Raw genomic sequence first — 228,644 nt, forward strand, 5'->3', positions numbered from 1 at the left:
GATGCTACGGACCAGACGAGGGCGGGTGTTCATGGTGATGATGTCTCCTTCTGAGGGCGCGGTCGGCCCCGCGAAGTGACCAGCATGAACTACTCGCGTGGACTGGCGGTATGCGAATGCCATGAATTCGCTATGAAGTGGCGATCGACGGGGCCTTCAGTTTCATGACGACGACGGTCATGGCCGCGACAAGGATGACGGCCAGCACCATGTGGATGTTCACCAACACGATGGGTAGGCCCGTGCGCGCCTGCCACAGGCCGACGATCATCTGCACGACCTCGGTGGCGAGTAGCAGACCGGTCCATAGAACCAAGCGCTGGGGCCGTGGCATCCGTCCCGCGAACGCGAAGAGGACCACGGTGAGCGCGAGAGTGACGTAGGCGGGCCACGAGTGCACGTGCTGCATGAACTCGGGGTTCAAGCCGTTGCGCGCGGCGCCGCCGTCGCCGGCGTGCGGACCGGACCCCGTGACGAGGATTCCCACTACTACGGTCACCACGACGGCGAGCGATGTCACATGGGTCGTGATCGCGTACCAGCGGGGCACTACGCGCTTTCGAGGCCCGGGAGCCTCGTACACCCGCACGACCAGGACGGCCGACAGGGCGACCAGGATCACCGAGGCGAAGTAGTGCAGGCCGACGACGTAGGGATTCAGGTTCGTCAGTACCGTGATACCGCCGATGATGGCCTGCAGCGGCACGTACAGCCCGATGCCGAGCGACAGCCAGAACAGGTCCCGGCGCTGGCGCCGCATGCGCACCACGAAAAGGAACATGACGATCGCCACGGCGACGAGTACGAACGTGAGGAGGCGATTGCCGAACTCGATGACGCCGTGAATGCCCATCTCTTCGGTCGCGACGAGCGATTCAGGCGTGCATCGGGGCCACGTGGGGCATCCGAGCCCGGAACCCGTCAGGCGTACGAGTCCGCCCGTGCCGACGATGCCGATCTGCACCACGAGTGTGGCCCAGGCCGCGGCGATCACGCGGCGGTCCACGCTGGTCGGGAGTGCATTGATGATCCGTCGCAGCGGAGATGGTCGCGTGGCCGGCGGCAATGTGGACATCGGGCGGGGCCTCCTGTACTGGCGTCCCTCGCCGCACGGCGTGTGTTCGCGCGTGACGGTGTGGGCCCGGCGGGTGGGGGATACCTGTAGAATCGACAGGTCGGGTGCGCGCGGTCCGCGCGATATTCACCACTGACAGTCTAGGCGCGATGGACAGCGCCGCATGAGCAGGGCCCACCAGCGGCATCCCTCTCCGGTAACTCCATCGGAGGAGCAGGAATGTCGGAGCGGATCACACCGCCAGGGTCCGGAGGAGAACGTGACGATGTCTGATGTGCTGATCGATCGCCCGGAACTAGATGGTCTGGGCGTTTACGAATTCGGCTGGCATGACGCCGACGCGGCGGGTGCCAGTGCAAAGCGAGGGTTGAGCGACGCTGTCGTTCGTGACATCTCGGCTCTCAAGTCCGAACCCGAATGGATGCTGAATACCCGCCTGAAGGGTCTGCAACTGTTCGGCCGCAAGCCCATGCCGACGTGGGGTGCCGATCTCTCGGAGATCGACTTCGACAACATCAAGTACTTCGTTCGGTCCACCGAGAAGCAGGCGCAGTCCTGGGAAGACCTGCCCGAAGAGATTCGCAACACGTACGAGAAGCTCGGAATCCCCGAGGCTGAGCGCGCCCGTCTGGTCGCCGGCGTCGCTGCGCAGTACGAGTCCGAAGTCGTCTACCACCAGATCAACGAAGAGCTCGAGAAGCAGGGTGTCATCTTCATGGACACCGACACCGCTCTGCGCGAGCACCCCGAGTTCTTCGAGGAGTACTTCGGTACGGTGATTCCCGCTGGCGATAACAAGTTCGCTGCGCTGAACACCGCAGTGTGGTCGGGCGGCTCGTTCGTCTACGTGCCTCCCGGGGTGCACGTCGAGATCCCGCTGCAGGCGTACTTCCGCATCAACACCGAGAACATGGGTCAGTTCGAGCGCACGCTGATCATCGCCGACGAGGGCTCCTACGTTCACTACATCGAAGGCTGCACCGCCCCGATCTACAAGTCGGACTCGCTGCACTCCGCCGTCGTCGAGATCATCGTGAAGAAGAACGCTCGTGTGCGCTACACGACGATTCAGAACTGGTCGAACAACGTCTACAACCTCGTCACCAAGCGTGCCGTCGCCCACGAGGGCGCCACCATGGAATGGATCGACGGCAACATCGGCTCGAAGGTCACGATGAAGTACCCGTCGATCTTCCTGATGGGGGAGCACGCCAAGGGTGAAACCCTTTCTGTCGCCTTCGCGGGCCCGGGCCAGCACCAGGACGCCGGCGCCAAGATGATCCACATGGCGCCGTACACGCAGTCGTCGATCGTCTCGAAGTCGATCGCGCGCGGCGGCGGTCGTGCGGGCTATCGCGGAGAAGTGCGTGTCGACGCCAACGCGCATCACTCCGCCAACACCGTGCGGTGCGACGCCCTGCTCGTCGACACGATTTCTCGCAGCGACACGTACCCGGCGATCGATATCCGTGTGGATGACGTGCAGCTCGGTCACGAGGCAACTGTCTCGAAGGTCAGCGAAGAGCAGCTGTTCTACCTGCAGTCCCGTGGCATGCCCGAAGACGAAGCCATGGCGATGATCGTGCGCGGCTTCATCGAGCCGATCGCTCGTGAGCTGCCCATGGAGTACGCACTCGAACTCAACAAGCTCATTGAAATGGGCATGGAAGGCAGTGTCGGCTAGATGACGGCAACAACACAGGCACCCGCGCAGGTGCCGGGTTCTCGCTCGCACACTGACGGAGCATGGTCGGTGATCCCGATCCAGACCCGTTCGGAGCGCCCTCGCTCGTACGCGCCGGCGGATTTCGACACGCCCACGGGGCGTGAGGTCAACTGGAAGCACACTCCCGTTGCTCGCGTGTCGGCGTTGTTCGACGCGGACGCGGCATCGACCCCGGCATCCGTCTCAGTGCACGCTGATGATGCGGTGCAGGTCGGTCGCCTCGGCACCGAAGACGCTCCGCGTGGTGAAGTGTTCACTCCCGAAGATCGCACCGCAGCGCTCGCGTGGACGCGCAGCGACGAGGCGCTGTCGATCCGCATTCCGGCCGGCATCGAGGTCGCTGAGCCGGTCGTCGTCGACATCGACGGCGTTCCGGGCCTCAGCCACCAGCACCTCACGATCGAGGCGCAGCCCCAGTCACGTGCGACTGTGCTGCTGCGCCATCGCGGCACCGCGCAGTTCGCGCAGAACGTCGAGATCATTGTGCGCGATGGTGCCAACCTCGATGTCGTTTCGGTCCAGCAGTGGAACGACGATGCCGTTCACATCGCCGCGCACCAAGCGCGTGTTGACCGCGATGCGAGCCTGCGTCACATCGTTGTGAGCTTCGGTGGCGGTGTTGTGCGAGTGAACCCCAGCGTCGAACTCGCCGGAACCGGCTCGCACGGCGAACTTTACGGCCTCAGCTACTCCGACTCCGGTCAGCACCTAGAGAGCCAGGTGTACCTGCACCACAAGGGTGCCGAAACCTCGGGTGACGTGCTCTACAAGGGCGCGCTGCAGGGGGAGGGCGCACGGAGCGTGTGGATCGGCGACGTGCTCATCGGACCGGATGCCACGGGGACCGATTCCTATGAGGCGAACCGCAACCTCGTCCTCACCGAGGGTGCGCGTGCCGACTCGATCCCCAACCTCGAGATCCAGACTGGCGACATTCGCGGCGCTGGTCACGCAAGCGCCACGGGGCGCTTCGACGACGAGCAGCTGTTCTACCTGCAGGCGCGCGGCATCGACGAAGAAGAGGCACGCCGACTGGTTGTCCTCGGCTTCCTCGCCGAGATCGTCCAGAAGATCCGCATCCCCTCGCTTGAAACCGAACTCATCTCGGCGATCGAAGATGAACTTGCCCAGGAGACAGCACAATGACCGCTCAAAAAGTGTGCGCACTCAGCGAACTCGAACAAGACGCTGCCAAGCGTGTTGAGGTCGATGGTGTGGCGATCTCGGTCGTCCTGGACTCCGCCGGAGAGGTGCACGCCATCGGTGACACCTGCACGCACGGTGACATCTCGCTCGCCGACGGATTCGTCGACGGCGACACCCTGGAGTGCTGGGCTCACGGCTCGGCGTTCTCGCTGCGCACCGGCAAGCCCCTCAATCTCCCCGCGTATGAGCCCGTCCCCGTTTTCGTCGTCACCATCGACGGCGACGACGTGCTCATCGACCCGAACGTGAAGAAGGAAATCTGATGTCTGTACTCGAGATCCGCGACCTGCATGTGACGGTCGAGACCGAGGATGGCACGACGCCGATTCTCAACGGACTGTCGCTGACCATCCGCAAGGGCGAGACCCACGCCATTATGGGTCCCAACGGCTCGGGCAAGTCCACGCTGGCTTACACGATCGCTGGCCACCCCAAGTACACCGTGACGAGCGGATCGATCTCGCTTGACGGCGAAGACGTCCTGGAGATGTCGGTGGACGAGCGTGCGCGCGCGGGCCTCTTCCTCGCGATGCAGTACCCGGTGGAAATCCCCGGCGTCACTGTCACGAACTTCCTCCGTACCGCCAAGACCGCGATCGACGGCGAGGCGCCGTCGATCCGTCAGTGGACGAAGGACGTGAAGCAGTCCATGAAGGACCTGCGCATGGATCCGAAGTTCGCGGCGCGCAACGTCAACGAGGGATTCTCGGGTGGCGAGAAGAAGCGCCACGAGATCCTGCAGCTCGAATTGCTGAAGCCGCAGTTCGCCGTCCTCGACGAGACCGATTCGGGTCTCGACGTCGACGCGCTCAAGGTGGTCTCCGAGGGTGTGAACCGCGCGAAGGAGCAGACCGGTCTCGGTGTTCTTCTCATCACGCACTACACGCGCATCCTGCGATACATCAGCCCGGACTTCGTGCACGTGATGGTTGCCGGTCGCATCGTCGAAGAAGGCGGGCCCGAGCTGGCCGACCGCCTCGAGAACGAGGGCTACGACCGCTTCATCGAGCCGGCTTCCGAGCCTGCGGTGGACGCGCAGGCGTAGAGTCGTCACTATGACCGCAACGCTCACTCCCGAGAAGTACGACGAGGTCACCGAGGCGCTGAAGGATGTCATGGATCCCGAGTTGGGGATCAATGTCGTCGACCTCGGTCTCATCTACGATCTGAGCTGGGATGACGAGAACGACGCGCTCGTCATTCACATGACGCTGACGTCGGCGGGTTGCCCGCTGACCGACGTGCTCGAGGAGCAGACGGCGCAGGCGCTGGATGCCGTCGTGGATCGGTTCCGCATCAATTGGGTGTGGATGCCGCCGTGGGGCCCCGAGCGCATCACCGACGACGGGCGTGACATGATGCGCGCGCTCGGCTTCGCGATCTGACGGGTCTTCGTTCAGCGACGGTGTGTGACGGCGGTCACTGACGGGAGTCTGTCCCGTCGGTAGGCTCGAGGGGTGACTGTGACACCCCTCGACGCGTTGCCCATCGAAGAGCTCAGGCAGCGGAGCAGCACGAAGTGGCGGCGGTACGACGCGGATGTTCTTCCGCTGTTCGTGGCCGAGACGGACTTCGCACTCGCCCCCGCGATCACCCGAGCTCTCGTGCGCGCCGTCGAGAGGGGCGACACCGGATACACCCCGCCCGAGCCCGGCATCCGCGAAGCGTTCGTGGGGTTCGCGCAGCGCAGATTCGGATGGGACGTTGATCCCGCGCGCGTCCGGTGGACATGCGACGTGATGATGGCCGTTGTCGAGTTGCTGCGCGCCGTCACGTCGCCGGGCGACCGCGTGGTGATCACCCCGCCGGTTTACCCGCCGTTCTTCGACACCGCCCTCGAAACCGGGGCCGAGATCGAGCGCGTTCCGCTGTTGCACGACGCAGACGGGTGGCGCCTCGATCTACCGGGAATTGAGGCGGCGCTTTCGGGCGGCGCGCGAACGGTGCTGCTGTGCAACCCGCATAACCCGACCGGCACCGTGCACTCGCGAGAGTCGCTCGCGCAGCTGGCAGAGATCGCCGCGCGATACGACGCGACGGTGATCAGCGACGAGATCCACGCGCCGCTGGTGCAGCCCGGCGTGGAATTCACTCCGTTTCTGGCGGCATCCGACACCGCCGCGGCCGTGGGGTACGCGGTCACCAGCGCGAGCAAGGCGTTCAACACCGCGGGCCTCAAGTGCGCCCAAATCGTTACGGCGGATGAGCGCACGGCTGCGGTCGTCCGTGCGATCCCGGAGGAGGTCGAGTGGCGCACGGGCCTCCTCGGAGCCATGGCTGCCGTGGCATCCTTCGATCCCACCAGCGACGAGTGGCTCGACTCACTGCTTGCGCGCCTCGATGAGAACCGTCACCTGCTCGCTGACTTGCTCGCTGAGCACGTCCCCGGGGCACGTTATGAGATTCCGGATGCCGGATTCCTGGCGTGGATCGACCTGAACGCGCTGGGCTGGAGCGAGGATCCGGCCGCGATCATTCTGCGCGAGGCAAGGGTCGCGGTGAACGTCGGACCGTCGTTCGGCGACGAAGGCGAAGGGCACATTCGTATCAACTTCGGATGCTCGCCCGAGGTGCTCCGCGAGGCGATCGAGCGCATCGGCGCAGTCGTGCGAGCACGCGCTTCGGTGTCAGGTTAGACCTCGGCCTTGCCCAGTCGCCAGTAGCCCATGAAGGCGACCGCGCGGCGGTCGACGCCGGCGTCGCTCACCAGGTGGCGCCGTAGGGTCTTGATGGCGCCAGCTTCACCCGCCAGCCACGAGTACAGCGGCGCACTCTTCAGCGCGGCGCCCCCCTTGGCTGTGCGGGGGACCTCCCACAGGATGTCGGTGTCGATATCGATCTCCTCCACGTCGGCACCGCGACCGGACGGGGCAAGCTCGGCGACGGCTTCCTCCACCGAGCGCACCAGGTGGGTGTGTCGGTCGGACTCGTGACCGCGTGCCGCGATGCGAATGTCGAACCCCGCGTGCGAGGGAAGGTAGTGCGCATCGTCGGGATGTGGAAGTTCGAGCACCACCACGCCGCGTGCGTCGGCGGGAAGCTGTTCCAGGATCACCGCAATCGCCGGTGCAGCAGTCTCATCCCCGGCAAGCAGGATGTGGTCGGAATTCGCGGGTGGCACGAAGTCGACGCCGAAGCTCACGCCGCTGTGCGCCGTGGTGGGCGCGAAGATCAGCACCTCGTCGCCGACCTGGGCCTGCGCGATCCAGGCGGATGCCGGACCGAGCACGTCGTGCGCAACCATGTCGATGTCGACCGCCTTCTCCGACGTCCGCACTGCCCGCGTCGTGTACGTGCGGAAGGGCGGACGCGATTCCTCCGGCATGTCGCGCCAGGTGAGATACCAGTTCTCGTCGGTCGGCATAGCCTCTAGGGGTGCCGTCGCCGAGGGGAAGACGATCTTCACGCGTTGATCGAAGCCGGGGTCGCCGTACTGATCCAGGTCGTCGCCGGTGAAGGTGAACCGGCGAAAGCTGGGTGAGATGTCCGTGATGGTGCTTACACGTGCGCGGAAGAAGCGGCTGGTGGGGGAGGACACGAGATTCCTATTCGGTGGAGGCCGAGGTTGCGCCCTGCACGTGGTGCCGGCCGCGGGGGAGAACAATGGGGGATCCGGAGACCGGATCGGGGATGACGATGGCGTCGATGTTGAAGACGTCGCGGATCAGTCCGTCCGTCATCACCTCGGCTGGTGGCCCGTCGGCAACGATGCGCCCGTCGCGCAGTGCGAACACATGGTCGGCGTAGCGGGCTGCCATGTTCATATCGTGCAGCACCATCACGATCGTGGTGCCGCGATCACGGTTTAGGTCGGTGAGGAGGTCGAGCACCTCGATCTGATGGGCGACATCGAGGAAGGTCGTCGGCTCGTCCAACAGCAGGATGTCGGTCTCTTGCGCGAGCGCCATCGCGATCCAGACGCGCTGGCGCTGGCCCCCGGACAGTTCGTCCACGCTGCGATCGGCCAGATCGTCGGTGCCCGTCGCCGTGAGCGCCTGCGCCACGACGTCGTAGTCGTGGGCGCTCCATCGAGCGAGGAGCTTCTGGTGGGGGTAACGTCCCCGGCCGACCAGATCGCTCACCACGATGCCTTCGGGGGCAACGGGGCTCTGCGGAAGCAGGCCCAGGGTGCGCGCGACCTCCTTGGAGGGGCGGGTGTGGATGGCATGGCCATCAAGGACAACCTGTCCGGTCTTCGGAGTCAGCAGTCGCGACAGCGCACGCAGGAGCGTCGACTTGCCGCAGCCATTCGCGCCGATGATCGCCGTAATGCACCCGGGTGGGATCGCGAGTTCCAAGCTGTCGACGATCGTGCGGTCGCCGTAGGCGAGTGTGACGTCGTGTGCGGTGAGCTGGTGTGTTCGGGTCACAAGGATGCTCCAGACCGGTTGGTGCGGATCAGCAGGTAGACGAGATAGGGCGCGCCGAGGACACCCGTGATGACACCCACCGGGTATCTGCTGTCGAAGGCGAACTGGCCGACGAGATCCGAAATGCTCACGAGCAGGGCGCCCACCAGGCCCGCTGGCACGAGCAAGGACGCCCCGCCGCCGACCAGGCGCGCGGCGATCGGGCCCGCCATGAACGCAACGAACGCGATCGGTCCGGTCGCTGCGGTCGCAACGGCCAGGAGCGCGACGGCAGCGAGAATCAGCACGATTCGTGTGCGACTGACGTGGACGCCGAGTCCGGCGGCCGAGTCATCGCCGAGGCGGAGGGCGGTGAGGTTTCGGGTCTGACCCAACAGTGCGGGGACGAGCACTGCACAGGCAATGGCGACGGGGAGAACCATGTCCCAGCTCGCGTTGTTCAGGCTGCCAGTCAGCCAGCGCATGGCTGTTTGCAGGTCCCACGCCGGTGCCCGCGACAGGAGGTAGGTCACCAGCGAGTCGAGCATGGCGGCAACGCCGATACCGATCAGGATCAGTCGGGTACCCGACATGCCGCCCTTGTGGGAGAGCAGGTAGATGGCGGTGGCGGTGATCAGCGCGCCGGCGAGGGCGAACAGCGACACCCACGTTTCATCGAGAGCCAAGACGATGATCGCGAACACCGCCGCGGCACTTGCGCCCGAGCTGATTCCGATGATGTCGGGGGATGCCAGGGGGTTGCGTAGCATCGTCTGGAACGTGACACCGGCCATTCCGAATGACAGTCCCGCGAGGATGGCGAGCACCACGCGAGGAAGTCGCAGTTCACCCACCGTGAACGACGCACCCGGCACATCCTGCCCGAGTATGACGCCGACAACCTCCGCCGGGGTGTAGAAGGTGTTGCCGATCATGAGGCTGACCGCGAAGACCGCGAGCAGGATGGCAGCAAGTGCGCCGACGACGGCACCGTTGCGGCGCATTCGGCGTGCACGAGCGTGGCGCACGGTCGCGGCATCCATGATCGACGTCTTCTGTGCGAGGGCGCTCACAGTTCACGCACCTTCTGGCGGCGCACGATCCAGATGAAGAAGGGCGCGCCGATGAACGCGGTGATGATGCCGACCTCGATTTCTTGCGGACGAGCGATCACACGACCGATGACGTCGGCGAGGATGAGCAGTTCGGCGCCCGCGATCGCCGTGAAGGGGAGGAGCCACCGGTGGTCCGTGCCGACGAGTAGCCGGCACAAGTGGGGGATGACCAGCCCGACGAATGCGATGGGGCCAGCGACCGCGGTCGCGGCGCCGCACAGAACCACCGCGCCGGCGGACGCGATGATCCGCGTGCGCGCGACGTTCTCGCCGAGCCCGGTGGCGAGATCATCGCCGAGGGCGAGTGAGTTCATGCCTCGCGCGCACGCGAAGCAGATGAGGGCGCCGATGGCAAGGACAGGCAGCACCAGGGTGATGCGATCCCATGTTGCGCCGCCGACGCCGCCGATCTGCCAGAAACGGAACGTCTCGAGGATGTCGACACGGGGGAGCAGGATCGCGCTCACGAGCGACATGAACGCCGCCGACGTCGCCGCGCCCGCCAGCGCCAGTTTCAAAGGAGTCGCGCCGCCGCGGCCCAGGGAACCGACCATGTAGACGAACACGGCTGCGACAGCGGAACCAGCAATCGCGAATCCCATGGTTGCCAAGGGGGCCGTGACGCTGAAGAACGCGATGCCGATGACGACAGCAAGCGCTGCGCCCGCTGACACCCCCAGGATGCCGGGGTCGGCCAGGGGGTTGCGCGTGACCGCCTGCATGGTGGCGCCCGACAGTGCCAGGGCCGCGCCGACGAGGATGGCGAGCACGGTGCGCGGGATCCGCGCGGCGACCGCCGCCTCGGCGACACCCGAGGTATCCCCGGTCACGCCGGCGATGATCTCCCCGAGTGAGACCGAACGGACGCCGAACGCGACCGATGCGACGCACAGCACGATCAGCAGTGCGACGAGCCCGACCAGCCAGGCCAGACGCACCGTTGTCGGCCGCCGCACCTGTGCGACGGTCGACAACGATGGAGAAGGCTGGGTGATGCTCACCCGTCCTGGTTCAGTGCGCCGGCGAGGAGCGCGAAGTAGTCGTCGATGCCCCAGCCGATCGACAGCGGAGATGGGTTCGCTGAAGCAGCGAGAGGCGTGTTGTTCTCGAGCACCGCGATCTGGCCGGCTGCAACGGCCGGAATCTTCGACAGCAGTGCGTCGGCCTGGATCGCGTCGACGATCGCTCCGTCGGCGTCGCCGTAGGTGACGAAGACGTCGACATCGTCGAAGCGCTCAGCTTCCTCAGCGCTCACGGTGAGGTAGAACGCGTCCGAGCCCTCGGATTCCTCGGTCACGACCGCAGGCTCGGGCAGGCCCAACTCCGTCAGGAATGCCGGACGCGTGTCGAGGCTGGTGTAGAACCCGATCTGGCTGAAGTCCGCGGGGTCGAGGTAGGAGAACAGCACCGACGACTCGGCGAGCTCGGGGTAGCTCGCGAGCGCAGCATCCACCTCGCCCTGGAGTTCTGCGATGAGTGCGTCGCCCTCCACAGACAGGCCCAGGGCCTGCGAGTTGAGACGGATCATGTCCTGGTACGAGGTGCCCCATGCGACCTCGGGGTAGGCGACAACGGGAGCGATCTTCGACAGTGTGTCGTAGTCCTCCTGCGTCAGACCCGAGTACGCCGCGAGGATCACGTCGGGGTTGGTATCGGCGACAGCCTCGAAATCAATGCCATCCGTCTCGTCGAACAGCACGGGGGTTTCGGCGCCCAGCTCGTCGAGGGCGTCCTCGACCCACGGGAGGACGCCGTCGCCGTCGTCGTCGCCCCAGGTGGCCTTGCTCATGCCGACGGGAACGATGCCCAGAGCGATCGGGACCTCGTGGTTTGCCCACGCGATGGTGGCCACGCGTTCGGGCTGCTCGTCGATCACTGTCTCGCCGAAAGCGTGCGTGACGGTCACGGGGAAGCTGTCACCCGACACCACCTCGGGCGCGGACGCCGTCTCGGAGGAGGAGGTGGAGCAGCCACTCAGGACGAGCGCAGCGGTGGCGGCAAGGCCGAGAGCGGCGGCGGTACGGGTACGAGGCACGAGACATCCTTCGATTCGGTCAGTAAGGCAAGCCTTACATTAGTTAGGTGAAGCGAAACGTGCGAATCGAGAGTGACCTCGTGTGACGCTCAGGTACGCCGACCTATACTGGAAAGACTGCCATTCGGTCAGGTCTCCCATTTCTTCTACGGAACGGACGTTCGCTGTGCTTGCCGTGCACGACCTCGAAATCCGCGTCGGCGCGCGCGTCTTGATGTCGGACGTATCGTTCCGCGTCTCGGCTGGCGACAAGGTCGGCCTCGTTGGGCGCAACGGCGCGGGGAAAACGACGCTCACCAAGGTGCTCGCCGGCGACCTGCTGTCGGCTGCGGGGCGGGTAGACCGCTCCGGCGAACTCGGCTATCTGCCTCAGGACCCTCGTTCGGGTGACCCTGAGATGCTCGCCCGCACGCGCATCCTCGATGCTCGTGGACTCGGCACTCTTGCGCTGGGGATGAGCGAGGCATCGCTGGCGATGGGAGACCCCGACGAGAAGGTTGCGGCCCGCGCGATGCGCAAGTACGCGAACCTCACCGAGCGATTCGAGGCGCAGGGCGGCTACGCAGCCGAAGCAGAAGCGGCGTCGATCGCGCACAACCTCTCGCTCCCGGACCGAATTCTCGACCAGCCGCTGAAGACGCTCTCCGGCGGACAGCGACGGCGCATCGAACTCGCGCGAATCCTGTTCTCGGACGCCGACTCGATGATCCTCGACGAACCGACCAACCACCTCGACGCGGACAGCGTCGTGTGGTTGCGTGAGTTCTTGAAGAACTACAAGGGCGGGCTGATCGTCATCAGTCACGATGTGGAACTCGTCGGCGAGACGGTCAACCGTGTGTTCTACCTGGACGCGAACCGTCAGGTCATAGACGTCTACAACATGAACTGGAAGAACTACCTTCGCCAGCGCGTCGCCGATGAAGAGCGCCGCAAGAAGGAGCGCGTCAACGTCGAAAAGAAGGCGACAGCCCTGCAACTGCAGGCTGCGCGATTCGGCGCGAAGGCTTCGAAGGCGGCGTCGGCACACCAGATGGTCGCACGCGCAGAAAAGATGCTGTCAGGGCTTGACGAGGTGCGCCAGGAAGAGCGCGTCGCGAAGCTCCGCTTCCCCAAGCCTGCTCCGTGCGGCAAGACGCCACTCATGGCATCCGGTCTGTCAAAATCGTACGGCTCACTCGAAATCTTCACCGATGTCGACCTCGCGATCGATCGCGGTTCCAAAGTCGTGATCCTCGGGCTCAACGGCGCCGGAAAAACCACGCTGCTGCGCATTCTTGCCGGCGTCGATCAGCCCGATACCGGGCAACTTGAGCCGGGTCACGGGCTCAAGGTTGGCTACTACGCGCAGGAGCACGAGAACCTCGACGTCGATCGCTCGGTGTTGGAGAACATGATGTCGGCAGCGCCCGACATCAATGCCACAGAGGCGCGCAAGGTGCTCGGGTCGTTCCTGTTCACGGGTGACGACGTGCTGAAGCCTGCGGGGGTGCTTTCCGGGGGCGAGAAGACTCGGTTGTCGCTGGCGACACTCGTCGTCTCGAGTGCGAACATGCTCTTGCTTGATGAGCCGACGAACAACCTCGACCCGGCCTCGCGAGAAGAGATCCTCGGGGCCCTGGCGCACTACGAGGGCGCGGTCGTTCTCGTGTCGCACGATGAGGGCGCTGTCGAAGCGCTCAATCCCGAACGCGTGCTTATCCTGCCCGACGGTGTCGAAGACATCTGGGGTCGCGATTACGCGGATCTCATCACGCTCGCCTGAGGCTGCCTGCTACTGCAGCGCGTCGAGGAGGGCATCCTCGTCGTCGGCATCACGGTCGCGGCGGCGTTGCGCTCGGCGAGGGGTCGGTTGTCTGGATGCCGCGGCCGCGCCCTCTGCGGCGGCATCCTCTTCGTCTTCTCGCCGGTGCTGGCGTTCGGTTCTGATGACGTAGCCGATGAAGACGAAGCCCATGATCGCGAACAAGATCCACTGGATCGCATACGACAGGTGCGGGCCGGGATCTTCGGACGGCGCCTCCAGTGCAGCGGGAGTCACTGCCGCGGCGGGATCTTCGGACACCATCAACCCGTAAGCGCTGGTATCCATTGCTTCGCCGGTCGCCGCGTCGACCGTCTCTGCCACCAGCGGCACGTTGATGGTCGGAACCTGGCCCTCGGGTGCGGAGCGGCCCGATGACGGGAGCGGTTCGCTGGGGCGCAACCGCACGATGACCGTGGTCTCCCCGTCCGGCGGAGCGGGGACAGCGTCGGGTTCGGGTTGGTCGTCGCCGGGTGGAACCCAGCCACGGTCGACCAGGAAGACTCGGCCGTCGGTCAATTCGAACGGTACCAGCACCTCGAAGGCCGCGGTGCCGCCGTGCGGACGATTGCGGGCAAGCACCTGGTCCTCGAGGACATAGGTACCGACGAGCTCGACGGGGCGCCACTCATCGTCAGGATCGAGCGCGGTCCCGGCGGGGATAACCTCGGCCAGCGGCACGGGGGCAGCATCGTAGTTCTGCTCGACAAGAGCGAGCTGTGCCGATCGGTCCTCATTGCGAGTGAACTGCCAATGTGACAAGAACGTGCACGCGATGGCGAACACGACTGCGAGGGCGATGTAGATGGCCCATCTGCCGGCCTTCGGCAGGCTCTGCATGCTGCGGGCCCGACTCATCGATCCCACTCCGCGGTCTCGTCCGCATCGTCGAGTGGTCGGACGGAAACGGGGAAGTCTCGTGCGGCCAGGTAGTCGTGCAGAAATGCGCGGTGCTGGTCGCACGCGACCCAGGTCTTCACCCGATCGGGTGCGTGGATGCGCGGATTGCGCCATTCGACGCGCCACACAGCGTGGTCTCGGCATCCGGCGCGCGAGCAGATAGCGGATTCGGTCATTGCCGCGTGCCCGCATCATCGTCGGACGGCGGCGCTGGCCTATCGGATTCCTTCAACAGGTAGAACGCCGGCGCTTCGGGAGCGGTATCGCTGCGCTCGGGACCGCGTGCTTCGAGCATGCGCTCGGGGTTCTCGACCGGACCCGCGGACATCGCCTCGCCGTTGTTCGCCGACACGACGGCGACGTAGGGGAGAAAGATCGCGGCTGCGCCGAACAACCATGTCTGCCAGCCGTACGGGGTGATGACGACCATGAGGATAAAGCACACCAGGCGGATCGACATCATGATCAAGTACCGCTTCGATCGCGCGCCAGCGTCATCGCGCGGGGCGCGAGGGAGGGAGGTGGCAGACGGCGTCCGTTTGGTGCTCTTCACGGTTCCTCCAGGATACGCCGCGCGCGCCATGCCTTGGTTCTTCGAGGCTCTCGGCGTGACGAGATGCCGGGGTCGGTCGACCGTGACAGGATGGGCATCGACCTCGTACGGGCGGCTGATCGCTCGTGATCGTTTCCCCTACCCCGCTCGGAGGCCCCATGTCTACGGATCGCGTCGTTCTTGTCACCGGTGGAAACCGCGGCATCGGCCGCGCCATCGCCGAGCGATTCGTCGCCGCCGGATACCGCGTCGCCGTGACGGCCCGCTCGGGAGAAGGCCCTGAAGGCACGCTCACAGTACGTGCGGACGTCACTGACGCTGCGGCAGTCGATGCGGCCTTCAGCGAGGTCGAGCGAGAACTCGGACCCGTCGAGATCGTCGTCGCCAACGCGGGAGTAACGAAAGACACGCTGTTGCTGCGGATGACGGAGGACGACTTCGACAGCGTGGTGGCAACGAACCTGGGCGGCGCGTTCCGTGTGGTCAAGCGCGCTTCAAAGGGGATGCTCCGTGCCCGCTGGGGTCGCGTGATCCTGATCTCCAGCGTGGTCGGATTGTACGGTTCGGCGGGCCAGATCAACTACGCGGCATCCAAGAGCGCCCTCGTCGGATTCGCGCGCTCCCTGACACGTGAACTCGGAGGCCGGGGGATCACCGCCAACGTCGTCGCGCCGGGCTTTATCGAGACCGACATGACCGCTGCGTTGCCCGACGAAACCCAAGCGGAGTACAAGCGCAACATTCCTGCTGGCCGTTTCGCGACGGCCGATGAGGTTGCCGGAGTCGTCACGTGGATGGCATCCGACGACGCGGGCTATATCTCAGGTGCGGTCATTCCGGTCGACGGCGGCCTCGGCATGGGGCACTGAGCGCTGCTACCGGGCCTGCTCGAGCACGGGCAGGAGCGCGATCACCTCAGCCAGGTCAACCGTGCCCACAACGATGTCGGCGCGTTCGCGGACGGCCGGTTTGGCATTGAATGCGATGCCGAGAGCGGCTGCGCCCATCATCACCAGGTCGTTGGCGCCGTCGCCGATAGCGAATGTGAGGCGACGATCCACACCGGCTTCGGAGGCCCAGCTGCGTAGCGTGTCGGCTTTCGCCTGAGCATCCACGATCTCGCCGTCGACCGCGCCGTTCAGTCTGCCGTCTGCGACCGTGAGTCGATTCGCGCGCCATACGTCGACGCCCAGTTCGGGCGCGATGACGTCGAGGATCTCGTGAAAACCACCCGACACCACGCCGACGAGGCCACCGCGACGGTGCACTTCGTCGATCAGTTCCCTCACCCCGGGGGTCGGCTCGATCCGCGCGCGAACACGCGCAAACGAGTCGATATGCACACCCGCCAGCGCGTTGACGCGCGAGCGCAGGCTGCTCGCGAAATCAACCTCACCGCGCATTGCTGCGTCGGTGGCCGCAGCGACTTCGGCGCCCCGTCCGGCTTCGTCAGCGATCAGTTCGATGACCTCGTTGCGGATGAGGGTGGAGTCGGCGTCAAGGACGACGAGGAAGCGCGCAGCGTGAACGGGCATTCTCTAACGCTAGCGCCCGCACGAGGCCGTCCCCGCCCATCGAGGGCGGACTGGGTATCAGCGGTCGACGTGTACGCCCTTGCCGACCACCGTGATCCCGGAGTCGGTCACGGTGAATCCGCGTTCGAGATCTCGTGTGCGATCGACTCCGACGGTCGCACCGTCGGCAAGCACCACATTCTTGTCGAGAATGGCACGGTGGATCCGTGCTCCGACGCCGACACGCACCGAGTCGAACAGGACGGAGTCGGTGATCGTCGATCCACCGGCGGCCAATGTCCAGGGGCCGACGACGCTGCGCTCGAGATGGGTTCCGGACAACACTGACCCCAAGGACACGACCGAGTCGATCGCGTTGCCAATCCGCCCGACGTTGTCGCGAACGAACTTCGCCGGGGGAGAGTTGACAGATTGTGAGTGGATCGGCCAGTCCATGTTGTACAGGTTGAAGATCGGCAGCGTCGAAATCAGGTCCTGATGGGCGTCGAAGAACGAATCGATGGTTCCCACGTCGCGCCAGTAGTAGCGGTCGCGATCGGTCGACCCGGCAACGTCGTTGCGATTCATGTCGTATACGCCGGCCTCGCCGCGGTCGACGAAGTACGGCACGATGTCGCCGCCCATGTCGTGGTTCGACGTCGGGAGTTCACCGTCGGCTTCGACGGCCTCGATCAGTGCGTCCGTGTCGAAGATGTAGTTACCCATCGAGGCGAGCACTTCGTGCGGCGCATCTGCCAGACCTTCGGGATTCTGCGGCTTCTCGAGGAACTGATTGATGCGCGTGGGATCGTTCTTGTCGACATCGATCACGCCGAACTGGTTCGCAAGCTCGAGCGGTTGACGAATGCCAGCGACCGTAGCGCGCGCGCCGGATTCGATGTGGGCTGCCAACATCTGGCGGAAGTCCATCCGGTACACGTGATCCGCACCGATCACGATGACGATGTCGGGGCGCTCATCGTTGATGAGGTTGAGACTTTGGAGGATCGCGTCCGCTGAGCCGGTGAACCACCGCTTCCCCAGGCGCTGCTGCGCAGGGACGGAAGCCACGTACGAATCCAGGAGTGCCGACATCCGCCACGTCTGCGAGATATGGCGGTCGAGACTATGCGACTTGTACTGAGTGAGTACGACGATCTGTCTGAGACCCGAGTTGATCAGGTTCGAGATCGCGAAGTCGATCAGGCGGTATTGCCCGCCGAACGGAACGGCGGGTTTTGCGCGATCTGCCGTCAGTGGCATGAGGCGCTTGCCCTCGCCGCCAGCGAGGATGATTCCGAAGACCTTCGGTGCAGTTTGCATGGCACCACACTAGGACCCTTTCGGCGTGTACTAGCGTTCGTGACATGCGAGTTGACATCATCACCAAGGAATACCCACCTGAGATCTACGGTGGCGCTGGCGTCCATGTGGCGGAACTGGTGCGTGCGATGCGCGCCGAAGCTGGTGATCCTGCTCGACATGTGGACGTCCGCGTGCGGGCGTTCGGTGCCGAGCGCCAGGAGCCCGGCACCACGTCGTATGCAGTGCCCGTCGAGCTCGCTGACGCGAACGCCGCGGTGCAGACAATGGGCACCGATTTGCAGATCGTGACGGATGCCGCCGGCGCTGACGTCGTGCATAGCCACACCTGGTACGCCAACTTCGCCGGGCACCTGGCATCGCTGCTTCACGGCATCCCGCACGTGCTGACTGCCCACAGCCTCGAGCCGCTGCGCCCCTGGAAGGCCGAGCAGCTGGGTGGGGGATACGCGGTTTCGAGCTGGATCGAGAAGACCGCATACGAGGGAGCGGCCGCCATCGTGGCTGTCAGCGAGGGGATGCGCGCAGACATCTTGCGTAGTTACCCGACTCTCGACCCCGACAAGGTGCGGGTCATCTACAACGGAATCGACGTCGAGGCGTGGCATCCGACCGAAAATGCCGAGTTCCTCGACTCCATCGGAATGAATCCTGCGAAGCCGTCGGTGGTGTTCGTCGGTCGCATCACGCGGCAGAAGGGACTGCCGTATCTGCTGCGCGCCGCAGAACAGCTGCCTGCAGACGTGCAGCTGGTGTTGTGCGCGGGGGCGCCCGACACGCCGCAGATTCTGGCTGAAGTGGAAGAGCTCGTGCGTGGGCTGCAGTCCACCCGCGAGGGTGTGATCTGGATCGACCGGCTGTTGCCTCGGGACGAGCTCAGTGCGATTCTCACCGCGGCCACAACGTTCGTGTGCCCGTCAGTATACGAACCGCTGGGAATCGTCAACCTCGAGGCGATGGCGTGTGGCGCCGCCGTGGTGGGCACCGCAACCGGCGGAATCCCGGAGGTCGTCGTCGACGGTGAGACGGGGCGGCTCGTCCCGATCCTTCAAGTGCAGGACGGCACGGGCACTCCGATCGACCCGGATCGGTTTGTCGATGACTTGGCTCGCGTTCTCACTGAGGTGGTGTCGGATGCCGATCTTGCCGCCCAATATGGTCGGGCCGGTCGCGCCCGAGCCACAGAAGCCTTCAGCTGGGAGGCGATCGCGGCGCAAACCGCGGCGCTGTACGCAGAGGTGACCGGCGGCGGCCGTTAGGCTGGACAGCATGCCGCAGGTGCTCGAGTTCTCCGACGTCGTCGTCCGCCGAAACAGCCGCAATATCGTCGACCACCTCTCGTGGTCGGTCGCCGACAACGAGCGGTGGGTCATCCTCGGGCCAAACGGTGCAGGCAAGACCACGCTGCTGCAACTGGCTGACACTCTGATGCATCCCACCTCGGGAACAGTGGCCGTGCTCGGCGAGCAGCTCGGCCGAACCGATGTGTTCGAGTTGCGCCCGCGCATCGGGTTCGCATCGAGCGCGATGGCGCGCCAGATCCCTGTCGACGAGACCGTACTCAACGTCGTGCTGACCGCCGCCTACTCGGTGGTCGGCCGGTGGCGCGAGGACTACGAAGACATCGATGAGCGCCGCGCACTGCGCGTTTTGGCCGAGTGGAGGCTCGATCACCTGGCCGACCGCTTGTTCGGGACGCTCAGTGATGGGGAGCAGAAGCGCGTGCAGATCGCGCGCGCGATCATGACCGACCCCGAGTTGCTCCTGCTGGACGAGCCGTCCGCCAGCCTCGACCTCGGAGCGCGTGAAGAGTTGCTCGCTCTGCTCAGCGGGTACGCGCAAGCGCCGACGACGCCCGCGATGATCATGGTGACCCACCACGTCGAAGAGATCCCCGTGGGATTCACGCACGTGCTCTTGATTCGGGACGGGCGGGCGGTGGCTTCGGGCCCGCTGGCGGAGAACCTCACCGCTGAGACGCTGAGTGAGACGTTCGGCGCCCGCATTGTGCTGAGTGAGGACAACGGTCGTTACGCCGCTCGCGCCGAGCACTGAACGCACGCCGGCTGAGCGCAGATTCTGTACGCGGCCGGAAGCCTGGTAGAGTAGTTGTTTGGTGCATTCGCACCTCAGACTTTGACGTTCTGGCAAAATCCAGGGCACCACTTCTCAAAGGACTTCCCATGAAGACTGACCTCCACCCCGACTACAAGGCTGTCGTTTTCCGCGACCTCGGCTCGGGCGAAACGTTCCTCACCCGTTCGACGGTGACCAGCGACAAGACGATCGAGCTCGACGGTGTCGAGTACCCCGTCATCGACGTCGAAATCTCGTCGGCTTCGCACCCGTTCTACACGGGCAAGCAGCGCATCATGGACTCCGCCGGTCGTGTCGAGAAGTTCAACCAGCGCTTCAAGAACTTCGGCAAGTAATCAGCCGCGACAAAAGGCCCCGCTTCGGCGGGGCCTTTTGCGTTTCTCAGCGGATCGGCCAGCTGCCGTCGACCTGGTCGTCGGGTTCGATTCGTCCAATCTTGATGAAGTACTCGGTAAGGCTCACTGCTTGAGCTCGCGCCCAGGAAATCTGTTGGGTGTGCAGCACGCTGAGGTCGCTGGGCAGTTGCGTCGAATAACGCTCGGCGATCGCCTGCGCCACGCGACCCGCCGCGACCGCGTCTGCGGAGGCTTCGTGCGCGCCGTCCAGGCGGATCGCGTAGTGCGCCGCAACGACCTCGAGGGTTCGCTTCCCTCGTCGGTAGCGATCGAGCGCTTTGTCGACGACGAGCGGATCGATGACCGGCGAGGGTGCGTGGATGGGGTCGACGCCATGGCGGTTCGCTTCGTGCTTGAGTAGAGAGAAATCGAACGGGGCGTTGTAGGCGACGACGGGGATGCCGGCGTCGAGCAGTGCACGGAGCTCGTCGACGATCTCGCCGATCGCACCTCGTGCTGGGCTCCCGTGCTCACGAGCGTGCTCGGTCGTGATGCCGTGCACAGCCGTCGCGCCCTCGGGGATCTCCGTGCCGGGGTCGACCAGCCAATCTCTTGCACGGATCACGTTGCCTGCCGCATCGAGGAGGCCGACGTGGGCCGTCACGATCCGATCGCTCTCGACCTCGATGCCGGTGGTCTCGAGGTCGAACACACCCATGACGCGCGTCCAGGACGGAACGTCGAACAGCGGCAGGGGTGTCGCGTGCCAGGACTGCATGCGTTCAGGCTAGGGGGAGGGTCCGACATGGCTCGCGAGGCGCACCGCCGAACGCGTGTGTGCCTTGCGGCTCGTAGACTCAAGGGGTGCCACCTGCGAATCCGTACGCTGCCCGTCTGGCCGAGATCCCCGTGCGCGAAGACGTCATCGAAGTGCTCGGAACGCCGACTGCGTACTGGACGTATGGCGACGAGGGTGCGGCCACGACCATCATCGCTGTCCACGGGTTCCGCGGTGACCACCACGGCCTCGAACCGGTCGTCGCGTATTTGCCTGGCGTGCGCGTCATCTCCCCGGACCTGCCCGGGTTCGGCCAGACGCCGCCGATTCCGGGTCGTACGCACGACCTCGATGCGTATGCACAGTGGCTGACCGCGTTCGTCGATGCGGTTGCTCCTGGCTCGATCATGCTCGGCCACTCGTTCGGGTCGATCGTCGTGGCGGCCGCGGTGTCGGGGGGATTGGACACGCCGCGCGTGATCCTCATCAACCCGATCGGAGCACCCGCGCTCGAAGGGCCGCGTGGCGTGCTCACGCGTTTGGCCGTGTTCTACTACTGGGCGGGAGCCAAGTTGCCCGCGCGCCTCGGCGATGCGCTCTTGCGAAACGGGCTGATCGTGCGTGTCATGAGCGTGTCGATGGCCAAGACGTCCGACCCGGCGCTGCGTCGGTTCATCCATGATCAACACGACACGTACTTCTCGCGGTTCGCCGATCGGGACGTGCTGCACGAGGCGTTCGTCACCTCGGTGTCGAACGATGTGCGTGCGAGCGCGCCAGCGATTTCGCAGCCCACCCTGCTGGTGGCTGCCGTGCGTGATGACATCACGCCGATTGAGGCAGAGCGGCATTTGGCATCGCTCTTCGCAGACGCCGACCTCGTCGAGATCGACGACGTGGGCCATCTGATCCACTACGAGACGCCCGATCAGGCGGCGGCGGCGATCACTTCTTTCGTCGCGCCTTCCGAGCGCGGTACGCGTTGACGTTCATGCGATTGCCGCAGTTACCGGTGTCGCAGTAGCGCTTGGATCGATTCTTCGAATAGTCCACGTACACGGCGTCGCAGTCGTCGGCCTCGCAGACGGCTGGACGACGCCATGGTTTGTTCCGCTGCTCCTGGTCGCGGGCGTCGCTACCACCCTGGGCTACGGGCTCGGCGTACAGGCCGTGCCTCGCATCGGGTCGCGCGTGGCGTCGTTTGTCGGCCTGTCAGAGGTGCTGTTCGCGCTCGGGTTCGCCTGGGTGTTGTTGGCCGAGGTCCCCGCACCCGTCCAGTTCCTCGGAGGTGCACTGATCTTGGTGGGAGTCGTCCTCGTGCGAATGGATGCCGAGGGTGCAGGCATCACGCGTGCTCCACGGTCGCGCCGTGATGCCTCCGAGCCGCCGGCTCCTACTCTCCCCGCTGTGCCAGCTCCATAAGGGGGGCCACCCGGTGGGGGATGACTTCTCCCATGACCAGCGAGGTCTCCGTTCGCTCGACACCTTCGATCGCGAGAATGCGAGCATCCGTGTCGAAAAGGTGCTGCGTGTCGCGGCACGCGACGCGCACGAGCAGATCGACCTGGCCTGACAGGCCATGGGCTTGCACGATCTCGGGTACGCGATCCAGCTCAGCGGTGATACGAGGCAGGTCGGCTTGGCGGACGAGGACGCTGATGAACGCCTCGATCGGAAAACCCAAGGCCGGAGTTGATATCGACCGCTCGTAGGAGAGCAGGGCGCCGGATTGTTCGAGCCGCGACATTCGGGCCTGCACGGTATTGCGTGATAGTCCGAGTGTGTCTGACAGTGCGACCACCGTGGCGCGTGGGTCGGCGGAGAGCGCCTTCAGCAACTCCCGATCAACGCGGTCGAGATTCCCCATAGTGCGAAACAATAGCACGCACAAAACGCGTCATACTACGCAACATGCTCAACAGGATTCCGGATGCTTGAGCGAGGTGCCATGTCGACGTATCGTCAGGGGGAGCGGCGACGATGCCGCGACGACCCGCGAAGCCCCACCCCCACGAGGTTCCGGGCGCAAGGAGGGATGACGATGACGTACACCCAGACCACGGATGCTGACACCGCGTCCGACGTCGACCACGTGGCCCGGCTGATCGCCTCCGACGGCCGCCGCGTCAACGATCCGACACTCGACGCGTTCGCCGCGGAGATCACCGCCGAAGAATTGCGTGCGCTGTACCGCGACATGATGCTCACGCGTCGTGTCGACATCGAGGGAGTCGCCCTGCAACGGCAAGGGCAATTGGGGTTGTGGGCCCCGTGTCGAGGCCAGGAAGCGGTACAAGTGGGCACGGCACACGCCCTCCGCTCGGACGACTTCGTCTTCACGAGTTATCGCGAGCTCGGGGTTTTCGTCTCTCGCGGTGCGAAAGCAGCCGACTACGTCGTGAGCTGGCGGGGCGAAGAGCACTCCACGTTCAACCCCTACGACCTCAACGTCGCCACGCCCCAGATCATCATCGGCGCCCAAACCCTGCATGCCGTCGGTTACGCGATGGGAATCCAGCGCGACGGTTCCGACGAGAGTGCGGTGGCGTACTTCGGCGACGGTGCGACGAGCCAGGGTGATGTCAACGAGGCCATGATCTTCGCCGCATCCTTCACCGCACCCGTGGTGTTCGTCTGCTCGAACAATCAGTGGGCGATCTCAGAGCCCGTTGGCCTTCAGGCGCGGCATCCGCTCTCTGATCGCGCTCCGGGCTTCGGCATTCCCAGCATGCGGGTCGACGGCAACGACGTCCTTGGTTGCTTTGCGGCCATGCGCTGGGCTCTGCAGCGCACGCGCTCGGGCGCGGGGCCGGCGTACATCGAAGCGGTCACGTATCGCATGGGGCCGCACACCACGTCAGATGACCCGACGCGCTACCGCGATAGTGAAGAGGTCGAGCGTTGGGCTCGACGTGACCCGATCGATCGCTTCGAATCCCTGCTGCGCGCCGAGGCTGTGATCGACGATGGCTTCGTCGCATCGGTGTCCGCTGAAGCTGATGCGCTCGCAGCAGACATGCGCAACGCTGCGCTGCACGCGCCTCGCCGGGCTCCGCTCGGCGTGTTCGACCATGTCTACGCCGAGCCTCACAGCGGGCTAGACGACCAACGCCGCCAGTTCGCCGAGTACCTCGATGGGTTCGAGACGGAGGAGGCGCAGCAATGAGCACGATGACGATGGGCAAAGCGCTCAACGAGGGACTTCGTCGGGCGCTGGCTGATGACCCCAAGGTGCTCCTCATGGGCGAGGACATCGGAAAGCTTGGCGGGGTGTTCCGCATCACGGACGGACTCCAGAACGAGTTCGGCGCTGACCGGGTCGTCGACACACCCCTCGCCGAGTCGGGAATCATGGGCACGGCTGTGGGGCTCGCCTTCCGCGGATTCCGACCGGTCGTCGAGATCCAGTTCGACGGGTTCGTCTACCCTGCGTTCGATCAGATCGTCTGTCAGGTGGCGAAGCAGCACTACCGCACCCGTGGCAACGTGAAGATGCCGATCACAATCCGCATCCCCTGGGCGGGGGGAGTGGGCGCCGCCGAATTCCACTCGGAGTCGCCGGAAGCGTACTTCGTTCACACCTCGGGCTTGCGTGTCATCGCGGTATCCAATCCGCAGGACGCCTATACGTGTCTGCGTCAGGCGATCGCGTGCGATGACCCCGTGGTGTTCTTCGAGCCCAAGCGGCTGTACCACACCAAGGGTGACGTCGATCTCGAGACCGATCTTGCCGATGCCGCGCCGATGGGCCTTGCGCGGGTGGTCCGCGAGGGGCGTGACGTGACGTTGGTCACATACGGCGCCATGGTGCGCACGGCGCTCGACGCTGCCGTCGCGGCGGAGGACGAGGGTGTCTCGATCGAGGTGATCGACCTCCGCTCGTTGTCCCCGGTGGACTATCGGACGGTGTCTGCGTCGGTGCGCAAGACCGGCCGTGTCGTGGTCACCCACGAGGCCGCACGGGAGGCGGGCGTCGGCGCGGAGATCATTACGAGCATCACCGAGCAGTGCTTCCACTATCTCGAGTCCGCGCCCGTACGTGTGACGGGCCACGACATTCCCTACCCGCCCGCGAAGCTTGAGAACCTGCATATTCCCGATCTCGATCGCATCCTCGACGGCGTGGATCGTGTGATGGATCACCACCACACCGCGACGGAGGTGCGCTCATGAGCGAGGTGTTTCGTCTTCCCGACCTCGGTGAAGGTCTCCCCGAAGCCGAGATCGTGCAGTGGCATGTGGCCGAGGGTGACACTGTCGGCTTGAACCAGACGCTCGCGGACGTCGAGACAGCCAAGGCGGTGGTCGAACTCCCGTCGCCGTTTGCCGGCATCGTCGAGACGCTTCACGCTGAGGCTGGCGCGGTGATCGAGGTCGGCAGCCCGCTGATCACCATCGGCGTCGGCGCGGAGCCGGCGTCAGATCGCGAGCCGAAACCGGCTGCGCTTCCGACAGAAGACGATGATGCGGATGCCGCCCCCGGGCCGAATCTCGTCGGGTATGGCGCGGCGCCTCGAAGCACCGATCGCCCGCGCCGCCGTGCGCGGCAGGGGCGGTTGCAGCCAACCCGCGGCGACTCGCGAATCACGACCGACACTGCCGTGCTGGAGGCTGCCCCCCACGACGTCATCGCCGAGGAGAATCCCCACGACGAGAGCGCTGCGGATCCACATGAGCGGCCGCGCTCGACGCCGCCGGTACGCGCGCTCGCTCGACGACTCGGGGTCGATCTGACAACCGTGACACCCTCGGATGCGTCCGGGGTCATCGGTCGTGAGGATGTGGAGGCGGCGGCGGCCGCCGCATCGAACGTGGCCGCGGCGACCGCACCCGTCGGCTACGACGAGCACCTGGACGCGCGCCCCACGGCGGCGAACGAACGCGAAGTGCGCATGCCGATACGTGGAGTGCGCAAGCACACGGCAGCCGCGATGGTTGCCAGCGCATTCACCGCCCCGCACGTGACGACGTTCTTGACGGTCGATGTCACCGCGTCCATGGACCTGATCGCCAGTTTGCGCGATGACTCCGCACTGAGCGGGCGCCGCATCGGGATCATGGCCGTGGCTGCCAAAGCATGCGTGGCAGCGCTCATGCGGCATCCGTCACTGAACTCACGGTGGGATGCGGAAGCCGACGAGATCGTCGAGTACCGCTACGTGAACCTCGGCATCGCGGCCGCGACAGCGCGCGGCCTCGTCGTCCCGAACATTCGCGACGCGCAGAATCTGACGCTCGTCGAGCTTGCTGATGAGATCGCCGCGCTCGCCGAGACGGCCCGCGCGGGTAAGTCGGCGCCGGATGCCATGCGCGGAGGCACATTCTCGATCACCAACGTCGGGGTGTTCGGGGTCGACGCCGGTACGCCGATCCTCAATCCCGGAGAGGCGGGCATCCTCGCCTTGGGGGCCGTGCGGCGCATGCCCTGGGAGCATCGCGGAGAGATCGCCCTTCGCGATGTCATGACCCTGGCGTTGTCGTTCGATCATCGCCTGGTCGATGGTGAACAAGGGGCCAGATTCCTCGCCGAAGTCGGCGCGGTGTTGCGGGAACCCGGCCGCGCGATGCTCTTGACCTGAGCGGTCAGCACACCAGGGCGGCGTACGCCATCGATTCGAGCGTCCGCCGCACCGTTGCATCGTTCGGGGCGGCGATGCCACGCACGCTGTGCGGGGTGGAGTTGATCAGCCCGAACGCTGCGTGAGCGCGCAATCGCAGTTCGTCGTGTGCGCGGTCGGGATGGATCGCGCCGAGCGTGTCTGTCCACACGTCGATGTACTCGCGTTGCAGACGGCGCACGGTGTGTCGGTCGGTATCGGTCAAGCTCGCCAGGTCGCGATCGTGCACGCGAATCACGTCCGCGTCGGTCACGGCGAAGTCGACGTGGAAGCGGATGAGTTCTCGCAGGCGCTCATCGGCGGGAATCTCGGATGCCGCGACCTCGCGACCCCCGGCGAGAAGCCGTTCACTGACCGAGACGAGAATCGCGCCCAAAAGGGCCTGCTTTCCTGCGAAGTGGCGGTACAGGGCTGGGCCAGTGATGCCGACCGCGTTCCCGAGTTCTTCGAGGCTGACGCCGCTGAACCCCCGTTCGGCGAACAGCCGAGCGGCCGCGCGGAGGATGGCGTCAGAGCGGTCGGCTTTCGCGCGATCGCGGTCGGTGGCACCGCTTGTCATTTCAGTTAATCCTCGCTAACGTGGAAATCCGGTTAATGAACACTAACCAACCTGGTCCCGACGCGACAAGCGGCGTGACGGGATCTTGACGTCGAGGGAGATGTGCATGACAGTGTTGTCCACGAGCGCCGCACAGGACGCCGAGTTCGACCGGAACGCACACGCGCAGGCCGAGCTGGCGCGGGCCCTGCGTGATCGTCAGCACCGGGTTGCGCGCGGGGGGTCGGATGCCGCTCGTGAGCGTCATGTCTCCCGTGGCAAATTGTTGCCCAGAGACCGGATCACCCGCCTGCTCGACGAGGGCAGTCCGTTCCTCGAGATCGCACCGCTTGCCGCCGAGGGGATGTACGACGGCGCCGCGCCCGCGGCGGGTGTGATCGCAGGAATCGGTATCGTGCAGGGACGCCACGTGATGGTGGTCTGCAACGACGCGACGGTGAAGGGCGGTACGTACTATCCGCTCACTGTCAAGAAGCACCTGCGCGCCCAAGAGATCGCGCTCGAGAACCGCTTGCCGTGTATCTACCTCGTCGACTCCGGTGGGGCCTTCCTGCCGATGCAGGACGACGTCTTCCCCGACCGGGACCACTTCGGACGCATCTTCTTCAACCAGGCACGGCTCTCGGCGGCCGGCATCGCGCAGATCTCCGCCGTGATGGGGTCCTGCACCGCTGGCGGCGCGTACGTGCCGGCGATGAGCGATGAAACCGTCATCGTGCGAGAGCAGGGCACGATCTTCCTCGGTGGCCCGCCCCTCGTGAAGGCGGCGATCGGCGAGATCGTCACGGCTGAGGAGCTTGGCGGCGGCGAGATGCACGTACGTCGCTCCGGGGTCGCCGACCATCTCGCCGAGGACGACGAACACGCTCTCGAGATCGTGCGCGAGATCGTCGCGACCCTTCCGCAGCCAGCCGCGCCCGCGTGGGATGTCGGTCCAGCCCAGGAACCGGCGATCGACCAGGCGGGCCTCTACGGTGTTGTTCCCGTAGACGTCAACCAGCCGTACGACGTGCGCGAAGTCATCGCACGGCTGGTCGACGCCAGCGAGTTCCACGAGTTCAAACGAGAGTACGGTGACACACTCGTCACCGGCTTCGCGCGGCTGCACGGGCATCCGATCGGCATCGTCGCAAACAACGGCGTCTTGTTCAGCGAGTCGGCGCAGAAGGGTGCGCACTTCATCGAGCTGTGCGACCAACGAGGCATTCCGCTGGTGTTCCTGCAGAACATCTCAGGATTCATGGTCGGTCGCGACGCCGAGGCTGGCGGAATCGCGAAGGACGGCGCCAAAATGGTCACCGCCGTGGCGACCACCCGCGTGCCCAAGCTCACGGTCATCGTGGGCGGTTCGTTCGGTGCGGGGAACTACTCGATGTGCGGCCGAGCGTATTCGCCACGCTTCTTGTGGACGTGGCCCGCGAGCCGCATTTCGGTGATGGGAGGCCCTCAGGCGGCCTCGGTGCTGTCGACGGTCAAGCGCGACCAGGTCGAGGCTCAGGGCAACCAGTGGACGTCCGAGGAACAATCCGCGTTCGAGGCCCCGATTCGCGAGCGATACGAAGAACAGGGAAACCCGTACTACGCGACCGCGCGTTTGTGGGACGACGGCATCATCGATCCGCTCGACACCCGGCATGTCCTCGGTCTCGCTCTCGACGTCATCTCTCGCACTCCGCTTTCTGACCCGGCCTTCGGCCTCTTTCGGATGTGATCGCGATGTCGACAGTTCCCTCTCCACCCTTCCGCACCGTTCTGGTGGCCAATCGCGGCGAGATCGCACGTCGAGTGATCCGGACTCTCCGCCACATGGGGATTCGCTCGGTCGCCGTCTTCAGCGACGCGGACGCCGATGCGCCGCACGTGCGCGAAGCCGACGACGCCGTGCGGATCGGCCCGGCCGCGGCATCCGAGTCCTACCTGAACATCGAGCGAGTGATCGCGGCGGCCCGCGGCACAGGTGCCGAAGCCGTGCACCCGGGGTACGGCTTCCTCTCAGAGAACGCGGCCTTCGCTCGCGCGTGCCGCGAGGCGGGGATCGTCTTCATCGGCCCGGGCGAGGGCGCCCTCGAAGTGATGGGCGACAAGATCCGTGCGAAAGAGCACGTGGCCGCCCATGGTGTACCGACGGTGCCAGGGTTCAGCGCCCTGGGGCTCACCGACGAGGAGATCGCTCACGCGGCGGATCGCACGGGGTACCCGCTGCTGGTCAAACCGTCGGCAGGCGGGGGAGGGAAAGGCATGCAGGTCGTGCGCGAACCAGCAGACCTCGCCGACGCCCTGCAGACCGCGCGTCGCGTAGCCTCGGCGGCGTTCGGTGACGATTCGCTGCTCTTGGAGCGTCTCATCGACTCACCTCGGCACATCGAAGTGCAACTTCTCGCCGACGACCACGGCCGCGTGATCCACCTGGGCGAGCGCGAGTGCACGCTGCAGCGCCGTCATCAGAAGGTGATCGAGGAAGCCCCTTCACCCGTGATCGACGCACCAACCAGGAAGCGGCTCGGCGCCGCAGCGTGCGCCGCGGCGGCCAGCGTCGAGTATCGCGGTGCCGGCACCGTCGAGTTCCTCGTCGCGGGGGATCGGCCCGACGACTTCTTCTTCATCGAGATGAACACGCGACTGCAGGTCGAGCACCCCGTCACCGAACTCGTCACCGGAATCGATCTTGTGGAACAACAGGTTCGCATCGCTGCGGGCGAGGACCTGTCACTCACTCAGGATGACGTCCGATTGACCGGGCACGCGATCGAGGCGCGTGTGTATGCCGAGAGTCCGACCCGCGGGTTCCTCCCCGCCACGGGCACGGTCATCTCGTGGCGCCCACCGGGCGGGGTGCGGACCGATTCCGCCGTCGAGACCGGCAGCGTCGTCACGGCCGACTATGACCCGATGATCGCGAAGGTCATCGCGCACGCTGATGACCGCCTCCAGGCCCTCGAACAGCTCGATATGGCGCTGAAGGACACGGTGCTTCTGGGCGTCGAATCCAATGTGCCGTTCTTGCGCGCCCTGCTGTCGCACGATGACGTGCGCGCGGGCGATCTCGACACCGGGTTGATCGATCGGATGCCGCCACTGCCCGCCAGCGAGCCCGGGCCTGCCGTGCAAAGCGTACTTGCCGCGCGTATGCGTGCCGACGATGACTCGGCCCGCGCGACCGACAGGGGTGCCGCGTGTGCTCGCCCGGCCGTGGGAGGGCTATGGACGACGGCATCGGGGTGGCGTCTGGGCGGCGACCGGGCGCCCATCGCTCGATATGTCGAGACCGACGCGGGCGAGGTGATCACTCTCCACGAGGACGACGCCCTCGTCCCGGCCGGGGCCGTTGTCGCCGAGGATCCACTGGGATGGACGTGGATCTACGCGAACGGCGAGACACACCGCCTCCGCGCGTTGACTCGGCGTGAGGCTGCACAGCGCCGCCTGGCCGCACGGGAACGCCAGGCCGCGGCATCCGACCCTCAATTGCGCGCGCCGATGCCGGGCACCGTCGTCGCGGTGCACGTCGCGGACGGTGAGCGTGTGGAGGCGGGCGCACGAGTCGTGACGATCGAGGCGATGAAGATGGAGCACACCGTCACCGCGGCCCACAGCGGAACCGCTCGCGCGCACGTCGCGCTGGGCGATCAGGTGCGCCGCGACCAGGTGCTCGCCGACATCGACGCCGCCGAGAACCTTCCCACCGATACGCATTCCCCCGACGCCGAAGTCGATCCGACGCCGGTGTCGTCATCCTGAATCGAGGAGATATGCAGAACTACAGCCTGAGTGACGAAGAGCGCGAACTTGCTCAACTCGTCCGCCAGTTCGCCGACGAGGTCGTCGCGCCCGTCGCATACGAAGCAGACCGAACACACACCCTCCCGCTGGACGTCGTGGCGCAGATGGGAGAGATGGGGCTGTTCGGCTTGCCGTTCCCCGAGGAGGTGGGCGGACAGGGCGGCGATCACTTCGCCGTGTGCCTGGCCATCGAAGGGCTCGCGCGCGTTGATCAGTCCATCGCAATCACCCTCGAAGCAGGCGTCAGCCTGGGCGCGATGCCGATTTACCGGCACGGGACGCAGGAGCAGAAGGATCGCTATTTGCCGGACCTGCTCGCGGGTCGTGCGCTCGCCGGGTTCGGGCTCACCGAACCCGAGGCGGGCTCTGATGCCGGGGCGACCCGCACCACGGCGCGACTGCAGGGCGGACAGTGGGTGATCAACGGATCCAAGCAGTTCATCACCAACTCCGGCACCGACATCACCTCGTTCGTCACTGTCACGGCCGTTACCGGTGAGGCCGACGGTCGCAAGGAGATTTCGACGATCATCGTGCCGACCGGCACCGACGGGTTCGAGGTCGGGCCCGCGTATGACAAGCTCGGCTGGCACGCGTCGGACACCCACCCGCTCACGTTCACCGACGCTCGTGTTCCCGAAGAAAACCTGCTGGGTGAGCGCGGCCGTGGGTTCGCCAACTTCCTCCACGCCCTCGATGAAGGGCGCATCGCGATCGCCGCCCTCGCGACCGGTGCCGCAGAGGGATGCTTGGAGGCAGCCCTCGACTACGCGCAGAAGCGCACGGTTTTCGGCGAAGCTCTGTCGACCCGCCAAAGCGCGCAGTTCACCCTCGCGCGCATGCAGCAGCGTGTGCACAACGCGCGGTTGGCGTGGCATCACGCCGCGCGCCTGTGCGACGCGGGCAAGCCGTTCAAGACCGAAGCGGCGATTGCGAAGCTGACGGCGAGCGATGCTGCCATGGACAACGCCCGTGACGCGACCCAGATCTTCGGTGGCAATGGGTTCATGAACGAGTACCCGGTTGCCCGCCACTTCCGCGACTCGAAGATCCTCGAAATCGGGGAGGGGACGAACGAGGTGCAGCTGCTCGTGATCGCACGATCGCTCGGGGTAGCGTGAGAATCGTGAGTGAACTTGTGCAGCGAGGGCGGTACGTCGACGAACTCGAGGTGGGGATGCGCTTCTCGCATCGCCCCGGACGCACCGCGAGCGAAGCTGACAACGTGCTGTTCTCGTCGCTGACGATGAACACGCAGGCGCTGCATCTGGATGCGGCGTACTCCGCCACCCAGCCCTTCGGACAGCGGCTCATGAACTCCATGTGGACGCTCGCCACGTTGGTGGGGGCGTCGGTGTCGCAGGTGACCCAGGGCACCTTGGTTGCACAACTCGGGCTCGACGGCATCCGCTTCCCCGCACCGCTCTTTCACGGGGACACGCTGTACGCCGAGACTGAGATCACGCAGATCCGTCGGTCGGCATCGCGCGAGGGACAGGGGATCGTCACGATGCGACACATCGGTCGCAATCAAGACGGCACCGTTGTGGCGGAGGCCACGCGTACCGCGTTGATGTGGTACTCGGATGCTGCGCCGACGACCGAGGCGTCGTCATGAGCGGCGCAGCCTTCGACCTGGGCCCGGCGCTGCTTTTCTGCCCGGCCGACCGGCCCGAACGCTTCGCGAAGGCGGCCGAGCGTGCCGATGCCGTGATCCTCGACCTTGAAGATGCCGTCGCCCCGGGTGCAAAGGTGGCCGCGCGCGGTGCTCTTATCGAGGCCGAAATCGACCCCGAGCGTGTCATCGTGCGTGTGAATGCCCTGGACTCCGAACACTTTGCCGCCGATATGGCGACGCTGTCGCAGACCGACTTCCGCCGCATCATGGTAGCCAAGGCAGAATCCCCCAAGCGTGTGTCGCGCATCGACGCGCGGTTCGAGGTCATCGCGCTGTGCGAGACGGCGAGAGGAGTCGCGCGTGCAGACCGGCTCGCGGCGGCCGACAACGTCGTGGCCCTGATGTGGGGTGCAGAGGATCTGGTCGCGAGCATCGGCGGTACGTCGAGTCGCACCGAGAGTGGCGTGTATCGCGACGTCGCCCGCTATGCGCGTTCGCGTGTGCTCGTTGAGGCGGCAGCGCGCGGCAAGGCCGCGATTGACGCCGTGCATCTCGACATCGCCGATGCGCAGGGGCTGGCTGCCGAGTCCGCGGACGCGGCGGCATCCGGATTCGCGGCGACCGCGTGCATCCATCCCGCTCAGGTCGAGGTGATCCGGGGCGCATACCGTCCGAAGCCGGAAGAGGTGACGTGGGCGCAGGGGGTGTTGGATGCCGCCTCCCACGCGCCGGGAGTATTCGCGTATCAGGGTCGCATGGTCGATGAGCCCGTCCTCCGTCACGCACGCAGTGTGCTGCAGCGGGCGGTGCACGCTCGCTAAGAGCGACCTGATGGGATCAGACCCGCGCGGGTTCGGGCTTCGACGGTTGCGTGAGCCGCAGCGAGGACTTCTCGAACAAGAACTCGTGCGCTGATCCGTTGGCCAGTCGCTGTCCGACGGGTGGGAACGCCCCCGCGCTGGCGTGTCGCATGACTTCGCGAATCAGTGCGCCGTGTGTCACGACGATCAGCGATGCCTGACGGGGCGCTGTCTGACGTCGAAGATCCGTCACCGCCGCGCCGAGCGCCTGGAGCGCGCGCCGGCGGAGCGCTGGCCAGGGCTCGGCGCCGGGAACCTCAGCGCGGTGCCAGTCGCCCCAGCGCTCGGCGAACTCGCTTGTGCGCACGCCCTCTGCTTCGCCGTACGAGCGCTCGCGAAGCCCGGCATACTGCCGCGGCGCCTCGAGCGCGAGTTCGCGGGCGATGATCTCGGCCGTCTCGCGCGCGCGGGACAGGTCGCTCGAGACGACCACCAGGTGTTCGGTCTCGGCCCTTGTCCTCAGCAGGTTCGCCGCCTCACGCGCCTGCGCGCGACCGGTGTCGTTGAGGGGGATGTCGGTGGAACCCTGGATTCGCTGGTCGAGATTCCAGTCGGTTTCGCCATGGCGGATGAGAGTCAGCGCGGTCACCGGGCGAGCCTACCCGCGCACGCTGGCAGAGCGCTGGAGCCTTGAGAAAGTCAGGATGCTGCGCCCAGCATCCTGGCAAGAGCACCCAGAACTTCGCTTGTTCCCGCGTTCACCTTGACCGTCGCCCGGTTGTCGCCCCGAGTGATGCCCCGGTTGATGATCACCACCGGCAGGCGTCGCCGACGCGCGCGCTCCAACAGGCGGATGCCCGAGTTGACGACCAGTGATGACCCCGCGATGATCAGCGCCTCGCTGGAGTGAACCAACTGTTCGGCTTCGCGGAACTTCTCGGCGGGAATGTACTCGCCGAAGAAAACGACGTCGGGCTTCAGCATCCCGCCGCACACGCTGCAGTCGGGGACGATGAAACCGTCGGTGCTCTCGGGGATGACGTCGCCGTCCGGGCCGAGCGGGACGTTCTCGGGGACCATGATCCACGGGTTCTGGGCCTCGACGCGCTGAGCGAGATCGCGGCGGTCGAACACCTGCCCGCAACGCGTACAGAACACGCGGCGCATCGTGCCGTGCAACTCGACGACGCGACGGGAGCCTGCGCGCACATGCAGTCCGTCGACGTTCTGGGTCACGACACCGGTGACGATGCCATGCGACTCCAGGCGCGAGAGCGCTCGGTGGCCCTCGTTGGGATCAGCCCCGGCGAACGCCTGCCAACCCAAGTGCGAACCCACCCAGTACCTGCGCCGCGCAGCCTCACTGGAGAGGTATTGATCCACCGTGATGGGTGTGCGGGTGGGAGCACCCTGCCCGCGATAGTCGGGGATGCCCGAATCTGTCGAGACGCCCGCTCCGGTGAGGACGGCGATGCGCCGGCCGTCCAATGCCGCGGCGGCGTCGGCGATCACTTCCGCCAGTTCGGCGTCGAGTGGAGAGACCATCGTCACGCGCGTTCCCCCTTCGCACCCGAGTGTATGCCCGTTGCTTTTCGGGGATGTTACGCGGCGGCGTTTCGCTCTGTCACAGTGGAGGGATGCCCGTGGTGCCAATCGACCGTGCCGATGACCCTCGAATCGCCGATTTTCGCGACTTGACGGATGTCGCATTGCGGCGTGTGCGCGAACCCGAGGAAGGGCTGTACATCGCCGAGTCCGCGAAGGTGATCGCCCGCGCTTTGGGCGCTGGCCACCAGCCCCGCTCAGTGCTCGCGCAAGAGAAGTGGCTGCCCGACGTTGCCGCGCTGTTGGAGCAGCACGCAGACATCCCCGTGTACCTGGTGTCATCTGCGATCGCCGAACAGATCACCGGCTACACCGTGCACCGCGGCGCATTGGCGGCAATGCACCGGCCTGCGCTGCCCCGTGTCACGGACGTCGTGGCGGGTGCGCGGCTGGTGGTCATCCTCGAGGACATCATGGATCACACCAACGTGGGTGCGATCTTCCGTGCGGCCGCCGGCCTCGGGGCCGATGCCGTGTTGGTGAGCCCACGGTGTGCCGATCCCCTGTATCGGCGGTCGGTGCGCGTGAGCATGGGGACGGTTTTTCAAGTGCCGTGGACGCGGATTCCCGAGTGGCGCGAGGCGCGGGGCATGCTGCACGATGCGGGTCTGCACCTGGCCGCGCTTGCGCTGTCGGACGATGCGGTGTCCCTCGATGAGTTCGTCGCAAACCGACCCCAGGGAGTCGCTCTCATGCTGGGTGCCGAAGGTGACGGACTGAGTCCGCGCGCCCTCGCCGCGGCCGACACCGTTGTGACGATCCCGATGGCCGGCGGGGTGGATTCCCTCAACGTGGCCGCGGCGAGCGCGGTCGCCCTGTGGGCTTTGCGGCCAAGCGCCTCCTAAGGTGGCGCTCCCTCCGAGGCGCGGCTACTCCTGTGCGTCCGGCGCGTCGTCCGCGCTGTCGAGCACGACGTACGGCGCGGCATCCGGTCGCTTTGCGCTCACGAAATCCCCCGACGACTGGTGACGCAGGCGGCGCAGCACCCACGGAACAAGGTGGGTCCGCGCCCACACGAGGTCGACCGCGCGGGCCTCGCGCCATGTCTGGCTGGGAAGGGGATCCGGGGTCATCGGCTGCAGGTCGTTCGGCACGTTGAGGGCGCGCAGGACCATGCGCGCGACTTCGTGGTGCCCCAGTGGGTTCATGTGCAGGCGGTCGTCGTCGAAGAACCGCATGTCCTGGATCTCTTTGAGCGCCCACTGATCGGCGACGATGCAGTCGTATCGGTCGGCAATCGCGCGGATGTTTTCGTTGTAGATGGCGACTTTGCCGCGGATGCCGCGGAAGACCGGCGTGAAGTTCGTGTCGATGCCGGTGAAGACGACAACGGTGGCTCCGCCCTCGGACAGACGCACCACGGCGTCCTCGAACAACTCCGCGACGCGGTCGGGGTCACCGCCCGGGCGGATCACATCGTTTCCGCCCGCCGAAAAGGTGACCAGATCGGGTTGCAGGTCCACGGCCGCCTGGAGTTGGCCATCGATGATCTGCTGAATCAACTTGCCGCGGATGGCGAGGTTCGCATAGGCGAAGTCGTCGACCTGGCTCGAGAGCACCTCGGCGACACGGTCCGCCCACCCTCGATGCCCACCCGGTGCTGAGGGTTCGGGATCGCCGATCCCTTCCGTGAACGAATCGCCCAGAGCGACGTAGCGACGCCACGGGTGTGGTTCTTCATTGGGGACGTACGGACTGCGGTTGTCGTCGCGGTCGTTCATGATGCTCCTCGGCTCGTAACCGATGCTCAGGCTATCGCGCATCATGTCTGCGACGTCGTTTATTGTGGTGACTCGTTGTCTGCTGTCGGGGGAGGTGCGGTGCACGAGGAAGATGCGCGGGAGCACCGCGACGAGCAGCCGCACATCGGTAGCTTCGCTGCAGAGCACCTGTCGCCTTCGTTCCCGCAGCGTGCGCCGTGGGGTACCGCGCAACGGTTGCGCGCGTGGCAAGCAGAAGCGCTCGACCTCTACTTCGAGTCAGACGGCCCCGACGGGGTGGGGAACGGGCCGCGGGACTTCCTTGCTGCGGCAACGCCGGGCGCTGGCAAGACGACATTCGCTCTGCGATTGGCCAGTGAACTGCTGCGCCGACGCGTCGTCGATCGGATCGTCGTCGTCGCCCCCACCGAGCACCTGAAGACGCAGTGGGCAGACGCCGCAGCGCGCGTATCGATCCGTCTCGACCCCGCGTTCAGTAATCGCCACTTCGCTCCGGCACGTCAGTACCACGGCGTGGCCGTCACCTACGCGCAAGTGGCCGTGAAGGCGTCGGTCCACCAGCGTTTGGTGATGGATGCCCGGACTCTGGTGATCCTCGATGAGGTGCATCACGGGGGAGACGCGCTCAGTTGGGGCGACGCGTTGCGCGAAGCATACGGGCGCGCCACGCGCCGACTTCTGCTGTCCGGAACGCCGTTCCGCAGCGACACCGCTCCCATCCCGTTCGTGGAGTATCACCCGGACGCCAAGGGCATCCGTCTCTCACGCACCGACTACGCCTACGGGTACCGGCGTGCGCTCGAGGACGGCGTCGTCCGCCCGGTGATCTTCATGGTCTATGCGGGCCACATGCGATGGCGCACGAAGACCGGCGACGAGATGGAAGCCCATCTGGGGCAGGACAACACCAAAGACATCACGTCTCAAGCGTGGCGCACGGCTCTCGATCCCGAAGGGGAGTGGATCCCGGCGGTGCTGCGATCCGCCGACCGGCGGCTGACCGAAGTGCGAGAGCAGGTGCCCGACGCCGGCGGTCTCGTCATTGCGACCGATCAGACCGCAGCGCGCGCCTACGCCGAGATACTGCACGGCATCACGGGGGAGCGCCCCACCGTCGTCCTCTCGGACGAGGCCGAGGCGTCTAGCCGGATCGAGACGTTCTCCGGTTCTGACGCTCGGTGGATGGTCGCCGTGCGCATGGTGTCGGAGGGCGTCGATGTTCCTCGGCTCGCCGTTGGGGTGTACGCCACCTCGGCATCCACTCCACTGTTCTTCGCGCAGGCGATCGGACGCTTCGTGCGCGCGCGTCGCCGTGGCGAGACGGCGAGCGTGTTCCTCCCGAACGTGCCGCAGTTGCTCGCGTTGGCCAACGAGCTTGAACGTCAGCGCGATCACGCGCTGGATCGCGAGAGCGACGGCGATGAGTGGAACGCCGAAGAAGACCTGATGAACGCGGCCGAGCGTGAGGACAAGGCATCGGACGCGCTCACCGAAGAGTTCACGTATCAGCCGCTCGGTTCCCTCGCGCACTTCGATCGCGTCCTGTTCGACGGCAAGGAGTTCGGTCAACTCGCCGTTCCCGGCACTCCCGAGGAAGAAGAGTTCCTCGGGCTTCCTGGCCTGCTCGAGCCGGAACACGTGCATGAGCTCCTGATGCAGCGGCAGTCACGCCAGAGCCGCCACCGACGCACGCGCGAAGCGAGCGAAGCCGGCGGGGCGCCCCCCGCGAGCGAGGATACGATCCCGGCTCCGCTGCACCGCACACTCAAAGAACAGCGCCAGTTGCTCAACAGTCTTGTGGGACTGTACGCGCGCCAGTCAGGTGAAGCGCACGGACTCGTACACGCCGAACTTCGTCGCGTCTGCGGCGGGCCAGCGGTCTCTCACGCGACGGTGGCGCAGCTGCAATCCCGCATCGATCTGCTGCGCGGTCGCATCCGTTCCTGAGGGAGCCGTTCGGGAATCCGAAATGCTGGCAATCGGGTTGTTCTGAGCCTTCTGCCTCGGGCTGATCAGTAGCGTGGATGCCGTCGCTGGGCATGCACATCAGCGACCTACCGAGACCAAGGAGACCCATGAACGCCTCCGCACTTCCTGCGAGTGCGCCCACGCCCGCTGACCGCCGCCGCTGGGCGCGTTACCTCGTCGACGAGCGCTCCGAGGCGGATGTCTACCGTCGACTCGGGCATCGTCGCACCGGCGAGGAGCGCGAGATTCTACTGGCGCTCGCCGAGGCCGAGGGGCGTCACGAGGCCCACTGGCTCGAGCTGCTCGGGGGAGAGCCCGCGCGACTGCCGTCACCGGGCTTGCGTACACGGGCGCTGGGTTGGATGGCCTCACGTTTCGGTTCGATCTTTGTGCTGGCGTTGGCGCAAAACGCCGAGGCTCGCTCGCCGTATGACGACGACCCGCACGCCACGGCGGCGATGGCCGCCGACGAGAAAGTGCACTACGAGGTCGTGCGCGGCCTGGCTGCCCGTGGGCGACGCCGACTGTCGGGTACCTTCCGTGCTGCGGTGTTCGGGGCGAATGACGGTCTCGTGAGCAACTTGGCTCTCGTCATGGGCATCGGGGCGACCGGGGTTGCGCCGCAGTTCGTCTTGTTCAGCGGTGTCGCCGGATTGCTCGCAGGCGCGTTGTCGATGGGAGCGGGTGAGTTCGTCTCGGTGCGCTCGCAACGTGAGCTGTTGGCGGCGACACAGCCCAGTGACTATGCCAATGCGACGCTGAACGACCTCGATCTCGACGCGAATGAACTGGCGCTCGTCTATCGCACCCGCGGGATGGCGCCCGAAGAAGCCCTCAAACGCGCGCGAGTCGTAGTGGGGGATGCCCAGGGCGGCCACGCGCCCGCCCCTGAGCCTGTCGTGGTCGACGGTGAAGACGACGACGAGGTGGTGGGAAGCGCCTGGCGCGCCGCGACGTCGAGCTTCCTGTTCTTCGCTTCGGGCGCCATCATCCCGGTTCTGCCGTGGATCCTCGGGCTCTCGGGTCTCGCAGCGATCATTCTTGCGCTGGTCCTGGTGGGTGTTGCGCTCATGGCGACGGGCGCGACCGTGGGTGTGCTCTCGGGCGGACCGCCCCTGAAGCGTGCGTTGCGTCAGCTCGCGATCGGCTTCGCCGCAGCGGCGGTCACCTACGCGCTCGGTCTGCTGTTCGGCGTGTCGACGGCGTAGGCTGCGCGCGACCGCCGTCATGCGTCGCCGATTCGTTCTCGCGCCCGGCTCATGGTAATGTCGTTCCTCGGTTGCAAAACCGAAAAACACCACCTGCGCGGGTGGCGGAATAGGTAGACGCGCTAGCTTGAGGTGCTAGTGCCCGTATAGGGCGTGGGGGTTCAAGTCCCCCCTCGCGCACAGAATGAACAGCCCCGACCTGGGATCCCCGGGCCGGGGCTGTTTCGTTTCGTCAGGCCCTCGCTGGGTAGGCTCGAACGGTGAAACCGATCTGGATCGATGACACCAGCACACTGCGCGAAGCGCGCCCGGATGATGCCGCCGGCATCCTGTCGTGCATCCATGCGCTCGCGGTTTACGAACGCGAGCCGGATGCCGTCGAGAACACCGTCGAGCTGTTGAGCGAGACGCTCTTTGGCGAGCAGCCGCGTGCGTACGCGCACGTCGTCGAGCGCGAAGGTGTGATCGTGGGTATTGCGATCTGGTTTCTTACCTACTCGACGTGGACCGGACGGCACGGCATCTGGCTCGAGGATCTCTACGTCGATGAGGCACAGCGGGGCCGCGGCTACGGGAAGGCGCTCATTGCATCCTTGGCGTCGGTGTGCGCCGAACGTGGCTATTCGCGTCTGGAGTGGACGGTCCTCGACTGGAACGCGCCCTCGATCGCCTTCTACCGGTCGATCGGCGCGACCCCGATGGACGAATGGACCACGCAGCGGCTCGACGGCGACGCGCTGTCTTCGCTGGCGGGTGCACACCACGCCTGATCGCGCACGTTGTGTGAGTGCACGGATCACGCAACTCCCGCTCAGTGCCTGGCTGCGGTGAGCACGACGCGGATCACGGTGAACTCCGCGGGTCTGAGCAGCGCCAGGCCGATTTCCACGATGAGCCGCCCGTTCGTTCGATCGACCACGGTCATCACCGTGTGGTCGCAGCGGACGAAGAAGCACTCGTCCCGGGTGCCTCCCGCGAACGCGCCTCGTCGATAGAGTTCATCCAGGAACGCATCGACGCTCGCTCGCACGCGCACCCACAGGGGCTGGTCATTCGGCTCGAACACCGTCCAATCAAGTCCGCGCGCCACGCTTCGTTCGACGTACCGCGCGGTTCGGCGAACGGCGATGTAGCGCCATTCGGGATCGGATGCCGTTGTGCGTGCACCCCACAGCACGGTGCCCGTCCCCGGAAAGTGTCGGATCACGTTGACACCTAAGGGGGTCAGCAGCGCCTGTTCGTCGCTGCTGACGGTCCGCGCCGGTTCCGCGCTCCACACCCGGGCATCCCGACCGGCCGGAGCCGCCCACACGCCGCGAGTGAGGTCCGTCGATGCGATGACCCCTGCCACGGCGCCCAGGCCGGTGCTCGCGGCGTGAGACGCCCGACGACGCAGGCGAGGCCAGTACAGCGCTACGTCGGCGCCCGCGGCGCCCAGCTCGCTGTCGGCACCACCTCGCAGCGCGCGGTGCGCTGCCCGGGCATCCGCCCAATCCTTCTCGACCAGCAGCATCGCTCCACAACGCGCGGCGCCGGCGGCCGCGGCAGCGATCACCGAGGGGTCCGGGGGAGGATCGGCGATCACCGCGACCAGGCTCACGTCGTCGGAGAGCTGCTCCGCGGCGCGACGCACGGTGTGTGCGTCGACAGCGGCGACAGCTGCGATCCAGGTGACCGCACCGCCGTTGGCGAAGTAATCCTCTACGGCGCGTCCGAGCACGGAGTCCCCTGGCCAGCTTCGCTGAAAATCCCTCAGTGATGTGACGAGGCGGGCGCTCGATGGGCGTTCGGCCTGCCCGATGAACGCGGTGACACTCGTCGGTGCGCCCGGGATCGGCTGAGGCTCGGCGGGAACCTCTTCGACATACACGCCCGGCGTCTGATAGCTCATAGTGCCCCTGCCCGAGCCTGGACCGGGCGTCGTGCGGTGTCAAGGCCGCCAGGATGCTGCGGTCGGCGTAGCCTGGGCGCGTGTCCACCACGCGCCCGCAGCCGCTGATCGTCGTCGCCGCCGTGGTCACCGACAACGCGCGCGTGTTGGCGTGCCGTCGCGCGCCGGGACGGACGAGTGCTGGATTGTGGGAGTTCCCGGGTGGCAAGGTCGAAGACGGTGAGGCCGAGGCGGACGCACTGATCCGCGAGATCCGGGAAGAACTCGGGGTCGAAATTCACGTCGGCGCCCACCTCACAACCGACGACACGCGTCTCGGATCGCGCACGATCCGCCTCGTGTGCTTTCGTGCGACGCTCAAGGGTGCGCTGCCCGTCAGCAGCACCGATCACGACGCGATGCGTTGGCTCCGCCGCGATGAGTTACGCGAGGTGAGATGGGCCGCGCCGGATCTCCCCGCCGTTCTTCTGCTCGAACATGAAGCGCCGAAGACGTGACACGATGCCCGCCGGGAACAGAACGGGCACGACCGCCGTTGACCCTCACAGACCGACACACGGGAGTGAACATGACCGACACCGGAAGCATCACGCGCACGCCGGGAACCGAGACCGCCATCCTCGCCGGAGGCTGTTTCTGGGGTATGGAGGATCTCATCCGTCGACAGCCAGGTGTCCTGCAGACGCGAGTGGGCTACACCGGCGGGCAGAACGATCACGCCACCTACCGCAACCACCCGGGTCACGCCGAGGCCGTAGAGATCGTCTTCGACCCGGCGAAGACCACGTACCGCGACATTCTGGCATTCTTCTTCCAGATCCATGATCCCTCGACGCTGAATCGTCAGGGCAACGACATCGGTACCAGCTATCGCTCCGCGATCTTCCCGCTGTCACCTGAGCAAGAAACGACGGCCCGCGAGACCATCGCCGACGTGGATGCGTCGGGCCTGTGGCCGGGCGCCGCTGTCACCACCATCGAGCCCGCAGGCCCCTTCTGGCAGGCAGAGCCCGAGCATCAGGACTATCTGCTGCGCTACCCCAACGGGTACACGTGCCACTTCCCGCGAGCGGGATGGGTATTACCCCAGCGACAGGGTGCGTAGGCATCACGGTCACTTCGCTGGCTGATCGGCGTCGCCTTCCTCGTCTGAGTGGGTCGATGTCGATGCGGCCGGCGTCGCCGCGTGATCTGACGTCGGTCGAGCGCGGCGCGCACGAATGACAAGCCAGACGATGAGGCCGGCGATCGCGATGACGGCGAGCCACGGCAGCAAGAACCCCAGGGCGATCACGATCCCGTTGAGCGTGGCGATCAGGCCGTTCCATCCAGCCACGACCCCGTCGGTGAACCCGGCGGGGTCTGCCTCGACGGGTTCTTCCTCGGCGACGAGAGTGACGGTCAGCGTCGACATCGCGACCTGACCCTCGAGATATTCCAGCTGCTGCTGGTAGGACTCGAGGAGAGCCTGGCGCTCCGCGAGGGCCGACTCTGCGGTCAGGAGGTCTGCGACATCCTCCGCCTCGGACATCAGCGCGAGCAGGCGGTCGACAGATGCCTCGGCTGCGTCGATGCGGGCGCGCAGGTCGACAGCTTGGTCTGTGACGTCCGTGCGATCCACCGAGGTCGATGTCACGTCACCGATCGCGGAGAGCTCGCGAACCATTCCATCCAATTCGTCTGCCGGGACGCGGACCGAGATCCAAGCGCCGTCCTGCACATAGGGATACGGCATCGAGACGTAGTCCGACGCATCGTCGGTGTATGCCCGCCCGCTCGACGAGCCAACGCTCATCGACTCGACGTAGCCGTCTCGGTCGCGGGCGGCGTCGGCGACGGTGATAGCTGCGTCTTCGACGTCATCGACGACCACCGTGGCCGAGGCGGTGGCGATGATCTCGCGGTCCGCTGCACCGGGCATCCCGCCATCGAGGGACTCCTCCCTCGCCGTCGACATCGATGAGTCCGCGCCGCTCAAGTCTTCGGCGACGATGCCACTACCGGGCATGCTCTCGATCTCGATTCCGCCGATGTCAGGCGCGACGGCTGCTTCGTCGCTGCTGGAGAACGACGTTCCGGTCACGAGCCCGGTGACGCTCGGAGCGATGACGGCGGCGACCACGATGACAGCGGCCGCAGCCGCGCCGCCGAGCCACCATCGACCGCGGCGCGCGCGGCGGGCCTTGCGGTCAGCGGCGATCGAGGAAAACAGTGCGCGCTCCATCTGGTCGACGCGCTCATCCGACAGTTCGGGGAGAGCGTCTTCATGCTCTCGCGAAGTGCCAGTGGCGCTTTCAGGGGTGTCGTTCATGAGCTCTCCTCGAGGGATGTCCGCAGGCGCGTGCGGATGCGGGAGAGACGATTGCGCACGACGCCGTGACTGATGCCGAGTTCGTCGGCGGCCGCTTGATAGGCGTACCCCTCCGTCGCGCACAATCGGAAGATGTCGCGGTCCAGCGCCGACAGGTGCGCGACCTCGCGCACGATGCGTGAGGCGAAGTCGGCGTCGATCACCTGCTGCTCGACGTCGATCGTCGCCGGCAGCGTTTCCTCGGCCGCGGCGGTGGTGTGCGTGCGGTCGCGCTGCTGACGACGAATACGGTTTGCCGATTGGAAGCGGCAGATCGTGACCAGCCACGGCAACAGCGACTCTCCAGCCAGTTCGAGGCCGGGGAGCTTGCGCCACGCGGCCAGGAAGGTCTCCTGCGTCACGTCCTCGGCATCGGACGCATTTCCGACCAGCCGATGCGCGAGCCAGTACACCGGCCGCACGTACGCGCGGTACAGCGTTCGGAAGGCGACATCGCTCCCGCTCGCGGCCTCTGCCACGAGTGTTGCGTCATCGATCCCGCTCGGCTGGGTCATCGTCATCCTGTCTTCGCCGCGCCCTTACGTCGTGGCCTCATTGTCTCTCACCGCTGAAGTGTCCGGTGTGTGGCATCCGTCTCACTTTGATTTCGCGATCGGCCGGGCGCCGTCCCCTGTATCCTGATGCGAGCGAGAGGGAGTATCCCGTCAATCGCGCGTTCGTCATCACGGGATGCCCAGACCTCCCCGGGCGCGCACCGTGCCGGTCGGCGCGGGGGAGAGACTTTCGGCGAATCGTCGCACCTGCCCCCATCTCGAAAGGCCCGCTGTGGACCTGGAACTTCCGTTGTGGTTCGAAGTCGGATCGCTGGTTGTGCTCACTCTGATCTTGGTCGCGGACCTGTTGATCATCCTGAAGCGCCCGCACATCCCCTCCGCGAAAGAGTCGACGCTGTGGGTGGTGTTCTACGTGAGCCTCGCCCTCGTGTTCGCGCTGCTGATGTGGATTTTCGCTGGCGGCGAGTACGCGGGGCAGTTCGTGGCCGGGTGGCTCACGGAGTACAGCCTGTCGATCGACAATCTGTTCGTTTTCGTGCTGATCATGAGCCAATTCGCGGTACCGCGCCGATATCAGCAGGAAGTCCTGATGGTGGGCATCATCATCGCGCTCGTCCTCCGCGGCCTGTTCATCCTCGCCGGGGCCGCAATCATCGAGCAGTTCAGTTGGGTGTTCTACATCTTCGGGGCTTTCCTCGTCTGGACGGCTTGGCGTCAAGCGTTCCCTGGTGGCGACCATGACGACGAGGTGCAACGAGAGAACTTCATCGTTCGGATGCTGCGGCGCACGATCGACATCACCGACCACTACGACGGGGCGAAGATTCGCACGGTGGTGAACGGCAAGAAGATGTGGACGCCGATGATCATCGTCTTCGTCGCGATCGGAGTCACTGATCTGCTGTTCGCCGTCGACTCGATCCCGGCCATCTTCGGCATCACCCAAAGCCCGTTCATCGTCTTCACGGCAAACATCTTCGCGCTCATGGGCCTGCGCCAGCTGTACTTCCTGCTCGGCGACCTGCTCGATCGCCTGCGCTACCTGCACTACGGGATCGCCTTCATCCTCGGATTCATCGGTGTGAAGCTCGTGCTGCATGCGATGCACGTCAACGAACTCCCGTTCATCAACGGCGGCGAGCACATCGAGTGGGCTCCCGAGATCTCGACGTGGGCATCGCTCGGCGTCATCGTGGTCTCGATGGCCGTTGCAACCATCGCGAGCCTCGTGGCCTCTCGTCGGGAGCAGGCGGCAGTGACTCCGGATGCCGCGGCGGCCGCCGTCGCGGAAGAGAAGGGCACTCCATCCACTGTGGATGATGCCGCGATCGCGGATGTGGCCGCCGCGCCCGACGAGGGGCCGCGCGAACAGAAGTAGGGGTCCGCATCTGGCGCGGTGCAGCCGGAGTCGGGACGGTGGTAGCCTGGCACCGTGCGGATCGCTCGCCTTCTCCTTAGCGGCCGCGACGAGTCCTAGTCCCAGGCCTCCCTCGTCGCGGAGTATCGTCGCGGGCTTGATTCCCTCTTCCTGGAGAACAGAGCAATGACTACCACTGACGCCGTCATCCCCGATCGTCCCCGTACTCTCGCTGAGAAGGTCTGGGAAGATCACCTCGTCGTGAAGGGCGAAGACGGGCAACCCGATCTCATCTACATCGACCTGCACCTCGTCCACGAGGTCACCAGCCCACAGGCTTTCGATGGCCTGCGCGCCGAGCAGCGCCCCGTGCGACGGCTCGATCTGACGATCGCGACCGAAGATCACAACACGCCGACGCTCGACATCGACAAGCCAATTGCTGATCTCACCAGCCGCACCCAGATCGAGACTCTGCGTCGTAACGCCGAGGAGTTCGGCGTTCGTCTGCATTCCCTGGGCGACAAGGAGCAGGGCATCGTCCACGTCGTCGGGCCTCAGCTTGGCCTCACGATGCCGGGCATCACGGTCGTCTGCGGCGATAGCCACACTTCCACGCACGGCGCCTTCGGCGCGATGGCGTTCGGCATCGGCACGAGTGAGGTCGAGCACGTCCTGGCGACGCAGACCCTGCCGCTGAAGCCCTTCAAGACGATGGCGATCACCGTCGAGGGCGAGTTGCGCCCCGGTGTAACGGCCAAGGACATCGTGCTTGCCGTCATCGCGAAGCTCGGCGCCAACGGCGGCCAGGGCTACGTCCTGGAGTTCCGCGGCAGCGCGATCCGTGCCCTGTCGATGGAAGGTCGCATGACGATCTGCAACATGTCGATTGAGGCGGGCGCGCGCGCCGGCATGGTTGCGCCCGATGAGACCACGTTCGACTACGTCAAGGGTCGCGACCACGCTCCCACCGGCACCGACTGGGACGAGGCTGTTGCCTACTGGCGCACGCTTCCCAGCGACGAAGGCGCTGTCTACGACGCCGAGATCTTCCTCGACGCGGGCGAACTCGAGCCCTTCGTGACGTGGGGAACGAACCCTGGTCAAGGAGCGTCACTCAGCGCCGCGGTGCCGGACCCGGCATCCTTCACGGACCCCAATGAGCGCGTCGCAGCCGAGCGCGCGCTGGAATACATGGACCTTCAGGCGGGCACCCCGCTCAAGGAAGTTCCGGTCGACGCCGTCTTCATGGGCTCGTGCACGAACAGTCGCATCGAAGATCTGCGCGCCTTCGCATCGGTGATCCGCGGTCGTACCAAGGCAGACGGAGTGCGAGTGATGGTCGTGCCCGGCTCGGCACGTGTGCGGCTGGAAGCCGAGGCGGAGGGATTGGACAAGGTCTTCCTCGAGTTCGGCGCCGAATGGCGGTTCGCAGGATGTTCGATGTGCCTCGGCATGAACCCTGACCAGCTCGCCCCCGGAGAACGCTGCGCCTCGACAAGTAATCGCAACTTCGAGGGCCGGCAAGGGAAGGGCGGGCGCACGCACCTGGTGTCGCCACTGGTCGCGGCGGCGACCGCCGTGAAGGGCACGTTGGCAAGCCCCAGCGACCTCGCGCCCATCGATGAGACCGTTTCGACGCAGACAGTGGAGGCCTGACATGGAGAAGTTCACCACTCACACCGGTGTGGCCGCGCCTCTTCGCCGCTCGGCCGTCGATACCGACCAGATCATCCCTGCCGTGTACCTCAAGCGCGTGACGAAGACCGGATTCGAGGATGCCCTGTTCGCCAACTGGCGCCAAGATCCGGAGTTCGTGCTGAATCAGCCCGCCTACCAAGGCGCAAGCGTGCTGGTGGCCGGACCTGACTTCGGTACCGGATCCAGCCGCGAGCACGCCGTCTGGGCACTGCGCGATTTCGGCTTCTCCGTGGTCCTGAGCCCGAAGTTCGCGGACATCTTCCGCGGCAATGCGGGCAAGCAAGGGCTCGTGACCGGCGTCATCACCGAGGCCGAGGTCGAGCAGATCTGGTCGCTCCTCGAGGCGGAGCCGGGCACTGCGATGACCGTTGACCTCGTCGCCCGCACGGCGACTGTGGGCACGTTCAGCGTCGGATTCGAGATCGACGATTACACTAGGTGGCGGCTCCTCGAAGGGCTCGACGACATCGGGCTGACACTGCGGAACGAAGACAAGATCTCGCAGTTCGAGGCGCGCCGTGAGGCGTGGCGGCCACGGACACTGCCTGTCCGATAGTCGCGCGAGCGCTGCCCCACCCGGGCGGCGACCGCACCAGCCCCCCTCTGAACACACAAGTGAGGTCCACCGGATGAAGTCGCTTCTCGGCGTGAAGGGAGAAACTCCCTTGGGAGAGAAGAAGGAAGTCACCGGCGAGGTTCTCGCCATTCGTGGCGGCCGCCCGCTCACCGGGCGTGTTGAGGTGAAGGGCGCGAAGAACCTCGCGACGAAGGCCATGGTCGCAGCCTTGCTCGGCGAGACGCCGAGCGTCCTGCGCGACGTTCCCGATATCAGCGATGTCCAGGTCGTGCGGTCACTTCTTGAAGTGCACGGTGTGACGGTGCGCGATGGGGAAGACGAAGGCACTCTGCATCTCGACCCTGCTGGCGCCGTCTCCGCTCACTTCGAAGAGATCGACGCGCACGCGGGCGCATCGCGCATCCCCATCTTGTTCTGCGGACCGCTCCTCCACCTCCTCGGAGAAGCGTTGATTCCTGATCTCGGGGGATGCCGCATTGGAGACCGCCCGATCAACTTCCACATGGACGCGCTCCGCGCGTTCGGTGCCGTCGTCGACAAGTCGTACGAGGGCATCCGCATCACCGCACCCAACGGCCTGCACGGAGCGTCGATCGAACTTCCTTACCCCAGCGTGGGAGCCACCGAGCAGGTGCTCCTGACCGCGGTGCGCGCCAAGGGCATTACTGAACTGCGCAATGCGGCCATTGAGCCGGAAATCATGGACTTGATCGCCGTGCTGCAGAAGATGGGCGCGATCATCTCCTACGAGCCCAACCGCGTGATCCTCATCGAGGGCGTCGATTCGCTCCGCGGCTACGACCACCGGTGCATCTTCGACCGGAACGAGGCGGCGTCCTGGGCGTGCGCTGCGCTCGCCACCGATGGCGACATCTTCGTCGGGGGTGCGAAGCAGCAGGAGATGCTGACGTTCCTCAACGTGTTCCGCAAGGCCGGCGGCTGGTTCGACATCCACGAGGACGGCATCCAGTTCCGCCGCGATGGCGCCGTGAAGCCGGTGATCGTCGAAACCGACGTGCACCCCGGGTTCATGACGGACTGGCAGCAGCCGCTCATCGTCGCTCTCACTCAGGCGCAGGGTGAGTCGATCGTGCACGAGACGGTGTATGAGAACCGCTTGGGATTCACCGAAGCCCTCGTTCACATGGGGGCGGACATCGTCGTGCACCCCGACGGCATCGCGAGCCCGGATCGTCGGGTCCCGCGTCGTGCTCTCGAGCAAGCGGCCGTGATTAATGGCCCGACCCCGTTGCGCGCCGCAGAGGTGGAGGTGCCCGATCTTCGTGGCGGGTACAGCTACGTCATTGCCGCACTCGCAGCCGAGGGTGAGTCGATTGTGAGCAATGTCGGGATCATCCGCCGCGGTTACGAGAAGTTCTTCGCCAAGCTCGACGCCCTTGGCGCTGATTTCGACGTCATCGGCTGAACGATGATGACTTCGCGTCGACGGGCGTCGAAAGAGAAGACGACGCCGTCCATGTTCTGGCCGCTCGCGGCGATCGTCGTGCCCTTGGTCGGCGTGATCATGAAGATCGAGCTGATCGGCGCCGAGAAACTTCCCCGCGAGGGCGCATACATCCTCGCACCGAACCACTACTCCGAGCTGGATCCGCTCGCGGTCGCGGTAGCGGTGTGGCGCGCGGGGCGCGCACCGCGATTCATGGCGAAGGACAGCTTGTTCCGCGTTCCGGTCCTCGGGTGGGCTCTGCGTTCGACCGGCATGATTCCGGTCGCGCGGTCATCATCCTCGACGGCCTCGAAACAGACGCTCGCCTCGGCGAACTCCCTCGTCGAACACGGCCGCGGCGTGATCGTCTACCCTGAGGGCACGCTCACGCGTGAGCCCGATCTGTGGCCCATGCGAGGGAAGACCGGCGCTGCGCGACTCGCTCTGACCGGCGATATCCCCGTCATCCCCATGGCACAGTGGGGCGTGCAACAGATCATGCCTCGGTACGGCAAGCTGCGCCTGTGGCCGTTACGCCGTCGTGTGCGAGTGGTGATCGGTGACCCCGTAGATCTGAGCGCTCATCGTGGTGCGGATGATTCGACGGCAACCCTCATCGCCGCCACGGACGTGATCATGGCTGACATCTCGCAACTCCTGGCGGGTCTGCGGGGCGAGACCGCGCCCGCGGAGCGCTGGAACCCGTCCGACCACGGACAGAGGGAGACCGGGCGCCTTGAGTCGTAAGTCGGATGCCGCGAAGCCCCGCGTTGCCGTCATCGGCGCGGGTAGTTGGGGGACCACATTCGGCAAGATTCTTGCCGACGGCGGCGCGAATGTCGTGATGTGGGCTCGCCGTCCGGAACTTGCCGGAGAGATCCAAGAGGCCAAGCGCAACAGCCAATACCTGCCCGGCATCAATCTGCCGCGCAGCATGTCGGCGACGCACCATCTCTCTGAGGCGTTGGATGGGGTCGAGCAGGTGTACCTGTCGATTCCGAGCCAGGCGGTTCGTCAGAACCTGAAGGCGGTGCGTCCCCTGGTCTCGGGCACGGACATCCCCATCGTGTCGCTCATGAAGGGCGTCGAACGGCGCTCGGGCCTGCGGATGAGCCAGGTCATCGAGCAAGAGCTGCATTGCGATCCGGCGCGCATCGCCGTGGCATCCGGCCCCAACCTCGCGCTCGAGATTGCGCGCGAACAGCCCACGGCGGCCGTGATCTCGTCGATCAGCCACGACACCGCCGAGGCGGTCGCCCGTCGCGCTCGCAACGCGTACTTTCGCTCGTTCGTGAACACCGACGTGATCGGCACCGAGTTCGGCGGTGTGCTGAAGAACCTCATCGCTGTCGCGATCGGCATCGTGGACGGTGTGGGATACGGCGAGAACACGAAGGCGTCGATCATCACGCGCGGGTTGGTCGAGATGACCGACTTCGCGGTCGCGCAAGGCGCGCACCCCGAGACCTTGCAAGGACTGGCGGGGCTCGGCGACCTGATCGCAACGTGCCAGTCACCGCTCAGTCGGAACAACACCGCCGGACGTCTGCTCGGGCAGGGGTACCGGTTCGATGACGTGGTTAAGCAGATGAACCAGACCGCTGAAGGGCTCGCGTCGGTGGCGCCGGTACTTCAGTTGGCCCGCGAGGTGGGGGTGCAGATGCCGATCGTCGAGCAGGTCAAGATGGTGCTGGACGGCACGATGAATCCGCGCGATATCGCGCCGCATCTCACGACCGACGACGACACTCCCCAAGGCGAGAGGACGCAGAATGGACAGGCCGGCGGTGGCGGTGCTCTTTGGAGGTCGCTCCAGCGAGCACTCGATCAGTTCCGCAACGGCGGGCGGAGTTCTGCGGGCGATTGACCGCGAGCGATACCGGGTTATTCCGGTGGGGATCACCCGCGACGGGGTCTTCGTGCTCGAAGACGACGACCCCGACAAGTTCGCTCTGGATGCTCGCAGCCTGCCCGAGGTCGTCGACAACGGAACTCGGGTTCTGTGGCCCGAGGGTGGCGCCGATCGCATCCTGCGCGTTCGGCACGCAGACGGCGTGACCAGTGAGCTCGGCCAGGTCGATGTGGTCCTGCCGATTTTGCACGGCCTCCACGGCGAGGATGGCACGGTGCAGGGATTCTTCGACACGCTCGGACTGCCCTACGCGGGCGGGGGCGTGTTGGATTCAGCGCTGTGCATGGACAAGCACTTCATGAAGATCGTCCTCCAGGCCGCCGGAGTTCCGGTGTCGCCCTGGGTGACGGTGACACGCGAGCGGTGGGAGCGCGATCCCGAGGGCGTGCGAGCGGATGCTGCAGCGCTCGGCGAACCGACGTTCGTCAAGCCCGCGCGTGCGGGTTCGAGCGTCGGCGTGTCGAAGGTGCACGACCCGTCGGAATTGGCCGATGCCCTTCGAGTGGCGTTCGACGAAGACGACAAGGTCCTGATCGAGACGGCGATCGTCGGCCGTGAGATCGAAGTCGCAATCCTCGAAGGACGCGGGGGAGCGCAGCCACGGGCATCGCTGCCCGGCGAGATCGTGCTCACCACGCGCGAGTTCTACGACTTCGAGGGGAAGTATCTCGGCGCCGATGGGGCCGACGTCGTGTGCCCCGCCGATCTCACCGCTGAGGAGATCACGCGCATCCAGGAGGTCGGGGTGCAGGCCTTCCAGGCGGTCGATGGGCGTGGCCTCGCACGCGTCGACTTCTTCCTCGCCGAGGACGGCCTATACGTGAACGAGCTCAACACCATGCCTGGCTTCACGCCGATTTCGATGTTCCCGAAGTGTTGGATCGCTTCGGGACTGTCGTACTCGGAGCTCATCACTGAGCTGATCGACACCGCGCGCGAGCGCGTCTAGCCCTGAGCGTCATCCTCGCCGCTCGGGCGGTCGAGGCATCCGACCCCCTCCACGGGGATCAGCGACACCGGGCCCGACAGTCGCTCGAGCACGCTTGCGCTCGAGACGACCTCATTGTCGAGATAGATCTCGACGGCCGGGGTACGGCCGAATGTGGTCACGCGGTAACGAGGTGCATCGGAGTCGTCGATGATCCAGTCGACGGAGTTCACCGACTGGCAGGGGAGGGTCGTGGGACCAGGGGGTGTCACGCCGCACGTGAGAAGCACCGCGCTCGCGCCGGATTCGCCCCACGCGGCCGTGGCTTGCGCGTCAGTCCAGAGGCGATCTTGGCCGTCGACGGTGCCGGGGAGGCGCACCATGACCTCGGCACACGCGGGGTCGTTGGCGTCGGCTGCCGGTTCCATCGGCACAGTTGTCGAGCATCCCGCGATCACGAGCCCGAACGTCGCCAAGAGGGGAAGAGCTGAGAGACGACGCGCCGAGACCACCTCACCAGGCTACCGTGGGGGGATGACCGACCAGCACGTGCCTGCAGCGGAACCGACCGTCGGTGAGTGGGGCGAGGGCACGGTGCTGAGCGAGATCTTGACGGCGCTCGGCGGGTCGAACGCTCTCATCGGGCCCGGCGACGATGCGGCCGTCATCGCGGCGCCAGACGGCCGTGTGGTCGCCACGACCGACACGCTCGTGCACGGTCCGGACTTCCGCCTCGCGTGGACCAGCGGCTACGACCTCGGGTGGAAGGCCGCGGCGGTGAATCTCGCCGACGTTGCCGCGATGGGTGCCCGTCCGACAGCACTGCTCGTCGCTCTCGCGATGCCCGACGAGACGCGCGTGTCGTTCGTCACGGACATCGCTCGCGGTCTTCGGGATGCCTGTGACACCCTGGCGCCGGGGTGCGCGGTTGAAGGCGGCGACCTGACCGTCTCAGCGACGCTCACGATCGCTGTCACGGCGCTCGGAAGCTTGGACGGCACACACCCGGTCACACGCGGCGGGGCACAGCCCGGAGATGTCGTCGCGGTCTGCGGGGATCTCGGGTCAGCGGGGCGAGGGCTCGCCCTGCTCTTTGAGCGGTTTCGGGATGCCGCGGGCCGGCCGATCCCGGTCGATGAAGCCACACTGACCTCAGAGCAGCGCGATGAGCTTCGCGCTCAGCTGCGGCCTGCACCGCCCGTCACCGCCGGCGTCGTGGCCGCGCGCGCGGGTGCGACGGCGATGATGGACGTGTCCGACGGACTAGTTCTCGACGCGCGGCGCATGGCTGCGGCATCCGGAGTCACAATCGCCGTGTCGACGAGCAGCCTCGGCACTGACCCGTCTTCGGCGCTCAGTGGGGGAGAAGATCACGCGCTGCTTGCGACATTCGCCGGTGACGTCGACTTGCCCGAAGGTTTTCGGGCCATCGGTCGGGTGATCCCGCGATCCGGCGAAGCGGTCCTGGTGGACGACGCGCCCTTCGACGAGCGAGGCGGGTGGGATCCCTACCGGGACTGGGACGCGACGGCAGGCTAGACGCGGGCCTCGGGCTGCGCGGGAGCTACCCACCACATCGTGGTGTCGCCGTAGCGCTTCGATCGCACAGGCTGTAGACCATCGGGGAGCGAGGGCTCGGGCGAGCGCGACGCGCGCTCGATGATCACCGTGGCGTCGGTGTCGAGGGAAGGCACCAGGAGAGCCAGCGTCTCGCTCAGGTGCACTTCGGACAGGTCGTAGGGCGGGTCGATGAACACCAGCGTGAACGGGCCGCGGGATGTGCGCAGATACTGTTCCGCCGACAGGCGATGCACGTCGATTGCGGCACGTCCGCCGAGTGCCGTCGCCACACGCCGCGCGTTGCGCGTAGCGCATTGCGCCGCCCGCGGCGCCTTCTCGACAAGGTCGGCTGACGCGGCGCCCCGACTGAGCGCCTCGAGACCGAGTGCACCCGAGCCGGCGTACAGATCCAGTACTCGCGCACCGCGCACGGCGTCGGCAGAGTCGAGAGCGCCGAACACGGACTCTCGGACGCGATCACTCGTCGGGCGGGTTCCGGCGTCGGGAACCTCGAGGGTGAGAGAACCGGCGCGGCCGGCAATGATGCGGGTCACACCGACAATCTATCCGGCGTGCGTGGACGCGGTGTCTTCCTCGCGCAACCGAGGCTCGGTGCGCAGTTCCGGGCGCATGCCCGACTTGTCGGCGTAAAACGCCCGCACGACATCCATGTCGGCCGAGACATCGCCGGTGAGGTGGACCGTCTGCCCGAGCCCGGTGGTCATCGTCGTGCGATCGACGTATCCCAGTACGACCGGCATGTCAGCATCGCGTGCGATCCGATAGAAACCCGACTTCCAGTAGGTGCCCGACCCACGTGTGCCCTCGGGTGTGACCACCAAGGAGAACATCTCGCCCGAGCGGCGGCGCTCGACGATGTCGGCAACGAGGCCCTGCGGATTACGGCGATCGACCGGGATGCCGCCCAGAGCACGCATGATGGGCCCTCGCCAGCCCCGGAAGAGGCTGTCCTTGCCCAGCCAGTGCGTCCGGATTCGCAGACGCCACGCGATGGCGAGCATCAGCACGAAGTCCCAGTTCGACGTGTGCGGGGCACCGATGAGAATCGACGGCTCCGTCGGCGCGGGAGTCGTCGACAGTTTCCAACGGCTGCACGCCCAGTAGAGGCGCGCGAGAGAAGATCGGATCACCTCTTCACGGTACGCGGCGTTCCTGAACGTTGCGTAGGTCAGGCACGCGGCTGACCGATGTCGGGGCGCGCTCGTAGACTCAGAGTCATGCCATCCTTCTCACTCGAGTCGCGCCTGGATGGCGCGGTGGGTGGAAAGACGGCGAAAGCCCTGGAGCGCGCGTTCGGTATGCACTCCGTGGGTGATCTCATGGCACATTATCCGCGGCGCTATGCGCGTCGCGGTGAGCTCACCGAGATTTCTTCGCTGCCGGTTGGCGAGCCGGTGACAATCGTCGCCGAAGTATTGCGCGCGAGCGAACGACGGATGCAACAACGCAAAGGGTCGATCCTCGAAGTCGTCATCAGCGACGGGCAGGGCACGCTCTCACTGACGTTCTTCAACCAGACCTGGCGGGCGAAGGAACTGGTGCCCGGTCGGCGTGGGATCTTCGCGGGAAAGGTGGGGGAGTACCGTCAGTCGAAGCAGCTCACCCATCCCGACTACGAGCTCTTCGACGACGAGGCATCGGCCCGCGAGAAAGCCGAACGAAACGCCCACCTGCCGATTCCGATCTACCCGGCGACGAGTTCGCTGGCGAGCTGGCAGATCGCCAAGATCATCGCGCTCGTCCTCGACGGCCTCGGCGATGTTCCTGACCCCCTGCCCGACGACGTCCGGCGCCGTGGGCATTACCTCGATGCGCGCATCGCCATCGAGCACATCCACCGCCCGGCACATGACGACCAGATCGACCCGGCGCGCGCGACGTTGCGCATGCAAGAAGCGTTCGTGCTGCAGACCGCGCTCCTGCAGCAACGCGCCGCTGTGCGTGAGTTGTCGGCGACCCGTCGTGAAGCAGGAGATCTTCTCGAACAGTTCGATGCGGCACTGCCGTTCGAGCGCACGCCCGATCAGATCACGGTGGGCGACCAGATCTCGTCTGACGTGCAACAGCCATGGCCCATGAACCGCCTCGTGCAGGGGGAAGTCGGTTCGGGCAAGACGCTCGTCGCGCTGCGAGCGATGCTCCAAGTCGCCCAGACAGGCGGCCAATCGGCGCTCATCGCTCCGACCGAAGTGCTGGCTGCCCAGCACCTGCGATCCATTGCGCGGATGCTGGGGCCACAGCTCGCTCCGCAACTCATGCCCACCCTGCTGACGGGACAGATGTCGGCACCAGAGCGACGCAAAGCAGCGTTGCGCGTCGCATCCGGCCAAGCGCGCATCGTTGTGGGGACGCACGCGCTCCTGAGCGAATCGACGACCTTCGCCGACCTGGGCTTGGTCGTCGTCGACGAGCAACACCGGTTCGGTGTCGAACAGCGCGAGACGCTGCGGGCCAAGGGGGCGGCGCCTCACGTGCTCGTGCTCACCGCAACGCCGATCCCTCGTACGGTCGCGATGACGGTGTTCGGCGATCTCGACGTGTCGACGATTCGCACCATGCCCCCGGGGCGCGCGGGCATCCAGACGTTCGTCGCCCCTGTCGCAGAGAAGCCTGCCTGGTTCTCTCGCGTGTGGGAGCGTGTGGCCGAGGAAGTCGCTCAAGGCCTCCAGGCGTTCGTCGTCTGTGCTGCCATCGACGCCGAGGCGCTCACGCGCGACGACACGGCAGACCCGACGGCGGAGCAGCCCGCAGCCGAGCGCACGCGGTGGGGCGTCGTGCAAGCCGCCGACATGCTGTCGCGGCATCCGGCTTTCTCCAACATCCGAGTGCAGATCCTGCATGGGAAGATGGCGAGTGACGAGAAGGACGCCGTGATGCAGGCATTCGCCCGCGGCGAGATTGACGTGCTCGTGGCGACAACTGTCGTGGAAGTCGGCGTCGATGTGCCCAACGCTTCGACCATGGTGATTCTGGAAGCCGATCGGTTCGGGGTCTCTCAGTTGCATCAGCTTCGAGGTCGCGTCGGGCGTGGGTCCGCACCCGGTCTCTGTCTGCTTGTCACCGAAGCTCTCGCAGGCACACGCACTCGTGATCGAGTGGATGCTGTCGCCGCCACTCTCGACGGCTTCGCGCTCGCTGAGATCGACCTCGATCTCAGAGGCGAGGGCGATGTGCTCGGTGACGTGCAGGCCGGCGCACGTTCGTCGCTGAGGTTGCTGCGCGTGGCGACGGACGCCGACGTCATCGCCGAGGCCCGTGTCGCAGCGGCCCGTCTGCTGGAGCAGGACCCGTCATTGCGTGACCACCCGGGCGTCGCGGCCGCAATCGAGCGACGTGTGGGCGTTCACGAGCGCGCCGCCCTCGCCAAGAACTGACGGCGCGGTGCCCCGCGCGGCTCCCGCTAGTCTGGGTGCATGACTCGCCGGATCGCTGTCGTCCCCGGATCATTTGACCCGCCGACGCTCGGACACCTCGACGTGATCCAGCGTGCCGCGGCGCTGTATGACGAACTCCACGTGCTCGTCGTGCACAATCCCGGCAAAGAAGCGATGCTGCCGATCGCCCAGCGACTGTCGTTGATCGAGCAGTCTCTCGCGGAGAGCGACATCGAGGGCAACGTCGTGGTGGCGTCGTGGAGCGTCGGACTCCTGGTGGATTACGCCACCGATGTCGGCGCCAGCGTTTTGGTGAAGGGCATCCGATCCCAGGTCGATGTCGCGTATGAGACCCCCATGGCGATCGTGAACCGGCACCTCGCGCACATCGAGACCGTGTTCCTGTTGCCGGATCCCTCGCACGCGCTGGTGTCGTCGTCGCTCGTGCGGCAGGTCGCGTCCCTGGGCGGTGACGTGTCGCCGTTCGTGCCGCCCGCCGTGGCCAGGTTCCTCGACACCGGCGCGCGGGGTATCTGACCGCCACGTCGGCACCCGCGCGGGTAGCATGGGTGATCGTGAGAACTCACCGTCCTGGCCCTTTTGCGTTTCCCGTTCGTGACATCGTCAATCGCCCCGGCGAGATGCGCGAGTTCGATATCGCCGTCCCTACGACGGCGCAGTGGGGCGAAGGGCTTGTCGCCTTTCCCGAGGGTGCCCAGATCGACGTCGAGGTGCGACTCGAGTCCGTTCACGAGGGAATTCTCGTCTCGGGGACAGCCGCCGGAGAGTCGGTCGGGGAGTGCGGGAGATGCCTGACCGAGATCGAGCAGGACGTCGAAGTCGAGTTTCAAGAGCTTTTCGCGTATCCTGGTGAGGAAGCAACTGACTTCGAGGTTCAAGACGACCACGTGGATCTTGAAACTCTGGTCAGGGATGCGATGGTCCTGTCGCTTCCGTTTCAGCCGGTGTGTCAGCCGGATTGCCCCGGGCTCGACCCGATGACGGGTGAGAGACTGACCGTGAGCACCGAACCAGAGCAGCGTGAGCCCCTCGATCCTCGCTGGGCCGCGCTCCAGGACTTCACCACAGACCACGACGACGAAGCAACGCGCTCTGGCGTCGACCACACAGAAGAGAGCTAGCTATGGCAGGCAACCCCCCGAAGCGGAAAGTCTCCCGTTCCAACACGCGCTCACGTCGCGCGCAGTGGAAGGCCGAGGCCCCCACGCTCGTCAAGACGGTCGAGAACGGCAAGGTCGTCTACAGCCGTCCTCACCAGGCGAAGGTCGTCACGGACTCGCAGGGCACGGAACTGTTCCTCGAGTACAAGGGCCGCAAGGTCGCCGACGTCTGATCTCGCCGGAACGGCGAAGACGTTGACTGACGTCCCGGTTGCGCACGGCGCGACTGAACAACTTACACAGAAGCTCGGAGTCGATATCGACCCCGAGCTTCTGTTGCTGGCATTGACGCATCGATCCTGGGCGTACGAGAACGGTCAGGGCCCGCACAACGAGCGCCTCGAGTTCTTGGGCGACTCCGTGCTCGGGCAAGCGGTGACCGTTCGGCTCTACACCAGGCACCCTGAACTCGACGAGGGCTCCTTGGCCAAGCGTCGCGCGAGCGTCGTGTCGACGGTCGCGCTGGCCGAAATCGCCCGGGGCATCGGCCTGGGAGAGTACCTCCGCCTCGGCAAGGGTGAGGATCAGACCGGTGGGCGGGACAAGGACTCGATCCTCGCTGACACGATGGAAGCCGTCTTCGGTTCGGCGTACCTGTCCGCGGGGCCCGAGGCTGCGAGCGCCCTGGTTCTGCGGCTCGTCGAGCCGTTGCTCGCAGACCCCGAGCGCTACGGTGCGGCGATGGACCCGAAGACCAGCCTTCAAGAGCTCGCGGCGCGACGTGGTGTGGGCGCGCCCACATACTCTGTGACCGCGTCCGGTCCCGACCACGATCGCAGCTTCACCGCCACGGTCACTGTGGGCGACGTGACCGGTACTGGCGCGGGCACGAGTAAGAAATTCGCCGAGATGGCCGCCGCGCTGTGCGCGTGGCACGAGCTCAGCGCTCGTGCCTGAGCTTCCCGAGGTCGAAGTCGTCCGCGCCGGCCTTGCCCCGGCTGTGACGGAGGCTACCGTGACAGCGGTTTCGGTGTGGGATGTTCGCGCACTCACGCGGCACAGCGGAGACACTCAGTCCTTCGAGGGCGCGGTGACGGGACGCCGCATCACCGCGGCCGTTCGTCGCGGAAAGTTCCTCTGGTTCCCGCTGTCACCCCCCGGGGCAAGTAGTCCGCCCACCGAGGCAGTCGTCGCCCATCTTGGGATGAGCGGCCAGATGCTCCTGCGCGTACCGGGGGCCGAACGCGAACGTCACGAGCGTGTTCGGATCGACCTGCACCATCCGCTGCACGGCGAACTGGTGGTCGTCTTTTCCGACCAGCGCACGTTCGGCTCGCTGGCCGTCGACGCGCTGCTCCCCACCGTCGAGGGTGCTCCGGGTGGGTTCGGTGACGAATCGCCCGTCGTGCCAGGCCAAGTCGCGCACATCGCGCGAGACCCGCTTGACCCGGCGTTCTCCGATCAAGGTTTTCGTGACGGCCTACGTGGGCGCGCGGTGTCGATTAAGCGGGCGCTCCTGGATCAGACGCGCATCAGCGGTGTAGGAAACATTTACGCAGACGAGGCGCTCTGGGCTGCCCGCATCCACCCGGACACGGTTGCGCGAGACCTCTCGACGCGACGAGTCTCGCGGCTTCTCAGTGAGATCCGCGGTGTGCTGCACAAGGCGTTGGCTGAGGGTGGCACCAGCTTCGATGCTCAGTACGTGAATGTCAACGGCCAGGCCGGGTACTTCGCGCACTCGCTGAACGCGTACGGCCGCACCGGGCAACCCTGCCCCCGGTGCGGCCGTGCGATCGTGCGCGTGGCATTCACGAACCGCTCGAGTCACTATTGCCCGCGCTGTCAGAAGCTGTGAGGGTCTTCTTCCACGCGCCGACGTAGGCAATCGGCTCGAAGCCCAGAGCCTCGTTGATGTCGAGCATGGGACGGTTCTCCTCGGCGTTGTATGTCAGCACGCGAGGTGACAGTGGCATGCGCTCGCGCCACTTCAGCAAACCGGCGCACTTCACCAGCATCCCGAGCCTGTGGCCGCGGTGCTCCTTCAAGACGAGCGTGTCTTCCTGGTGGCTGGCCGCGGTGTGATCGACAGGGATCATCAACTCGTTGAACGCGCAGAGGATGCCGCTTTCGACGTGCTGTGCTGCGGTCACCTGCAATGTAGAGCTCGCGTCGAGGTGTCGCGCTTCGTGGCGTGCCACGCGCGCGGCATCCCACACCTCCTCATCGACGTCGAGAGCCGCAGCCGGAACGTCCGTCGACATGCGCGACTTCATCCACGCATACCCGTCGATCAGTTCTGGCGGAGTCGGTGCCTCCCATTGCACGATTCGATAGTCCGTCGATGCGGCCGTGGCCTCACTGAGTAGTTGCGTGAGCCGCGTCGCTGGCGCACGCAGATCGAACGCGCTGCTTCGCTCCACCTGCTCAAGCGTGTAGCCGTGACGGAGGTAGAAGTGTGCGATGTGATCTTTCGGAACTCGACCGAAGCCGGTCGGCGCCTCTATTGCTGGCTCATCCCCGGGCATGTGCTGCGCCCACGATTGCAGCGTGAGTCGGCCGTGGGCTCGGGCCGTTTGTTCGACCAAACGATACGCCGTCGTTCCGATCCCGCGGCCCCACCATGCCCGCAGGATTTCCACGAGCCACAGCGCGACGACGGAGTCGGCTTCCTGAGGAATGTCGACACCGACCCGGCCGATGATTTCCCCCTCCGCTTCGATCACCCACACGTACCGCAGGGAGTCTGGATCCGGCTGGTAGTGAGGGAGGAGGGCCTCGGGCGTGACCGACTCGTCTTCGTGCCCCGAGATTTCGGCGTAGATCTCGTTTCGCACGCGCACCATCTCGAGGAAGTCCGCTGCGTCGGCATCGGTGAGGCTTGTTGGTACGTGCATTCGCCGCAGGGTGATGTCGGCGGTCGTGGTGGTCATGATGTTCTCGTTTCTGGAAAAGAGCGCGATCAGTGGCGGTGGGCCAGATACGGCTCGAGTGAGAGTGCGTGGTGTTCGCGCTGAAGCTGCGCGGCCCGATTGCGATGGCGTCGCTGGTGGTCGCGGGGATCAACGATGCTCCGTCTCACGCTCCACAGGAGAAGTGCGAGCGCGATTCGGTGGGTAGTGCGGTGAATCAACGTCGGCCGAGGGCGATCGTCGAGGAGATGAGAAATGTCGGATGCCGCGACAGGAGCCGTCGCCACGGCGAGAGGTGAAGGATGCATGATGCGCTTTCGAAATGAAGATGATGGCCGTTCGCGCAAGTGATGTGCGCGTGAGCGGTCGGTCGTGCAGATGACGCACGGTCGGTGTGCAGAACGCACGGGTGGGAGTTCGATTGATCTCTCAGATCAGCCGGGGGAGGACGCGTATTCGCGAACCGGGGCGGGTGTCAGGCGACGGAGACGGAACCCTGCATCGCTGAGAAGGAGCGGCGGTTTCCGGGCAGGAGCGCACGCATGGCTACTCCCGTGGGAGTGAAGACAGCAGTGGTGTTGAACAACATCGGAAACCTCCTTTCGCTCGACTTCGGATGCAAAAGGCGACACTAGCGCCGTAGGCGTGTTCGCGTCAAGCCTTCTTTCAGATTTCGTGTCTGCATGGCGTGTCGCGCCGATCCGTCGGCTTGCGCGGTGTGCGCGCCGACCTCGGGTACCGTAAGGGCAGGACCAGCGGGCGGAGGACGCGAGTATGCACCTGAAGAGCGTGACGCTCAAAGGGTTCAAGTCGTTCGCGCAGCCGACGACCTTCGCGCTCGAGCCCGGCGTGACCTGCATTGTCGGTCCGAACGGATCCGGAAAGTCCAACGTCGTCGATGCGCTCGCGTGGGTGATGGGCGAGCAAGGCGCGAAGACGCTCCGCGGCGGCAAGATGGAAGACGTCATCTTCGCAGGCACAGCCACGCGGGGCCCCTTGGGGCGCGCCGAGGTGCAGTTGACCATCGACAACAGCGACGGTGCGCTGCCGATCGAGTACGCCGAGGTCACGATCAGTCGCACCCTGTTCCGCAACGGATCGAGCGAGTACGCGATCAACGGTGAGACCTGCCGTCTGCTGGACGTGCAAGAACTCCTCAGTGATTCGGGCCTCGGTCGCGAAATGCACGTCATCGTCGGTCAGGGGCGCTTGGATACCGTCCTGCAAGCTACTCCCGAAGATCGACGTGGCTTCATCGAAGAAGCTGCCGGCATCCTCAAGCACCGCCGCCGCAAAGAGAAGACGCTGCGCAAACTTGACGCGATGGAGGCGAACTTGACGCGGCTGAGTGACTTGGCCGGAGAGCTGCGGCGCCAGCTCAAGCCGCTCGGGCGCCAAGCGGAAATCGCCCGTGAAGCCGCGACGATCGCCGCGGTGGTTCGCGATGCCAAGGCACGTTTGATGGCAGATGATCTCGTGGGGCTGCGCCGCGAGCTCGCGCAGTACGCGCAGAGCGAGCACGAGCGCCACGCGGAGCGCCTCGTTCTGCAGGACCAGCTCGAGAACACCCGCGCCCGGATCGAGCAGCTGGAAGGCGAGCAGCGCTCCGAGGCTGTGGACGAAGCGCGTCGAGTCACCTTCGCGCTCGAACGCGTCCAGGAGCGCACGCGAGGACTGTATTCGCTTGCCGGGCAACGCCTGGCGCTCCTCGGTGCCGCCGACGACGAGGAGCGGCTCGAACTCACGACGGTCTCGCAGGCCATGATCGACGAGGCGCGAGCAGAGATCGACGACATCGCCGCGGGCCTCGGTGATGCCCAGGATGCTGCCGCGGAGGCCGCTCGGGGCGTGGTTCGCGCGCGAGGCGAGCTCGATGCGCTCGACACGGACATTGCGGCTCAGAGCGCTCTGGTCTCTGAACACGACATGAAGCTGACCGCGCTTCGCGGGTCTGCGGATGCCGCGGCTTCCGCACTTGCCGCCGTCCAGACTGCGGTCGAGCGTCAGCAACGTGCACTCGATGCGGCGTTGGCTCGGCGCGCCGAGGCTGAGGAAGCACTCGCTGGGGTGGATCCCTCGCTGGTCCCTGAGGGCAGTGCGGCGGAGTACGCGACCGCGTATGAGAGGGCTCAGCGCGTCGCATCCGATGCTGAGGCGACGCTCGCGCAACTGCGTGAGCGCCTTCATGCTGCCGAGCGCGAGCGTGATGCGCTCACCGCGCAGACCGCCGCGCTCTCGCGCGCCCTCGATGTGAAGAACGCGGCATCGACGATCCTCGGCGAGGGGCGAGCCGGCGTCCGCGGTATCGTCGGCGATACCATCGCGGTGACGCCGGGATTCGAGGCGGCGATCGCGGCGTTGCTCGGGTCCTTTGCAGAGGGATTGCTTCTCGATGACGCCGACGCCGCCGCGGCGCTTGCCGATGACCTGCGTGCGGGAGATCTCGGTGTCGTCGACATGGTGATTGCGGACACGCCGGCGCCCGGAGCAACCCCGTTGAGCGGGAACGGTCTCACGCCGGCACGGGAGGTCGTGACCGGGCCACCTGGTGTGCAGGGCCTGCTCGCACGCGCACTCATCGTCGACGATCTCGCAGCCGCCCGGAGTGCGGTAGCGGAGTGGGAAGACGCGCACGCGGGCTGGACCTTCGTCACGCGTGCGGGCGAGGTCTACACCCCGTACTCGCTCCGCGCAGGCGCCGGGTCGTCTCGTTCGCGCCTCGAACTGGTCGCCGAGCGGGATGCAGCCGCGGAGCGCCGAGACGAGATCGCGGTTGTCGCTGACGCGCTGCGAGAGTCGCTCGCCGATGCTGCGCAGGCGCACGAGCAGGCCCGGCAACGGACGAAGGCCGCACTCACGACGCTTCGCGAGCACGACGCCGCGCTGGCTGCTCACACCGAACAAGTGAACCGCGCGACCGTGCGCCACGAGGCAGCCGTCGCCGAATGCGAGCGACTGTCGGCCGGACTCGCGCAGGCGCAGTCGGCCGTTGCCGAGGCCGAGGGTGCCGTTCGGGTGACCGACGACCAGTTGACAGCTGCGCTCGAAGCGCCGCGGCCCATCCTCGATGCGTCGGCGCGGGATGGACTCTTGGCATCGCTCGAGCACGCCCGCGACGCGGAAATGCGTTCGCGTCTCGAGGTCGAGACGCTGCGCGAGCGCATCCGTGCGGGCGAGGGGCGTGTGCAGTCGCTGGAGCGCCAACGCGAACGCGAGCGCGAAGCTGCTGCGGAAGCCGCGCGACGAACGGTGATCCGACGCGCGCAACGTGATGTGGCAGCCAGCGTCGCGGCCGAACTGCCAGCCCTGCTGGACGCGATCGATCGTTCCTTGTCTCAGGCTCGCGTCGAACTTGCGGCAGCGGAGTCTGCGCGCACCGCGATCACTGGAGAGCTTTCCGAGCTGCGGCGTACCGAGGCGTCGGTGCGCGAGCGCGTTGGGGCTTTGACGGAATCAGTGCACGGCCTGGAACTTCAGATCCACGAGAAGAAGCTCCACGTGACTTCGCTGGTGGAGCGAGTCGCCTCGGAGCTCGGGTTGGACGAGGATATTCTGATTGCGGAATATGGTCCAGATCAGGCGGCGCCCGGCGAGACTGAGGATGACGCTGTGCCGTACGATCGCACGGCACAGAAGAAGCGGCTGCAAGAGGCGGAACGCAAACTCGGACAGTTAGGGCGCGTTAATCCGCTCGCGCTGGAGGAGTTCGCCGCGTTAGAGCAGCGTCACAAGTTCATGACCGAGCAATTAGCCGACCTCACGAAGACACGTGCCGACCTTGTCACCATCATCGACGAGCTCGACGAGCGGATGCAGGTCATCTTCCTCGCAGCGTTCGAGGACACGAAGATCGCGTTCAACGAGGTGTTCCCCGTTCTCTTCCCGGGGGGATCGGGCAGCATCGCCCTGACCAACCCTGAAGACCCGTTGACGACCGGGATCGAAGTTTCGGTGCGGCCGGTCGGGAAGAAGATCGAGCGCTTGTCGTTGCTGTCGGGTGGCGAACGGTCGCTCGCGGCCGTGGCGCTCCTGACGGCGATCTTCAAGGCGCGACCAAGCCCCTTCTACATCTTGGATGAGGTGGAAGCGGCGCTCGATGACGCCAATCTCGGGCGACTCCTGGGCGTGTTCGAACAGCTTCGTGAGTCAAGTCAGCTGATCGTCATCACTCACCAGAAGCGCACGATGGAGATCGCCGACGCGCTGTACGGCGTATCGATGCGTCAGGACGGTGTCTCGGCGGTGGTCGGCCAGCGCATTGCCGAGCGCGCCGCGTCGTAGGCTGGACTCATGGCTGAAAGCTCCTGGTCGCTAGGTCGTGCCCTGCGCGGCATGTTCGTCAAGCCCACCATTGATGACACGACGTGGGACGACCTCGAGACGGCTCTCCTCACCGCGGACTTCGGGCCCGACGTCAGCGAGCGAATCATCGACGAACTGCGTGAGAAAGTCGAGAAGTATCGAACGACGGATCCTCGCGACCTCCAGCGGATGCTCAAGGAGACTCTCGAGGAGCACTTTGCCAAGTTCGACACCACGCTGAAACTCACCGAGCGGCCGGCCGTGGTCCTCGTTGTGGGTGTCAATGGCGTCGGCAAGACGACGACGATCGGCAAGTTCGCAAAGTTCTTGCAGCGCTACGGGCGCTCCGTGGTTGTAGGGGCCGCCGACACTTTCCGTGCCGCCGCCGTCGATCAGCTAGCCACGTGGGCCGAGCGGGGCGGCGCGACGATCGTGCGCCCGCAACATGAGGGCCAGGACCCGGCATCCGTCGCTTTTCAAACCATCGAGCATGCCAAGCTGACCGGTACCGAGATCGTGCTTGTCGACACGGCAGGGCGTCTGCACACCAAGGGTGGGCTGATGGATGAGCTCACGAAGATCCGGCGCGTCATCGAGAAGCAAGCTCCCATCTCGGAGGTGCTCCTGGTGCTGGACGCGACAACCGGGCAGAACGGCGTGATGCAGGCGCAGGCCTTCCTCGAGCACGCGGGAGTCACGGGGTTGGTACTCACCAAACTCGACGGGTCCGCCAAGGGAGGATTCGTCCTCGCGGTGCAAGAGCAGACGGGCATTCCCGTCAAACTGCTCGGGCAGGGCGAGGGGATCGGCGACCTCACGGGATTCACGCCCCACGTGTTCGCGTCGTCTCTCGTGGACTGATCTCGAATCGACATCGACGGCGCGCCTATGCGGACTACCGTCTGGGCGCGCGGGCTGGTTTTATGGGGGCATGGCGATCGAGCACGATTACTTCGGACTTCTCGAGTCCGGACCCGACGGATCCATCTTCTGGTCGGAGAACGTAGAACTCGGCGACCAATCGGTCACCGTCGATCTCACGGCGCCCGATCAGGACGATGTCTCGGCCGCAGCGCTCGACGTCGCAGCGGGCCTCATCTCTGCGATTGAGGACCTGGATCGCAGTGCGCGCAACGCGATGGTCAACGAGCTGAGCGAACGCACGAGCGAGGTGACCGAGTACATCCTGCAGCAGCAGGAAGAGCTGGGTGAGGAACTGGAAGATCTGCTCGTTGACATTTCGGGTGATACCCACATCGATGTCATTCGGTCGTTGCAGCTCATGAGCATGACCATCCTCGCCGACGAACACGGTGGGGCTGACCCCTTCGCCGTGCTCGAATACGCCCTCGATCCGGATGCCACCGACGATGTTCTCTTGGTCAACCTGGGGTCAGACGGAGACGTGCTTTCCGTGACAAGCGCGGAGTGACGGGGTTCACACCGCTTGGGCGAACTCACACCGCTTGGGCGAAGCTGCCGTCCGCCTCTCTCGCGAGGTGTGACAGGTGCGGCGGGATTTCGCGGCCGTGGGACATCATGGACTGCGCCCACAAGCGTCCGGCCCGATAAGAGGAGCGCACGAGCGGACCCGCCAGCACGCCGAGGAAGCCGATGCGCTCTGCTTCGCTCTTGAGCTCGACGAATTCGTCGGGCTTCACCCAGCGCGCAACCGGCAGATGTCGGGGCGAAGGTCGCAGGTACTGCGTGATGGTGACGATGTCCGTGCCCGCAGCTCGCAGGTCGTGGAGCGCCTGCACCACCTCGTCTGGCTCTTCTCCCATGCCCAGGATGAGATTGGACTTGGTGATCAACCCGGCATTGCGCGCTTGCGTCAGCACGTCGAGTGAGCGTTCGTAGCGGAACGCGGGGCGAATGCGGGTGAACAGCCGCGGAACCGTCTCGACGTTGTGGGCGAAGACCTCGGGACGAGCATCGAAGACCTGTGAAAGCAGCTCGGGATCACCATTGAAGTCGGTTGCAAGGAGTTCGACGCCCGTCGTGGGATTGCGCGTGTGAATTTGCCGGATCGTCTCGGCGTTGAGCCAAGCCCCGCCATCGGGGAGATCGTCGCGCGCCACGCACGTGACGGTCGCGTACCGCAACTGCATGCGGGCCACGCTGTCGGCGACTCGGCGCGGTTCATCAACGTCGTATTCTGCGGGCTTCCCGGTGTCGATCTGACAGAAGTCGCATCGGCGGGTGCATTGCGAACCACCGATGAGGAACGTGGCCTCGCGGTCTTCCCAACATTCGTAGATGTTCGGGCAACCCGCCTCTTGGCAAACCGTGTGCAGGCCCTCGTCCTTCACAAGCGTCTGCAGTGCGTGGTACTCCGGTCCCATGCGGGCGCGGGTCTTGATCCACTCGGGCTTGCGTTCGATCGGAGTCTGGGCGTTGCGCACCTCTAGCCGGAGCAAGCGCCGCCCGTCGGGGGCCGTGGCGGTGTTGCGCTGCGTAGTGCTACCGGTGCCGCAGACGCTCATACGAGGACCTCGAGAGAGCGGTTCTCGTGGGCCTGAGCGGCGCTCGAACTCGAGAAGCCGTCACTGAAGATGCTCTGGAGGGTCGGAAGGACATCGCGCACGCCTATCTCTGCGCCGGCGACCTCACTGAGCGTGCTGACACCGGCATCCGCGATTCCACAAGGCACGATCGTACGAAACGCGGCAAGACTGTTGTCGCAATTGAGCGCGAAGCCGTGCATGGTGACGCCGCGCTGCACTCGTACACCGATGGCCGCGACTTTGTCTTCGCCGAGCGGGCGGCGCACCCACACGCCGCTTCGTCCCTCGACTCTGTACGACGTCACGCCGAAACGTGCGAGCACCTCGATCAGGAGGGACTCGAGCCGGCGGACGTGCGCCACGACATCGACAGGTTCAGGCAACCGCACGATCGGATAGCCGACGAGTTGCCCGGGGCCGTGCCACGTGATCTTGCCGCCACGGTCGACATCCACCACCGGCGTGCCGTCGGTCGGCCGCTCATGCCTCGCGGTGCGTGCCCCGGCGGTGTAGACGGATTCATGCTCCAACAACAGCAACGTATCGGGGCGGATCCCGGCGCACACGTCGGCGTGGACGTGCCGTTGCATCTCCCATCCGTCGTTGTAGGGAACCAGGTCGGGAGCAAGACCGACGGTGTGAATATCGAGCATGAGGCCTCCGCAGGTGCCTTCTTGGATTGCGTCCAACAATAGCGGATCGGGTGGCCGCACCGCGGCCCACGCCAAAGGTGTTGCCCATAGGCTGAGAGCATGAGTCGTGGAATCGGACGCCCCCGTGCCTCGTCGCGAGAGACCCTTGCCGAGGCGGCGACGGAACTGTTCCTCGAGCAAGGGTTTGACGACACGTCGATCGCCGACATCGCGGCGCGCGCTGGCGTGAGCAGATCGAGTTTCTTCAACTATTTCGATTCGAAATCAGACATTCTTTGGTCGGGGCTGGACTCGCAGCTTGCGCACTTCGAGGCGTCGCTCACCTCATGGGAAGGCGAGCGCGCGGTCGAAGGCGTTCGCGCGGCGGTACTGGCGCTCGCGGACGGCTTCGAACCAGACAGCCTTGCTCTGGGCATGGTGAATGCTGCGGCGATGGGCCTGGATGACGAGTTGGCGCGCGAGTCGGCATTGCGGCGCGCACGCATCGCCCGGGCCGTTGCCGACGCGTTGGCGCGTCACGGTGCTGAGCGACTCCATGCGGAAGTCGCGGCGGCGGCCTGGGGCGGTGCGGTCCTGGCGGCGATCGAGGCCTGGGCGCATGACGGCGCAGGCCGGACGTCGCTCCGCAGGTTCCTGGCGCGCGCGGCCGACATCGCCGTGGCCGTGTCACCCTCCAGGCGCGGTGATGTGATGCAGTTGCGTGTCGTCGTGCATGCGGAAGACTTCGAAGGTGCCCTGCGGATGTATCGAGACGCCGCAGGGATGCCGCAGAGCGCGGCGTACCAAGCCGAGGGCGGGGCGCGCGTAGCGATCCTCGAGGCGGGGCGTGCAACGCTGGAGATTGCGAACACCCAGCAAGTGGACTTCATCGATCGTGTCGAGACTGACGGCGACGCCCCGAGCGATCCCATCCGTCTCGCGCTCGAGGTGGAGGATGCCGATAGTGCGGTAGCGCGGCTTGCCGACGCCGGAGCGTCGGTCGAAGCATCCGCTCGAGCCACTCCGTGGCGTTCCCGTAACGCGCGCCTGCGCGGGGCTGCGGGCGTGCAGCTGACGGTGTTCCAAGAACTCGGCCCCGAGTCCTAACCTGCGCCCGCTCCGCGCCCCTTCATTCGCTCGCACCCCGCCACCCCGCCGCTCCGCGCCGCTTCACCCCCTCCGCTCCGCCCCCAGAATGTGCGGCGCCCAGGCGCAGATCTTGGGGGTGGAGCGTGCGAGGCGTGCCGGGGGTGGAGCGTGGGAGGCGTGCCGGGGTAGAGAGGGAGGGCGGCGCGTCGGCTCTCGCGTAGAATCGGGACATCATGGCGACTTTCGGCACTCTCTCTGACCGGCTTACCGAGACGTTCCGCAATCTGCGGACGAAGGGCAAGCTCACCCCGGCTGACGTCGATGGCACCGTGCGCGAGATCCGCCGGGCGCTCCTGGACGCGGACGTCGCGCTGGCGGTCGTCAAAGAATTTACCGCCAAGGTGCGCGAACGGGCGCTGGGCGACGAGGTCAACCGCGCACTCAACCCCGCGCAGCAGGTCGTGCAGATCGTAAACGAGGAGCTCGTTGCCATCCTCGGTGGGCAGCAACGCCGACTCGAGTTTGCCAAGAACCCGCCGACGGTCATCATGCTTGCGGGCCTTCAGGGCTCGGGTAAGACGACGTTCGCCGGCAAGCTCGCACGGATGCTGGAGAAGGACGGTCATACACCTCTCCTCATCGCCGCGGACTTGCAGCGACCGAACGCCGTCAATCAGCTTCAGGTCGTCGCAGAGCGGGCTGGCGCAGCCATTTATGCGCCCGAGCCGGGCAACGGTGTCGGCGATCCGGTCAAGGTGTCGCGCGACGGCGTCGAATTCGCGCGCCAAAAGCAATACGACACCGTGATTATTGACACCGCTGGTCGGCTGGGCGTTGATGCCGAACTGATGAAGCAGGCCGCAGACATCCGCAAGGCGACGCAACCGGACGAAGTGCTCTTCGTCATCGACGCCATGATCGGTCAGGACGCGGTCAACACGGCGAAGGCCTTCCAAGACGGCGTGGACTTCACCGGTGTCGTCTTGTCGAAGCTCGACGGTGATGCACGCGGTGGTGCGGCGCTGTCGGTGGCATCTGTCACCGGGCGCCCGATCATCTTCGCCTCGACGGGTGAAGGACTCGACGACGTCGAGGCGTTCCACCCCGACCGCATGGCGTCGCGCATCCTTGACCTCGGCGACATTCTCACTCTCATCGAGCAAGCGCAGCAGGCATTCGACGAGGAAGAAGCGCTGAAGGTCGCCGAGAAGCTGGCGAGCGAAACATTCACGCTCGAAGACTTCCTCGAGCAGATGCAGCAGATGAAGAAGATGGGCTCCATGAAGAAGATGCTCGGGATGCTCCCGGGCATGGGAGGCATGAAGGACCAGCTCGACAACTTCGATGAGCGCGAGATCGATCGCACCGAAGCAATTATCCGTTCGATGACCGTAGCGGAGCGGCGAAACCCGAAGATCCTCAACGGTTCGCGCCGCCTCCGCATCGCGCGAGGCTCGGGGATGACGGTGACGGACGTCAATCAGCTGGTGCAGCGCTTTGACCAGGCGGCGAAGATGATGAAGACCGTCGCTCGCGGCGGTGTCCCGAACATTCCCGGCATGGGGCCGATGCCGGGCGCGCGGCCCGGTGCATCGTCGAAGCGCGGGAAGCAGCAGAAGGCCAAGGGCTCACGTTCAGGCAACCCGGCAAAGCGCGCCGCCGAGAACGCCGGGCTTGCCGCAACTCCTGCTGCACCGACAGGCTCGGGATTCGGTCTGGGCGGCAAGAATGCGCCCACCGAGGCAGATCTCGCCGAGCTGCAGAAGATGCTCGGAAAGGGCTAGCGGGCGCCCCAGGCTGACTGTCGGGTGAAGGCGTGCGCGCTATGCGCGGACGGCCATGCGCGCCCGCGGGCGTTCGCGAATGAGCGGCTCCTGGGCGGGAGCGGGCGTCACGGTGATGTCGCTCTCGGTTTCACCCCACGAGTAGTGACCCTGCGTGCTGGTGCGCGACCGCACGCGGAGTACCGCTGCCCGCAACGGCATCCCGATGCCGATGGCCAACGCACCCATCACCGTTCGGTCGAGCGAACCGAGCATGCTCTTTCGTTCCCAAGCATCCCGCAGCGGCCCACCGGCCTGGTCCTCGGGCAGTATCTTGCTGCGCTCGACCTCATCAGTGCCGAAGAAGAAGATCGGATGCAACGCGAGATGGTCCGTGAGGCCGTGGCGCTCGGGGCCGAGCGTGTCGTGTTCAAAGCGCATCCGTCGGCGCCTCCGACCACCGTAGACGGGCCTCGGAGCGTCGCGCGCCACCTGGGTGTGGAATTCGTGAACTATGCAGGATCCCTGCCAGCAGAGGTGGTTGCCATGCGCGGACACGCGATCGGTGCGGTGGCGGGCTTTTCCACAGCGCTTCCGACTCTCGCCGCGACGCTGGACGTGCCCACGCGGGCCGTCGGAAATGACGTGCTGCTTCACCGTCTCGATCCCTACGAAAACAGCAACCGCATCCCGGTGACCCTGGTCGACGCTCTGAACCGGCCACGATCACCGTACGGCACTTCCGCGCACTTGCAACAACTTCTGGACGCGGTGGCTTACTGCATGCAGCCGGTGCAGATGGCTCACTTGAGGTCGCGAGCCGCCGAATTCGTCGCTCAGGCTCCGGAATCAGAGCGTCGCAGGTATTTCGATCCCGCCATTCTGACCTCGGCGGGTCTGCCCGGCGGGGCCCCTGTCCCGCTCGGTCGGGCGCTGCTCGATCTGGCTGCCGGACCGCGGCGCTCGCGTGATCTGCGCGACACGTATCGCGCGGGAGTGCGGCGCTTCGGACGCGCCTGGCGCGCGTTTGGGGCGTGACCACAGCCCCCCAGGTCAGGTGCGCGCGAGGTGATCGCGCAGGGTAGGGCCTGCGCGGAACTCGTGGATGAGGTGCTGGACAACAGCCCGGAGGTCGCCATCGGCGGCGTCAGCGACCTGAACCTGCCGCTCGTAACTTGCGCCATGGTCGAGGATTGCGGTGACGCCCGCCAGTTCGCGTGAGCAGCCAAGTTCGTCGGCGACATCGGTCATTTCGACCACGATGTCACGCAGGTGTTCACGAACGAGACGCTGTGTGCCCGCGCTGTCGATGATCGCGTGCGCGTCGAGGCCATAACGTGCAGCGCGCCACTTGTTCTCTCGGACGAACCAGGGTGCGATTGTCGGCAACGTCTGCCCGGCATCCAGTTGGCGCGAGAAGTGCTCGACCAGAACCTGGACGAGCGCGGCCACGGCCGCCAGTTCGGGGAGCGTGGACATCCCATCGCACGCGCGAACTTCGATCGTGCCCCACCTCGGCGCCGGTCGGATGTCCCACCGCACCTCGGTGGAATCGGCCATCACTCCGGTGCGAACCATGTCATCGAGGTAGGCCTCAAATTGCGCCCAGTCTTCAAGCGGCCAGGGAAGGCCGGCGGTCGGCAGTTGCTGGAACACCAGTGCGCGGTTCGATGCGTAGCCCGTGCGGTCGCCGGCCCAGAACGGGCTCGACGCGGAAAGCGCCTGGAAGTGGGGCAAGTAGGTCGAGAGCGCGCCGATCAACGGCAGCACTTTGTTGACGTCCTCGACTCCGATGTGCACGTGGATTCCCCAGATCATCATGTTCCGCCCCCACCACTGGGTACGGTCGATCAGAGCGTGATACCGGGTCTTGTCGGTGACTTCCTGCTCGTACCACTGTGCAAAAGGATGACTGCCGGCGCAGAGCAATTCGATGCCACGGGAGTCGGTGAACGAGCGCACCGATGCGATCGCGTCGGCGATATCGTCTACCGCCATCGCGACGGTGTCACCGACGCCGCTGGTGACTTCGATGGTGTTCGTGAGGAGCTCCCCGGTGACGGTGTATCGCTCGAGCGCGCTGGCCTCTTCGAGTGCAGCGAGTGCATCGGGTGCGCGGGGGACGAGATCGCCCGTGCGACCGTCCGCGAGCATGAGTTCCCACTCGATCCCGACTGTCGATCTCGCGGAGGTGGCGAAGGGCACCGTCATGGCCACAGTTTCGCACGTGGCTGCCTTCCCCCGCCGCAGCATCGGCTAGTTCGCGGCATCCCCGCTCATCTGGCAGAATAGAGGGTCGGATCACCCGCTCGACCCTCTATCCAGCGTGGCGGTCCTCCCTTCAGAGCTTCCGCCGGGTGTGCACCCCACGCTCCAGGCGACCAGTTCGTTCACTTTCCACACATTCAGGAGAATCGTGGCTGTCAAGATTCGTCTCAAGCGCCTGGGCAAGATCCGTGCGCCGTACTACCGCATCGTTGTGGCCGACTCGCGCACCAAGCGCGACGGTCGTGTCATCGAGGAGATCGGCAAGTACCACCCCACCGAGGAGCCCTCGTTCATCGAGGTCGACTCCGAGCGCGCGCAGTACTGGCTGTCGGTTGGTGCACAGCCGACCGAGCAGGTGCGCGCTCTGCTCAAGCTCACCGGCGACTGGGGTCGCTTCAAGGGTGACAAGGATGCTGTCTCCACGGTGAAGACCCGTGAGGCCAAGCCCGAGTTCGCCGTTGACGCCGACAAGAAGTCGGTCATCAAGCCGAAGGCTGAGAAGAAGGTCGAAGCTCCGGCTGCTGACGAGACCGAAGCGGGCGACGAGTCCGCTGAGTCCACCGAAGCGTAGTCCGTTGCTGGCTGCCGCGCTCGAACACGTCGTCAAGGGGATCGTGGATCACCCCGACGACGTGCGCATCGACTCGTCGACCTCCGCTCGCGGAGAGGTTCTCGAGGTTCACGTACATCCCGATGACCGGGGTCGTGTGATCGGGCGTGGCGGCCGTACGGCCAAAGCCCTGCGCACAGTGATCAGTGCACTCGCGGACGGTCGTCGTGTTCGCGTAGACGTCGCAGATGACTGACGCGGGCGAGACTGCAGCGGAAGCGAGCGAGCCGTCGGATGACGGTTCGTTCGCTCCCGCTCCGGGCGGAAAGACGCAGCTGCGAGTCGGGCGCCTGGTCAAGGCGCACGGCCTCAAGGGCGCGCTGAAGCTCGAGCTGTACACCGACGATCCCGAGGGCCGTTTCGTCCCCGGCGCAGTGTTCACACTCCAAGTGCCCACCTCGTCGCCCTGGCACGGTAAGCCCCTGACCGTTCGCGAGTTCCGGTGGATGAACTCGCACCCCGTCGCCTTCTTCGAGGGCGTGGATGACCGCACTCGCGCGGAAGAACTGGTGCGCGCAATTCTGTGGATCGATCAGGATCCTGCCGCATCGCCTTCGGAAGACGATGCCTGGTTCGACCACCAGCTGGTAGGCCTTTCCGCCGTGCGTGACGGTGCGACGGTGGGCCGTGTGGTCCGTGTCGAGCATCTCCCCGCGCAAGACCTGCTCGTGATTCGCGTGGTAGGCGACGGCAGCGGCGAGCGCGAGGTGCTCGTTCCCTTCGTCAAGGCGATCGTGCCCGAGGTTGATGTCGTCGCAGGCCATGTTGTCGTGACGCCTCCCGCGGGACTCTTCGAGGACATCGACGACGCCGATAACGGCGAAGCGGATGCCGCTCAAACCCGCGACGGTGTCGAAGAGGCTCCTGACCAGGACTGATCTTCTTGCTCACGCGCCGCTATTCGTCGGCGTGAGATGCATGTGACGCGTTCGAAACACACGCGCACCGTCGGCGGAACATCCTTTCGGGATCATCGACACATGGTGCTGGTGGCAGATTCCGCATCGACGCTTCACGAGGCGTCGACGACCACTGTGCGCGGCGTGTGTTCGTACTGCGGCGTGGGTTGCGGCATGAGCGTCACCTCCTCGTCTGAAGGTGGGGTCCGCACAGTCACGCGCACGGTCGGTGACCCCGAGCATCCCGCAAACCACGGGCGTCTGTGCACGAAAGGCGCCACTCACGTCGAAGTGATGGCCGCGCCGGGCCGGTTGACCTCGGCCCATGTGAGGCCTGCCCGCCACGCTGAGCCCGAACCGGTCTCCCTCGATGATGCGGTGACGGATGCCGCGACGCGGCTGCGCGCGATCATCGACGAACACGGACCCGACGCCGTCGCCCTCTACGTGTCCGGGCAGATGTCCATCGAGGCGCAGTACCTGTCGAACAAGCTGATGAAGGGCTTCATCGGCGGCATCCACATCGAATCGAACTCGCGTCTGTGTATGGCTTCGGCTGGCACCGGTTACAAACAGTCGCTCGGGGCCGATGGTCCACCGGGTTCCTATGACGATATCGACCGCGCTGATCTGTTCTTCGTCATCGGCTCGAACATGGCGGACTGCCATCCGATTCTGTTCCTGCGAATGGCTGATCGACTCAAGCGCGGTGCCCGCCTGATTGTGGTGGATCCGCGACGCACGGCCACAGCTGACCGCGCCGATCTCTACCTGCCGATCGCGCCCGGGACGGACCTGGCACTGCTCAACGGACTGTTGCATCTCTTGGTGAGAAGCGGCGACATCGACGAGGAGTTCATCGCCACGCACACCGACGGGTGGGACGCGATGCCCGACTTTCTCGCGGATTACACGCCGGAGCGCGTCGCCGCGATCACGGGGCTGGACCCGGATGACATTCGCACGGCAGCGCAATGGATCGGGGAAGTCGGCGAGTGGATGACGCTGTGGACGATGGGGTTGAACCAGTCGACGCAAGGCACATGGAACACCAACGCGATTTGCAACCTGCACCTGGCCACCGGAGCGATCTGTCGTCCGGGGAGCGGGCCGTTCTCGCTCACCGGGCAGCCCAACGCCATGGGTGGCCGCGAGATGGGCTACATGGGCCCGGGTCTCCCGGGCCAACGAGCGGTGTTCAACGCTGTTGATCGCGCGTTCACCGAGGAGGTGTGGGGACTTCCGGCGGACACGATCCGAACCGACGCCGGTGCCGGCACAATCGACATGTTCGAGCGTATGGCCGCCCGGGAGATCAAGGCCGCGTGGATCATCTGCACGAACCCGGTCGCGTCCGTCGCCAACCGGCGCACCGTGATCGCGGGTCTGGAAGCGGCCGAGCTGGTGATCGTGCAGGACGTGTTCGCCGAGACGGCGACGAACCAGTACGCCGACGTGCTGCTCCCCGCGACGCTCTGGGTCGAGGCTGACGGAGTGCTCGTCAATAGCGAGCGCAACATGACGTTGTCGGCGCAGGCAGCGACGCCGCCGGGTGACGCCGAGCCTGATTGGCAATTGATCTGCCGTGTGGCGCAGGCGCTCGGATTCGGTGAAGCGTTCTCCTTCCGCTCCAGCGAAGAGGTCTTCGACGAGATCCGCCGGTTCGCCAACCCCGCAACCGGTTGGGACATCAGAGGCGTCACTTATGACCGGCTGCGAACCGGGCCCGTGCAATGGCCGTCGCCTCCGGGCGATGACGCGGCGCGGCATCCCATTCGATACCTCAACGATGGCGTCAGCCAGCACCTTCACGTTGCGCAGGATGGATCCGTGCCGCCGCTGGCATTCGCTACGCCGTCCCGGCGCGCACAGTTCTTCGCGCGCCCCCATCTCGGCACCGCCGAGCTTCCCGACGATGACTATCCGTTCATCCTCAACACCGGGCGCCTGCAGCACCAGTGGCACACCATGACGAAGACGGGCAAAGTCGGCAAACTCGTGAAGCTGCATCCTGATCCGTTCGTTGAGATCCATCCCCACGATGCGCAGGCGCACGGCATCGCCGACGGAGACGACGTGGAGCTCACGTCGCGGCGGGGCCGCGTGGTTCTTCCGGCGAAGGTCAGTGACCGGGTGCAGATCGGATGCTGCTTCGCGCCATTCCACTGGAACGATGAGCACGGCGAGTACCTCACGGTGAATGCGGTGACCAGCGATGCTGTCGACGCGGCGTCGCTGCAGCCGGAGTTCAAGTTCGCCGCGGTATCACTCCGCAGAGTCGGACCCGCGCCGACGTCCGCGGCGACTCCTGCGGCCCTGGACATGTCGGGCGCGCGCGCAGCGCTCGATCGTGCGGGCGTGCGCGTGGGTGTGGCCCCTGATCTCGACGAACGCGAGCATGCGTACTTCTCGGGGTTTCTGTCCGCTCTCGAAGGTACGGTGCTGGCGCCGGGTGTCGTCCCCGTCCTGCCGGATGGCGCGCCCTTGCGTGCCCCGGCGCGCGCATGGTTCGACGGGGTGCTGGCGGGCTTGTATTCGCGTGCGACGGTTGCGACGGCCGGGGATGTTGCCGGTGAGACGGCCCGCGCCGACGAGGTCGTTGTCCTGTGGGCGTCGCAGACAGGAAACGCCGAAGAGCTCGCCGAGTTGACGGCATCCACTCTGACCGATCGCGGCGTCGCTGCACGATCCATCAGCATGGCCGACTACTCCGTGGCAGAGCTGCAGGGGAAGTGCCGCGTTCTGGTGGTCACCTCGACGTTCGGCGACGGAGGCCCCCCAGATAACGGCTCGGGGCTGTGGAGCGCGCTCGCTCGCGCGGACGCGCCGCGTCTGGACGGCCTTCAGTTCGCCGTCCTCGCGATCGGCGATTCGAACTACGACGAGTTTTGCGGACACGGTCGGAAGCTGGACGAACGCCTCGCGGAGCTGGGAGCGACGTCGATGCGTGCCCGGGTGGACTGCGAACCCGACTATCAGCGGGCAGCCATGGCATGGCTCGATGACATGTCGCGCATCCTCAGTGGATCGGATGAGGTCACGACGCCTGTGATGCCGGTGGCCACATCCCGCCTCTTTACACGTACGAACCCGATCTCGGCACGACTGGTCGTCAACGAGTTGCTGACGTTGCCCGGTTCAGCCAAGGAGGTGCGCCGTATCGGATTCGACCTCGCCGACACGGGCGCGGTATACGAAGCCGGCGATTCGCTTGGCGTGATCTGCCCGCACAGCGACGCCGTCGTTGGGGAGTGGCTCGAGGTCACCGGGCTGTCGCCGCGCACGGTCGTCGAGGTCGATGGAACCGAGTACTACATGGCGGATGCCGCGCGCAGCGTGTTCGACATCACGAGGATCACTCCGGAGTTGCTGGCGTTCGTCGCCGAACGGCATGGTGACCCGCACCTGAACACGTTGCTGCGCCGTGACCACAAGAGCGGCTTGGCGCGGTTCGTGTGGAGCATGCAAGCGATGGATCTGCTGCGGATGTTCCCGGTGCATGCTACCGCGGCGGAGTGGCTGAGTGTTCTGAAGAAGCTTCAGCCGCGTCAGTATTCGATTTCGTCGAGCTCCGCGCACGATCCCGACCGCGTCGAGTTGACCATCTCGGTCGTTCGGTTCGAGACAGAGGGCGGGCGGCACCGAGGGGGTGTGGGCTCGGCATACCTCGCGGACGCCCAACTCGGCGATGAGGTCCAGATCTTCTTGCAGCGTTCGACACACTTCCGTCCGCCCGTCGATCCCGCTGCGCGGGCAATCATGATCGGCCCGGGTACCGGCATCGCGCCCTTCCGTGGGTTCCTGCAGGAGCGTCGGGCAACGGGTGCGACCGGTCGCAACTGGCTGTTCTTCGGTGAGCAGCACGAGGCGACGGACTTCTACTATCGCGACGAACTCTCGCAGTTCCGCGCAGAAGGCGTGCTGTCGCGGCTTGATCTCGCGTTTTCGCGTGACCAACGGCAGAAGGTGTACGTGCAGGATCGAATGATCGAGCACGGGGCTGAGCTGTATCGATGGCTGCAAGACGGCGCGTGTGTGTACGTGTGCGGCGATGCGTCGCGGATGGCCGAAGACGTGGACGCTGCGCTCGTGCAGATCATTCAGCAGCACGGGTCGATGTCGCACGACGATGCGGTGCGTTACAAGGCGGATCTCGTCAGCGCGAAGCGCTACGCCCGCGACGTGTACTGACCAACGAACGGATGGCCCGCACCTCTCAGAGGTGCGGGCCATCCATTTGTGTGGGGTGGCGTCGCTCAGATCCGCTGCTGAGCCAGCGCGCGGCGGGGAATCATGTAGATGACAGCCGTGAGCACCATCAGCACGACATATCCGATGACGAAGCCGTAGAACGCGGCGTTGTAGCTTCCCGAGGTCAACTGCGATGCGTTGAGGATCTGGGGGATGAGGAATCCGCCGTACGCGCCGATTGCGGAGATCAAACCGAGCGCTGCGGCCGACTTGCGCTGCATCTTCAGGCCCTCCGGGGTTCCGGGTAGGGCTCCGGTTGCCAGCCCTCGTGCGGCGAAGATGTTTGGAATCATGCGGTACGTCGACCCGTTGCCCATGCCGGTCGCGGCGAAGAGCACCAAGAAGCATCCGAGAAACACCCAGAAGTTCTGAAGGGGTAACGTCAGCACCAGGGAGAGAGCACCGAGTGCCATGACGGCGAAGGCGCTAACGGTCATGCGCGCACCGCCGAACCGGTCGGCCAGTTTGCCTCCGTAGGGGCGTGCCAGCGAGCCGATCAGGGCGCCCAAGAATGCCAGCGACACGGCGGCCCCACCGACCTGGAACGTGGAGAACTCGGGGAACTGATCCGCGATCAGCTTCGGGAACACACTGGCGAAGCCGATGAACGATCCGAAGGTGCCGATGTAGAGCAGCGCCATGACCCACAGGTGGGGCTCGCGAAGCGCCGCGGCCGAGCCGGCGAAATCCGCCTTGGCCGATGAGATGTTGTCCATGTACTTCCACGCGCCCCAGATGGCGACGAGGATGAGCGGAATCCACATCCAGCCGGCGAGCGAGATGTTGAGGACCGTGCCGGCGCCGATGGTGACCGCGATCGGGACCGCGAACTGCGCGACCGACGTCCCCAGGTTGCCTCCGGCGGCGTTGAGTCCGAGCGCCCAACCCTTCTCCTTCTGCGGGAAGAAGTAGGTGATGTTGGCCATCGAACTGGCGAAGTTACCGCCGCCGACGCCACCGAGCGCGGCAACGAGCAACAAGACGCCGAACGGCGTTTCGGGGTTCGATACCACGATGCCGAGCAGCACCGCGGGGATCAACAGCAGCGCCGCCGAGATCATCGTCCAGTTGCGGCCGCCGACAAGCGCGACCATGAACGTGTAGGGGAACCGCAACGTCGCCCCGACAAGAGAAGGCAACGAGATCAGCCAGAAGAGCTCGGAGCTGGTCAGGGTGAAGCCTGCCGCAGGAAGCATCACGACGACGATGCTCCACAGCTGCCAGACGATGAAGCCCAGGAACTCGGCGAAGATCGACCACCCGAGATTGCGGCGAGCGATGGCTTTTCCTGTGGTTGCCCAGAACGTGGGCTCCTCGGGGTTCCAGCCATCGATCCAGCGGCCGGGCCTGTGGGTGAGCACGACCGCGGTGTCGGCCGAGGATGGAGCAGCGATGTCCGTCGTGGACGGAGTGACGGTCTGAGTCATGACGCCTCCTGAGGAATGGTGTTGCTCACGCTACGGACGACGTGTTTCCAGGCCTGCCCCCGGCGGGTTACCTCTGGATCAACTTCGCTTCACCGCCTCGATGGTCACGGGGTTAGTGCGTCGTCACACACTCGAAACACGGGCACTGCCTACACTCGAAGTCATGCGAGTCGATATCGTCACGATCTTTCCTGCCTTCTTCGACGTGCTCGACGTCTCGCTGCTCGGCAAGGCCCGCGAGCGTGGCATCCTCGACGTCGGCGTCCACGATCTGCGCAACTGGACGTACGATCGCCACCGCACCGTCGACGACACTCCTTACGGGGGTGGCGCGGGAATGGTCATGAAGCCCGACCCATGGGGTGAAGCCCTGGACTCCGTGATCACCGACGATGCGGTGCTCATCGTGCCGTCGCCCGCCGGGGAGCGGTTCACTCAGTCGATCGCGCGGGAACTGGCATCCGAGTCTCACCTGGTGTTCGCCTGCGGTCGATATGAAGGAATCGATCAGCGAGTGGTCGATCACTACGCCGCGCGCGGGCGGGTGCGTCTGATGAGCCTCGGGGATTACGTCCTCAACGGCGGCGAGGTGGCGTCGCTCGCGATGATCGAAGCGGTCTCACGGTTGATTCCGGGCATGGTCGGCAATCCCGAGAGTCTCGTGGAGGAATCGCACGAGGAGGACGGGATGCTGGAGTACCCGAGCTACACGAAGCCGGCGGTATGGCGTGAGCTCGAAGTTCCTCCCGTGCTTCTCAGTGGCAATCACGGGGCCGTCGCCGCGTGGCGACGTGAGCAGAGCCTCGAACGCACTCGCCGGGTGCGCCCAGACCTTCTGCCCGCGCAGACCGAGTGAGAGTGGGCTGATTCAGTCAGCCGGATCGAGCACGTTGATGCGGTAGCCGCGCTTGACGACGGTCTTGATGACGTCGGGCGCGCCCAACGCCTCGCGGACCCGGGCCACGGCCATCTCAACGGCATGCGTATTGGCTCCCGAACGAGGCAGGGCATCCTGAAGTCGCGCGCGAGAGACGACACCGCCGGCGGCATCGAAGAGTACCGCCAGAACATCGACCCCGGTGCGGGAGAGGGGGATGTGGCATTCGGCGAGGATCGCGCCGGTGCTGCGCATCTCCAACCGACCGGCGACCGTCGGCAAATGCGCGGCGTGCCCGCTGCCGAAATGGGTGACGACGGCCCGGACGAGGGATCCCAGGCGACCACGATCGGCGACCAATGGCTCGATTCCTGCTCGTCGAAGGGGGCCGGCGGTGACGGGGCCGACCGAGGCCATCAGAATGCGACCGGTGTCGCTCAGGTCAGCGATGTCATCGAGGACGCCCTCGCGGCGCGCGGTGGCAAGCCATTCGGCTGCTCCGGGTGCCGAGGTGAACAGCACAGCATCCACCTCACCCTGAGCGGTGGCGATGACAGAGCGACGGACGACTTCGGGGTCGGGGGGTGGGCCCCAGCGATACACCGTGAGGCTGACGACATCGGCACCCGCGGTCTGAAAGAGGTCGTCGAGACCGTCAGCACCGGATCCGTGGTGCTGAACGGCGACGCGGCGACCCTCCATACCCTGCGCGAGCAGGTACTCGCCGAGTTCGGCCGAAGTCTCTGACTCGGCGACCCAATCTGCGACCAACCCGGCCTGCTGGATCGCGCCCCGAGCCTTGGGGCCTCTGGCGACGATCTGCGCCCCCTCGAGTGCCGCGTGAAGGTCATCGAGGACACCCGCTTCGTCGGCGGCCTCCATCCATCCGCGGAATCCCACTCCCGTGGTGACGACAACCACCGCGGGCGGGTTCGCGATCAGGTCGCGTGTCGCGGAGAGCAGCGCGTCGTCATCGATGTGCGGAACGATCGTCAGCGCCGGGGCGGTGCGCACTGTCGCGCCGTGCCGTTCAAGGGCGGCCGTCAGTTCGAGGGAGCGGCGATCAACGGCGATGAGGATCGTGCATCCCTCGAGTGCGGCCGAGAGGGGAGATCGGGTGGGGGGAGTCACCGGTGCGTGTCACCTGCCAGAGTGTGTGCGTTCGTCGACGGCTGGGGGTATAGCAGACCTTCTCGAGCGACGTGCCCGATGACGATCACTGCGGGGTTCGCGACTCCTGCGGCCGCGGCATCCGATGCCGCTTTCCCTAGCGTAGTGCGGGTGGTTCTCTGTCGCGGGGTGTGACCCGCTTCCACGATGGCGACGGGGCGGTCCGCAGGTACTCCTGCGGCGAGAGCCGTCGCTGCGAGGCGTGGAATTTCAGCGACCCCCATGAGAATCACGCACGTCACGTCGTATTGGCGCATGGCTTCAAGTGCGGCTTCTGTCACTTCTCCGTGACCGTGCATCACGTACAGCTGTGACGCCGTTCCCCGATGCAGAACGGGGATACCGGCCGCCTGAGGGACCGAGACCGCGCTGGTGAGTCCCGGAACCACCTCGACGGGAACCCCGGCCTCGTGGCACGCGCGGACCTCTTCGCCGCCTCGTCCGAAGACGAACGAGTCGCCGCCCTTGAGACGCACGACGCGCTTGCCCGCACGTGCGTGGGAGACCAGGAGCGCATTGATTTCCTCCTGGGGAACCGGGTGGCTTCCCGGTCGCTTCCCGACGTCGATCACCTCGACGTCGGGCTCCAGCTCTTTCAGCACGTCGACGGGTCCGAGTCGATCCGCGACGATCACGTCGGCCTCCGCGATGAGACGTCGACCGCGGATCGTGAGCAGATCGATGGGGCCAGGGCCGCCACCGACGAGGTCAACACGGCCCGGTGCGCTGCTGCGTCGACGCCGTACCGGTAGGGCACCTCGGTCGAGAAGCTCGCCGATCGCGTTGCGAACTCGCGCGGCACGGCGCGGATCCGCGCCCGAATCTGAGACTGCACCCACGACGACATCGCCGGAGCGCGTCTCTGCGGCCAGCCGAGCTGTTCCATGTGTTGCTGCGCTCGCGTTGATGCACAGGATTTGTCGCTGCTCGCACAGAGCCGCGATACGCGCATCGGTGCGCCTATCGCCGCTCGCTGCGTGAACCAGCCACGTGCCGCGCAGGTCACGGGCGCGGGGGAGTCGCCTCACCCAGGGGAGAGCGTGCGCGCGGATGAGCGTTTCGACCTCGCTGGCCACGCGCGGGGCGTAGACCGCGACGCGCGCGCCGTCCCGCACGAAGCGCTCGATGCGGCGCGCCGTCCCGGCAGCACCACCGACAACCACGACACGGCGCCCCGCGAGCGACACGCCGAGCAGGGTCGTCATGCGCCGGCATCCCATCGCACGTACACGTCACCCGCGCTCACTGTGGCGGGCCATACCCGCAGAGAACGAGCATCCTTGCCCTGGGTATCCATGCATATGCCGGTGCGCAGATCGAACACTTGCTTGTACATCGGCGAAGCGACAGACGGTGCATCCTGCCGGGTCCCGACGATGCCGCGCGAAATGACATGCGCGTCACTGTAAGGATCCAGATTCGACACGGCATGCACGTGGCCGTCGCGCAGCAAGAAGAGTGCGAGTTGCGTGCTTCCCAAAAGGGCGGCCCTTCCGCGCTCGACCTCGAGATCGGTCAGAGCACATACCCGCACCCATCCGGGGTGCTCGGCGAGTTGGTCAGGCGTGGCATCCACGAGAGTCATCGGCGTACCTCCAGGACCGTTCCGGCGATCAGGACGGGTGATTCGCGCTCCGCAGCTGTCGCCGGTCGCACCTGACCGCGCTCCGCGACGTACGCGAGCGATGGATCGGGCGTGGTCGGCGCATTCACGAACGATGCGAAGCGACGCAACTTCTCGGGATCCTGGAGAGTTGCTTTCCATTCGTCTTCGTATCCTTCGATGTGCCGCGCCATGGCGGCATCGAGGTCGGCGCAGATTCCCAGACTGTCGTCGAAGATGACCGCTCGAAGGCCATCCAGGCCGCCTTCGAGATCTTCGAACCACGGTGCCGTGCGCTGCAACCGGTCGGCGGTGAAGATGTAATACATCAAGAAGCGGTCGATCGCGGTGAGCAGTTCGGCGTCACTCAGCCCCTCGGCGAGAAGCACAGCGTGGCGTGGAGTGAACCCACCGTTGCCGCCGACGTACATATTCCAGCCGGCTTCGGTGGCGATAACTCCGACATCCTTGCCTCGGGCCTCCGCGCACTCGCGCGCGCACCCTGACACGCCGAGCTTGATCTTGTGCGGTGAGCGCAGCCCGCGATAGCGAAGCTCGAGTTGGACGGCCATGCCGACCGAGTCCTGCACCCCGTAGCGGCACCAGGTCGACCCCACGCATGACTTGACGGTGCGGAGCGACTTCCCGTACGCGTGACCCGACTCGAAGCCTGCATCCACGAGTCGCGTCCATACGTCGGGGAGCTGCTCGAGGCGCGCGCCGAAAAGGTCGATTCGCTGCCCACCCGTGATCTTCGTGTACAGACCGAAGTCCTTGGCCACCTGGCCGATCGCGAGCAACCCGTCGGGGGTGATCTCGCCGCCGGGGATGCGAGGGACGACCGAGTAGCTTCCATCCTTCTGGAGGTTGGCCATCACATGGTCGTTCGTGTCCTGCAGAGTCGCGTTCTCACCGTCGAGCACGTGAGTGCCTGTGAGCGTCGACAGGATGCTGGCCAGAGCAGGCTTGCAGATGTCGCATCCGCGCCCACGGCCGAAGCGCTCGATCACCGCGCTGAAGGTGGTCAGGCCGGATACGCGCACAGCGTCGAAGAGTTGCCGGCGAGAGACGTCGAAGTGCTCGCACAGGGCGTTGCTGAGCGTCGCGCCGGACTTCTGCAACTCGGTGCCGACGATCTTCTTCACCATCATCACGCACGAGCCGCATGCGGCGCCCGCCTTGGTGCAAGCCTTCACCGCGGCGACATCAGTGCACCCCTCGTCGTGCACTGCGGAGCGGATGGAACCGGCCGACACGCTGTTGCACGAGCACACCAGCGCTTCGTCGGGGAGGTCACCGGTGGGTGCAGCGACTCCGCCCTCGGGCATGAGGTACGCAGCGGGGTCACCGCCCAGAGCGCTCCCGACCAGGGGGCGCAATGAGCCGTAGGCGGATGCGTCACCGACGAGAATGCCACCGAGCAGCGTCTGCGCGTCGTCGGACAGCACGAGCTTCTTGTAGACGCCAGCGACGGGGTCCGAATACACCACGTCCAGAGCCCCGGGGGTCTCACCGAACGCGTCGCCGAAACTGGCGACGTCGACGCCTGACAGCTTGAGTTTCGTGGACAGGTCGTAACCGGGGAATTGCGCCTCCGCGCCGAGCAGACGCGTCGCGGCGACTTCGGCCATCGCATAGCCAGGGGCGACGAGACCCACGCACATGCCGTCGTAGTTCGCTACCTCGCCGATTGCGAGCACACGCGGGTCCGAGGTCTGGCACCCGGCGTCAATGACCACCCCGCCGCGCGGGTGCGTCGTGATCTCGGCGTTCCGAGCGAGTTCATCCCGTGGGCGGACTCCCACCGTGAAGACGACGACATCGGTGTTTTCGTAGCTGCCATCGCGGAACTCCAGCCCGGCAACCTGGCCGGTGCGATCGGGATCGAGGCGAGTGGTGACGGCGTTCGTGCGCACCCGGATGTCGCGCGACTGGATCAACCGACTCAAAGCGTTGCCGCCGGCGAGGTCGAGTTGGGCCGACATCAGGCGGTCTGAGGACTGCACGACGGTGCAGTCGATATCCAGCCCCTGGAGCGCGCCGGCGGCCTCGAGACCGAGGAGGCCGCCGCCGATGACGGTACCGGTCAGGGGGCGACCGAGCTCTGCGGAGCGGCGCTCGACGAACGAGCGGAGCCGGTTGACGTCGTCGAGTGTGCGGTATACGAAGCAGCCCTCGAGCCCGAAGCCGTCGACGGCGAGTTTGGCCGCGTAAGATCCGGTCGCAAGCACCAGTCGGTCGTACGCGACGCTGTTGCCGCTCCGCATCGTGACCCGGCGGGCTGCGCGGTCGATACGCACCGCCGCATCACCGGGTACGAACCGCACGCGCTCATCGTCGAACGCCCGACGCTCGAGCGTCAGGTCTTCCGGGGTGGCCCCCGAGAAGAAGCCGGTAAGCCCGACCCGGTCGTACGGGTGACGCCCCTCTTCGCCGATAACGGTGACGCGCCAACTCTGGTCCGCGCGGGTCAACAGGCTCTCGACGAAGCGATGAGTCACCATGCCGGCGCCGACAACGACGACGTGAGTGGTGCCGTCGCCGGCGTCCGTGTGACGGGTGGGGGGTGTGGCCTCGGGCATGACAGCTCCTGCTCGCGGGACGACTTTCGGTGTCCCACACGCTAGGAGCGCGGTGTTTCCGTCCGCGGCGGCTTGTCGTTACCCCGAGCGAACGTTTCTCTCACTGAACGCTGCGAGCGGATGTGAGATCGCTGCCGGCGAACGCTCAGAGTCTCAGTCCACGCCGAGCCAAGACCGGTCGGTCAGCACGATCGGGCCGTCCTCGGTGATCGCGACGGTGTGCTCGGAATGAGCGCCGCGTGATCCGTCGGCGCTGCGCAAAGTCCATCCATCGTCGTCGGTGCGCAGGACGTCCGTCGACTGCAGGAACCACGGTTCGAGGGCGACGACGAGTCCAGCACGCAGGGGATACCCGCGACCCGCCTTCCCATCGTTGGGAACGTGTGGGTCGCCGTGCATCACGCGACCCACGCCGTGCCCGCCGAAATCGGTGTTGATGGAGTAACCGTCGCCGTGCCCGACTGCGGCGATCGCCGCAGAGATGTCGCCGATGCGGTTACCGACGGTGGCTGCGGCGATCGCGGCATCCAATGCTCTCTCGGTCGTCTCGATCAAGGCGAGATCCTCGTCCCTCGCCGATCCGACCACGAATGACACGGCCGAATCGGCAACCCATCCATCTACTGAGACAGCGAAGTCGAGCGAGACGAGATCACCGTCGCGCAGGGCGTAGTCGAAAGGGAGCCCGTGCAGCACAGCATCGTTGATCGACGTGCAGATCACTTTGCCGAAGGGGCTGGCTCCGAACGACGGGTGGTAGTCGATGTAGCACGACTCGGCTCCGGCGCGTCGAATGAGATCGTGCGCCCGTCGATCGATGCTCAGCAGATTGGTGCCGACTTTCGTCTCATCGCGCAGCGTCGCGAGAGTCTCGGCGACGAACCTCCCCGCGGGGCGCATCGCTTCGATCTCAGCGGGTGTGCGCAATTCGATCATTGCGGCTCCTTTCGTCTGCACCATTCTGGCGCATGTCCTTTCGTGGCCCTGGGAGGATGCTTGGGGACGCAGTGCTCTCGCCCCGTGCGGGGCGGGGGAGGCGTAGCATCGAACCATGTGGTTGCGTAGGGCGTTCTACGGGTGGCTCATTCCCGCTGCCTTCGTCTTGCCTCTGTGGCTGTTCATCGGCTGGGGCGTCTTCAACGCGGGCGGGTGGGCGTTCCTCTGGGTTCTGCTCCTTGCGATTCCGTCCGTGTTCATCGGCCAGCTCATCCTCACGTTGCTTGTGCGCGCTCGCGGCACGGTTCGCGCTACTCGTGCGGTGTCTTGGTGGGACGTCCTCGGCATCGGCGTCTGGCACGCGCTGACGATTTCTTTGGGCTTCTTCAACGAGCAGTGGTGGGCCCAGACGTTCGTGGCGACCGTGATCGTGGCCGTGGCCCTGTTCTGGCTCGAACTATGGCAGCTGTGGCGCGAGGCCAAGCCCGCGCGAATCGTCCTGCGCGGCGGAGAGCAGGTTGCGTACGTCTCCATGCCTCGCGACGAAGGCACCTCGCCGGCCAGTTCGGTTGACGAAGAGGTATTTATCCTCAAAGAGCGTCCACCCGCGTCCTAGGCGAGTTTGGCCGGGCGCGGCATCCGTGGCAGAATGGATGCTTGTGCCCTGACCAGGTTCTGCCTCAGGGGAATCAGCTGTGTGGCCAATCGCCTGCGGCTTCGGGCACCGACATCCTTTTCACATCCTTCCCGTAGTCGACCTGTGGCGGCTGCAGAGAGAACACGATCATGCAGATCCTCGATTCTGTCGACGCGGCATCGCTCCGCTCCGACATCCCTTCGTTCAACGCTGGTGACACCGTCAAGGTGCACGTGAACATCACCGAAGGTAACCGCTCGCGTATCCAGGTTTTCCAGGGCATCGTCATCGGCCGCTCGGGCGACGGTGTTCGCGAAACCTTCACCGTTCGCAAGATCAGCTTCCAGGTGGGCGTCGAGCGTACCTTCCCCGTCCACAGCCCGGTGATCGATCACATCGAGGTTGTTACCCGCGGTGACGTGCGTCGCGCGAAGCTGTACTACCTGCGCAACCTGCGCGGCAAGAAGGCCAAGATCAAGGAGAAGCGCGACAACCGCTGACCTGATCTACGCGGAGCCCCCGGACACTTCGGTGTGCCGGGGGCTTCGTCGTTTGGTCGCGCATGCGCTCGGGAGCATCTCGAGTGTGCGAACCTGTCAGGGGCGCTCTGAAGTGCGGAGCCGGGCTGAAGGAACAACGATGACGAGCGAGCAGTCTGCGTCGGCCGCGGCAACGTCACCCGCACCGAGCGCGGGCGGTGCGCGCCGCTCGCGAGGGTGGCTGGCGTTCGCGCGCGATGTTGTGGTGATCGTGTTGATCGCGATCCTCGTCTCTTTCTTGGTGAAGACGTTCTTGGTGCGTTCCTTCTACATCCCGTCCGGGTCGATGGAAGACACTCTGCAGGTGAACGACCGGATCCTCGTCGATGAGATCACGCCGCGTTTCAGCGACTTCGCTCGCGGCGACGTGATTGTCTTCGAAGACCCGGGTGGGTGGCTGCCGCCGCAGGAGCAGGTCGCGCAGTCGCCTCTTGCCGAAGGAATCGACTGGCTGATGTCGCTCGTCGGGTTGTCGACGTCAGATAGCGAAGATCATCTGGTCAAAAGAGTCATCGGGCTACCCGGCGACCACGTGGTGTGTTGCAACAACCTGGGTCAGATCACGGTCAACGGTGTCGCCATCGATGAGTCGGCCTACATCAAGGTGCCCACGCCCGATGCGGCAGCTTCCGGCGACGACTTCGATGTCACCGTTCCCGCGGGTAGCCTGTGGGTGCTCGGTGACAACCGCTACCGCTCGAAGGACTCGCGCTATAACACCGATCAGCCGGGTGAGGGTTTCGTTCCGGTCGAGAACGTGGTCGGGCGCGCATTCTTGATCACCTGGCCTTTGGACAGGTTTGGCCTGCTCGACTTTCACCACGACCGTTTCTCCTCCGTGCCGGAAGTCGAGCCGGACGATTCGCAGAGCGGCGATCAATGACGGTGATCGAACCGACGCTGACCACGGAGCGGCGAATCTTGAAGGAGTACCCTCTTCTGATTGCGTGCGACGAAGTGGGGCGCGGCGCTCTCGCCGGCCCTGTCGCCGTTGGTGCGGTGGTCATCGACGCCGAGCGGGCTCGAAAGCGCGTGCCCCGCGGACTGCGAGACTCAAAGCTGGTGCCGGCTGCGCGACGAGCGGAGGTCGCCGAGCGGGCGGCCGCATGGACTTCGGCGGGGGCTGTCGGGTGGGCGAGCCCAGCAGACATCGACGACGTAGGCATCATGCGGGCGCTGGGGCTTGCGACGATTCGCGCGCTCGACCAACTCAGAGCCCAAGGAGTTGCTGTCGAGCAGGCGCTGGTGTTGCTGGACGGCAATCACGACTACATCACGCCTGCGGGCGCGAGCGGACTCCAGGTGCGCCCGGTCGTGAAAGCGGACCGTGATTGCGCCTCGGCGGCAGCGGCATCCGTCATTGCAAAGGTCGCGCGAGACGCACTCATGTGCGAACTCCATGACGAGCTTCCCCCGTATCAGTGGTCGCGAAACAAAGGCTATGCCAGTGCAGAACACCGCGATGCGATCCGTGCACACGGACTGAGCGATCATCACCGACGGTCGTGGGCCATCGCAGACGCGCCGACATTGTTCTGACTCCGCCCTAGGATGGACACACCATGGATGACGAGGTTTTCGAAGACTACGACCGTGAGCTCGAACTGGCGCTGTACCGCGAGTATCGCGACGTCGTGGGTCAGTTCGCCTACGTCGTAGAGACCGAGCGACGCTTCTATCTTGCGAACGACGTGAATGTTGTCCGACGAGACACCGAGCACGACTTCTACTTCGAGATTTCGATGTCCGACGTGTGGGTCTGGGACATCTATCGGGCGGACCGTTTCGTCAAAGCCGTGCGCGTGCTGACGTTCAAGGACGTGAACGTCGAGGAGCTCTCACGCCGCGACTTCCACCTGCCTGAGGAGCTCTCGCTCGACTCCTGAGCATGCGCCACGTCCCCTCCTCCCCAGCGGGCGTCGCGACGCAGGATTTCACAGGTTGATCGAGATCGCCACGCCCGAGGTCTCCTGACGCACACCATCGAGGGATGGCAGACAAAGACATCCTCGGGCGCGCAGGCGAAGATCGAGCAGCTCAGTACTTCGTGCAGCAGGGCTATCAAGTTTTGGATCGCAACTGGCGTTGCTCATCCGGTGAGCTCGACCTGATCGTCCGGCGCGGGGATGAGGTGGTGTTCGTCGAGGTGAAGACACGCACCAGCGAGGGGTTTGGGCACCCGTTCGAGGCGCTTGATGTGCGAAAGCGTGCGCGCCTGTGGCGGGTCAGTATGGCGTGGATCGCGGCGCATCGCGACGCCGTGCAGGGGTGCCGTACGAGAGTCGACGCCATCGGGCTCGTCGGCGCCGACCCGTCCACGGCAGTGGTGGAGCACCTCGTCGACGTGGATGCGCGGTGAGTCTCGCCCGCACGTGGGCGGTTGCGCTCGTCGGCGCCCACGGCGAACTGGTCGAGATCGAAGCCGATCTGTCGAATCAGACGCCGGACTTTCGGATCATCGGTCTTCCCGATAAGGCGCTGGCGGAGGCCGTGCAGCGGGTGCACAACGCATGCGCCAATAGCGATCTAGAGTTGCCTCGCCGCCGGATCACGATCAATTTGTCGCCGGCGAGCCTTCCCAAGCATGGCTCTGCCTTCGACGTGGGTATTGCCGTCGCAGCATTGGCCACCAGAATGTCGATGGATGCCGCGTCCCTGGCGCGGACAGTTCATGTCGGCGAGCTTGGGCTCGACGGTCGATTGCGCCCTGTCGCGGGCGTCCTTCCGGCGGTGCTCAGTGCTGCGCGCGCCGGCTACACCCACGCCGTGGTGCCCCACGCGAACCTTGCCGAAGCGGCGCTCGTGGATGGCATCGAGGTGCTGGGCGCCGTCAACCTCTCGGAAGTGGCGGCGTGGCACGGCGCTTCCGTCGAGGTGCGGGATGACACCCCACTCGCGCTCTCGAACCCTGGGTCGACGGACGAACCGCCCCCGGAACTCGCGGACGTCATCGGGCAACGGGATGCCGTACACGCTTTGATTACGGCGGCCGCTGGAGGCCACCACCTGCTGATGTGCGGCCCGCCGGGGGCGGGGAAGACCATGCTCGCCCGGCGACTGCCCGGCATCCTTCCGCCGCTCGATGACGATGCTGCGCTTGCGGCCGCGTCGCTGCGTAGTCTGAGCGGCGCACGCGTGACGGCACTCAATCGCACGCCGCCGTTCGAATCGCCTCATCACAGTGCGAGCGTGGCGGCGTTGGTTGGTGGTGGTTCGCGCATTCTGCGCCCCGGCGCGATCGCGCGTGCATCGGAGGGTGTGCTCTTTCTCGACGAGGCAGGCGAGTTCCATTCGGGGGCTCTGGATGCGCTCCGGCAACCGCTGGAGCAGGGGAGTATCAGCATCGATCGTGCCGGGAGCCGCGTGGTCTTCCCGGCGCGGTTCCAACTCGTGCTCGCGACCAACCCGTGCCCCTGCGGCAACTATGGCGTGAGGGGATCGTCCTGCACGTGCCCGCCGATGTCGATCAGGCGCTATCTGGGCCGCTTGTCGGGTCCGCTGCGCGATCGGATCGACATCGAGCTGGCGATGGCACGCGTCTCTCACACTCGCTCGACACCAACGTCCCGTGAGATCACCACTGCGCAGGCTCGGTCGATGGTTGCCGAAGCGCGTGCTCGCGCGCGAGTGAGGCTCGCGGAGACACCGTGGCAGTGCAACGCGCATGTCAGTGGGGCGTGGTTGCGGGATGGTCCCTTCGCGCCAGACATGCAGATACGCCGCCCGCTAGATGCCGCCTTGCACCGAGGTGCCCTCACTCTCCGCGGCTTCGATCGGGTGTTGCGAGTCGCCTGGTCGATTGCCGATTTGGGTGGTCGAGACCGCCTTACGAGCGACGACATCGGGCGCGCGATGTACCTCAAGAATGGAGTGGCGGCATGAACACACGTGAGCCGTTCGACCGCGGATTCATCTCGCGCGCGCTGACGGGGCTGGCGTCCGCCCCTCGGGACGCAGAGGAGGCCAGGCAGATCGTGGCGCACATCGTGTGGAGCCACCTCGTCGAGCCCGGCGACAGTGTCGCTGGCAGGCTCGTGGGCGCGTGCGGCGCTGCGGATGCGCTCGGCATCGTCATCCGACAGGAGGCATGGCCCGAAGGATTTACCGCGAAAGAGCGTAAGAACGCACTGGGGAGGTGGCACCCGCGTCTGTCGATGACGCACGTCGAGCAGTCACTCGCCGTGGCGCAGCGTGTCGGCATCAGCGTGCTGGTTCCGGGCTCGCCCGAGTGGCCCCCGGGGCTATCGGACCTTGGCGACCATGCACCGTTGTGCATATGGGGGCGAGGCCAGGTCGACACCCTTATCGCACCCAGCGTGTCGTTGGCGGTTGTCGGCGCTCGCGCAGCGACATCGTACGGTGAGCACGTCGCGGCCGAGATCGCGGGCGAGTTGGCTACTGATGGCACGCGGATCTACTCGGGCGGCGCGTACGGGATCGACGGAGCCGCTCATCGTGCGGCGTTGGCCGTGGGCGGCACCACGGTTGCGGTGCTCGCCGGCGGCGTCGAGCGAGCTTACCCCTCGGGCAACGAGTCGCTACTGGACCGCGTTCGAGCGCAGGGCGCGATCATCGGCGAAGTGCCACCGGGATCGACCCCGACACGCTGGCGCTTTCTGCAGCGCAACCGACTCATCGCGGCACTCTCAGCGGCCACGGTGGTCGTGGAAGCGGGATGGCGCAGCGGTTCGCTCAACACAGCCGGGCATGCGATGGCGTTAGGCCGACCGCTCGGCGCGGTGCCGGGGCCGGTCACGTCGGCGACGTCCGTTGGCTGTCATCGGTTGATGCGTGAATACGACGCGCTTTGTGTGACAGGGGCCGACGACGTGCGCGAACTTCTCGGGGTCGAGGTGGCAGCGCCCGCGACGCGGCCCGATTCGCGCACGGACGACACTACGCGCGTGCGCGATGCGCTCAGCGCCCGCACCTGGTACCCCACCGCCGAGGTCGCCCGCCGTGCAGGCATGGTGCAGGACGACGTGGAGACGATTCTCGGCCTCCTTGCACTAGAGGGCACCGCAGAGGCCTCGCTCATCGGCTGGCGGCGAGGGAGTGGTCGATGAGGCTCCCCGCGGTGCGCCGCACCAGCGCCACGGTGCGCTGAGTGCATGCTGGGAGGATGCAGCTTGAGGCCGCCGCCGATCAATACGCGCGCTATGTGCGCGACGTGCGGCGGCTGTCTGCGGCTACCGTGCGCGCGTACCGGAGCGATCTTGCCGATCTGTCCACGGCAGCGCCCGGCGCGGACGTGGGCGATGTCGACATCGAGGTTCTTCGCGATTGGCTGTGGCGTGCCTCCCAGCGTGGCGACGCGCGCTCGACCCTGGCGCGGCGGACTGCGGCTGTTCGAGGGTTCTTCGCATGGGCGCACGAACACGGTCTCGTCACAGTCGACCCGAGCCTTCGGCTCGTCGCACCCAAACGCGGCCGCGCTCTGCCCCGGGTGGCGCCCGAGCGAGCCCTGGGCGAGCGCCTGGATGAGATGGCCCGCAGCGCTGAGGCTGGAGACCCCGTCGCGCTGCGGGACCACGCGCTGGTCGAGATGCTCTACGGTGGCGCGTTGCGCGTGTCCGAGCTCTGCGGCCTCGATCTCGATGACCTCGATCGCGTGCAACGCACCGCCCGGGTGACAGGGAAGGGCGCGAAAGACCGCATCGTGCCTTTCGGTGGCTCTGCCGCTCGTGCGCTCGACGCCTACGTGGTGCGAGGTCGACCCGCATTGTTGGGGCGAGGGCCGACCTCTGCGAGCCAGGCACTCTTCCTCGGCGCGCGGGGGGCTCGCATGGGCCCGCGCGCGGTCTACGACGTCGTCTCACGTGCGCTTTCCGGGATCACCGGCGGGGCGGGTGGTGGGCCGCACACCTTGCGCCACGCTGCGGCGACGCACCTCCTTGACGGGGGCGCCGATTTGCGCGCGGTCCAGGAGATTCTCGGGCACGCCAGTTTGGGGACCACCCAGATCTATACCCACGTCTCGCATGAGCGAATCGCTGCATCCTACCGACTGGCTCATCCTCGCGCATGACGATGCAGGCTTGGTCCGCGTCGAGTAGCTTCTCACCATGAGGAGCCCGCGAACCGGACTTTCGTTAACCGCATTGGTGATGTCGGCGGCATTCGTGGTCAGTGGATGCTCGTTGACCACACCCGCGGATTCCACCCCGCAATCGTCAGGAGCCACCGACCCGACCGACACGAGCGACGGTTCGCGTGGTGGCAGTTCGCGGGATGACGAGGTCATCGAATGCGATGGGCGTGACACCACCATCGCGGACAGCGACCGCGACTACATCCTTCGCGGAATCTGCCCGACCGTCTCGATCTCCGGAAACGATCTCGACGTGTCCGTTGAGGAAGCCCAGGTGGGGTCGGTGATCGTTCGCGGTGATCGCAATGAGATCGAAGCAGGAGATCTGACCGCCCTCGAGATTGAAGGGCAGAGTGCGGACGTTGAGGCCATGAGCCTGGGCAGTCTTTCGATCGCCGGGGACCGCAACGACGTCGAGATAGAAGGAATCCTGGGAAGCGTCGTGCTCAACGGAAACGACAACTCGATCGAAGCGCGAGAGCTTGGCGATGTCGCCGACAACGGCCAGCGCAACCACATCCGCACGGACTGATACTCAACAGCAGGGCAACAGCACTGCGCGCGGGACGCTCCCGACGAGCGTCGCGGGGTTGATGTATGTGCCGTGAAGACGCACCCCGACATGAACCGCGCCCGCTGGCGAGTGTCCACCGCCGTCGACATGTCCGACAGGGTCGCCTTGCCGCACCGTCGATCCCGGCTCGAGGGTGCTGATAATCGGCTCCAAGGTTGTGACGAGCCCGCCGCCATGATCGATGGTGAGCACCGCGCGGTCGACGACGACCCCGCGAAACGCGATCGTCCCACCGGCTGGTGCGATCAGTTCGGCATCCGGGTCGTGTGGAATGATGTCGACACCGCGGTGCCCAGGGCCATAGGCGTGGGCTGGCGCCTCGAACGCGACCGCGACGGTGAAGCTTTCCAGCGGCCATCTCCACCCCGATGTCCCACTCTGGGCGGCCGGTGCGGCCAGGACAGGATGCGGCATCCACAGGAGTACGCTCACGACGACGCACGCAGCGATCAGTTTCGGGGGCACGAGCGCTTTGCGACGCCGGGGATATCGAGTCATTCGTCCATCGTGTGCCGCAGGCCATGACCCGATTCGTCGGCGGCGCAAGCTGTGCAGAGCGCGATGATCAGGTGCGTCGGGGGAGGAGCCTGTGGGGTACACTGGGTACCGCACCTCGTTCATCGGGGTGACTACGCGTGCCCACAGCGGCTCGTCGTCCGCGACGAAAAGTGGCATCCACTCCCATCGGTCTCTGCGACACTTCGTGTCGGAGAGTGGGAGTGCGCCGGGCACCAGGAACACCGACAGTCGTCGGTAATTCAACCGCACAGGGCGCCCGCGCGCCAGAACAGGAGAACGGCCATGGCCGTCGTTACCATTCGCCAGCTGCTCGACAGCGGCGTTCACTTCGGACACCAGACCCGCCGGTGGAACCCGAAAGTCAAGCGCTTCATTCTGACCGAGCGCTCGGGCATCCACATCATCGACCTTCAGCAGTCGCTGTCGTACATCGACAAGGCGTACGAGTTCGTCAAGGAGACCGTTGCCCACGGTGGCACCATTCTCTTCGTCGGAACGAAGAAGCAGGCGCAGGAAGTCCTCGCCGAGCAGGCGACCCGTGTGGGTCAGCCGTACGTCAACCAGCGCTGGCTGGGTGGTCTGCTGACCAACTTCCAGACGGTTTCGAAGCGCCTCGCCCGCATGAAGGAGCTTGAGGAGCTCGACTTCGAGAACCCCGCGGCCAGCGGCTTCACCAAGAAGGAGCTGCTTCTCAAGAAGCGCGAGCTCGACAAGCTGCACAAGTCGCTCGGCGGTATCCGCAACATGAGCAAGACGCCTTCGGCGATCTGGGTTGTCGATGCCAAGCGCGAGCACCTCGCAGTCAACGAGGCTTCGAAGCTCGGTATCCCCGTCATCGGCATCCTCGACACCAACGCTGACCCGGACGAGTTCCAGTTCCCGATCCCGGGCAACGACGACGCGATCCGCTCGGTCAGCCTGCTGACGCGCATCATCGCCGACGCCGCTGCTGAGGGCCTCATCCAGCGCCACCAGCCCACCGAAGAGGCTGCCGACGCTGAGCCGCTCGCCGACTGGGAGCGCGAGCTCCTCGAGCAGCCCGCTGCTGAAGACGCTGCGGAAGCGGCCGCTGCTGAGGCTGCCGAGGCTCCGGCCGCCGAGACTGAGGCTCCCGCCGCGGCTGAGGCTCCCGCCGAGGACAAGGCTGCAGAGGCCGCCGCCGAGTAATTCGGCTCATGCTGTAGCCGCGACGGAAGGGCGCCACAGCCTTTCCGTCGCGGCATCCCACACTCACGAAAATCAAGGAGCCGCTACCCATGGCAAACTTCACGATCGCCGACATCAAGGCGCTGCGCGAGCAGCTCGGCACGGGAATGGTCGACACGAAGAAGGCACTCGAAGAGGCCGACGGCGACGTCGAGAAGGCCGTCGAGATCCTTCGCCTCAAGGGTGCGAAGGGCAACGCTAAGCGCGCTGACCGTTCGACCAGCGAGGGCCTCATTACCGCTCGCGAGAACGATGGCGCCGTGACGCTGATCGAGCTGGCCTGCGAGACCGACTTCGTGGCGAAGAACGACCGCTTCATCGCGCTTGCGGAGAAGGTCGCGGACGCATCGGCTGCCGTCGCCGCCGACTCGGTTGAGGCTGCCCTTGCCGCCGACGCGGGCGGGCAGACCGTTGCCCAGCTGATCGACGACGAGGCCGCCATCATCGGCGAAAAGGTTGAGCTGCGCCGTGTGCGCACGGTCTCGGGCGAGAAGATCGAGATCTACTTGCACCGCACCAACAAGGACCTTCCGCCCCAGGTTGGCGTCGTTCTGGCGTACTCGGGCGAGGACGCCGAGACGGCGCGCAGCCTTGCGCAGCACATCTCGTTCGCCAACCCGTCCTACCTGTCGCGCGACGAGGTTCCCGAGGCCGACGTCGAGAAGGAGCGCGAGATCGTTACCGAGATCTCCCGCAACGAAGGCAAGCCCGAAGCGGCGCTGCCGAAGATCGTCGAAGGCCGCGTTAACGCGTTCTTCAAGCAGGTCTCGCTGCTCGACCAGGACTACGCCAAGGACAACAAGCTGTCTGTAGCTAAGGTCGCTCAGGACGCCGGTCTGACCCTCACGGGCTTCGCTCGTTTCAAGGTCGGCGCGTAGCGTTTTCGAAAGGCCCGCATCACACGTTGATGCGGGCCTTTCCTATGCCGTTTGGGTAGGTTGTGCTCAACGAAAGGAATCCCGTGATCAACGAAGTGACCGGACGCCGTCGCGTCCTCTTGAAGCTGTCAGGTGAGGCGTTCGGGGGCGGTCAGCTGGGCGTGAACCCCGACGTCGTGAGTCAAATCGCACGCGAGATCGCTGCTGCCGTGGATCGTGTAGAGATCGCGGTCGTCGTCGGCGGCGGAAACTTCTTCCGCGGTGCTGAGCTCAGCCAGCGCGGAATGGACCGCGGGCGTGCGGATTACATGGGAATGCTCGGCACCGTGATGAACGCGCTCGCCCTGCAAGACTTCCTCGAGCAGGCCGGCGCCGCAACCCGCGTGCAGTCGGCCATCGAGATGACCCAGGTCGCGGAACCGTACATCCCTCGACGTGCCGAGCGACACCTCGAGAAGGGGCGAGTCGTGATCTTCGGCGCCGGTGCGGGGCTCCCGTACTTCTCCACCGATACGGTTGCCGCGCAGCGCGCGCTCGAAATCGACGCCGTCGAGGTTCTTGTCGCCAAGAACGGAGTGGACGGTGTGTACACCGCCGACCCGAAGACGGACCCTTCGGCGACGAAGATCGACCGCATTACATACCTGGACGCATTGCAGCGCGGCCTCAAGGTGGTCGACTCAACGGCATTCAGCTTGTGCATGGACAACAAGATGGACATGCGCGTGTTCGGGATGGAGCCCGAGGGCAACGTCACGCGCGCCCTCCTCGGAGAGCAGATCGGCACGCTGGTCACCGCCTGAGCGCGCGTGCCCAGTAGACTTGCCCTGCCCAACAACGCGAAGGAGACACTGTGATCGCGGACGTCTTGACCGATACCGGAACCCGCATGGATCGTGCCGTTGAGGCGGCCAAGGAGGACTTCGCGACTGTTCGCACGGGCCGTGCCAACCCCCAGATGTTCCAGAAGGTCATGGTGGACTACTACGGTAGCCCCACGCCGCTGGCGCAGCTGGCGTCGCTGAACAATCCCGAGGCGCGCACCATCATCGTCACGCCGTACGACAAGTCGGCGCTCAAGGCGATCGAACAGGCCATCCGTGACATGCCGAACTTGGGGGCCAACCCCACCAACGATGGCAACATCGTGCGCATCACGATGCCCGAACTCACTCAGGAACGTCGCAAGGAGTACGTCAAGCTCGTGCGTAGCAAGGGCGAAGACGCAAAGGTGCACGTTCGTGGCATCCGCCGAAAGAGCAAGGATGACCTCGACGCGTTGAAGAGCGAGGTCGGCGAAGACGAACTCACGCGAGCGGAGAAGGAACTCGACGCGATCACGCGAGCGCACGTCGATGCCATTGACGAGGCGCTCAAGCGTAAAGAGACTGAGCTTCTCGAAGTCTGAGGACGACATCGATGGTCGACGATTCCGAACGGCCGGGAGCAGAGGATTCTGCCCGGCGCACGCGTGCTGAGGGGCACAGCCCCCACCTCGCTGGTTCGTCGACCGATGCCTCGCTACACGCGCAGTTGCGGGCGGCGCGCACCGAACTCGAGAGTCAGGTTGCTCACGCACGCGCCGAGTTCGAAGTGCGCAACGAGAAGATCAAGGAACGCACGGGTCGTGACCTGATCCTTGCGATCCTGATCGCCTTGGCGATCGGCGCAGCGCTCGTGCTGTCACTGATCTTCATCAAGGGTCTGTTCGTTGTCTTCGCGCTTGCGGCAGCCGGGCTGGCGACGTTCGAACTTACTCGGGCGATGAACACCGCGCGGTACCGTGTTGACGTTGTGCCGCAGCTGATCGCTGGCGCTTTGCTCATCCTCGCGGCGTACTTCTTCGACGCGTGGGTGCACTGGATCGCCGTGTTCGTAGCAGTGGCGACGGTGATTGTCTGTCGACTGCTGTCACAAATGATGGCCGCAGACGGGCGCCGTTACTCAGACGTGCTCACCGATGTGCTGGTTTCGGCGCTGGTGCAGCTCTACGTTCCCTTCCTCGCCAGCGTGTGTATCGTCCTGGTGGGCCAGGAGAACGGCGAGTGGTGGGTCCTCGGTTTCATCTGCGTGGCGGTTGCGGCGGATACGGGCGCGTACGCCGCCGGGATTTCGTTCGGCAAGCACCCGATGGCACCGCGGATCAGCCCGAACAAGACCTGGGAAGGGTTCAGCGGCGCGGTGCTTGCATCGATCGGCGTGGGGATTCTCGTCGGCATCTTCCTTCTGGGCTTGCCGTGGTGGTTCGGGATCATCCTGGGCATCACAATTCTCCTGACAGCCACACTGGGGGACCTTGGCGAGTCGATGATCAAGCGCGACCTGGGCATCAAAGACATGAGTTCGTGGCTGCCCGGGCATGGTGGAGTGCTCGACCGACTGGACTCGATCCTCCCGTCGACGACGGCGGCACTGGCTTTGTACTACCTGTTCTCCCCGATGGTGACCCTATGACGACTGTTGACTCCTCCGTATCCGCATTTCCTCGCACGCGCGGGCGCGAGAAGGGTTACCGCCCGACGGATGTGGATGACTTCATTGCTCGTGCACGCGAGGCGTTCGAGTCGGGAACCGAGCCCCTGACGGCTGCGGAGATCCGCCAGGTTGCTTTTCCCCTCGTCAAGCGCGGGTACACGATTTCGGCGGTGGATGCTGCGCTCGGACGCATCGAGGACGCGTTCGCCGCACGTGAGCGTGACGCAGCGTTGGCGGCCGGCTCAGCCCACGAGTGGGTGACCTCGAGCAGGGACGCTGCCCAGGAGGTTCTGGATCGATTGCAGCGGCAGCGCGGGAAGCGCTTCTTGCGAGTCGGTGGCTTGCGCTATGGCTATCGCATCGATGAAGTGGATCTGGTCGCCGACAAACTCGCCGCCTTCCTGCAGACGGGTGAAGGCGTGAGCGTCGAGCAGGTGCGCGCGGTCGCCTTTCGAATGCAGCGGCGCGGATACAGCGAAGCACAGGTTGACGCGGTGCTGGACGCCGTCGTCGAGGTGATGCTCGCTGTCCGCTGATCCGATCGCTCGGTGGTGACGGGTGTCATCCGCTCGCACTAGAATCGGGGAACTGTGACTTCCGGAACCGATGTGACGCGTGTGCCCGCATCCTCGCCCCCGGCGACGACGCGGGCAGAACAGCGCGAGCGCATGCAGGCCGCGCGCCATGCTCCCAAGCCTCGCTGGTCGAGGAGGCGCGGCGTGATGAGCGCATTCGCGGTGTTCGCCGTCGCGGCGTTCGCAGCGTCGTACATCGGTCCGCTGGGAGCAGCGATTCCACAGGCCTCCGCGGCGGAGACACCCACAGTATCGCTGTTCGCTCACTCGTCGAGCGACGTCCAGAGCGTCACCATCAGCGAAGCCGTCGAGTCCGCCGCAGAGATCGAACGCGACGGGTACACCGTATTCGTCAAGCCGACACCGACGCCGACTCCGGTTCCTGTAGCCGCCTCAGTTGGCTCGACGGGAAGCAGTTGGCAACCTCCATTCGTAACGCCGAACCCGGGATCTGCGCAGGCGATCGCCTTCGATATGGTCAGTGCGCGCGGTTGGGGAAACGACCAATACGCATGCTTGGTAGCGCTGTGGAAGAAGGAATCCGGCTGGCGCGTCAATGCGTACAACGCCGGAAGCGGCGCGTATGGCATTCCTCAAGCGTTGCCCGGAAGCAAGATGGCCTCCGCGGGCGCGGACTGGGAAACAAACCCCGCCACGCAGATCGCCTGGGGGTTGGGTTATATTTCCGCACGCTATGGGTCGCCGTGCGGTGCGTGGGACCACTCGACCCGAGTCGGGTGGTACTGAGCGGATGCCGCGGTCGAACAGGCGACGCCCGGATCCCACCGGCGGCGACTCCTTCGAGCGGTTGCTCGCAGGGTGGAAGCGCACTGAGACACGCGGCGGCGGGGAGTGGACGGTGCAGCCAGTGTCGGCGGCGCAGGCGCAGAAACAGTACACCTGCCCAGGATGCGGACGCATGATTCCATCGGGTACCGCACACCTGGTTGTGTGGCGCGCGGACGGCGTACTCGGCGACCACGCAGACCTCGCCGCGCGTCGGCATTGGCACACAGGATGTTGGAGGACGCGCTAGTGGAGATTCGCGGGCCGATGATGCTTCCCGCTCATCGCGAAGACATCGAACTGTCAACCCTGGACGGACTGACACTGGTGGGGGAGTTGGCGACTCCGAAGGACTCGACGCCCCTCGCCACACTCGTGACCCTGCATCCTCTGCCGACAGCCGGCGGTTTCATGGATTCGCACATTCTGCGTAAAGCGGCAGCGCGGCTGCCGGCCCTCGCCGATCTTGCCGTCTTGCGTTTCAACACGCGCGGTACGACCTCGCCGCGCGGAACCAGTGAGGGCGCTTTCGATGGTGGGCGCGCCGAAGCCTTCGACGTGGCCGCAGCCATGGACTTCGTTCGAGAGCGTGGGCTGCCGGCGCCGTGGATCGTCGGATGGTCGTTCGGTACCGAGCTCGCTCTGAAGTATGGTCGGGACCACGACATCGAGGGCGTCATTCTGCTGTCGCCCCCGCTACACCGTGCGACCGACGACGAAGTGTCGGAGTGGGCGAACGATCCGCGTCGCATGGTCATTTTGGTCCCAGAGTTCGATGACTATCTGCGACCCGATGAAGCACGCCGCCGCTTCGCGTCCGTTCCGGACGCGACGCTTATCGCCGTCGACGGTGGCAAGCATCTGTGGGTGGGCGAGTCACAGACGCGGCGCGTCCTCACCGAAATCGTGGCGGCTGTGGCGCCGCAGAAGCTCCCGCTCGCCGTGGAGTGGCCCGACGACGCTGCGTGACGCGCAGCCGCAGCGTCATCAACGCTCGTTCTGCCGCGGAATGAGTACCTGCCGATAGATGATCAACACGCTCGCGGCCACGGGAATAGCGACGAGCGCGCCCAGAAGCCCGAGCAGCGATCCGCCAGCTAGCGCCGCGATCACCACGACGGCGCCCGGCACGGACACCGCCCTGCCCATGATGCGGGGGGAGATCACATATGCCTCGATCTGCATGTAGATCAAATAGTAGATCGCCGCGATGAGTGCCAGGCTCGGGGAACCGAGCCCGGGAATCAAGCATGTGAGCACGATGATGGTCGATCCCGTGAGAGTTCCCACCAACGGGATCAGCGAGAAGAAGAACGCGATCACAGCGAGCACCGCGGGGAAGGGGGCGCCGATGATGGAGAGGAAGATCGCGCTCAGGATGCCGTTGATCACGCCCAGGCTCAGTTGACCGATGACGTAAAAGCCCACGGAGTCTGTGATCTGCTCTGCGAGGTCGATGAAGCGCTCGCGCTTTGACGCCGGGACCGCCTGGTAGACGGCCCGCTTGAGGTGCGGCGTCGACGCCGTGAAGTAGATCGTCAGGATGAGCACGATGAACGCGCCGCCAAGACCGGTGATCACGGCGGCGCCGATGGCGATAATTCCGCCGCCGATGTTGCCCCCGATCTCACCGAAGTCGAGGCCCGCGACCCATTCTTCGATGTATGCGAACACATCGTCGACCAGAAGCAGGGGGAAGGTCGCGTGCAACCACTCTTTAATCTGCGGCACCGGGTCCCATGTGCCGTTCTCAACCAGGCGCTGGACTTCGGTCACGAGTTGACTGATCTGGCCGACGATTACCGGGATCACCATCAGGATGATCCCCGTGAATGCGGCGAGCACCGCAAGGATGGTGACCAGTACCGCTGCCCATCGGGGCAACTTCCGCCGTTCGAGCCAGGCGACGACCGGGTCGAGACCGAGCGAGAGGAAGAGCGCTGTGCCGACGTAGAGCAGGATCGTGGAGAGGGTCTGGATTCCGCTGATGAAGAGGAGGCCCAAACCGACGCCCAACGTCGCAACGAACGCCGTCCGGAACGGATTGTGGAACTTCACGCGCGTCCTCTCGACGGCTGATCATGCATCTAGAAGTCAGGATACGCATCGAAGACGCTCAGGCGTGGCCGTGTCGGCTTTGCGGCGCCTTTCAGGTGCGATTCGCTAGTCTGAAACGTCGAGTCGGAGGTGCTCCTGCCTGCGAACCGGCTTCGGAAAGGTGTTTTCTTCGTGCGTTTCGTATGGGCTGTGGCAGCATTCGTGCTGGCGACGGTGCTGATCGTCGCAGGCATCGCCCAGCGAACGGTGTTCCAGGGTCCCCCGACCCAGACCGCATCCATCGAGGTGGAGGAGCCAGCGCCGTACGTCGTCATCGACGGCGCGGTGTTCAATTCCCTCCCCGGTGCGCAGACGTTGCGTGCTCACGCAGACGGTGACATTCTCGCGGCCTATGGGCGCACCGCTGACATGGATGCGTGGATGGCCGATGCCACGTACAACCAGGTTTCGTTGACCGATGACGGGACCATCGAGACCACGTTGGTGGAGCCTGAGCCGGCGGTGATTGACGAAGAGTCAGAGGATGCCGCCGCCGAGGAAGACGCGGCGGAGGACTCTGAGCTGGCGCCCGGGCGCAATCCTGCGGGTTCCGATCTGTGGCTAGACGAGTTCCAACAAAGTGATCTGCTGATCGCGTCGATGCAGGTGCCCGCCGATATGAGCGTCCTGGTGGCGATGGACGGGACCACCCCCGCGCCGACGGACATTTCGGTGTCGTGGCCCATCGACAACTCGACGCCGTTGGCGGGGCCACTCATAGCCTTGGGCGGCGTTCTGATGGCGGTGGGCGTTTTCCTCTACATTCTGGGCATCCAGCATGTGCGGCGCTCCCGCGGACCGCGACGCAAGGGACTCCCGCTCCCGGTGACTGAGCCGATTGCGGTGGGTGCCTTGGGCGACGAGGGCAAGGGCGTGATCAGCTCCACCCCGACCAGGAAGAGCATCACCCGCGGTCGCAGAGCATTCGCCGTCCTCCCCGTTGTCGCTGTTTCCGCACTGTTGTTCACCGGATGCGCCCCTGACGTCTGGCCGCAGTTCACCGCGGAGCCGACGCCGACACCGACGGCCACGATTGTCGCCCCCGAGGGCCAACAGGCGCCCGCCGTGACCAAAGCACAGGCCGAGCGCATTCTGACGAAGGTGGCGGCGACGATCTCCGAAGCCGACGAGGCGCTTGACGATGACCTCGCGGCGACACGCATGAGCGGCCCGGCACTGGCCACACGTGACACGAACTACACCCTGCGGGATGCACTGGACGACGTAGCGTCGCCCGACCCGATCCTCAGCAAGCCGTTGGAGATTGTGTTGCCGCAGGCGTACGACCTGTGGCCGCGCTCGTTCATGGCCGTCGTCGATGACGAAGCGAGCAAGATCGCGACAATCATGGTGCTCACGCAGGACGACCCCTGGGCCGACTACAGGCTGTCGACCGTGGGTCGACTCGAAGCCTCTACGTCGCTTCCCGCCCTCGCTCCCGCGTACATTGGAGCCCCTCAGGTTCAGCCGGATTCTCCGTTCTTGATCCTTCCTCCGGAGTCGCTCGCAACGGCCTATGCGGATGTCATCAACAACGGTGAAGACAGCGAGTACTACGGACTCTTCGACGAGGAGACGGACGTGCTCCGCGCACAGATCGACGAAGAGCGCGCAGCCCGCCTCAAGGAGTTCAACGAGACGGCCACGAACACGGGCGAGCTCACGTTCTCAACACGAGCGGGCGACGACCCGCCGTTCGCGCTCGCCACGCTCGAGAGCGGTGCAATCGTGGCGGTCACTATCGTCGAGTCCGATAACGTGAAGCCGACCGATGATGATGCCGTGATCAAGCTCGAGAAAAACCCGCAGGTCGAAGAGTTGGCGGGGGTGGACGAGTCGCAGACAGGGTTCACGACCGACTACCTTGATCAGGTGTTCTTCTACGTGCCCGGGCAGGGCTCGACGGAGAAGATCCGTCTTCTCGGATTCAGCAGTGACATTCTCGGCGCAAAGGTGATCAAGTGACAGACCCCCTGAACACGGCGACGCTTCGCGGCGCCGTGGATCTCTCCTCTCTCCGCAACCGCCCCGCGACACCGGCAGCCGGGGGGTCCTCTCCGGCAGCCCCAGCACACGCGGGCTCTCAGGCCTCGCCCGACGGGGGAGCGCCCGCGCTCGTATTCGACGTCACAGATGAGACGTTCCCTCAGGTGATGGAACTGTCGCGGAACGTACCGATCGTGATCGATCTCTGGGCGGAATGGTGCGGCCCGTGCAAGCAACTCAGCCCGGTGATAGAGAAGGTTGTCAACGAGCTCGGCGGGCGCGTGGTGCTCGCCAAGGTCGACGTGGACGCCAACCCGCAGCTTGCTCAGGCGTTCCGTGCGCAGTCGATCCCGATGGTGGTCGGACTGCTCGCCGGTCAGCCGGTTCCGCTATTCAACGGCGCGGTGCCGGAGCAGCAGGTGCGTGATGTGTTCGCACAGTTCCTGCAACTCGCCGCCCAGCACGGTGTCACCGGAACGATGCCAGTGGACGGCGCGCCGAGCGAGGACGCCGAGCCTCAGGAACCAGCGTTGCCGCCGCTGCACGCCGAGGCGTTCGCCGCGATCGAGGAGGGCGACTATCCGCGTGCCATGGCCGCGTACGAGGCTGCTCTGGCGGAGGACCCTCGCGACGCGGATGCGCGAGCGGGGCTCGGTCAGGTTCGGCTCCTCCAGCGCGTGCAACAGCTCGACCTCACCGAGGCCCGCGCAGCGGCAGCCGCCGCACCCGGCGACATCGATGCACAGTTCGACGTGGCAGATCTCGACATCGCCGGTGGCCACGTAGACGACGCGTTCGAACGGTTGCTCGATCTCTTCGCCGGGCTCCCCGGTGAGGAGCGTCCGCGCGTGCGTGAGCGCCTGCTCGAGCTGTTCGGGCTCGTGGGCGACGCCGACTCCCGCGTGGTGCGGGCACGCGGGAGTCTGTCGTCCCTCCTCTTCTGAGCGAGACATCCCGCACTCGTTCGACGGGCTGGTGGGGTGTGGATCAGCCCCGTGTCGGGGACGGGATGTGCGCTGGCGACCGGTGGTGTAGCCACAGCACTCCCAGTGGCGGCACCGTGAGGTGAGCGATACCGTCAGCGTCGGCATGCACCATTCCCAGGTTTCCCACGCCTGAACCGCCGAATGACTCGGCATCCGAATTGAGAATCTCGTGCCACGCACCCGGCTCGGGCAACGCGAGCGTGAGGCGATTGATGGGGTTTCCCGCGAAGTTGCATACGACCACCACGGTGTTGCCGTGCCAGTCCCGGCGCGCGAACGCGATCACGTTCGGATTCCACTCCGGTGCGCCCAGCCGCGTGAACGCGGCACCGTCGCTGTCGCGCGCCCACAGCGGCGCGTGCTCGCGATACGTGGCATTCATGGTGGCGACGAAAGCATGCAACTGTGCGTGGGCCGGCTGCTCCAGCATCCACCAATCCAGTGATCTCTGTTCAGACCACTCCGCCATCTGCCCGAACTCCTGGCCCATGAACAGCAGCTTCTTGCCGGGGTGGCCCCACATGTACGCGAGGTACGCGCGAACGTTCGCGAGTTTCTGCCAGTGGTCGCCGGGCATGCGTCCGATCAGGCTGCCTTTGCCGTGCACGACTTCGTCGTGGCTGATCGGGAGGATGTAGTTCTCGCTGAAGGCGTACACGAACGAGAAGGACAATTCACCTTCGTGGTGCGACCGGTACATCGGGTCACGCTTGATGTACTCGAGCGAGTCGTTCATCCAGCCCATGTTCCACTTGAATCCGAACCCGAGTCCGGCGTGGTCTGTGGGGGCAGTCACCCCGGGGAAGCTGGTCGACTCTTCGGCGATCATGGCGATACCGGGGAACCGCTTGTAGCTCGTGGCGTTCACCTCTTGCAGGAACTGGATCGCTTCGAGGTTTTCGCGCCCGCCGTGGATGTTCGGTTCCCACTCGCCGGCTTCGCGAGAGTAGTCGAGGTACAGCATCGACGCGACCGCGTCGACGCGCAGCCCGTCGACATGAAACTGATCGAACCAGTAGAGGGCGTTTGCGACCAGGAAGTTGCGCACCTCGTTGCGCCCGTAGTCGAAGATGTACGTGCCCCAATCGCGGTGTTCTCCGCGTCGCGGGTCGGGATGCTCGTACAGGGCCTGTCCGTCGAACCGGCCCAATGCGAACGAGTCCTTGGGGAAGTGCCCGGGCACCCAGTCCATGACGACGCCGATGCCGGCTTGGTGGAGTCGGTCGATGAGGTAGCGCAGATCGTCGGGGGAGCCGAACCTGCTCGTGGGTGCGTAGTAGCCGGAGACCTGATACCCCCAGGAACCGCCGAACGGATGCTCAGAGAGAGGCAGGAATTCGACGTGAGTGAAGCCCTGTGCGGTGACGTACTCGATCAGGGGGTCGGCCGCGTCTCGGTAACCCAGCCCTGCGCGCCATGAGCCCAGGTGCAGCTCATAGATCGACATGGGGGCGCTCAGAGGCGTCTGCTTGGTGCGGTGTGTGAGCCAGGCGTCGTCCGACCAACGGTAGGCGCTCTCGGTCACTACGGAGGCCGTGCCGGGAGGAACTTCGGCTGCGCGGGCCATCGGATCGGCCTTCATGATCCACGCACCGGAGGTGGTCAGGATCTCGAACTTGTATGTCGACCCCTCAGTGACGCCCGGGGCGAACAACTCCCAGACTCCGCTGCGGCCCATCGAGCGCATGGCATGGCTCTGGCCGTCCCACGAGTTGAAATCCCCGACCACCCTGACTGCACGCGCATGGGGTGCCCATACGGTGAACGCTGTGCCGCGAGTGCCGTCCAGCTCGCGCACGTGGGCGCCGAGTGCCTGCCACAGCTCTTCGTGGCGGCCCTCGCCGATCAGGTGCAGGTCGAGCTCGCCGATGGTGGGAGCGAAGCGATACGCCTCGTCCGCGGTGTGGCTCGAGCCATCGTCATACGTTGCGGTCACGGTGTAGGCGCTCGGTTCGCCCGCGTGGGAGCCTTCCCAGATCCCCGCGCGCACATGCTCCATCGGGGCGCGGCTGCCATCGCGAAAGACCGCGGTGACGCTTCGGGCCAACGGGCGGCGAGCGCGCACGACCCAATGGTCTCCCTCATGGTGCAACCCGAGGACTGCGTGCGGATCGTGGTGGGAGCCCGCGGCGACAGCGTCGAGGAGATCAGGCGAGAGGGTCATGCGCGTGTCCTGACGTGAAGGATGTGTACGGGTTCATGGAAGGCGTCCAGGCGGACGAAGTTGTGGTCGGCCCATGTCCACACCGCGCCGGTGAGTAGATCGTGGACGTCGAACGCGTCGCCGGGGGTCACTCCCCAGACTCGAGTGTCGAGGTGGACCATGGTTTCGCGTACCGAGTGCGGATCGGTGTTGACGACGATGATCAGCGTGTCGGCCTGACCCGTGGGGGAGAACTCCGCCGCGAGGTGCTTCGAGTAGACCAGAATCGCGTCGTCATCGCTCCAGTGCATCGAGACGTTGCGTAGTTGGCGGAGAGCAGGATGCTCGCGCCGAATCTCGTTGAGCCTGCGCAGGTACGGCGCTAACGAGTCGCCCGCGGCCTCCGCCGCGGCGAAGTCGCGTGTCTTGTACTCGTACTTCTCGTTGTCGATGTTCTCTTCGGCGCCCGGTCGCGCGACGTTCTCGTAGAGCTCGTACCCTGCGTACACCCCGTAGACGGGAGCCGCCGTCGCGGCGATGGCTGCGCGAATGCGGTAGGCAGGGCGACCGCCGAACTGCAGATACTCGGTGAGGATGTCCGGCGTGTTGACGAAGAGATTCGGGCGCAGGAAGTCGGCGGTGTTCGTGCTGATGTCGGTCAGAAACTCTTCGAGTTGCTCTTTGGTGTTGCGCCACGTGAAGTACGTGTAGCTCTGCTGGAATCCCGCTGCCGCAAGTGACTGCATCACCGCCGGGCGCGTGAACGCCTCGGCAAGGAAGATCACGTCGGGGTTCTCGGCGGTGACGGTCGCGATGAGCCACTCCCAGAACTGCAGGGGCTTGGTGTGGGGATTGTCGACCCGGAAGATCGAGACGCCCTGCGCGATCCAGTGGCGCACGATACGCAGAACTTCGACCCGAATGCCTTCTGGATCGTTGTCGAAATTGATCGGGTAGATGTCTTGGTACTTCTTCGGCGGGTTCTCCGCATAGGCGATGCTGCCGTCGGGAAGGGTCGTGAACCACTCGGGGTGCGCACTCACCCACGGATGATCTGGTGCGGCCTGTAGCGCAAGATCGAGGGCAATCTCCAGGCCCTCGGCACGCGCGGCCCGCACGAAGGCACGGAAGTCTGCGAGCGTGCCGAGGTCCGGGTGCACGGCATCGTGCCCACCGGCCGCCGAGCCGATCGCCCACGGCGAGCCGGGGTCGCCGGGGCCCGGAGTGAGGGTGTTGTTCGGTCCCTTGCGGTTGATCGTGCCGATGGGGTGAATCGGCGGGAGGTACACGACATCGAAGCCCATGGCGGCAACCTCGGGGAGCCGCTTCATCGCCGTGCGAAACGTCCCGCTCTTGATGCGGCCGTCCTTGAAGCGCCGCGCGCCTTCGGACCGTGGGAAGAATTCGTACCAGGCGCCCACGCCCGCGCGCTCACGTTCGACGAGGAGTTTCCGGTCATCGCCGATGCTCGTGAGCGACATGAGCGGGCGCTCACGGAAGCTCTGCGTCAGCGCGGGCGCCTCGACAAGGGCCAGGACATCGGAAATCTCCGTGTCAGCGTCGCGCAGCGTCTCGGCCGCCGCGGTGAGCATGCGCCGGTCTGCGGTGGGGCGCGTGCGTTCCTTCGCCGCACGATCGCACAGCCTCGCGCCGGATTCCCGCATGACGTCCACATCGACGCCCGCGGCGATCTTGATGTGGGCGGCATGCTGCCATGTCGCGAAGTCGTCTGCGAAGGACTCGAATCGGAATCGCCAGGTGCCGGTCTCATGAAGAGCGACCTCGGTCCGCCACCGATCGAATCCGTCGCGCAGCGGCCGCATGCGGTGGAGAGACTCCACGCCCGTGGGGGAAGTCAGGCGCAGATGGACCCCAATGAGGTCGTGGCCCTCGCGGAAGGCCGTGACGGTGAACGGCACGACCTCCCCAGCGAACGCGGTGGGGGCGTAGTCACCCCAGGGAACAGTGGGCGTCTCGTGCGTGAGCGGGATGCGCTGTGCAGCGGTGTCTCGCTCGGGCTGCCAGGGCAGTGCCGGTCGGAGCGGAATCTGCGTCGTGCTGCGACACGAGGGGGCGGGGGAGAGCTTGTTGCTAGCCACGTGTCGAACTTATCGCGATTGCTCACGCGCGTCGCCTACGCCGCGCGCACGGCAGTGACCTGGCACGTCGATCACTCCACTCGGAACAGTCGCATTGACGTGCCAGGAACGGCGAGGACGTCGCCCGGCAAGGAAGGATCACCGGAATTCGACGGTGACTCTCTGTCGCTGGACCACAGCGGGACAAACCGCGTTGCATCCTCGAGCATGGGCAGCGTTACGTCGATCGGGGTCTCGCTGCCGTGAACGATGAGCAGGATGCGATTGGGGTCTTCGAACTCGGGTGTGGATGCCGCGACGTACTGCAGAGTGCGGTGGGTCGGCGATGTCCAACGGTCAGCAGACATCGTCTCGCCGCGCTCGTCGTACCACTCCATGATCGACGCGGAGGGCGTGTGCTCTTCCAATCGAGCGAAGCGCGTGGGACGCAACGCGGGATTCTCTTGGCGCAGGCGGATGAGCGTCTGCACGTGCGCGAACAGTTCTTTCTGCCAGGGCGCGTGATCCCATGACAGCCACGTCAGTGCGGAGTCGTGGCAGTAGGCGTTGTTGTTACCGCGTTGAGTCCTGCCGAACTCGTCTCCCGCCGTCAGCATGGGAACCCCGGCCGAGAGGAGAAGTGTGCCGAGCAGGTTTCGCATCGCCTTGCGGCGCGTCGCGAGGATGCGCTGATCGTCCGTGGGACCTTCGGCGCCGTGGTTGAAAGAACGATTGGTGTCGGCGCCGTCCCGATTCTGCTCGCCGTTGCTGAGATTGTGTTTGACGTCGTACGACACCAGATCGCGCAGCGTGAAGCCGTCGTGGGCGGTGATGAAGTTGACGCTTGCGATCGGCCCGCGTTCTTGGCTGAAGGTGTTCGAGGAGCCCGCCAAACGCGTGGCGAAGCCGCCCACTCCCACGGGAGATGTCGATGCCCGCCGGGCGTAGTCGACGTCGCTCAACCAGAAGTTGCGGACACGGTCGCGGTACCGATCGTTCCACTCGTGCCAGCCGTCGCCGAAGTTGCCGGTCTGCCATCCGCCCATGCCGATGTCCCAGGGTTCGGAGATTTTCTTGACCCCCGCCAACGCCGGGTCGTCGATAATCGCGCGTAGCAGGGGGTGATCGGGAGTGAAGGTGTGTGCACCGTCGCGCCCGAGCGTCGCCGCGAGGTCGAAGCGGAAGCCGTCGACCTGCACATCGTTGGCCCAGTAGCGCAGCGAATCGAGGATCAGCCGGGCCGCGGCATCCGTCGAAGTATTCACAGAGTTGCCGCAGCCGGTCACATCAATGTAGGCGCCGTCTTCTTGCTGGCGATAGTACGAGCGGTTGTCCAGTCCGCGCAGCGATGTGCGTGGGCCGCCGATGCCCTCTTCCGACGTGTGGTTGTACACCACGTCGAGAATCACCTCGAGCCCCGCCTGGTGCAGCAGCTTTACCATGCCCTTGAACTCGCGCAGCACGGCATCCGGCCCCTGCATTCGAGACTCGGCCGTCGCATAGAGATCATGCGGAGTGAAGAAATTGAGGGTGTTGTACCCCCAGTAATTGGCGAGGCCATGTTGCAGGAGGCGTGGCTCGGTGACGAACGCGTGCACGGGTAGCAGCTCGATCGTGGTCACACCGAGCGCGTGGAAGTGCTCGATCATGGCCGGATGGGCAAGACCCGCGTAGGTGCCGTGGAGCGCCGCGGGGACGTCGGGATGACGCTTCGTCATGCCCTTGAGGTGCCCCTCGTAGATCACCGTGCGGTCCATCGGGATCGCAGGCTTGCGCACGTCGCCCCAATCGAATTGGTCATCCACGGCGACTGATCGCCACTCGCCGTGGCCGCTGGAGATCAAACCACGCGCATACGGGTCGATCAGCAGCGAGTTGTTGTTGAACACGTTGCCAGGGCCGTGCGGGCCGTCTGCGCGGACGGCGTACCGTGCGCCCGGTTTCAGCAACGGCGTCGTGCCCTGCCACACGCCCGAACCTGCGGGCTCCATGGTCACGGTGTCGACGATCCAGTCCAGATCGGAATCATCGAAGATCACCAGTTCCACCTCGCTGGCGTGAGCGGACCAGACGCGCAGTGTTCCGCTGCCATCGCTATAGGTCACGCCCAATCGATCGAGCGCGGGATCGAGCAGTCCGGGTGAATTCTCGGGAGCAGCGGGAGCGGCTGCAGGGGCCTTCGGGCTGGGCATGCGATCTACAGTAGTAACGCCGAGAGTCCATCGCGTTACGACAGGGCGGAGGAATCCATGCGTCACTACCTCGACCATGCGGCGACGACCCCCTTGCGCCCAGAATCCCGCGACGAGTGGCTGCGCGTCGCGTCGAACGTCGGGAATCCCTCGTCGATCCACGAGAGCGGCCAGGCGGCGCGGCGCGAACTCGAAGACGCGCGCGAGCGCCTCGCGGCCACTCTGGACTGCGACCCCATCGAGGTCGTGCTGACGTCGGGCGGCACCGAAGCGGTGAACCTCGCGCTCAAAGGGCTGTGGTGGGCGAGAGACCCGGGGAGCGACAGCATCGTGCTGCCCGACGGCGAGCATCACGCAACGCTGGACGCGGTCGAGTGGCTACGCACGCGAGAGCAGGCCGACGTCCGCCCCGTCGCATTGGACGAGGTCGGGCGCATCCGCGAAGCGGCGTTTGTTGATGCGCTCGAGTCGGCGGCGTGTGCGACGGCGCTCGCCGCGAACAACGAGGTCGGTACGGTCAACGATGTCGCCGGCTTGGCCGGGCGCGCCGCGAGCTCGGGTGTGCCCCTGCACATCGACGCGATCGCCGCGTTTGGGCACGTGCCCGTGTCGTTTCGTGGGTGGCGTGGTGACGCGCGCGCACACGACGGATTGGTGGCGATGAGCGTTTCGGCTCACAAAATCGGCGGACCGGCCGGCACAGGTGCGCTGGTCGTTTCTCGACACGCGCGCCTCACGCCCCTTCTGCACGGTGGGGGTCAGCAGCGCGGGCTTCGTGCGGGAACACAGGATGCCGCCGGGGCGGCCGCCTTCGCGGTTGCCGCGGAACTTGCCGTGGCTGAACGCGAGGCCGAGGCCGAGCGACTGAGGGGCCTGCGTGAGCGCATGGTCGCGGCGCTGCGCGAGCGTGTCGACGGGATCGAGATGCTCGGCGACCCGCACGCTCGCATTCCCGGAAACGTGCATCTGTGGATTCCCGGAGCGCTGGGCGAGACGTTGCTGTTTTTGTTGGACCAGGCCCAGGTCTCGGTGTCGACGGGGTCGGCGTGCCAAGCCGGCGTGCCGGAGCCTTCGCACGTGGTGATGGCACTGGGAAGAGACGATGCGCAGGCGCGTCAGGTGCTGCGCGTGTCGCTCGGTGTCACGTCGACCGACGATGATGTGGATGCGTTCGTCGCTGCGCTGCCTGCCGCCGTAGAGCGTGCGCGCGCGGCATCCGGCCCCCGTCCAGGCGTGCGCTCGTAGACTGGGCTGATGCGAGTTCTGGCGGCGATGAGCGGTGGGGTCGACTCGGCTGTGGCTGCGGCCCGAGCTGTCGACGCAGGTCATGAGGTAGTCGGCGTACACCTGGCACTGTCTCGTGCGGGCGGCACGCTGCGAACCGGGAGCCGCGGATGTTGCACCATCGAAGACGCGATGGATGCTCGTCGTGCGGCTGACCTACTGGGCATTCCGTTCTACGTGTGGGACTTCTCCGAGCGCTTTCGCGAAGACGTCATCGACGACTTCATCAGTGAGTATCGCGCGGGGCGCACGCCGAACCCGTGCATGCGCTGCAACGAGAAGATCAAGTTCGCCGCACTCCTCGAGCGCGCGATCGAGCTCGGATTCGATGCCGTGTGCACTGGTCACTATGCGAGCTTGGTCGACGGCCCCCAGGGGCTTGAACTGCATCGGGCATCGGATGCTGCGAAGGACCAGTCGTATGTGCTGGGCGTTCTTGACGCGCAGCAGCTTGCGCACACCTACTTTCCGCTCGGAGACACCCCTTCGAAGGCCCTGGTGCGCGCGGAGGCGGCGGAGCGTGGCCTGACGGTGGCGCAGAAGCCCGACAGCCATGACATTTGCTTCATCCCCGACGGGGATACCAAGGGGTGGCTGGCTGAGAAGGTCGGCACCGCCAGCGGTGACATCGTCGACCGATCTGGGACGGTCGTCGGCGCACACGAGGGCGCTCACTCGTACACCGTCGGTCAGCGGCGCGGGCTCGCGCTCGGCGTGCCGGCGGCAGATGGTAAGCCTCGCTTCGTTCTCGAGGTCCGGCCGGTGACGAACACCGTGGTTGTCGGCCCGAAAGAGGCTCTCGCCATCGGAGAGATCGCCGGGTCGCGCTTCACCTGGGCCGGGCGTGCCCCCGAGCAGGCGGCGTTCGACTGCGAGGTGCAGATTCGCGCGCACGCCGACCCTGTTCCGGCGCGCGCCACGCTGGCGGACGGAACCATCACGGTGGTGCCCGCAGAGCCGTTCGAGGGTGTTGCGCCCGGGCAGACGGCCGTGATCTACGACGGCACGCGAGTGATGGGTCAGTTCACGATTGACCACACGGTTTCGGCGGTCCCGCAGCCCGCGTGAATGTCGGTGGCCACTCCTAGACTGAGAGTGTGACAGAGCCCGACGCGCTTCCCTCAGATTTCGACACGGCACGCGACGAGGCGGATGCCATTCGCGAACGGGTCGACCGGTATCGGACCACCTACTATTCCGAGGGCTCGAGCCTGGTCAGTGACGCGGAGTATGACGCCGAGATCCGTCGGTTGGAGGCGTTGGAGGCCCGGTTTCCCGAGCTGGTCACGCAAGACAGTCCGACCCAGCAGGTCGGTGCCGAGATCGTCTCGGCGGGTTTTCCGCCGCATGAGCACGCCGAACGCATGCTCAGCCTCGACAACGTGTTCAGCCTCGACGAACTTCGCGACTGGGCGGCGAAGACCCAGGCATCGGCGGGGCGAGCGGTCCGTTGGTTGAGCGAACTCAAGATCGACGGTCTTGCCATCAGCCTTGCGTATCGTGACGGCGTTCTTGAAACCGCGACGACCCGCGGCGACGGACGTGTGGGCGAAGACATCACCGAGAACGTCGACCTCATCCCCGCGATCCCGCGTCGGCTCACGGGAGATGGCATTCCCGAGTTCTTCGAGGTGCGGGGCGAGGTGTTCCTGAGCAGGGAGGACTTCGACGCGCTCAACAAACGCCAACATGCGCTGCAAGCCGAATTCCTCGCCGACCAGGTAGCGCGCGGACGGGACGCCGCCTCGGTGCCCACACGGTTCCCCGAGTTCGCCAACGCCCGCAACACGGCGGCCGGAAGCATCCGACAGCGCGCCGAGAACAAGACCCCGCAACAACTCGATCTGATGCGGGATCGCCTGGGCAGGCTTGCGCTCTACGTGCACGGCATCGGGGCATGGGAGAACCCACCCCTCGCCAATCAGTCTGAGATCTACGCTCTCCTGTCGGGGTGGGGGCTACCCGTGTCACCGCACTCGCGCGTCTTCGACACGATCGACGGTGTGGCCGAGTTCGTCGCTGAACGCGGCGAACATCGCCACGATGTCGACCACGAGATCGACGGCATCGTCGTAAAAGTCGACGACCTCGCGCTCCACGCGGAAATGGGGGCCACCAGTCGTGCGCCGCGCTGGGCGATCGCGTACAAGTACCCGCCGGAAGAGGTCTACACCACGCTGCTCGACATCGTCGTCGGCGTGGGGCGAACAGGGCGAGCCACGCCCTACGCGGTGATGGAACCGACCAAAGTGGCCGGCTCTACTGTGCGACAAGCGACGCTCCACAATCAGCAGGTCGTCAAGGCGAAGGGCGTCCTCATCGGCGATACCGTCGTGCTGCGCAAAGCGGGCGACGTCATCCCCGAAATCCTCGGAGCGGTAGTGGAACGCAGGGACGGGACGGAACGTGCATGGCGGATGCCGGAGCGGTGCCCCGAATGCGCGACGCCGCTCCGCCCGATGAAGGACGGCGATATCGACCTGCGTTGCCCCAACGCGCGGACGTGTCCCGCGCAGGTACGTGGCCGAGTCGAGCACATCGGCTCACGCGGGGGACTCGACATCGAGGCGCTCGGCGAGGTTACGGCGGCAGCGCTCACGCAGCCCGCGTCCCCCGCGGCACCCCCGCTCCCTACCGAAGCGCGGCTGTTCGAGTTGAAAATCGAAGAGCTTGTTCCGATCGAAGTCGTCGTTCGCGATGCCGAGACCGGTCTGCCAAAGGAAGACGACACGGGCGCAACCAAGATGCGGGCCCCCTTCCGACGAAACCCCACGGCCGCCGAAAAGAAGGACGGCACCACGGGCCCGCAGCCTTCGAGTCTTGCCGTCAAGCTCCTTGCTGAACTCGAACGCGCCAAGACGAAAGAGCTATGGCGTCTGCTCGTCTCGTTGAACATCCGTCACGTGGGGCCCGTGGCCGCGCGTGCGCTGGCGCAGTGGTTCGGATCGCTGGAGGCGATTCGGGCAGCCGACCGTGATCAGCTGGCCGAGGTCGAAGGTGTGGGGGGAATCATCGCCGACTCCGTTGTCGAGTGGTTCGAGGTGGATTGGCACGATGAGATTGTGACGCGCTGGGCCGCCGCGGGCGTCCAGTGGGCGACACCGGGGCATCCAGGTCCAGGCGCGGCAACCTCGGGTGGGGGTGTCCTGGACGGTCTCACGGTGGTGGCGACGGGGTCGCTGGACGGCTACACCCGTGAGGGCGCTCAGGAGGCGATCCTGCGTGCCGGTGGCAAAGCGGCATCCAGCGTTTCCAAGAAGACCGACTTCGTCGCAGCCGGGCCCGGGGCCGGCTCAAAGCTTGCCAAAGCCGAAGAGCTGGGCCTGCGCATCATCGATGCGGCCCAGTTCCATCTGCTGGTAACCGAGGGGCCCGAGGCCCTCAACGCGTGAGCAACTGCTCACGCACCTGGCGGCGCAGAACCTTTCCGATGAGGGATTTCGGCAGTTCGTCGACGATGAACACCCGGCGGGGCACTTTGTAAGGCGTCAGAATTCCCCGTGTGAACTCGCGGATCGCCTCGACGTCGGGTTCCGCGTCGCGCGCAAGGACGATGGCTGCCACGACTTCCTCACCCGAATGGCCACTCGGCAGGCCGACGACGGCGGCGTCTTCGACGGAGGGATGCTGGCGCAAGGCGATTTCGACTTCGGTGGGCGCCACGTTGAATCCGCCCGTGATGATGAGTTCCTTGATGCGATCCACGATGCGGACGAATCCGTGCTCGTCGATCTGCACGATGTCGCCCGTGCGGAACCAGCCGTCCACGAAGACTTTCTCGGTCTCCTCGGGCTTGCCGTAGTACCCAGAAAAGACCTGAGGCCCGCGGACGACGAGCTCGCCGCGTTCTCCGGGCGGAACGTCGCGCGTGAGATCGTCCGGATCAACGACGCGGCACTCGGTGCCAGGCAACGGCAACCCGACCGTGCCCGGGACGCGGTTGTCGGCAACCGGGTTGGCCATGAGGACCGGTGAGCACTCGCTCAGTCCGTAGCCCTCCACGAGGAAGCCACCCGTCGCTTCTTCGAAAGGCACAACCAGCTCGTGGGGAAGTGCCATCGCTCCCGAGATCGCGACCTCAGTACCAGCAAGCGACACACCCTGCTCCGCGGCGGCTGCAAGCAACCGTTCGGCGATGGGTGGCACCAACGGCAAGAAGGTGGCCGGATGCTTCTTCGTCACCGCCAGTACAAGGTCGGGATCGAACTTCGGGAACAACACCAGCCGCGCGCCCATCGACATCGCGAAGGTGAGGCACAGAGTGAGACCGTACGCGTGGAACATCGGGAGGACGGCATAGACCACACAGCCGGTGCCTCGCGTGATCGAAGGTACCCACGCCTGCGCCTGCGCGGCGTTCGACAGCAGATTCCGGTGTGTGAGGGCGGCACCCTTGGGCGTGCCGGTCGTACCGCTCGTGTACTGGATCAACGCCAGGTCGTCCGTTGCGGGGCGAGGGTGCGACGCTGCGAGCGGTTCAGCCCGCATTACTGTGTGCCACGTGACGGTGGAATCCACCCGTTCCGTGAGCGCGCTGCGTGCCTCGCGCGCCTTCGCGACCGGGAGTTTGAGCGCCAGTTGAGTCGTGACGGGCATCGCGTGAGTGACATCAACCGAGATGATCGTCGGCACGGTGAGATCGGCCGGGAAGTTCTGGATCGTCTTCACGCCCTTCGTCCACACGATAGCGACCTTTGCGCCGTGATCCTCGAACTGCTTGCGCATCTCGCGGGGTGTGTACAACGGGTTGTGCTCGATGACGACGGCACCCAAGCGGAGGATGGCGTAGAACGCGACGATGTGCTGCGGGCAATTGGGCAGCACGAGGGCCACGGGGTCACCGGCGCGTACGCCGAGGGCGCGCAAGCCGGCTGCGGCGCGCTCGATCTGGGCGTGCAGTGAACGATACGTCGTTTCGCGGCCAAAGAACTGCAGCGCCGGGGCGTCCGGATAGTCGCGGGCTGAGGCGTCAACGATATCGACGAGAGATCCCGCGACCGGCGGGAGATCCTCCGGAACTCCCTCGGCGTAGCTGGCGGTCCATGGGCGCGGAGGATCGTACGTCGTCACCCGTTCATCCTAGGCCCGTTGATTCCCCGTGCCCATGGGCGTCGAGTGAGAGCGCCTAGACTTGACGGGTGTCTGAAATCACCCCTGAACTCGTGCGCCACCTCGGTGTGCTCGCCCGGATCCAGTTGAGCGACGACGAGGTCGGTAGCCTCACGGGACAGCTCGATGCGATCGTCGACAACATCGCGAAGGTATCGGAGGTGGCCACCCCTGACGTCGTCGCGACGAGCCACCCGATCCCGATGCAGAACGTGTTCCGCCCCGACGAGGTCGGAGATCTGCTCACCACGGCGCAGGTGTTGCAGAATGCGCCGGATGCCGCCGACGGCCGCTTCCGGGTGACCGCCATTCTGGGTGAAGAGCAGTAGGAGTTCGCATGACAGATACGACTCGAATCAGCGCCGCAGCCCTGGCCGACCTTCTTGCAGGCGGAGAGGTCTCCAGCGTCGAGGCCACGCAGGCGCACCTTGACCGCATTGCGGCGGTGGACGGTGACATCCACGCATTCCTGCACGTGAGCGACCACGCCCTTGACGTCGCGGCCGACATCGACCGTCGTCGCGCGGCGGGCGAGGAGCTGGGCCCGATTGCGGGGGTGCCCCTCGCGATCAAGGACGTGCTCGTGACAACGGACATGCCTTCCACGAGCGGCTCGAAGATCCTCGAAGGGTACATGTCGCCGTACGACGCGACGGTCGTGGCGCGTGCGCGGGCCGCCGGTCTGGTGCCCCTCGGCAAGACCAACATGGACGAATTCGCCATGGGGTCCTCCACGGAGTACTCGGCCTATGGCCCGACGCGAAACCCGTGGGACCTGGACCGCATTCCTGGTGGCTCGGGTGGTGGTTCCGCCGCCGCGGTAGCCGCTTTCGAAGCGCCGCTCGCGCTCGGCTCCGACACCGGTGGGTCGATTCGTCAGCCCGCGCACGTCACAGGCACCGTGGGTCTCAAGCCCACATACGGCGGGGTGAGTCGATACGGTGCGATTGCCCTGGCATCCAGCCTCGACCAAGTCGGTCCCGTCTCGCGAACCGTGCTCGACTCGGCGCTCTTGCACGACGTGATCGGGGGCTTCGATCCGCACGATGCGACATCGATCGACCGCGAATGGCCGTCGTTCGCCGCCGCCGCCCGCGAGGGAGCGCGCGGTGACGTGCTGAAGGGGCTTCGCGTGGGCGTCGTCCGGGAGCTGCCTGACTCGGGCTTTCAGCCGGGAGTCTCGGCATCCTTCCGCGCGTCGCTTGCTGCGATGGAGGCACAGGGTGCAGAGATCGTCGAGGTCAGCGCGCCGCACTTCGAGTACGGGGTGGCTGCTTACTACCTGATCCTGCCGGCGGAAGCGTCCAGCAACCTGGCGAAGTTCGACTCGGTGCGCTTCGGTATGCGGGTTGATGTTCCCGGCGGCACCGTGGAAGACGTGATGGCAGCGACCCGCGACGCGGGATTCGGGCCCGAAGTGAAACGTCGAATCATTCTTGGCACCTACGCGCTTTCGGCCGGATACTACGACGCGTACTACGGCTCGGCACAAAAGGTGCGCACGCTCATCCAGCAGGACTTCGCCGCGGCGTTTGCCGATGTCGATGTGATCGTGACGCCGTCGGCGCCGACTACCGCCTTCCGGATCGGTGAGAAGATCGACGATCCGCTGCAGATGTATCTCAACGACCTCACCACGATTCCTGCGAACCTTGCAGGGGTGCCGGGCATCTCGATTCCCTCGGGTCTTGCCGAGGATGACGGCCTGCCCGTCGGCATTCAGTTCCTCGCGCCCGCCTACGAGGACGCGCGCCTGTACCGTGTCGGCGCGGCGCTGGAGGCCTTGCTGGTCGATGCGTGGGGCGGACCGCTCTTGGACCGCGCACCCGCGCTCGTTGCCCGTGAAGGGGGTGCCTTCTGATGGCGAAGGACAAGTTGATGGACTTCGACGCGGCGCTTGAGATGTTCGAGCCTGTGCTCGGCTTCGAGGTGCACGTCGAACTCAACACGCGCACCAAGATGTTCTCCGGCGCGGCCAACCCCGCGCATGCGGACCACCATGGCGCCGAGCCGAACACGCTCGTCGCGCCGGTCGACATGGGGTTGCCCGGCTCACTGCCGACGGTGAACGCTGAAGCAGTCAAGTATTCGATCAGCCTGGGACTTGCCCTCGGATGCTCGATTGCGCCGTCAAGTCGTTTCGCGCGCAAGAACTACTTTTACCCCGACCTTGGGAAGAACTATCAGATCTCGCAATACGACGAGCCGATCGCCTTCGAAGGCAGCATCGAGGTTGAGCTCTCCGACGGCGAGGTCGTCACGGTTCCGATCGAGCGCGCGCACATGGAAGAGGACGCCGGAAAGCTCACTCACGTGGGTGGCTCGACGGGCCGCATCCAGGGTGCCGAGTACTCACTCGTGGATTACAACCGAGCCGGGGTGCCGCTGGTCGAGATCGTGACCAAGCCGATTTTCGGGGCGGAGCATCGCGCGCCTGAAATCGCGAAGGCATACGTTGCCACGATTCGTGACATCGTCCTCTCCCTCGGAATCTCCGAGGCGCGTCTTGAACGCGGCAACCTTCGATGCGACGCGAACGTGTCGTTGCGCCCGCGCGGGCAGGAGAAGCTCGGGACACGCACCGAGACGAAGAACGTGAACTCGATGCGGTCGGTCGAGCGTGCCGTGCGTTACGAGATCCAGCGGCAGGCCGCGATCCTGGCCGCCGGTGGCACGATCACGCAAGAAACGCGCCACTGGCACGAAGACACGGGCAGTACGTCACCGGGACGGCCGAAGTCGGATGCTGATGACTACCGATACTTCCCAGAGCCGGATCTGCTGCCCGTCGCGCCGTCGACCGAGCTGATCGAGCAGTTGCGCGCGGCACTTCCGGAGCCCCCGGCCGCGCGCCGCCGCCGGTTGAAGACGGAGTGGGGATTCACCGATCTCGAGTTCCAGGACGTCGCAAATGGCGGTCTGCTGGTCGAGGTCGAAGAGACGATCGCGGCCGGGGCCGCACCCGCCGCCGCACGCAAGTGGTGGACGGGCGAAATCACGCGCCTGGCCAATGCGGACGGGCGCGAACCCGGTGAACTCGTGACGCCAACTGACGTCGCCGCGCTGCAAGCACTCGTGGACGCGGGCACCCTCACGGACAAGCTCGCACGTCAGGTGCTTGAGGGAGTGATTGCGGGCGAGGGAACTCCACAGGAAGTTGTCGACGCTCGCGGACTGGCGGTTGTGTCGGATGACGGAGCACTGCTCGCGGCGATCGACGACGCACTGGCTGCGCAGCCGGACGTGCTCGAAAAGATTCGAGACGGCAAGGTTCAAGCGGCCGGCGCAATCATCGGCGCCGTGATGAAGGCGATGCGCGGCCAGGCAGACGCCGCACGCGTCCGCGAACTGATCATCGAACGCGCTGCACAGTAGATTCGGACTCGTGGCGGGGTCGCCCTGCGTACCTCGCCACGAGGCCCTCCGCCGGTCGCGTCGATGTCTGAGGTGCGGGGGAGAATAGGCGCATGGGACGTGGGGACGGCAGCGGTCGCATCGTGTCGCCAGATGGCGCAGACGATGAAGGCACCGGCATCCTCCACGTCGATATGGACGCGTTCTATGCGAGCGTTGAGCAAGTCGACGACCCCTCGTTGATCGGCAAGGCCATCATCATCGGCGCGCCCGAGAGTCGCTCCGTTGTCTCGAGCGCCTCATATGAAGCACGTCGCTACGGGGTGCGTGCTGCTATGCCCGTGGGGCAGGCGCTGCGCCTCTGCCCGCACGCGATCGTCGTCGCGCCTCACTTCGATCGGTACCTTGCGTTCTCCTCGCAGGTCATGGACATCTTCCGCGACATCACACCGTTGGTGGAACCGCTGTCGATCGACGAAGCATTCCTAGACGTGCGCGGCGCGCGACGGCTGTGGGGCAGTCCACGCGAGATTGCCGTGGGGTTGCGGCGGCGGGTGCACGAAGAGACCGGCCTCACTTGCAGCATCGGGGTGGCCGCGACGAAGCACGTCGCCAAGATGGCCTCCACGCTGAGCAAGCCGGACGGGTTGCTAGTGATCGCGGAGCGCGACACCGCAGCTTTCCTCGAGCCGCGACCGGTGCGGGCGCTGTGGGGCGTCGGGCCCAAGGCGGCGGAGGCGCTGGAGCGGCGTGGTATCCATACGGTGCGGGATATCCTCGACACTCCGCACTCATCGTTGGAACGCGCGGTCGGGGCGGCGATGGCGTCTCGGTTGGAGCAGCTGTGCCGAGGGATCGACGCGCGCAGCGTCGAGACGGAGCGTGCGGAGAAGAGCATCGGTCACGAAGAGACGTTCCTCGAAGACATCGCCGACGACATTGTTCTCCGCACAGAACTGCGGCGGCTCGCGGACCGGGTCGGTGCACGGCTTCGCGACGGCGGATGGGAAGCGCAGGCCGTCGCCGTGAAGGTGCGCTTCGCGGACTTCTCCACCGTCTCGCGCTCACGCGTCCTCGCAGAGCCCACGGCTGTGGGGCAACGGATCGGGGATGCCGCGCACGACCTGTTCGGGTCGCTTGAACGGCTGTTGCCCGTGCGGCTGATCGGTGTGCGGGCTGAACGACTTCAGCCGGCGGGTGCCGCGCCCTTGGCCCTGTGGGACGAGGACGCGGAGTGGCGCCGGGTCGAAGGCGCAGTGGACGATGCGACGGCGCGGTTCGGGCGGGGTGTCGTCACTCGAGCGGCCCTCCTTGGCACCGGTCGTTCGGGGGGCTCGCTGCCGTCTAACCCACGCCCGCCTCGAGGCGGCGGCGAGGCCGGGACTGGGCAGTAAGGCGCTCGAGCGGTAGCGTGGCTTCATGCCCAACATCGCTTTGGAACTCGGCAAGCAGACCGCCTCGCTCGGCGTGCACAGCATTTACGGTGAGCAGGTGGACGTGGACGGTGTGCGCATGATCCCGGTGGCGCTCGCCTGCAGCGGGTTTGGGGGAGGCGAAGACACCGAGGGCAACGGCGGTGGCGGCGCGGGAGGATGGGCTGTGCCGATCGGCGCATACATTCGCCGCGGGGACGACATTCGCTTCGAACCCAACATCATCTCCCTTCTGGCGGTGGCGATTCCGTTCATTTTTGTTGCCGGGCGCACGTTCTCACGTGTCATCCGCACCCTCAAAAAGTAGTGACGACCCCGTCGGTGCCGCCATTGCGCGCGCGGCGCGGGGGGTGTTGGACGCTATCGGTGAGTTGGGCGCCACGAACCCAGCGGTCATTATCGACGGTCGCAGCGGCGCGGCGAAGTCCACGCTGGCGCGACTGCTCGTCGCGCGCTGGCCGCAGGCCGGACGGGTGCAGCTTGTCGCACTTGACTCCTTGTACCCCGGGTGGGATGGGCTCGCCGAAGGTGTAGCCGTCGCGCGGGAGCACGTTCTCCGACCGCACGCGCGGGGACTGATCGGTGTGTGGCAGAGATGGGACTGGGAACGTGCCGAACCTGCCGAAGCACACGCCGTCGACCCATCCCTGCCGTTGATTGTCGAAGGAGTCGGCATCCTCACCCCGGAGACGGCACGGCTCGCCGACGTTCGAGTGTGGCTTGAATCGCCAGCGACATCTCGCCGTGAGCGTGCGTTGCGTCGTGACGGAGAAACGTATCGCCCTTACTGGGAGCGCTGGGCGCGGCAAGAGGCCCGCCATGTCGCGCAAAATGATCCGAGCGCGTTGGCGTCGCTCGTGTTCGCAATTCCGTAGCGGCTTAGTGTGCCTCGAGGGCCTCGACCAGCACGTGCAGGCGGTAGCCCAACCAATCGTAGATGCCGAATCTCGGGTCCGATTCGGCATGGGTGTCCGTGTCAGTGATCCCCAACCTGGTCGCGAGTACCAGTCGAACGGCGGCCAGCGTTCGCATCCACGCTTGCGCTTCGGCGTGGCTCAGCGCGATGGTGATCTGTTCGAGCATCGCGGCATCGTCCGGGCTGTCGGGAAGGTCGTTGGCTCGCGGGAGGTCACGCAGTACCAATGTTGCGTCCGATCGACGACGCGCGAGAAGGTCGTCCTGCGTGAGGTCACGGAATTCCTGCGCGGCGGCGTCATCGTCACGATAAGCATCCGGGACGAGTCGGGCGAGGGCAGCATCTTCGTCGACCGACGCAGAGTCATCGAGGAGTTCGATGAACTGGCCCACCAGCCCGGCGAGATGCGCGGCCTCGATGCGAGCGAATTCGAGCATGATGATCTGCGTCATTGGGGTGCCTCTCTGACGGTGGCCCACAACCCGTAGTCATGCATCGCCTGAGCGTGCAGTTCCATTTGCTCGCGGGCGCCCTCCGCGACGACCGCGTGCCCGTCATGGTGAACGGCGAGCATGAGTTTCTCTGCGGCGGGCCGAGGAAGCGCGAAGTACGTCTGGAACACGTGCGTGACGTAGTTCATCAGGTTGACGGGGTCATCCCACACGACCGTTTGCCACGGTCGTTTCGCGTGGTGGTCCACGAGACTCTGACGGTCAATGTCGGGAACGGCGAGCGGCGCCATCATGCCCACCCGAGTTCGTGGAGACGCGCGTCGTCGATCCCGTAGAAGTGCGCGATTTCATGCACGAGTGTGGTGTGAACCTCGTCACGCAGACTGGCCTCGTCATCGCACGCCGCAAGATGGGCTTCGCGAAAGACGATGATGCGATCGGGGAGCTCGCCGACTCCGTAGCGATCGCGTTCGGTGAGAGCCCACCCGTCGTAGAGGCCCAGGAGCTCTCCGTCGGCCTCATCACTGCGGTCTTCGACGACGAAGATCACGTTGTCTAAGCCGTCGACCATGTCGTCAGGAAGCCGATCGAGTTCATCGATCACGAGTTGTTCGAAGGCTGCGGCATCCATTTCCATCAGCAACTCCGACGCTTGGGGTGAGTAACGGGGCTCGAACCCGCGACATCGGCCACCACAAGGCCGCGCTCTACCAACTGAGCTATACCCACCATGTCTCCCGCATCAGCGGGCAACCAGAATATTCTCTCACATTCTGGAGGCGAATGATGACACTGCGACGGAAGCGGCCGCCTTCGCCTCGTCGCTGGTCGGCCCGGGTTCGGGAACGAAGACGATGCTCCGGTAGTACGCCAGTTCGCGGATGGACTCGAGGATGTCGGCGAGGGCGCGGTGGCCACCGTCCTTGGTGGGCGCGTGAATGTAGCTGCGCGGGTACCAGCGCTGAGCGAGTTCCTTCACGCTCGACACATCAACGCTGCGATAGTGCAACCACCGATCGACTCTCGGCATGTACTTGGCCAAGAACATACGGTCAGTGCCGATGGTGTTGCCCGCGAGGGGAGACTTACCCTCGGCTGTGAACTGTTGGATGTACTCGAGCACCTGGTACTCGGCATCGGCGAGGCTCACACCTTGGGGAATTTCCGTCAGCAGGCCTGACTTCTCGTGCATGTTGCGCACGAAGTCGTTCATGTTCTCCAGCGCCGACTTGTCGGGCTTGATGACGACCTGGAATCCCGGGTCGAGAGGGGTGAGATCGAAGTCGGTGACGACGACGGCGATCTCGACGAGTTCGTCGATCGAAGGATCGAGACCCGTCATCTCACAGTCGATCCATACGAGACGATCGTTCTTGGAACCGGCAGCCATATACACAGCCTATTGGTCGCATCCGACAGCCATGCCTGCCATGTGCGCCGAGTGCTGGTCGCCGCCGCGGATTTGCCCCCCCGGGAGGATTCGAACCCCCGACCTTGCGGGTAGAAACCGCTCGCTCTGTCCCCTGAGCTACGGAGGGAAAGGTGCATCCAGATTACCTGCTCGGTGAGGGATGCGATGGACGCTTGGCCCCTGGCGGTCCCACTGAGACAGGCGTAGCGTCAGAGCAGTATCACGAGAGGAGTTCTGTCATGAGCACCACCGAGACACACCACGCACTCTGGATCGCATACGGGCGAGGCGGAGTGGCGGGCAGTATCCGCAAGGACGCGGATGGCTACACCGTCACTATGGCCGGAGCCGACGAGGCGACCGGGACGTATCCGACGATGGAAGTGGCGAAGAGTGCGCTGCACTCTCATATGACACCGGGGAGCGATTGGCCCGAGTTCCGCGAGCATTGACGTCGAGGATCGGCAACGCGAGCTGAACGAGCGGGCCGATCAAGACGGCAAACAGCACGGTGCCGATACCGACGGTGCCGCCGAGAAACCAGCCTGCGGTGAGCACAGTGAGTTCAACCCCGCCGCGACAGAGCCAGATCGGCCATCCCCAGCGTGCGTGCATGCCGGTCATCAGCCCGTCGCGAGGTCCTGGTCCGAAGTGCGCGCCGAGGTAGAGGCCCGATGCGACGGCCACGGTGCCGATGCCCGTCATCAGTACGGCGAATTGTGCGCCGAAGCCTTCGATTGGCGGAACGAGCCACAGGGTCGCCTGCATGCTCGTGCCGACGATGAGCACGTTGGCGAGCGTTCCGACGCCGGGCTTCTGGCGTAGCGGAATCCACGCGAGGAGGACGAGCGCACCGAGAATGTTCGTGATCCACCCGATGCCGATGCCGGTGTGAAGGGACAAACCCTCAGCGAACACGGTCCACGGGTCCACACCGAGGCCAGCGCGCACGGTCAGGGCGCATCCGGCGCCGTACATGAGCAAACCCACGAGGAGCTGCACGATTCTTCGAGGCATGGCGCCATCCAATAGCAGTATTGGCATGTGGGAGGTATGCCAATTCGCATACAGTGGCTGGATGGATTCCCGCATCTCTGCTCGCGCGCTGGCCAGTGCCCTGGGCGGGTGGCGCAATCGCGAACCGGTGTACGAGGCGTTGGCCGACGGTATCCGCCTCCTCTGCCTCGACAATCGCATTGCTGCCCGGACCACATTGCCTGCTGAGAGGGAGCTGGCCGGTGCGCTGAACGTGAGCCGCAGCACGGTAGCCGCTGCGTACCGCAGTCTGCGCGACACCGGTCACATCCTTAGCGTGCGGGGTTCGGGTAGCGTCACTCTCGCCCTGCAGCGGCATGATCCGGGGTTGACCAGTCCGACCGACGGCGTGATCGATCTGCAGCAGGCAAGCCCCTCCGCATGGCCAGGATTGGCTGGCGTGCTGATGGAGGCTGCCGGCGACAGTGCGGCACTCGTCGCACGCGTCGGTTACGACGTGCTCGGTCGGTACGATCTGCGATCGGCCATCGCTAGGCGATACAGCGAGCGGGGACTACCGACCGATCCGAGTGAGGTGCTGGTCACCACCGGCGCACAAAGCGCCATTCACCTCTTGGCGACCGTCATGCTCGGCCGAGGCGATCGTGCGCTCATGGAGACGCCCACATACCCGCACGCCGCTGATGCGCTACGCAAGGCAGGCGCGCGACTGGGCGCGATACCGGTGGACACACTCTTGGGCTGGGACGTGGACCGCGCCGAGCAAGCCTTTGCGCGAACCCTGCCCGTGATGGCTTATCTGATGCCGGACTTCCAGAATCCGACGGGGCGAAGCATGTCAGCGCACGAGCGGTCGGTGTTCGCGCGTGCGGCCGAACGGGCGGGCACGCTCCTGGTGCTCGACGAGACTACGGCAGATCTCGACATCGACCGCGGACCGGTTCAGCGTGGCTTCGACGATATCGATCCGACGCTGGTGGTGCGTGTGGGGTCGCTCGGAAAGACCGTATGGGGCGGGCTTCGAGTGGGCTGGATCCGGGCCCACGACAGCCTCATCCGGCGGCTGGTTGCCGCACGATCCACCCACGATCTCGGAACCCCCGAATTCGAACAAGCGGTCGCGACGCGCCTGATTCGCGGCCTCGATGATGTGCTGCCGCAACGGGCCGAGTTGCTTAGGGCAGGACGGGATGCCGCGACAGACGAACTGCGCGCGCTGCTGCCTGAGTGGAACGTCCCTCACGTTCCCGGTGGCGTTGCCATGTGGGTGGAGCTCGACGCGCCGCTCAGTTCAGCGCTCGTGATGGACGTCCGCTCCCGAGGCGTTCTCCTTTCAGCCGGACCGCGCTTCTCGGTGGATGGCGGGCATGACCGGCATTTGCGCATCCCGTTCACGGCCTCCACGGAGGACACGCGCCGGGCGATCGGCGCTCTGGCTGAGTCGTGGCAGTCTGTGCGGGCTGGTGCCCCCGTGTCGTGGGCGCCGGGGATCGAGGCCGTGGTCTAGAGGCTCCTCCCCAGAGGGCACTGCTGGGTCGCCCATCCACATATGCCGTCCGCAGCGAAGAGGGGGATGGACAGGCGAGCCATGGTGGAGAAACCACCGGCGCTCGCCGGGCACGCGGGCGCCGGTGGATCCCTGAGATGGCCTCAGGGGAACCGCATGAAAGGCGACCACATGAACGACACCATCACGATCACCGGGAATCTCGCCGCAGACCCAGAGATGCGACGAACCAGCCAGGGCGTGCCCGTGGTCAACTTCCGCGTCGGAAGCAGCGTGCGGCGATTCGACCGCGCACAGGGAACATGGACCGACGAAAGTACGAACTGGTACAGCGTGTCGGCGTTTCGTGGTCTGGGGCAGAACGCTTTCCACTCGCTGCGCAAGGGCAGCCCCGTGGTGGTCAGTGGTCGGCTCGTGCTGCGAACGTGGGACGCGAATGGCACCATGCGCACGTCGGCTGACATCGAGGCGGAAGCCATCGGGCACGACCTGCGGTGGGGTGTGGTGACGATGGAACGGCAACCCGCCACCGAGGGTGCGGCTGCCGGGGAGGCGTCAACAGGCGAGAACGGCGAGTGGAAGGTGGAAGGCGCAACCGAGGAATGGGAGACGGCGGCACTCGGTCAGGCGAACGAATCCGCGGCGGTCGCTGACGGTGGCACGGCAGCCGAGGCGGGAGCACTTGTCGGGGCGGGCAGCGGCCTGGGGGAGAATGCGTCGGCGTCGTCAGGTCCGTTCTGATCCGTGCGCGCGAGAAAGACCCGTCGTCGTCGCCCGTAGACTCGGGGGTGTGCATCGCAGGTCCGAACACTTCGCCACAAGGCCGTCTGCGCGTTCGTTGCGCCGAAGCGCGGTAGCCGCGATCGCTCTCGGAGTGCTCGCCCTCGCGGGATGCACGTCGGAACAGCCGGAGCCGACCCCGACGACGGTGGAGCCCTCGGCCAGCGCTACTGCTGAGCCTTCAGTGACCCCGACCCCGACTCCGACCGAGCCGCAATTCGATGCGGACGGCACGGCGGAGGACAACCTTCCGGTGTTCGCGCTCGTCGTTGGTGAGGTCTGGGAGTCTGACGATCGCCAAGCGGGGCGAGCGTACATCGATGCGCTCGTCGCCGTGGGCTTCGACATTTCCGACATGGAGGTGACGGAGGACTACTCGACGGTCGGCAACCACGCGGAGAGCATCCAGTTCTCGGTGCTGTGGGGCGAGGACTGCCTCGTCGGTCAAGTGGGCCCGGCCACCGGTGACCCCGTCGCGACGATTCTCCCTGCTCTGGCCGGGGGAACATGTTTGATCGGGGACACGCGCGACATCGACTGGTGAGTCTTCGCCGCCCCGGTCGAATCGATGCCCATGTGCACGACGGTCACGTGACGCTGTGGCCGGTAGGCTGGGTCGCTGACGTCGATTCTGCAAGGAGAGCACATCCGCATGGCTGAGTACATCTACTCCATGGTCCGCGCCCGCAAGGCGGTGGGCGAAAAGCTGATCCTCGATGACGTGACCATGGCGTTCCTGCCTGGCGCGAAGATCGGCATGGTCGGCCCCAACGGCGCCGGAAAGTCGACGATCCTCAAGATCATGGCGGGCCTGGACACTCCCTCCAATGGTGAAGCGAAACTGAGCCCGGGTTTCACCGTCGGCATCCTGATGCAGGAGCCCGAACTCGACGAGTCCAAGACGGTGCTCGAGAACATCCAGGACGGCGTGGCGATCAAGGCCAAGCTCGACCGCTTCAACGAGATCTCCGCTCTCATGGCGGAGCCGGATGCCGACTTTGATGCGCTCCTGGCTGAAATGGGCGTCCTGCAGGAAGACATCGACGCGGCAGATGGCTGGGACCTGGATTCTCAGCTGGAGCAGGCGATGGATGCGTTGCGCACGCCACCGGGAGACGAGCCGGTCACGAAGCTCTCCGGTGGTGAGCGTCGTCGCGTTGCACTGGCGAAGCTCTTGCTGCAGAAGCCGGACCTCCTGCTCCTTGACGAGCCTACGAACCACCTCGACGCCGAGAGTGTCCTTTGGCTCGAGCAGCACCTCAAGTCCTACAAGGGTGCGGTCATCGCGATCACCCACGACCGCTACTTCCTCGACAACGTCGCCGAATGGATCGCCGAAGTCGACCGCGGTCGTCTTATCGGATACGAGGGTAACTACTCGACCTACCTTGAGAAGAAGGGCGAGCGCCTCGAAGTTCAGGGCAAAAAAGACGCGAAGCTTGCCAAACGTCTCAAAGACGAACTCGAATGGGTGCGCTCCTCAGCGAAGGGACGCCAGACCAAGTCGAAGGCACGTCTGCAGCGGTACGAGGAGATGGCCGCTGAGGCTGAGCGCACCCGCAAGCTGGACTTCGAAGAGATCCAGATCCCGGCCGGTCCGCGCCTGGGTAACGTCGTCATCGAAGCGAAGAAGCTGCACAAGGGCTTCGGCGACCGCACGCTCATCGACGGTCTGAGTTTCAGCCTGCCGCCGAACGGCATCGTCGGCGTGATCGGCCCGAACGGCGTCGGAAAGACCACGCTGTTCAAGACGATCGTGGGCCTCGAGCCCCTTGACGGCGGAGACTTGAAGATCGGCGAGACCGTCAAGATCAGCTACGTCGACCAGAGTCGCGCGAACATCGATCCGAACAAGACGCTGTGGGAAGTGGTTTCGGACGGTCTGGACATCATCACCGTGGGCAAGACGGAGATCCCCTCGCGCGCCTACGTGTCGAAGTTCGGCTTCAAGGGGCCGGACCAGCAGAAGAAGGCCGGCGTGCTCTCGGGCGGAGAGCGCAACCGCCTGAACTTGGCTCTCACGCTCAAAGAGGGAGGCAACTTGCTGCTCCTTGATGAGCCGACGAACGACCTGGACGTCGAGACCCTCAGCTCGCTTGAGAACGCGCTGCTGGAGTTCCCCGGTTGTGCGGTCGTCATCACACACGATCGGTGGTTCCTCGACCGCATTGCCACGCACATCCTCGCGTACGAGGGCACTGACGAGGCGCCCGACCAGTGGTATTGGTTCGAGGGGAACTTCGAGGCGTACGAGGCGAACAAGATCGAACGTCTGGGGCCGGATGCCGCCAACCCCCACCGCTCAACGCACCGCAAGCTGACCCGTGACTGACGAGGGGGTTCGCCTCCACGTTCCGATCCACCTGCGGTGGGGGGATCTCGACGCGTTCAACCATGTGAACAACACGTCGATGCTCAAACTCCTCGAAGAAGCACGCGTACGGGCGTTCTGGATGCCGGTCGGGGGTGAGATTGCCCCCGATACGGCGGTCATCGATTCCAGCCTCGCCTCGGGCGTGCTGACGCTCATTGCGCGACAGGAGATCGAGTACCTCGAGCCCGTGCCGTATCAGCGTGATCCCCTCGACGTGCAGATGTGGTTCGGTCGGCTGGGTGGCTCCAGCGTCCACGTGTGCTACGAGGTATGCAGCCCTCAGGAGACGGCGGGCGGCCAGCCCCAGAAGGTCTACGCGCGGGCAAGCGCGGTCATCGTGAAGGTGGATGCCGCCAGTGGTGCCCCGGTACGGCTGAGCGCCGTTGAGCGTGCCGCCTGGTCACCCTACGTGGGGCCGCCGATCAGTTTCGCGCACCGGGCGTAAGGCGGCGTGAGGCCTCACTCCTCGTCGATCGCCGACGGGATCCGCACCATCACTTCCTGCGCAACGCTGGCGATCAACGCCCCGTCGCGAGAGTAGATGCGCCCGGTCGCAAGGCCCCGCCCGCCGCGGGCGCTGGGGGAGTCCTGGACGTAGAGCATCCACTCGTCGACTCGGCCGGCGCGATGCCACCACATGGCGTGGTCGAGACTCGCGACTTTCAGCCCGGGGGTAGACCATGCCACTCCGTGCGCACGCAGGATCGGCTCTTGAATGGTCATGTCGCTCAGGTACGCCAAGATCGCGCGGTGCAGTGAGGGATCGTCACCCAGGGGCCGCCGAATACGCATCCAGACCGCCTGACGGGGTTGCTTCTCTTTGCTCGCCTCCAGGTAGATCGCGGGTTCGACGCGGCGCAGCTCGACCGGACGGTCGAGAAACAGTCGCTTCGTCATCGGGTGCAGACCCTGCAGGGTCTGTTCGACGTCAGCGAGGGTCTCGGGGGCGGGCACACCCTCGGGCATGGGCTCGGCGTGCTCGACCCCGGGGTCGCCGACCTGGAAGGAGGCGATCATCGAAAAGATCGGAACGCCGCCTTGATATGCCTGCGTGCGGCGCGTCGAGAACGAGCGTCCGTCGTGGATGCGGTCCACCGAGAACGTGATCCCTTGAGCGGAATCACCCGGTCGCAGAAAGTAGCCGTGCATCGAATGGATGGTGCGATCATCGGGAATCGTGCGCTCGGCAGCGACCACCGCTTGCGCAAGCACCTGTCCGCCGTAGACACGGCCGAGTGGCATGCTCTGAGAGCGTCCGGTGAAGATGTCCTCGCGCGTGCGAGCTTCAGATCCTGATAGGTCCAGGACGTTCAGCAACGCGTCGACGGTGTCGTCCCCACTCAGAGAATCCGACGTAGGGTGCTCGCGATCTTCGGACAAGATGCTCTCCTTCGCTGTGCGTCGAACGACGTGGTGACACCGCGTTCCCTTGATACTTTAGGCGGATGCCCCAGCGACTGATCTTTCCCGAGCCGGACGCCGCCGCCGACGCTCTGACCTTTGTGGGGCGTGCCCGTTCCCTCGGCGACGGGACGGTCCGGCTTCGCGCGGCAGACGGCGTACTCGTGATGACAACGGCACCCCTTGCGCCACGGGGGCTGTTCGACACAACGCCGACGGTGCTCGCGATGCGCACACTCGCGATCGACCCCGAGTTGGTGTGTGACGTGACCGTCGACGCGGCGACCTTGCGCGGCGCGGAAGGTGATTCCTCCGCGATCACGCTGCCCGAAACGGCCGTATCTCCGTCCTGGACGGGCGTCACGCCGCCGCGAGGCGGGTGGGAGATCGAGCCCGCAATATCCGCGTCGGTTCTCGCCTCGCGCGCACAGTGGGGGATCACAGCCGTGGCCGAGGCGCTTCCTGCCAACCCGGGTGAGGACGTCGTGCGGACCGTGCGTGCCGAAGTGTGGGGCGCGCCCGACGAGGCGCTCGACGGGCTTCCGTTGGGTGCCGCCTTCGCTGCGTTCGCGCTCGGCTTCATCGCCGGTGAGGAGCAGGCGCGCGTGCGCACGGCGGCCGCGTGGGCGCGCATCACCCTGGACCGCGGGCACGTGCTGGTGCGTCGCCCGGGCCGTTCCGGCCTCACTGCGGTGCGCCCCACGGGCGCCGCCTGACGCTTCACATCACAGTGCGGCAGCCATCGCGCGTCCTGCCGTACGGCCGCTGAAGAGGCAGCCCCCGAGGAACGTGCCCTCGAGCGCACGATAGCCATGCACGCCGCCGCCACCGAAGCCACTTGCTTCCCCGGCCGCGTAAAGACCGGGAATCGGCTCGCCACCGGCTCCGAGTGCGCGGGCGCTGAGATCCGTCTCGATCCCGCCGAGGGACTTTCGCGTCAGGACATGGAGCTTCACGGCGATGAGCGGTCCGGAGGCCGGATCGAGCAGACGGTGCGGGTCCGCCGTGCGGATCAGACGATCGCCCCGGTAGGCGCGCGCAGAGCGCAGCATCGCGATCTGCGGATCCTTGGTGAAGTCGTTGTCCATCTCACGGTCGCGCGCTTCGATCTCGCGGCGGGCGTGATCGACGTCGAGGGCGTCCCCTCCCGGCAACGCCCGCATCGCCGTCAGTAGTTCGTCGAGGGTGTCTCTGACCACAAAGTCTGCACCGCGATCCATGAATGCCTGTACCGGTGCGGACGCGCCCTTCCCCAACCGTGAGCGGAGCAGCAGCGGAACGTCCTTGCCGGTGAGGTCGGGGTTCTGTTCGCTGCCCGAAAGCGTGAACTCTTTCTCGATGATCTTCTGCGACAGCACAAACCATGAGTGGTCGTGACCGGTTTGCCGCAGGTGTGCGAGCGTGCCCAGCGTGTCGAACCCCGGGTACAGCGGTGAGGGCAGTCTTGCGCCGGTGGCATCCAGCCACACCGAGGAAGGGCCGGGAAGGATCCGGATGCCGTGGTCGGGCCATATCGGGTCGTGGTTCTGGATGCCCTCGACGTAGTGCCACATGCGATCCCCGTTGATCAGGTGCGCGCCCGCGCCAGCCGCCGTATCGAGCATGGCTCCGTCGACGTATTCGGGTACCCCGGTGATCATGGTGAGAGGCGCGGAGCCGAGCCGCTCCGGCCAGTTCTGGCGCACCCGCTCGTGATTGCCGCCAATGCCGCCGGAAGCAACGAGCGTCGCCCCCGCGTGAATCTGGAAGTCGCCGACGACGTCGCGCGAGGTGGCGAACCCCCGGGTCGCACCCGAGGGGGCGAGCACATCTCCGCTGGCACCGACGACGGCTCCGTCTGTCACGATGAGCGAGCGCACCCGGTGGCGCGGAAGGATCGTCACACGCCCCTCGGCTTCCCCGGCCTCAATTGCGCGCTGGAAAGGTGCGACCACCCCCGGGCCGGTGCCCCACGTGATGTGGAAGCGGGGAACGGAGTTCCCGGGTCCCATGGCCGAGTAACCGCCGCGCTCGGCCCAACCGACGACGGGAAAGAATCCGACGCCCTTCTCGCGAAGCCAGGCGCGCTTTTCCTGGTGAGCGAACTCCAGGTAGGCCTCGGCCCACTTCCGCGGCCACGCATCTTCTGGCCGGTCGAACCCGGCGTTACCCAGCCAGTCTTGGCGCGCGAGATCGAGCGAATCGCGGATTCCCATTCTTCGCTGTTCAGGCGAGTCGATGAAGAAGAGGCCGCCGAACGACCACCATGCCTGCCCGCCGAGGTTCGAGCGCGGCTCCTGGTCGACAATCGTGACGCTCTTCCCCGTCGCCACCGCTTCGGCGGCGGCCACCAATCCAGCCAGACCCCACCCGATGACGAGGATGTCGGTGCGTTCAGTGGTGCGGGTTGCGGGCATATCGACTCCTTCGTCGAGGGGAGGGGGTGTGCGTACTCGTGGGATCAGCGTGGCGGGTCTGTGGAGGGGTTCAGAGGCAGCGACGTGGTCGTGCGGCCGCCGGCGGTCGGTCCGATGCCGGTGGGTTCGAACGTGTTGACCATCGCGTGTGCCGCCCGCTGCAGGTAGTCCCACAGCGTGGCTTCATGAAGCGGTGACAGATCGAGCTCGTCGACAGCGCGTCGCATGTGCAGCAACCAGCGGTCTCGTGCGTCGGGGTTCACGTGGAACCCGGCGTGGCGCATGCGCAGGCGAGGGTGGCCCCGCTGTTGGCTGTACGTGGTCGGTCCGCCCCAGTACTGCTCGAGAAACATCAGCAGGCGATCCGATGCGGGCCCGAGGTCTTCCTCGGGGTACATGGGCCGCAGTACCTCGTCCTCGGCGACTCCGCGGTAGAAGCCGTCGACGAGGCGTGCGAACGTCTCTCGTCCACCGACCTCGTCGTAGAACGAGATGACCCCTTCTGCATCCTCAGCCATCACTTCTCCTTCTCAGCGTTGCCACTAGGCCCGGCACCCTCATCAGGTTCAGGTGCCGCCGGCGTCTCTGTTCCGCGCTTGGGCTTCCACACGGGGCGCGCGGCGGGAGCGACGGCAATCGGCTGGGGCTTGGTCTTGGGTGGGTTGGCACCGCGCACTCGCTGGGCGCCGTCGATGCCCGTCGGTATCACGCTCGCCATTCCCGGAAGGGACAGGCCCGCGGCATCCGCAGCGCTCTTCAGGCGTCGCCGCAGTTCGGCCGCCACGTCGTCCTTGGCGTTGGCACGGGTCTTCATCACCAGGCGCACGATGATCGCGTCGCCGGTGATCGACTCGAGCCCCCAGATCTCGGGTTGCTCGATGATCCGGGTGCGCCATTTCGGGTCGCGCGCGAGTTCGTTCGCGGCATCGAGGAGTGCGCCCTCGGCAGCGACGGTGTCGGCGTCGAGGGGGAGAGCAAGATCGATGATCACGCGTGACCATCCCTGCGATAGGTTGCCGATTCGGGTGATCTCGCCGTTTCGTACGTACCACAGCGTTCCGTTGACGTCGCGAACGTGCGTCACCCGTACGCTGACGTATTCGACGATTCCGGATGCCAGGCCCACGTCGACCACGTCGCCGATGCCGATCTGGTCCTCGGCGACGATGAATATTCCGTTGAGGACATCCTTCACGATGTTCTGCGCACCGAAGCCGAGGCCAGCCCCGATTGCGGCGGTCAGCAGCGTGAGTGAGCCCAAGGCGGTGGGCGCGAGGATCGTGACGATGAGGAGGGCGGCGATGATGACGATCGCCACGTTCACGATGTTGCTCAGGATCGAGCCGAGCGTGCGCGTGCGCTGCACGAGACGCACGGATGCCAGTGGCGAGCGCTCGAGTGCTTGAGTGTCCTCCACCCGAGCTTTCGACTTGGCGCCGGAGACGATGCGATCAACCACACGGCGGATGATCAGTCGGCAAATCCACGAGACGAGTACGGCGACGACGACGACGGCCGTCACCTTGATCAGTGACCACCCGGCGTCGATGAAGAAGTCGCCGACTTGGGTCCATAGGACCGGGTCGGTGACGTCGGGAGCAGAAGTGCGGAGCATCGAGTTGATCCTAACGACGGATGCCCCGGGCGCACCTGAGTGCGGGCCGGGGCATCCGATTCGATCGACTACTGCGCGTCGCGGTCCTGCACGCTGAGTGCGCGCTCGACGCCGGCGAGGTTCTCGGCGACCAGTCGGCGCAAGGCGGGAGCGGCATCCGCATGTGCGGAAAGCCATGCACGCGTGGCATCGCGCAACTCGACACTGGCGAGGGCTGCCGGGTACAGGCCCGCGATCAGGTACTCCGCGATCTTGTACGTGCGGGTGTTCCAGATCGGCAGGATCATGTCGAAGTAGGGCTCGATGAACGAGGGAAGCACCTCGACGCCCGCGGGGCTGGTGAAGCCGAGAGCGCTCATGCGCACGATCGTGTTCGGCAGGTCGGCGTTGTCGATCAACGAAGACCACGCGGCGCGCTTGGCTTCGAGTGTCGGAATCGACGCGCGTGCTTGAGCGGCGAACTCGCCGCCCTTGGCCGTGTTGTCGGCCGCCAGAGCGGCGTCGATGTCCTCCGACGTGACGAGGGAGCCGGCGGCCAGGGACACCAGCAGCTGCCACGACAGGTCGGTGTCGATCTCGAGACCATCGAGGACGATCTCTCCGGAACGGATGCCGCTGACGGTCTGCCAGTGTGCGGGCGTGCACGCGGCGCTAGCGAACGAGGTGACGAACTGCAGCTGGCTGTCACTCCCGGCATCCGCTGACTGTGCCAGCTGCCACAGGGCATCGGCGACCTTCTCGCGCGTCGCGGTGCGTGCGGCGGGCGTGACATAGGAGTTGGCGGCGAGCTGCAGCTGCGCGAGCGTGGTGCGGACGGTCGTCGATTCGGTCTCGCTCCCGATGTTGCGAAGCACCAGGTCGACGTAGTCGCTGGCGGAGGCTTCGGCATCCCGAGTCTGATCCCACGCCGCACCCCACACCAACGAGCGCGCGAGCGGGTCGGTGATGCGCGCCAGGTGACTCACGGCCGTCTCGAGCGAGCGGTCATCGAGGCGGATCTTGGCGTAGGCGAGGTCGTCGTCGTTCAGCAGGACGAGATCAGGGCGCTCGAGGCCCTTGAGCTCGGGCACCTCGGTGAGGTCTCCGTCGACGTCCAGTTCGATGTGGTGCACGCGCTCGAGCGCGTCGCCGGAGAGCTGGTAGAACCCGACGCCCAGGCGGTGCGGGCGGATCGTGGGATAGTCCGCGGGGGCCGTCTGGACGATGGCGAAGCGCGTGATGCGTCCCGCGGCATCCGTGACGATTTCGGGGGACAACGTGTTGACACCTGCCGTTTCGAGCCACTTCTTGGACCACGTCGACAGGTCGCGCCCGCTCGTCGCCTCGAGTTCGGTGAGCAGATCACTCAGTTCGGTGTTCGACCACTGGTGCTTGCGGAAGTACGCGCCGACGCCAGCGAAGAACTCCTCGATTCCGACCCATGCGGCCAGTTGCTTGAGCACCGATCCGCCCTTGGCGTAGGTGATGCCGTCGAAGTTCACCTGCACATCATCGAGGTCGTTGATCTCGGCGACGACGGGGTGCGTTGACGGCAGCTGGTCTTGGCGGTAGGCCCAGGTCTTCTCCATCGCGTTGAACGTGGTCCATGCGCCAGTCCACTCGGTGGCCTCTGCCGTGGCGATCGTCGATGCCCACTCGGCGAAGGACTCGTTGAGCCACAGGTCGTTCCACCACTTCATGGTGACCAGGTCGCCGAACCACATGTGGGCCAGCTCGTGCAGGATCGTCACCACACGGCGTTCCTTGACGGCATCGGTGACCTTCGAGCGGAAGACGTAGGTCTCGGTGAAAGTCACCGCGCCGGCGTTCTCCATCGCGCCCGCATTGAACTCGGGGACGAACAGCTGGTCGTACTTCGCGAACGGGTAAGGAACACCGAACTTGGACTCGAAGTAGGCAAACCCTTCGCGGGTCTTGTCGAAGATGTAGTCCGCGTCGAGGTACTGCCACAGGCTCTTGCGGGCGAACACGCCCAGCGGAATGACGCGGCCCGAGGCGCTGGTGAGCTCGGACGACACCGACTCGTACGGACCAGCGATCAGTGCGGTGATGTACGACGAGATTTTCGGCGTCGGCTCGAAGGCCCACGTCGCAACGCCGTCGCCCTGAGGCGTGGGCTCGGGGGTGGGGGAGTTGGAGACGACCTTCCACTCAGCCGAGGCGGTCACCGTGAATGCGAAGGTGGCCTTGAGGTCGGGCTGCTCGAACACCGCGAACACGCGGCGCGAGTCGGGTACCTCGAACTGCGAGTACAGGTACACCTCGCCATCCACCGGGTCGACGAAGCGGTGGAGGCCCTCACCAGTGTTGGTGTACAGGCAGTCCGCGTCGACGATCAGCTCGTTGGACTCGGCCAGGCCGGTAAGCGCGATCCGCGAGTCCGCGAAGGCGGTCGCGGGGTCGATGCTCTGTCCGTTGAGGGTGATCTCGCGGATGTCCCGCGCGATGAGGTCGATGAAAGTCGATGCTCCGGCCGTTGCGGCGAAGCGGATCACGGTGCGCGATCCGAAGACCTGCGCGCCCTTCGTCAGGTCGAGGGCGATGTCGTACGACTGAGTGTCGACGACCGCGCGGCGCTCCTGCGCTTCGATCCGGGTGAGGTTCTCTCCAGGCACTGCTCTTCTCCCGTGGGTAGGGGTGGGATGGGGGACGGGCGGCGATCCCGCGTCCGTCGGGGGCAGCCGTCGGCAGTGATGGCGTCGACGACAACCACACCAGCCTACGTCAGGGCGCGCGCAGCGCCGCGCCTACCACACAACCTCATCGCTGCAGTGCGGTGCGAGGATGGAGGCGTGAGTTCGCACACCCCGAGTGAAGTTCCCCCGCCCGTCGCCGACGTCACGCCGGTGTTGCACGCGTCCCCTGCAGCCTCGAGCGGACCAGCCCACGTCGAGGAACCCGTCGCGTACGACGCGATCCTGCTCGCAGGATTCGGAGGACCGGAGGGGCAGGGAGACGTCATCCCCTTCCTTCGCAACGTCACGCGGGGCCGCGGAATCCCCGACGAGCGACTCGAGGAGGTGGCACATCACTACCGCCACTTCGATGGAGTCAGTCCCATCAACGCGCAGAATCGGGCGCTCAAGGCCGCGCTCGAAGCCGAGCTCGCGAGCCGCGGCATCGACCTACCGGTGTATTGGGGCAACCGCAACTGGGCGCCATACCTTCATGAGGCAGTGAGCGAGGCCGCGCAGGCGGGGGACACCAACCTTCTCGGGCTGGCCACGAGCGCCTACTCGTCGTTCTCGAGCTGCCGGCAGTATCGCGAAGATTTCGCTAGTGCGGTGGAGCAGGCGGGAGTACAGGACTCCGTCACGATCGACAAAGTCCGACAGTTCTTCGATCACCCGGGCTTCGTGCAGCCGTTCATCGACGGGGTGCGCGATGCCGTGGCGGGCTTCATCGCAGACGACATCGCCCCCGCGAAGATCCACGTGCTGTTCTCCACCCACAGCATCCCGACCGCCGACGCGCAGCGGTCCGGTCCGAGGGACGTCGACTTCGGTGAGGGCGGTGCGTACGCCGCGCAGCACCTCGCGGTCGCATCGGTCGTGATGGCGGCCGTCGCGCATGAGATCCCTCAGGCCGCGGATGTGCCGTGGGAGCTCGTCTACCAGTCGCGGTCGGGCCCGCCGTCGCAGCCGTGGCTCGAGCCCGATGTCAACGACGTGATCGCGGAGCTGCCCGGTCGGGGCGCGGAGGCAGTCGTCATCGTTCCCGTGGGTTTCATGAGCGACCACATGGAAGTGCTGTGGGACCTTGACACCGAAGCGACGGATGCCGCAGCCGAGGCCGGGCTCCGCTCGGTGCGCACGCCCACCCCCGGCGTGGATCCGGCGTTTGTGCGCGGACTGATCGACCTGGTCGAAGAGCGGCTGAAGGGCACGGCCGCCGCCGAGCGACCCCACGCCACCGATCTCGGCCCCTGGTTCGATGTGTGTCGCCCGGCATGCTGCGAGAACGTGCGTGCCGGCTTCAAGCCGGCCGCCGCCGGTATCGCCCCCTGATCTTCTCTAGGATCGTGACCATGCGCATACACCTCGCGACCGACCACGCCGGCCTCGAATTCTCCACGCAGCTCCAGCACCACCTGGCCGAGCAGGGGCATGAGGTCATCGACCACGGTCCGATCGAATACGACCCGCTCGATGACTATCCAGCGTTCTGCATCCGTGCGGCACAGGCCGTCGTCCGTGACCAAAACGCGGGCGTCGAAGCCCTGGGGATCGTCTTCGGTGGTTCGGGTAACGGCGAGCAGATCGCGGCGAACAAGGTGCAGGGCATCCGCGCCGCGCTCGTCTGGAGCCTCGCGACCGCCGAGCTCGCGCGCGAACACAACGACGCCAACGTGATCGCGATCGGCGCACGCCAGCACACCTTTGAGCAGGTGACCGAGTTCATCGATCGTTTCGTGTCGACGCCGTTCTCGAACGAAGAACGGCATTCGCGCCGCATCGCACAGCTCGCGGCGTACGAGACGGATGGGACGCTCGAGCCGGATCCGCGTGCCGGCGCCGGTGCAGGAGTCCTTGACGCCGACGGCAGCTCTTTCGACCCCGAGGCGGGCTGATCGACCGTGCCCGAAGGGCATTCTGTTCACCGCATCGCGCGCCAGTTCGAGCGCAACTTCGTCGGGCGCCCCGTGCGCGCGACGAGCCCGCAGGGGAGATTCGCCGAGGGTGCTGCGCTGCTTGATCAGCGCGTGCCGACGCAGGTACGCGCGGTCGGCAAGCAGATGTTCCTCGAGTTCGACCATGACGTGTGGCTGCGCGTGCACCTGGGCATGTACGGAGCGTGGGACTTTGCCGGCGAGATCGTCGTCGACCCCACCATCGCCGCCGCCAATGGGCGGATGGGGCAGACGAATCAGCGCGGCACCGATCTCGAAACGCCGATTCTGGATGCCGCGGGGGAGAACTCGCTGACGTCGATCGGTGCGCCGCGTCGCGCCCGCGTGCACGTGCGGATGAGTGAGCAGACGCGAGGGTTGGATGACGACGGCGACGAGTGGCCGCCCCCCGTGGTCGGTCAGGTGCGACTGCGTCTGTTGACGGATGCCACGTGCGCCGATCTGAGAGGCCCCACGGCGTGTGAGGTGCGCACAGCCGATGAGGTAGCGGCCGTGATCAGCAAGCTCGGGCCGGATCCCTTGGTCGATGACCACGCCGAGGGCGAGGAACGGTTCGTTTCGGTCGTCCGGCGTAAGCCCACGCCGATCGGTCTGCTTCTGATGGATCAGGCGGTCGTCAGCGGAATCGGAAACGTCTACCGCGCCGAGATTCTCTTCCGGGCGCGACAGAATCCGCACACACCCGGCCGCGATGTGCGCGAAGAGGTCGTGCGCGACATGTGGCGCGACTGGACCCGACTCCTGCAGATCGGAGTCGAGACGGGCCAGATGATGACGATGGACGACCTTGACCCCGACGCCTATCGTCGTGCCATGGCGCATCGTGATGATCGGCACTGGGTGTACCACCGCGCCGGGCTGCCGTGCCGCGTGTGCGGCACCGCCGTCATCGTTGAAGAAGCGGCGTCACGCAAGCTGTACTGGTGCCCGAGCTGCCAAGCGTGAGCACGGCGGCAACCCCGGGCTCGTAGGCTGTGAACATGCGTCAGAATCCCAGTTTCGTGCTGTCGGACGTGAGCGAGATCCGTCGCCTGATCGATGCGAACCCGTGGGTGACGATCGTGAGCGACGTCGACGGAGCTCTCGTGGCATCCCACTACGCGGTCCTCCTCGACCCTGACCGGGATGACCTGACGATCGTGGGGCATGTCGGGCGCCCGGATGACGTCATTCTGGGACTAGGGGAGAGAGAGCTGCTCGTCATCGTGCAGGGCCCCCATGGTTATGTGTCGCCCGGATGGTATGAAGAAGCCGCCAATGTGCCCACATGGAACTTCATCTCGGTCCACTTGAGTGGTGTGCCCGAGATCCTCTCGCCGGCGGAGAACCTGCAGGTACTGGAGAGACTGGTGGCACGTTTCGAACGAGAGATGCCGCAGCCGCGGCTGCTGTGGGAGGCACCGAACGACCCCGCATTCGTCGAGAAGCTCGAGCGCGGGACGATCGGGTTCCGGCTGACCCCGCAACGAGTGGTCGGCAAGCGCAAGCTCAGCCAGAACCGTCCTGACGAGACCGTCGAGACGATCATCGCTCACTTGAACGCGGCGGCCACGCCCTACGCAGATCCGCGTCTCGCGGGCGAGATGCAGCGTGACCTCGACGCGCGGCGGGCTGCCCGATGACTCTGTCGCACGGTGACCACGTCGACGTGATCGCTCGCGCACGGATTGCGGCGCCCGAGCGGTTCGACCCGTTCGGTGATGAGCTCGTCGACGTGCACATGGCCGAGGGGGCGATCGTCGACATTGCACCGTCCGGGGCACTCCCACGTCACGGGCGGGTGGTCGACGCCGATGGTGCGTGGCTGATTCCAGGGCTCTGGGATCACCACGTCCACGTGACCCAGTGGGCGATGTCGGCCACACGTGAGCCGCTCGGGCACGTCACAACCGCTGCCCAGGCTGCTGCGGTTATGTCCGCGGTCGCTCCAGGAGCCGACGGGCGGCGGGTGGGCGACGGATTCCGCGATGCCTTCTGGACCGACACTCCCTCGCTCGCCGACCTGGATGCCGCGACCGGCGACGTGCCCACGTACATGATCAACGCCGACGTTCACAGCGTGTGGCTCAACTCGGCCGCGCTGCGCCGCGAGCAGATGGAGCACTCGCCGGACGGCTTTCTGCGCGAAGAGCCGGCCTTCGAGATCTCGCGCCGCCTGAACGACGTGCCCGCTCACCTGAGCGATCCGCTCGTATCGCAGATGGCCCGGGATGCCGCGGCCCGCGGTGTCGTGGGTGTGGTCGATCTCGATATGGCGTGGAACGAAGAGGCGTGGGCGCGACGGATCCGCGGGGGCTTCGACGGCCTCCGCGTGGAGTTCGGGATCTATCCGATGTTTCTCGACCGCGCACTCACCGAGGGACTCCAGACCGGCGACGTGGCGCGTGGCGCATCGAGCGATCTTGCCCGCGTCGGTCCGTTCAAGGTGATCACCGATGGCTCCCTGGGCACACGAACCGCCGCCTGCTCGCACCCGTATCCGGGTGATCCCGGCAACCGCGGCATCCTGACGGTCGATCCTGCGACGTTGGTCGACTGGATGACCCACGCCACCGCGGGTGGGCTGTCGTGTGCCGTGCACGCGATCGGTGATGTCGCAAACGCGCACGCCCTGGACGCGTTCGCAGTCACCGGCGCATGGGGCTCGATCGAGCACGCTCAATTGGTCGCGCACAGCGATATCCCGCGCTTCGCCCGACTCGGGGTGAACGCGAGCGTGCAGCCCACCCATGCCATCGACGATCGGGACTTGACCGATACGATCTGGGCGGATCAGACCGCTCACCCATATCCACTCAAGTCCCTCGCCGACTCGGGGGCGAACCTGCTGTTCGGATCGGATGCCCCGGTGTCACGCCTCGATCCGTGGGCAGCCATGGCGGCAGCGGCGTTCCGGACCGGCGATGGGCGCGAGCCATGGCGGCCCGATGAAGGCGTGTCGCTGCGTACGGCTGTCGCCGCGTCGACGCGGGGTGGATCGAATGATCCCGCGCTCATCCACCCGGGTGCGCCCGCGGACCTCGTCCTGTGCGCAGCGGACCCCCTCCACGCCGATGACGGAGCCCTGCGCGCGATGGTGGTCGGTGCGACGGTGCTGGGCGGACGGCTCACGCACGTGGCGTAGACCGACCATACGGGGGAGAACCCCCGTATGGTCGGGGTGTCCGCCGGGTTCAGATCGTCGTAGCACTCGTCGAGGCTGAAGGAAGCTGAGCCCGTGGAGCACGGGAACAAGCATCCTGAAGGAGGAAACGATGTCGCACAACACGTACGCGACGCTGTGGGCTCGAACGCCGGGGCGGGTCCTGTACATCCTGGCGGTGTTCATCCTGGCGATGACGGCCGTGAGCGTTCTTGCGTCGCTGTTCTGGACGGGCGTCGGGCTCTTGATCCTCATCGTCGGTGTGCCGATCGTCGTCGGCAGTTTGTTCGTCGCGCGCGGGTTTGCGGTTGCCGATCGGTTTCTGCTCGGGCTGACCGGATTGCCCGAGGTCTCTGAACCGCTCTGGTCTCGTGACGCTGTCGGCGACGACAGTTTCTGGAGGGTGTTCTCGCGCCCATTGCGTAGTGCGCACTACTGGGTCGCGCTGGTTCACGGGATGATCGTCTCGCCGATCGTCAGCACGATCACGTTCGTCATCACCACCGTGTGGGTCAGCGTGGCGCTCGGGGGCCTGACTTACTGGTTCTGGGGACTGTTCCTGCCGACGGACGCCGACGCGCGTTGGGGGGAGTGGGTCGCGGACCGTCTGCCCGCAGTGTTCGGGGAGTGGTCGCCAGCGTCCGTTGAGGCCTTGCTCAGCGCACTTGCGGGTCTCCTGTGCGCGATCACGCTCCCGTGGGTGATGGCAGGCCTTGCACATGCGCATCACTCCATTGTGACCGCGATGCTCGGTCGCTGGCGCTCGGACGATCTCGCAGACGAGGTGCGCGCTGAATCAGTGGCACGAGATGCCGCGGTGCAGGCCGAAGACGCGGCGTTGCGGCGGCTCGAGCGTGACATCCATGACGGCCCGCAGCAGACCCTCGTGCGGCTGCAGATGGACTTGGCATCGCTCGAACGACGCTTGGATGCCGGTGACACCGATGCCGCAGCCGAGCTGGCACGAGACTCGCGGTCGTATGCGAAGTCAGCCCTCGAAGAGTTGCGAGCGCTCTCAAGCGGCGTTGCGCCGCCCCTCCTACAGGATCGCGGCCTCGCGGCCTCACTGGAAGCCATTGCGCAGAACACCGCGATTCACGTGCACAGCAATGTGGACCCGGATGTGGATGCCGTAGCGGCGCCCGAGATCGCGCGCGCGATTTACTTCTTTGTCGCCGAACTTCTCACTAACGCCGTCAAGCATTCGCTTGCCAGCGCGATTACGCTCCAGGTCGGGGTGCGCGCCGAGACGGCGACGCAGCGATGGATCGACGTGTGGGTCGTCGACAACGGCCGCGGTGGCGCCGTGTTCCGCTCAGGGCACGGTCTTGAGGGTCTGCGGGGACGTGCGGCGGGGCTCCGCGGCATCCTGACCCTCACCTCACCGCTCGGCGGGCCGACCACCGTGGGCGTGCACATCCCGCTCGCGGCCCCGCCCCAGGCCCGTACGCTTACGCCATGACCGAAGCCGGATTGCGTGTTGCGCTGTTCGAAGACTCTGTGTTGCTTCGTGAAGGTCTCGTGCGCCTCTTCGAGGAAGCCGGCTACACCCCCGTGGGTGCCTGGGCGGATGCCGAAGACGCGGTACGCCGCGTGCGGGAAGCACAAGCGGATGTCGTGGTTCTCGATGTTCGGATGCCGCCGGAGTACCGGGACGAAGGAATCCGAGCAGCCCTGGCGATACGCGCGTCAGAACCTGACGTCGCGATTCTTGTGCTGAGTCAGTATGTCGAGGGTGTGTACGCGCGTGAACTGTTGGCGGCAGGAGAGGGCCGAGTGGGGTATCTGCTGAAGGACCGCGTCACGTCCCTCGCAGAGTTCACGGACGCGGTGCGCCGCGTGCACCAGGGCGGAACCGTACTCGATCCGCTCGTGGTGCAGGGCCTTCTGGCGAGCGCCCCGGATCCGATGAGCGCGCTCACCCCGCGAGAGCGGGATGTGCTCACCCTGATGGCCGAGGGGCGCAGCAACGGCAGCATCGCTCAGCGCCTCTTCATCGGGGTGGGCGCCGTCGAGAAGAACATCAGCTCGATCTTCGTCAAGCTTGGCCTCGAAGAATCAGGAACCGAGCATCGCCGAGTCCTCGCGGTGCTCGCCTACCTGCAGCGCCCCTGACCCTCGCGATCACACGACGATGGCCCCCGACCGAAGCGGTCAGGGGCCATCGTGACGGGACTGCTACGCGGCGACGTGCGCGAAGAGGAACCAGCGGTCCTTCTCGAGCGATTGCATGATCGCGATCGCGACATCCTGGCTGGTCAGATCGAACTCGTCGAGACCGTCGATCGCAGCCTTCACATCAGCGATGACGGCGTCCATGTCAGCGATGATCGCACGCACGGTGTCGTCCCACTGCGCGAATCCTGCCGACACAGCGGTCTTCTGCGCCTTTTCGGCGACCGTGCTCACACGAGCGTCGACGGGCAGGCCGAGGGCGACGATGCGCTCTGCAGCGGTGTCGGCGCCGTCTTGCGCGTGAGCGACGATCGTGTCGAGAAGTTCGTGAATGGCGATGAAGTTCGCGCCGCGCACGTTCCAGTGCGCCTGCTTTCCGTTGACGGCCAGCGACTGCAGGCCGATTACGACGGGGGTAAGGAACTGTGCGGCTGCCGCAGCGGCCGTCGGGTCGGCGGCGGTGGCGGGGGTGGTCTGTGTCTTGGACATGAAAGCGCCTCCATTTCGGATCCCCTGTCCCCGGGCGGGGCGGATCCTCTTGTCTGGATGCAACGCTACTCAGCTGGTGGCATTCCGCAAGCAAGCAAAGGCTCCGCTAACTCTGGCTCTGTCTGGGATTTCGCTGGAAGGCCGAGCCAAGGGCCTACGCTTCTGGCATGACCATCTCGGTACACGCATCCATTCTGGCGGTGGGCGGTCATACGCCCGTAATCGATGAGACCGCCTTCGTCGCCGACGGTGCGCGGGTGATCGGCCGCGTCACGGCGGGGGAGGGTGCGAGCATCTGGTACAACGCCGTGGTGCGCGCGGACGGCGACGAGATCACCATCGGAGCGGGCAGCAACCTTCAGGACAACGTGTCGGCTCACGTCGACCGAGGCTCTCCTTTACGGATCGGCGCAAATGTGTCGGTCGGTCACAACGCGGTGGTGCACGGTTGCACGATCGGTGACGACTCGCTGATCGGAATGGGCAGCGTCGTTCTTTCGGGCGCAGTGATCGGTGCGGGGAGTTTGGTTGCGGCTGGTGCCGTCGTGCTCGAGGGAACGGTCGTGCCGCCCGGGTCGCTGGTGGCGGGTGTGCCCGCTAAGGTGCGGCGGTCGCTCACCCCCGACGAGCAGGCCGGAATCACCGCGAATGCCGAGAATTATCGGCAACACGTGCGGGCGCACACCGAGTCGCTCTGACGCGGAACCTGTCGGCTGAGTATGTGGAGGGGATGACGGGAATCGAACCCGCACCATCAGTTTGGAAGACTGAGGCTCTACCATTGAGCTACATCCCCGCGGCGGTAATCCGCGGCATCCCACAGTGTAGTCGAATCTTTGCGGTGTCTTTGCCACTGAGCACGTACTCGCGCTTCGGAGCGAGAGTGCGGGTGCGTCGGCTAGACTGCACGGGGCCGAAATTGCATGCAACGCGTGTGAACCCGCCCGGGGCGTAGCTCAGCTTGGTAGAGCGCCCGCTTTGGGAGCGGGAAGTCGCAGGTTCAAATCCTGTCGCCCCGACATCACGGCATCCCCGCGAAACAGACCTTCAACCGCCGCGCTATCGTGCGGTCCAATCGAGGAGAACGAACAGGCATGGTGAACAGCACCGTAGAGAAGCTCAGCCCCACTCGGGTGAAGCTCCACATCACGGTCACCCCGGAAGAGCTCAAGCCGAGCATTGCTCACGCATACGAGCACATCGCACAGGACGTGCAGATCCCCGGATTCCGCAAGGGCAAGGTGCCCGCACCGATCATCGACCAGCGCATCGGCCGCGTCGCCGTTCTCGAGCACGCTGTCAGCGAGGGTCTCGACACTTTCTACCGCGAAGCCGTTGAGGCCAACGAACTGCGCGTCATGGGCCGCCCGAGCGCGGAGGTCGTCGAGTGGCCCGCCGAGAAGGACTTCTCGGGCGATCTCGAGGTTTCGGTCGAGGTGGACGTGCGCCCCGAGTTCGACCTGCCCGCATTCGAGGGAACGACCATCGAGGTCGACGCCGTCGAGGTCGACGAGTCGGCGATCGACGCGGAGCTCGACAAGCTTCGCGCGCGCTTCGGCACCCTCATCACCGTGGACCGCCCCGCGAAGTCTGGTGACTTCGTCGAGCTCGACATGATCGCCACGATCGACGGCGCGGAAATCGACCGCGCCGAGGGCGTGTCGTACGAGGTTGGCTCGGGCGAGCTGCTCGAAGGCATCGACGAAGCGATCGACTCGCTGACGGCCGGTGAAGACACCACGTTCCGCTCGAAGCTCGTTGGCGGCGACCACGCCGGTGAAGAGGCCGAGGTTGCGGTGACGGTCAAGGCTGTCAAGGAGCGCGAGCTCCCCGAGGCAGATGACGACTTCGCACAGATCGCGAGCGAGTTCGACACCATCGGCGAGCTGCGTGACAGCCTCAGCGAGCGCGTCAGCCAGCAGTCGGTCTTCACGCAGGGCTCCGCCGCGCGCGACAAGCTGATCGAAACACTGCTCGAGACGGTGGAAATCGCCGTCCCGCAGCAGCTCATCGACGACGAGGTGCACAACCACCTCGAAGGTGAAGGTCGCCTCGAGGACGACGTGCACCGCGCCGAGGTCGCAGAAGCGAGCGAGAAGCAGTTCAAGACGCAGATGCTCCTCGACAAGATCGCTGAGACGGTCAACGTCCAGGTCTCGCAGGACGAGCTCACGCAGTACATCGTGCAGTCCTCCGCGCAGTACGGCATGTCGCCCCAGGACTTCGTCAACGCTCTCCAGGAGGGCAACCAGCTGCCCGCCGTCGTCGGTGAGGTCGCGCGCAACAAGGCTCTCGCCGTCGCGCTCGGCAAGGTCACCGTCGTCGACACCAACGGCAAGACGGTCGACCTGACCGGCTTCGTCGCCGTCGAGGATGAGGACGACGCCGAGGAAGAGGCCGCCGAAGAGGCACAGGAGGTCGCGGATGCCGCGGCCGAGGCCGATGACGTCATCGAGGCTGAAGAAGCACCGGCGAAGAAGAAGCCCGCCGCCAAGAAGCCGGCCGCCAAGAAGCCGGCAGCCAAGAAGGCGCCCGCGAAGAAGGCGGACGCCGACACGGAGTGATCGCACGAGATGTGTTGATCTAGATGGGGCGGATGCTGCGGCATCCGCCCCATTTTCGTGCTCCCGATCTGCCCACGGCGAACACGGGCGAGCGAGCGCGGCCACGCCGGTAGATTCGAAGTCAAGACCACCGAAACAGGAGTGAACATGCCAGAACCGCTTATGGCGACGAGTGTCTTCGACAGGCTGCTCAAGGACCGGATCATCTGGCTCGGGTCCGAAGTGCGCGACGAGAACGCCAACGAGATCTGCGCGAAGATCCTTCTTCTCGCGGCCGAGGATGCCGAGAAGGACATCTACCTTTACATCAACTCGCCCGGCGGTTCGATCACGGCCGGAATGGCGATCTACGACACGATGCAGTTCGTTCCGAACGACATCGTCACGGTCGGTATCGGCATGGCCGCATCGATGGGCCAGTTGCTGCTCACCAGCGGAACCAAGGGCAAGCGCTACATCACGCCGAACGCGCGCGTGCTGCTTCACCAGCCCCACGGCGGATTCGGTGGCACCGCGAGCGACATCCAGACTCAGGCGCAGCTCATTCTGTCGATGAAGAAGCGACTCGCTGAGATCACATCGGCGCAGACGGGCAAGTCGGTCGAACAGATCAATGCCGACGGGGACCGTGACCGTTGGTTCACCGCGGAGGAAGCCCTGGAGTACGGCTTCGTCGATCACATCCGCGAGCACGCGGCGGACGTCACCGGCGGCGGCGGAACCGCGAGCTGACCGACGAAGGCCGAAGAGAGAGAACCTCACATCATGCACACCCCTAACTTCCCCGCGGCCCCGCAGGGCCTTCAGATGCCCGGCAGCCGCTACATCCTGCCGCAGTTCGAAGAGCGCACCGCCTACGGCTACAAGCGTCAGGACCCGTACAACAAGCTGTTCGAAGACCGCATCATCTTCCTCGGCGTGCAGGTGGACGACGCGTCCGCCGACGATGTCATGGCGCAGCTGTTGGTGCTGGAGAGCCAGGACCCGGACCGCGACATCATCATGTACATCAACTCGCCGGGCGGCTCGTTCACCGCGATGACGGCCATCTACGACACGATGCAGTTCGTCGCTCCGCAGATCCAGACGGTCGTGCTCGGGCAGGCGGCGTCGGCGGCGGCGGTGCTTCTGGCCGCTGGTACACCTGGCAAGCGACTCGCCCTCCCGAACGCGCGGATTCTCATCCACCAGCCCGCGGTCGGCGAGGCCGGACACGGCCAGGCGTCGGACATCGAGATCCAGGCAGCAGAGATTCTTCGTATGCGTACGTGGCTCGAAGAGACCCTCGCCAAGCACTCGAACAAGACGCAGGAAGAAGTCAATAAGGACATCGACCGCGACAAGATCCTCTCTGCGGACGAGGCGCTCACCTACGGTCTCGTGGACCAGGTGCTGTCCACGCGCAAGCGCACGCCGGGTGCCATCACCGCCTGAGCGAGTGTCGCCCGAAGCGCCCTCCCGCCGATCGGTGGAGGGCGCTTCGTCGTGTGCGGGGGTGGGCGTCCGCTGACAGCGGACGCCCGCCATCCACACTCTCCGTCGCAATCCCGCGCGTTGTCCGCGCCAGCAGTTAGGCTCATACCAGTGCCGGGGTCGTCTCGGCAGGACGAGGAGTCGCGTCATGGCCCGCATCGGTGAGAGTGCCGACCTGTTCAAGTGCTCGTTCTGCGGGAAGAGCCAGAAGCAGGTTCAGCAGCTCATTGCCGGACCAGGCGTCTACATCTGCGATGAGTGCGTCGAGTTGTGCAACGAGATCATCGAAGAGCGCATGGCAGAGTCCGCGTCCGGTGAGGTTGCCGAGTTCGACCTTCCCAAGCCGCGCGAGATCTTCAGCTACCTCGAGGAATACGTGGTGGGCCAGCACGCAGCAAAGCGTGCGTTGGCAGTGGCCGTGTACAACCACTACAAGCGCGTGCGGGCACACGGAACCATTCAGTCTGCGGAGCAGCGGGCCGAAGAGGTTGAGATCGCCAAGAGCAACATCCTGCTGCTCGGGCCGACCGGGTGCGGCAAGACGTACTTGGCGCAGACGCTCGCGAAGCGATTGAACGTTCCGTTCGCCGTCGCCGACGCGACCGCGCTCACGGAAGCTGGCTACGTCGGCGAAGACGTGGAAAACATTCTCCTCAAGCTGTTGCAGGCCGCCGACTTCGACACCAAGCGTGCCGAGACCGGCATCATCTATATCGACGAGGTCGACAAGATCGCGCGGAAGGCCGAGAACCCGTCGATCACGCGGGATGTTTCCGGTGAGGGCGTGCAGCAGGCGTTGCTGAAGATTCTCGAGGGCACCGTGGCTTCTGTGCCCCCGCAAGGCGGACGTAAGCACCCGCACCAGGAGTTCATTCAGATCGACACCACGAACGTGTTGTTCATCGTGGCGGGCGCGTTCGCCGGGCTCGAGGACATCATCTCGTCACGCGTCGGCAAGCACGGCATCGGCTTCGGCGCCCAGTTGCATGAAAAGGGCGACGACCTGAACCTCTTCGGCGAAGTGCGGCCCGAAGACCTTCACAAGTTCGGGTTGATTCCGGAATTCATCGGCCGTCTGCCGGTTGTGGCATCTGTCTCACCTCTCGACCGCGAGGCGTTGATGGAGATCCTCTCCGAACCGAAGAACGCCCTGGTGAAGCAGTACCAGCGAATGTTCGAACTCGACGGCGTCGAACTCGAATTCGACGACGGCGCGCTGGGAGCCATCGCCGACCTGGCTGTGGAGCGGAAGACGGGCGCGCGGGGCCTCCGCGCGATCCTTGAGGATGTACTCGGACCGATCATGTTCGAGATTCCTTCGACCGAAGATGTCGACAAGGTCATCGTTACCCAGGCCGCTGTCGAAGACGGGGCTGCGCCCACCTTCGTTCTGAGGCAGAAGCGAAAAAGCGCGTGATCGCTCGCTGATACGACAAACCGCCCCGATGCCGCTCTCGCGGTCGGGGCGGTTTGCGTTGTCTCAGCCGGTGAGGCCGCGGCGAGCCAAGAGGGGCTCGATACGGGCGTCGCGGCCGCGGAAGTCGCGGTAGGCCTCGAGCGGGTCCTTCGAACCCCCAACGCCCAGCAGCCTCTCGCGGAAGCGGTCGCCGTTGGCACGAGTCAGACCGCCGTTCTCACGGAACCACTCGACGGTGTCGGCATCGAGCACCTCGCTCCAGATGTACGAGTAGTACCCGGCGCTGTAGCCGCCTGAGAACACATGCGCGAAGTAGGTGGATGAGTAGCGCGTGGGAACCACCGGGTTGGCCAAGCCGATGTCGGCCAGGGCCGCAGCCTCGAAGAGGGCGACGTCGATATCGGCCTTGGCATCGTCGGCCGCCAGCGAATGCCAGGCCTGGTCGAGCCAGGAAGCCGCGAGATACTCGCTGGTGGCGAAGCCCTGGTTGAATGCCTCGGACTCGTGCAGTCGTGTGACGAGGTCCGCCGGGAGAGGCTCGTCTGTCTCGATGTGGCGAGCATACGAGGTGAGGATCTCGGGCCAGTAGATCCACATCTCGTTGACCTGGCTCGGGAACTCGACGAAGTCTCGGAAGACATTCGTTCCCGCGAAGTGTGGATAGGTGACCGTCGCGAACAGTCCGTGCAACGCATGCCCGAACTCGTGGAAGAGGGTGGTGACCTCGTCCAACGAGAGCAATGTGCGTTGACCGGCCGCGGGCTTGGGCACGTTGAGGTTGTTCACCACGACGGGCCGGCTGTCGCGCAGTCGAGACTGCGACACGATCGAGTTCATCCACGCGCCCCCGCGCTTGGAATCGCGGGTGTAGAGGTCGAGCACATACAAGCCGAGCTCGGACCCGTCCTCATTGTGGAGTTCGAAGACACGTGCGTCGGGATGATACGCGGGGAGATCGTGACGCTCGGTGAAAGTGACGCCGTACAGCTCGGTGGCGGCGCGGAATACACCCTGTTGGAGGACGCGTTCGGCCTCGAACCACGGACGCAACGCCGCCGTGTCGATGTCATACCGCGCGGTGCGGACCTTCTCGGTGTAGTACGCCCAGTCATGCGCTTCGAGAGGGAAGGGCTCAGGGTCGGCGTCGATTAGCGCTTGCAGCGCTTCTTGCTCGCGGCGCGCGTTCTCAGCAGCGGGCACGGCGAGCTTACGCAACAGCGTGTGGACGGCGTCGGGGGACCCGGCCGTCTGATCGGACGTGATGTACGCCGCGTGAGATGCGTACCCCAGCAGGCGCGCGCGTTCGGCGCGGAGGCGCACGATCTCGAGCAATACTGCTCGGTTGTCGTGTTCGTTGCCGCGGCGACCGCGCGCACGCGAGGCCTCGAGGATCCGTCGCCTGCTCTCTCGATTCGTCAACGACGACAATGCAGGATGCCCGGTGAAGAGGGTGAGGGTGATCAGCCACTTCCCCTCTAGTCCGCGGTCGCTCGCCGCCTGCGCCGCTGCGGACAGCGCGCCGTCGCTCAGGCCTTCAAGTTCGGAGACGTCATCAAAAACGACGGCGAGGTCGTTGGTGTCGGCGAGGAGGTTCTTCTCGAAGGTCGTCGACAGGACTGACAGGCGCTGGTTGAGGCGCGTGAGCTGTGCCTTGGCGTCCTCGTCGAGCGCCGCGCCGGCGTGCGACATTTCCTGGAAGTGGCGCTGGACGAGGTATCGCTGCTCGTCCGTCCAGTCGGACGCCTCGATCTGTTCGTGCAGCGTCTTGATGCGCCAGAACAGCGCCGAGTCCAGCTGAATTGCATCGTGATGCGCTGACATGAGGGGCGCCAGCTGCTCGTCGATCTCTTGGATCTCCTCCGTCGCATCTGCTGATGAGACTGTGTAGAACGTGTGCGCGACTTGTTCGAGTGCGCTGCCGCTCTCTTCGATCGGCACCATGGTGTTCTCGAAGGTCGGCATCGATCGAGCGCGGGTGATTCGGCTGATTTCTTCACGGTGCTGGGCGAAGGCAACGTCAAAGGCCGGTAGGTAGTGCTCGGGTCGGATGAGTCGGTAGTCCGGCAGTCCGTAGGGGAGGGTGGACGGGGTGAGTAGCGGGTTCTCGGAGGGCATGGATCGAGCCTAAACCGATCGCCCTCGCGTGCAAACAAATTTTTGCAAAGAAAATCTTGCAAAGAAACCTTTGCAGTCTTACTCTGAGGGCATGGCAGGGGAAGAGAGCCCATCGTTGGCGGGGCGAAAGCATGAGGAGCGGATCCTCGACACCGGTGCGTTGCGTGCGCTCGCTCATCCGCTTCGTGTGAAGATCTACAACATCCTCAGCCAGTACGGGCCGCAGACCGCCAGTTCGCTTGCTGAGCGGTTGGGGGAGTCTTCGGGCTCGACGAGCTATCACCTGCGTGCGCTGGCCAAACATGACCTGATTCGAGAGTGTTCGGACCGGGGAACCGCACGCGAGCGCTGGTGGGAGCGTCCGCAGGGATCGGTATCGTTCGCAAACCCCGACTCGATCACAACGCCTGCTGGCCGTGCGGCGACGCAGGTGGTGATGACGGAGTTCCTTCGTGACCGAAATGAAGAACTACTCACCTTCGTCGTGCGGGGAATCTCCGGCGAACCGAAGCGGTGGCAGGAATCGTCGATGATTTCTACGGCGACAGCGCGGCTCACGCCGGAACAGGCCCAGGCGCTCAGCGAGCGACTCATGGCGATTATCGACGAGACGGTGGCGGAGTATCGCGATCAGACAGGCGACGACGTGCGGGCGGTCTCGATCCGCAACGACGTGTTCCCGCTCCCTGCCGAAGGAGAGTCGCGATGAGCGCGACCACCGACCACCTCGCCGCGGTCACAGGTCCGGAACCTCGTCCTCCCCGCCCCACGCTCGGTCGCGACTTCTCGAAGCTGTGGACGGCAGCGGCATTCAGCAACCTCGCCGACGGCGTCGGCCGGCTTGCTGTGCCACTGATCGCCACCACACTCACCGACGACCCGCTCATGATCGCCGCCCTCGGAGCGCTTGCTTTCGTCCCTTGGCTCCTCTTTGGACTGCCCGCCGGAATGATCGTCGACCGCTTCGATCGTCGCCGGGTGATGGCTCTCGCCAATGTGCTGCGCGGCGCGATCGCGCTCTGGCTGGCGGTGCTCACGGCGACGGATCAGCTGACGGTGTGGTGGCTATTCGCAGCCACACTCGTGTTTGGGCTTGGTGAGACTCTGTTCGACAATGCCACGAACGCGGTCGTTCCGAGCGTGGTGCCGCGCCCGGCACTCGATCGAGCGAACGGTTTCATGCAGGCGGCTCAGATCACGATCGACAGTTTCATCGCAGCGCCGATCGGTGGTGTGTTGTTCGCCGTCTCCATGGCGCTGCCGCTGTGGCTCGGATCGGTGGGCTACATCGTTCCTGTCGTGCTGGCCATTCTCCTGCCACTGTCGGCTGCGCGCCCGCTCCGTGATTCACCGAGCCCTGACGATGCCGCCGACTCGCGGCCATCCACGCGTGATGCGCTGGCTTATCTCATCCACCACCGGTTTCTGCGGTCGATGGTTGTGTTCACCTCCGTGGTGGGCTGTGCGTTCGCCTTCGGCCAAGCGGCGAGCCTGCTGTACTTCCTCGATGAGTTGGCGATTCCCGCAGCCGCGGTGGGAATCGTCACCGCGGGTATCGGGCTGGGCGCGCTGGGCGGTTCGCTGATCGCATCGACGTTGGTGGCCAAGTTCGGCCGTGGACCGGTGCTCCTCGGCGCGAACGTCGCCGCAGCGCTGGCCCTCGTCGCGGTGTGGGCCGCGCCCGAAGTGATCACGGGAATCGTGGCGTACGCGCTCATGGCGGCGGCGGTGTCGATCTGGAACGTGCCGTGGGGCGCGCTTCGTCAGGCCATCGTGCCGGGTGAACTCTTCGGCCGCGTGCTCGGGGTCAGCCGAACCTTGACATGGGGGCTGTTCCCGTTTGCCACCATCCTGGGTGGCCTCGTCGCCCGCATCGATCTGCGTCTGCCGTTCCTGATCGCAGGAATCGTGACATCCGTGGCGGTCTTGTTCGGCGCGCGCCTGCTCCTTGAAGCATCCCGCCACACGTCTCCGGAGAGGTAACGTCACTCCTCGTCGTCGGAGTGCCCCACGATCGCGGCGCCGTCTGGTCCTACCGTGACGACGATTCCTGAGTCGAGCTCAGCGATCGGGCGCCCCTCCAGCCATGTGAGCGTCCACCGCTGTCGGGGCTGACCGAGCTGGTCGCCCGGAAGGGCAGCATCGACGCTGCGCACGGCTTCGACGAGCGCAGCGGGGAGAGTGCGCGGCGGCTCGTCGCCGCTCGTCCAGCGGGTTCCGAGTTGCATGTCACACCTCCTGCGGGGCGAGTTGGATGTCGGCGATCGCGAACTCCTCGCCGGTGGCGACGAGCTCGAGATTTTCGATCCGACCCACGGCGCGCAGGTCGCCCTCGGCCAGTCGAAGGCTGTCGATCATCTCAGCGTTCGCCTGAATCGTGAGCGATGAGACGGGGGTCTTTTGCGAGGCCTTCGCCTCCGTCTTGGCGCGACGGATGCCAACCAAGGCTTCGCCGACGGCCGTGAGTACCGCGGGGTCACCGTCGATCTCGAGCGGAGTCGGCCACGCTGCGGTGTGCACCGATCCGTCGTTGAACCATGACCACGATTCCTCTGCGGCGAACGAGATGACGGGGGCGAAGAGCCGGAGCAACGTCGACAGCGCGGTGCGCAGGGCGAGCGCCGCCGATGCCTGGCCGACATCGGTGCGGTTGTAGGCCCGCTCCTTGACCAGCTCGAGGTAGTCGTCGCAGAACGTCCAGAAGAACGACTCGGTCACTTCCAACGCGCGTGCGTGGTCGAAGCTCTCGAGAGCGTTCGTTGCCTCGCGCACCACCCCGTCAAGGGTGGCGAGCATCGCCGCGTCGAGCGCGTGGGTGACCTCGGCGCCTTCGGGCACGGGGAAGGAGAGAACGAACTTGGCGGCGTTCAGCACCTTGATCGCCAGGCGACGGCCGATCTTGATCTGCGTCGGGTTCTGCGGGTCAAAGGCGGCGTCAGTGCCCAGGCGGCTGGATGCCGCCCAGTAGCGCACTGCGTCAGAGCCGTGGCGTTCAAGGATGTCGGCCGGGGTGACGACGTTGCCCTTGGATTTGGACATCTTCTTGCGGTCGGGGTCGACGATGAACCCCGAGATCGCGGCGTCTCGCCAGGGGGCGCGGCCGTCTTCGAGCGCGCTGCGCAGCATCGTCGAGAACAGCCAGGTGCGGATGATGTCCTGACCTTGGGGGCGCACATCGAAGGGAGCGACGAGGTCCCACAGCTCGGGGTCGCGATCCCAGCCTCCCGCAAGCTGCGGGGTCAGCGACGAGGTTGCCCACGTGTCGAAGATGTCCTTCTCGCCTTCGAAGCCGCCGGGGACTCCGCGCTGGTCCTCGGTGTAACCAGCGGGCACGTCGGTGGTGGGGTCGACGGGAAGAGCGCTGTGATCCGGCGTCAGCACGCGGCTGTAGTCACGCTCGCCGTTCTCGTCGAGCGGGTACCAGACCGGAATCGGCACGCCGAAGAATCGCTGGCGCGACACGAGCCAGTCGCCGGTGAGGCCGTTTGTCCAGTTCTCGTAGCGCACACGCATGAAGTCCGGATGCCACGAAACCTCGCGTCCCAGTTCGATCAGCTTGTCTCGCAGTGCCGCATCGCGTGCGCCGTTGCGCAGATACCACTGACGCGTCGACACGATCTCGAGGGGACGGTCGCCCTTCTCGAAGAACTTCACGGCGTGGGTGAACGGCTTCGGGTCGCCGATGAGGTCGCCCGAGGCGCGGAGCAGTTCGACGATCTCTTTCTTCGCGCTGAACACCGTCTTGCCCGCGATCTGCGCATAGGCGGCGCGGGCGTCGTCGCTGGTGATGACATCGGGAGCCTCGGCGATCACGCGACCGTCCTGGCCCAGGATGGTGCGGTTGGGGAGGTCGAGCTCGCGCCACCACACGACGTCGGTGACATCACCGAAGGTGCAGATCATCGCGATGCCCGAACCCTTGTCCTTCTGAGCAAGAGGGTGGGCGAGGATGGGCACCTCGACGTCGAAGATCGGTGTGCGCACGGTTGAGCCGAACAGCGCCTGGTAGCGCTCGTCGTCGGGGTGGGCCACCAGGGCAACGCATGCAGCCAGCAGTTCGGGGCGCGTGGTCTCGATGTGTACGTCGCCGCTGCCATCGGTCTTGTGGAACGCCACGCGGTGGTAGGCCGCCGGCTGGTCGCGGTCTTCGAGTTCGGCCTGGGCGATCGCCGACCGGAAGTCGATGTCCCACAGCGTCGGCGCCATGGCCTGGTATGCCTCGCCCCGCTCGATGTTGCGGAGGAACGCCCGCTGGCTTGTCCGGATGGTTTCGTCCGAGATGGTGCGGTAGGTCTGCGTCCAATCGACGCTCAGGCCCAAGGAACGCCACAGGTCTTCGAAGTGCTTCTCGTCCTCGACCGTAAGGCGCTCGCACAGCTCGATGAAGTTTCGACGGCTGATGGGAATCTGGTCCGCGGCGCGGCTGCTCTTGTTGTCGCCACCTTCGAACGGCGGCGTGAAGTCAGCGTCGTACGGGAGGGTGGGGTCGCAACGCACGCCGTAGTAGTTCTGAACGCGGCGCTCCGTCGGCAGGCCGTTGTCGTCCCAGCCCATCGGGTAGAACACGGTCTTCCCGCGCATGCGCTCGAATCGCACCTTGACGTCGGTGTGTGTGTAGCTGAAGACGTGACCGATGTGCAGAGAGCCTGAAGCGGTCGGCGGTGGAGTGTCGACGGAGAAGATGCCGTCGCGACCCACTTCGGTGGCACGCACGCGGTCGAACAGGTACGTTCCCTGGGCCTTCCAGGCCGCATCCCACTTGGCTTCGAGACCCTCGAGGGCGGGCTTGTCGGGAATGAGCGCGTCAGACATGGGGTCTCCTTGCGATATGTGCGGCACTGTGTGAGCGTGCCTGAGTGTGGGTCGCCCCAAATCTTATCGCGCGAGGCTCACCAGCGCCTCCGGAGTAAATCCACCGAGTGCAAAAACGCGATACGGTGGAGCTTCCCCCTTCGCACTCTCCCGAGGTTTTGCTATGTCTGGTTGGCGCCGTCGTGCCGTGTTCGCATCCGCTGTTCTTTCCGCCGCACTGATTGCCAGCGCCTGCGCGGCACCGGGCGAGCCATCCGAAGCCGGTGCCACGGGCGAAGTGGTGTGGGCGATCGAAGGCGCGAACCTCAGTGCGGGTCACATGGACCCGCAGACCAGCCAGCTCGACGTGTCCGCGATGGTGCAACGCGCGGTCTTGGACTCGCTGGTCTTCCAAGAGGCCGATGGATCATTCACGCCGTGGCTCGCCACCGATTGGCAGATCTCGGACGACGGCACTGCCTACACCTTCACCCTCCGTGACGACGTGACCTTTCATGATGGAGAACCGTTCGACGCCGCGGCCGTGAAGGCGAACTTCGATCGCATCGCCGACCCCAATACCGAATCGGCCCAGGCGGCGAGCATGTTGGGCGGAGAGTTCTACGCGGGCACCGAGGTTGTGGACGAGCACACGGTGACGGTGTCGTTCACGCAGCCGTACGCGCCCTTCCTGCAGGCCGCGAGCACCGCGCTGCTCGGCTTCTATTCGCCGGCGGTTCTCGCCGAACGCGCCGATGAGCTGAAGGCCGGCGGTCCGGACATCACCGTCGGTACGGGCCCGTTCGTGCTCACCGAGTACACCCCCGATCAGGAGATCGTGTACACACGAAACGCTGACTATGCGTGGGGGCCGGACGGCGCCGAAGCGCCCGCATTCGAAACGCTTCGTGTCAGCATCCTGCCCGAACCTGCGGTGCGCGCAGGTGTCATCGAGAGCGGTGAGGCGGATCTCGCCAGCCAGCTCCCGCCGAACGTTGCTTCCACTCTCGACTCGTCGCTCACCATCGACTCGATCGAGTACCCGGGGCTGCCCTACTCGCTCTACCTGAACGAGAAATACGGCGTATTCGGCGACCCGCTCGTGCGGGAGGCATTCTCGCGGGCGATCGACATCGACACCGCCGTCGACGAAATCTTCTTCGGGCAGTTCCCGCGTGCGTGGAGCATTCTCGGTTCCACAACGCCGGGCTACGACGCTTCGCTCGAGGGCACGTGGGAGTTCGACCCCGACGCAGCGAACGCGCTCCTCGACGAGGCCGGGTGGACCGAGCGCGACGACGAAGGCTATCGCCTCAAGGATGGCGAGCGACTCTCGGCGCGTTGGATCGCCTGGACCCCCGTGCCTGATGACCGCACGGCTCTGGCGAACGCGATCGGCTCGAACCTGCGCGATGTGGGCTTCGAACTGGTCCGCGAGGTACTCGAGCCCGGCGCCTACAACGAGCAGTATGGACCGAAGACGTTCGACCTAACGGACTGGGGATTCTCGGGTGTCGACCCGGATCTGCTCCGCAACCACCTGCACACCGAAGGCTTTCAGAACGCGTCACAGGTGAGCGATGCCGACCTCGACGCCCTCCTCGAGAGCGGTTTCGCCACATCCGACACCACCGAGCGGGCGGCGATCTACGGCGAGGTGCAGCAATGGAATGCTGACCACAACGCCATCGTGCCGCTGTACAGCCCGTCGTTGATCACAGCCTCCACCGACTCTGTCGCGGGTCTGGAATACGATCTGTACGGACGCCCGCTGTTCTACTCCGTCACTGTCGAGTAGCCCTCGGGGGACGAACGGAAGGCATTATGACGACGAGTGCGCCCTCCGTGAGGTGGCGCGGCGTTGTCGAGTGGATGCTGCGAAACCTGGCATCCGTCATCTTCGTCCTCTGGGGTGCGGCCACGCTCGCCTTCATCGCGGTGCGGATCATCCCGGGGGATCCGGTGGACGTGATGCTGGGCCCGCAGGCGCAGGTCAGCGACGAGGTGAAGGCGTCCATCCGCGCAGAACTCGGACTCGATCAGCCCGTTCTGGAGCAGTACGTCACGTACTTGGCACACTTGGCGCGGGGCGACCTCGGGCTTTCGTATCAATTGCGGATGCCGGTGACCGACGTCATCGGGCGGCAGCTGGAAGCCACGGTTCAGCTCACGGCGGTGGCGCTGATCATCGCCCTCGTGCTGGCGTTCGCGACGGCGCTGTGGGCGCGAGGGCCATGGAGTCGGGGGATCGCCGCGACGATCGAACTGGTCGTGCTGTCCTCACCGGTGTTCTGGATCGGGCTCATCCTGCTCAGCGTGTTCGCGTTCGACCTTGGCTGGTTTCCCGTGTCGGGCGCACGAAACCCGCTATCGATCGTGCTTCCCGCGGTGACGTTGGCGCTTCCGGTCGCCGCGTTGCTCGGGCAGGTCCTTCGAGACGGAATCGAGTCGGCCGAGCGCCTTCCCTTCGCCGTCACGGTGCGCGCCCGCGGCGCGGGGCCCGCGTGGGTGACGTTTCATCACACGCTTCGCCATGGCGCCTCCAGTGCGGTGACGCTGGCCGCGTACCTTGTGGGCTCACTGCTCGGCGGTGCCGTGCTGGTTGAGACGGTGTTCGGGCGCCCGGGCATCGGCAGGGTGACGCTTGCGGCGATCACCGACCGTGATCTGCCGGTGATTTCCGGCGTGATCCTGCTCAGTGCATTGACCTTCGTCGTGGTGAATTTGCTGGTGGATGCCGCTTACCCGCTGATCGACCCGCGGCAACGCTCCGCGCGTGGCGGAGGTGCCCGATGAGGCTCAGTCGCCGACTCGCGGTGGGCGCCGCGATTGCATTCGCCGCCCTGATCGCGCTCATGATCATCGCCCCGAGCCTGTTCACTCAGGCTGATCCGCTTCGCACCGATGTGACCAACGCTCTTGCCTCGCCAAGCTCGGAGCACTTCTTCGGAACGGACCAGAGCGGTCGCGATGTGTTCGCGCGAGTGGTCTATGGGGCCCAGCGTTCTGTGGGAATCGGGCTCCTGGCCACGGCGCTGGCATTCGCGATCGGGCTGGTCGCGGGCGCCTTGTCGGGCGTCGCCCCGCGCCCGGTCGACGCGCTGGCGATGCGTGCGACCGACGTTCTGCTCGCATTCCCGGAGTTTCTCATCGCGCTGGTGGTGGTGGCCATCCTCGGCCCCGGACCGGTGAACATCGCGATCGCGGTAACGATCGCCGCGGTGCCCGTGTACGTGCGTGTCGCGCGTGCGCAGACGCGGACGCTGGTGGCCGCCGAACACGTCGAGGCGGCGCGCATCCTCGGAGTGCCCGCCGGGCTCGCGTTCACCCGACACGTCATCCCCGGCGTGGTCGGCGCACTGAGTGTCCTCGCGACGATCGGGGTGGGCTCGGCGATTCTCGCCGCGGCGGGTCTGTCGTTCCTCGGGCTCGGACCGACCGAGCCGACGCCCGAGTGGGGCCTCATGCTCGCGGGGGGGCGGAACGTCTTAGGGCAGGCCTGGTGGATTTCGGTCTTCCCGGGGGTTGCGATCACCGCCACCGTGATCGCGGTGACGGTGATCGGACGCTCGCTCCGTGCCCGCGCCGAGGGGCGGAGGAACTGATGGCGATGGATGAGCGCGCGCTCGACGTAGCCGACTTGCACGTGCGCATCGATGGCAAGCCCGTCGTCCACGGGGTGAGTCTGCATGTGCGTCGTGGCGAGATTCTCGCCGTGGTGGGGGAGTCCGGGGCGGGTAAATCGGTGACGGCTCGAGCACTCCTCGGGCTTGTGGGTGACCACGCTCAGGTCACGGCGGAACGCCTCGAGATTTCGGGCATCGATGCGCGGCGATTCGCGGAGCGCCAGTGGCGCGGCATCCGAGGAACTCACATCGCGCTTGTCTCGCAGGATGCACTTGTCTCGCTCGACCCGCTGCGCCGCGTCGAGGCGGAGATCGCGGAACCGTTGCGCATCCACGGGGCCGCGCGCTCTCGAACGACACTCCGGCAGCGCGTCGTGGACCTGCTCGATCAGGTCGCGATGCCCGACCCCGAGCGGCGACGTAGACAGTATCCGCACGAGCTCTCCGGTGGTTTACGCCAGCGGGCTCTGATCGCTTCCGCCCTCGCGGGCGACCCGGCGATCATCATCGCCGACGAGCCGACGACGGCTCTGGATGCCACCGTGCAAGCTCGTGTGCTGCGTTTGCTGCGCGCGATCGCCGACCGAGGAGTAGGGATCGTGTTCATCAGTCATGATCTGGCCGCCGTGTCGCACCTCTCCGACCGAGTCGCCGTGATGCAGGCGGGCCGCATCGTCGAAGAGGGCAAGACCGCAGATGTTCTGACGGCTCCGCAACATGAGCACACGGCCGTCCTCGTCGCCGCAGCGAGCCATCGTGCCGGAGCGCCGCGCACCGCGCGGGGCGATATCGCGCTTCGCGTCGAACACGTGTCGAAGCGGTTCGACCGTGTCGCGGTCGACGATGCGTCGTTTACCCTTGCTGCCGGACGCACCCTCGCCATCGTGGGGGAGTCGGGCTCGGGGAAGACCACCATCGCCCGCATGATCGTCGGCGTCGAGCATCCCGACACTGGCGAGATCCACGTCGCCGGTGACATGGGTCGCGCTCGTGCGGTGCAGTACGTGCATCAAAATCCTCTCGGGGCGTTCGACCCGCGCTGGACGATCGGTCGCTCGCTGCGCGAGGCCGTCGCGGCGGGTGCTGTGCCACGCGCGGATCGCGCGAGAGCGGTCGAGGCGCTCATGCGCGAGGTCGACCTGGATCCGGAGCTTTGCGCGCGACGGCCGGCGCAGTTATCCGGTGGGCAGCGGCAGCGTGCGGCGATCGCTCGAGCGCTTGCGGCGGCGCCAGAGATCCTTGTGCTGGATGAGCCCGTCTCGGCGCTGGATGCCTCGGTGCGCGAACGCGTGTTGGCCTTGCTCGCGCGGGTGCAACGCGAGCGCGACCTGGCGATGGTGTTCATCTCGCATGACCTCAACGTGGTGTCAGCGATCGCTGACGACGTGCTGGTGCTGCAGGACGGTGTCACAGTGGAACAGGGGCCGGTCTCACAGGTGTTCGGCTCGCCGCAGCATCCATTCACGAAAGAACTTCTGGCCGCCGGACTGGTCTGACGTGCACGGCCCGGATGCGGGTAGAATCGTCGCAGCAGCTGTGATCCGGACATCACCGGGGAGCTCTCGGAAGAACGTTCCCGCTCGCGGGAATCAGTAGAACCGAGCGGGGCAGGCCCGTCACAGCCGCAGTGAGAGAGGACGGATGCTTCGGCAACCGTCACGCGGGGTGGTACCGCGGCTCTTCCGCCCGGAAGCGTCGTCCTCGCAGGACGCATCGCACCCTGCTGGAGAGACATGACTTACCCCCTCTCGTCATTCGGCCCCGCCGCTGACGCAGTCGTTCCCAGTCCGAGCTTTCCGGCCATCGAGGTCGACGTGCAGGACTTCTGGAACGCGGACGACACGTTCCGTGCGTCGATCGCGCAGCGTGACGGCGACGACGAATGGGTGTTCTACGACGGGCCGCCGTTTGCGAACGGCCTGCCGCACTACGGCCATCTGCTGACCGGCTATGCGAAGGACGTCTTCCCGCGCTTCCAGACCATGCGGGGCAAGAAGGTTGATCGCGTGTTCGGGTGGGACACCCACGGTCTCCCCGCCGAACTCGAGGCCATGAAGCAACTCGGGCTGACCGAGAAGAGCGAGATCGAGTCGATGGGCATCGACGTGTTCAACGCCAAGGCCCGCGAGTCCGTGCTCGCTTACACCGAGGAGTGGAAGGCGTATGTGGGTCGTATGGCCCGCTGGGTCGACTTCGAGCGGGGCTACAAGACGCTCGACACCACCTACATGGAGAGCGTCCTGTGGGCGTTCAAGACCCTCCACGACAAGGGGCTGGCATACGAAGGCCATCGCGTTCTGCCCTACTGCTGGCGCGACGAGACGCCGCTGAGCGCGCACGAACTGCGCATGGACGATGACGTCTACAAGATGCGTCAGGACCCATCGGTGACGGTCACTTTCCCGCTCGTGGGAACCAAGGCCGAAGCCTTGGGGCTTACCGGCGTGCGCGCCCTCGCGTGGACGACGACGCCGTGGACCCTTCCGACGAACCTTGCCCTCGTGGTCGGCCCCGACATCTCGTACGTTGTGCTTCCCGGGGGCCCAGCCGGCGCCGCCGACGTGCACCACGACGCCACGGGGAGCGCGGACGATCCGATCGAGGCGACGTCGCACCGATATCTCATCGCCGCCGACCTCCTGGCCGGCTATGCGAAGGATCTGGGATACGAGTCGGCTGATGCCGCGCGAGAGGCTGTGGAGCGTACGCTCCTCGGCGCCGATCTGGCCGACGTCGCGTACGACCGCCTGTTCGACTACTACGCCGACGCGGAACTGTGGGGCACCCAGAACGCGTGGCGCATCCTGGTCGACGACTACGTCACGACCTCGGACGGTACCGGAATCGTTCACCAGGCGCCCGCTTACGGTGAGGATGACCAGCGGGTAACCGAGGCCGCCGGCATCCCGCTGATCATGAGCTTGGATGACGGAGGGCGATTCCTGCCGCAGGTGACCGATGTCGCCGGCGAGCTGTGGCTGGACGCGAACACACCGATCGTCCGTCTTCTCCGCCAGGACGGCCGGCTGCTGCGCCTGGCCAGCTACGAGCACTCGTACCCGCACTGCTGGCGCTGCCGCAATCCGCTGATCTACAAGGCTGTCTCGAGTTGGTTCGTGCGTGTCACCGACATCAAGGACCGCATGCTCGCCGGCAACGAGCAGATCACCTGGGTGCCCGAAAACGTCAAGCACGGCCAGTTCGGCAAGTGGCTCGAAGGCGCACGCGATTGGTCGATCAGTCGTAACCGGTACTTCGGCTCGCCGATCCCCGTGTGGAAGAGCGACGACCCGGAGTACCCACGCGTTGACGTGTATGGGTCGCTTGCCGATCTCGAGCGCGACTTCGGTCGGCTTCCGGTCAACGGTGCAGGCGAAGTGGACCTTCACCGTCCGTTCATCGACGACCTCACGCGTCCGAACCCCGACGACCCGACCGGACGCAGCACCATGCGACGGATCGATGACGTGCTCGACGTGTGGTTCGACTCGGCTTCGATGCCCTACGCGCAGGTGCACTATCCGTTCGAGAACCAGGAGTGGTTCGACGATCACTCGCCGGCCGACTTCATCGTCGAGTACATCGGGCAGACCCGAGGCTGGTTCTACGTGATGCACGTGCTGTCGACAGCGCTGTTCGACCGGCCCGCCTTCACCGGAGTCTCGTGCCACGGCATCGTGCTCGGCTCGGACGGCCAGAAGATGTCGAAGTCGCTGCAGAACTACCCCGACGTGCGCGAGGTGTTCGACCGCGACGGTTCGGATGCCATGCGTTGGTTCCTCATGGCGAGCCCGGTGCTGCGCGGCGGCAATCTCGTCGTCACCGAAGAGGGCATCCGTGCTGGCGTGCGCGAGTTCATGCTTCCGCTGTGGAACGCGTGGTACTTCTTCGCGACGTATGCCAACGCCGCCGGCGGCCCCGGCGGCACGGGCTACCAGGCGCAGTGGCGCACTGACTCGTCGGACGTGCTCGACCGCTACATCCTGGCGCTCACCGGCGACCTGGTGCGCAATGTCGCCCGCGACCTCGATTCGCTGGACTCGACGCTGGCTGCGGCTGCGTTGCGCGAGTTCGGTGAGGCGCTGACCAACTGGTTCATCCGGCGTTCGCGCGATCGGTTCTGGTTGGGCGTCGGTGACGATGCATCGTCGCGTGAGGCGTTCGACACGCTCTACACCGTGCTCGAAACGGTCACCCGTGTTGCCGCGCCGCTGATCCCGCACGTCGCCGAGACGATCTGGCACGGCCTCACCGGCGGGCGCAGTGTGCACCTGACGGATTGGCCCGATGCCGATGCATTTGCTCCGGCAGCCGACATTCGAGAGGCCATGGATGCGGTCCGTCAGGTTTCGAGCGTCGCCAATGCCCTGCGCAAGAAGGAGGGCAAGCGCGTGCGGTTGCCCCTGTCACAGCTCACAGTTGTGGTGAAGGATGCCGCCTCTCTCGGTCAGTTCGACGACATCCTCCGCGATGAACTCAACGTCAAAGCGGTGCACCTGGTCGAACTCGAAGAGACCACGGCCGCCGAGTACGGCATCACTCACCGGTTGTCCGTCAATGCGCGCGCCGCGGGGCCGCGCCTCGGAAAGCGTGTCCAGCAGGCGATCCAGGCGTCGAAGGCCGGCGCCTGGAGCGAGGCCGATGGCGTCGTCTCTGTGCAGACACCCGAAGGCCCGCTTGCCCTGCAGACGGGGGAGTACGACCTGGTGCTCGAAACGTCGGGGCGCCCCGAGGGTGAGGCGCTCGCGCTGTTGCCCGGCGGGGGATTCGTCCTGCTTGACACGGCGACAACCCCTGAACTCGAGGCGGAAGGCCTCGCGCGTGACATCGTGCGCGCCGTGCAGGACACCCGGAAGGCTGCGGGCTTCGACGTCAGCGACCGCATCCGCCTGCGGTTGGCGTTCGCTGATTTTGAGGATGCCGCAGCGGTGACGTCGGCGTTCGACGTCGCGGATGTCGCGGGCGAAACGCTTGCCCTTGAGCACGAACTGGTCGCGCTCGGCGAGGGCGCGCCCGACGCCGGGGCACACACGGTCGAAGTCGATGCCGGGGTATATGCCAACCGTGGTGCCTTCGCGGTGTCGGTGACCCGAATCGAGGGGACAGCATGACCGACGAACGTGACCGCACCCGCGCCGACGCCGTGTATGCGGCGCTGCTTGAGCGCCAGGGTGAGCAATGGGTGCAGCCGCGCGTCGAGCGCACGCGGCGGGTGCTGGAACTGCTGGCGGACCCGCAGAAGACCTACCGGGTGATTCACGTCACGGGCACCAACGGCAAGACATCGACGGCGCGTATTGCCGAGAGTCTGCTGCGTGCTCACGGCCTTCGCACGGGACTGTTCACCAGCCCGCACCTCGAGCGCTTCACCGAGCGGATCATGATCGATGGTGAGCCGATCGCCGACGCCGCCGTGGCGGACGCGTGGGACGAAATCGAGCCGTTCGTGACGATGGTCGACGCAGAACTGGTCGCCGCTGACGACGCAGCTCTCACGTTCTTCGAACTGCTCACGATTCTCGCGTTCGTTGCCTTCGCGGATGCTCCGATCGATGTGCTCGTGCTCGAAGTCGGCATGGGAGGAGCGTGGGATTCCACCAATACCGCCGATGGGGACGTCGCGGTGTTCGCTCCGATCGACATCGACCACGCCGATCGGCTGGGGGAGACGATCGCCGATATCGCGGCAGTGAAGGCGGGAATCATCAAGCCTGGTGCTGCCGCGGTGTCTGCGCGACAGCATCCTGAAGCAGAAGCTGTCCTGCGCACTGCCGCAGCGGCAGCCGGCGCCACGATCGCGTTCGAGGGGACGGATTTCGCCCTCGCTGAGCAGCGACTGGCCGTCGGCGGCCAGCAGATCACCGTGCGCGGCGTGGCCGCTACCTACGAACAGGAGTACCTGCCGATCCTTGGGGAGCACCAAGCGTTCAACGCCGCATTGGCGATTGCCGCCGTGGAGTCCCTTGTCGGCGGCGGGACGCAGCCGATCGCCGCCGATGTGCTGACCGAAGGTCTCAGTCAGGCGACGTCCCCGGGGCGTCTACACCTCGCGGGAATTGCGCCGACGGTGCTGGTGGATGCCGCGCACAACCCGCACGGTGCTCGGGCGCTGGTCGCCGCTATGCGCGAGTCGTTCGACTTCGACGAATGGGGTGTCGTGCTCGGCGTGCTCGCCGACAAAGACGCGGCGGGCATCGCCGGTGAGCTGTTGCCCATCGCGGCACACGTGTTCGCTACGGCGCCGGATTCGGATCGCGCCAGTGACGCCGATCACATCGCAGACGTGATCGAGGCCGGCGGCGGGGCAGTGACGGTTCATCATGCGCTCGCGGATGCCGCATCCGCCGCGCGGGAGTGGGCGGCAGCCAGCGATCGGCGTGCGGTGATGATCACCGGTTCGGTCGTGCTTGCCGGTGAGGCCTTGCGCCTCGCGGCAGAAGAAGACTGGAAGAGCGGGTGGACGTCGTGAGCGCATCGTCGGATTCGGCGCCCGCGCCCCGCACTCGCCGAGCCCGAGGCGCGGCCGAGTCTCTCGCATCCGTTGTCCTCGCGTTCGAGTCGATCGTCGCTTTTCTCGCGGGCCTCGCCATCTACGGCCTTGGCGTCCTGCCCGAGACGATTGCACCGTGGTGGGGAATCGTCGCGGGGTCAGTGTTGGCGGTCGCGATGATCGTCACCGGACGCCTGGTGCGCTATCCCTGGGGAATCGCGATCGGCTGGATCCTGCAGATCATCGTGGCGTTGGGCGCATTCCTCGTCCCCTCGCTACTGATCGTCGCGCTCATTTTCGGCGGCATGTATGCGTATGCCACCATCAAGGGGCGCGCTCTCGACCAGCGCAATGCGCGATTGGCCGCCGAGCTGACCGATTCGTCGGACGAAGCCTGACAACGTAACGGAGAAGATCATGTCCACTGAAGAAACACTCGTCCTCGTCAAGCCTGACGGCGTCGCACGTGGCCTGACCGGCGCGATTCTCGCGCGCATCGAAGCGAAGGGCTACTCGCTCGTTGACATCCGTCTGGTCGAGCCCGACCGCGCCACCCTCGAGCGCCACTACGCCGAGCACGAAGGAAAGCCCTTCTACGAGCCGCTCCTCGAGTTCATGATGTCGGGGCCGTCGGTGGCGATTCGCCTGGCAGGCAACCGCGTCATCGAAGGGTTCCGTTCACTCGCGGGTACGACCGATCCGACCTCCGCAGCCCCCGGAACGATTCGCGGCGATCTTGGGCGTGACTGGGGCCTCGCGGTGCAGCAGAACCTCGTACACGGCTCGGACAGCCCTGAGTCGGCCGCGCGCGAGCTCGCTATCTGGTTCTAGGAGGGTTGCTGAGGGCTCAGAACAAGGCCCCCAGCACATCCAGTCGAAGCTGCGCGATAGTCGCGACCACGGCGTAGGTTGCCACGGTGAGAACGGGTACCCAGCTCATCAGACTGCCTGCACCGCGTCGGATCGATGATGGTGCGGGGACGGCGCCGATGCGCAAGACATGCAGGGTGACGACGTAGAACGACGGGATCGTGACCGCCCAGGTGACCATGCACCACGGGCACAGCGTTCCGAGCACGAAGATGCTCTGCGAGATCAGCCAGATCACGAATCCGATCGCGAAGATCATCCCTGCTTCGAAGGCGCACCAGAACCAACGGGCGAACCTCGCACCCGCGAGGATTGCGATGCCGACAACGATCGGCGCTACCCAGGCGCCGAGGCCGATCAGTGGGTTCGGGAAGCCGAACACGCTTCCTTGCCAGGAATCCAGGTTCTTCGAGCACTGCACAAGCGGGCTGAAGTCGCACGACGCGGCGGACCCCGGGTTCTCGTAAGCGTGGAACTTCTCCAGCGTCAGCTGGAATGCCGCCCACCAGCCCACCGCACCGGCGATCACCAGCCAGACGGCCATCACGGTCGGGCGGGTTCGAGACTGCACGTAAGCCATGCCTCGGATTATGGCACTCGAAACTCAGTGCCCATCTCGGGGGACAAGGCCTGCGCGGTTGCGGGATCGACACGCAGCCGCACCCCGGCGCGCATTCCGTCACGGAAAGTGCGATAATGATCGTCGATGTGTCGCGGCCGCGCCGATGCACACATCACCGAAGACTTCAGGGCGACGAATGCCCTTTGGCATTACGAGCACTCACCACCAGCGTTGAGACCGTGATGCAGACCGAGTGAGTACGCGGCACCGCAGGTGCGGCACCGCACAAGATTTCGCCGGGTAGCGCGCGGCGCCGCCCGCAGGGAGTAAGCCCTTGATGGCCGATGGCACACATGAAGAACTCGACCCCCAGACAGAACAGGATGCAACGCCCGGCGTAGCGCCTGACACTGTCGCGCTGCCCGAGGGCGACGAGACAGCGGCTGTCGCTGACACGGCAACAGAGCCTGCGGGGGAGTCAGCCGGAGCGGACGCAGCCGGTCCCTCGGAAGATCCTGCGCCTGCCGATGGCACCGTGCCCGAGGACGCAGTGGTGCCCGAGTCGGCGGCGGACGAGGCATCTGCCGAACAGGCACCTGCCGAGCAGAAACCTGCCGAACAGGCACCTGCCGAGCAGGAACCTGCCGAGGAAGCACCTGCCGCGGAAGCCCCCGCGGTCGTCGAAGAGGAAGCGCCGAAGGGCCCGCCGACGGCGATCAGCCTGGGGTTGCTGCCCGAAGACTTCGTCTCACAGGTGTCGACGTCGCTGCACTTTTACGCCCCGGAGATCATCCCGCTGCCGGCATCGCCGCAGCAGCAGGACGACACCGACGATGCTCCGGGCGGCCGCAGCTCGTCACGCCGGCGCAACCGTCGGCGCGGCGGTGAGGGCCGTTCGGACGGCGACGAGTCGGGTGGGGACAAGCCCGCTCCGCGCCAGCGCGTGGTCGAACTGATCACTGAGCCGCAGCGCATCAAGGGTTCGACCCGACTCGAAGCGAAGAAGCAGCGTCGTCGCGATGGCCGTGAGGCCGGTCGCCGCCGCGCAGTGGTCACCGAAGCCGAGTTCCTGGCACGCCGCGAGGCCGTCGATCGCGTGATGATCGTGCGTTCGAAGAACGGGCGCATTCAGATCGCTGTCCTCGAAGACAACGTGCTCGTCGAGCACTATGTCGCGCGCAGCCAGGATGCATCGCTGATCGGCAACGTCTACCTCGGTCGCGTGCAGAACGTGCTGCCGAGCATGGAGGCGGCCTTCGTCGACATCGGTCGCGGGCGCAACGCTGTGCTGTACTCCGGCGAGGTCGACTGGGATGCCGTGGAGACCGGCAATCAGCCGCGCCGCATCGAACTCGCCCTGAAGTCCGGCGACCGTGTTCTGGTCCAGGTCACCAAGGACCCCGTGGGGCACAAGGGTGCGCGCCTGACGAGCCAGATCTCGCTGCCGGGCCGCTACCTGGTGTACGTACCCGGCGGGGCCATGAACGGTATCTCGCGCAAGCTGCCGGACACCGAGCGTGCGCGCTTGAAGAAGATCCTCAAGGAGGTGCTCCCCGAGTCCAGCGGCGTGATCGTGCGCACCGCGGCCGAAGGAGCCACCGAGGAGCAGCTCACGCGCGACGTGCAGCGCCTCACGAACCAGTGGGAGCACATTTCCGCGCAGGTCGAGTCGATCGGCGCACCGGCACTTCTGCACTCCGAGCCCGACCTTCTCGTGAAGATCGTGCGAGACGTGTTCAACGAAGACTTCTCGCGCATGCTCATCCAGGGCGAAGAAGCACATCACACGATCACGAAGTACCTCGAGTCGGTCGCCCCAGATCTTCTCGAGCGTGTCTCGGCGTACGAGGGCGAGCGCGACCCGTTCGATGAGCACCGTGTTACCGAGCAGATCGAGAAGGCCCTCGACCGCAAGGTATGGCTGCCCTCCGGCGGCTCGCTGGTGATCGACCGCACCGAAGCCATGACGGTGGTTGACGTCAACACCGGCAAGTTCGTCGGCACCGGCGGCAACCTCGAAGAGACCGTTACGAAGAACAACCTCGAGGCTGCGGAAGAGATCGTTCGCCAGCTTCGCCTGCGCGATATCGGCGGGATCATCGTCGTCGACTTCATCGACATGGTGCTCGAGTCCAACCGTGACCTGGTCCTGCGCCGCCTCGTCGAATGCCTGAGCCGCGATCGCACCAAGCACCAAGTCGCCGAGGTGACCTCACTCGGCCTCGTGCAGATGACTCGAAAGAAGCTCGGACTCGGGCTTCTCGAGACGTTCAGCGAACAGTGTGACGTGTGCGCTGGTCGCGGACTCATCGTGCATCACGACCCGATCGTGAAGCACCGGGGTGGGGGCTCGAGCCCGCAGCAGAACTCGCGCCGGTCGCGCGGCGGATCGCAGCCCCAGCAGAGCTCGCAGAGCAACGGGGGGACCCACGTCATCACAGAGGGCGTGAAGACCGCGCTCGCGCAGATCGCAGCATCGACGATTCACCACGCGGATGACGCGGGCGATGCCTCGGGCCTGCCGGCGGTCGCCGAGCAGCCCGAGACGCGCGAGCCGCGTCAGGAACGTGCGAAGAAGCCGCGCAAGAAGCGGAATAAGGATGCCGCGGCCACCAAGGCGGGCGCTCCGCGCACCGAGAAGGACGTTCTGCTGGACTCGGTGCTGGACGCTCTTCCGGAACCCAAAGCTCCCGGGCAGGGTCGCTCACGCCGCCGCGTGACCACGGCTGCCCTGACCGGCACGCCGGTCGCACACGTCACGACCGAGGACTAGTCATCGGCCCTGCGCGCGCCGCTCGCGAGCGGTGACGCGCAGGCCCGAGGCGATCAAGCGCCGCACGAGTTCGTGGCCGCTGACGTGTTGCGCGCCCGCGGCGACCAGTTGCGCATGCCGCTCTTCGGGAACGTCGTAGTGGTCGAGATCGAACCCGCGACGGGGGATGCCCTGTGCGGCAGCGAAGGCGTGCAGCTCATCGAGACCGGCATCGCTGACCAGGTGCGCCCAGAGCCGCCCGTGTGCGGGCCAGCGGGGGTCGTCAATCAAGATCGCCACACAGAGATCCTGCGAGCGGTGTACGACACGGCATCGCGCGCTTTTGGCGATAGGCTCGGCATCCGGTAAAGTAGTCCTTTGGTGCGTCACGTTTCGCAGGTGAATGGCGAAACGGTCGAGAGCCTTGCTTCCGCACCAGGACTTTCCCAGTCTCACAAAGACAATTTCGGAGCCGTGCGCTCCCATGACGAAACAGGTGTGAAGTGGTTTACGCAGTAGTGCGCGCCGGTGGCCGGCAGGAAAAGGTCGAGGTCGGCACGATTGTCGTTCTCGACCGTCAGAAGGCCAAGGTCGGCGACAACATCGAACTGCCCGCGGTTCTCTTCGTCGACGGTGACGCCGTCACGACGGACGCGGACAAGCTCGCGAAGGTCACCGTCACCGCCGAGGTGCTCGGCGAAGAGCGCGGCCCCAAGATTGTGATCCAGAAGTTCAAGAACAAGACCGGTTACAAGAAGCGCCAGGGGCACCGTCAGGACCTCACGCGCGTCAAGGTCACCGGCATCAAGTAAAGCCACAGGAGACGCAGAGATGGCACACAAAAAGGGCGCAAGCTCCACCCGTAACGGTCGTGACTCCAACGCACAGCGCCTTGGCGTGAAGCGTTTCGGCGGCCAGCAGGTTCTCGCCGGCGAAATCATCGTTCGCCAGCGTGGAACGCACTTCCACCCGGGCGCCAACGTCGGCCGTGGCGGCGACGACACCCTCTTCGCACTCTCGGCTGGTGCCGTTGAGTTCGGCCAGAAGGGTGGCCGCAAGGTCGTTAACATCGTGGCGGCCGCGGAGTAATCCACGGATCTCACTGATTCTTTCGGATGGGGCGGGCTTCGGCCCGCCCTTTCCTTTACCCTGGGCTTCGGCTCGCCTCTTCTTCACACTCCAGGCTTCGGCCCTGGCCGCACCGCAAGGAGCTACGCATGGTCTCGTTCGTCGATCGAGTGACCCTCCATCTGCGCGCAGGTAAGGGCGGCAACGGCTGCGTGTCGGTCAAGCGGGAGAAGTTCAAACCGCTCGCGGGCCCGGACGGCGGTAACGGCGGGCACGGGGGCGACATCACGTTGTACGCCGACCCCCAGGTCACGACGCTGTTGTCGTACCACCACTCGCCGCACCGTTCTGCGGGCAACGGCGGATTCGGTATGGGCGATCACCGCTCGGGCGCAGCCGGTGAGCCGCTCGAACTTCCCGTACCCGTGGGTACCGTCGTGAAGGACCCCTCCGGTGAGGTTCTCGTCGACATGATCGAGCCCGGCATGAAGTTCGTGGCGGCGCCCGGAGGTATCGGGGGCCTCGGAAACGCTACGCTCGCCAATCCCAAGCGCAAGGCTCCGGGCTTCGCGCTTCTGGGGACACCGGGATGGGAAGGCGACATCCAGCTCGAGCTGAAGACCGTCGCCGATGTTGCGCTCGTGGGATATCCGTCCGCCGGCAAGTCGAGCCTGATCGCGGCGATTTCTGCCGCCCGCCCGAAGATCGCCGACTATCCGTTCACGACGTTGCACCCGAATCTCGGGGTCGTGCAAGCGGGCGAGACTCGCTACACCGTCGCTGATGTTCCCGGTCTGGTCGAAGGCGCGAGCGAAGGACGAGGGCTGGGCCTTGAGTTCCTGCGTCACGTCGAGCGCTGCACGGCGCTCGTGCACGTGCTGGATTGCGCAACCCTCGAACCGGGTCGCGACCCGTTGAGCGACCTGGACGTGATTCTCTCCGAGCTGGCGGCGTACCCGGTGCCAGAGGGGCAAGTCCCGCTCCTGGATCGTCCCCAGCTCGTCGCGCTCAACAAGGTCGATGTTCCCGAAGCTCAGGAGCTCGCCGACCTCGTGCGCGCCGATATCGAAGCGCGCGGCTTCCGCGTGTTCGAGATCTCAACGGTCAGCCACTCCGGGCTGCGCCAGCTGACTTTCGCGCTCGGCGACATCGTCACCGAACATCGCGTGGCCGTGGCGGCAGCACCCGCGCCCGAGCGGATCGTCATCCGCCCGAAGGGCGCCGAGAAGGACTTCACGATCCGCGTCGAAGGCGGCTCATACGGAAACATCTATCGCGTGCTCGGCGAGAAGCCGGTGCGCTGGGTCCAGCAGACCGACTTCCAGAACGAAGAGGCGGTGGGCTACCTGGGCGACCGCCTCGAGAAGCTCGGCGTCGAGACCGAGCTGTATCGCGCGGGCGCCGTGCCCGGGGCGACCGTGGTCATCGGCGAGGGCGACGGGATCGTCTTCGACTGGCAGCCCTCGGTGACCTCTGCGGCGGAGCTCATGACCGCCCCGCGCGGGACGGATCCCCGCCTCCTGCAGGACAACCGTCGGACCACGTCTGAGCGTCGCGAGCGCTATCACGAGCGCATGGACGCCAAGGCGGCAGCGCGTGCCGAGCTCGAGGCCGAGCGTCTCGCGGCGAAAGGCGGCGAGACGGAGGATGACGAGTGACCGTGGCCTCGCGCACCGAGATCACCGGGGCGCGTCGGATTGTGGTCAAGGTGGGATCCTCGTCGATCAGCGGCGAGAACGCCGAAAAGATCCAGCCCATCGTCGAAGCGCTGGCGGCGGCGCACGGTCGCGGTACCGAGGTGGTTCTCGTCTCGTCCGGCGCCATCGCCACAGGGATGCCCTTTCTCGCGCTCGATGAGCGTCCGAGCGACCTTGCGACGCAACAGGCTGCGGCCGCGGTCGGCCAGAACGTGCTCATCTACCGGTATCAGCAGGCACTGCGACCGTTCGAGATCGTCGCCGGGCAGGTGCTGCTGACCGCCGGTGATCTGGAGCACGCCACATCGCGGTCCAACGCGCGCCGGGCGATGGACCGGCTGCTTGGTCTTCGTATCCTGCCGATCGTCAACGAGAACGACACCGTCGCCACCCACGAGATCCGCTTCGGCGACAACGACCGTCTGGCGGCCCTCGTGGCACAGCTGATCTCGGCGGACGTGGTCGTGCTGCTGAGCGACATCGAGTGTCTGTACACGAAGCCTCCGACGGAGCCGGGTGCAGAGCCGATCCGATTCGTCGCGCACGACGATGATCTTGCGGGGTTCGAGTTCGGCTCGGTGGTGGTGAACTCGGTGGGAACCGGGGGAGCGGCAACGAAGGTGTCGGCGGCGCGCCTGGCTGCGGCATCCGGAATCGGAGTCCTCGTCACCAGTGCCGACCTCGTCGCCGACGCGCTCGCTGGCGAATCGGTTGGTACATGGTTCGCGCCTGCGCCCGCCGCTCGTTGACCTACGGCGGGGCGCAGGGCTGCGCGACGCCGATAGGCTGGTGAGATGATCACGACGGCGACAACCGCGCTTGAGCGCATGCACCTTGCCAAGGACGCCTCTCGCAGCGTCGGGCTGCTCTCTGATCAGGAAAAGCGCGACGCGCTTGCGGCCATCGCGACCGCGATTGAAGTTGCGTGTGACGACATCGTCGCCGCGAACGTCGAGGACCTCGACCGCGGGCGTGCAGCGGGACTCTCGGATGCCCTGCAAGACCGCCTGCGCCTGGATCGCACCCGCGTGCTCGCGCTTGCAGCGGCGGTGCGCGACATCGCTGCACTCCCGGATCCGGTCGGACGCGTGTTGGATCAGCGCACGCTCGACAACGGCGTCTCGCTGACGAAGGTATCGGTGCCTTTCGGCGTGGTGGGCTCGATCTATGAAGCGCGCCCCAACGTGACCGTCGACATCGCGGCGCTCGCCCTTCGCTCCGGCAACGCCGTCGTGTTGCGCGGTGGCAGCGCTGCCGAGCGTACGAACGCAGCCCTCATTGCGGCCATGCGCGGCGCTCTGGAGCAGCAGGGCATCACCCCTGAGGCCATTCAAACCGTCGATGAGTTCGGGCGCGAGGGCGCGGGCGAGTTGATGCGCGCGCGGGGAATTGTCGACGTTCTCGTGCCGCGGGGAAGCGCCTCGTTGATCGAGACCGTGGTCACCGAGTCCCAGGTGCCGGTGATCGAGACCGGCGCGGGCGTGGTGCACATCGTGCTCGACTCCACCGCAAACATCGATTGGGCGCGCGACATCGTGGTGAACGCGAAGGTGCAGCGCCCCAGCGTGTGCAATTCGGTAGAGACGGTGCTCGTTATTCGGGATGCCGCCGAGCGGGTGATCCCTGAGATCGTGGGCGCGCTGCAACGTGACGGCGTGACGGTGCACGGTGACCCGAGCGTGCAGGCTCTGGCATCCGATGTCGTTCCTGCCGACGAAAGCGACTGGGAGGCGGAGTACCTCAGCCTCGACATCGCCATGCGCGTCGTCGAGGATCTGGACGAAGCACTGGCGCACATCCGTCAGTACTCCACGAAGCATACTGAGTCGATCATCACCGCCTCCGAAGCCCACGCCGAGCGCTTTCTCGCCGAAGTGGATGCCGCGGTGGTGATGGTGAATTCGTCGACGCGGTTCACCGACGGTGGCGTGTTTGGATTCGGCGCCGAGGTGGGAATTTCGACCCAGAAGTTGCACGCGCGTGGCCCCATGGGAGTGAACGAACTCACCAGCAGCAAGTGGCTCGCGCGCGGCGCCGGGCACGTGCGCGCGTGACCGCCTAGACTGATACCGGCCTGCACGCCAGGCAGACCCGAACGGAGCAAGAATGACCCTCGCCAACATCCTCGTCTTCGCAGCCGCTGAGACCGAGCACCACGGCAATGTGGCGTTGGAGACCGTGTGGTACGGAATCGTCGCGCTCGTCGTCTTCACAGGACTCGCCATGGTCACCCTGTCGTACCGCAACGTCGCCAACCGTCACGCGCACAAGGCTGAAGCGTATGCGAAGGCCCACGCCAACGACGTGCAGCAGATCGGACACGGCCACTAGGCCGACTGGATGCCGGTGACGCGCACGTCGCGAATCGGCGTGATGGGAGGGACGTTCGATCCCATTCATCACGGACACCTGGTTGCGGCTAGCGAAGTAGCTCAGTCGTTCGGTCTGGATGAAGTGGTCTTCGTCCCGACCGGGAGGCCCTGGCAAAAGTCAGACGTCTCCGAAGCGGAGCACCGGTACCTCATGACGGTGATTGCGACGGCATCCAATCCGCAATTCACCGTGAGCAGGGTCGATATCGATCGAGACGGCCCGACCTACACGATCGACACGTTGCGTGATCTGCGGGCGCAACGCCCGGGCGCGGACTTCTTCTTCATCACCGGCGCCGACGCCATAGCGCAAATTCTCAGTTGGAGAGAGCATGATGAACTGTGGGACTTGGCCCACTTCGTCGCCGTCTCTCGCCCAGGGCACGTCCTGAGCACCGACGGACTCCCGACCGAAGGGGTGAGTCTCCTCGAGATCCCGGCCCTGGCGATCTCGTCCACTGACTGTCGCGACCGCGTGGAGCGAGGAAACCCGGTGTGGTATCTCGTTCCTGACGGTGTCGTCCAATACATTGCGAAGCACGACCTCTACCGGAGCGAGGAATGAGCACACCTGAGCAACCGGCGAACCCACCGCTGACGCGCAAGAAGATGCGCGAGATCCGCAACACCGGATCGACCCCGATCATCCCCGTGGCTGATGACGATGAGACGGCAGAACCGGCAGCGACCGTTGATGATGTGACCGTCGCTGAACCCGTCGCCGCCCCCGCAGCCGAGACGCCCTCTGAGGCCCCGCGGCCTGTGGTCACTGAGGTCCCCGCGTCGGTCGCGCCGCTTCCCCGCGCGGCAACCCCGGTTGCCGTCCCGCCTCCGCCGGTGTCGGATGCTTCCGTTGACCTCGGCGTGGCACCTCTGACACGACGCCAGGCTCGCCAGCAAGAGCGCATTCGCACGGCATCTGTGCCCGTGATCACTCCCGATGTCGCCGAGGCTGCTCGTCAGCCCGAGCCCGTGCATGCCGGGGCCGGCGCCGCGGCAGACACGGATGGCTTCCGAGCAATCTTCGGCACGGGGGCTACTCCGGTTGCCGCGCCGACGCTCGAGCCGGAGGACTTCTCGCCGGTCGAGGACGACAGCGTTTCGCAGGAGAACGAGGGCTGGCGCGACGTGGTTCTCGAAGCCACGCCTGAGACTGCCACGCTTGCCGCGAGCGTCGACGCGCACGAGGCGCCGGAAAGCGCTGAAGAGGATGTTGCCGCTGATGCGGCATCGGACGCTGAGGATGACCACAGCGACGCGGACGAGGCAGATTCCGACCGTGAATCTGAGCGTGCCGTCGTGAATCCGGCCCTGGGTGCCAACCTCCTCACGGCGGATGCTCCCGAGACAGACCTGCCGTCGTCGTTCGACCAGATTCTCGCGCGGTCGACGGGCGCGGTCTCGACGTCGAACACGTTGATCATGTCGGATGCTCCGAGCAGTGCCGACTTCACCGGTTCGCTCGTGTCGACGGGGGAAGTGATCCTCACCGGCACTCTGCAGTTGCCTGAGGGCCTGGGGTCGACGGGCCACGCGCGTGGCACCACCGACGGTAAGGAAGCGGACGCGGTGCTGGTCGACGGCGAGCTGCCGGCGCACTCGTCGCCCACCCCGATTGCTGCCAGTGCGGCAATCAGCACCGTGAAGACGGCGGGGGAGGTCATCAAGCCCCCGGTGCCCGAGAAGGGCAGCCGCCTCATGATGACGCTGGCTATCACCGCAGGCGTCCTCGCGCTTGCGCTCGTCGGCGTATTGATCGTCGCCTTCGCGACTGGAGTGTTCTCGTGACCGTACCTGCTTCCACCCAAGAGATGATCCGCATCGCCGCCGCTGCTGCGGACTCCAAGGGCGGTGAAGACCTCGTCGCGCTCGACGTTTCGGAGCCGATGCCGCTGGCAGATGGCTTTCTGCTCGTGACCGGACGCAGCGAGCGCAACGTTGCCGCGATCGCGGACGAGATCGAAGACAAGCTTCTCGAGGCGGGGCACAAGCGCCTTCGCCGCGAGGGGCGTCAGGAAGCTCGGTGGGTGCTGGTCGACTTCGGCGACCTCATCGTCCATGTCTTCCACGAAGAAGAGCGCACCTACTACGGACTCGAGCGTCTCTGGAAAGACTGCCCGGTCATTCCGATCGACCTGCCCGCGGCAACGCCCGCGGAGTGACCCGTGTACAGAGCAGCCCTTCGCATGTAGTAAGCTAGACGGGTTGCTCCGGCTCCGGTCAGAGCAACGAGATGGGCCTGTGGCGCAGCTGGTAGCGCACCTGCATGGCATGCAGGGGGTCAGGGGTTCGAGTCCCCTCAGGTCCACCATAATTCCTGGTAAAGCACCGAAACTTCACTCCCTGATCAGTGAGTTTGAGTGTTTGGTAGTCGTTTGCTGGACACTTCGCCAAGTCGCGGCAGGGCGCTTTCGAGCCTTCTAGAGCTATCTGGAAGGTGCGCGGTGACGCCCGCGCACCTTCGCTGTATGGACAGCGGTGGCACCTCAGAGTCGGGACTTGGCAACTATGTCTCGTTGGCTGAGCTTGCCGCCGAGTTGAAGGTCTCCGTTCAGACGATCTACGACCTGCGGAGCAAAGGCGCGGGCCGCACGGATTCCGTGTCGGCACCCAGCTAAGGTTCCGCAAGGCCGAGATCGACGCGTGGGTCGAGCGCATGGAACAGGCTGACGAGCAGCGCCACGCGGGCGGCGCAGGTGGGTCAAGCCGCTGTGGCTTCGGCGGGCACCGGCGTGCGGCCGGTAACGGCGCGGCGGAGCGCGACGAAGAAGACGATCATGCCTGCCGTGATCGCGATGTGCCCCAGTCCCGCGATCCCCGCGATTATCGCGTTCGATTCCTGACCGAGGACGGTGAGGGTGCCGTGCCAGATGAGCATCGCGGAGGTGAGGATCACTCCGGCGTTGTAGAGCCAGAAGAACCAGGCGAACAGCTTCGGGCTGCGGGAGATCGTGAAGACCTTTTCGAGGGCGAGCACGATCAGCAACACGATGAACCCGAGGGTCAGCAGGTGCGTATGGGCGAGGCCGAGCTGGGTGAACTGTCCCTCGGGGAAGTCGTTGAGCTTGGTGAACTCGCGGTAGAACAGGCCGGAGGCGACACCGGCGAGCATGTAGATGAACGAGGCGTTGAGCAGTCTCTTCACGGGTCAGGGATTCCTTTCGTTGGGCGGATGTCTGGTCGCGGTCAGATCAGGCCGGTCTCCTGCGCGACATGGATCGCGCGGGAGCGGCTGTCAACACCGAGCTTGGTAAAGATGTGGGCGAGGTGGCTCTTGACGGTGGCCTCGGTGACGAAGAGGGCACGGGCGATCTCCTTGTTCGCCGATCCGGTTGCGAGGAGACGGAGCACGTCGATCTCTCGGTCGGTGAGACGTGGGAGTGGGCTGCGCATGCCCTTGAGCACCCGGGAGGCGAGATCGGGGGCGAGTACCGTGTCGCCGGCTGCGGCACGCTGGATGCCGTCGATGATGACGTCGGGGTCGACTTCTTTGAGGAGGTAGCCCGCTGCGCCTGCTTCGATTGCTCCAAGGATTTCGGCGTCGCGATCGAAGGTGGTCAGGATGAGCACCGCAGGGGCGGGGTCGAGGGCGCGGAGCGCGGCCGTGGTCTGGATGCCGTCGATGCCGTTGCCGAGGCGCAAGTCGCAGAGCACCACATCGGGTTGCAGGTGCGCTGCCAGGGTGATGGCTTCTTCCCCGGTCGCGGCCTCGCCGACGACCTGCAGAGTCTCCGCCACATCGAGTACGGCACGGAGCCCGCTGCGCACGACCGGGTGGTCATCGACCAGGAGCACGGTGGTGGTCATGGCATCTCCTCTGTGGTGGCGTCGGCAACGGTGACCGAGCCTGGGTCCGGACGGATCGGGAGGTGGACGGAGAGTGCGGTGCCCTCACCGGGGGTGCTCTCGAGGTCGAGGCCGCCGCCGAGTTCGCGGAGGCGCGCTCGCATGAAACGCAGGCCGTAGCTCGATCCGGCGTCGGCGTCCTGTTCCCAGGCGGGCTGGTCGAAGCCTGTGCCGTCGTCGATGATGTCGAGCCGCACGGTGTTGTCGGCATCGATGAGGCTCATGACGACACGGGATGCTCTGGCGTGGAGGCGCACGTTCGCGAGGGCCGACTGTGCGGTGCGCAGGAGTGCGACTTCGACTTCGATCGGCAGGATCGGCATCGAGTCGTCCACATGCAGCTCACCTTGGAGCCCGGTCTCGTCGCGGAGACGGTCGAGCATGCGTTGCAGTGCGGCGGCGAGGGCGTCGTCGTCGAGTTCCGCGGGGGCGAGCGCGGCGACGATGCGGCGCACGTCGGCGAGGCTGTCGCCTGCGAGGGTCTCGACCTGTGCGAGGGTGCGCGCTGCGTCTGCGTCTTCGGTGCGGCCGGCTCCGGCGTGGGCGAGGAGTCGGATCGAGGAGAGCGCTTGGGCGATGGTGTCGTGGATGTCGCGGGAGATGCGGGCGCGTTCGGCGATGGCACCCGAGTGGCGTTGGGTGAGCGCGAGTTCGTCCTGGAGCTCGGCGGTCTCGGCTTGGGCTCGGGTAAGCGAGGCAACGAGGCGTTCGCGTTCGGTGGCGTCGCGGAGGAGTTGCAGGTAGCCGCGTGAGATGCCGAACGCGAAGATGCCACCGATGAGGGGCCCGAAGATGGTCGCGTAGTTGGTGGTGCCGTGGTGCAGGATCGGGGCGACGATCACGACCGCGAGCACGAAACCCGAGAACAGCAGCCCCCACTTCAGCGGCAGGAGGTGCCCGGCGAGGAGCCAGAGCAGGAACGCGAGCCAGACGAACTCGGCGGAGACCGCGACCGCGGCGATCCAGATCGCGGCGAACCCGAGCAGCCACCACACCGCCAGGCTGCGTGGCCGGGTCTTCGACGGCAGGATCGTGCCTGCAGTGTGCCAAGCGAGGATCGCGACACCTGAGATGATCGCCGCAGGCATCCCCACCCCGTCGCCGATAGCGCGGATGACACCGATGGCGGTCAGCACGACCGCCATGAGGTGCTGACCGATCGTCATCGCCCGTACCGTCGCCCTCGCGACGGCCGGGCCGGGCGGATCAGTGGACGTCAACGGAAAGTGTACGAGACTCATGAGTCGATTCTCCCTGGCGGGCGTGCAGCTTTCCTGGCCACCAGATGCGATCCCCGGCGAGGCTGAAGATCGCGGGCACGATTACGGTGCGCACCACGAGGGTGTCCACCAGCACGCCAATGCCGACGATGAGGCCGAGCTGTCCGAGGGTGACCAACGGCAGCACGCCGAGCGCGGCGAATACGGCGGCGAGCACGATGCCGGCACTCGTGATGACGCTGCCGGTGTGCGCGACGGCCTCGACCATGCCCGCACGCGTCCCCAACCGCGTGGCCTCGGTGCGGGCCCGATGGACCAGGAAGATCGTGTAGTCGATGCCGAGGGCGACGAGGAACAGGAACGCAAGGATGGGCACCTGGAGGTCAAGGGCCTGTTGGTCGAACAGTACCCGGCTCAGCCATGCGCCCGCCCCGATCGCAGCGACCGCGCTGGCGAGGTTCACCAGGAGCAGCACCACCGGCGCGACCAGCGAGCGCAGCAGAAGCAGCAGCACGAGGAAGCTCACCGCGAGCACCAGCGGCGCGATCAGCAGCAGGTCATGCTCGTTGCCAGCCCGCGCATCCAGTTCAGTGGCGACCGCGCCGCCCACCAATGCGTCCGCTCCCTCGATCGGGTGCACGGCCTCGCGCAGAGAGGTGATCTGGGCCAGGCTCTGTTCCGTGCCGGGCGAGTACTCGCTGGTCACCATCACTTTCGTCAGCGAGCCGTCATCTGTGGTGCCGGCGGGATGGGCGCGCACGACACCCTCGACCTCGCTTGCGGCTGTTGCGACCTCGCCCGCGGCCTCGCTGTCAGTGATGATCCAGATCGGCTGCGCCTCGCCCGGCGGGAAATGCGCCGACAGTGTCTCCAAACCTGTCGCAGACTCCGACTGCACCCGGAACTTCTCCAACTGGTCCAAGCCGACCGAAGTGCCAAACAGTCCGGTCGCCATGACCGCGAGCAGCGCGAGTCCCACCAGCAGACTCGTCACGGGACGCTCCGACACCTGAGAGGCGACCGCGCGCCAGGCCCGCCCCTGATTGACTTTTTGTCCCGGCCGCGGGATGAACGGCCAGAACACTCGGCGCCCGCACACCGCGAGGAACGGCGGCAGCACAAACAGCACCGCCGCCAGCGCGATCAGCAACCCGAGCGCGGCCGGAACGCCGAGGCCGCGCGTCATCGGGATGGTCGCGAACAGCAGCGTGAGCAGCGCGAGCACCACCGTGACGTTCGAGGCGAGGATCGCGGGCACCGTCTTGCGCCAGGCCATGCTCAATGCCGCTCGATCATCCTCGGTGCGCTGCAGTTCTTCCCGATACCGGGAGATCAGCAGCAGGGCGTAGTTCGTGCCCGCACCGAACACGAGTACGCTCACGATGCCTGCATCAAACTCCAGATTCCAGAACGACCCCGCCGCCGCGGTGACCCGTCCGGCGAGCCCGTCGGCCAGGGCGACCACGATGAGCGGGATCAGCCACAGCACCGGCGAACGGTAGGTGACGATCAACAGGACCGCCACGATCAGGATCGTCACCAACAGCAGTGTGAAGTCCGCACCCTCGAACGCCGCCGCGATATCCGCGCCGAACGCTGGGCCGCCCGTGACGTGCAGCACCAGCCCGGCCGGGGCGTTCGCGCTGACCTCGCCCCGGAGTTCCTTGATGACCTCCGCAGTCTCGGTATTGTCCGCACCGACGGTGATCGGAGCGACGAGGACCGCGGCCCGCCCGTCTGCGCTCACCATCGGCCCCGACGACTCGCCTGCCGCCTGCGCGTCGAGCACCGGAAGCAGGCCCGTGAGGGCTTCAACATCCGCGTCGGAAAGCTCCGCTCCATCCTCGCGGGAGGCCACCACGAGCACCGACTGGCGATCCGCGTTCGGGAACTGCTCCATGAGCTCGCTCACCTGCATCGACTCCGAACCCACCGGAGCCTGCCCGGTGCGCGCCGGTGCCTGCGCGCCGCCGAACATACCGAACAACAACACCATCACGAGCACAGCGACGCCGAGAGCGATCCACGCGCCACCACGCGAGGTCAGCCGATCAGGGAAGCGCGAACGAACGAGAGGACCTGACATGCCATCAACTCCACCAGGGGCGGCGATTCTGAACATCACGGAAGAGGCTGAAACAAAGATCAACCAAAAGATTGATAGGCCCTTCACGTGACTCACTCGGCGTCGATGCCGCAGCGGCAGCGGCTCGGCGGGGGGACCTAGAGCTGCTGGCCGAGGTTGACGATCAGCATCAGCACGGCGATGATGAGGACGAAGGCCAAGAGCGCACCGACGCAGTCGGTCCTACTGACCGCGGGGCGGCCGATGAGTGGGCTTGTGCGTTGTGCCCTCGGGCGCGACTCAGACGGACGCCGGCTCGTGCGAAGAGCACATCGCCGTGTCGCAGGTTGCGCACAGCACGAACTGCGTGTCGCATGCGGCATCCGCGCAATTGGCCGTGCGATTGGTCGCTGAGCCGCAGCGGTGGCATTCGCCGATGAGCGCTGCGTGGTCGCTGAAGTCAACCGATCCGCGCTTGTCGAACACGTACAGTGAGCCATCCCACAGTCCATCGTCGCCGAACCGCTCGCCGTACCGCACGATCCCGCCGTCGAGCTGGTAGACCTCGTCGAAGCCGCGGCTGACCATCAGGCTCGAGAGCACTTCGCAGCGGATACCGCCCGTGCAATACGTCACGATCGGCTTGCCCTTGAGGTCGTCAAACTGCCCCGAATCCAGCAGCCGTACGAAGTCTCGCGTGGTCTCCACATCGGGCACGACAGCATTCTTGAAGCGACCGATCGCCGCTTCCAACGCATTGCGGCCATCGAAGAAGACGACGTCGTCCCCGCGCTCGGCCACGAGATCATGGACTTGTTCGGGGGAGAGGTGGATGCCGCCGCCGACAACACCGTTCGCGTCGACCTGCAGTTCATCCGGCGCACCGAACGACACCACCTCGTCGCGCACCTTCACGCTCAGCTTCGGGAAGTCTTTGCTGTGCCCTCCCTCATCGAGACCCGATCCATCGCTCCACTTGAAATCGATGTCGCGGAACGGCGCGTACTCCTTGGTCTTGCGCACGTACCGCTTGAGGGACGCCATGTCGCCACCGAGCGTGCCGTTGAGGCCATCACGTGAGATCAGCACACGACCGCGGAGTCCGAGAGAGTCGGCAAGGTCGCGCTGCCACAGGCGGACGGCTTCGGGGTCTGCCAAGGGCGTGAAGACGTAGTAGAGGAGGATTTTCGCGAGCGGCACGTGCGAAATTCTACGAGCTGTGTCTGAACGTCGGATCGGGAACCTGCGGCATCCGAGCGCGCTACGGTGAACACGTGACCTCGCAGCCCCACTGTCCTTCGTGTCGCCGCTTCGTTTACCTCGACACGCTGACATGCCCGCGGTGTGGGGCTGACATCGGCTATGACGTCGTGACACGGCGCTTTCACCTGCTGGTATCCGGCCGCGTCGACCTCGATGAGCGCCAGCTGTACCCGTGTTCGAACCGTGAATGGTCGTGTAACTGGTTGGTGCAGGACGACGCACCCGCGGGGCGTTGCTTCTCATGCCGTCTCACCCGCCGCAAGCCCGACGCAGACGACACGATCGCTCTGGAGAAGCTCGCGAAGACTGAAGAGGCGAAGCGTCGGCTGATCCTGCAACTGAGTGACCTGGGGCTGCCGATTACTCCCTGGGATGCCCGGGAGGGCGGGCTGGGATTCGATCTGCTCTCGAGCCTCAGCGATGGCAGTCGCGTGGTGATCGGTCATTCGCGCGGCATCATCACGATCGACCTCGCCGAGAGCCTCGACGATCGGCGAGAGGCGCTCCGCGTGCGCCTGGGGGAGCCGTACCGGACGATCCTTGGCCACCTGCGACACGAGGTCGGCCACTATTTCCAGAACGTGCTCATCACTGATGAGGCCACCTGGGCGCGATGCCGTGAACTCTTCGGGGATGAGCGCACGAGCTATCAGGACGCCCTCAAACATCACTACTCGGTCGGTGCGCCCGCCGACTGGCACACCCGTTTCATCTCGGAGTACGCCACGATGCACCCGTGGGAGGACTTCGCCGAGACGTTCGCGCACTACCTGCACATCACCGGAACGCTCCAGACCGCCGCGGTGTTGGGCGTCCACCTTGACGCCGCCGTTTCGCCTGTGCGGACGGCGGATGTGAAGCCGCGCGAGTCGTACGAAGAGCAGTCCATCGAACGCCTGCTCGAAGACTGGGAGTGGATGTCTGAGGCCTTCAACCGCATCAATCGGTCGATGGGATTCGGTGATCTCTACCCGTTCGATATCGTCGGTCCGGTGGAAGAGAAGCTCGCGTTCGTGCACGCCATCGTCACCGCGGCGCCGCTGAGCTTCGCCGAGCAATACGCGCTCGCCCGCGCCGATGAAGGAGAGCATGGCTGACCGGCGCGGCTCTGCACGGCTCGCCGTCACGGCGTTCGCCGTGGTGACGGTGATGGCGACCCTGGTTTCGGGATCAGCGGCGGCCAGTGAGGACGTGGGAGATCTGGATGCCACGGCCACCGCACTCCCGCCCGCGACGGTCCGCGCCGTCGCTGCCAGTGACGCTGACATCGCCGAGACGGCTCGAGCGCGCGTGGCGGCGATGACGCTACGCGAGAAGGCGGCCAGCGTCGTCATGGGGCATGTCCCCACGCAGAGCAAGAGCCAGCTGCGCGATTACATGGCCGAGGATGGCCTCGGTGGGTTCCTGCTGATGGGAAGCAACATCCCGGCATCCGAAAGCGCACTTCGATCGCTCACGGACGCGTTGGTTGTCGATTCGACCTTCGAGCCGCTGATCGCCATCGACCAGGAGGGTGGCGATGTTTCCCGGCTCCCGTGGGATGACTTTCCTTCATCGCTGACGCTGAAGAACGAGCCCCCGGAGAACACTCGTGACGCCTTCGCTGGCCGCGCCGCTCTGGTGGCGCGCGCCGGAATCGGCGTCAACTTCGGCGTGGTCGCCGATGAGACCGACGACCCGGGAATGTTCATCTACCGGCGTGCGCTGGGGACATCCCCGACATCAGCGGCGGCTCGAGTGGCTGCTGCTGTTGAGGGGGAGGGTGCGATGGCCGCCTCGACGCTCAAGCACTTCCCGGGGCACGGCGCGGCACCCGGGGATTCGCACGCGGGCATCCCCTCGACCGATCTGGACTATGACCGGTGGCGTACATCCGACGGGCTGCCGTTCGAGACCGGTGTGGATGCCGGTGCTCCGCTGGTGATGTTCGGCCACTTGCGGTACACCTCGGTCGATGACGAACCTGCGACGTTGTCGACCGAGTGGCACCGCATCGCGCGCGAAGAGCTTGGCTTCGACGGCGTGGCGATCACCGACGATCTCGGCATGCTCGAAGCATCCGGAATCGCGGACTACGACGACCCCGTGACCAACGCCGTTGCCGCCTTGGCAGCCGGAAACGACATGGTGTTGACCGTGCTGTATTCCACTCCTCGAACGGCTGGACGCATCGTCGATGGGATCGTCGATGCCGTGGAACGCGGAGAACTTACGGAACAGCGCCTGGACGAAGCAGCGCAGCGCGTGGCCACGTTGCGCCTGGAGCTCACGGCCGCGGGGCGTGCGCTGACTCCCTGAGAACGTGAGGTCAGTTCGATTCGCCGTCGATGACCGAGATGAGGCGCGTGCGCAAGGCCTCACCGCGCTCGGCGAAGCCTCGCTGCCCGCGCACATAGTCGGCCTTGCCCGCGGCGGTTTCGATCGCCACGGCTTCGTATCCCCAGTCGGTGAGGTCGTAGGGCGATGCCCGCATATCGAGCACTCGAATGTCCCGAGCGAGTTCGAAGGTGTCCAGCAGGAGGTCGCCAGGCACGAGCGGCCCGAGCTTGATCGCCCACTTGTACAGATCCATACCGGCGTGCAGGCATCCCGGTTGCTCGCGCGCGACCTGTGAGGCCCGGTCGAGGGGCGTCGCGTTTCGCGGCACGGCCTCGGGTGTGAAGAAGCGATACGCATCGAAGTGGGTGCAGGCCAAGTCGTGCGCCTCGACGACGGCATCTGTCCCGGTCCCACCCAGTCGAAGGGGGACCGGATGCCGGTGCTCGTCCTCTCGGTAGACCATGGCCCACTCATGCAAACCGAAGCACCGGAAGTTCGCCGTGCGGCCGGTCGTCGCCACGAGGATGCGGCGGATGTTGAGGATCAGCGCGCCGTACCGTTCGCGGAACCCCGCGGTGTCGACGCGGAGCGAGCCGGAGGCGGCGCCTTCGGCGTACCAGCGCCAGTTTCGACGCTCGGTGTCGTCGGCTTCTCGTAGTTCGACGCCCTGGCCGGGGTGCCAGCGACGCAGGACGGCGGGCTTGTACGAGTAGTAGGTGAACAGGAAGTCCTCGACCGGGTGCGTCTGCCCGCGTGCTGCTCGTTCGCGATGACCGGCAGTCAGCGCATCGGCGCGCTCGTGATGTGCCGTTTCGAGAGTTCGCCATCGGTCGCGCGGGAGCACGCGCGTATCAATGACAGGGGTGACGGACACTCCTCGAGGGTACGCGGCGCTGCTGGACACAGGCTCGACGACCGCCGACCCGGCGTCGGTGGCCGTCGCTAGGGTGGGGCCATGTGCGCAAGCTATGGCCTCGACCCGCGTTTCACCGATTCCGACGGCGTCTTGGGTGAAGACGCACAGGTGATCGACGACTTGCGTCTCTGGGCGGAGCGCAATGAAGGGGAGACCCTGCTTCCCACAGGCAAGAACCTCCGCAATCTGAACCCGATTATCCGCGGGGCGGGCAGCGCCCGCACGTGTGAACTCGCGTGGTGGGGCTACCTCGTTCAGGGGGCACCCGCACGGTTCCCCTCGATCAACACGAGGTCTGAGCGTTTGCGCGATCGTTCGGGGCGGCCGCCGGAGCGCGCGATCGTTCCGGCGACATCGTGGTTCGAGATGCAGAAGCCGCAGCGGCAGTGGTTCTCTTTCGCACCCGGAGCGCTCGATCTGTTCGCGATGGCCGCTGTCACGCAGCCGGGCAGGACGGCCGACGGCGCGGAGTACACGTGCTACTCGATCGTGATGCGGCCAGCGACACCAGCGCTCGCCCATATTCATGACCGGATGCCGTTGCTCTTGCCAGCCGACGCGATCGACGACTGGAACACTGGCGCCGCGTCGGCCGCCGATCTCGTCGATGGCGCACTCGCGGCGTCGGAAGAGGTGCTGGCTGCCGTGCGCGCGGTGGAGATCAGCGCGCGGCCCTGAACGTCAATCAGCGCGGAATGATCTCCAGCGCTTCGAGTTGTTCGAGGAGACCCGCACCATCTTTCTCGGTCACCCAGGGAACGTTCTCTGCGGCGTGGTCATTGACGGCCGTCCGTCCTCCGGCCAGCACCGCCTCTGCAGCGGAGAGGCGCCGAATGGCCACAGCGGCGACCTTATCGGGATGGTCGTTGGCGAACTCCGTGTAAATGGCGTCGTCGTGTTGGCCATCGTCTCCGATCAGCAACCACTTGACGTGAGGGAACTCCTCGGCGAGGCGGCGAAGATTCTCCGACTTGTGGATGACACCGCTACGGAACCAGCGATCGTGCGTCGGTCCCCAATCCGTCAGCAGCAGCGCCCCCGCGGGGAAGAGGTGCCGTCGAAGAAACTGGCTGAGCGTGGGAGCGACATTCCACGCTCCCGTTGACAGATAGATCAGCGGGGTTCCGGGCCTGCTCTGGGCGACCCGACCCAAAAGGACAGCCATGCCCGCCACGGGCTGCCGGGCGTGCACGTCCACGACGAACGAGTTCCACGCGGCAATGAGCGGGCGCGGCAACGCCGTCACCATCACTGTGTCATCGACGTCAGATACGACGCCGAAGCGGACGTCAGAGCCGACGACGAATACCCGCGACTCCACGGGTTCCCCGCCTTCCACCGACATCGTGAATGTTTGCCAGCCCGGCTCGAGATCGGCGGGGATCACCTCATCGATGACGCCGCCGCGGTCGGCCACGACGTCGTGGGTCACGCCGCCGATCGTCACGCTGACCTGCGCGTAGCCGATCGGCACGGCCACAAAGCTGCGCCATCCGCGTACGCTCGCCAGTTCGCCCGAGTCAGACGTGGGCAGCGGCGGAACGATCATCGCTCGTCCGAGGACTCGGGCCCACCCGTCCCCGCCGTACCCCGGGAATGGGGTGACGGTCGGAACCTTGCCGCGGGCGCGGGCGCGGCGTTCGCGCCACGCGTGCAGGCGGTACTCCATCCGGGCGAACCAGAGGACCTTGGCGCGCTCGGGTGCGACGTCGTTCTCGGGCATCCCCTCAGTCTTCCATGTCGGCTTCGTCTTGCTCCATGTGGCGTGCCTCCAGGCGATGCACCAGCTTCTTGGCGACGACCACCACGACAACGAGCACGACGATCGCCGCGACAAACAGGTAGCCGGCAAAGTGCAACTGGTCTGCAAGTTCGCGATACGTCCCCGCGGCGAGCGCGGCGACGGGAATGTACACCGCAGCCCACACCACGCAGGCCGGGAGCGTCCACGCGAGAAACCGCCGGTACGGGTACGACGTCATGCCCACCGTGAGTGGGACGAGCGAGTGGAGCACGGGGAGAAATCGGGAAATGAAGATCGCGATCCCGCCACGACGGCGGACGTAGCGTTCGGAGCGCGCCCAGTTTTCGTCACCGATACGTCGCCCGACCCAGGAGTGTCGAATACGCGGACCCAGTAGTCGCCCCAGCCAGAAGCCGATCGATTCGCCCGCGAGTGCGCCCAGCACGACGGCGACGCCGAGGGCAATGCCCTCGGCCCATGAGTCCACGGCGGTGCCGGCGATGATCACGATGCTGTCGCCGGGCACGATCAGCCCGATCAGCACGCTGGTTTCGAGCATGATCGCGATCCCGGCGATCAGCGTTCGCGCGATCGGATCCACCGACGCGATGGCATCCAGAAGCCACGTCAGCGAGTCGTTCACAGCACGAGCCTACGTGTCAGCGCACGCCCCCGGGCGTGCGCTGTGCGGGCGGTAGCCTGAACTCATGCCGCCGGAGATTTCCCTCGTTCGATGGCCGGGCTGGGTGGACCCTTCGCACGTGCACGCGAATCTGGCGGCCGACTTCCCGGCGACCTTCTGGCTGGATGCCGGGCCGGACGCGACCTCCGGGTGGAGTTGGGTCGGCGTCGGCGAGGTGGAAGAAGATCCCGCCGACGTCGGTGATGTTGTCTGCGCGGGCACCGCGGCAGCGCCGCCCGAGGGGAGTCCGTTTCGTGGGGGATGGATCGGGTGGCGTGGCTACGATGAGGCCGCCGCGGCAGCCGGCGCCCCCGCGGCATCCGACCCTCTCTCTGACCGCAGTCGAGAGTCCGTCCCCTCCGAACTGTGGATGCGTGCGCGCTTCTTCTTCGCGTTCGATCACTCGCGACGCGAGATGTGGTGGGCGGCCACCGGCGACGACCACGCACACGGCCACCGGTGGACTCGCGCGGCGCATGTGCACCAGGATCCGCCGAGTTCCCGGGGCGTCCACGCTCGGCACACGGCCGAGCGATATGCGGAGTTGATCGGATGCTGCCGCGAAGCGATCGCGCGCGGCGATGCCTATCAACTGTGTTTGACGACACGGTTCCACGTTGAGGATCCCCGGCTGGACCCGCTCGCGGTGTACGAGCGATTGCGTCGCGTCACGCCTGCCCACCACGGCGGTCTGATCCGCGCCCAGGGCGTCGCGCTGGCGAGCGCTAGTCCGGAGCAGTTTCTCGAGATTTCGGGAGGGCGCGTGCGCACCCGCCCGATCAAGGGAACGCGGCCGCGCAGCTCGGATCCGGCCGCGGATGCGGCGCTCGCGCGCGAGCTTCAGATGAGCACCAAGGAACGCGCCGAGAACGTGATGATCGTCGACTTGATGCGCAATGACCTGTCTCGCGTGAGCGTCGCGGGAAGCGTCCGGGTCGAGGAGTTGCTGGTGGTGGAGTCGTATCCGGCAGTACATCAGCTCGTCAGCACCGTGTCGGGTGAACTGAATAACGGCGTGACGATGAGGCAGATCTGGGATGCCGCATTCCCCGCGGGCAGTATGACGGGCGCGCCCAAGCTCTCGGCGATGACGATCCTGCACGCTCTGGAAGGTGGTGCGCGCGGCATCTTCGCCGGCTGCTTCGGCTGGGTCTCGGGTGACGGCCGAGCAGATCTCGCGATGGTCATTCGCACGATTGTGATGCACCCGGACGGCGCGTACGTCGGCGCTGGCGGGGGCATCACGTGGCGCTCCGATCCTGCCGAAGAGGTAGCCGAAGTAGCGCTCAAAGCGCGCGGGCCGTTGGCCGCGCTCGGTGCTGAGCTCCCGCCGAGCTGGGCGGGTACGGTCGGGTAATCTGGAAAGAGCGCCTCGCGCACCCCCGAGCTCTTTCATGATTGGTTTCGCCCCGTGAGTCACACCCCTGCTCCCGAACCCACCGGGTTCGACACCCACGCCATCCAGCGCAAGTGGCAGGAGCGTTGGGAGAAGGCCGATCCGTTCCGCGCTGGAGGCGATGAAGACACTCGCCCGCGCAAGTACGTGCTGGCGATGTTCCCGTACCCGTCCGGCGACCTGCACATGGGCCACGCCGAGAACTATCTCTACTCCGACATCGTCGCGCGCGGGTGGCGTCACCGCGGGTACAACGTGCTCAACCCGATCGGATGGGATTCCTTCGGCCTTCCGGCAGAAAACGCGGCGATCAAGCGCGGCGCAGAACCGCGCGAGTGGACGTACGCGAACATTGACCAGCAGAAGGCGGGCTTCCGCTCCTACGGAGTGTCGTTCGACTGGAGCCGCGAACTGCACACGAGCGACCCCGAGTACTACCGCTGGAACCAGTGGTTGTTCCAGCGTATGCACGAGCGCGGTCTGGCCTACCGCAAGGAGAGCCCGGTCAACTGGTGCGTGAACGACCAGACCGTGCTCGCGAACGAGCAGGTCGTCGACGGCCACTGCGAGCGCTGCGGTGGCGAGGTCGTGAAGAAGAAGCTCACGCAGTGGTACTTCAAGATCACGGACTATGCCGATCGACTGCTGGACGACCTGAACCAGCTCGAGGGCTTTTGGCCGCACAAGGTGCTGCAGATGCAGCGCAACTGGATCGGCCGCTCGGTGGGTGCCGACATCGACTTCGAGATCGAAGGACGCGACGAGAAGATCACGGTGTTCTCGACCCGACCCGACACGCTGCACGGCGCGACCTTCTTCGTCGTCGCGCCCGACAGCGATCTCGCTGCAGAGCTCGTGGCGGGCTCTTCCGACGAGGTGCGTGAGCGCTTCGCGAAGTACCTCGATGCCGTGCAGAAAGAATCCGACATCGAGCGCCAGAGCACCGACCGCCCGAAGACGGGTGTGTTCCTCGACCGCTACGCCATCAACCCGGTCAACGGTGAGCGCTTGCCGGTCTGGGCCGCCGACTACGTGCTTGCTGACTACGGGCACGGCGCAGTGATGGCCGTCCCCGCGCACGACCAGCGTGACCTCGACTTCGCGCGCGCGTTCGACCTGCCGATCAAGGTCGTCGTCGACACCACGGCGCCGATCACCGGTGCCATCCCGGTGATCGAGCTCGACGACGACGGCGTTCCGATCGACCCGGGTACCGAGGAGGACTCGCTCGACTCGATCGATCCCGCCAAGACCGGCATCGCGCTGACCGGCGACGGTCGCATGATCAACTCCGGCCCCCTCGACGGACTGAGCAAGCGTAACGCCATCGCGCGTGCGATCGAGCAGCTTGAGTCGCGTGGCACCGGCCGCGCCGCGAAGACGTACCGTCTGCGCGATTGGTTGATCTCGCGTCAGCGTTTCTGGGGTACGCCGATCCCGATGATCCACACCGATGACGGGCGCATTGTGCCCGTCCCGGACGACCAGCTTCCGCTGGTGCTGCCGGATGCTGCCGGGCTGGATCTCACACCCAAGGGCACGTCGCCGCTGGGTGGCGCGGAGGAGTGGATTCGCACCACTGATCCCGAGACGGGTGCACCCGCGCTGCGCGACCCCGACACGATGGACACGTTTGTCGACAGTTCGTGGTACTTCCTGCGCTTCCTCGCGCCGAACGACGCGACGCAGGCGTTTCCTCCGAAGGAAGCAGACAAGTGGGCACCGGTCGACGCGTACGTCGGCGGTGTCGAGCACGCGATTCTTCACCTGCTGTACGCGCGCTTCATCACCAAGGTGCTGTTCGACATGGGATACGTCGAGTTCACCGAGCCGTTCTCGTCGCTCATCAACCAGGGCATGGTGATCCTGGGCGGCGCGAAGATGTCCAAGAGCAAGGGCAACCTGGTGTTGTTCAAGGACGAAATCGACGCTCACGGTGCGGACGCGCTGCGTGTCGCGCTGGCATTCGCCGGTCCGGTAGAGGACGACAAAGACTGGAACGACGTGTCGACCACCGGCGCCCAGAAGTTCCTGTCCCGCGCCCTTCGTGTGGCTCAAGACGTCGACAGCGAGACCAGTGTGGTGTGGGCCGAGGGCGACGCGTCCCTGCGGCGCGTCACCCACCGATTGCTCGCAGATGCCCCCGCACTGATCGACCAGACGAAGTTCAACGTCGTCGTGGCGCGCCTGATGGACCTCGTCAACAGCACGCGCAAGGTCATCGACGCCGGGGCCGGCGCCAGCGACCCCGCCGTGCGCGAGGCCGCCGAAGCGACGGCGATGATCCTCGACCTGTTCGCCCCGCACACCGCGGAGGAGATGTGGGAGATCCTCGGCTACGACGGGTTCGTGGGCTTGGTTCCGTGGCGAAACGCCGACCCGATGCTCCTGGTGGAGGACTCGGTCAAGGCTGTGATCCAGATCGACGGCAAGGTGAGGGCGACCCTCGACGTCCCCGCGAAGATCGACAGTGCCGAGCTCGAGCGTCTCGCGCGCGCCGACGAGCGCGTCGTTCGATCGCTGGGGGATCGCGAGATCACTCGTGCAGTGGTGCGTCCGCCGAAGGTCGTGAGCTTCAGCACGAAGTAGCACCCTCCTCCCCGGGAGGGCTTGTCGTGCGAGCTCTGCACATCTTGTGCGGAACAGGGATGGGGCCATCGGCGCCTGCATAGCGTTGGCGGGTGGCCGAGACCGACCCTTCTGCGACGAACGTTGCTCGCCGACGGTTCGGCGTGGGGACGATCATCGTGCTCGCCCTCGCGGCGCTTGCGCTCACGGTGGGGATCGGAATCGTGCGCGGCGCGCTCGCGCCGACGGAGCCTGTGCCCGTGGCATCCGACACCGTGGACGCTCCTGCGGTCACGCCGGCTCCGGATGCCGCACCCGCGGAGCTGTACGTGCACGTGGCGGGGGCGGTGCGTGCGCCCGGACTGTACGTCTTAGCGGCCGGTGCCCGCGTCGTCGATGCGGTGGCGGCAGCCGGCGGATTCGCGGACGACGCAGATCGCTCGGCGGTCAACCTCGCTCGCGTCGTCACCGACGGCGAGCAGTTGTATGTGCCGACGCCCGGGGAACAGATCGCGACACCCGCGGAGCCGGCGGGTGCTCCCGGTGACGGGCGGGTGAACCTCAACACCGCCGACGTCGCCGCGCTGGACACGTTGCCCCGCATTGGCCCGGCGATCGCGCAACGCATCATTGATTGGCGCGACGAGCACGGCACGTTCACCAGCGTCGAAGACTTGCTGGCCGTTCCGGGTATCGGCGAGAAGATGCTCGACGCCCTGCGCGATCTGGTCGTGGTGTGAGCGTGAGTGGAGCACGTCTGGTGCCCGTCGCGGCGGCCGCGTGGTCCGCAGCCGCGCTCGTCACGCTCACCCCTGCCCTTGCGGGTGGCGTGGCGATGGTGGCGTGGCTGTGCGTCGGGGCGTTCCTGCTTGCGATGCGGGGAAGAGGGCGAGGCACGTGGCAGCGGCACGCGGGTATGGCTGTCGTCGGGTTGGCGCTGGTCGCGGCCGCGACAGTGTCGAGCCATGTGGCGCTCGCTCAACCACAGCGCGAGAACGTCCTCGAATTGAGCGTGAGCGGCGGGCGAGCGGTGACGCTCGAGGTGATCGTGGTGGGAAAGGTGGAGCGGCGCACGGACGGCTCGGCCGCCTTCGACGCGCTGGCTACCCGTGTCGATGTGGGGGAGAACTCGAAGGCGGTGTGGGCCGAGGTGACTGTGCGCCTGGATCCCGAATGGCTCCCCGGGGCGTCGGACATCGATGCTGGTGCCGTCGTCGTGGTGCACGGTACGGCCCGACACGCCGACCCCGGGGATCGGGCCGTGCTCAATGTGCGTGCGTCCCAGGGAGCGGAGGTTCTGAACCCTCCGACAGGCATATTCGCGGCCACCGCCCACTTGCGGCGTACCCTCGTGGCATCCGCCCGAGAGCTACCCGGTAGCGGTGCAGAGCTCATCCCGGGATTGGCAGTGGGCGATACCGCACTCGTCGGTGCGGACCTCGACGCCGACATGAAGGCGTCATCGCTTTCGCATTTGACCGCGGTGTCGGGAGCGAATTGCGCACTCGTCGTGGGCATCGCGTTCGCGGTGACGGCCGCACTCGGGGGAGGGCGCGTGCTCCGGGTGATGGCGGGAGCGTCGACGCTGGTCGGGTTCATCCTGCTGGTCACCCCAGAGCCCAGCGTTGTGCGCGCCGGAATGATGGCGAGCATCGCCCTGCTGGCCCTGTTGTGCGGCAGACCGGGCGCGGGGCTGGCTACACTCGCACTCGCTGTCACCGTTCTCCTGATGCTCGACCCTTGGCTGGCAACCTCGCTGGGCTTCGCGTTGTCAGCAGCAGCCACGGGTGCACTGCTCGTCCTCGCGCGTCCGCTCGCGTCGGGATTAGGACGATGGATGCCGCGGCCCCTGGCGCTCACGATCGCTGTGCCGCTCTCGGCTCAACTCGCGTGCGGACCGCTGCTGGTACTGATCGAACCCTCGGTGCCGGTCTACGGCGTCGTTGCCAACATCCTCGCCGCGCCTGCGGCGCCCGTTGCCACGGTGTTGGGCCTCGCGGCCTGTCTTACTCCGTGGGCGCCATGGTTGCGTGACGGCCTGGTGGCATTGACCTGGTTGCCCGCGTCGTGGATCGCCGGTACCGCCCACACCGCCGCGGGATTGCCGGGCGGCACGCTCGGCTGGGTGGAGGGATGGGGTGGAGCCGCGCTCCTGTGCGTGGTCGGGGGCGTCATCGTGCTCGCAGTGACGGTGCACGGCGACCGCGGGCGCGCCCGCGCCGCGCGCAGCCTGGCACACGCGACGCTGGCGATATTGGTGGGCGTGATGGTGGGTACTGCCTCCCTCGGGTCCGTCGCCGGGGCATGGACCGTTCCGCGAGACTGGCAGCTCCTGATGTGCGATGTCGGTCAGGGGGATGCGATTCTGATGCGTTCCGCCGACGAGGTGGCGCTCATCGATACCGGGCCGACCGACGTCGCGTTGGACGCGTGCCTCACGCGTGCCGGAGTCACACGGATTGACGTCCTCGTTCTCACTCACTTCGACCTCGACCACGTGGGCGGTGCCGACGCAGTGGTGGGTCGCGTTGACACCGTGATCCACGGGCCGGCCAACCCCGAGGGGGAGGACACGCTGCAGCGACTACGCAACGCGGGCGCCGAGACTGTGGCCGTGCAGGCGGGCGCGAGTGGAGCGCTTGGAGACGGAACATGGCGGATTCTGTGGCCTCGCGCGAGTGCGGCGACACGGGCCGGGAACGATGCGAGCGTCGTGGTGGAGGTGACCACGCCGGATCTCGGCGACGTGCTGCTCTTGGGTGACTTGTCGGAATCTCCGCAGTGCGCGATCCGTGCGACGGGAGCACTGCTGCCGAGGTACGCGATCGTGAAGGTGGCTCATCATGGCAGCGCAGATCAGTGTGTCGAGCTCTACGAGGCAACACGTCCCGCTCTCGCATTGATCCCGGTGGGCACCGAGAACACCTACGGGCATCCGCGGCAAGAGATTCTCGATGTGCTCGATGCGATCGGTGCACGCACGGTGCGCTCGGATGAGAGCGGCGTGGTGGCCGTCAGCGCCCACGAGGGTGAGCTCCGCTTGTGGCGCGAGCACCCGTGAGGTGCCGGACGACGTCGGTCCTCGCGCGTAGGCTGGATCCGTGAGTCCCGCCGCACGTCGTCCTGCATCGCGCACCGCTCGAAGCAACATCCCTCAGGTGTCGTGGCGTGAGCCGCGCCCCGCCCCGATTGTCCTGGTGTCCGGCCCCGAGGATGTATGCGCTGAGCGGGCGATCGCTGGGCTTCGCGATGTGCTTCGGGCCGAAGATGCCAGCCTCGAAGTCACTGACGTCCGTGCCGACGACTATGCCGCCGGAACGCTGCTCGGGGTGACGTCGCCTTCACTGTTCGGGGAACCCCGATTGGTTCGTGTGGCGGGCGTGGAAAAATGCACCGATGCATTCTTGGCCGAGGCGGTGGCGTACCTCGAGGCGCCCCAAGAAGGTGCCACCGTGGTGTTGCGCCACACCGGCGCGAGTGTGCGCGGCAAGAAGCTTCTCGACGCGGTGCGCGCGGGAACCGGGGGAGGGATCGAGATCGCGTGCCCCGCGATCAAGCGCGATTCCGATCGCTTCGATTTCGCAAGCGGAGAGTTCCAGGCCGCACGGCGCCGAATCGCGCCCCCTGCTCTGCGGGCCCTTGTGGGAGCGTTTGCGGACGATGTCACCGAGTTGGCGGCAGCATGTCAACAGCTGATCGCCGATGTTCCGGGCGACATCACCGAAGACATCGTCGAACGGTACTACGGCGGACGCGTTGAGACATCCGCGTTCACGGTCGCCGATACCGCGATCGCGGGCCGCTACGGTGACGCGCTGGTGGCGCTGCGGCACGCACTCGCGTCCGGTGCTGACCCTGTCCCGCTGGTGGCGGCCATCGCCATGAAGCTGCGGACGATGGCACGCGTGGCCGGCCATCGCGAATCGGCGTCCGCGCTCGCGTCGCGGCTGGGGCTCAAAGACTGGCAAGTCGACCGTGCCCGTCGTGACCTCACGGGGTGGAACGAAGCGAGTTTGTCGATGGCGATCCAGGCCGCGGCGCGCGCCGACGCTGAGGTCAAGGGTGCGTCACGCGACTCCGTGTTCGCGGTCGAAAGGCTGGTCACCGTCATCGCGACTCGTTCCGCGTACGGTTCCTGACGGCTGAGCGCACGAAGAAGGCCCGCTCCAATCGGAGCGGGCCTTTTCAAGAGGTAAGCGTCAGAGGCTCGAAACCTGCTTGGCGATAGCCGACTTGCGGTTCGCGGCCTGGTTGCGGTGAATGACACCCTTGCTCACGGCCTTGTCGAGCTTCTTCGACGCGGTCGCCAGAGCCTTCTCAGCAGCGGCCTTGTCGCCGGACGCGATAGCCTCGCGGGTGCGGCGCACCTGCGTCTTCAGCTCGCTCTTGACGGCCTTGTTGCGCTCGCGCGCCTTCTCGTTGGTCTTGTTGCGCTTGATCTGCGACTTGATGTTCGCCACGTGTCGACGTTCTTTCGTTCAGAGTGAATTGGAGATGTGCCGATCAGCAGTAGAGGGGTGCTTCACAGCGGTCGTGTGGATGGGAATCCCACACGCGCAAGTCAGTCACCCAGTCTATCAGGTCTCCTGGATGGTCGTGATCGCCAGGTTGAGAAGCGCGTTGAAAACGCCGGGCCGCATTGCCGTGACCAGATGTGTCGTCCGCGGCACCACGATGAGCTCGGCATGCGAGGCGACCCGAGTAAACAGACGCTCATTCACGCGCAACTGGTCGTATTGGCCGTTGATGAACCACAGGGGCACCGAGATTCGCTCCAGGGCGGCCAGGAGATCGAGCACCGACAAGCTGCGAAGCGCAACATCCTGAGCATCCAGTGCGTACCCACCCGCCCCGAAGTCCGCGCGCGTCTCGGGTGGCAGGGTCCGGTCGAGCACCCGGTTCGTCATCCACATTCCGCGATCAGGCAGTCGGTCAAAGCCGCCGGCGAGTGTGCGGTACGTCGCCAGGCCGACGCCGCGGGGGATCGCTGTGCACGAGGCGGCGATGAACGCGGCGACCGGAGGCGGCTCGGCGCGGCCCGCGTACTCGATCGAGAGCAGCCCGCCCATCGAGTGTCCCGCCAGGAGCACGGGGCCACGATCGGCAGCACGCAGAACTGCCTCGTCGATGGTGGCGAATGCACCCTCGAGGGTGAACGGCTCGCTCATCCTGCTGCCGTGCCCCGGGAGATCCACTGCGTGGACGCCAATGCCTCGGCGTCCGAGGTGCTCGACTTGAGATCGCCACATGGTGGCGGACGTGCGGATGCCGTGTACGAGAACGACCTGAACACGCATGAGATCACGTTATTCGGATGCCCTGGGCATGCGCTCCGAGATCGCGAAGATCTGGTCGGCACGGTTGTGGCCGCTGTGCACCGTAGAATCGTTCCGACATGTCACCGCGCGCCCTGAAGCCTCTCGAGCCGTCTGCCACCCCTCCGGCGCAGATTCGCAATTTCTGCATCATCGCCCACATCGACCACGGAAAGTCGACGCTGGCTGACCGCATGCTGCAGATCACTGGCGTGGTCGCCGACCGCGATATGCGTGCTCAGTACCTCGATCGCATGGACATCGAGCGAGAGCGCGGCATCACGATCAAGTCGCAAGCGGTGCGCATGCCGTGGCAGGTCGAGGGCGAGACCTTCGCGCTCAACATGATCGACACGCCGGGTCACGTCGACTTCACGTACGAAGTGAGCCGCTCGCTGGCCGCGTGCGAGGGGGCGATTCTCCTCGTGGATGCCGCGCAAGGCATCGAAGCCCAGACGCTGGCCAACTTGTACCTGGCGCTGGAGAACGACCTTCAGATCATCCCCGTGCTCAACAAGATCGATCTTCCCGCCGCCGATCCCGAGAAGTACGCCGCGGAGCTGGCCAACCTCATTGGTGGTTCGCCCGAGGATGTTCTGCGGGTGAGTGGCAAGACCGGAATGGGTGTCGAAACTCTGCTCGACCGCATCGTCGAGCAGATTCCTGCGCCGCGGGGCGATGCTGAGGCCCCCGCCCGCGCGATGATCTTCGACTCCGTCTACGACCCCTACCGCGGTGTGGTCACCTATGTCCGCATGGTCGACGGCAAGCTCGAGCCTCGCGAACGCATTCAGATGATGTCGACGCGCGCCACCCACGAACTCCTCGAGATCGGCGTCTCGAGCCCCGAGCCGATCCCGACGAAGGGCCTCGGCGTCGGTGAGGTCGGCTACCTGATCACGGGGGTGAAGGACGTGCGCCAGTCGAAGGTCGGCGACACGATCACGAATCAGCGCAAGCCAGCCGCTGATGCGTTGGCCGGGTACACCGACCCGAAGCCGATGGTCTTCTCGGGCATCTACCCGATCGACGGCAGCGACTACGGCGATCTGCGCGAGGCGCTTGACAAGCTCAAGCTCTCTGACGCCTCACTGCAGTACGAGCCCGAGACGTCGGTCGCGTTGGGCTTCGGGTTCCGGTGCGGCTTCCTGGGACTGCTGCACCTCGAGATCATCACCGAGCGACTATCGCGCGAGTTCGACCTCGACCTCATCACCACGGCGCCGTCCGTGACGTACGAGGTTCACACCGATACCGGCGAGACGGTCACCGTGACCAACCCGAGCGAGTATCCGGACGGTCGTGTTGCGGAGGTTTCCGAACCGGTCGTCAAGGTCGGCATCCTTCTCCCCAAGGACTACGTCGGCACGGTAATGGAACTGTGCCAGTCGCGCCGCGGATCGCTCCTGGGCATGGATTACCTCAGCGAAGACCGCGTCGAGCTGCGCTATCACATGCCCCTCGGCGAGATCGTGTTCGACTTCTTCGATCAGCTGAAGTCGAAGACGCAGGGTTACGCGAGCCTCGACTACGAGCCGGCCGGTGCGCAGACGGCCGATCTGGTGAAGGTCGACATCCTGCTCCAGGGTGAAAAGGTCGACGCGTTCAGCTCGATCGTGCACCGTGACAAGGCATACGCCTACGGCACGCTGATGACCGAGCGGCTGCGCAAACTCATTCCGCGTCAGCAGTTCGAAGTGCCGATCCAAGCGGCAATCGGCGCCCGCATCATCGCGCGCGAGAACATCCGCGCTATCCGCAAGGACGTCCTTGCGAAGTGCTACGGCGGTGACATCACCCGCAAGCGCAAGCTCCTCGAGAAGCAAAAAGAGGGTAAGAAGCGCATGAAGATGGTCGGGCGCGTCGAAGTGCCTCAAGAAGCGTTCATCGCTGCGCTTTCCGGTGACACCGAGGGCAAAGAGAAGAAGTGATCGGATGCCGCTTCCCGCGCACGGCGGGCGATCGGTCATCCAGGAACGAGAAGTAGGCTGGTTCTCATGCGCCGCGGGAGTTTTAACGACGACACTGTCGACTATGCCGCTGTGGGCGCGACTCAGGCAGCCGACCTGATGCATTACCCTCCCGAGCGGAGCATCCCTGCGGAACAGTCGTGGCGCATCGGCAGCGGTGAGACGCGATTTCGCGCCGCCGGCGAGTTGCTGATGTCCTGGGCTGCGCAACGTGGCGCGGGACTTACGCTCTCGGACGTGCGCCCCGCATCGGGCCCGATGTATTCGGGAGTGAGCTTCGACTCTGAGGGGAACCCGATCGCACCCAGTCGTGCCGAGGCGGACTTGCGTTACGACGCCGACGGCACTCCCTACGTTGCTCCGGGGACGACTGTGCGCGTCGCCGGTCGCGTCGCCGGCCAGCGGGCGGATGCCGAGTTGCGGGTGATTTTCGTTGTGGATGAACCACGACGAGTCGGCTACGCACTCGGCACTGTGGGTGAGTCGGTCGTCAGCGGTGAAGAGTCCCTGATGATCGAATGGCTCGACAACGACGAGGTGTGGTTCACCGTCCGGGCTTTCGATGCACCCTCCGCGTTGCTGTACCGCGTCGTGCCGGCACTCGTGCGTCGTCGACGCCGTGAGCTCTTCACCCGCTACCTGCGCGCGATTTCGCCGCTGTACAACACACCCGCGTGATCCGCTGATGGCCGGCCCGTTGCCCGTGGGCGACCCCGTACCCGCGACCGGCGACCTGCCGGAGGACGCACGTATCGATCCGCAGACGCCCTTCAGCGCCTACCTCCACGTGCCCTTCTGTCGCGTACGCTGCGGATACTGCGATTTCAACACGTACACGTCGGACGAACTGCGCGGTGCACGACAGGATCAGTACGCCGACACGGTGTTGCATGAGCTCGCCCTCGCTCACGGGGTGCTTCGTCGCGCGGGCGGAGTGCGCCCGATGTCGACCGTGTTCTTCGGCGGCGGTACGCCCACGCTCCTTCCCGCGGGGGATCTCGGACGGATGCTGCGAGGAGCGATCGACACATTCGGCATCGTGCCCGGTGCTGAGGTGACGGTTGAGGCGAACCCGGACACCGTGACGCCCGCGGTCGCCCACCAACTTGCCGCGTCCGGGGTGACGCGACTATCGATCGGTATGCAGTCGGCGGTGCCGCATGTTCTTGCGGCGCTCGATCGCACGCACGATCCCGCGAATGTTGCCACAGCGGTGGCCGCGGCGCGCGACGCGGGTCTGGATGTCAGCGTGGATCTCATCTATGGGGCGCCCGGCGAATCACTCGATGACTGGCGGCTGTCGGTACAGACCGCCGTTGCGCTGAATCCCGACCACATATCGGCGTACGCGTTGATCATCGAGGATGGAACCAAGCTCGCCCGTCAGATCCGTCGAGGCGAGGTGCCCGCACCCGACGATGATCTGCAAGCCGACATGTACGAAGTGGTCGACGAGTCGCTGGAGGCGGCCGGGTTCGACTGGTATGAGGTATCGAACTGGGCGCGCACACCCGACCAACGTTCGCGCCACAACCTTGCCTACTGGCAAGGAGCCGATTGGTGGGGGTTCGGCCCCGGCGCGCATAGTCACATCGCCGGTGTGCGGTTTTGGAATGTGAAGCACCCCGCGGCCTACGCGCAGCGCGTGCGGGTGGGGGATAGCCCCGCGATGGGGCGTGAACAACCTGATCACGATTCGCGCGCACTCGAAGACGTATTGCTGCGCAGCCGCATTCGCGAGGGCCTGGCCATTGCGTCGCTCAGCGAGCGGGGGCGCAGGGAAGTGGCATCCCTCATCGCAGACGAACTCATCGACGCGGCTGCCGCGTTGCGCGGACAGTTGGTGCTCACTCGTCGAGGACGCCTTCTCGCCGACGCGGTGGTGCGTCGGGTGACCGACTGATTCAGCGCACGCGCGGAGCGGGGAGGGTCGCGAGCGCGTCGCCGCGGGGGAGCGGCACCGTGGTGGTCTCTTCGTCGTAGCGAAGCGCTTGGCCGGCCTCGTCGAAGGCGGGCCACCCCGGGTCGCCGGTGCGGATCAACTGCACCCAATCCCGGTGCATCCGGTCAGCAAGGGCCTGGGGCGCGTGTGCTCCCGCCATACGGCGGGTGTCGGGGGAGTCTAGGGAATCGAACACGAACCCGATTTCGAGCGCGTGTGCCGCGCGGAGTCCGCGCACCGGGCTCGGCCAGGCGAACTCGTAGACGTACGTCGGGGCGGAGCGAGCGCGCGCGACGGAGACCATCGGACCGCGAAGCAGAACGTCGGTGGCCAACTGGCCGAAGATCTCTCCGGTCGTGGCCCCGGGCCATGCGGACTTGTAGGCACCGACCGCGCGGCGCGAGATTCCGAGCGCGGTGCGTGCGATGAAGAGGGTGAGCGGGGTGATTCTCTCGAGTGCTGCAGGCGGGAACCACAGACGATATTCGTCAGTGTTCGTTCCGATGATGAGCGGAACATCGACCGACGCGAGCGCCTCATGCGGGGAGCGCGGCAACGAGCCGTCGTCGAGTGCGAGAGCGAAGCTGGGGGCGCCGCGCAGCGGGGTGGATCCGGCAGCCAGTTCGCGACGGGCATCGAGAAGCTGGTCGGGGGGCATCTGCGAGAACGCTTCTCGGGTGGCGGGGATGCCCAGACGCTTGGCGATCGCGCGCGTGACGCGCCCCGCACGACCCGGAGATTCGGCGATCAGGGGACCCGACTCGATGACCGCTGCAGCCACCAGCGGCGCCGTGTCGGGGCGCGTCAGCAAAGCGGCGACCAACGCTCCGCCGGCGGACTCTCCGACGATAGTGATGCGGTCGGGGTCGCCCCCGAAAGCGGCGATTTCGCGGTGCACCCACTGCAAACCCGCCGCGGCATCGGCCAGTCCCAGATTGCGCGGTGCGTCATCGAGCACCGAGAACCCTTCCGACCCTAATCGGTAGGCGACAGAGACGAACACGACGCCATCGCGCGCGAAGGTGGTCCCGTCGTACGCGGACAGGGCCGGTGTGCCCCGCTCGAGCGCGCCGCCGTGGAACCACACCATCACCGGAAGCCCGTCCGCGTCGGCAGGTGACCACACGTTGACCGTCAGGATGTCGTCGCCGTCGATCTCGACACTCGACAGCAGTTCTCCGATCGAGCCCTGATACGGATGCTGCGGAGCCGTCGGGCCGAACGCCGTGGCATCCCGTTCCTCCGACCACGCCGTGACAGGTTCGGGAAGGGCGAAGCGGCGTTCGCCGAACGGCGGCATCGCGTAGGGAATCCCGAGGAAGCGCCGGATGCCGCCTTCTGACGATCCCCGGACAGTGCCCAAGCTGGTCGATACCGTCGCCGTCGACGCGCGCGTGTCATCCACGCGAGTCATCGTAGGGGGATACCTGCCAGCCTCGCCATACTGGGAGCGCGAGGACGGGGCTTGGCGCGTCCGGGATAGAATTGGCACTCACGATTGATGAGTGCCAGCGGGGAGGATGCATCGTGGTCAGTGAACGAGGGCTCCAGGTGCTTCGCGCCATCGTTCAGGACTATGTCGACACGCACGAGCCGGTCGGGAGCAAGACCATTGTCGACCGACACGCGTTCGGTGTTTCTGCGGCGACGATCCGCAACGACATGGCCCTGCTCGAAGACGAGGAACTGATCGTTGCGCCTCACACCTCATCGGGGCGGATCCCGACGGACAAGGGGTACCGCGTCTTCGTCGACCACTTGGCAGAACTGCGCCCGCTATCGTCCGCGCAACGTGCCGCGATCGCCACGTTCCTCGAAGACCCCGCCGACCTCGACGACGCGCTCACGCGCACGGTGCGTGCGCTCACACAGCTGACCGGTCAGGTCGCCATGGTTCAGTACCCGTCGTTCGAACGTGCGAACGTTTCGCACGTCGAGCTCGTCCAGCTGGGCGGCGGACGGATGCTCGTGATCGTTGTCACCGATACCGGGCGGGTCTCACAGCGGGTGTCGCTCGTGCGCGACGAGTTCGACGAGGTCGAGCTTGGGCGAATGCGGGCGGAACTCGGCGCTCTCCTGGTCGGTCGCTCGGTGAAGGACGGCGTGCAGCGCATCGAGTCGCGACTGGTCGATGGAGCAGAATCGGCCCAGCGCTGGAACGTGGCGATGAGCCTGCTCGCGAAGGCCGTAGCCGAAGATCTCGAAGAATTCCGGCAGGACCGATTGGTGATGGCCGGCAGCGCGACTCTTGCGCGCCGCGAGGCGGACTTCCGAGGCAGTTTGTATCCGCTGCTGGAGGCGATCGAACAGCAAGTGACGATTCTGCGACTCATGGGCGAGATGGTGGCCGGTGACAACGGGCTGGCAGCCAGCATCGGACGCGAGAACGACGCGTTCGGTCTGGGCGAAGCATCCGTCGTCACCAGTGACTACGACGCTCCCGGATCGGGAGCGCGCGTGGGGCTCCTTGGCCCGACGCGCATGGACTACCCCACGAACATGGCAGCGGTGCGCGCGGTCGCGCGTTACCTCACCCGACTACTGGAAGAAGACGACTCGAGCCGCTGAGGCAGGCTCGCACCCGAACACGACCCGCGCACGGCGCGGCAGGAAGGCTAACGTGGCTGACCACTACGAAGTACTGGGCGTTTCTCGCGAAGCAACGACCGACGAGATCAAGAAGGCGTACCGCCGCCTCGCCCGTGAACTGCACCCCGATGTGAATCCGGGAGAAGAAGCATCCGAGCGCTTCAAACTCGTCACCCATGCGTACGACGTACTGAGCGACCCCGACCAGCGCGCGCGCTATGACATGGGCGGCGACCAGGGCGGCTTCGGGGGAGCAGCCGGATTCGGCGGCTTCAACGACATCTTCGAGACGTTCTTCGGCGGTGGCGGGGGTGGCGGCCGCAGTGGGCGTCCGCGCTCTCGTCGCGAGCGTGGGCAGGACGCTCTCGTGCGGGTCACGCTCGACCTGGGTGACGTCGTCTTCGGCGTGCACCGTGATATCGAGGTAGACACTGCCGTGTTGTGCGACACGTGCGAAGGGTCGTGCTGCCAGCCGGGTACCTCACCGGTCACGTGCGACATCTGTCACGGATCCGGGCACGTGCAGCGTCAGGTGCGCAGCCTGCTCGGCAATGTCGTCACCAACGCGCCGTGCAACGTGTGTCAGGGCTACGGCACCACGATCCCGTACCCGTGCGCCACGTGCCAGGGGCAGGGTCGTGTGCGTTCGCGGCGCACCGTGTCACTCGACATCCCGGCGGGCGTCGAGAACGGACTGCGACTGCAGCTGCCCGGTTCGGGCGAGGTTGGCCCGGCGGGTGGCCCGAACGGCGACCTGTACCTGGAGGTCACTGTCAACTCGCACGACGTGTTTTCGCGGGAGGGTGATGACCTGCTCGCCACACTCGAGGTCTCGATGAGCGATGCGATCCTCGGCACCACGACCTCGATCGAATCGCTCGACGGCAAGGTCGATCTCGAGATTCGCCCGGGCGTGCAGTCGGGTGACGTCCTCACGATCAAGGGGCGCGGGATCACGCCGCTGCGAGGGACCAACCGAGGCGATCTGCGTGTCGGCGTTCACGTCGTCACCCCGACGCGCCTGGGATCGAAGGAGCGCGCGCTCATCGAAGACTTCGCCAAGCGCACCCATGCCCCGTCGCCGAAGCTCGCCGAGTTCCATCAAGGACTCTTCGCGAAGCTCCGCGACCGCTTCCGGGGCTGACGGTGGCACTGCACTTCCTGCTCGAAGGCCCTCTCAGCGCGAGCGCGGGCGATGAGGTCGCGCTCACCGGTGCCGAGGCCCACCATGCAGCGAAGGTGCGGCGCGTTCGCGTCGGCGAAGCCGTGACAGTCGGGGACGGACACGGCGCATGGCTGACCGGTGTCGTCGAGTCGGTCAGCCCGTCCGAGGTCATCGTGCGCATCGAATCGCGCGACGATGTGGCGCCGGTGCGCCCACGACTGGTGTTAGTGCAGGCACTGGCGAAGACCGATCGGGATGAGCTCGCGATCCAGGCAGCGACCGAACTCGGTGTAGACGAGATCGTTCCGTGGCAAGCCGCGCGGAGCGTGTCGCGTTGGGACGCCGCCAAGGCGACCAAGGGTCGCGCACGATGGAACACCATCGTGCGCGAGGCAGCCAAGCAAGCGCACCGTGCGTGGTTGCCGACGGTGGCTGAGCTCTCCTCGACCGCCGACCTGCTCGCCCGAGCCCGCACGAGCCGCGTGGTGGTGCTCGAGCCGCAGGGCACCGAGGCGCTCAGCGAACTGCAGTGGAACGCGGACGAATCCGACATTCTGCTTGTTGTCGGCCCCGAGGGCGGAATCGCAGCCGAGGAACTTGAGGCACTGGCCGACGCCGGGGCGCGCCTGGCTCGACTGGGCGAAACGGTGCTGCGCACATCCACCGCCGGGCCGGCAGCGATTGCCGTGATGAACGTGGCGCTTCGCCGCTGGTGACCCCGTCCGCGTACGTGCGCGCTGACTAGACTGGGGGAATGAGCGAGCCCAGCGTGTTCACGCGCATCATGAACGGGGAGATCCCCGCCGAGGTCGTCGCCAGCACCGACACCGTGGTGGCTATCAAGGACATCGCGCCTCAGGCGCCGCTGCACGTCGTGGTTTTCCCACGCACGGATCAGTACCGTGACGTGGTCGAACTTGCCGCAGGCGATCCGCAGCTTCTGGCCGACGTGATCTCCGTCGCGAATTCTGTCGCGCATGAGCATGCCGACGGGGACTTCCGCTTGGTATTCAACACCGGTGCCTCTGCCGGACAAACCGTCTTCCACGTGCATGCCCACGTCCTTGCGGGCGGCTTGACGGAGAAGAGCGTCGGTGCCTGACGAACCCGCAGTCGAACGCATCTACGCGGATGGTGTTGCGATGGTGCAGTTGCTCGGTCCGCAGGATCGGCTCTTGCGAGTGGTCGAGCGCGAGCACCCCGACGTCGACGTGCACGTGCGCGGCAACGAGATCACGCTGTCTGGGGATGCCAGCGCCGTCGCCGCTGCACGCGGGCTTGTCGATGAGCTTCTGGAGATGACGAAGTCCGGTCACTCTTTGGCCCCGGCAGACGTCCTCAGCTCGCAGCGGATGCTGCAGAACGAAGGCGGCCCGCGTCCGTCCGAGGTCATGGGCGAGGCGATTCTTTCGTCGCGGGGGCGTGTGATCAGGCCCAAGACCGTGGGACAGAAAGACTACGTCGACGCAATCGAAGAGAACACGATCGTGTTCGGCATCGGCCCCGCCGGTACGGGCAAGACGTACTTGGCTATGGCCAAGGCTGTGCAGGCACTGCAACGCAAGGAAGTCAGCCGGATCATCCTCACACGTCCCGCGGTCGAGGCAGGAGAACGTCTCGGCTTCCTGCCGGGCAGTCTGACGGACAAGATCGATCCGTACCTGCGCCCGCTCTACGACGCGCTCAACGAGATGATGGATCCCGAGCTCGTCCCGAAGCTCATGGCCTCGGGAACGATCGAGGTCGCTCCATTGGCCTACATGCGTGGTCGTACGCTGAACGACTCGTTCGTCGTTCTCGATGAAGCGCAGAACACCACGCCGGAACAAATGAAGATGTTCCTCACGCGTCTGGGGTTCGGCACGCGCATGGTCGTCACCGGTGACATCACGCAGGTCGATCTGCCCCAAGGGTCGTCCGGGCTTCGCCTCGTCACGCGCGTGCTGAAGGACATCGACGACATTCACTTCTCCCGGCTGACCAGTGATGACGTGGTTCGCCATTCACTCGTGGGGCGCATCGTCGACGCATACACCGAGTACGACGAGGCGAAGCTTGCTTCCCGACGCGAGCGTGATGAAGCATCAGAGTTCGCCAGCCGCGTCGAACGGCGAGGCGGCCGGGCACCCGGTCCACGCGACCACCTACCGAAGCGAGGACGCTCATGACCATCGAAATCGGCAACGAATCCGGCATCGCGGTCGACGAGGCGGTGTTCCTCCGGCTGATGAACCACAATCTCGCGCAGCTGAACGTCAGCCCCGATGCAGACGTGGCCATCCTTCTTGTCGACGAGGGCGCCATGGAGGCCCTGCACGTCCAATGGATGGATGAGCCCGGCCCCACCGACGTGTTGAGCTTCCCCATGGACGAACTGCGTCCCGGCACCGAAGACCAGCCCACGGGGCCCGGGCTGCTGGGGGACATCGTCCTATGCCCGCAGGTCGCCGAGACACAGGCGGTCGCAGCGGGGCACTCGACCATGGACGAACTGATCATGCTGACGACCCACGGCCTCCTGCACCTGCTGGGCTTCGATCACGCGGAGCCCGAAGAAGAGCGCGAGATGTTCGGCTTGCAGCGTGAACTGATCGTGAGCTTCCAGGCGGCGGAGCGCCGCAGACGCGCATGACCAGCGGCCTTCTCCTTCTCGTTGCCGTTCTCCTGCTGGCGTTCGGCTTTCTGATGGTGGCGATCGACGCGGCGCTGGGAGTCACGTCCCGCGCTGACCTCGCCGAACTCGCCGAGGGCGGTCGCAATGCGGCATCCCTCCAGAAAGTCGCCGATGACCCTGAGACCCACGCGAACTCCGTGGTGTTCATCCGCGTGCTGGCAGAGACCACTGCGGCCGTCTTCGTCACCGTTGCGCTGACCTTGATGCTCGACAACGTCGCCTGGACCGTCGTTGCGGCAGCCGTGCTCATGACCGGAATCTCGTACGTTGTCGTGGGTGCGAGCCCACGCAACGTCGGTCGCCAGCACGCGAAGGGTCTGCTGCGCGGTTCGGCGCCCATCATCCGTGGCGTGCGCATCATTCTCGGCCCGCTTGCCCACGGCCTGGTGGCGCTCGGTACGCGGGTCACTCCGGGGGCTGCGCGCGGGACGACGTTCGCCTCGGAAGAGCAGTTGCTGAGCATCATCGACGACGCCGCCGAAAACGAGCTCATCGAGCAGGACGATCGCGAGCTCATCCACTCGGTGTTCGACTTCACCGACACGTTTGTGCGCGCCGTGATGGTGCCGCGCACCGACATGGTGTCCATTGACTCGCAGGCATCCACCCTCACCGCCATGACGATCTTCCTCGACACGGGCATCTCGCGTGCACCGATCGTCGACGACGACGCCGATGATGTGGTGGGAGTGCTCTACCTCAAGGACCTCGTGCAGTTCGCGTTCCGCAATGATCTGGAGTGGCGGGATGCTCCGGTCAGTCGCATTTCGCGCCCGGCCGTGTTCGTGCCCGAATCGATGAAAGCCGAGACCCTGCTGCAGCAGATGAAGCGGGATGCCGTTCATGTGTGCATGGTGATCGATGAGTACGGCGGCGTGTCGGGTCTCGTCACGCTGGAAGACCTCATCGAGGAGCTCGTGGGAGAGATTTCCGACGAGTACGACGCGCGCGCCGATGAGGTGACCGAGCTGTCTGAAGGCCAGTATCGGGTGAGCTCGCGACTCGGGCTCGACGAGGTCGGTGATCTGTTCGGAATCGAGCTGGAGGACGAGGACGTCGACTCCATCGGCGGGCTGCTCGGGAAGGTGCTCGGTCGCGTGCCTCAGCCCGGTGCGACAGCAGACTATGGCGGCCTCATCATGACCGGCGGTGCCTCGCGCGGCCGGGGCCGTGGAATCTCGACGGTCTTCGTCGAACGAGGTACTCCGGTCGAGGACGACGCGTACGCGCGGTCTCCGCGCACGGGTGAGATCCGCACCGTAAACGCGCGAACAGGCGACGAGGTGTCGTCGAAGAAGGGCGAGAAGTCATGAGTGAGGACACACGATCCGGGTTCGCCACGTTTATTGGCCGGCCCAACGTCGGCAAGTCCACGCTGACGAACGCGCTGGTCGGCGAGAAGGTCGCCATCACCAGCGACAAGCCTCAGACCACACGCCGCGCCATCCGCGGCATTGTGAATCGCCCGGGCGGGCAACTCGTGATCGTTGACACGCCCGGGCTGCACAAGCCTCGGACGCTCCTCGGGCAGCGGCTGAACGATCTGGTTGAGAACGTGCTCGGCGACGTCGATGTCATCGGCTTCTGCGTCCCGGCGACAGAAAAGGTCGGTCCGGGCGACCGCCGCATCGCCGAGACGCTGGATGGCTACGGGCGCGCGAAGAAGGTGGCGATCGTCACCAAGACGGACGCCGCCACCCGCGAGCAGATTACGGAACGGCTCATCGAAGTCGACCAGTTGCGTGAGGACTGGGCCGCCGTGATTCCGTTGTCGGCATTCACGCGTGATCAGTTGGACGTGCTGTCGGACGAGTTGCTGTCGCTGATGCCCACCGGTCCTGCGCTGTACCCGGAAGACATCGTTACCGACGAGAGCCGTGAAGACCGAATCGCCGAGATCATCCGCGAGGCGGCGCTCGACGGTGTGCGCGATGAATTGCCGCACTCTATTGCCGTTGTCGTGCAGGACATCGCGCCGCGCGAGGATTCGGATCTCATCGATATCTACGCCGATCTGGTGATCGAACGCGATAGTCAGAAGGCGATCATCATCGGCAAGAAGGGCTCACGATTGCGGGATGTGGGCGCTCGGGCGCGCACCCAGATCGAGCCGCTCCTGGGGAGCAGGGTGTATCTCTCGCTTCACGTTCGCGTCGCCAAGGAGTGGCAGCGCGACCCCAAGCAACTCGGTCGCTTGGGGTTCTGACCGCTCACGCCTCGGTCGTCCGCATCGCCGATCGGACGATGACCACGCCCTCGCCGTACTCAGCATCGACGGCGTCTTGCCACGTGCCGTCATCCCACACCACGTCGACCCAGAGCCAGCCGTTCTCGGTGTACGCGCTCAGGAAGTCCTCGCCCATCACGGTGGCAACCTCGTCGAACGCTCGTGACAGTGTGGCCTCATCGCCTTCGCCGGTGCGGCCGCCGGTGGGATCGTCGAGCATCATCGGGTCGTAGAGCGCGAGCATGATCGGCGGGGTGCTGACGGTGAACTGCGACCCGTCATAGGTGCCCTGAACCGCGTATGCGCCCCACGTCACGTCGCCTGCGGATTCGTATCCGTCGATGCCCTCCCACGTCCAATTGCTCAGGGGGATGCCGCTGCATTGCGGCGGGTAGGACTCGGCGATCGCGCCGAGACAGAGTTCGGCTGCTCCACCCGTGTCCAGAACGGTGCCTTGGGTGATGACCTCCGCCGCCGGGGGCGCCGGACGCACGTCGCCGAATGCCGGCGAGGCAGGCGAATCGGGGGACGCGCTGGCACACCCGCTGAGCAGCATCACGCAAACGGCGCCCGCGGAAAACGCAAGGACGCGGACGGCACGGACAGCGGGGGAGAGATGCGGTGTCATGTGAACAGAGTGTCGCGGCCGCGGCATCCGTCTCACACATCGCGCATCATCGTTGGGGAGAGGCGCGCGCCGCAGAACCGGTGTAGCCTGTCCATGTGCGTGCAGGCTTTCTGCTTCTCCTTAGCCGCCGCGACGAGGCCTAGATCTCAGGGCCATCCTCGTCGCGGAGCTTGTCGTCGGCCCCCACTGTTTTGACGCCGAGGAAGAAGCAACACCATGGAGAACACTCAGCAGCCCTCAGGGATGCCCACTCATAAGTACCGCCCGTACCACGAGCAGATCGCCGTTTCTCTGCCAGACCGTACGTGGCCCGACCGTCGGATCGACACCGCGCCCCGCTGGTGCGCGGTCGATCTTCGCGACGGCAATCAGGCGCTCATCGACCCAATGAGCCCCGAGCGCAAGCGCATCATGTTCGAGCTGCTCGTGAAGATGGGCTACAAGGAGATCGAGGTCGGGTTCCCGTCCGCGAGCCAGACCGACTTCGACTTCGTCCGTCAGCTGATCGAAGAGAACCTGATCCCCGATGACGTGACGATCCAGGTGCTGACGCAGGCACGCGAGCACCTCATTGCGCGCACGTACGAGTCGATCGCCGGCGCCAAGCAGGCCATCGTCCACCTGTACAACTCCACGAGCATCCTGCAACGTGACGTCGTGTTCCGCACCGACAAGCAGGGCATCATCGACATCGCGCTCGAGGGCGCGCGTCTGTGCCGTCAGTTCGAAGCGCGCATTCCCGAGACCAAGGTCTTCTACGAGTACTCACCTGAGAGCTACACCGGTACCGAACTCGAGTTCGCCGTCGACGTGTGCAATCAGGTGCTCGAGGTGTTCGAACCCACGCCGGACCGCAAGGTCATCATCAACTTGCCGGCGACCGTCGAGATGGCCACCCCCAACGTCTACGCCGACTCGATCGAGTGGATGAGCCGCAACCTCGCCCACCGCGAGAACGTCATTCTCTCGCTGCACCCGCACAATGACCGCGGAACGGCCATCGCGGCTGCTGAACTCGGCTACATGGCGGGCGCGGACCGCATCGAAGGCTGCCTGTTCGGCAACGGCGAGCGCACCGGAAACGTCGACCTCGTCGCGCTCGGAATCAACCTCCTGACGCAAGGCATCGACCCCCAGATCGATTTCAGCGACATCGACCAGGTCAAGCGCACCGCGGAGTACTGCAACCAGCTGCCGGTGCACGAGCGCAGCCCGTGGGCGGGAGACCTGGTGTTCACGGCGTTCAGTGGATCGCACCAGGACGCGATCAAGAAGGGCTTCGAAGCGATGGATGCCACGGCCGCGGCATCCGGAGTCTCTGTCGATGACATCGAGTGGGCCGTTCCTTACCTGCCGATCGATCCGAAGGATCTCGGCCGCTCATACGAAGCGGTGATCCGTGTGAACTCGCAGTCGGGTAAGGGCGGCGTGGCCTACCTGTTGAAGTCGGATCATGCGCTCGACCTCCCGCGAAAGCTGCAGATCGAGTTTTCAGGGGTGGTGCAGGGCAAGACGGACGCCGAGGGCGGCGAGGTCACGAGCGACCAGATCTGGTCGATCTTCCGTGATGAGTACCTGCCGTCCGATGACGCAGACGCGCGGTGGGGGCGGTTCGAGCTGCTCTCGACGCGGACGCAGTCAGACCTCTCTGGCGACATCGCCTTGGACATCACGCTGCGCGACGGCGACGAGCGCCGAGAGGCGACCGGTCACGGCAACGGACCGGTGGCGGCGTTCTTGTCGATCCTGCAGCAGCATGGCTTCGACGTGACGCTCTACGACTATGTCGAGCATGCCCTGAGCTCGGGCGGCGACGCGCAGGCCGCGGCCTACGTCGAGCTGCAGGTTGACGGCGAGCGCCTGTGGGGCGTGGGAATCGACGGCGACATCTCGACCGCGTCGCTCAAGGCGATCGTCTCGTGCGTCAACCGTGCGATTCGCACGCGCGATCGCGAGGGGCGCACGCTCGCGGGCGTCTGAGCGCACTCCTTCGAACGTTCCCGGTCATCGCTTGATGATCGGGATCGTCGACGTTTCCACTGCCACCTTGCGCCGGTACAGAGCCCGCTGTTCGGGCAGAGAAATGTCGAAGATGACGGCGAGGAGTCGAATGACGAACGTGAGGGCGATGCCGATGAGGGCTGCGACCACCGGATTCAGGCCCCACTGAGAAGTCACGCCCAGTACGAGGCATCCAACCCCCGCAGCGACGGCGTAGAGCGAGCCCACGTGCATGATGGCCACGGGCAACCCCATGATCACATCGCGAAGGATTCCGCCGCCGACGGCCGCGCACACGCCCACGAACACCGCAGGAACCAGGGGCAGGCCGAGGAACAGCGCCTTACTCGTGCCGAACGTGCCGAACAGCCCGATGACGAGCGCGTCCAGACCCACAATGACGCCGTTGACCTTCGCCAACACACCAGCCAACAGCATGCCGGTCAGCGCCGCGGCCGTCGCCGTGAGGAGGTACCAGTTGCTCTGCAACGTCACCGGCGTGACGTTGAGCAGAAGATCGCGGATGAGGCCACCACCCATCCCCATCAGGACACCGATGATCGCGACCCCGAGGAGGTCGAGCCGGCGTTCGCCCCGGAACCCCGACGCGAACAGCGCTCCCTGGATCCCCCCGAGCCCGACAGCGATCAGGTCAGCCCACAGGGGGATCACGAAAATAGGTTCGTCCACTACTCCATTGTGATCTGTCCCACACGCCCACACGTCAAGACATGACGATTCGCGGACAACGCGGGAGATCTGAAGGGTGTCGGCGCGATGAACGGGACGGGCGCTTTGGGGGCGGCCGCGTCCGTTGTGAACGGCGCCAGACTGTGCGGCCGCCGGAAGACGGATATCGAAGCGGCAGCCCGCGCCTGATCTCCTTTACACCGTGTGGTGATCCGCTTGTCGCGGACGCGATGTCGTCGCCGGCGAGGATAATCGAGGGGTGCCCACCTACCGTGATGAGGTCGTCGTGCTGCGTACCCACAAGCTGGGTGAAGCTGACCGTATTGTGACGATGCTCAGCCGACGCCACGGCAAGGTGCGTGCGGTGGCGAAGGGAGTGCGGCGCACATCTTCACGTCTGGGCGCGCGTGTCGAGCCGTTCATGGTCGCCGACGTGCTGCTCTATCAGGGCCGGAGCCTCGACATCATTCAGCAGGCTGAGTCGCTCGGGTCGTACGGGGCAGACATCGCCGTCCACTATGACCGATACACCGCAGCGCACGCGATGGTCGAAGCTGCCGACCGCCTCAACGAAGCCGAAGCAACGCCGCAGCAGTACCTGTTGCTCGTCGGTGGATTGCGCGCACTGGCCAAGGGCGAGCACGTTCCGCGCAGCATCCTCGACTCGTACCTCCTCCGTGCGATGGCGCTGTCGGGCTGGGCTCCGGGCCTGTCGCAGTGCGCCCGCTGTGGACTTCCCGGCCCGCATGACACCTTCGTTGCGCAGGTCGGCGGCATGGTCTGCCGCGATTGCGCCCCCGCCGGTTCCGCCCGCATCGCGCCCGCCACAGTGAGTCTGCTCGAAGCCTTGATGTCGGGCGAATGGGATGAGGTGGATGCCGCACCCGCCGGCACGTCTGCCGCGGCATCCGGTCTCATCGCCGCATACGCCCAGTGGCACCTCGAGCGCGGGATCCGCTCGTTGTCGCACGTGTCGTCTCGTACCGAGGAGATCGCCCGATGACCCCGAAGCCGTTCACTCACCGCGATGCCGTGCCGTACCGGCCGGTGGATTGGACGGGGCAGTATCCGCCGGCTTTCCCGGCCGGCGGGGTCCCGAACCATGTGGCTGTCGTCATGGATGGCAATGGTCGGTGGGCAAACCGACGCGGGCTGACGCGTGTGGAAGGGCATCGCGCGGGCGAAGCCGCGCTGCTCGACGTGGTGGCTGGTGCGATTCAGGCGGGCGTGAAGCACCTCTCGGTGTACGCGTTCTCGACCGAGAACTGGTCGCGCTCGCCTGATGAGGTGCGGTTCCTCATGGGGTTCAATCGCGCGGTCCTGCATCGCCGACGCGATCAGCTCAACGAGTGGGGAGTGCGCGTGCGGTGGGCAGGCCGCAAGCCACGCCTGTGGGGGAGTGTGATCAAGGAGCTGCAGTTCGCCGAACAGCTCACCGCAGAAAACGACGTGCTCACTCTCACCATGTGTGTGAACTACGGGGGTCGTGTCGAACTGGTTGACGCGATGCGGTCGATCGCCGACGACGTCGCGGCTGGTCGTCTTCGAGCCTCGGCGGTGAGTGAGAAGCTGATCGCGCGCCGGCTCTACCAGCCGAACATGCCTGACGTTGACCTGTTCGTGCGCTCCAGTGGCGAGCAGCGCACGTCCAACTTCCTGCTGTGGGAGTCGGCATATGCCGAGTACGTCTTCCTCGACACGCTGTGGCCGGATTTCACGCGCGTCGACCTGTGGGACGCGATCGGGCGCTACTTGTCGCGCGACCGGCGTTTCGGTGGCGCCGTGGATTCTCCCGATTCGTCTTCCTGAATCGGAATACATCGGCAGCGTGACAGCGTTGGGGTGAGCATGACTGAACCCATCACCATCGACGTCTGGTCGGACATTGCTTGCCCCTGGTGCTTCATCGGAAAGCGGAACCTTGAAGCGGGCCTTGCGGCGGCATCCGCCGACGAAGATGCACCCGAGGTGCGTGTGACGTTCCACTCGTTCGAACTCTCGCCTGACACTCCGGTGGACTTCGATGGCGATGAGGTGGACTTCCTCGCCGGTCACAAAGGCATGCCTCGCGAGCAGGTGTCGCAGATGCTCGAGCGTGTCACGGGGGTCGCTGCGCAAGCCGGACTGGAGTACCGCTTCGATCTGCTGAAGCACACCAACACGGTGAAGGCGCACGAACTGTTGCACTTCGCGAAAGAGCAGGGCATGCAGGCCGAGATGACCGAACGGCTGATGACGGCGTACTTCACTGAGGGCCGCCACGTGGGACGCATCGATGAGCTTGCCGCCCTCGCCGGCGAAGTGGGATTGGATGCGGATGCCGCGCGCGAAGCGCTCACCGACGAGCGTCACCTCGCCGCTGTGCGCGCCGACCAAGAGCAAGCGCGCACATACGGCATCAACGGCGTGCCGTTCTTTGTTGTGGATGGAAAGTATGGCGTCTCAGGCGCGCAACCCGCCGAAGCGTTCACGCAGATCGTGCGTCAGGTATGGCAGGAGCACCGCGAGCCCGCCACGGCGTGAGTCCTGCGGCGACGTAGGTCAGGCGGGGAGTGCGGCTTTGATCGCCTCGATGATGCGAGGGTCGTCGGGGACGACCCGCGGGCGGAAGCGCCGCACCGACCCGTCGGGGGCCACGAGGAACTTCTCGAAGTTCCAGGCGACGCGGCCCTTCTTGCCCTCGTCGTCGCGCGTTTCGCGGAGTGCCTTGTAGAGCTCGGCGGATTTTCCACCGTTGACCTTCACCTTCTCGGCAATGGGGAAGCTGACCCCCCACGTGACCGCACAGTAGTCCAAGATCTCTTCCATCGAGCCGGGCTCCTGGCCCATGAACTGGTTGCAGGGGAAGCCGAGTACCGTGAACCCACGTTCACCGTAGGTCCGCTGCAGCTGTTCGAGGGCCTCGTACTGCGGGGTGAGTCCGCACTTCGATGCGACGTTCACCACCAACACCGCTTTGTCGCCGAGGTCGGCGAGTGTCATCGTGTCGCCCTGCGCGGAAGTGAACTCGATCTGTCGGACATCGGTCATGGTTTTGTCGGTCATATCCACAGGCTAAGCCCCGCAGGAGTGCGCCGACGCGGCGGATTCTGGGAGAATGGAAGACGTGACTGTTTCGACCGCCCCCGCGCGCACGTTGCGCATCGGGCCCCTGGCATTGGATGCGCCGGTGGTGCTGGCGCCGATGGCGGGCATCACGAACACGGCGTTTCGACGTCTGTGTCGCGAGTACGGTGCCGGTTTATACGTGAGCGAGATGATCACCTCTCGTGCCCTCGTCGAGCGCAACGCCACGACGATGCGTTTGATCACGCACCATGAGTCCGAGACACCTCGTTCGATTCAGCTCTACGGTGTGGATCCCACGACCGTTGAGAATGCCGTTCGGATTCTCGTCGATGAAGATCGCGCGGACCATATCGATTTGAACTTCGGATGCCCCGTGCCCAAGGTCACGCGCAAGGGTGGGGGAGCGGCGCTTCCGTGGAAGCTGGAACTGTTCCGCGACATCGTCACACGCGCTGCACGCGCCGCCGGCGACGTGCCGCTCACGATCAAGATGCGTAAGGGCATCGATTCGGACCACTTGACCTTCCTCGATGCCGGTCGCATCGCGCAGGACGCAGGGGTGGCGGCCGTTGCCCTGCACGCGCGAACGGCCGCGGAGTTCTATTCGGGAACTGCGGACTGGTCGGCGATTGCCGCGCTGCGCGAAGTCGTCACCGATGTTCCCGTACTCGGCAACGGGGACATCTGGTCGGCGGCAGACGCGCGCCGCATGATGACCGAGACCGGGTGCGACGGTGTCGTGGTGGGGCGAGGCTGCCTCGGGCGCCCGTGGCTCTTCGGTGATCTCGCGCGCGAGCTCGGTGAACCCGATGCGGCCGTCGGTGAGCCGGTCGATGCCACGCTCGGCTTTGTCGCCCGCGCGTTCCGTCGCCACGCCGAGCTGCTCGTCGAGTTCTTCGAGAGTGAAGAGCGTGGATGCCGCGACATCCGCAAGCACGTGGCGTGGTACTTCAAGGGTTACCCCGTAGGGGGCGACGTGCGCGCGCGTCTGGCGACCGCATCCTCCCTCGCAGAGATCGATGAATTGCTCGCCGAGCTCGATCTGGACGCGCCCTACCCTGGCGCAGCTGCAGAAGGTCAGCGTGGCCGCGCGGGGACGCCGAAGCGGCCGGCTCTCCCGGACGGGTGGCTCGCGTCACGCGAGCTCGGTGAAGCGGCCTCGTGTGCTTTGGCTGAAGCGGAACTCGACCACAGTGGTGGCTGAGCGATCGTCGAAACCGGCGCGTACGCTGATGCGGCCGCCCGGGTACGACGAGCATGATGCGGCGCGCTTTTACGCTGAGCGCCATCGTTCGCAGCGGGATGACTTCGCGCGCGATCGTGCACGAGTCCTGCATTCTGCGGCGCTGCGCCGTCTGGCGGCGAAGACGCAAGTGCTGAGTCCGGCGAGTCCCGCGGACTTCGCACGCAACCGACTCACGCACTCCCTCGAAGTGGCACAGGTCGGACGAGAACTCGCGACGTCGCTCGCCCTCGCCGCGGACGTCGTCGATACCGCGTGCCTGAACCACGATCTCGGGCACCCGCCCTTCGGGCACAACGGCGAGCGCGCGCTCAACGACTGGGCAGAGGCGATCGGCGGCTTCGAAGGTAACGCGCAAACCCTGCGCATCGTCGCTCGGCTCGAACCCAAGGTGTTCGACGAGCAAGGGCGCAGTCACGGGCTCAATCTGACGCGTGCAAGCCTCGACGCGACATGCAAGTATCCGTGGACGATCGACAACCCGTTGCCGGATCCTGGCGGACGGCTGAAGTTCGGTGTGTACCCCGAGGACGAAGACGTCTTCCACTGGATGCGCCAGGGGGCACCGGGGCGCGTGCGGTGCATCGAGGCAGAAGTCATGGATTTGTCCGACGACATCGCCTACTCCGTCCACGATTTCGAGGATGCCGTCGTCAACGGGTACCTCGACCCTGCGAGGCTGGCAGACCCGGACGAACACGAGGCGCTTCTCTCGGCGATTCAGACATGGGTGGGGTACGACCTCGCGCGGGACGAACTCGAGGACGCGCTGTTCCGACTTATGCGTATTCCGGAATGGATCTCGTCATTCGATGGCACGCGCGCATCGCTCGCCGGATTGAAGAATCTCACGTCTGATCTCATCGGTCGATTTGCGCGTGCCGCGACGACTGCCACGCGCGAGGCGTACGCGGCGCCAGTGTTGACGCGCTACAGCGCGCACGTCGTCGTACCTCGAGTCATCGAAGCTGAGATGGCGGTATTGAAGGGCATCATCGGCGCGTTCGTCGTATCGATCGACGGCCGAAAGGATCTCTACAAAGAACAGCGGCGTGTGCTCAAGCGTCTGGCCTCTGCCCTGTGGGAGCGACCGGACGCCCTCGACGCGCTCCATGCGGAAGATTTCGCTGCGGCCGCCTCGGATGCTGCGCGCCAGCGGGTGATCGTCGATCAGGTGGCCAGCCTCACCGACCAGGTGGCAATCGCCTGGCATCGCAGCCTCGTTGGAGACATCGACGCTGCCTCTCTCGGCATCTGGTCACCGGGCGCTCGAGTGCCGGACGCGCGGTTGCCTGAGGCGCCCTGATGGCAGGGCGTATCCGGCAGAGTGACGTCGATGAAGTCAAGGCGCGCACCGACATTGGTGACATCATCGGTGAACGGGTTGCGCTGAAGAATGCCGGTGTGGGCTCGATGAAGGGCCTGTGCCCGTTCCACGATGAGCGCAGTCCGAGCTTCAACGTGCGCCCGCAAGCAGGCTTCTATCACTGCTTCGGCTGCGGGGAATCGGGCGACGTGTACTCGTTCCTCCGCAAGATGGATCATCTCTCGTTCACCGAGACCGTCGAGCGCCTTGCTGCGCGCATCGGATACACCCTGCACTACGAGGACGGCGGGGCTGCGCCCGAGCAGTCCGGCCGATCGCGTCTGTTTGCCGCCAATGCCGCTGCTGCGGAGTTTTTTCGTGCGCAGTTGTCCACGCCGGGCGCCGACATGGCTCGCCGGTTCCTCGGTGAGCGCGGTTTTGACGCCGGCGCTGCCGCCCACTTCGGCGTCGGCTACGCGCCCCAGGGCTGGTCGGGCATGCATCAGGCACTGCGATCGCAGGGGTTCTCGGACGAAGAGTTGTCGGCGGCCGGACTCGTGTCGCAAGGGCAGCGCGGCGTCTACGACCGATTTCGCGGCCGTGTGACGTGGCCTATCCGTGATGTCACCGGACAGGTGATCGGCTTCGGCGCCCGACGGCTGTTCGATGACGACAAGGGCCCTAAGTACCTGAACACTCCCGAAACGACGATCTATCACAAGGCACAAGTCCTCTACGGACTCGACCTCGCCAAGAAGGACATCTCGCGTCAGCATCGCGTCGTTGTCGTGGAGGGGTACACAGACGTGATGGCGTGCCACCTCGCCGGCATCACGACCGCCATCGCAACGTGCGGGACGGCATTCGGATCGGATCACATTTCCGTACTCCGCCGTGTCATGGGTGATGACTCCACAGCCGGGGAAGTGGTGTTCACGTTCGACCCCGACGCGGCCGGGCAGAAAGCGGCCCTGCGTGCCTTCGCTGATGCGAAGCGGTTCAACGCCCAAACGTACGTGGCCACTGGTCCCGACGGGTTGGATCCGTGCGATCTCCGACTGCAGCGAGGGGATGCCGCGGTGCGCGCCGTCGTGGAGACAAAGATGCCCATGGTCGAGTTCGTTCTCGATCAGCGCATCTCGGGTTTCGATCTGGCAAGCGTCGAAGGGCGGGTGGGTGCGTTGCGCTCCGCGGCACCCGTGGTCGCGGAATTGCGCGACCCGCTTCTGCAGCCGGAGTACGTCCGCGTGCTGGCTCGGCGGCTGGGCATGGACACAGAGGACGTTCGTCGAGAGGTCGAACGCGCCGGGCGTGCCAGCACGGCACCCCGCGAATCGGCACGCACCGTTGCGGCTCCTCCCGCTGATGATGGACCCGCGCCCGAGCAGCCGGTTGTGCGCGTGACCATGGCGACGCTGCCGCGCTCGTCCGAGGTCAGTCTCGAACGCGACGCGATGATGGCGTTCCTGCAGTACGGGCATCGTATGCCGACCGCTCTGCTCGATCGCGCTCTCGCCCTTCCCTGTCGCCACCCCGCGCTGGAGGCCGTGCGGCAGGCGCTCGTCGCCGCGCCCGATATGCAGCGGGCCGGGTGGGCCGCGGAGGCCGTAGGTACAATCCGCGAGCCGTATCGCTCCCTCGGCGGCGAGTTGCTTGTCGCGGACTTTCCGGCGTTGACGGATGCCGCGGCCGTGGCATCCGCCTCTGACTTGGCCCGAAAGCTCCTGTTGCGATCGCTGGACTCGCAGAAGAGCGAACTGCTGGGCGCGATTCAACGGGTCGCACCGTCGTCTGAGGAGGGGCGCGCAATCCGAATGCAGCTGCGTGAGATCGACGCCGAACGACAGCGGATCGCCGCCGAAGAGTAGACACGCTGGTGTCAACGGCCGGCACACGGCAGGATGAACAGATGGCTCGTCGCGCAGAACCAGAAGTCGCCATCCGGTGCATCGACCTGTCGGTGTCACGCAGCGGCCGGACCTCCGGCGCGCCTCGCGTTGTCGAAGGGGTGACCTTCGATCTCCCGCACGGTGCTGCCCTGTCGATCATGGGGCCCACAGGGGCGGGTAAATCGAGTCTTATGGCGATTCTCGCCGGGCATCACGAATCGGGTCTCGCGGTCGTGGGCGGCTCGGCTGAGGTCGAAGGGATAAACATTCGGCGGCCCGGGCGTGCCCGCCGAGTGCTGACGTATGTGACGGGCTATCTGCCGCAGTCCGCCGGTGCCCATCTGCCCGCCCGCATGACCGTTTCGGAAGTCGTTTCAGAGCCGATCACGAGTCGGGACCGTCGAGTGAACTCCCGCGCACTGGCTGTGCGGGTCGCTTCACTCCTCGACGAGTTGATGCTTCCGCTTGGCGCGGCGACGAAGTACCCGTACGAACTCAGCGCGGGAATGCGTCAGCGTGTCGCCTTCGCACGGGCCCTCGTCCTGCAACCACGCGTGTTGATCGGAGATGATCCCTTCGCGAACATGGACGTCGAGGTGCGCAAAGCAGCCATGGACGCGATTGC

Annotated in this window: 220 protein-coding genes, 6 tRNA genes and 1 pseudogene (2 of these 227 running past the window's edge); 151 read left to right on the top strand and 76 right to left on the bottom strand. The window is 65.8% G+C overall.

All coding sequences use genetic code 11. The annotated features are described in order from the left end of the window. Both ON062_RS09125 and ON062_RS09130 read right to left on the bottom strand, forming a co-directional pair. Positions 1-33, bottom strand: partial view of a dinucleotide-utilizing enzyme gene (locus ON062_RS09125; protein ID WP_274646827.1) — the beginning only. Its footprint begins 396 nt before the window's first position; the window shows 33 of its 429 coding nt (coding positions 1-33); it begins with the start codon at positions 31-33; its stop codon lies beyond the left edge, outside the window. 97 nt (positions 34-130) lie between these two features. After that, positions 131-1,075 carry a heme A synthase gene (locus ON062_RS09130; RefSeq protein WP_274646828.1) on the bottom strand — a complete coding sequence of 315 codons (945 nt, stop codon included), beginning with the start codon at positions 1,073-1,075 and terminating at the stop codon, positions 131-133. A gap of 265 nt (positions 1,076-1,340) precedes the next feature. On the opposite strand from ON062_RS09130, the gene sufB reads away from it, so the two are divergent. The 6 genes from sufB to ON062_RS09160 all read left to right on the top strand — a co-directional run bounded on the left by sufB (position 1,341) and on the right by ON062_RS09160 (position 6,643). Next, positions 1,341-2,759, top strand: a complete 1,419-nt coding sequence (sufB, locus tag ON062_RS09135) for a Fe-S cluster assembly protein SufB (protein WP_274646829.1) — start codon at positions 1,341-1,343, stop codon at positions 2,757-2,759. Then, the gene (sufD, locus tag ON062_RS09140; RefSeq protein WP_274646830.1) at positions 2,760-3,947 is read left to right on the top strand and encodes a Fe-S cluster assembly protein SufD; all 1,188 of its coding nucleotides are present in this window, start codon (positions 2,760-2,762) and stop codon (positions 3,945-3,947) included. It abuts the gene before it with no gap. Beyond that, a complete protein-coding gene (locus ON062_RS09145; protein WP_274646831.1) occupies positions 3,944-4,270 on the top strand; it encodes a non-heme iron oxygenase ferredoxin subunit in 327 nt (108 codons plus the stop codon). Before sufD ends, ON062_RS09145 begins: the two co-directional genes overlap by 4 nt. Beyond that, complete coding sequence (gene sufC, locus ON062_RS09150; protein WP_274646832.1) at positions 4,270-5,052, top strand: Fe-S cluster assembly ATPase SufC; 783 nt, start codon at positions 4,270-4,272, stop codon at positions 5,050-5,052. Before ON062_RS09145 ends, sufC begins: the two co-directional genes overlap by 1 nt. Before the next feature lie 10 nt (positions 5,053-5,062). Beyond that, a complete protein-coding gene (locus ON062_RS09155) occupies positions 5,063-5,392 on the top strand; it encodes a metal-sulfur cluster assembly factor (RefSeq protein ID WP_274646833.1) in 330 nt (109 codons plus the stop codon). Between the two features lie 72 nt (positions 5,393-5,464). Then, positions 5,465-6,643: a MalY/PatB family protein gene (locus ON062_RS09160; protein WP_274646834.1), complete on the top strand. Its 1,179-nt coding sequence runs from the start codon at positions 5,465-5,467 to the stop codon at positions 6,641-6,643. On the opposite strand, the gene ON062_RS09165 is transcribed toward ON062_RS09160, so the two are convergent. From ON062_RS09165 to ON062_RS09185, 5 genes are all read right to left on the bottom strand, one after another. Further along, positions 6,640-7,545 (bottom strand): siderophore-interacting protein, encoded by a 906-nt coding sequence (locus ON062_RS09165; protein ID WP_274646835.1) that lies wholly within the window; start codon positions 7,543-7,545, stop codon positions 6,640-6,642. The two genes, ON062_RS09160 and ON062_RS09165, sit on opposite strands and share 4 nt — an antisense overlap. A gap of 7 nt (positions 7,546-7,552) precedes the next feature. Then, positions 7,553-8,377, bottom strand: coding sequence for an ABC transporter ATP-binding protein (locus ON062_RS09170; RefSeq protein ID WP_274646836.1), 825 nt, complete (start codon positions 8,375-8,377; stop codon positions 7,553-7,555). After that, complete coding sequence (locus ON062_RS09175) at positions 8,374-9,360, bottom strand: iron chelate uptake ABC transporter family permease subunit (protein WP_274647050.1); 987 nt, start codon at positions 9,358-9,360, stop codon at positions 8,374-8,376. The genes ON062_RS09170 and ON062_RS09175 overlap by 4 nt, the downstream gene beginning before the upstream one ends. Before the next feature lie 65 nt (positions 9,361-9,425). Then, a complete protein-coding gene (locus ON062_RS09180) occupies positions 9,426-10,466 on the bottom strand; it encodes an iron ABC transporter permease (protein ID WP_274647051.1) in 1,041 nt (346 codons plus the stop codon). Positions 10,467-10,468: 2 nt separating this feature from the next. After that, complete coding sequence (locus ON062_RS09185; protein WP_274646837.1) at positions 10,469-11,506, bottom strand: iron-siderophore ABC transporter substrate-binding protein; 1,038 nt, start codon at positions 11,504-11,506, stop codon at positions 10,469-10,471. Between the two features lie 166 nt (positions 11,507-11,672). On the opposite strand from ON062_RS09185, the gene ON062_RS09190 reads away from it, so the two are divergent. Further along, positions 11,673-13,271, top strand: a complete 1,599-nt coding sequence (locus ON062_RS09190) for an ABC-F family ATP-binding cassette domain-containing protein (RefSeq protein ID WP_274646838.1) — start codon at positions 11,673-11,675, stop codon at positions 13,269-13,271. Positions 13,272-13,280: 9 nt separating this feature from the next. Here ON062_RS09190 and ON062_RS09195 read toward each other — a convergent pair whose 3' ends face one another. The 3 genes from ON062_RS09195 to ON062_RS09205 are packed head-to-tail and all read right to left on the bottom strand — an operon-like array spanning position 13,281 to position 14,763. Continuing rightward, complete coding sequence (locus ON062_RS09195; RefSeq protein ID WP_274646839.1) at positions 13,281-14,168, bottom strand: SURF1 family protein; 888 nt, start codon at positions 14,166-14,168, stop codon at positions 13,281-13,283. Continuing rightward, positions 14,165-14,386: a hypothetical protein gene (locus tag ON062_RS09200; RefSeq protein ID WP_274646840.1), complete on the bottom strand. Its 222-nt coding sequence runs from the start codon at positions 14,384-14,386 to the stop codon at positions 14,165-14,167. Before ON062_RS09200 ends, ON062_RS09195 begins: the two co-directional genes overlap by 4 nt. Next, the gene (locus ON062_RS09205) at positions 14,383-14,763 is read right to left on the bottom strand and encodes a DUF3099 domain-containing protein (RefSeq protein WP_274646841.1); all 381 of its coding nucleotides are present in this window, start codon (positions 14,761-14,763) and stop codon (positions 14,383-14,385) included. The genes ON062_RS09200 and ON062_RS09205 overlap by 4 nt, the downstream gene beginning before the upstream one ends. Positions 14,764-14,921: 158 nt before the next feature. Here ON062_RS09205 and fabG point away from each other — a divergent pair, with 158 nt between their 5' ends. Then, complete coding sequence (gene fabG, locus ON062_RS09210) at positions 14,922-15,632, top strand: 3-oxoacyl-ACP reductase FabG (protein ID WP_274646842.1); 711 nt, start codon at positions 14,922-14,924, stop codon at positions 15,630-15,632. 6 nt (positions 15,633-15,638) lie between these two features. On the opposite strand, the gene serB is transcribed toward fabG, so the two are convergent. Next, complete coding sequence (serB, locus tag ON062_RS09215) at positions 15,639-16,298, bottom strand: phosphoserine phosphatase SerB (protein WP_274646843.1); 660 nt, start codon at positions 16,296-16,298, stop codon at positions 15,639-15,641. A 57-nt stretch (positions 16,299-16,355) separates the two neighbouring features. Next, complete coding sequence (gene glgC / locus ON062_RS09220; protein ID WP_274646844.1) at positions 16,356-17,600, bottom strand: glucose-1-phosphate adenylyltransferase; 1,245 nt, start codon at positions 17,598-17,600, stop codon at positions 16,356-16,358. A 44-nt stretch (positions 17,601-17,644) separates the two neighbouring features. On the opposite strand from glgC, the gene glgA reads away from it, so the two are divergent. The 3 genes from glgA to ON062_RS09235 all read left to right on the top strand — a co-directional run bounded on the left by glgA (position 17,645) and on the right by ON062_RS09235 (position 20,032). Then, positions 17,645-18,859, top strand: a complete 1,215-nt coding sequence (gene glgA / locus ON062_RS09225; RefSeq protein ID WP_274646845.1) for a glycogen synthase — start codon at positions 17,645-17,647, stop codon at positions 18,857-18,859. Between the two features lie 10 nt (positions 18,860-18,869). Further along, positions 18,870-19,655, top strand: coding sequence for an ABC transporter ATP-binding protein (locus ON062_RS09230; RefSeq protein WP_274646846.1), 786 nt, complete (start codon positions 18,870-18,872; stop codon positions 19,653-19,655). Between the two features lie 128 nt (positions 19,656-19,783). Beyond that, the gene (locus tag ON062_RS09235) at positions 19,784-20,032 is read left to right on the top strand and encodes a type B 50S ribosomal protein L31 (RefSeq protein ID WP_274646847.1); all 249 of its coding nucleotides are present in this window, start codon (positions 19,784-19,786) and stop codon (positions 20,030-20,032) included. Between the two features lie 46 nt (positions 20,033-20,078). Here the strand turns inward: ON062_RS09235 and ON062_RS09240 are convergent, their stop codons facing one another. Beyond that, positions 20,079-20,810: a 3'-5' exonuclease gene (locus tag ON062_RS09240; RefSeq protein ID WP_274646848.1), complete on the bottom strand. Its 732-nt coding sequence runs from the start codon at positions 20,808-20,810 to the stop codon at positions 20,079-20,081. Between the two features lie 86 nt (positions 20,811-20,896). Between ON062_RS09240 and ON062_RS09245 the strand changes: the two genes are divergently transcribed. Continuing rightward, the gene (locus tag ON062_RS09245) at positions 20,897-21,796 is read left to right on the top strand and encodes an alpha/beta fold hydrolase (RefSeq protein ID WP_274646849.1); all 900 of its coding nucleotides are present in this window, start codon (positions 20,897-20,899) and stop codon (positions 21,794-21,796) included. Here ON062_RS09245 and ON062_RS09250 read toward each other — a convergent pair. Next, positions 21,756-21,896, bottom strand: a pseudogene (locus ON062_RS09250) (CGNR zinc finger domain-containing protein); the annotation flags it as partial. The gene ON062_RS09245 and the pseudogene ON062_RS09250 overlap by 41 nt on opposite strands. Between ON062_RS09250 and ON062_RS09255 the strand changes: the two are divergent. Continuing rightward, positions 21,855-22,232 carry a DMT family transporter gene (locus tag ON062_RS09255; protein ID WP_274647052.1) on the top strand — a complete coding sequence of 126 codons (378 nt, stop codon included), beginning with the start codon at positions 21,855-21,857 and terminating at the stop codon, positions 22,230-22,232. The pseudogene ON062_RS09250 and the gene ON062_RS09255 overlap by 42 nt on opposite strands. On the opposite strand, the gene ON062_RS09260 is transcribed toward ON062_RS09255, so the two are convergent. After that, the gene (locus tag ON062_RS09260; protein ID WP_274646850.1) at positions 22,204-22,677 is read right to left on the bottom strand and encodes an Lrp/AsnC family transcriptional regulator; all 474 of its coding nucleotides are present in this window, start codon (positions 22,675-22,677) and stop codon (positions 22,204-22,206) included. The genes ON062_RS09255 and ON062_RS09260 overlap by 29 nt on opposite strands. Before the next feature lie 174 nt (positions 22,678-22,851). On the opposite strand from ON062_RS09260, the gene pdhA reads away from it, so the two are divergent. From pdhA to ON062_RS09275, 3 genes are read left to right on the top strand one after another with little or no spacing between them, the layout of a single operon-like run. Further along, a complete protein-coding gene (gene pdhA, locus ON062_RS09265) occupies positions 22,852-23,976 on the top strand; it encodes a pyruvate dehydrogenase (acetyl-transferring) E1 component subunit alpha (protein ID WP_274646851.1) in 1,125 nt (374 codons plus the stop codon). Next, on the top strand, positions 23,973-24,983 hold the full coding sequence (locus ON062_RS09270; RefSeq protein WP_274646852.1) for an alpha-ketoacid dehydrogenase subunit beta: 1,011 nt from the start codon (positions 23,973-23,975) through the stop codon (positions 24,981-24,983). The genes pdhA and ON062_RS09270 overlap by 4 nt, the downstream gene beginning before the upstream one ends. Beyond that, positions 24,980-26,389 (top strand): dihydrolipoamide acetyltransferase family protein, encoded by a 1,410-nt coding sequence (locus ON062_RS09275; protein ID WP_274646853.1) that lies wholly within the window; start codon positions 24,980-24,982, stop codon positions 26,387-26,389. Before ON062_RS09270 ends, ON062_RS09275 begins: the two co-directional genes overlap by 4 nt. Before the next feature lie 4 nt (positions 26,390-26,393). Here the strand turns inward: ON062_RS09275 and ON062_RS09280 are convergent, their stop codons facing one another. After that, a complete protein-coding gene (locus ON062_RS09280; protein ID WP_274646854.1) occupies positions 26,394-26,987 on the bottom strand; it encodes a TetR/AcrR family transcriptional regulator in 594 nt (197 codons plus the stop codon). Positions 26,988-27,093: 106 nt separating this feature from the next. Between ON062_RS09280 and ON062_RS09285 the strand changes: the two genes are divergently transcribed. Genes ON062_RS09285 through ON062_RS09305 form a run of 5 tightly spaced genes read left to right on the top strand, consistent with a single transcriptional unit; the run spans position 27,094 to position 33,206 of the window. Continuing rightward, positions 27,094-28,698, top strand: coding sequence for a carboxyl transferase domain-containing protein (locus ON062_RS09285; protein ID WP_274646855.1), 1,605 nt, complete (start codon positions 27,094-27,096; stop codon positions 28,696-28,698). 5 nt (positions 28,699-28,703) lie between these two features. Next, on the top strand, positions 28,704-30,725 hold the full coding sequence (locus ON062_RS09290; RefSeq protein ID WP_274646856.1) for a biotin carboxylase N-terminal domain-containing protein: 2,022 nt from the start codon (positions 28,704-28,706) through the stop codon (positions 30,723-30,725). An 11-nt stretch (positions 30,726-30,736) separates the two neighbouring features. Then, the gene (locus ON062_RS09295; RefSeq protein WP_274646857.1) at positions 30,737-31,888 is read left to right on the top strand and encodes an acyl-CoA dehydrogenase family protein; all 1,152 of its coding nucleotides are present in this window, start codon (positions 30,737-30,739) and stop codon (positions 31,886-31,888) included. A 2-nt stretch (positions 31,889-31,890) separates the two neighbouring features. Further along, positions 31,891-32,385 carry a MaoC family dehydratase gene (locus ON062_RS09300; RefSeq protein WP_368859979.1) on the top strand — a complete coding sequence of 165 codons (495 nt, stop codon included), beginning with the start codon at positions 31,891-31,893 and terminating at the stop codon, positions 32,383-32,385. After that, positions 32,382-33,206 carry a CoA ester lyase gene (locus ON062_RS09305; RefSeq protein WP_274646858.1) on the top strand — a complete coding sequence of 275 codons (825 nt, stop codon included), beginning with the start codon at positions 32,382-32,384 and terminating at the stop codon, positions 33,204-33,206. Before ON062_RS09300 ends, ON062_RS09305 begins: the two co-directional genes overlap by 4 nt. A 16-nt stretch (positions 33,207-33,222) precedes the next feature. Here ON062_RS09305 and ON062_RS09310 read toward each other — a convergent pair whose 3' ends face one another. Both ON062_RS09310 and ON062_RS09315 read right to left on the bottom strand, forming a co-directional pair. Further along, a complete protein-coding gene (locus tag ON062_RS09310; protein ID WP_274646859.1) occupies positions 33,223-33,834 on the bottom strand; it encodes a histidine phosphatase family protein in 612 nt (203 codons plus the stop codon). Positions 33,835-33,884: 50 nt separating this feature from the next. Beyond that, positions 33,885-34,730: a Sir2 family NAD-dependent protein deacetylase gene (locus tag ON062_RS09315; RefSeq protein WP_274647054.1), complete on the bottom strand. Its 846-nt coding sequence runs from the start codon at positions 34,728-34,730 to the stop codon at positions 33,885-33,887. A 92-nt stretch (positions 34,731-34,822) separates the two neighbouring features. Between ON062_RS09315 and ON062_RS09320 the strand changes: the two genes are divergently transcribed. Then, on the top strand, positions 34,823-35,635 hold the full coding sequence (locus ON062_RS09320; RefSeq protein WP_274646860.1) for an RNA methyltransferase: 813 nt from the start codon (positions 34,823-34,825) through the stop codon (positions 35,633-35,635). Between the two features lie 24 nt (positions 35,636-35,659). Here the strand turns inward: ON062_RS09320 and ON062_RS09325 are convergent, their stop codons facing one another. Then, positions 35,660-36,511, bottom strand: a complete 852-nt coding sequence (locus ON062_RS09325; protein WP_274646861.1) for an SGNH/GDSL hydrolase family protein — start codon at positions 36,509-36,511, stop codon at positions 35,660-35,662. 99 nt (positions 36,512-36,610) lie between these two features. Between ON062_RS09325 and ON062_RS09330 the strand changes: the two genes are divergently transcribed. The 4 genes from ON062_RS09330 (at position 36,611) to ON062_RS09345 (ending at position 40,457) form a co-directional block, all read left to right on the top strand. Then, complete coding sequence (locus ON062_RS09330) at positions 36,611-38,458, top strand: DEAD/DEAH box helicase (protein WP_274646862.1); 1,848 nt, start codon at positions 36,611-36,613, stop codon at positions 38,456-38,458. A 128-nt stretch (positions 38,459-38,586) separates the two neighbouring features. Then, complete coding sequence (locus ON062_RS09335; protein WP_274646863.1) at positions 38,587-39,687, top strand: VIT1/CCC1 family protein; 1,101 nt, start codon at positions 38,587-38,589, stop codon at positions 39,685-39,687. Positions 39,688-39,782: 95 nt separating this feature from the next. After that, a tRNA-Leu gene (locus ON062_RS09340) sits at positions 39,783-39,867 on the top strand. An 89-nt stretch (positions 39,868-39,956) separates the two neighbouring features. After that, positions 39,957-40,457, top strand: a complete 501-nt coding sequence (locus ON062_RS09345) for a GNAT family N-acetyltransferase (protein WP_274647055.1) — start codon at positions 39,957-39,959, stop codon at positions 40,455-40,457. Positions 40,458-40,498: 41 nt separating this feature from the next. On the opposite strand, the gene ON062_RS09350 is transcribed toward ON062_RS09345, so the two are convergent. Then, on the bottom strand, positions 40,499-41,578 hold the full coding sequence (locus ON062_RS09350) for a phage tail sheath C-terminal domain-containing protein (RefSeq protein WP_274646864.1): 1,080 nt from the start codon (positions 41,576-41,578) through the stop codon (positions 40,499-40,501). A gap of 80 nt (positions 41,579-41,658) precedes the next feature. On the opposite strand from ON062_RS09350, the gene ON062_RS09355 reads away from it, so the two are divergent. Both ON062_RS09355 and msrA read left to right on the top strand, forming a co-directional pair. Then, positions 41,659-42,075 carry a (deoxy)nucleoside triphosphate pyrophosphohydrolase gene (locus ON062_RS09355; RefSeq protein WP_274646865.1) on the top strand — a complete coding sequence of 139 codons (417 nt, stop codon included), beginning with the start codon at positions 41,659-41,661 and terminating at the stop codon, positions 42,073-42,075. A gap of 71 nt (positions 42,076-42,146) precedes the next feature. Continuing rightward, complete coding sequence (msrA, locus tag ON062_RS09360) at positions 42,147-42,683, top strand: peptide-methionine (S)-S-oxide reductase MsrA (RefSeq protein ID WP_274646866.1); 537 nt, start codon at positions 42,147-42,149, stop codon at positions 42,681-42,683. 9 nt (positions 42,684-42,692) lie between these two features. Here the strand turns inward: msrA and ON062_RS09365 are convergent, their stop codons facing one another. Beyond that, on the bottom strand, positions 42,693-43,889 hold the full coding sequence (locus ON062_RS09365; RefSeq protein ID WP_274646867.1) for a DUF4349 domain-containing protein: 1,197 nt from the start codon (positions 43,887-43,889) through the stop codon (positions 42,693-42,695). Beyond that, entirely contained in the window at positions 43,886-44,443 is a 558-nt protein-coding gene (locus ON062_RS09370) for an RNA polymerase sigma factor (RefSeq protein WP_274647056.1), read from the bottom strand. Before ON062_RS09370 ends, ON062_RS09365 begins: the two co-directional genes overlap by 4 nt. A gap of 271 nt (positions 44,444-44,714) precedes the next feature. Between ON062_RS09370 and ON062_RS09375 the strand changes: the two genes are divergently transcribed. From ON062_RS09375 to ON062_RS09405, 7 genes are all read left to right on the top strand, one after another. Continuing rightward, positions 44,715-45,821: a TerC family protein gene (locus ON062_RS09375; protein WP_274646868.1), complete on the top strand. Its 1,107-nt coding sequence runs from the start codon at positions 44,715-44,717 to the stop codon at positions 45,819-45,821. Positions 45,822-45,986: 165 nt separating this feature from the next. Next, positions 45,987-47,459 (top strand): 3-isopropylmalate dehydratase large subunit, encoded by a 1,473-nt coding sequence (leuC, locus tag ON062_RS09380; RefSeq protein ID WP_274646869.1) that lies wholly within the window; start codon positions 45,987-45,989, stop codon positions 47,457-47,459. 1 nt (position 47,460) lies between these two features. Next, a complete protein-coding gene (leuD, locus tag ON062_RS09385) occupies positions 47,461-48,057 on the top strand; it encodes a 3-isopropylmalate dehydratase small subunit (RefSeq protein ID WP_274646870.1) in 597 nt (198 codons plus the stop codon). Positions 48,058-48,130: 73 nt separating this feature from the next. Next, positions 48,131-49,504, top strand: coding sequence for a UDP-N-acetylglucosamine 1-carboxyvinyltransferase (gene murA, locus ON062_RS09390; RefSeq protein ID WP_274646871.1), 1,374 nt, complete (start codon positions 48,131-48,133; stop codon positions 49,502-49,504). Positions 49,505-49,507: 3 nt separating this feature from the next. Further along, positions 49,508-50,272 (top strand): 1-acyl-sn-glycerol-3-phosphate acyltransferase, encoded by a 765-nt coding sequence (locus ON062_RS09395; protein WP_274646872.1) that lies wholly within the window; start codon positions 49,508-49,510, stop codon positions 50,270-50,272. Next, a complete protein-coding gene (locus tag ON062_RS09400; RefSeq protein WP_274646873.1) occupies positions 50,262-51,392 on the top strand; it encodes an NAD(P)H-dependent glycerol-3-phosphate dehydrogenase in 1,131 nt (376 codons plus the stop codon). The genes ON062_RS09395 and ON062_RS09400 overlap by 11 nt, the downstream gene beginning before the upstream one ends. Continuing rightward, a complete protein-coding gene (locus tag ON062_RS09405; protein ID WP_274646874.1) occupies positions 51,298-52,386 on the top strand; it encodes a D-alanine--D-alanine ligase family protein in 1,089 nt (362 codons plus the stop codon). The genes ON062_RS09400 and ON062_RS09405 overlap by 95 nt, the downstream gene beginning before the upstream one ends. Here ON062_RS09405 and ON062_RS09410 read toward each other — a convergent pair. Further along, entirely contained in the window at positions 52,383-52,877 is a 495-nt protein-coding gene (locus ON062_RS09410; protein ID WP_274646875.1) for a DUF3515 family protein, read from the bottom strand. The two genes, ON062_RS09405 and ON062_RS09410, sit on opposite strands and share 4 nt — an antisense overlap. Before the next feature lie 22 nt (positions 52,878-52,899). On the opposite strand from ON062_RS09410, the gene thiL reads away from it, so the two are divergent. Beyond that, on the top strand, positions 52,900-53,904 hold the full coding sequence (gene thiL / locus ON062_RS09415) for a thiamine-phosphate kinase (RefSeq protein ID WP_274646876.1): 1,005 nt from the start codon (positions 52,900-52,902) through the stop codon (positions 53,902-53,904). On the opposite strand, the gene ON062_RS09420 is transcribed toward thiL, so the two are convergent. Beyond that, positions 53,901-54,479 carry an RsmD family RNA methyltransferase gene (locus ON062_RS09420; protein ID WP_274646877.1) on the bottom strand — a complete coding sequence of 193 codons (579 nt, stop codon included), beginning with the start codon at positions 54,477-54,479 and terminating at the stop codon, positions 53,901-53,903. The genes thiL and ON062_RS09420 overlap by 4 nt on opposite strands. A 9-nt stretch (positions 54,480-54,488) precedes the next feature. Next, positions 54,489-55,076, bottom strand: coding sequence for a 1-acyl-sn-glycerol-3-phosphate acyltransferase (locus ON062_RS09425; protein ID WP_274646878.1), 588 nt, complete (start codon positions 55,074-55,076; stop codon positions 54,489-54,491). A gap of 87 nt (positions 55,077-55,163) precedes the next feature. On the opposite strand from ON062_RS09425, the gene ON062_RS09430 reads away from it, so the two are divergent. The 6 genes from ON062_RS09430 (at position 55,164) to mutM (ending at position 60,299) form a co-directional block, all read left to right on the top strand. Further along, a complete protein-coding gene (locus ON062_RS09430; RefSeq protein WP_274646879.1) occupies positions 55,164-57,320 on the top strand; it encodes an ATP-dependent DNA helicase RecG in 2,157 nt (718 codons plus the stop codon). Positions 57,321-57,359: 39 nt separating this feature from the next. Continuing rightward, a complete protein-coding gene (gene coaD / locus ON062_RS09435) occupies positions 57,360-57,857 on the top strand; it encodes a pantetheine-phosphate adenylyltransferase (protein WP_274646880.1) in 498 nt (165 codons plus the stop codon). Between the two features lie 104 nt (positions 57,858-57,961). Further along, positions 57,962-58,462: a DUF177 domain-containing protein gene (locus tag ON062_RS09440; protein ID WP_274647057.1), complete on the top strand. Its 501-nt coding sequence runs from the start codon at positions 57,962-57,964 to the stop codon at positions 58,460-58,462. Between the two features lie 2 nt (positions 58,463-58,464). Continuing rightward, positions 58,465-58,674: a 50S ribosomal protein L32 gene (rpmF, locus tag ON062_RS09445; RefSeq protein ID WP_127818873.1), complete on the top strand. Its 210-nt coding sequence runs from the start codon at positions 58,465-58,467 to the stop codon at positions 58,672-58,674. Positions 58,675-58,696: 22 nt separating this feature from the next. Continuing rightward, on the top strand, positions 58,697-59,398 hold the full coding sequence (gene rnc / locus ON062_RS09450; protein ID WP_274646881.1) for a ribonuclease III: 702 nt from the start codon (positions 58,697-58,699) through the stop codon (positions 59,396-59,398). Further along, positions 59,391-60,299, top strand: a complete 909-nt coding sequence (mutM, locus tag ON062_RS09455; protein ID WP_274646882.1) for a bifunctional DNA-formamidopyrimidine glycosylase/DNA-(apurinic or apyrimidinic site) lyase — start codon at positions 59,391-59,393, stop codon at positions 60,297-60,299. The genes rnc and mutM overlap by 8 nt, the downstream gene beginning before the upstream one ends. On the opposite strand, the gene ON062_RS09460 is transcribed toward mutM, so the two are convergent. Together ON062_RS09460 and ON062_RS09465 are read right to left on the bottom strand one after the other, a co-directional pair. Further along, on the bottom strand, positions 60,253-61,374 hold the full coding sequence (locus ON062_RS09460; protein WP_274646883.1) for a GNAT family N-acetyltransferase: 1,122 nt from the start codon (positions 61,372-61,374) through the stop codon (positions 60,253-60,255). The two genes, mutM and ON062_RS09460, sit on opposite strands and share 47 nt — an antisense overlap. A 29-nt stretch (positions 61,375-61,403) precedes the next feature. After that, positions 61,404-61,661 carry a hypothetical protein gene (locus ON062_RS09465; RefSeq protein ID WP_274646884.1) on the bottom strand — a complete coding sequence of 86 codons (258 nt, stop codon included), beginning with the start codon at positions 61,659-61,661 and terminating at the stop codon, positions 61,404-61,406. Positions 61,662-62,127: 466 nt separating this feature from the next. On the opposite strand from ON062_RS09465, the gene smc reads away from it, so the two are divergent. The 3 genes from smc (at position 62,128) to ON062_RS09480 (ending at position 67,087) form a co-directional block, all read left to right on the top strand. Further along, positions 62,128-65,634 (top strand): chromosome segregation protein SMC, encoded by a 3,507-nt coding sequence (gene smc, locus ON062_RS09470; RefSeq protein ID WP_274646885.1) that lies wholly within the window; start codon positions 62,128-62,130, stop codon positions 65,632-65,634. A 9-nt stretch (positions 65,635-65,643) separates the two neighbouring features. Beyond that, positions 65,644-66,516, top strand: coding sequence for a signal recognition particle-docking protein FtsY (gene ftsY, locus ON062_RS09475; RefSeq protein WP_274646886.1), 873 nt, complete (start codon positions 65,644-65,646; stop codon positions 66,514-66,516). A gap of 70 nt (positions 66,517-66,586) precedes the next feature. Further along, positions 66,587-67,087, top strand: coding sequence for a DUF2004 domain-containing protein (locus ON062_RS09480; protein ID WP_274646887.1), 501 nt, complete (start codon positions 66,587-66,589; stop codon positions 67,085-67,087). A 25-nt stretch (positions 67,088-67,112) separates the two neighbouring features. Here ON062_RS09480 and lipA read toward each other — a convergent pair whose 3' ends face one another. Together lipA and lipB are read right to left on the bottom strand one after the other, a co-directional pair. After that, positions 67,113-68,141 (bottom strand): lipoyl synthase, encoded by a 1,029-nt coding sequence (gene lipA, locus ON062_RS09485; protein WP_274646888.1) that lies wholly within the window; start codon positions 68,139-68,141, stop codon positions 67,113-67,115. Then, the gene (gene lipB, locus ON062_RS09490; RefSeq protein ID WP_274646889.1) at positions 68,138-68,815 is read right to left on the bottom strand and encodes a lipoyl(octanoyl) transferase LipB; all 678 of its coding nucleotides are present in this window, start codon (positions 68,813-68,815) and stop codon (positions 68,138-68,140) included. Before lipB ends, lipA begins: the two co-directional genes overlap by 4 nt. 99 nt (positions 68,816-68,914) lie before the next feature. Between lipB and ON062_RS09495 the strand changes: the two genes are divergently transcribed. Then, complete coding sequence (locus ON062_RS09495) at positions 68,915-69,901, top strand: TetR family transcriptional regulator (protein ID WP_274646890.1); 987 nt, start codon at positions 68,915-68,917, stop codon at positions 69,899-69,901. 215 nt (positions 69,902-70,116) lie between these two features. Beyond that, positions 70,117-71,667, top strand: a complete 1,551-nt coding sequence (ffh, locus tag ON062_RS09500; protein ID WP_274646891.1) for a signal recognition particle protein — start codon at positions 70,117-70,119, stop codon at positions 71,665-71,667. 39 nt (positions 71,668-71,706) lie between these two features. On the opposite strand, the gene ON062_RS09505 is transcribed toward ffh, so the two are convergent. After that, complete coding sequence (locus ON062_RS09505) at positions 71,707-72,087, bottom strand: hypothetical protein (RefSeq protein WP_274646892.1); 381 nt, start codon at positions 72,085-72,087, stop codon at positions 71,707-71,709. On the opposite strand from ON062_RS09505, the gene ON062_RS09510 reads away from it, so the two are divergent. Then, complete coding sequence (locus ON062_RS09510; RefSeq protein WP_368859980.1) at positions 71,998-72,684, top strand: hypothetical protein; 687 nt, start codon at positions 71,998-72,000, stop codon at positions 72,682-72,684. The genes ON062_RS09505 and ON062_RS09510 overlap by 90 nt on opposite strands. Positions 72,685-72,699: 15 nt before the next feature. Here ON062_RS09510 and ON062_RS09515 read toward each other — a convergent pair whose 3' ends face one another. Continuing rightward, positions 72,700-73,857 (bottom strand): glutamate--cysteine ligase, encoded by a 1,158-nt coding sequence (locus ON062_RS09515; protein WP_274646894.1) that lies wholly within the window; start codon positions 73,855-73,857, stop codon positions 72,700-72,702. Positions 73,858-74,062: 205 nt separating this feature from the next. Between ON062_RS09515 and rpsP the strand changes: the two genes are divergently transcribed. From rpsP to ON062_RS09535, 4 genes are all read left to right on the top strand, one after another. After that, on the top strand, positions 74,063-74,485 hold the full coding sequence (gene rpsP / locus ON062_RS09520) for a 30S ribosomal protein S16 (RefSeq protein ID WP_274646895.1): 423 nt from the start codon (positions 74,063-74,065) through the stop codon (positions 74,483-74,485). 4 nt (positions 74,486-74,489) lie between these two features. Then, positions 74,490-74,720, top strand: coding sequence for an RNA-binding protein (locus tag ON062_RS09525; RefSeq protein WP_274646896.1), 231 nt, complete (start codon positions 74,490-74,492; stop codon positions 74,718-74,720). Beyond that, positions 74,713-75,402, top strand: coding sequence for a ribosome maturation factor RimM (gene rimM / locus ON062_RS09530; protein ID WP_274646897.1), 690 nt, complete (start codon positions 74,713-74,715; stop codon positions 75,400-75,402). The genes ON062_RS09525 and rimM overlap by 8 nt, the downstream gene beginning before the upstream one ends. A gap of 102 nt (positions 75,403-75,504) precedes the next feature. Further along, positions 75,505-79,614, top strand: coding sequence for a bifunctional nitrate reductase/sulfite reductase flavoprotein subunit alpha (locus tag ON062_RS09535; RefSeq protein ID WP_274646898.1), 4,110 nt, complete (start codon positions 75,505-75,507; stop codon positions 79,612-79,614). Positions 79,615-79,679: 65 nt separating this feature from the next. Here the strand turns inward: ON062_RS09535 and ON062_RS09540 are convergent, their stop codons facing one another. Then, the gene (locus tag ON062_RS09540) at positions 79,680-81,101 is read right to left on the bottom strand and encodes an MFS transporter (protein WP_274646899.1); all 1,422 of its coding nucleotides are present in this window, start codon (positions 81,099-81,101) and stop codon (positions 79,680-79,682) included. A 163-nt stretch (positions 81,102-81,264) separates the two neighbouring features. Here ON062_RS09540 and trmD point away from each other — a divergent pair, with 163 nt between their 5' ends. Next, positions 81,265-81,957, top strand: coding sequence for a tRNA (guanosine(37)-N1)-methyltransferase TrmD (trmD, locus tag ON062_RS09545; protein ID WP_274646900.1), 693 nt, complete (start codon positions 81,265-81,267; stop codon positions 81,955-81,957). A 12-nt stretch (positions 81,958-81,969) separates the two neighbouring features. Here trmD and ON062_RS09550 read toward each other — a convergent pair whose 3' ends face one another. From ON062_RS09550 to map, 5 genes are all read right to left on the bottom strand, one after another. Then, on the bottom strand, positions 81,970-83,109 hold the full coding sequence (locus tag ON062_RS09550) for a uroporphyrinogen-III synthase (RefSeq protein ID WP_274646901.1): 1,140 nt from the start codon (positions 83,107-83,109) through the stop codon (positions 81,970-81,972). Beyond that, positions 83,106-84,353, bottom strand: coding sequence for a uroporphyrinogen-III C-methyltransferase (gene cobA / locus ON062_RS09555; protein WP_274646902.1), 1,248 nt, complete (start codon positions 84,351-84,353; stop codon positions 83,106-83,108). The genes ON062_RS09550 and cobA overlap by 4 nt, the downstream gene beginning before the upstream one ends. Then, the gene (gene nirD / locus ON062_RS09560) at positions 84,350-84,733 is read right to left on the bottom strand and encodes a nitrite reductase small subunit NirD (protein WP_274646903.1); all 384 of its coding nucleotides are present in this window, start codon (positions 84,731-84,733) and stop codon (positions 84,350-84,352) included. Before nirD ends, cobA begins: the two co-directional genes overlap by 4 nt. Next, a complete protein-coding gene (gene nirB, locus ON062_RS09565) occupies positions 84,730-87,333 on the bottom strand; it encodes a nitrite reductase large subunit NirB (protein ID WP_274646904.1) in 2,604 nt (867 codons plus the stop codon). Before nirB ends, nirD begins: the two co-directional genes overlap by 4 nt. Positions 87,334-87,486: 153 nt before the next feature. Beyond that, positions 87,487-88,269 (bottom strand): type I methionyl aminopeptidase, encoded by a 783-nt coding sequence (map, locus tag ON062_RS09570; protein ID WP_274646905.1) that lies wholly within the window; start codon positions 88,267-88,269, stop codon positions 87,487-87,489. A 115-nt stretch (positions 88,270-88,384) separates the two neighbouring features. On the opposite strand from map, the gene ON062_RS09575 reads away from it, so the two are divergent. From ON062_RS09575 to ON062_RS09620, 10 genes are all read left to right on the top strand, one after another. Beyond that, positions 88,385-88,885, top strand: coding sequence for an MFS transporter permease (locus ON062_RS09575; RefSeq protein ID WP_274646906.1), 501 nt, complete (start codon positions 88,385-88,387; stop codon positions 88,883-88,885). Positions 88,886-89,055: 170 nt separating this feature from the next. Beyond that, complete coding sequence (rplS, locus tag ON062_RS09580) at positions 89,056-89,406, top strand: 50S ribosomal protein L19 (RefSeq protein WP_274646907.1); 351 nt, start codon at positions 89,056-89,058, stop codon at positions 89,404-89,406. 139 nt (positions 89,407-89,545) lie between these two features. Continuing rightward, complete coding sequence (gene lepB, locus ON062_RS09585; protein WP_274646908.1) at positions 89,546-90,328, top strand: signal peptidase I; 783 nt, start codon at positions 89,546-89,548, stop codon at positions 90,326-90,328. Next, the gene (locus ON062_RS09590; RefSeq protein ID WP_274646909.1) at positions 90,325-90,984 is read left to right on the top strand and encodes a ribonuclease HII; all 660 of its coding nucleotides are present in this window, start codon (positions 90,325-90,327) and stop codon (positions 90,982-90,984) included. The genes lepB and ON062_RS09590 overlap by 4 nt, the downstream gene beginning before the upstream one ends. 23 nt (positions 90,985-91,007) lie before the next feature. Beyond that, the gene (locus tag ON062_RS09595) at positions 91,008-91,331 is read left to right on the top strand and encodes a DUF2469 family protein (protein ID WP_274646910.1); all 324 of its coding nucleotides are present in this window, start codon (positions 91,008-91,010) and stop codon (positions 91,329-91,331) included. 104 nt (positions 91,332-91,435) lie between these two features. Beyond that, the gene (locus tag ON062_RS09600) at positions 91,436-91,804 is read left to right on the top strand and encodes a YraN family protein (protein WP_274646911.1); all 369 of its coding nucleotides are present in this window, start codon (positions 91,436-91,438) and stop codon (positions 91,802-91,804) included. After that, entirely contained in the window at positions 91,801-93,327 is a 1,527-nt protein-coding gene (locus ON062_RS09605; protein ID WP_274646912.1) for a YifB family Mg chelatase-like AAA ATPase, read from the top strand. The genes ON062_RS09600 and ON062_RS09605 overlap by 4 nt, the downstream gene beginning before the upstream one ends. Continuing rightward, positions 93,324-94,511, top strand: a complete 1,188-nt coding sequence (dprA, locus tag ON062_RS09610; RefSeq protein WP_274646913.1) for a DNA-processing protein DprA — start codon at positions 93,324-93,326, stop codon at positions 94,509-94,511. Before ON062_RS09605 ends, dprA begins: the two co-directional genes overlap by 4 nt. Before the next feature lie 56 nt (positions 94,512-94,567). Further along, positions 94,568-95,473 carry a tyrosine-type recombinase/integrase gene (locus tag ON062_RS09615; RefSeq protein WP_274646914.1) on the top strand — a complete coding sequence of 302 codons (906 nt, stop codon included), beginning with the start codon at positions 94,568-94,570 and terminating at the stop codon, positions 95,471-95,473. Between the two features lie 37 nt (positions 95,474-95,510). After that, on the top strand, positions 95,511-96,068 hold the full coding sequence (locus ON062_RS09620; protein WP_274646915.1) for a hypothetical protein: 558 nt from the start codon (positions 95,511-95,513) through the stop codon (positions 96,066-96,068). A gap of 3 nt (positions 96,069-96,071) precedes the next feature. Here ON062_RS09620 and ON062_RS09625 read toward each other — a convergent pair whose 3' ends face one another. After that, complete coding sequence (locus ON062_RS09625) at positions 96,072-96,608, bottom strand: M23 family metallopeptidase (protein WP_274646916.1); 537 nt, start codon at positions 96,606-96,608, stop codon at positions 96,072-96,074. A gap of 303 nt (positions 96,609-96,911) precedes the next feature. On the opposite strand from ON062_RS09625, the gene rpsB reads away from it, so the two are divergent. From rpsB to ON062_RS09670, 9 genes are all read left to right on the top strand, one after another. Then, on the top strand, positions 96,912-97,796 hold the full coding sequence (gene rpsB, locus ON062_RS09630; RefSeq protein WP_274646917.1) for a 30S ribosomal protein S2: 885 nt from the start codon (positions 96,912-96,914) through the stop codon (positions 97,794-97,796). Between the two features lie 89 nt (positions 97,797-97,885). After that, on the top strand, positions 97,886-98,713 hold the full coding sequence (tsf, locus tag ON062_RS09635) for a translation elongation factor Ts (protein ID WP_274646918.1): 828 nt from the start codon (positions 97,886-97,888) through the stop codon (positions 98,711-98,713). Between the two features lie 83 nt (positions 98,714-98,796). Beyond that, positions 98,797-99,516 carry a UMP kinase gene (gene pyrH / locus ON062_RS09640; RefSeq protein WP_274646919.1) on the top strand — a complete coding sequence of 240 codons (720 nt, stop codon included), beginning with the start codon at positions 98,797-98,799 and terminating at the stop codon, positions 99,514-99,516. Positions 99,517-99,566: 50 nt separating this feature from the next. Beyond that, positions 99,567-100,121, top strand: a complete 555-nt coding sequence (frr, locus tag ON062_RS09645) for a ribosome recycling factor (protein ID WP_274646920.1) — start codon at positions 99,567-99,569, stop codon at positions 100,119-100,121. Positions 100,122-100,132: 11 nt separating this feature from the next. Beyond that, the gene (locus ON062_RS09650) at positions 100,133-101,167 is read left to right on the top strand and encodes a phosphatidate cytidylyltransferase (protein WP_274646921.1); all 1,035 of its coding nucleotides are present in this window, start codon (positions 100,133-100,135) and stop codon (positions 101,165-101,167) included. Then, complete coding sequence (locus ON062_RS09655) at positions 101,164-101,724, top strand: DivIVA domain-containing protein (protein ID WP_274646922.1); 561 nt, start codon at positions 101,164-101,166, stop codon at positions 101,722-101,724. The genes ON062_RS09650 and ON062_RS09655 overlap by 4 nt, the downstream gene beginning before the upstream one ends. A gap of 54 nt (positions 101,725-101,778) precedes the next feature. Continuing rightward, positions 101,779-102,510, top strand: coding sequence for a lytic transglycosylase domain-containing protein (locus ON062_RS09660; RefSeq protein ID WP_308209623.1), 732 nt, complete (start codon positions 101,779-101,781; stop codon positions 102,508-102,510). 4 nt (positions 102,511-102,514) lie between these two features. Beyond that, positions 102,515-102,799, top strand: a complete 285-nt coding sequence (locus tag ON062_RS09665; protein ID WP_274646923.1) for a hypothetical protein — start codon at positions 102,515-102,517, stop codon at positions 102,797-102,799. Then, complete coding sequence (locus ON062_RS09670) at positions 102,799-103,518, top strand: alpha/beta hydrolase (RefSeq protein WP_274646924.1); 720 nt, start codon at positions 102,799-102,801, stop codon at positions 103,516-103,518. Before ON062_RS09665 ends, ON062_RS09670 begins: the two co-directional genes overlap by 1 nt. A gap of 18 nt (positions 103,519-103,536) precedes the next feature. Here ON062_RS09670 and ON062_RS09675 read toward each other — a convergent pair whose 3' ends face one another. Then, the gene (locus tag ON062_RS09675) at positions 103,537-104,607 is read right to left on the bottom strand and encodes an AI-2E family transporter (RefSeq protein ID WP_274646925.1); all 1,071 of its coding nucleotides are present in this window, start codon (positions 104,605-104,607) and stop codon (positions 103,537-103,539) included. Positions 104,608-104,778: 171 nt separating this feature from the next. Here ON062_RS09675 and ON062_RS09680 point away from each other — a divergent pair, with 171 nt between their 5' ends. Continuing rightward, complete coding sequence (locus ON062_RS09680) at positions 104,779-106,611, top strand: glycosyl transferase (protein WP_274646926.1); 1,833 nt, start codon at positions 104,779-104,781, stop codon at positions 106,609-106,611. Then, entirely contained in the window at positions 106,608-107,576 is a 969-nt protein-coding gene (locus ON062_RS09685) for a tetratricopeptide repeat protein (protein WP_274646927.1), read from the top strand. The genes ON062_RS09680 and ON062_RS09685 overlap by 4 nt, the downstream gene beginning before the upstream one ends. A gap of 43 nt (positions 107,577-107,619) precedes the next feature. Here the strand turns inward: ON062_RS09685 and glgB are convergent, their stop codons facing one another. From glgB to glgX, 3 genes are all read right to left on the bottom strand, one after another. Beyond that, the gene (gene glgB / locus ON062_RS09690) at positions 107,620-109,782 is read right to left on the bottom strand and encodes a 1,4-alpha-glucan branching protein GlgB (protein ID WP_274646928.1); all 2,163 of its coding nucleotides are present in this window, start codon (positions 109,780-109,782) and stop codon (positions 107,620-107,622) included. Beyond that, entirely contained in the window at positions 109,779-111,860 is a 2,082-nt protein-coding gene (locus ON062_RS09695; protein WP_274646929.1) for an alpha-1,4-glucan--maltose-1-phosphate maltosyltransferase, read from the bottom strand. The genes glgB and ON062_RS09695 overlap by 4 nt, the downstream gene beginning before the upstream one ends. Before the next feature lie 71 nt (positions 111,861-111,931). Beyond that, positions 111,932-114,031 (bottom strand): glycogen debranching protein GlgX, encoded by a 2,100-nt coding sequence (gene glgX / locus ON062_RS09700; protein WP_274646930.1) that lies wholly within the window; start codon positions 114,029-114,031, stop codon positions 111,932-111,934. Positions 114,032-114,088: 57 nt separating this feature from the next. Between glgX and ON062_RS09705 the strand changes: the two genes are divergently transcribed. Genes ON062_RS09705 through ligA form a run of 3 tightly spaced genes read left to right on the top strand, consistent with a single transcriptional unit; the run spans position 114,089 to position 118,707 of the window. Beyond that, positions 114,089-115,276: a cysteine desulfurase family protein gene (locus tag ON062_RS09705; protein ID WP_274646931.1), complete on the top strand. Its 1,188-nt coding sequence runs from the start codon at positions 114,089-114,091 to the stop codon at positions 115,274-115,276. Between the two features lie 9 nt (positions 115,277-115,285). Further along, positions 115,286-116,383, top strand: coding sequence for a tRNA 2-thiouridine(34) synthase MnmA (gene mnmA, locus ON062_RS09710; protein ID WP_274646932.1), 1,098 nt, complete (start codon positions 115,286-115,288; stop codon positions 116,381-116,383). Between the two features lie 29 nt (positions 116,384-116,412). Beyond that, positions 116,413-118,707, top strand: coding sequence for an NAD-dependent DNA ligase LigA (ligA, locus tag ON062_RS09715; RefSeq protein WP_274646933.1), 2,295 nt, complete (start codon positions 116,413-116,415; stop codon positions 118,705-118,707). On the opposite strand, the gene ON062_RS09720 is transcribed toward ligA, so the two are convergent. Further along, complete coding sequence (locus ON062_RS09720) at positions 118,697-120,385, bottom strand: long-chain-fatty-acid--CoA ligase (RefSeq protein WP_274646934.1); 1,689 nt, start codon at positions 120,383-120,385, stop codon at positions 118,697-118,699. The two genes, ligA and ON062_RS09720, sit on opposite strands and share 11 nt — an antisense overlap. A gap of 68 nt (positions 120,386-120,453) precedes the next feature. Between ON062_RS09720 and gatC the strand changes: the two genes are divergently transcribed. From gatC to ON062_RS09750, 6 genes are all read left to right on the top strand, one after another. Then, entirely contained in the window at positions 120,454-120,753 is a 300-nt protein-coding gene (gene gatC, locus ON062_RS09725; protein ID WP_274646935.1) for an Asp-tRNA(Asn)/Glu-tRNA(Gln) amidotransferase subunit GatC, read from the top strand. A gap of 8 nt (positions 120,754-120,761) precedes the next feature. Beyond that, on the top strand, positions 120,762-122,285 hold the full coding sequence (gene gatA, locus ON062_RS09730; protein WP_274646936.1) for an Asp-tRNA(Asn)/Glu-tRNA(Gln) amidotransferase subunit GatA: 1,524 nt from the start codon (positions 120,762-120,764) through the stop codon (positions 122,283-122,285). Continuing rightward, positions 122,285-123,799 (top strand): Asp-tRNA(Asn)/Glu-tRNA(Gln) amidotransferase subunit GatB, encoded by a 1,515-nt coding sequence (gene gatB, locus ON062_RS09735; protein ID WP_274646937.1) that lies wholly within the window; start codon positions 122,285-122,287, stop codon positions 123,797-123,799. The genes gatA and gatB overlap by 1 nt, the downstream gene beginning before the upstream one ends. Before the next feature lie 92 nt (positions 123,800-123,891). Beyond that, a complete protein-coding gene (gene dinB / locus ON062_RS09740; protein ID WP_274646938.1) occupies positions 123,892-125,172 on the top strand; it encodes a DNA polymerase IV in 1,281 nt (426 codons plus the stop codon). Between the two features lie 25 nt (positions 125,173-125,197). Next, entirely contained in the window at positions 125,198-125,518 is a 321-nt protein-coding gene (locus ON062_RS09745; RefSeq protein ID WP_274646939.1) for a hypothetical protein, read from the top strand. A 43-nt stretch (positions 125,519-125,561) separates the two neighbouring features. Beyond that, on the top strand, positions 125,562-126,086 hold the full coding sequence (locus ON062_RS09750; RefSeq protein WP_274646940.1) for a hypothetical protein: 525 nt from the start codon (positions 125,562-125,564) through the stop codon (positions 126,084-126,086). A 4-nt stretch (positions 126,087-126,090) separates the two neighbouring features. Here the strand turns inward: ON062_RS09750 and ON062_RS09755 are convergent, their stop codons facing one another. The 7 genes from ON062_RS09755 to ON062_RS09785 form a co-directional block, all read right to left on the bottom strand. Then, complete coding sequence (locus ON062_RS09755) at positions 126,091-126,579, bottom strand: DUF2017 family protein (RefSeq protein WP_274646941.1); 489 nt, start codon at positions 126,577-126,579, stop codon at positions 126,091-126,093. After that, positions 126,576-126,869: an ATP-dependent Clp protease adapter ClpS gene (gene clpS, locus ON062_RS09760; protein WP_274646942.1), complete on the bottom strand. Its 294-nt coding sequence runs from the start codon at positions 126,867-126,869 to the stop codon at positions 126,576-126,578. The genes ON062_RS09755 and clpS overlap by 4 nt, the downstream gene beginning before the upstream one ends. Continuing rightward, entirely contained in the window at positions 126,869-127,210 is a 342-nt protein-coding gene (locus tag ON062_RS09765) for a metallopeptidase family protein (RefSeq protein WP_274646943.1), read from the bottom strand. Before ON062_RS09765 ends, clpS begins: the two co-directional genes overlap by 1 nt. Positions 127,211-127,232: 22 nt before the next feature. Then, positions 127,233-127,308, bottom strand: a tRNA-His gene (locus tag ON062_RS09770). A gap of 37 nt (positions 127,309-127,345) precedes the next feature. Continuing rightward, positions 127,346-127,969 (bottom strand): oligoribonuclease, encoded by a 624-nt coding sequence (gene orn / locus ON062_RS09775; protein ID WP_274646944.1) that lies wholly within the window; start codon positions 127,967-127,969, stop codon positions 127,346-127,348. A 75-nt stretch (positions 127,970-128,044) separates the two neighbouring features. Beyond that, positions 128,045-128,117, bottom strand: a tRNA-Arg gene (locus ON062_RS09780). A gap of 209 nt (positions 128,118-128,326) precedes the next feature. Then, complete coding sequence (locus ON062_RS09785; RefSeq protein WP_274646945.1) at positions 128,327-129,007, bottom strand: YitT family protein; 681 nt, start codon at positions 129,005-129,007, stop codon at positions 128,327-128,329. Between the two features lie 61 nt (positions 129,008-129,068). Between ON062_RS09785 and ON062_RS09790 the strand changes: the two genes are divergently transcribed. The 5 genes from ON062_RS09790 to ON062_RS09810 all read left to right on the top strand — a co-directional run bounded on the left by ON062_RS09790 (position 129,069) and on the right by ON062_RS09810 (position 134,092). Continuing rightward, the gene (locus ON062_RS09790) at positions 129,069-130,493 is read left to right on the top strand and encodes a PLP-dependent aminotransferase family protein (protein ID WP_274646946.1); all 1,425 of its coding nucleotides are present in this window, start codon (positions 129,069-129,071) and stop codon (positions 130,491-130,493) included. A gap of 171 nt (positions 130,494-130,664) precedes the next feature. After that, positions 130,665-131,234, top strand: coding sequence for a single-stranded DNA-binding protein (locus ON062_RS09795; RefSeq protein ID WP_274646947.1), 570 nt, complete (start codon positions 130,665-130,667; stop codon positions 131,232-131,234). A 49-nt stretch (positions 131,235-131,283) separates the two neighbouring features. Further along, positions 131,284-131,817 (top strand): hypothetical protein, encoded by a 534-nt coding sequence (locus tag ON062_RS09800; protein WP_274646948.1) that lies wholly within the window; start codon positions 131,284-131,286, stop codon positions 131,815-131,817. Between the two features lie 108 nt (positions 131,818-131,925). Beyond that, positions 131,926-133,605, top strand: a complete 1,680-nt coding sequence (gene ettA / locus ON062_RS09805) for an energy-dependent translational throttle protein EttA (protein WP_274646949.1) — start codon at positions 131,926-131,928, stop codon at positions 133,603-133,605. Next, positions 133,598-134,092, top strand: coding sequence for a thioesterase family protein (locus ON062_RS09810; protein ID WP_274646950.1), 495 nt, complete (start codon positions 133,598-133,600; stop codon positions 134,090-134,092). The genes ettA and ON062_RS09810 overlap by 8 nt, the downstream gene beginning before the upstream one ends. A 14-nt stretch (positions 134,093-134,106) precedes the next feature. On the opposite strand, the gene ON062_RS09815 is transcribed toward ON062_RS09810, so the two are convergent. Beyond that, on the bottom strand, positions 134,107-135,027 hold the full coding sequence (locus ON062_RS09815) for an acyl-CoA thioesterase II (RefSeq protein ID WP_274646951.1): 921 nt from the start codon (positions 135,025-135,027) through the stop codon (positions 134,107-134,109). A gap of 65 nt (positions 135,028-135,092) precedes the next feature. Here ON062_RS09815 and ON062_RS09820 point away from each other — a divergent pair, with 65 nt between their 5' ends. After that, positions 135,093-135,764 carry a hypothetical protein gene (locus ON062_RS09820; RefSeq protein WP_274646952.1) on the top strand — a complete coding sequence of 224 codons (672 nt, stop codon included), beginning with the start codon at positions 135,093-135,095 and terminating at the stop codon, positions 135,762-135,764. Between the two features lie 9 nt (positions 135,765-135,773). Here the strand turns inward: ON062_RS09820 and ON062_RS09825 are convergent, their stop codons facing one another. The 4 genes from ON062_RS09825 to pepN all read right to left on the bottom strand — a co-directional run bounded on the left by ON062_RS09825 (position 135,774) and on the right by pepN (position 141,674). Next, complete coding sequence (locus ON062_RS09825) at positions 135,774-137,444, bottom strand: FAD-binding dehydrogenase (protein ID WP_274646953.1); 1,671 nt, start codon at positions 137,442-137,444, stop codon at positions 135,774-135,776. A gap of 44 nt (positions 137,445-137,488) precedes the next feature. Continuing rightward, the gene (locus ON062_RS09830) at positions 137,489-137,962 is read right to left on the bottom strand and encodes a globin (protein ID WP_274646954.1); all 474 of its coding nucleotides are present in this window, start codon (positions 137,960-137,962) and stop codon (positions 137,489-137,491) included. After that, positions 137,962-139,059 (bottom strand): mechanosensitive ion channel family protein, encoded by a 1,098-nt coding sequence (locus tag ON062_RS09835; protein ID WP_274646955.1) that lies wholly within the window; start codon positions 139,057-139,059, stop codon positions 137,962-137,964. The genes ON062_RS09830 and ON062_RS09835 overlap by 1 nt, the downstream gene beginning before the upstream one ends. A 68-nt stretch (positions 139,060-139,127) precedes the next feature. Beyond that, complete coding sequence (gene pepN, locus ON062_RS09840; RefSeq protein ID WP_274646956.1) at positions 139,128-141,674, bottom strand: aminopeptidase N; 2,547 nt, start codon at positions 141,672-141,674, stop codon at positions 139,128-139,130. A gap of 231 nt (positions 141,675-141,905) precedes the next feature. Between pepN and ON062_RS09845 the strand changes: the two genes are divergently transcribed. The 7 genes from ON062_RS09845 (at position 141,906) to ON062_RS09875 (ending at position 148,946) form a co-directional block, all read left to right on the top strand. Then, positions 141,906-143,066 (top strand): ferrochelatase, encoded by a 1,161-nt coding sequence (locus ON062_RS09845; RefSeq protein WP_274647059.1) that lies wholly within the window; start codon positions 141,906-141,908, stop codon positions 143,064-143,066. 20 nt (positions 143,067-143,086) lie between these two features. Continuing rightward, positions 143,087-143,629 carry a ribose-5-phosphate isomerase gene (locus tag ON062_RS09850; RefSeq protein ID WP_274646957.1) on the top strand — a complete coding sequence of 181 codons (543 nt, stop codon included), beginning with the start codon at positions 143,087-143,089 and terminating at the stop codon, positions 143,627-143,629. 6 nt (positions 143,630-143,635) lie between these two features. Then, on the top strand, positions 143,636-144,634 hold the full coding sequence (locus ON062_RS09855; RefSeq protein ID WP_274646958.1) for an Fpg/Nei family DNA glycosylase: 999 nt from the start codon (positions 143,636-143,638) through the stop codon (positions 144,632-144,634). Between the two features lie 35 nt (positions 144,635-144,669). After that, the gene (locus tag ON062_RS09860; RefSeq protein WP_274646959.1) at positions 144,670-145,311 is read left to right on the top strand and encodes an FMN-binding negative transcriptional regulator; all 642 of its coding nucleotides are present in this window, start codon (positions 144,670-144,672) and stop codon (positions 145,309-145,311) included. Continuing rightward, a complete protein-coding gene (locus ON062_RS09865) occupies positions 145,308-146,813 on the top strand; it encodes an amidohydrolase (protein ID WP_274646960.1) in 1,506 nt (501 codons plus the stop codon). The genes ON062_RS09860 and ON062_RS09865 overlap by 4 nt, the downstream gene beginning before the upstream one ends. Before the next feature lie 130 nt (positions 146,814-146,943). Further along, positions 146,944-148,293 (top strand): sensor histidine kinase, encoded by a 1,350-nt coding sequence (locus ON062_RS09870; RefSeq protein WP_274646961.1) that lies wholly within the window; start codon positions 146,944-146,946, stop codon positions 148,291-148,293. Next, positions 148,290-148,946, top strand: a complete 657-nt coding sequence (locus ON062_RS09875; protein WP_274646962.1) for a response regulator transcription factor — start codon at positions 148,290-148,292, stop codon at positions 148,944-148,946. Before ON062_RS09870 ends, ON062_RS09875 begins: the two co-directional genes overlap by 4 nt. 63 nt (positions 148,947-149,009) lie before the next feature. Here ON062_RS09875 and ON062_RS09880 read toward each other — a convergent pair whose 3' ends face one another. Next, positions 149,010-149,495 carry a Dps family protein gene (locus ON062_RS09880; protein ID WP_274646963.1) on the bottom strand — a complete coding sequence of 162 codons (486 nt, stop codon included), beginning with the start codon at positions 149,493-149,495 and terminating at the stop codon, positions 149,010-149,012. Between the two features lie 167 nt (positions 149,496-149,662). Here ON062_RS09880 and ON062_RS09885 point away from each other — a divergent pair, with 167 nt between their 5' ends. Then, entirely contained in the window at positions 149,663-150,193 is a 531-nt protein-coding gene (locus tag ON062_RS09885) for a gamma carbonic anhydrase family protein (protein WP_274646964.1), read from the top strand. Positions 150,194-150,217: 24 nt separating this feature from the next. Here the strand turns inward: ON062_RS09885 and ON062_RS09890 are convergent. Next, positions 150,218-150,291, bottom strand: a tRNA-Gly gene (locus tag ON062_RS09890). A 149-nt stretch (positions 150,292-150,440) separates the two neighbouring features. Here ON062_RS09890 and ON062_RS09895 point away from each other — a divergent pair. From ON062_RS09895 to clpX, 5 genes are all read left to right on the top strand, one after another. Further along, positions 150,441-150,514, top strand: a tRNA-Pro gene (locus tag ON062_RS09895). A 75-nt stretch (positions 150,515-150,589) separates the two neighbouring features. Further along, positions 150,590-152,059, top strand: coding sequence for a trigger factor (tig, locus tag ON062_RS09900; protein ID WP_274646965.1), 1,470 nt, complete (start codon positions 150,590-150,592; stop codon positions 152,057-152,059). A 147-nt stretch (positions 152,060-152,206) separates the two neighbouring features. Continuing rightward, positions 152,207-152,791 (top strand): ATP-dependent Clp protease proteolytic subunit, encoded by a 585-nt coding sequence (locus ON062_RS09905; RefSeq protein WP_274646966.1) that lies wholly within the window; start codon positions 152,207-152,209, stop codon positions 152,789-152,791. Positions 152,792-152,824: 33 nt separating this feature from the next. Continuing rightward, positions 152,825-153,493, top strand: a complete 669-nt coding sequence (locus ON062_RS09910) for an ATP-dependent Clp protease proteolytic subunit (protein WP_274646967.1) — start codon at positions 152,825-152,827, stop codon at positions 153,491-153,493. Positions 153,494-153,680: 187 nt separating this feature from the next. Next, positions 153,681-154,949: an ATP-dependent Clp protease ATP-binding subunit ClpX gene (clpX, locus tag ON062_RS09915; protein WP_274646968.1), complete on the top strand. Its 1,269-nt coding sequence runs from the start codon at positions 153,681-153,683 to the stop codon at positions 154,947-154,949. A gap of 63 nt (positions 154,950-155,012) precedes the next feature. On the opposite strand, the gene ON062_RS09920 is transcribed toward clpX, so the two are convergent. After that, the gene (locus ON062_RS09920) at positions 155,013-157,064 is read right to left on the bottom strand and encodes a M3 family metallopeptidase (protein WP_274646969.1); all 2,052 of its coding nucleotides are present in this window, start codon (positions 157,062-157,064) and stop codon (positions 155,013-155,015) included. 91 nt (positions 157,065-157,155) lie between these two features. Between ON062_RS09920 and ON062_RS09925 the strand changes: the two genes are divergently transcribed. Together ON062_RS09925 and ON062_RS09930 are read left to right on the top strand one after the other, a co-directional pair. Then, a complete protein-coding gene (locus tag ON062_RS09925) occupies positions 157,156-157,773 on the top strand; it encodes a transcriptional regulator (protein ID WP_274646970.1) in 618 nt (205 codons plus the stop codon). Further along, entirely contained in the window at positions 157,770-159,047 is a 1,278-nt protein-coding gene (locus tag ON062_RS09930) for an MFS transporter (protein ID WP_274646971.1), read from the top strand. The genes ON062_RS09925 and ON062_RS09930 overlap by 4 nt, the downstream gene beginning before the upstream one ends. Positions 159,048-159,049: 2 nt before the next feature. Here the strand turns inward: ON062_RS09930 and ON062_RS09935 are convergent, their stop codons facing one another. Both ON062_RS09935 and valS read right to left on the bottom strand, forming a co-directional pair. Then, complete coding sequence (locus tag ON062_RS09935; protein WP_274646972.1) at positions 159,050-159,292, bottom strand: hypothetical protein; 243 nt, start codon at positions 159,290-159,292, stop codon at positions 159,050-159,052. A gap of 1 nt (position 159,293) precedes the next feature. Beyond that, positions 159,294-161,876, bottom strand: coding sequence for a valine--tRNA ligase (gene valS / locus ON062_RS09940; RefSeq protein WP_274646973.1), 2,583 nt, complete (start codon positions 161,874-161,876; stop codon positions 159,294-159,296). A 163-nt stretch (positions 161,877-162,039) separates the two neighbouring features. On the opposite strand from valS, the gene ON062_RS09945 reads away from it, so the two are divergent. From ON062_RS09945 to ndk, 8 genes are all read left to right on the top strand, one after another. Beyond that, complete coding sequence (locus ON062_RS09945) at positions 162,040-163,653, top strand: ABC transporter substrate-binding protein (protein ID WP_274646974.1); 1,614 nt, start codon at positions 162,040-162,042, stop codon at positions 163,651-163,653. Between the two features lie 26 nt (positions 163,654-163,679). Beyond that, entirely contained in the window at positions 163,680-164,651 is a 972-nt protein-coding gene (locus ON062_RS09950) for an ABC transporter permease (RefSeq protein ID WP_274646975.1), read from the top strand. Further along, positions 164,648-165,460: an ABC transporter permease gene (locus ON062_RS09955; protein ID WP_274646976.1), complete on the top strand. Its 813-nt coding sequence runs from the start codon at positions 164,648-164,650 to the stop codon at positions 165,458-165,460. The genes ON062_RS09950 and ON062_RS09955 overlap by 4 nt, the downstream gene beginning before the upstream one ends. Continuing rightward, on the top strand, positions 165,460-166,977 hold the full coding sequence (locus ON062_RS09960; protein ID WP_274646977.1) for an ABC transporter ATP-binding protein: 1,518 nt from the start codon (positions 165,460-165,462) through the stop codon (positions 166,975-166,977). Before ON062_RS09955 ends, ON062_RS09960 begins: the two co-directional genes overlap by 1 nt. Before the next feature lie 237 nt (positions 166,978-167,214). Continuing rightward, on the top strand, positions 167,215-170,592 hold the full coding sequence (gene ileS, locus ON062_RS09965; RefSeq protein ID WP_274646978.1) for an isoleucine--tRNA ligase: 3,378 nt from the start codon (positions 167,215-167,217) through the stop codon (positions 170,590-170,592). Beyond that, complete coding sequence (locus ON062_RS09970) at positions 170,589-171,950, top strand: folylpolyglutamate synthase/dihydrofolate synthase family protein (RefSeq protein WP_274646979.1); 1,362 nt, start codon at positions 170,589-170,591, stop codon at positions 171,948-171,950. The genes ileS and ON062_RS09970 overlap by 4 nt, the downstream gene beginning before the upstream one ends. After that, positions 171,947-172,369, top strand: a complete 423-nt coding sequence (locus tag ON062_RS09975; protein ID WP_274646980.1) for a DUF4233 domain-containing protein — start codon at positions 171,947-171,949, stop codon at positions 172,367-172,369. The genes ON062_RS09970 and ON062_RS09975 overlap by 4 nt, the downstream gene beginning before the upstream one ends. Before the next feature lie 19 nt (positions 172,370-172,388). Next, entirely contained in the window at positions 172,389-172,802 is a 414-nt protein-coding gene (gene ndk, locus ON062_RS09980) for a nucleoside-diphosphate kinase (RefSeq protein ID WP_274646981.1), read from the top strand. Positions 172,803-172,818: 16 nt separating this feature from the next. Here ndk and ON062_RS09985 read toward each other — a convergent pair whose 3' ends face one another. Next, positions 172,819-173,421, bottom strand: coding sequence for a vitamin K epoxide reductase family protein (locus ON062_RS09985; protein WP_274646982.1), 603 nt, complete (start codon positions 173,419-173,421; stop codon positions 172,819-172,821). A gap of 319 nt (positions 173,422-173,740) precedes the next feature. Here ON062_RS09985 and ON062_RS09990 point away from each other — a divergent pair, with 319 nt between their 5' ends. Next, the gene (locus ON062_RS09990) at positions 173,741-176,176 is read left to right on the top strand and encodes an Rne/Rng family ribonuclease (RefSeq protein ID WP_274646983.1); all 2,436 of its coding nucleotides are present in this window, start codon (positions 173,741-173,743) and stop codon (positions 176,174-176,176) included. Here ON062_RS09990 and ON062_RS09995 read toward each other — a convergent pair whose 3' ends face one another. Next, complete coding sequence (locus ON062_RS09995; RefSeq protein WP_274646984.1) at positions 176,177-176,455, bottom strand: DUF4031 domain-containing protein; 279 nt, start codon at positions 176,453-176,455, stop codon at positions 176,177-176,179. It lies immediately after the preceding gene. Positions 176,456-176,658: 203 nt separating this feature from the next. Between ON062_RS09995 and rplU the strand changes: the two genes are divergently transcribed. The 11 genes from rplU (at position 176,659) to ON062_RS10050 (ending at position 183,910) form a co-directional block, all read left to right on the top strand. After that, positions 176,659-176,967 (top strand): 50S ribosomal protein L21, encoded by a 309-nt coding sequence (gene rplU / locus ON062_RS10000; RefSeq protein WP_274646985.1) that lies wholly within the window; start codon positions 176,659-176,661, stop codon positions 176,965-176,967. 19 nt (positions 176,968-176,986) lie between these two features. Further along, the gene (gene rpmA / locus ON062_RS10005; RefSeq protein WP_251449865.1) at positions 176,987-177,244 is read left to right on the top strand and encodes a 50S ribosomal protein L27; all 258 of its coding nucleotides are present in this window, start codon (positions 176,987-176,989) and stop codon (positions 177,242-177,244) included. A 128-nt stretch (positions 177,245-177,372) separates the two neighbouring features. Beyond that, positions 177,373-178,881, top strand: coding sequence for a GTPase ObgE (gene obgE, locus ON062_RS10010; RefSeq protein ID WP_274646986.1), 1,509 nt, complete (start codon positions 177,373-177,375; stop codon positions 178,879-178,881). Next, positions 178,878-179,669, top strand: coding sequence for a glutamate 5-kinase (gene proB, locus ON062_RS10015; protein WP_274646987.1), 792 nt, complete (start codon positions 178,878-178,880; stop codon positions 179,667-179,669). The genes obgE and proB overlap by 4 nt, the downstream gene beginning before the upstream one ends. A gap of 45 nt (positions 179,670-179,714) precedes the next feature. Further along, positions 179,715-180,974, top strand: coding sequence for a glutamate-5-semialdehyde dehydrogenase (locus ON062_RS10020; protein WP_274646988.1), 1,260 nt, complete (start codon positions 179,715-179,717; stop codon positions 180,972-180,974). Between the two features lie 52 nt (positions 180,975-181,026). Next, positions 181,027-181,251, top strand: a complete 225-nt coding sequence (locus tag ON062_RS10025) for a hypothetical protein (RefSeq protein ID WP_274646989.1) — start codon at positions 181,027-181,029, stop codon at positions 181,249-181,251. A 9-nt stretch (positions 181,252-181,260) separates the two neighbouring features. Beyond that, positions 181,261-181,857, top strand: a complete 597-nt coding sequence (gene nadD / locus ON062_RS10030) for a nicotinate-nucleotide adenylyltransferase (RefSeq protein WP_274646990.1) — start codon at positions 181,261-181,263, stop codon at positions 181,855-181,857. Continuing rightward, entirely contained in the window at positions 181,854-183,080 is a 1,227-nt protein-coding gene (locus ON062_RS10035; RefSeq protein ID WP_274646991.1) for a hypothetical protein, read from the top strand. The genes nadD and ON062_RS10035 overlap by 4 nt, the downstream gene beginning before the upstream one ends. A gap of 23 nt (positions 183,081-183,103) precedes the next feature. Continuing rightward, positions 183,104-183,454, top strand: a complete 351-nt coding sequence (gene rsfS, locus ON062_RS10040) for a ribosome silencing factor (RefSeq protein WP_274647060.1) — start codon at positions 183,104-183,106, stop codon at positions 183,452-183,454. 73 nt (positions 183,455-183,527) lie between these two features. Then, positions 183,528-183,603: transfer RNA gene (locus ON062_RS10045), tRNA-Ala, on the top strand. A gap of 133 nt (positions 183,604-183,736) precedes the next feature. After that, complete coding sequence (locus ON062_RS10050) at positions 183,737-183,910, top strand: hypothetical protein (RefSeq protein ID WP_274646992.1); 174 nt, start codon at positions 183,737-183,739, stop codon at positions 183,908-183,910. Positions 183,911-183,993: 83 nt separating this feature from the next. Here ON062_RS10050 and ON062_RS10055 read toward each other — a convergent pair whose 3' ends face one another. The 5 genes from ON062_RS10055 to ON062_RS10075 all read right to left on the bottom strand — a co-directional run bounded on the left by ON062_RS10055 (position 183,994) and on the right by ON062_RS10075 (position 189,623). Further along, positions 183,994-184,437: a DUF2871 domain-containing protein gene (locus ON062_RS10055; protein ID WP_274646993.1), complete on the bottom strand. Its 444-nt coding sequence runs from the start codon at positions 184,435-184,437 to the stop codon at positions 183,994-183,996. A gap of 41 nt (positions 184,438-184,478) precedes the next feature. Continuing rightward, positions 184,479-185,099, bottom strand: coding sequence for a response regulator transcription factor (locus ON062_RS10060; RefSeq protein ID WP_274646994.1), 621 nt, complete (start codon positions 185,097-185,099; stop codon positions 184,479-184,481). Beyond that, positions 185,096-186,379, bottom strand: coding sequence for a sensor histidine kinase (locus ON062_RS10065; protein ID WP_274646995.1), 1,284 nt, complete (start codon positions 186,377-186,379; stop codon positions 185,096-185,098). Before ON062_RS10065 ends, ON062_RS10060 begins: the two co-directional genes overlap by 4 nt. After that, a complete protein-coding gene (locus ON062_RS10070; RefSeq protein WP_274646996.1) occupies positions 186,345-188,444 on the bottom strand; it encodes an MMPL family transporter in 2,100 nt (699 codons plus the stop codon). The genes ON062_RS10065 and ON062_RS10070 overlap by 35 nt, the downstream gene beginning before the upstream one ends. Positions 188,445-188,723: 279 nt before the next feature. Then, complete coding sequence (locus tag ON062_RS10075) at positions 188,724-189,623, bottom strand: rhodanese-related sulfurtransferase (protein ID WP_274646997.1); 900 nt, start codon at positions 189,621-189,623, stop codon at positions 188,724-188,726. 74 nt (positions 189,624-189,697) lie between these two features. Here ON062_RS10075 and ON062_RS10080 point away from each other — a divergent pair, with 74 nt between their 5' ends. Together ON062_RS10080 and ON062_RS10085 are read left to right on the top strand one after the other, a co-directional pair. Continuing rightward, positions 189,698-190,783, top strand: coding sequence for a putative zinc-binding metallopeptidase (locus ON062_RS10080; RefSeq protein WP_274646998.1), 1,086 nt, complete (start codon positions 189,698-189,700; stop codon positions 190,781-190,783). Further along, positions 190,776-191,984 (top strand): glycoside hydrolase family 3 N-terminal domain-containing protein, encoded by a 1,209-nt coding sequence (locus tag ON062_RS10085; protein WP_274646999.1) that lies wholly within the window; start codon positions 190,776-190,778, stop codon positions 191,982-191,984. The genes ON062_RS10080 and ON062_RS10085 overlap by 8 nt, the downstream gene beginning before the upstream one ends. A gap of 10 nt (positions 191,985-191,994) precedes the next feature. Here the strand turns inward: ON062_RS10085 and ON062_RS10090 are convergent, their stop codons facing one another. After that, positions 191,995-192,879, bottom strand: a complete 885-nt coding sequence (locus tag ON062_RS10090) for a 3-methyladenine DNA glycosylase (RefSeq protein ID WP_274647000.1) — start codon at positions 192,877-192,879, stop codon at positions 191,995-191,997. Positions 192,880-192,960: 81 nt separating this feature from the next. On the opposite strand from ON062_RS10090, the gene ON062_RS10095 reads away from it, so the two are divergent. Next, a complete protein-coding gene (locus tag ON062_RS10095; RefSeq protein WP_274647001.1) occupies positions 192,961-193,599 on the top strand; it encodes an SOS response-associated peptidase family protein in 639 nt (212 codons plus the stop codon). 7 nt (positions 193,600-193,606) lie between these two features. Here the strand turns inward: ON062_RS10095 and ON062_RS10100 are convergent, their stop codons facing one another. Together ON062_RS10100 and ON062_RS10105 are read right to left on the bottom strand one after the other, a co-directional pair. Further along, positions 193,607-194,644 (bottom strand): App1 family protein, encoded by a 1,038-nt coding sequence (locus ON062_RS10100; RefSeq protein WP_274647002.1) that lies wholly within the window; start codon positions 194,642-194,644, stop codon positions 193,607-193,609. A gap of 4 nt (positions 194,645-194,648) precedes the next feature. Next, entirely contained in the window at positions 194,649-195,308 is a 660-nt protein-coding gene (locus ON062_RS10105; protein ID WP_274647003.1) for a DedA family protein, read from the bottom strand. Between the two features lie 64 nt (positions 195,309-195,372). On the opposite strand from ON062_RS10105, the gene ON062_RS10110 reads away from it, so the two are divergent. The 5 genes from ON062_RS10110 (at position 195,373) to holA (ending at position 203,450) form a co-directional block, all read left to right on the top strand. After that, on the top strand, positions 195,373-196,704 hold the full coding sequence (locus ON062_RS10110; RefSeq protein WP_274647004.1) for an anthranilate synthase component I family protein: 1,332 nt from the start codon (positions 195,373-195,375) through the stop codon (positions 196,702-196,704). Positions 196,705-196,758: 54 nt separating this feature from the next. Then, a complete protein-coding gene (gene leuS / locus ON062_RS10115) occupies positions 196,759-199,332 on the top strand; it encodes a leucine--tRNA ligase (RefSeq protein ID WP_274647005.1) in 2,574 nt (857 codons plus the stop codon). A 92-nt stretch (positions 199,333-199,424) separates the two neighbouring features. Then, positions 199,425-200,051, top strand: coding sequence for a ComEA family DNA-binding protein (locus tag ON062_RS10120; protein ID WP_274647006.1), 627 nt, complete (start codon positions 199,425-199,427; stop codon positions 200,049-200,051). 2 nt (positions 200,052-200,053) lie between these two features. Continuing rightward, the gene (locus tag ON062_RS10125; protein ID WP_274647007.1) at positions 200,054-202,372 is read left to right on the top strand and encodes a ComEC/Rec2 family competence protein; all 2,319 of its coding nucleotides are present in this window, start codon (positions 200,054-200,056) and stop codon (positions 202,370-202,372) included. A gap of 40 nt (positions 202,373-202,412) precedes the next feature. Beyond that, positions 202,413-203,450, top strand: coding sequence for a DNA polymerase III subunit delta (holA, locus tag ON062_RS10130; protein WP_274647008.1), 1,038 nt, complete (start codon positions 202,413-202,415; stop codon positions 203,448-203,450). A gap of 60 nt (positions 203,451-203,510) precedes the next feature. Here the strand turns inward: holA and rpsT are convergent, their stop codons facing one another. Both rpsT and ON062_RS10140 read right to left on the bottom strand, forming a co-directional pair. Further along, positions 203,511-203,771, bottom strand: a complete 261-nt coding sequence (rpsT, locus tag ON062_RS10135) for a 30S ribosomal protein S20 (protein WP_274647009.1) — start codon at positions 203,769-203,771, stop codon at positions 203,511-203,513. Between the two features lie 117 nt (positions 203,772-203,888). After that, positions 203,889-204,608 (bottom strand): alpha/beta fold hydrolase, encoded by a 720-nt coding sequence (locus ON062_RS10140; RefSeq protein WP_274647010.1) that lies wholly within the window; start codon positions 204,606-204,608, stop codon positions 203,889-203,891. A gap of 98 nt (positions 204,609-204,706) precedes the next feature. Between ON062_RS10140 and lepA the strand changes: the two genes are divergently transcribed. From lepA to hemW, 3 genes are all read left to right on the top strand, one after another. After that, complete coding sequence (gene lepA / locus ON062_RS10145) at positions 204,707-206,557, top strand: translation elongation factor 4 (RefSeq protein ID WP_274647011.1); 1,851 nt, start codon at positions 204,707-204,709, stop codon at positions 206,555-206,557. Positions 206,558-206,623: 66 nt separating this feature from the next. Next, the gene (locus ON062_RS10150) at positions 206,624-207,274 is read left to right on the top strand and encodes a DUF1990 family protein (RefSeq protein ID WP_274647012.1); all 651 of its coding nucleotides are present in this window, start codon (positions 206,624-206,626) and stop codon (positions 207,272-207,274) included. Positions 207,275-207,281: 7 nt separating this feature from the next. Then, positions 207,282-208,499: a radical SAM family heme chaperone HemW gene (gene hemW, locus ON062_RS10155; RefSeq protein WP_274647013.1), complete on the top strand. Its 1,218-nt coding sequence runs from the start codon at positions 207,282-207,284 to the stop codon at positions 208,497-208,499. A 1-nt stretch (position 208,500) separates the two neighbouring features. Here hemW and ON062_RS10160 read toward each other — a convergent pair whose 3' ends face one another. Then, positions 208,501-209,952, bottom strand: coding sequence for a carboxylesterase/lipase family protein (locus ON062_RS10160; protein WP_274647014.1), 1,452 nt, complete (start codon positions 209,950-209,952; stop codon positions 208,501-208,503). 113 nt (positions 209,953-210,065) lie between these two features. On the opposite strand from ON062_RS10160, the gene hrcA reads away from it, so the two are divergent. Genes hrcA through era form a run of 8 tightly spaced genes read left to right on the top strand, consistent with a single transcriptional unit; the run spans position 210,066 to position 217,172 of the window. Then, entirely contained in the window at positions 210,066-211,106 is a 1,041-nt protein-coding gene (gene hrcA, locus ON062_RS10165) for a heat-inducible transcriptional repressor HrcA (protein WP_274647015.1), read from the top strand. Positions 211,107-211,158: 52 nt separating this feature from the next. After that, positions 211,159-212,271, top strand: coding sequence for a molecular chaperone DnaJ (gene dnaJ / locus ON062_RS10170; protein ID WP_274647016.1), 1,113 nt, complete (start codon positions 211,159-211,161; stop codon positions 212,269-212,271). 2 nt (positions 212,272-212,273) lie between these two features. Continuing rightward, on the top strand, positions 212,274-213,008 hold the full coding sequence (locus ON062_RS10175) for a 16S rRNA (uracil(1498)-N(3))-methyltransferase (RefSeq protein ID WP_274647017.1): 735 nt from the start codon (positions 212,274-212,276) through the stop codon (positions 213,006-213,008). A gap of 38 nt (positions 213,009-213,046) precedes the next feature. After that, complete coding sequence (locus tag ON062_RS10180) at positions 213,047-213,394, top strand: HIT domain-containing protein (protein ID WP_274647018.1); 348 nt, start codon at positions 213,047-213,049, stop codon at positions 213,392-213,394. 40 nt (positions 213,395-213,434) lie between these two features. After that, entirely contained in the window at positions 213,435-214,460 is a 1,026-nt protein-coding gene (locus tag ON062_RS10185; RefSeq protein ID WP_274647061.1) for a PhoH family protein, read from the top strand. Beyond that, complete coding sequence (gene ybeY / locus ON062_RS10190; RefSeq protein WP_274647019.1) at positions 214,457-214,924, top strand: rRNA maturation RNase YbeY; 468 nt, start codon at positions 214,457-214,459, stop codon at positions 214,922-214,924. The genes ON062_RS10185 and ybeY overlap by 4 nt, the downstream gene beginning before the upstream one ends. Next, positions 214,921-216,279, top strand: coding sequence for a hemolysin family protein (locus ON062_RS10195; RefSeq protein ID WP_274647020.1), 1,359 nt, complete (start codon positions 214,921-214,923; stop codon positions 216,277-216,279). The genes ybeY and ON062_RS10195 overlap by 4 nt, the downstream gene beginning before the upstream one ends. Beyond that, positions 216,276-217,172: a GTPase Era gene (era, locus tag ON062_RS10200; RefSeq protein WP_274647021.1), complete on the top strand. Its 897-nt coding sequence runs from the start codon at positions 216,276-216,278 to the stop codon at positions 217,170-217,172. Before ON062_RS10195 ends, era begins: the two co-directional genes overlap by 4 nt. Before the next feature lie 4 nt (positions 217,173-217,176). Here the strand turns inward: era and ON062_RS10205 are convergent, their stop codons facing one another. After that, the gene (locus ON062_RS10205) at positions 217,177-217,821 is read right to left on the bottom strand and encodes a hypothetical protein (protein WP_274647022.1); all 645 of its coding nucleotides are present in this window, start codon (positions 217,819-217,821) and stop codon (positions 217,177-217,179) included. 216 nt (positions 217,822-218,037) lie between these two features. Between ON062_RS10205 and leuA the strand changes: the two genes are divergently transcribed. Next, a complete protein-coding gene (gene leuA, locus ON062_RS10210; protein ID WP_274647023.1) occupies positions 218,038-219,801 on the top strand; it encodes a 2-isopropylmalate synthase in 1,764 nt (587 codons plus the stop codon). Positions 219,802-219,825: 24 nt separating this feature from the next. Here the strand turns inward: leuA and ON062_RS10215 are convergent, their stop codons facing one another. Beyond that, positions 219,826-220,512 (bottom strand): trimeric intracellular cation channel family protein, encoded by a 687-nt coding sequence (locus tag ON062_RS10215; RefSeq protein ID WP_274647024.1) that lies wholly within the window; start codon positions 220,510-220,512, stop codon positions 219,826-219,828. A 259-nt stretch (positions 220,513-220,771) separates the two neighbouring features. Between ON062_RS10215 and recO the strand changes: the two genes are divergently transcribed. Genes recO through ON062_RS10230 form a run of 3 tightly spaced genes read left to right on the top strand, consistent with a single transcriptional unit; the run spans position 220,772 to position 223,035 of the window. Continuing rightward, a complete protein-coding gene (recO, locus tag ON062_RS10220) occupies positions 220,772-221,515 on the top strand; it encodes a DNA repair protein RecO (RefSeq protein WP_274647025.1) in 744 nt (247 codons plus the stop codon). Then, positions 221,512-222,321 (top strand): isoprenyl transferase, encoded by an 810-nt coding sequence (locus tag ON062_RS10225; RefSeq protein ID WP_274647026.1) that lies wholly within the window; start codon positions 221,512-221,514, stop codon positions 222,319-222,321. The genes recO and ON062_RS10225 overlap by 4 nt, the downstream gene beginning before the upstream one ends. Before the next feature lie 39 nt (positions 222,322-222,360). Continuing rightward, positions 222,361-223,035, top strand: a complete 675-nt coding sequence (locus tag ON062_RS10230) for a DsbA family protein (protein ID WP_274647027.1) — start codon at positions 222,361-222,363, stop codon at positions 223,033-223,035. 18 nt (positions 223,036-223,053) lie between these two features. Here the strand turns inward: ON062_RS10230 and ON062_RS10235 are convergent, their stop codons facing one another. Next, entirely contained in the window at positions 223,054-223,557 is a 504-nt protein-coding gene (locus ON062_RS10235; RefSeq protein WP_274647028.1) for a glutathione peroxidase, read from the bottom strand. Between the two features lie 52 nt (positions 223,558-223,609). On the opposite strand from ON062_RS10235, the gene dusB reads away from it, so the two are divergent. The 4 genes in view from dusB to ON062_RS10255 are tightly spaced (at most 41 nt apart) and all read left to right on the top strand, a layout consistent with a single transcriptional unit that may run on beyond the window. Continuing rightward, the gene (gene dusB, locus ON062_RS10240; protein WP_274647029.1) at positions 223,610-224,785 is read left to right on the top strand and encodes a tRNA dihydrouridine synthase DusB; all 1,176 of its coding nucleotides are present in this window, start codon (positions 223,610-223,612) and stop codon (positions 224,783-224,785) included. 28 nt (positions 224,786-224,813) lie between these two features. Beyond that, on the top strand, positions 224,814-226,130 hold the full coding sequence (locus ON062_RS10245; RefSeq protein ID WP_274647062.1) for a deoxyguanosinetriphosphate triphosphohydrolase: 1,317 nt from the start codon (positions 224,814-224,816) through the stop codon (positions 226,128-226,130). After that, a complete protein-coding gene (gene dnaG / locus ON062_RS10250; RefSeq protein WP_274647030.1) occupies positions 226,130-227,998 on the top strand; it encodes a DNA primase in 1,869 nt (622 codons plus the stop codon). Before ON062_RS10245 ends, dnaG begins: the two co-directional genes overlap by 1 nt. Before the next feature lie 41 nt (positions 227,999-228,039). Next, positions 228,040-228,644: the 5' portion of an ATP-binding cassette domain-containing protein gene (locus tag ON062_RS10255; protein ID WP_274647031.1), read on the top strand. The gene runs 184 nt beyond the window's last position; 605 of the gene's 789 nt are visible here — the first part of the coding sequence; it begins with the start codon at positions 228,040-228,042; its stop codon lies beyond the right edge, outside the window.

Origin of the sequence: Microbacterium sp. C7(2022) (assembly GCF_028823665.1) — a bacterium.
In the GTDB taxonomy this organism is placed as follows: Bacteria; Actinomycetota; Actinomycetes; order Actinomycetales; family Microbacteriaceae; genus Microbacterium.

Excerpts from the sequence above, each read along its gene's own strand:
- ON062_RS09820 (WP_274646952.1), top strand. The coding sequence starts at position 135,093 with ATGCCCCAGCGACTGATCTTTCCCGAGCCGGACGCCGCCGCCGACGCT.
- ON062_RS09335 (WP_274646863.1), top strand. The coding sequence starts at position 38,587 with ATGAACGCCTCCGCACTTCCTGCGAGTGCGCCCACGCCCGCTGACCGC.
- ON062_RS09465 (WP_274646884.1), bottom strand. The coding sequence starts at position 61,661 with ATGCATCCTTCACCTCTCGCCGTGGCGACGGCTCCTGTCGCGGCATCC.
- ON062_RS09985 (WP_274646982.1), bottom strand. The coding sequence starts at position 173,421 with ATGGCTTACGTGCAGTCTCGAACCCGCCCGACCGTGATGGCCGTCTGG.
- gatA (WP_274646936.1), top strand. The coding sequence starts at position 120,762 with ATGACAGATACGACTCGAATCAGCGCCGCAGCCCTGGCCGACCTTCTT.
- ON062_RS09540 (WP_274646899.1), bottom strand. The coding sequence starts at position 81,101 with ATGACTCAGACCGTCACTCCGTCCACGACGGACATCGCTGCTCCATCC.
- ON062_RS09590 (WP_274646909.1), top strand. The coding sequence starts at position 90,325 with ATGACGGTGATCGAACCGACGCTGACCACGGAGCGGCGAATCTTGAAG.
- obgE (WP_274646986.1), top strand. The coding sequence starts at position 177,373 with ATGGTCTCGTTCGTCGATCGAGTGACCCTCCATCTGCGCGCAGGTAAG.
- ON062_RS09920 (WP_274646969.1), bottom strand. The coding sequence starts at position 157,064 with ATGCCCTCCGAGAACCCGCTACTCACCCCGTCCACCCTCCCCTACGGA.
- clpX (WP_274646968.1), top strand. The coding sequence starts at position 153,681 with ATGGCCCGCATCGGTGAGAGTGCCGACCTGTTCAAGTGCTCGTTCTGC.
- ON062_RS09320 (WP_274646860.1), top strand. The coding sequence starts at position 34,823 with ATGCCCGTGGTGCCAATCGACCGTGCCGATGACCCTCGAATCGCCGAT.
- ndk (WP_274646981.1), top strand. The coding sequence starts at position 172,389 with ATGTCCACTGAAGAAACACTCGTCCTCGTCAAGCCTGACGGCGTCGCA.
- cobA (WP_274646902.1), bottom strand. The coding sequence starts at position 84,353 with ATGACGACCCTGCTCGGCGTGTCGCTCGCGGGGCGCCGTGTCGTGGTT.
- ON062_RS09495 (WP_274646890.1), top strand. The coding sequence starts at position 68,915 with ATGAGTCGTGGAATCGGACGCCCCCGTGCCTCGTCGCGAGAGACCCTT.
- dnaG (WP_274647030.1), top strand. The coding sequence starts at position 226,130 with ATGGCAGGGCGTATCCGGCAGAGTGACGTCGATGAAGTCAAGGCGCGC.
- ON062_RS09315 (WP_274647054.1), bottom strand. The coding sequence starts at position 34,730 with ATGGTCTCTCCACTCGACGCCGAACTGGCGGAAGTGATCGCCGACGCC.
- murA (WP_274646871.1), top strand. The coding sequence starts at position 48,131 with ATGAAGTCGCTTCTCGGCGTGAAGGGAGAAACTCCCTTGGGAGAGAAG.
- ON062_RS09795 (WP_274646947.1), top strand. The coding sequence starts at position 130,665 with ATGAACGACACCATCACGATCACCGGGAATCTCGCCGCAGACCCAGAG.
- ON062_RS10160 (WP_274647014.1), bottom strand. The coding sequence starts at position 209,952 with ATGACTCGCGTGGATGACACGCGCGCGTCGACGGCGACGGTATCGACC.
- ON062_RS09990 (WP_274646983.1), top strand. The coding sequence starts at position 173,741 with ATGGCCGATGGCACACATGAAGAACTCGACCCCCAGACAGAACAGGAT.
- ON062_RS09880 (WP_274646963.1), bottom strand. The coding sequence starts at position 149,495 with ATGTCCAAGACACAGACCACCCCCGCCACCGCCGCCGACCCGACGGCC.
- ON062_RS10085 (WP_274646999.1), top strand. The coding sequence starts at position 190,776 with ATGGCTGACCGGCGCGGCTCTGCACGGCTCGCCGTCACGGCGTTCGCC.
- rpsB (WP_274646917.1), top strand. The coding sequence starts at position 96,912 with ATGGCCGTCGTTACCATTCGCCAGCTGCTCGACAGCGGCGTTCACTTC.
- glgX (WP_274646930.1), bottom strand. The coding sequence starts at position 114,031 with ATGCCCAGCCCGAAGGCCCCTGCAGCCGCTCCCGCTGCTCCCGAGAAT.
- ON062_RS09785 (WP_274646945.1), bottom strand. The coding sequence starts at position 129,007 with ATGCCTCGAAGAATCGTGCAGCTCCTCGTGGGTTTGCTCATGTACGGC.
- ON062_RS09480 (WP_274646887.1), top strand. The coding sequence starts at position 66,587 with ATGGCGATCGAGCACGATTACTTCGGACTTCTCGAGTCCGGACCCGAC.
- ON062_RS09650 (WP_274646921.1), top strand. The coding sequence starts at position 100,133 with ATGGTCGACGATTCCGAACGGCCGGGAGCAGAGGATTCTGCCCGGCGC.
- ON062_RS09260 (WP_274646850.1), bottom strand. The coding sequence starts at position 22,677 with ATGGGGAATCTCGACCGCGTTGATCGGGAGTTGCTGAAGGCGCTCTCC.
- leuA (WP_274647023.1), top strand. The coding sequence starts at position 218,038 with ATGGAGAACACTCAGCAGCCCTCAGGGATGCCCACTCATAAGTACCGC.
- mnmA (WP_274646932.1), top strand. The coding sequence starts at position 115,286 with ATGCGAGTTCTGGCGGCGATGAGCGGTGGGGTCGACTCGGCTGTGGCT.
- ON062_RS09505 (WP_274646892.1), bottom strand. The coding sequence starts at position 72,087 with ATGCGCTTTGAACACGACACGCTCGGCCCCGAGCGCCACGGCCTCACG.
- ON062_RS09295 (WP_274646857.1), top strand. The coding sequence starts at position 30,737 with ATGCAGAACTACAGCCTGAGTGACGAAGAGCGCGAACTTGCTCAACTC.
- ON062_RS09625 (WP_274646916.1), bottom strand. The coding sequence starts at position 96,608 with ATGACTCGATATCCCCGGCGTCGCAAAGCGCTCGTGCCCCCGAAACTG.
- ON062_RS09875 (WP_274646962.1), top strand. The coding sequence starts at position 148,290 with ATGACCGAAGCCGGATTGCGTGTTGCGCTGTTCGAAGACTCTGTGTTG.
- hemW (WP_274647013.1), top strand. The coding sequence starts at position 207,282 with ATGGCCGGCCCGTTGCCCGTGGGCGACCCCGTACCCGCGACCGGCGAC.
- dprA (WP_274646913.1), top strand. The coding sequence starts at position 93,324 with ATGAACACACGTGAGCCGTTCGACCGCGGATTCATCTCGCGCGCGCTG.
- ON062_RS10095 (WP_274647001.1), top strand. The coding sequence starts at position 192,961 with ATGTGCGCAAGCTATGGCCTCGACCCGCGTTTCACCGATTCCGACGGC.
- ON062_RS09850 (WP_274646957.1), top strand. The coding sequence starts at position 143,087 with ATGCGCATACACCTCGCGACCGACCACGCCGGCCTCGAATTCTCCACG.
- ON062_RS10065 (WP_274646995.1), bottom strand. The coding sequence starts at position 186,379 with ATGAGTCTCGTACACTTTCCGTTGACGTCCACTGATCCGCCCGGCCCG.
- ON062_RS09910 (WP_274646967.1), top strand. The coding sequence starts at position 152,825 with ATGCACACCCCTAACTTCCCCGCGGCCCCGCAGGGCCTTCAGATGCCC.
- nirB (WP_274646904.1), bottom strand. The coding sequence starts at position 87,333 with ATGCCCGAGGCCACACCCCCCACCCGTCACACGGACGCCGGCGACGGC.
- ON062_RS10230 (WP_274647027.1), top strand. The coding sequence starts at position 222,361 with ATGACTGAACCCATCACCATCGACGTCTGGTCGGACATTGCTTGCCCC.
- rpmF (WP_127818873.1), top strand. The coding sequence starts at position 58,465 with ATGGCAGGCAACCCCCCGAAGCGGAAAGTCTCCCGTTCCAACACGCGC.
- ON062_RS10245 (WP_274647062.1), top strand. The coding sequence starts at position 224,814 with ATGCGGCCGCCCGGGTACGACGAGCATGATGCGGCGCGCTTTTACGCT.
- ettA (WP_274646949.1), top strand. The coding sequence starts at position 131,926 with ATGGCTGAGTACATCTACTCCATGGTCCGCGCCCGCAAGGCGGTGGGC.
- fabG (WP_274646842.1), top strand. The coding sequence starts at position 14,922 with ATGTCTACGGATCGCGTCGTTCTTGTCACCGGTGGAAACCGCGGCATC.
- ON062_RS10235 (WP_274647028.1), bottom strand. The coding sequence starts at position 223,557 with ATGACCGACAAAACCATGACCGATGTCCGACAGATCGAGTTCACTTCC.
- glgB (WP_274646928.1), bottom strand. The coding sequence starts at position 109,782 with ATGACCCTCTCGCCTGATCTCCTCGACGCTGTCGCCGCGGGCTCCCAC.
- sufB (WP_274646829.1), top strand. The coding sequence starts at position 1,341 with ATGTCTGATGTGCTGATCGATCGCCCGGAACTAGATGGTCTGGGCGTT.
- ON062_RS10185 (WP_274647061.1), top strand. The coding sequence starts at position 213,435 with ATGGTGCAGTTGCTCGGTCCGCAGGATCGGCTCTTGCGAGTGGTCGAG.
- ON062_RS09905 (WP_274646966.1), top strand. The coding sequence starts at position 152,207 with ATGCCAGAACCGCTTATGGCGACGAGTGTCTTCGACAGGCTGCTCAAG.
- ybeY (WP_274647019.1), top strand. The coding sequence starts at position 214,457 with ATGACCATCGAAATCGGCAACGAATCCGGCATCGCGGTCGACGAGGCG.
- sufD (WP_274646830.1), top strand. The coding sequence starts at position 2,760 with ATGACGGCAACAACACAGGCACCCGCGCAGGTGCCGGGTTCTCGCTCG.
- sufC (WP_274646832.1), top strand. The coding sequence starts at position 4,270 with ATGTCTGTACTCGAGATCCGCGACCTGCATGTGACGGTCGAGACCGAG.
- ON062_RS09235 (WP_274646847.1), top strand. The coding sequence starts at position 19,784 with ATGAAGACTGACCTCCACCCCGACTACAAGGCTGTCGTTTTCCGCGAC.
- ON062_RS09945 (WP_274646974.1), top strand. The coding sequence starts at position 162,040 with ATGTCTGGTTGGCGCCGTCGTGCCGTGTTCGCATCCGCTGTTCTTTCC.
- ON062_RS09655 (WP_274646922.1), top strand. The coding sequence starts at position 101,164 with ATGACGACTGTTGACTCCTCCGTATCCGCATTTCCTCGCACGCGCGGG.
- era (WP_274647021.1), top strand. The coding sequence starts at position 216,276 with ATGAGTGAGGACACACGATCCGGGTTCGCCACGTTTATTGGCCGGCCC.
- ON062_RS10140 (WP_274647010.1), bottom strand. The coding sequence starts at position 204,608 with ATGCGTGTTCAGGTCGTTCTCGTACACGGCATCCGCACGTCCGCCACC.
- dinB (WP_274646938.1), top strand. The coding sequence starts at position 123,892 with ATGGGACGTGGGGACGGCAGCGGTCGCATCGTGTCGCCAGATGGCGCA.
- ON062_RS09955 (WP_274646976.1), top strand. The coding sequence starts at position 164,648 with ATGAGGCTCAGTCGCCGACTCGCGGTGGGCGCCGCGATTGCATTCGCC.
- lipB (WP_274646889.1), bottom strand. The coding sequence starts at position 68,815 with ATGCTCGATATTCACACCGTCGGTCTTGCTCCCGACCTGGTTCCCTAC.
- ON062_RS10180 (WP_274647018.1), top strand. The coding sequence starts at position 213,047 with ATGAGCGAGCCCAGCGTGTTCACGCGCATCATGAACGGGGAGATCCCC.
- lepB (WP_274646908.1), top strand. The coding sequence starts at position 89,546 with ATGACGAGCGAGCAGTCTGCGTCGGCCGCGGCAACGTCACCCGCACCG.
- ON062_RS09935 (WP_274646972.1), bottom strand. The coding sequence starts at position 159,292 with ATGCAACTCGGAACCCGCTGGACGAGCGGCGACGAGCCGCCGCGCACT.
- ftsY (WP_274646886.1), top strand. The coding sequence starts at position 65,644 with ATGGCTGAAAGCTCCTGGTCGCTAGGTCGTGCCCTGCGCGGCATGTTC.
- ON062_RS09175 (WP_274647050.1), bottom strand. The coding sequence starts at position 9,360 with ATGCGCCGCAACGGTGCCGTCGTCGGCGCACTTGCTGCCATCCTGCTC.
- rplS (WP_274646907.1), top strand. The coding sequence starts at position 89,056 with ATGCAGATCCTCGATTCTGTCGACGCGGCATCGCTCCGCTCCGACATC.
- ON062_RS09275 (WP_274646853.1), top strand. The coding sequence starts at position 24,980 with ATGAGCGAGGTGTTTCGTCTTCCCGACCTCGGTGAAGGTCTCCCCGAA.
- ON062_RS09745 (WP_274646939.1), top strand. The coding sequence starts at position 125,198 with ATGCCCAACATCGCTTTGGAACTCGGCAAGCAGACCGCCTCGCTCGGC.
- orn (WP_274646944.1), bottom strand. The coding sequence starts at position 127,969 with ATGGCTGCCGGTTCCAAGAACGATCGTCTCGTATGGATCGACTGTGAG.
- ON062_RS09350 (WP_274646864.1), bottom strand. The coding sequence starts at position 41,578 with ATGAGCTATCAGACGCCGGGCGTGTATGTCGAAGAGGTTCCCGCCGAG.
- tsf (WP_274646918.1), top strand. The coding sequence starts at position 97,886 with ATGGCAAACTTCACGATCGCCGACATCAAGGCGCTGCGCGAGCAGCTC.
- ON062_RS09705 (WP_274646931.1), top strand. The coding sequence starts at position 114,089 with ATGCGTCACTACCTCGACCATGCGGCGACGACCCCCTTGCGCCCAGAA.
- leuC (WP_274646869.1), top strand. The coding sequence starts at position 45,987 with ATGACTACCACTGACGCCGTCATCCCCGATCGTCCCCGTACTCTCGCT.
- ON062_RS09305 (WP_274646858.1), top strand. The coding sequence starts at position 32,382 with ATGAGCGGCGCAGCCTTCGACCTGGGCCCGGCGCTGCTTTTCTGCCCG.
- ON062_RS09970 (WP_274646979.1), top strand. The coding sequence starts at position 170,589 with ATGACCGACGAACGTGACCGCACCCGCGCCGACGCCGTGTATGCGGCG.
- smc (WP_274646885.1), top strand. The coding sequence starts at position 62,128 with ATGCACCTGAAGAGCGTGACGCTCAAAGGGTTCAAGTCGTTCGCGCAG.
- ON062_RS09865 (WP_274646960.1), top strand. The coding sequence starts at position 145,308 with ATGACTCTGTCGCACGGTGACCACGTCGACGTGATCGCTCGCGCACGG.
- ON062_RS09285 (WP_274646855.1), top strand. The coding sequence starts at position 27,094 with ATGACAGTGTTGTCCACGAGCGCCGCACAGGACGCCGAGTTCGACCGG.
- trmD (WP_274646900.1), top strand. The coding sequence starts at position 81,265 with ATGCGAGTCGATATCGTCACGATCTTTCCTGCCTTCTTCGACGTGCTC.
- ffh (WP_274646891.1), top strand. The coding sequence starts at position 70,117 with ATGGCGACTTTCGGCACTCTCTCTGACCGGCTTACCGAGACGTTCCGC.
- ON062_RS09130 (WP_274646828.1), bottom strand. The coding sequence starts at position 1,075 with ATGTCCACATTGCCGCCGGCCACGCGACCATCTCCGCTGCGACGGATC.
- gatB (WP_274646937.1), top strand. The coding sequence starts at position 122,285 with ATGGCGAAGGACAAGTTGATGGACTTCGACGCGGCGCTTGAGATGTTC.
- ON062_RS09830 (WP_274646954.1), bottom strand. The coding sequence starts at position 137,962 with ATGGCTGAGGATGCAGAAGGGGTCATCTCGTTCTACGACGAGGTCGGT.
- ON062_RS09860 (WP_274646959.1), top strand. The coding sequence starts at position 144,670 with ATGCGTCAGAATCCCAGTTTCGTGCTGTCGGACGTGAGCGAGATCCGT.
- ON062_RS09870 (WP_274646961.1), top strand. The coding sequence starts at position 146,944 with ATGTCGCACAACACGTACGCGACGCTGTGGGCTCGAACGCCGGGGCGG.
- valS (WP_274646973.1), bottom strand. The coding sequence starts at position 161,876 with ATGTCTGACGCGCTCATTCCCGACAAGCCCGCCCTCGAGGGTCTCGAA.
- ON062_RS09535 (WP_274646898.1), top strand. The coding sequence starts at position 75,505 with ATGGTGCTGGTGGCAGATTCCGCATCGACGCTTCACGAGGCGTCGACG.
- ON062_RS09440 (WP_274647057.1), top strand. The coding sequence starts at position 57,962 with ATGCGCGAGTTCGATATCGCCGTCCCTACGACGGCGCAGTGGGGCGAA.
- ON062_RS09950 (WP_274646975.1), top strand. The coding sequence starts at position 163,680 with ATGACGACGAGTGCGCCCTCCGTGAGGTGGCGCGGCGTTGTCGAGTGG.
- rsfS (WP_274647060.1), top strand. The coding sequence starts at position 183,104 with ATGATCCGCATCGCCGCCGCTGCTGCGGACTCCAAGGGCGGTGAAGAC.
- ON062_RS09200 (WP_274646840.1), bottom strand. The coding sequence starts at position 14,386 with ATGACCGAATCCGCTATCTGCTCGCGCGCCGGATGCCGAGACCACGCT.
- ON062_RS10060 (WP_274646994.1), bottom strand. The coding sequence starts at position 185,099 with ATGACCACCACCGTGCTCCTGGTCGATGACCACCCGGTCGTGCGCAGC.
- ON062_RS09620 (WP_274646915.1), top strand. The coding sequence starts at position 95,511 with ATGAGGAGCCCGCGAACCGGACTTTCGTTAACCGCATTGGTGATGTCG.
- coaD (WP_274646880.1), top strand. The coding sequence starts at position 57,360 with ATGACTCGCCGGATCGCTGTCGTCCCCGGATCATTTGACCCGCCGACG.
- dusB (WP_274647029.1), top strand. The coding sequence starts at position 223,610 with ATGGAAGACGTGACTGTTTCGACCGCCCCCGCGCGCACGTTGCGCATC.
- map (WP_274646905.1), bottom strand. The coding sequence starts at position 88,269 with ATGATCGAATTGCGCACACCCGCTGAGATCGAAGCGATGCGCCCCGCG.
- thiL (WP_274646876.1), top strand. The coding sequence starts at position 52,900 with ATGACCGACCAGCACGTGCCTGCAGCGGAACCGACCGTCGGTGAGTGG.
- glgA (WP_274646845.1), top strand. The coding sequence starts at position 17,645 with ATGCGAGTTGACATCATCACCAAGGAATACCCACCTGAGATCTACGGT.
- ON062_RS09790 (WP_274646946.1), top strand. The coding sequence starts at position 129,069 with ATGGATTCCCGCATCTCTGCTCGCGCGCTGGCCAGTGCCCTGGGCGGG.
- ON062_RS09145 (WP_274646831.1), top strand. The coding sequence starts at position 3,944 with ATGACCGCTCAAAAAGTGTGCGCACTCAGCGAACTCGAACAAGACGCT.
- ON062_RS09270 (WP_274646852.1), top strand. The coding sequence starts at position 23,973 with ATGAGCACGATGACGATGGGCAAAGCGCTCAACGAGGGACTTCGTCGG.
- ON062_RS09665 (WP_274646923.1), top strand. The coding sequence starts at position 102,515 with ATGCCGCGGTCGAACAGGCGACGCCCGGATCCCACCGGCGGCGACTCC.
- ON062_RS09595 (WP_274646910.1), top strand. The coding sequence starts at position 91,008 with ATGGATGACGAGGTTTTCGAAGACTACGACCGTGAGCTCGAACTGGCG.
- nirD (WP_274646903.1), bottom strand. The coding sequence starts at position 84,733 with ATGACTCTCGTGGATGCCACGCCTGACCAACTCGCCGAGCACCCCGGA.
- ON062_RS10225 (WP_274647026.1), top strand. The coding sequence starts at position 221,512 with ATGACCCCGAAGCCGTTCACTCACCGCGATGCCGTGCCGTACCGGCCG.
- ON062_RS09325 (WP_274646861.1), bottom strand. The coding sequence starts at position 36,511 with ATGAACGACCGCGACGACAACCGCAGTCCGTACGTCCCCAATGAAGAA.
- leuD (WP_274646870.1), top strand. The coding sequence starts at position 47,461 with ATGGAGAAGTTCACCACTCACACCGGTGTGGCCGCGCCTCTTCGCCGC.
- ON062_RS10070 (WP_274646996.1), bottom strand. The coding sequence starts at position 188,444 with ATGTCAGGTCCTCTCGTTCGTTCGCGCTTCCCTGATCGGCTGACCTCG.
- ON062_RS09195 (WP_274646839.1), bottom strand. The coding sequence starts at position 14,168 with ATGAGTCGGGCCCGCAGCATGCAGAGCCTGCCGAAGGCCGGCAGATGG.
- ON062_RS09600 (WP_274646911.1), top strand. The coding sequence starts at position 91,436 with ATGGCAGACAAAGACATCCTCGGGCGCGCAGGCGAAGATCGAGCAGCT.
- ON062_RS09365 (WP_274646867.1), bottom strand. The coding sequence starts at position 43,889 with ATGAACGACACCCCTGAAAGCGCCACTGGCACTTCGCGAGAGCATGAA.
- ON062_RS09885 (WP_274646964.1), top strand. The coding sequence starts at position 149,663 with ATGACCATCTCGGTACACGCATCCATTCTGGCGGTGGGCGGTCATACG.
- ON062_RS09925 (WP_274646970.1), top strand. The coding sequence starts at position 157,156 with ATGGCAGGGGAAGAGAGCCCATCGTTGGCGGGGCGAAAGCATGAGGAG.
- serB (WP_274646843.1), bottom strand. The coding sequence starts at position 16,298 with ATGCCCGTTCACGCTGCGCGCTTCCTCGTCGTCCTTGACGCCGACTCC.
- nadD (WP_274646990.1), top strand. The coding sequence starts at position 181,261 with ATGCCGGTGACGCGCACGTCGCGAATCGGCGTGATGGGAGGGACGTTC.
- lipA (WP_274646888.1), bottom strand. The coding sequence starts at position 68,141 with ATGAGCGTCTGCGGCACCGGTAGCACTACGCAGCGCAACACCGCCACG.
- ON062_RS09280 (WP_274646854.1), bottom strand. The coding sequence starts at position 26,987 with ATGACAAGCGGTGCCACCGACCGCGATCGCGCGAAAGCCGACCGCTCT.
- ON062_RS09460 (WP_274646883.1), bottom strand. The coding sequence starts at position 61,374 with ATGACCACCACGACCGCCGACATCACCCTGCGGCGAATGCACGTACCA.
- glgC (WP_274646844.1), bottom strand. The coding sequence starts at position 17,600 with ATGCAAACTGCACCGAAGGTCTTCGGAATCATCCTCGCTGGCGGCGAG.
- ON062_RS10020 (WP_274646988.1), top strand. The coding sequence starts at position 179,715 with ATGATCACGACGGCGACAACCGCGCTTGAGCGCATGCACCTTGCCAAG.
- ON062_RS09575 (WP_274646906.1), top strand. The coding sequence starts at position 88,385 with ATGTGGTTGCGTAGGGCGTTCTACGGGTGGCTCATTCCCGCTGCCTTC.
- ON062_RS09290 (WP_274646856.1), top strand. The coding sequence starts at position 28,704 with ATGTCGACAGTTCCCTCTCCACCCTTCCGCACCGTTCTGGTGGCCAAT.
- rimM (WP_274646897.1), top strand. The coding sequence starts at position 74,713 with ATGACTGACGCGGGCGAGACTGCAGCGGAAGCGAGCGAGCCGTCGGAT.
- clpS (WP_274646942.1), bottom strand. The coding sequence starts at position 126,869 with ATGGCGCCGCTCGCCGTTCCCGACATTGACCGTCAGAGTCTCGTGGAC.
- tig (WP_274646965.1), top strand. The coding sequence starts at position 150,590 with ATGGTGAACAGCACCGTAGAGAAGCTCAGCCCCACTCGGGTGAAGCTC.
- ON062_RS09835 (WP_274646955.1), bottom strand. The coding sequence starts at position 139,059 with ATGCTCCGCACTTCTGCTCCCGACGTCACCGACCCGGTCCTATGGACC.
- ON062_RS09405 (WP_274646874.1), top strand. The coding sequence starts at position 51,298 with ATGGACAGGCCGGCGGTGGCGGTGCTCTTTGGAGGTCGCTCCAGCGAG.
- ON062_RS10100 (WP_274647002.1), bottom strand. The coding sequence starts at position 194,644 with ATGCCCGAGAACGACGTCGCACCCGAGCGCGCCAAGGTCCTCTGGTTC.
- ON062_RS09755 (WP_274646941.1), bottom strand. The coding sequence starts at position 126,579 with ATGACGCAGATCATCATGCTCGAATTCGCTCGCATCGAGGCCGCGCAT.
- msrA (WP_274646866.1), top strand. The coding sequence starts at position 42,147 with ATGACCGACACCGGAAGCATCACGCGCACGCCGGGAACCGAGACCGCC.
- ON062_RS10025 (WP_274646989.1), top strand. The coding sequence starts at position 181,027 with ATGACCCTCGCCAACATCCTCGTCTTCGCAGCCGCTGAGACCGAGCAC.
- ON062_RS09765 (WP_274646943.1), bottom strand. The coding sequence starts at position 127,210 with ATGGATGCCGCAGCCTTCGAACAACTCGTGATCGATGAACTCGATCGG.
- ON062_RS09825 (WP_274646953.1), bottom strand. The coding sequence starts at position 137,444 with ATGCCCGCAACCCGCACCACTGAACGCACCGACATCCTCGTCATCGGG.
- ON062_RS09370 (WP_274647056.1), bottom strand. The coding sequence starts at position 44,443 with ATGACCCAGCCGAGCGGGATCGATGACGCAACACTCGTGGCAGAGGCC.
- ON062_RS09960 (WP_274646977.1), top strand. The coding sequence starts at position 165,460 with ATGGCGATGGATGAGCGCGCGCTCGACGTAGCCGACTTGCACGTGCGC.
- ON062_RS09615 (WP_274646914.1), top strand. The coding sequence starts at position 94,568 with ATGCAGCTTGAGGCCGCCGCCGATCAATACGCGCGCTATGTGCGCGAC.
- ON062_RS09515 (WP_274646894.1), bottom strand. The coding sequence starts at position 73,857 with ATGACGGTGCCCTTCGCCACCTCCGCGAGATCGACAGTCGGGATCGAG.
- pdhA (WP_274646851.1), top strand. The coding sequence starts at position 22,852 with ATGACGTACACCCAGACCACGGATGCTGACACCGCGTCCGACGTCGAC.
- lepA (WP_274647011.1), top strand. The coding sequence starts at position 204,707 with ATGTCACCGCGCGCCCTGAAGCCTCTCGAGCCGTCTGCCACCCCTCCG.
- ON062_RS10035 (WP_274646991.1), top strand. The coding sequence starts at position 181,854 with ATGAGCACACCTGAGCAACCGGCGAACCCACCGCTGACGCGCAAGAAG.
- ON062_RS10195 (WP_274647020.1), top strand. The coding sequence starts at position 214,921 with ATGACCAGCGGCCTTCTCCTTCTCGTTGCCGTTCTCCTGCTGGCGTTC.
- ileS (WP_274646978.1), top strand. The coding sequence starts at position 167,215 with ATGACTTACCCCCTCTCGTCATTCGGCCCCGCCGCTGACGCAGTCGTT.
- ON062_RS10150 (WP_274647012.1), top strand. The coding sequence starts at position 206,624 with ATGCGCCGCGGGAGTTTTAACGACGACACTGTCGACTATGCCGCTGTG.
- ON062_RS09430 (WP_274646879.1), top strand. The coding sequence starts at position 55,164 with ATGCCATCCTTCTCACTCGAGTCGCGCCTGGATGGCGCGGTGGGTGGA.
- ON062_RS09230 (WP_274646846.1), top strand. The coding sequence starts at position 18,870 with ATGCCGCAGGTGCTCGAGTTCTCCGACGTCGTCGTCCGCCGAAACAGC.
- ON062_RS09930 (WP_274646971.1), top strand. The coding sequence starts at position 157,770 with ATGAGCGCGACCACCGACCACCTCGCCGCGGTCACAGGTCCGGAACCT.
- ON062_RS09395 (WP_274646872.1), top strand. The coding sequence starts at position 49,508 with ATGATGACTTCGCGTCGACGGGCGTCGAAAGAGAAGACGACGCCGTCC.
- ON062_RS09240 (WP_274646848.1), bottom strand. The coding sequence starts at position 20,810 with ATGCAGTCCTGGCACGCGACACCCCTGCCGCTGTTCGACGTTCCGTCC.
- ON062_RS09155 (WP_274646833.1), top strand. The coding sequence starts at position 5,063 with ATGACCGCAACGCTCACTCCCGAGAAGTACGACGAGGTCACCGAGGCG.
- ON062_RS10110 (WP_274647004.1), top strand. The coding sequence starts at position 195,373 with ATGCCGCCGGAGATTTCCCTCGTTCGATGGCCGGGCTGGGTGGACCCT.
- rpmA (WP_251449865.1), top strand. The coding sequence starts at position 176,987 with ATGGCACACAAAAAGGGCGCAAGCTCCACCCGTAACGGTCGTGACTCC.
- ON062_RS10205 (WP_274647022.1), bottom strand. The coding sequence starts at position 217,821 with ATGACACCGCATCTCTCCCCCGCTGTCCGTGCCGTCCGCGTCCTTGCG.